Annotated in this window: 218 protein-coding genes, 7 tRNA genes and 1 riboswitch (2 of these 226 running past the window's edge); of the genes, 136 read left to right on the top strand and 89 right to left on the bottom strand. The window is 59.9% G+C overall.

Going from position 1 to position 223,322, the window contains the following annotated elements; translation table 11 throughout:
• The 3 genes from SULPSESMR1_RS10645 to SULPSESMR1_RS10635 form a co-directional block, all read right to left on the bottom strand.
• Positions 1 to 510: the 5' portion of an SDR family oxidoreductase gene (locus SULPSESMR1_RS10645; protein ID WP_089420795.1), read on the bottom strand. Its footprint begins 747 nt before the window's first position; 510 of the gene's 1,257 nt are visible here — the first part of the coding sequence; it begins with the start codon at positions 508 to 510; its stop codon lies off the left edge, out of view.
• Positions 511 to 533: 23 nt separating this feature from the next.
• Positions 534 to 1,409, bottom strand: a complete 876-nt coding sequence (locus SULPSESMR1_RS10640; protein ID WP_089420794.1) for an S-methyl-5'-thioadenosine phosphorylase — start codon at positions 1,407 to 1,409, stop codon at positions 534 to 536.
• A 204-nt stretch (positions 1,410 to 1,613) separates the two neighbouring features.
• Complete coding sequence (locus SULPSESMR1_RS10635) at positions 1,614 to 2,219, bottom strand: flavin reductase family protein (protein ID WP_089420793.1); 606 nt, start codon at positions 2,217 to 2,219, stop codon at positions 1,614 to 1,616.
• Between the two features lie 90 nt (positions 2,220 to 2,309).
• On the opposite strand from SULPSESMR1_RS10635, the gene SULPSESMR1_RS10630 reads away from it, so the two are divergent.
• Positions 2,310 to 2,804 (top strand): GNAT family N-acetyltransferase, encoded by a 495-nt coding sequence (locus tag SULPSESMR1_RS10630; RefSeq protein WP_089420792.1) that lies wholly within the window; start codon positions 2,310 to 2,312, stop codon positions 2,802 to 2,804.
• A 58-nt stretch (positions 2,805 to 2,862) separates the two neighbouring features.
• On the top strand, positions 2,863 to 3,645 hold the full coding sequence (locus tag SULPSESMR1_RS10625; RefSeq protein WP_089420791.1) for an EcsC family protein: 783 nt from the start codon (positions 2,863 to 2,865) through the stop codon (positions 3,643 to 3,645).
• A gap of 3 nt (positions 3,646 to 3,648) precedes the next feature.
• Here SULPSESMR1_RS10625 and modC read toward each other — a convergent pair whose 3' ends face one another.
• From modC to modA, 3 genes are read right to left on the bottom strand one after another with little or no spacing between them, the layout of a single operon-like run.
• On the bottom strand, positions 3,649 to 4,743 hold the full coding sequence (gene modC, locus SULPSESMR1_RS10620) for a molybdenum ABC transporter ATP-binding protein (protein ID WP_089422280.1): 1,095 nt from the start codon (positions 4,741 to 4,743) through the stop codon (positions 3,649 to 3,651).
• Entirely contained in the window at positions 4,740 to 5,426 is a 687-nt protein-coding gene (gene modB, locus SULPSESMR1_RS10615) for a molybdate ABC transporter permease subunit (RefSeq protein ID WP_089420790.1), read from the bottom strand. The genes modC and modB overlap by 4 nt, the downstream gene beginning before the upstream one ends.
• On the bottom strand, positions 5,426 to 6,280 hold the full coding sequence (gene modA / locus SULPSESMR1_RS10610; protein ID WP_250161457.1) for a molybdate ABC transporter substrate-binding protein: 855 nt from the start codon (positions 6,278 to 6,280) through the stop codon (positions 5,426 to 5,428). The genes modB and modA overlap by 1 nt, the downstream gene beginning before the upstream one ends.
• Before the next feature lie 61 nt (positions 6,281 to 6,341).
• Here modA and SULPSESMR1_RS10605 point away from each other — a divergent pair, with 61 nt between their 5' ends.
• The 12 genes from SULPSESMR1_RS10605 (at position 6,342) to SULPSESMR1_RS10550 (ending at position 18,091) form a co-directional block, all read left to right on the top strand.
• A complete protein-coding gene (locus SULPSESMR1_RS10605; protein WP_089420788.1) occupies positions 6,342 to 6,815 on the top strand; it encodes an NUDIX hydrolase in 474 nt (157 codons plus the stop codon).
• Positions 6,816 to 6,898: 83 nt separating this feature from the next.
• Positions 6,899 to 7,330: a DUF1178 family protein gene (locus SULPSESMR1_RS10600; protein ID WP_089420787.1), complete on the top strand. Its 432-nt coding sequence runs from the start codon at positions 6,899 to 6,901 to the stop codon at positions 7,328 to 7,330.
• Between the two features lie 3 nt (positions 7,331 to 7,333).
• A complete protein-coding gene (locus tag SULPSESMR1_RS10595) occupies positions 7,334 to 7,975 on the top strand; it encodes an SDR family NAD(P)-dependent oxidoreductase (RefSeq protein WP_089420786.1) in 642 nt (213 codons plus the stop codon).
• 130 nt (positions 7,976 to 8,105) lie between these two features.
• Positions 8,106 to 9,344: an aspartate kinase gene (locus SULPSESMR1_RS10590; protein ID WP_089420785.1), complete on the top strand. Its 1,239-nt coding sequence runs from the start codon at positions 8,106 to 8,108 to the stop codon at positions 9,342 to 9,344.
• 157 nt (positions 9,345 to 9,501) lie between these two features.
• Positions 9,502 to 11,739 carry a phosphoenolpyruvate--protein phosphotransferase gene (gene ptsP / locus SULPSESMR1_RS10585; protein WP_089420784.1) on the top strand — a complete coding sequence of 746 codons (2,238 nt, stop codon included), beginning with the start codon at positions 9,502 to 9,504 and terminating at the stop codon, positions 11,737 to 11,739.
• Between the two features lie 723 nt (positions 11,740 to 12,462).
• On the top strand, positions 12,463 to 13,233 hold the full coding sequence (locus SULPSESMR1_RS10580; protein ID WP_089420783.1) for an SDR family NAD(P)-dependent oxidoreductase: 771 nt from the start codon (positions 12,463 to 12,465) through the stop codon (positions 13,231 to 13,233).
• Positions 13,233 to 14,135: a 2-dehydro-3-deoxygalactonokinase gene (locus SULPSESMR1_RS10575; protein WP_089420782.1), complete on the top strand. Its 903-nt coding sequence runs from the start codon at positions 13,233 to 13,235 to the stop codon at positions 14,133 to 14,135. The genes SULPSESMR1_RS10580 and SULPSESMR1_RS10575 overlap by 1 nt, the downstream gene beginning before the upstream one ends.
• Complete coding sequence (locus SULPSESMR1_RS10570) at positions 14,132 to 14,743, top strand: 2-dehydro-3-deoxy-6-phosphogalactonate aldolase (protein WP_089420781.1); 612 nt, start codon at positions 14,132 to 14,134, stop codon at positions 14,741 to 14,743. The genes SULPSESMR1_RS10575 and SULPSESMR1_RS10570 overlap by 4 nt, the downstream gene beginning before the upstream one ends.
• The gene (locus SULPSESMR1_RS10565; RefSeq protein ID WP_089420780.1) at positions 14,743 to 15,588 is read left to right on the top strand and encodes an SMP-30/gluconolactonase/LRE family protein; all 846 of its coding nucleotides are present in this window, start codon (positions 14,743 to 14,745) and stop codon (positions 15,586 to 15,588) included. The genes SULPSESMR1_RS10570 and SULPSESMR1_RS10565 overlap by 1 nt, the downstream gene beginning before the upstream one ends.
• A 131-nt stretch (positions 15,589 to 15,719) precedes the next feature.
• Positions 15,720 to 16,673, top strand: coding sequence for a diacylglycerol/lipid kinase family protein (locus tag SULPSESMR1_RS10560; RefSeq protein WP_089420779.1), 954 nt, complete (start codon positions 15,720 to 15,722; stop codon positions 16,671 to 16,673).
• Complete coding sequence (locus SULPSESMR1_RS10555) at positions 16,670 to 17,491, top strand: metallophosphoesterase family protein (RefSeq protein ID WP_089420778.1); 822 nt, start codon at positions 16,670 to 16,672, stop codon at positions 17,489 to 17,491. Before SULPSESMR1_RS10560 ends, SULPSESMR1_RS10555 begins: the two co-directional genes overlap by 4 nt.
• A 3-nt stretch (positions 17,492 to 17,494) precedes the next feature.
• Positions 17,495 to 18,091: a DedA family protein gene (locus tag SULPSESMR1_RS10550; protein WP_089420777.1), complete on the top strand. Its 597-nt coding sequence runs from the start codon at positions 17,495 to 17,497 to the stop codon at positions 18,089 to 18,091.
• A 69-nt stretch (positions 18,092 to 18,160) separates the two neighbouring features.
• On the opposite strand, the gene SULPSESMR1_RS24960 is transcribed toward SULPSESMR1_RS10550, so the two are convergent.
• Positions 18,161 to 18,232: transfer RNA gene (locus SULPSESMR1_RS24960), tRNA-Cys, on the bottom strand.
• Between the two features lie 61 nt (positions 18,233 to 18,293).
• Between SULPSESMR1_RS24960 and SULPSESMR1_RS25410 the strand changes: the two genes are divergently transcribed.
• The 7 genes from SULPSESMR1_RS25410 (at position 18,294) to SULPSESMR1_RS10510 (ending at position 24,538) form a co-directional block, all read left to right on the top strand.
• Positions 18,294 to 19,193, top strand: a complete 900-nt coding sequence (locus tag SULPSESMR1_RS25410; protein ID WP_250161456.1) for a helix-turn-helix domain-containing protein — start codon at positions 18,294 to 18,296, stop codon at positions 19,191 to 19,193.
• A 188-nt stretch (positions 19,194 to 19,381) separates the two neighbouring features.
• Positions 19,382 to 19,663 (top strand): plasmid mobilization relaxosome protein MobC, encoded by a 282-nt coding sequence (gene mobC / locus SULPSESMR1_RS10535; RefSeq protein ID WP_089422278.1) that lies wholly within the window; start codon positions 19,382 to 19,384, stop codon positions 19,661 to 19,663.
• Complete coding sequence (locus tag SULPSESMR1_RS10530) at positions 19,657 to 21,216, top strand: relaxase/mobilization nuclease domain-containing protein (RefSeq protein ID WP_089420776.1); 1,560 nt, start codon at positions 19,657 to 19,659, stop codon at positions 21,214 to 21,216. Before mobC ends, SULPSESMR1_RS10530 begins: the two co-directional genes overlap by 7 nt.
• A gap of 53 nt (positions 21,217 to 21,269) precedes the next feature.
• Entirely contained in the window at positions 21,270 to 21,776 is a 507-nt protein-coding gene (locus SULPSESMR1_RS10525; protein ID WP_089420775.1) for a hypothetical protein, read from the top strand.
• Between the two features lie 2 nt (positions 21,777 to 21,778).
• Positions 21,779 to 22,816, top strand: a complete 1,038-nt coding sequence (locus tag SULPSESMR1_RS10520) for a type IV secretion system protein (RefSeq protein ID WP_157729004.1) — start codon at positions 21,779 to 21,781, stop codon at positions 22,814 to 22,816.
• Between the two features lie 148 nt (positions 22,817 to 22,964).
• Complete coding sequence (locus tag SULPSESMR1_RS10515; RefSeq protein WP_089420773.1) at positions 22,965 to 24,263, top strand: IS701 family transposase; 1,299 nt, start codon at positions 22,965 to 22,967, stop codon at positions 24,261 to 24,263.
• Positions 24,264 to 24,286: 23 nt separating this feature from the next.
• The gene (locus SULPSESMR1_RS10510) at positions 24,287 to 24,538 is read left to right on the top strand and encodes a hypothetical protein (protein WP_157729003.1); all 252 of its coding nucleotides are present in this window, start codon (positions 24,287 to 24,289) and stop codon (positions 24,536 to 24,538) included.
• Between the two features lie 903 nt (positions 24,539 to 25,441).
• Here the strand turns inward: SULPSESMR1_RS10510 and SULPSESMR1_RS10505 are convergent.
• The 7 genes from SULPSESMR1_RS10505 to SULPSESMR1_RS10475 all read right to left on the bottom strand — a co-directional run bounded on the left by SULPSESMR1_RS10505 (position 25,442) and on the right by SULPSESMR1_RS10475 (position 32,863).
• Positions 25,442 to 26,479: a hypothetical protein gene (locus tag SULPSESMR1_RS10505; RefSeq protein ID WP_089420771.1), complete on the bottom strand. Its 1,038-nt coding sequence runs from the start codon at positions 26,477 to 26,479 to the stop codon at positions 25,442 to 25,444.
• Between the two features lie 4 nt (positions 26,480 to 26,483).
• The gene (locus SULPSESMR1_RS10500) at positions 26,484 to 28,478 is read right to left on the bottom strand and encodes an ORC-CDC6 family AAA ATPase (RefSeq protein WP_089420770.1); all 1,995 of its coding nucleotides are present in this window, start codon (positions 28,476 to 28,478) and stop codon (positions 26,484 to 26,486) included.
• Positions 28,478 to 29,428: a phosphoribosyltransferase-like protein gene (locus SULPSESMR1_RS10495; RefSeq protein WP_157729002.1), complete on the bottom strand. Its 951-nt coding sequence runs from the start codon at positions 29,426 to 29,428 to the stop codon at positions 28,478 to 28,480. Before SULPSESMR1_RS10495 ends, SULPSESMR1_RS10500 begins: the two co-directional genes overlap by 1 nt.
• Positions 29,425 to 30,621: a DNA cytosine methyltransferase gene (locus SULPSESMR1_RS10490; RefSeq protein WP_089420768.1), complete on the bottom strand. Its 1,197-nt coding sequence runs from the start codon at positions 30,619 to 30,621 to the stop codon at positions 29,425 to 29,427. Before SULPSESMR1_RS10490 ends, SULPSESMR1_RS10495 begins: the two co-directional genes overlap by 4 nt.
• Positions 30,622 to 30,906: 285 nt before the next feature.
• Positions 30,907 to 31,314 carry a helix-turn-helix domain-containing protein gene (locus tag SULPSESMR1_RS10485; RefSeq protein ID WP_157729001.1) on the bottom strand — a complete coding sequence of 136 codons (408 nt, stop codon included), beginning with the start codon at positions 31,312 to 31,314 and terminating at the stop codon, positions 30,907 to 30,909.
• 841 nt (positions 31,315 to 32,155) lie between these two features.
• Positions 32,156 to 32,443, bottom strand: a complete 288-nt coding sequence (locus tag SULPSESMR1_RS10480; RefSeq protein ID WP_089420766.1) for a hypothetical protein — start codon at positions 32,441 to 32,443, stop codon at positions 32,156 to 32,158.
• A gap of 15 nt (positions 32,444 to 32,458) precedes the next feature.
• Positions 32,459 to 32,863 (bottom strand): helix-turn-helix domain-containing protein, encoded by a 405-nt coding sequence (locus tag SULPSESMR1_RS10475; protein ID WP_157729000.1) that lies wholly within the window; start codon positions 32,861 to 32,863, stop codon positions 32,459 to 32,461.
• A 110-nt stretch (positions 32,864 to 32,973) separates the two neighbouring features.
• Here SULPSESMR1_RS10475 and SULPSESMR1_RS10470 point away from each other — a divergent pair, with 110 nt between their 5' ends.
• The 3 genes from SULPSESMR1_RS10470 to SULPSESMR1_RS10460 are packed head-to-tail and all read left to right on the top strand — an operon-like array spanning position 32,974 to position 34,438.
• Positions 32,974 to 33,219, top strand: a complete 246-nt coding sequence (locus SULPSESMR1_RS10470) for a hypothetical protein (RefSeq protein ID WP_089420764.1) — start codon at positions 32,974 to 32,976, stop codon at positions 33,217 to 33,219.
• Between the two features lie 14 nt (positions 33,220 to 33,233).
• Positions 33,234 to 33,425: a hypothetical protein gene (locus SULPSESMR1_RS25345; RefSeq protein WP_217621142.1), complete on the top strand. Its 192-nt coding sequence runs from the start codon at positions 33,234 to 33,236 to the stop codon at positions 33,423 to 33,425.
• Positions 33,419 to 34,438 carry a tyrosine-type recombinase/integrase gene (locus tag SULPSESMR1_RS10460; protein WP_089420762.1) on the top strand — a complete coding sequence of 340 codons (1,020 nt, stop codon included), beginning with the start codon at positions 33,419 to 33,421 and terminating at the stop codon, positions 34,436 to 34,438. The genes SULPSESMR1_RS25345 and SULPSESMR1_RS10460 overlap by 7 nt, the downstream gene beginning before the upstream one ends.
• A gap of 86 nt (positions 34,439 to 34,524) precedes the next feature.
• On the opposite strand, the gene SULPSESMR1_RS10455 is transcribed toward SULPSESMR1_RS10460, so the two are convergent.
• Positions 34,525 to 34,598: transfer RNA gene (locus SULPSESMR1_RS10455), tRNA-Cys, on the bottom strand.
• 236 nt (positions 34,599 to 34,834) lie between these two features.
• Between SULPSESMR1_RS10455 and SULPSESMR1_RS25820 the strand changes: the two genes are divergently transcribed.
• The 5 genes from SULPSESMR1_RS25820 (at position 34,835) to SULPSESMR1_RS10435 (ending at position 38,794) form a co-directional block, all read left to right on the top strand.
• Entirely contained in the window at positions 34,835 to 35,038 is a 204-nt protein-coding gene (locus SULPSESMR1_RS25820) for a hypothetical protein (RefSeq protein WP_345889508.1), read from the top strand.
• Positions 35,039 to 35,220: 182 nt separating this feature from the next.
• Positions 35,221 to 35,361 (top strand): hypothetical protein, encoded by a 141-nt coding sequence (locus SULPSESMR1_RS25815; RefSeq protein WP_345889507.1) that lies wholly within the window; start codon positions 35,221 to 35,223, stop codon positions 35,359 to 35,361.
• A gap of 183 nt (positions 35,362 to 35,544) precedes the next feature.
• Positions 35,545 to 36,198 (top strand): protein-L-isoaspartate O-methyltransferase family protein, encoded by a 654-nt coding sequence (locus SULPSESMR1_RS10445; protein WP_089420761.1) that lies wholly within the window; start codon positions 35,545 to 35,547, stop codon positions 36,196 to 36,198.
• Positions 36,199 to 36,280: 82 nt separating this feature from the next.
• Positions 36,281 to 37,720 (top strand): TolC family outer membrane protein, encoded by a 1,440-nt coding sequence (locus SULPSESMR1_RS10440; protein WP_089420760.1) that lies wholly within the window; start codon positions 36,281 to 36,283, stop codon positions 37,718 to 37,720.
• An 87-nt stretch (positions 37,721 to 37,807) separates the two neighbouring features.
• Positions 37,808 to 38,794: a hypothetical protein gene (locus tag SULPSESMR1_RS10435; RefSeq protein ID WP_089420759.1), complete on the top strand. Its 987-nt coding sequence runs from the start codon at positions 37,808 to 37,810 to the stop codon at positions 38,792 to 38,794.
• A gap of 24 nt (positions 38,795 to 38,818) precedes the next feature.
• Here SULPSESMR1_RS10435 and SULPSESMR1_RS10430 read toward each other — a convergent pair whose 3' ends face one another.
• Positions 38,819 to 40,273: a cobyric acid synthase gene (locus tag SULPSESMR1_RS10430; RefSeq protein WP_089420758.1), complete on the bottom strand. Its 1,455-nt coding sequence runs from the start codon at positions 40,271 to 40,273 to the stop codon at positions 38,819 to 38,821.
• Between the two features lie 158 nt (positions 40,274 to 40,431).
• Positions 40,432 to 40,752 carry a DUF6280 family protein gene (locus SULPSESMR1_RS10425; protein ID WP_089420757.1) on the bottom strand — a complete coding sequence of 107 codons (321 nt, stop codon included), beginning with the start codon at positions 40,750 to 40,752 and terminating at the stop codon, positions 40,432 to 40,434.
• 217 nt (positions 40,753 to 40,969) lie between these two features.
• On the opposite strand from SULPSESMR1_RS10425, the gene efp reads away from it, so the two are divergent.
• Entirely contained in the window at positions 40,970 to 41,533 is a 564-nt protein-coding gene (gene efp / locus SULPSESMR1_RS10420; RefSeq protein ID WP_089420756.1) for an elongation factor P, read from the top strand.
• Positions 41,534 to 41,631: 98 nt separating this feature from the next.
• Here the strand turns inward: efp and SULPSESMR1_RS10415 are convergent, their stop codons facing one another.
• The 6 genes from SULPSESMR1_RS10415 to SULPSESMR1_RS10390 form a co-directional block, all read right to left on the bottom strand.
• Positions 41,632 to 42,600, bottom strand: a complete 969-nt coding sequence (locus SULPSESMR1_RS10415; protein WP_089420755.1) for an ABC transporter ATP-binding protein — start codon at positions 42,598 to 42,600, stop codon at positions 41,632 to 41,634.
• The gene (locus tag SULPSESMR1_RS10410) at positions 42,597 to 43,571 is read right to left on the bottom strand and encodes an ABC transporter ATP-binding protein (protein ID WP_089420754.1); all 975 of its coding nucleotides are present in this window, start codon (positions 43,569 to 43,571) and stop codon (positions 42,597 to 42,599) included. Before SULPSESMR1_RS10410 ends, SULPSESMR1_RS10415 begins: the two co-directional genes overlap by 4 nt.
• Positions 43,568 to 44,383 (bottom strand): ABC transporter permease, encoded by an 816-nt coding sequence (locus SULPSESMR1_RS10405; protein ID WP_089422277.1) that lies wholly within the window; start codon positions 44,381 to 44,383, stop codon positions 43,568 to 43,570. The genes SULPSESMR1_RS10410 and SULPSESMR1_RS10405 overlap by 4 nt, the downstream gene beginning before the upstream one ends.
• 175 nt (positions 44,384 to 44,558) lie before the next feature.
• A complete protein-coding gene (locus SULPSESMR1_RS10400; RefSeq protein WP_089420753.1) occupies positions 44,559 to 45,533 on the bottom strand; it encodes an ABC transporter permease in 975 nt (324 codons plus the stop codon).
• Positions 45,534 to 45,668: 135 nt separating this feature from the next.
• The gene (locus SULPSESMR1_RS10395) at positions 45,669 to 47,225 is read right to left on the bottom strand and encodes an ABC transporter substrate-binding protein (RefSeq protein ID WP_089420752.1); all 1,557 of its coding nucleotides are present in this window, start codon (positions 47,223 to 47,225) and stop codon (positions 45,669 to 45,671) included.
• A gap of 83 nt (positions 47,226 to 47,308) precedes the next feature.
• A complete protein-coding gene (locus tag SULPSESMR1_RS10390; protein WP_089420751.1) occupies positions 47,309 to 48,259 on the bottom strand; it encodes a LysR family transcriptional regulator in 951 nt (316 codons plus the stop codon).
• Between the two features lie 98 nt (positions 48,260 to 48,357).
• On the opposite strand from SULPSESMR1_RS10390, the gene SULPSESMR1_RS10385 reads away from it, so the two are divergent.
• Together SULPSESMR1_RS10385 and SULPSESMR1_RS10380 are read left to right on the top strand one after the other, a co-directional pair.
• Complete coding sequence (locus SULPSESMR1_RS10385) at positions 48,358 to 49,983, top strand: amidohydrolase (RefSeq protein ID WP_089422276.1); 1,626 nt, start codon at positions 48,358 to 48,360, stop codon at positions 49,981 to 49,983.
• Positions 49,980 to 50,834, top strand: coding sequence for a CobW family GTP-binding protein (locus tag SULPSESMR1_RS10380; protein WP_089420750.1), 855 nt, complete (start codon positions 49,980 to 49,982; stop codon positions 50,832 to 50,834). Before SULPSESMR1_RS10385 ends, SULPSESMR1_RS10380 begins: the two co-directional genes overlap by 4 nt.
• Here SULPSESMR1_RS10380 and SULPSESMR1_RS10375 read toward each other — a convergent pair.
• Positions 50,831 to 51,568, bottom strand: a complete 738-nt coding sequence (locus SULPSESMR1_RS10375; RefSeq protein ID WP_089420749.1) for a YgfZ/GcvT domain-containing protein — start codon at positions 51,566 to 51,568, stop codon at positions 50,831 to 50,833. The genes SULPSESMR1_RS10380 and SULPSESMR1_RS10375 overlap by 4 nt on opposite strands.
• A gap of 67 nt (positions 51,569 to 51,635) precedes the next feature.
• Here SULPSESMR1_RS10375 and SULPSESMR1_RS10370 point away from each other — a divergent pair, with 67 nt between their 5' ends.
• Positions 51,636 to 52,304, top strand: coding sequence for a TIGR04283 family arsenosugar biosynthesis glycosyltransferase (locus SULPSESMR1_RS10370; protein ID WP_089420748.1), 669 nt, complete (start codon positions 51,636 to 51,638; stop codon positions 52,302 to 52,304).
• A 261-nt stretch (positions 52,305 to 52,565) separates the two neighbouring features.
• Here SULPSESMR1_RS10370 and SULPSESMR1_RS10365 read toward each other — a convergent pair whose 3' ends face one another.
• Positions 52,566 to 54,389, bottom strand: coding sequence for an ABC transporter ATP-binding protein (locus SULPSESMR1_RS10365; RefSeq protein ID WP_089422275.1), 1,824 nt, complete (start codon positions 54,387 to 54,389; stop codon positions 52,566 to 52,568).
• A gap of 265 nt (positions 54,390 to 54,654) precedes the next feature.
• On the opposite strand from SULPSESMR1_RS10365, the gene SULPSESMR1_RS10360 reads away from it, so the two are divergent.
• On the top strand, positions 54,655 to 55,863 hold the full coding sequence (locus SULPSESMR1_RS10360) for a pyridoxal-phosphate-dependent aminotransferase family protein (RefSeq protein ID WP_089420747.1): 1,209 nt from the start codon (positions 54,655 to 54,657) through the stop codon (positions 55,861 to 55,863).
• Here SULPSESMR1_RS10360 and SULPSESMR1_RS10355 read toward each other — a convergent pair.
• The 3 genes from SULPSESMR1_RS10355 to SULPSESMR1_RS10345 form a co-directional block, all read right to left on the bottom strand.
• Positions 55,847 to 56,056 (bottom strand): hypothetical protein, encoded by a 210-nt coding sequence (locus SULPSESMR1_RS10355; RefSeq protein WP_089420746.1) that lies wholly within the window; start codon positions 56,054 to 56,056, stop codon positions 55,847 to 55,849. The two genes, SULPSESMR1_RS10360 and SULPSESMR1_RS10355, sit on opposite strands and share 17 nt — an antisense overlap.
• Before the next feature lie 130 nt (positions 56,057 to 56,186).
• Positions 56,187 to 57,293: a pyridoxal phosphate-dependent aminotransferase gene (locus SULPSESMR1_RS10350; protein ID WP_089420745.1), complete on the bottom strand. Its 1,107-nt coding sequence runs from the start codon at positions 57,291 to 57,293 to the stop codon at positions 56,187 to 56,189.
• 278 nt (positions 57,294 to 57,571) lie between these two features.
• Positions 57,572 to 60,697, bottom strand: a complete 3,126-nt coding sequence (locus SULPSESMR1_RS10345; protein WP_089420744.1) for a valine--tRNA ligase — start codon at positions 60,695 to 60,697, stop codon at positions 57,572 to 57,574.
• 207 nt (positions 60,698 to 60,904) lie between these two features.
• Here SULPSESMR1_RS10345 and SULPSESMR1_RS10340 point away from each other — a divergent pair, with 207 nt between their 5' ends.
• Positions 60,905 to 63,202 carry a xanthine dehydrogenase family protein molybdopterin-binding subunit gene (locus SULPSESMR1_RS10340; protein WP_089422274.1) on the top strand — a complete coding sequence of 766 codons (2,298 nt, stop codon included), beginning with the start codon at positions 60,905 to 60,907 and terminating at the stop codon, positions 63,200 to 63,202.
• Positions 63,180 to 64,265: a DUF2235 domain-containing protein gene (locus SULPSESMR1_RS10335; RefSeq protein ID WP_089420743.1), complete on the top strand. Its 1,086-nt coding sequence runs from the start codon at positions 63,180 to 63,182 to the stop codon at positions 64,263 to 64,265. The genes SULPSESMR1_RS10340 and SULPSESMR1_RS10335 overlap by 23 nt, the downstream gene beginning before the upstream one ends.
• Positions 64,266 to 64,275: 10 nt before the next feature.
• Here the strand turns inward: SULPSESMR1_RS10335 and SULPSESMR1_RS10330 are convergent, their stop codons facing one another.
• Positions 64,276 to 64,758, bottom strand: coding sequence for a PaaI family thioesterase (locus tag SULPSESMR1_RS10330; RefSeq protein ID WP_089420742.1), 483 nt, complete (start codon positions 64,756 to 64,758; stop codon positions 64,276 to 64,278).
• Between the two features lie 57 nt (positions 64,759 to 64,815).
• The gene (metF, locus tag SULPSESMR1_RS10325; RefSeq protein ID WP_089420741.1) at positions 64,816 to 65,673 is read right to left on the bottom strand and encodes a methylenetetrahydrofolate reductase [NAD(P)H]; all 858 of its coding nucleotides are present in this window, start codon (positions 65,671 to 65,673) and stop codon (positions 64,816 to 64,818) included.
• A gap of 96 nt (positions 65,674 to 65,769) precedes the next feature.
• Between metF and SULPSESMR1_RS10320 the strand changes: the two genes are divergently transcribed.
• A complete protein-coding gene (locus tag SULPSESMR1_RS10320) occupies positions 65,770 to 66,675 on the top strand; it encodes a LysR family transcriptional regulator (protein ID WP_089420740.1) in 906 nt (301 codons plus the stop codon).
• A 34-nt stretch (positions 66,676 to 66,709) separates the two neighbouring features.
• On the opposite strand, the gene SULPSESMR1_RS10315 is transcribed toward SULPSESMR1_RS10320, so the two are convergent.
• Positions 66,710 to 67,747: an NADP-dependent oxidoreductase gene (locus SULPSESMR1_RS10315; protein WP_089420739.1), complete on the bottom strand. Its 1,038-nt coding sequence runs from the start codon at positions 67,745 to 67,747 to the stop codon at positions 66,710 to 66,712.
• A 163-nt stretch (positions 67,748 to 67,910) separates the two neighbouring features.
• On the opposite strand from SULPSESMR1_RS10315, the gene SULPSESMR1_RS10310 reads away from it, so the two are divergent.
• A complete protein-coding gene (locus SULPSESMR1_RS10310) occupies positions 67,911 to 68,696 on the top strand; it encodes an inositol monophosphatase family protein (protein WP_089420738.1) in 786 nt (261 codons plus the stop codon).
• Positions 68,697 to 68,762: 66 nt separating this feature from the next.
• Here SULPSESMR1_RS10310 and SULPSESMR1_RS10305 read toward each other — a convergent pair whose 3' ends face one another.
• The 3 genes from SULPSESMR1_RS10305 to putA form a co-directional block, all read right to left on the bottom strand.
• Complete coding sequence (locus SULPSESMR1_RS10305) at positions 68,763 to 69,134, bottom strand: GFA family protein (protein WP_089420737.1); 372 nt, start codon at positions 69,132 to 69,134, stop codon at positions 68,763 to 68,765.
• Positions 69,131 to 69,865 (bottom strand): rhomboid family intramembrane serine protease, encoded by a 735-nt coding sequence (locus SULPSESMR1_RS10300; RefSeq protein WP_089420736.1) that lies wholly within the window; start codon positions 69,863 to 69,865, stop codon positions 69,131 to 69,133. The genes SULPSESMR1_RS10305 and SULPSESMR1_RS10300 overlap by 4 nt, the downstream gene beginning before the upstream one ends.
• 273 nt (positions 69,866 to 70,138) lie before the next feature.
• Positions 70,139 to 73,579: a bifunctional proline dehydrogenase/L-glutamate gamma-semialdehyde dehydrogenase PutA gene (gene putA, locus SULPSESMR1_RS10295; RefSeq protein ID WP_089422273.1), complete on the bottom strand. Its 3,441-nt coding sequence runs from the start codon at positions 73,577 to 73,579 to the stop codon at positions 70,139 to 70,141.
• 106 nt (positions 73,580 to 73,685) lie between these two features.
• Between putA and SULPSESMR1_RS10290 the strand changes: the two genes are divergently transcribed.
• The 10 genes from SULPSESMR1_RS10290 (at position 73,686) to SULPSESMR1_RS10245 (ending at position 81,704) form a co-directional block, all read left to right on the top strand.
• The gene (locus tag SULPSESMR1_RS10290) at positions 73,686 to 74,162 is read left to right on the top strand and encodes an Lrp/AsnC family transcriptional regulator (protein WP_089420735.1); all 477 of its coding nucleotides are present in this window, start codon (positions 73,686 to 73,688) and stop codon (positions 74,160 to 74,162) included.
• Positions 74,163 to 74,268: 106 nt separating this feature from the next.
• A complete protein-coding gene (locus SULPSESMR1_RS10285; RefSeq protein ID WP_240311326.1) occupies positions 74,269 to 74,772 on the top strand; it encodes a tetratricopeptide repeat protein in 504 nt (167 codons plus the stop codon).
• Between the two features lie 46 nt (positions 74,773 to 74,818).
• Positions 74,819 to 74,905, top strand: a tRNA-Leu gene (locus tag SULPSESMR1_RS10280).
• Positions 74,906 to 75,732: 827 nt separating this feature from the next.
• On the top strand, positions 75,733 to 77,223 hold the full coding sequence (locus SULPSESMR1_RS10275; RefSeq protein ID WP_349813516.1) for an FAD-binding oxidoreductase: 1,491 nt from the start codon (positions 75,733 to 75,735) through the stop codon (positions 77,221 to 77,223).
• The gene (locus SULPSESMR1_RS10270) at positions 77,220 to 77,627 is read left to right on the top strand and encodes a hypothetical protein (protein ID WP_089420732.1); all 408 of its coding nucleotides are present in this window, start codon (positions 77,220 to 77,222) and stop codon (positions 77,625 to 77,627) included. The genes SULPSESMR1_RS10275 and SULPSESMR1_RS10270 overlap by 4 nt, the downstream gene beginning before the upstream one ends.
• A complete protein-coding gene (locus tag SULPSESMR1_RS10265) occupies positions 77,624 to 78,667 on the top strand; it encodes a hypothetical protein (RefSeq protein ID WP_089420731.1) in 1,044 nt (347 codons plus the stop codon). Before SULPSESMR1_RS10270 ends, SULPSESMR1_RS10265 begins: the two co-directional genes overlap by 4 nt.
• The gene (locus SULPSESMR1_RS10260) at positions 78,657 to 78,941 is read left to right on the top strand and encodes a hypothetical protein (protein ID WP_240311325.1); all 285 of its coding nucleotides are present in this window, start codon (positions 78,657 to 78,659) and stop codon (positions 78,939 to 78,941) included. The genes SULPSESMR1_RS10265 and SULPSESMR1_RS10260 overlap by 11 nt, the downstream gene beginning before the upstream one ends.
• 215 nt (positions 78,942 to 79,156) lie before the next feature.
• Positions 79,157 to 79,837: a COG3650 family protein gene (locus tag SULPSESMR1_RS10255; RefSeq protein ID WP_089420730.1), complete on the top strand. Its 681-nt coding sequence runs from the start codon at positions 79,157 to 79,159 to the stop codon at positions 79,835 to 79,837.
• Positions 79,838 to 79,912: 75 nt separating this feature from the next.
• Positions 79,913 to 80,878 carry a DUF3137 domain-containing protein gene (locus tag SULPSESMR1_RS10250; RefSeq protein WP_157728999.1) on the top strand — a complete coding sequence of 322 codons (966 nt, stop codon included), beginning with the start codon at positions 79,913 to 79,915 and terminating at the stop codon, positions 80,876 to 80,878.
• Positions 80,879 to 81,281: 403 nt separating this feature from the next.
• Entirely contained in the window at positions 81,282 to 81,704 is a 423-nt protein-coding gene (locus tag SULPSESMR1_RS10245; protein ID WP_198362780.1) for a bleomycin resistance protein, read from the top strand.
• A 362-nt stretch (positions 81,705 to 82,066) separates the two neighbouring features.
• Here the strand turns inward: SULPSESMR1_RS10245 and SULPSESMR1_RS10240 are convergent, their stop codons facing one another.
• From SULPSESMR1_RS10240 to SULPSESMR1_RS10230, 3 genes are all read right to left on the bottom strand, one after another.
• Complete coding sequence (locus tag SULPSESMR1_RS10240; RefSeq protein WP_089420728.1) at positions 82,067 to 83,323, bottom strand: DUF5996 family protein; 1,257 nt, start codon at positions 83,321 to 83,323, stop codon at positions 82,067 to 82,069.
• 100 nt (positions 83,324 to 83,423) lie between these two features.
• Positions 83,424 to 84,359, bottom strand: a complete 936-nt coding sequence (locus SULPSESMR1_RS10235) for a pirin family protein (protein ID WP_089420727.1) — start codon at positions 84,357 to 84,359, stop codon at positions 83,424 to 83,426.
• Positions 84,360 to 84,621: 262 nt separating this feature from the next.
• Positions 84,622 to 85,515 (bottom strand): LysR family transcriptional regulator, encoded by an 894-nt coding sequence (locus tag SULPSESMR1_RS10230; RefSeq protein WP_089420726.1) that lies wholly within the window; start codon positions 85,513 to 85,515, stop codon positions 84,622 to 84,624.
• Positions 85,516 to 85,760: 245 nt separating this feature from the next.
• Here SULPSESMR1_RS10230 and SULPSESMR1_RS10225 point away from each other — a divergent pair, with 245 nt between their 5' ends.
• From SULPSESMR1_RS10225 to SULPSESMR1_RS10200, 6 genes are all read left to right on the top strand, one after another.
• Positions 85,761 to 86,408, top strand: coding sequence for a LysE family translocator (locus tag SULPSESMR1_RS10225; protein WP_089420725.1), 648 nt, complete (start codon positions 85,761 to 85,763; stop codon positions 86,406 to 86,408).
• Positions 86,409 to 86,446: 38 nt separating this feature from the next.
• Positions 86,447 to 87,283, top strand: coding sequence for an alpha/beta fold hydrolase (locus tag SULPSESMR1_RS10220; protein ID WP_089420724.1), 837 nt, complete (start codon positions 86,447 to 86,449; stop codon positions 87,281 to 87,283).
• A 171-nt stretch (positions 87,284 to 87,454) separates the two neighbouring features.
• Positions 87,455 to 88,045, top strand: coding sequence for an NADPH-dependent FMN reductase (locus SULPSESMR1_RS10215; protein WP_089422270.1), 591 nt, complete (start codon positions 87,455 to 87,457; stop codon positions 88,043 to 88,045).
• Positions 88,046 to 88,219: 174 nt separating this feature from the next.
• A complete protein-coding gene (locus SULPSESMR1_RS10210; protein WP_089420723.1) occupies positions 88,220 to 88,579 on the top strand; it encodes a DUF4260 domain-containing protein in 360 nt (119 codons plus the stop codon).
• Positions 88,580 to 89,000: 421 nt separating this feature from the next.
• Entirely contained in the window at positions 89,001 to 89,861 is an 861-nt protein-coding gene (locus SULPSESMR1_RS10205; protein WP_089420722.1) for a pirin family protein, read from the top strand.
• Between the two features lie 872 nt (positions 89,862 to 90,733).
• Positions 90,734 to 93,334, top strand: a complete 2,601-nt coding sequence (locus SULPSESMR1_RS10200; protein ID WP_089420721.1) for a methyl-accepting chemotaxis protein — start codon at positions 90,734 to 90,736, stop codon at positions 93,332 to 93,334.
• Positions 93,335 to 93,410: 76 nt separating this feature from the next.
• On the opposite strand, the gene metG is transcribed toward SULPSESMR1_RS10200, so the two are convergent.
• Complete coding sequence (gene metG / locus SULPSESMR1_RS10195; protein ID WP_089420720.1) at positions 93,411 to 95,126, bottom strand: methionine--tRNA ligase; 1,716 nt, start codon at positions 95,124 to 95,126, stop codon at positions 93,411 to 93,413.
• Positions 95,127 to 95,187: 61 nt separating this feature from the next.
• On the bottom strand, positions 95,188 to 96,411 hold the full coding sequence (locus tag SULPSESMR1_RS10190) for an MFS transporter (RefSeq protein WP_089420719.1): 1,224 nt from the start codon (positions 96,409 to 96,411) through the stop codon (positions 95,188 to 95,190).
• Between the two features lie 233 nt (positions 96,412 to 96,644).
• Here SULPSESMR1_RS10190 and SULPSESMR1_RS10185 point away from each other — a divergent pair, with 233 nt between their 5' ends.
• On the top strand, positions 96,645 to 97,688 hold the full coding sequence (locus tag SULPSESMR1_RS10185; RefSeq protein ID WP_089420718.1) for an aldo/keto reductase: 1,044 nt from the start codon (positions 96,645 to 96,647) through the stop codon (positions 97,686 to 97,688).
• Positions 97,689 to 97,771: 83 nt separating this feature from the next.
• On the opposite strand, the gene SULPSESMR1_RS10180 is transcribed toward SULPSESMR1_RS10185, so the two are convergent.
• A complete protein-coding gene (locus SULPSESMR1_RS10180; protein ID WP_089420717.1) occupies positions 97,772 to 98,716 on the bottom strand; it encodes a GlxA family transcriptional regulator in 945 nt (314 codons plus the stop codon).
• 87 nt (positions 98,717 to 98,803) lie between these two features.
• Here SULPSESMR1_RS10180 and SULPSESMR1_RS10175 point away from each other — a divergent pair, with 87 nt between their 5' ends.
• The 3 genes from SULPSESMR1_RS10175 (at position 98,804) to SULPSESMR1_RS10165 (ending at position 101,771) form a co-directional block, all read left to right on the top strand.
• A complete protein-coding gene (locus SULPSESMR1_RS10175) occupies positions 98,804 to 99,718 on the top strand; it encodes a 3-keto-5-aminohexanoate cleavage protein (protein ID WP_089420716.1) in 915 nt (304 codons plus the stop codon).
• Positions 99,719 to 99,728: 10 nt separating this feature from the next.
• Positions 99,729 to 100,229 carry a lipocalin family protein gene (locus SULPSESMR1_RS10170; protein WP_089420715.1) on the top strand — a complete coding sequence of 167 codons (501 nt, stop codon included), beginning with the start codon at positions 99,729 to 99,731 and terminating at the stop codon, positions 100,227 to 100,229.
• Between the two features lie 63 nt (positions 100,230 to 100,292).
• On the top strand, positions 100,293 to 101,771 hold the full coding sequence (locus SULPSESMR1_RS10165; RefSeq protein ID WP_089420714.1) for a carnitine 3-dehydrogenase: 1,479 nt from the start codon (positions 100,293 to 100,295) through the stop codon (positions 101,769 to 101,771).
• Positions 101,772 to 101,865: 94 nt separating this feature from the next.
• On the opposite strand, the gene SULPSESMR1_RS10160 is transcribed toward SULPSESMR1_RS10165, so the two are convergent.
• The gene (locus SULPSESMR1_RS10160) at positions 101,866 to 102,726 is read right to left on the bottom strand and encodes a helix-turn-helix domain-containing protein (protein WP_089420713.1); all 861 of its coding nucleotides are present in this window, start codon (positions 102,724 to 102,726) and stop codon (positions 101,866 to 101,868) included.
• Positions 102,727 to 102,838: 112 nt separating this feature from the next.
• Between SULPSESMR1_RS10160 and SULPSESMR1_RS10155 the strand changes: the two genes are divergently transcribed.
• Both SULPSESMR1_RS10155 and SULPSESMR1_RS10150 read left to right on the top strand, forming a co-directional pair.
• Positions 102,839 to 103,759, top strand: coding sequence for a fatty acid desaturase (locus tag SULPSESMR1_RS10155; protein WP_089420712.1), 921 nt, complete (start codon positions 102,839 to 102,841; stop codon positions 103,757 to 103,759).
• A 19-nt stretch (positions 103,760 to 103,778) separates the two neighbouring features.
• A complete protein-coding gene (locus tag SULPSESMR1_RS10150; RefSeq protein WP_089420711.1) occupies positions 103,779 to 104,681 on the top strand; it encodes a DMT family transporter in 903 nt (300 codons plus the stop codon).
• Positions 104,682 to 104,685: 4 nt separating this feature from the next.
• Here the strand turns inward: SULPSESMR1_RS10150 and SULPSESMR1_RS10145 are convergent, their stop codons facing one another.
• Complete coding sequence (locus SULPSESMR1_RS10145) at positions 104,686 to 105,393, bottom strand: NUDIX hydrolase (protein WP_089420710.1); 708 nt, start codon at positions 105,391 to 105,393, stop codon at positions 104,686 to 104,688.
• 37 nt (positions 105,394 to 105,430) lie between these two features.
• Positions 105,431 to 105,832 carry a DUF983 domain-containing protein gene (locus SULPSESMR1_RS10140; RefSeq protein ID WP_089422269.1) on the bottom strand — a complete coding sequence of 134 codons (402 nt, stop codon included), beginning with the start codon at positions 105,830 to 105,832 and terminating at the stop codon, positions 105,431 to 105,433.
• Positions 105,833 to 106,093: 261 nt separating this feature from the next.
• On the opposite strand from SULPSESMR1_RS10140, the gene SULPSESMR1_RS10135 reads away from it, so the two are divergent.
• The 4 genes from SULPSESMR1_RS10135 to SULPSESMR1_RS10120 all read left to right on the top strand — a co-directional run bounded on the left by SULPSESMR1_RS10135 (position 106,094) and on the right by SULPSESMR1_RS10120 (position 108,121).
• The gene (locus tag SULPSESMR1_RS10135) at positions 106,094 to 106,603 is read left to right on the top strand and encodes an EF-hand domain-containing protein (protein WP_089420709.1); all 510 of its coding nucleotides are present in this window, start codon (positions 106,094 to 106,096) and stop codon (positions 106,601 to 106,603) included.
• A 64-nt stretch (positions 106,604 to 106,667) separates the two neighbouring features.
• Positions 106,668 to 107,258: an RNA polymerase sigma factor gene (locus tag SULPSESMR1_RS10130; protein ID WP_089420708.1), complete on the top strand. Its 591-nt coding sequence runs from the start codon at positions 106,668 to 106,670 to the stop codon at positions 107,256 to 107,258.
• Positions 107,248 to 107,625: a hypothetical protein gene (locus SULPSESMR1_RS10125; RefSeq protein ID WP_157728998.1), complete on the top strand. Its 378-nt coding sequence runs from the start codon at positions 107,248 to 107,250 to the stop codon at positions 107,623 to 107,625. The genes SULPSESMR1_RS10130 and SULPSESMR1_RS10125 overlap by 11 nt, the downstream gene beginning before the upstream one ends.
• Complete coding sequence (locus tag SULPSESMR1_RS10120; protein ID WP_157728997.1) at positions 107,618 to 108,121, top strand: periplasmic heavy metal sensor; 504 nt, start codon at positions 107,618 to 107,620, stop codon at positions 108,119 to 108,121. Before SULPSESMR1_RS10125 ends, SULPSESMR1_RS10120 begins: the two co-directional genes overlap by 8 nt.
• Positions 108,122 to 108,220: 99 nt before the next feature.
• Here SULPSESMR1_RS10120 and SULPSESMR1_RS10115 read toward each other — a convergent pair whose 3' ends face one another.
• Complete coding sequence (locus SULPSESMR1_RS10115; RefSeq protein ID WP_089420705.1) at positions 108,221 to 109,645, bottom strand: diguanylate cyclase; 1,425 nt, start codon at positions 109,643 to 109,645, stop codon at positions 108,221 to 108,223.
• Between the two features lie 109 nt (positions 109,646 to 109,754).
• Between SULPSESMR1_RS10115 and SULPSESMR1_RS10110 the strand changes: the two genes are divergently transcribed.
• The 13 genes from SULPSESMR1_RS10110 (at position 109,755) to SULPSESMR1_RS10050 (ending at position 119,940) form a co-directional block, all read left to right on the top strand.
• Positions 109,755 to 110,036: a DUF3572 domain-containing protein gene (locus tag SULPSESMR1_RS10110; RefSeq protein ID WP_089420704.1), complete on the top strand. Its 282-nt coding sequence runs from the start codon at positions 109,755 to 109,757 to the stop codon at positions 110,034 to 110,036.
• Positions 110,033 to 110,731, top strand: a complete 699-nt coding sequence (locus tag SULPSESMR1_RS10105; protein ID WP_198362779.1) for an HAD family hydrolase — start codon at positions 110,033 to 110,035, stop codon at positions 110,729 to 110,731. Before SULPSESMR1_RS10110 ends, SULPSESMR1_RS10105 begins: the two co-directional genes overlap by 4 nt.
• Positions 110,732 to 110,826: 95 nt before the next feature.
• The gene (locus SULPSESMR1_RS10100) at positions 110,827 to 112,386 is read left to right on the top strand and encodes a trimethylamine methyltransferase family protein (RefSeq protein ID WP_089420702.1); all 1,560 of its coding nucleotides are present in this window, start codon (positions 110,827 to 110,829) and stop codon (positions 112,384 to 112,386) included.
• A gap of 99 nt (positions 112,387 to 112,485) precedes the next feature.
• A complete protein-coding gene (locus tag SULPSESMR1_RS10095) occupies positions 112,486 to 113,073 on the top strand; it encodes a heme NO-binding domain-containing protein (RefSeq protein WP_089420701.1) in 588 nt (195 codons plus the stop codon).
• Positions 113,070 to 113,477, top strand: coding sequence for a hypothetical protein (locus tag SULPSESMR1_RS10090; RefSeq protein ID WP_089420700.1), 408 nt, complete (start codon positions 113,070 to 113,072; stop codon positions 113,475 to 113,477). The genes SULPSESMR1_RS10095 and SULPSESMR1_RS10090 overlap by 4 nt, the downstream gene beginning before the upstream one ends.
• On the top strand, positions 113,474 to 114,022 hold the full coding sequence (locus SULPSESMR1_RS10085; protein WP_089420699.1) for a head-tail connector protein: 549 nt from the start codon (positions 113,474 to 113,476) through the stop codon (positions 114,020 to 114,022). Before SULPSESMR1_RS10090 ends, SULPSESMR1_RS10085 begins: the two co-directional genes overlap by 4 nt.
• On the top strand, positions 114,019 to 114,249 hold the full coding sequence (locus SULPSESMR1_RS10080) for a hypothetical protein (protein ID WP_089420698.1): 231 nt from the start codon (positions 114,019 to 114,021) through the stop codon (positions 114,247 to 114,249). Before SULPSESMR1_RS10085 ends, SULPSESMR1_RS10080 begins: the two co-directional genes overlap by 4 nt.
• A gap of 399 nt (positions 114,250 to 114,648) precedes the next feature.
• Positions 114,649 to 116,352, top strand: coding sequence for a terminase large subunit domain-containing protein (locus tag SULPSESMR1_RS10075; RefSeq protein WP_089420697.1), 1,704 nt, complete (start codon positions 114,649 to 114,651; stop codon positions 116,350 to 116,352).
• Positions 116,343 to 116,684, top strand: a complete 342-nt coding sequence (locus SULPSESMR1_RS10070) for a phage head closure protein (RefSeq protein WP_089420696.1) — start codon at positions 116,343 to 116,345, stop codon at positions 116,682 to 116,684. The genes SULPSESMR1_RS10075 and SULPSESMR1_RS10070 overlap by 10 nt, the downstream gene beginning before the upstream one ends.
• Entirely contained in the window at positions 116,681 to 117,031 is a 351-nt protein-coding gene (locus SULPSESMR1_RS10065) for an HNH endonuclease (RefSeq protein WP_089420695.1), read from the top strand. Before SULPSESMR1_RS10070 ends, SULPSESMR1_RS10065 begins: the two co-directional genes overlap by 4 nt.
• The gene (locus SULPSESMR1_RS10060) at positions 117,024 to 118,295 is read left to right on the top strand and encodes a phage major capsid protein (protein ID WP_089420694.1); all 1,272 of its coding nucleotides are present in this window, start codon (positions 117,024 to 117,026) and stop codon (positions 118,293 to 118,295) included. Before SULPSESMR1_RS10065 ends, SULPSESMR1_RS10060 begins: the two co-directional genes overlap by 8 nt.
• Positions 118,295 to 118,873, top strand: coding sequence for an HK97 family phage prohead protease (locus SULPSESMR1_RS10055; RefSeq protein ID WP_089420693.1), 579 nt, complete (start codon positions 118,295 to 118,297; stop codon positions 118,871 to 118,873). Before SULPSESMR1_RS10060 ends, SULPSESMR1_RS10055 begins: the two co-directional genes overlap by 1 nt.
• 2 nt (positions 118,874 to 118,875) lie before the next feature.
• Positions 118,876 to 119,940: a phage portal protein gene (locus SULPSESMR1_RS10050; protein WP_089420692.1), complete on the top strand. Its 1,065-nt coding sequence runs from the start codon at positions 118,876 to 118,878 to the stop codon at positions 119,938 to 119,940.
• A gap of 111 nt (positions 119,941 to 120,051) precedes the next feature.
• On the opposite strand, the gene SULPSESMR1_RS10045 is transcribed toward SULPSESMR1_RS10050, so the two are convergent.
• Both SULPSESMR1_RS10045 and SULPSESMR1_RS10040 read right to left on the bottom strand, forming a co-directional pair.
• The gene (locus SULPSESMR1_RS10045; RefSeq protein WP_089420691.1) at positions 120,052 to 120,549 is read right to left on the bottom strand and encodes a hypothetical protein; all 498 of its coding nucleotides are present in this window, start codon (positions 120,547 to 120,549) and stop codon (positions 120,052 to 120,054) included.
• The gene (locus tag SULPSESMR1_RS10040) at positions 120,542 to 120,823 is read right to left on the bottom strand and encodes a helix-turn-helix transcriptional regulator (RefSeq protein WP_240311324.1); all 282 of its coding nucleotides are present in this window, start codon (positions 120,821 to 120,823) and stop codon (positions 120,542 to 120,544) included. The genes SULPSESMR1_RS10045 and SULPSESMR1_RS10040 overlap by 8 nt, the downstream gene beginning before the upstream one ends.
• A 55-nt stretch (positions 120,824 to 120,878) precedes the next feature.
• Here SULPSESMR1_RS10040 and SULPSESMR1_RS10035 point away from each other — a divergent pair, with 55 nt between their 5' ends.
• The 4 genes from SULPSESMR1_RS10035 to SULPSESMR1_RS10020 all read left to right on the top strand — a co-directional run bounded on the left by SULPSESMR1_RS10035 (position 120,879) and on the right by SULPSESMR1_RS10020 (position 123,103).
• Positions 120,879 to 121,247, top strand: coding sequence for a hypothetical protein (locus SULPSESMR1_RS10035; RefSeq protein ID WP_089420689.1), 369 nt, complete (start codon positions 120,879 to 120,881; stop codon positions 121,245 to 121,247).
• A gap of 101 nt (positions 121,248 to 121,348) precedes the next feature.
• A complete protein-coding gene (locus tag SULPSESMR1_RS10030) occupies positions 121,349 to 121,843 on the top strand; it encodes a hypothetical protein (RefSeq protein ID WP_089420688.1) in 495 nt (164 codons plus the stop codon).
• A 10-nt stretch (positions 121,844 to 121,853) separates the two neighbouring features.
• The gene (locus SULPSESMR1_RS10025) at positions 121,854 to 122,036 is read left to right on the top strand and encodes a hypothetical protein (protein WP_089420687.1); all 183 of its coding nucleotides are present in this window, start codon (positions 121,854 to 121,856) and stop codon (positions 122,034 to 122,036) included.
• The gene (locus SULPSESMR1_RS10020; RefSeq protein ID WP_089420686.1) at positions 122,033 to 123,103 is read left to right on the top strand and encodes a tyrosine-type recombinase/integrase; all 1,071 of its coding nucleotides are present in this window, start codon (positions 122,033 to 122,035) and stop codon (positions 123,101 to 123,103) included. The genes SULPSESMR1_RS10025 and SULPSESMR1_RS10020 overlap by 4 nt, the downstream gene beginning before the upstream one ends.
• Before the next feature lie 20 nt (positions 123,104 to 123,123).
• Here the strand turns inward: SULPSESMR1_RS10020 and SULPSESMR1_RS10015 are convergent.
• The 5 genes from SULPSESMR1_RS10015 to SULPSESMR1_RS09995 all read right to left on the bottom strand — a co-directional run bounded on the left by SULPSESMR1_RS10015 (position 123,124) and on the right by SULPSESMR1_RS09995 (position 127,850).
• Positions 123,124 to 123,198: transfer RNA gene (locus SULPSESMR1_RS10015), tRNA-Glu, on the bottom strand.
• Positions 123,199 to 123,271: 73 nt separating this feature from the next.
• Complete coding sequence (gene recJ / locus SULPSESMR1_RS10010) at positions 123,272 to 125,014, bottom strand: single-stranded-DNA-specific exonuclease RecJ (protein ID WP_089420685.1); 1,743 nt, start codon at positions 125,012 to 125,014, stop codon at positions 123,272 to 123,274.
• A 71-nt stretch (positions 125,015 to 125,085) separates the two neighbouring features.
• The gene (glpX, locus tag SULPSESMR1_RS10005; RefSeq protein ID WP_089420684.1) at positions 125,086 to 126,054 is read right to left on the bottom strand and encodes a class II fructose-bisphosphatase; all 969 of its coding nucleotides are present in this window, start codon (positions 126,052 to 126,054) and stop codon (positions 125,086 to 125,088) included.
• Positions 126,055 to 126,117: 63 nt separating this feature from the next.
• Positions 126,118 to 127,407, bottom strand: a complete 1,290-nt coding sequence (locus SULPSESMR1_RS10000; RefSeq protein WP_089420683.1) for a homoserine dehydrogenase — start codon at positions 127,405 to 127,407, stop codon at positions 126,118 to 126,120.
• 137 nt (positions 127,408 to 127,544) lie between these two features.
• Positions 127,545 to 127,850 carry a hypothetical protein gene (locus SULPSESMR1_RS09995; protein ID WP_089420682.1) on the bottom strand — a complete coding sequence of 102 codons (306 nt, stop codon included), beginning with the start codon at positions 127,848 to 127,850 and terminating at the stop codon, positions 127,545 to 127,547.
• 97 nt (positions 127,851 to 127,947) lie between these two features.
• Between SULPSESMR1_RS09995 and SULPSESMR1_RS09990 the strand changes: the two genes are divergently transcribed.
• Positions 127,948 to 128,541, top strand: coding sequence for a TetR/AcrR family transcriptional regulator (locus tag SULPSESMR1_RS09990; protein ID WP_089420681.1), 594 nt, complete (start codon positions 127,948 to 127,950; stop codon positions 128,539 to 128,541).
• 45 nt (positions 128,542 to 128,586) lie between these two features.
• Here SULPSESMR1_RS09990 and SULPSESMR1_RS09985 read toward each other — a convergent pair whose 3' ends face one another.
• From SULPSESMR1_RS09985 to SULPSESMR1_RS09975, 3 genes are all read right to left on the bottom strand, one after another.
• Positions 128,587 to 129,498 (bottom strand): pirin family protein, encoded by a 912-nt coding sequence (locus tag SULPSESMR1_RS09985; protein WP_089420680.1) that lies wholly within the window; start codon positions 129,496 to 129,498, stop codon positions 128,587 to 128,589.
• A gap of 362 nt (positions 129,499 to 129,860) precedes the next feature.
• Positions 129,861 to 130,613: a hypothetical protein gene (locus tag SULPSESMR1_RS09980; protein ID WP_089420679.1), complete on the bottom strand. Its 753-nt coding sequence runs from the start codon at positions 130,611 to 130,613 to the stop codon at positions 129,861 to 129,863.
• Positions 130,610 to 131,920 (bottom strand): hypothetical protein, encoded by a 1,311-nt coding sequence (locus SULPSESMR1_RS09975; protein ID WP_089420678.1) that lies wholly within the window; start codon positions 131,918 to 131,920, stop codon positions 130,610 to 130,612. Before SULPSESMR1_RS09975 ends, SULPSESMR1_RS09980 begins: the two co-directional genes overlap by 4 nt.
• Positions 131,921 to 132,015: 95 nt before the next feature.
• Between SULPSESMR1_RS09975 and SULPSESMR1_RS09970 the strand changes: the two genes are divergently transcribed.
• Positions 132,016 to 132,495: an MmcB family DNA repair protein gene (locus SULPSESMR1_RS09970; RefSeq protein WP_089420677.1), complete on the top strand. Its 480-nt coding sequence runs from the start codon at positions 132,016 to 132,018 to the stop codon at positions 132,493 to 132,495.
• A gap of 102 nt (positions 132,496 to 132,597) precedes the next feature.
• Entirely contained in the window at positions 132,598 to 134,451 is a 1,854-nt protein-coding gene (locus SULPSESMR1_RS09965; RefSeq protein WP_089422268.1) for an FAD-dependent monooxygenase, read from the top strand.
• 48 nt (positions 134,452 to 134,499) lie between these two features.
• Here SULPSESMR1_RS09965 and SULPSESMR1_RS09960 read toward each other — a convergent pair whose 3' ends face one another.
• Entirely contained in the window at positions 134,500 to 134,688 is a 189-nt protein-coding gene (locus SULPSESMR1_RS09960) for a DUF6324 family protein (protein ID WP_089420676.1), read from the bottom strand.
• 80 nt (positions 134,689 to 134,768) lie between these two features.
• Between SULPSESMR1_RS09960 and SULPSESMR1_RS09955 the strand changes: the two genes are divergently transcribed.
• A complete protein-coding gene (locus tag SULPSESMR1_RS09955) occupies positions 134,769 to 135,254 on the top strand; it encodes a GNAT family N-acetyltransferase (protein ID WP_089420675.1) in 486 nt (161 codons plus the stop codon).
• A gap of 45 nt (positions 135,255 to 135,299) precedes the next feature.
• A tRNA-His gene (locus SULPSESMR1_RS09950) sits at positions 135,300 to 135,376 on the top strand.
• Positions 135,377 to 135,459: 83 nt separating this feature from the next.
• Here SULPSESMR1_RS09950 and SULPSESMR1_RS09945 read toward each other — a convergent pair.
• Positions 135,460 to 135,762 carry a DUF6476 family protein gene (locus tag SULPSESMR1_RS09945; protein ID WP_089420674.1) on the bottom strand — a complete coding sequence of 101 codons (303 nt, stop codon included), beginning with the start codon at positions 135,760 to 135,762 and terminating at the stop codon, positions 135,460 to 135,462.
• Between SULPSESMR1_RS09945 and SULPSESMR1_RS09940 the strand changes: the two genes are divergently transcribed.
• From SULPSESMR1_RS09940 to SULPSESMR1_RS09930, 3 genes are all read left to right on the top strand, one after another.
• Positions 135,761 to 136,783 (top strand): RluA family pseudouridine synthase, encoded by a 1,023-nt coding sequence (locus tag SULPSESMR1_RS09940; RefSeq protein ID WP_089420673.1) that lies wholly within the window; start codon positions 135,761 to 135,763, stop codon positions 136,781 to 136,783. The genes SULPSESMR1_RS09945 and SULPSESMR1_RS09940 overlap by 2 nt on opposite strands.
• 244 nt (positions 136,784 to 137,027) lie before the next feature.
• Positions 137,028 to 137,924 (top strand): RNA polymerase sigma factor RpoH, encoded by an 897-nt coding sequence (gene rpoH / locus SULPSESMR1_RS09935; protein ID WP_089420672.1) that lies wholly within the window; start codon positions 137,028 to 137,030, stop codon positions 137,922 to 137,924.
• A 183-nt stretch (positions 137,925 to 138,107) separates the two neighbouring features.
• A complete protein-coding gene (locus tag SULPSESMR1_RS09930) occupies positions 138,108 to 139,028 on the top strand; it encodes a capsular polysaccharide export protein, LipB/KpsS family (protein ID WP_089420671.1) in 921 nt (306 codons plus the stop codon).
• A 3-nt stretch (positions 139,029 to 139,031) separates the two neighbouring features.
• Here the strand turns inward: SULPSESMR1_RS09930 and SULPSESMR1_RS09925 are convergent, their stop codons facing one another.
• Positions 139,032 to 140,198, bottom strand: coding sequence for a dipeptidase (locus SULPSESMR1_RS09925; RefSeq protein WP_089420670.1), 1,167 nt, complete (start codon positions 140,196 to 140,198; stop codon positions 139,032 to 139,034).
• A 111-nt stretch (positions 140,199 to 140,309) separates the two neighbouring features.
• Between SULPSESMR1_RS09925 and SULPSESMR1_RS09920 the strand changes: the two genes are divergently transcribed.
• The gene (locus SULPSESMR1_RS09920; RefSeq protein ID WP_089420669.1) at positions 140,310 to 140,579 is read left to right on the top strand and encodes a DksA/TraR family C4-type zinc finger protein; all 270 of its coding nucleotides are present in this window, start codon (positions 140,310 to 140,312) and stop codon (positions 140,577 to 140,579) included.
• Here the strand turns inward: SULPSESMR1_RS09920 and SULPSESMR1_RS09915 are convergent.
• The 6 genes from SULPSESMR1_RS09915 to SULPSESMR1_RS09890 form a co-directional block, all read right to left on the bottom strand.
• Positions 140,572 to 141,048, bottom strand: a complete 477-nt coding sequence (locus tag SULPSESMR1_RS09915; RefSeq protein WP_089420668.1) for a GNAT family N-acetyltransferase — start codon at positions 141,046 to 141,048, stop codon at positions 140,572 to 140,574. The two genes, SULPSESMR1_RS09920 and SULPSESMR1_RS09915, sit on opposite strands and share 8 nt — an antisense overlap.
• A 119-nt stretch (positions 141,049 to 141,167) precedes the next feature.
• Positions 141,168 to 142,988 (bottom strand): M3 family oligoendopeptidase, encoded by a 1,821-nt coding sequence (locus SULPSESMR1_RS09910; protein WP_089420667.1) that lies wholly within the window; start codon positions 142,986 to 142,988, stop codon positions 141,168 to 141,170.
• A gap of 59 nt (positions 142,989 to 143,047) precedes the next feature.
• The gene (locus SULPSESMR1_RS09905) at positions 143,048 to 144,640 is read right to left on the bottom strand and encodes an ATP-dependent DNA ligase (protein WP_089420666.1); all 1,593 of its coding nucleotides are present in this window, start codon (positions 144,638 to 144,640) and stop codon (positions 143,048 to 143,050) included.
• A complete protein-coding gene (locus tag SULPSESMR1_RS09900) occupies positions 144,637 to 145,638 on the bottom strand; it encodes a ligase-associated DNA damage response exonuclease (protein WP_089420665.1) in 1,002 nt (333 codons plus the stop codon). The genes SULPSESMR1_RS09905 and SULPSESMR1_RS09900 overlap by 4 nt, the downstream gene beginning before the upstream one ends.
• Positions 145,639 to 145,670: 32 nt before the next feature.
• Positions 145,671 to 146,612 (bottom strand): alpha/beta fold hydrolase, encoded by a 942-nt coding sequence (locus SULPSESMR1_RS09895; protein ID WP_089420664.1) that lies wholly within the window; start codon positions 146,610 to 146,612, stop codon positions 145,671 to 145,673.
• The gene (locus SULPSESMR1_RS09890) at positions 146,612 to 146,902 is read right to left on the bottom strand and encodes an SCP2 sterol-binding domain-containing protein (RefSeq protein ID WP_089420663.1); all 291 of its coding nucleotides are present in this window, start codon (positions 146,900 to 146,902) and stop codon (positions 146,612 to 146,614) included. The genes SULPSESMR1_RS09895 and SULPSESMR1_RS09890 overlap by 1 nt, the downstream gene beginning before the upstream one ends.
• A 76-nt stretch (positions 146,903 to 146,978) precedes the next feature.
• Between SULPSESMR1_RS09890 and SULPSESMR1_RS09885 the strand changes: the two genes are divergently transcribed.
• The 5 genes from SULPSESMR1_RS09885 (at position 146,979) to SULPSESMR1_RS09865 (ending at position 152,090) form a co-directional block, all read left to right on the top strand.
• The gene (locus tag SULPSESMR1_RS09885) at positions 146,979 to 147,536 is read left to right on the top strand and encodes a hypothetical protein (RefSeq protein WP_089420662.1); all 558 of its coding nucleotides are present in this window, start codon (positions 146,979 to 146,981) and stop codon (positions 147,534 to 147,536) included.
• A gap of 21 nt (positions 147,537 to 147,557) precedes the next feature.
• Positions 147,558 to 150,476, top strand: a complete 2,919-nt coding sequence (locus SULPSESMR1_RS09880; RefSeq protein ID WP_198362778.1) for a helicase-related protein — start codon at positions 147,558 to 147,560, stop codon at positions 150,474 to 150,476.
• Positions 150,477 to 150,872: an RNA-binding S4 domain-containing protein gene (locus tag SULPSESMR1_RS09875; RefSeq protein ID WP_089420660.1), complete on the top strand. Its 396-nt coding sequence runs from the start codon at positions 150,477 to 150,479 to the stop codon at positions 150,870 to 150,872.
• Between the two features lie 52 nt (positions 150,873 to 150,924).
• Complete coding sequence (fdxA, locus tag SULPSESMR1_RS09870) at positions 150,925 to 151,263, top strand: ferredoxin FdxA (RefSeq protein ID WP_089420659.1); 339 nt, start codon at positions 150,925 to 150,927, stop codon at positions 151,261 to 151,263.
• Positions 151,264 to 151,568: 305 nt separating this feature from the next.
• Positions 151,569 to 152,090, top strand: a complete 522-nt coding sequence (locus SULPSESMR1_RS09865; protein ID WP_028955990.1) for a CarD family transcriptional regulator — start codon at positions 151,569 to 151,571, stop codon at positions 152,088 to 152,090.
• A 145-nt stretch (positions 152,091 to 152,235) separates the two neighbouring features.
• On the opposite strand, the gene cobS is transcribed toward SULPSESMR1_RS09865, so the two are convergent.
• The gene (gene cobS / locus SULPSESMR1_RS09860) at positions 152,236 to 152,985 is read right to left on the bottom strand and encodes an adenosylcobinamide-GDP ribazoletransferase (RefSeq protein ID WP_089420658.1); all 750 of its coding nucleotides are present in this window, start codon (positions 152,983 to 152,985) and stop codon (positions 152,236 to 152,238) included.
• Between the two features lie 85 nt (positions 152,986 to 153,070).
• On the opposite strand from cobS, the gene cobT reads away from it, so the two are divergent.
• Both cobT and SULPSESMR1_RS09850 read left to right on the top strand, forming a co-directional pair.
• Positions 153,071 to 154,081: a nicotinate-nucleotide--dimethylbenzimidazole phosphoribosyltransferase gene (gene cobT, locus SULPSESMR1_RS09855; protein ID WP_089420657.1), complete on the top strand. Its 1,011-nt coding sequence runs from the start codon at positions 153,071 to 153,073 to the stop codon at positions 154,079 to 154,081.
• A 1-nt stretch (position 154,082) separates the two neighbouring features.
• Positions 154,083 to 154,781: an SGNH/GDSL hydrolase family protein gene (locus SULPSESMR1_RS09850; RefSeq protein ID WP_089420656.1), complete on the top strand. Its 699-nt coding sequence runs from the start codon at positions 154,083 to 154,085 to the stop codon at positions 154,779 to 154,781.
• Positions 154,782 to 154,854: 73 nt separating this feature from the next.
• Here SULPSESMR1_RS09850 and SULPSESMR1_RS09845 read toward each other — a convergent pair whose 3' ends face one another.
• A complete protein-coding gene (locus tag SULPSESMR1_RS09845; RefSeq protein ID WP_089420655.1) occupies positions 154,855 to 156,714 on the bottom strand; it encodes a monovalent cation:proton antiporter-2 (CPA2) family protein in 1,860 nt (619 codons plus the stop codon).
• A gap of 119 nt (positions 156,715 to 156,833) precedes the next feature.
• Positions 156,834 to 157,289 carry an Lrp/AsnC family transcriptional regulator gene (locus SULPSESMR1_RS09840; protein ID WP_089420654.1) on the bottom strand — a complete coding sequence of 152 codons (456 nt, stop codon included), beginning with the start codon at positions 157,287 to 157,289 and terminating at the stop codon, positions 156,834 to 156,836.
• Positions 157,290 to 157,439: 150 nt separating this feature from the next.
• On the opposite strand from SULPSESMR1_RS09840, the gene hppD reads away from it, so the two are divergent.
• On the top strand, positions 157,440 to 158,543 hold the full coding sequence (gene hppD, locus SULPSESMR1_RS09835) for a 4-hydroxyphenylpyruvate dioxygenase (protein ID WP_089420653.1): 1,104 nt from the start codon (positions 157,440 to 157,442) through the stop codon (positions 158,541 to 158,543).
• Between the two features lie 130 nt (positions 158,544 to 158,673).
• Here the strand turns inward: hppD and SULPSESMR1_RS09830 are convergent, their stop codons facing one another.
• Entirely contained in the window at positions 158,674 to 161,154 is a 2,481-nt protein-coding gene (locus tag SULPSESMR1_RS09830; RefSeq protein WP_089420652.1) for a hypothetical protein, read from the bottom strand.
• A gap of 185 nt (positions 161,155 to 161,339) precedes the next feature.
• Between SULPSESMR1_RS09830 and SULPSESMR1_RS09825 the strand changes: the two genes are divergently transcribed.
• The gene (locus SULPSESMR1_RS09825) at positions 161,340 to 162,053 is read left to right on the top strand and encodes an SIMPL domain-containing protein (protein WP_157728996.1); all 714 of its coding nucleotides are present in this window, start codon (positions 161,340 to 161,342) and stop codon (positions 162,051 to 162,053) included.
• A 51-nt stretch (positions 162,054 to 162,104) separates the two neighbouring features.
• Here SULPSESMR1_RS09825 and SULPSESMR1_RS09820 read toward each other — a convergent pair whose 3' ends face one another.
• A complete protein-coding gene (locus tag SULPSESMR1_RS09820; protein WP_089420650.1) occupies positions 162,105 to 163,397 on the bottom strand; it encodes an O-acetylhomoserine aminocarboxypropyltransferase/cysteine synthase family protein in 1,293 nt (430 codons plus the stop codon).
• 96 nt (positions 163,398 to 163,493) lie between these two features.
• The gene (locus SULPSESMR1_RS09815) at positions 163,494 to 164,495 is read right to left on the bottom strand and encodes a hypothetical protein (RefSeq protein ID WP_089420649.1); all 1,002 of its coding nucleotides are present in this window, start codon (positions 164,493 to 164,495) and stop codon (positions 163,494 to 163,496) included.
• Between the two features lie 95 nt (positions 164,496 to 164,590).
• Between SULPSESMR1_RS09815 and SULPSESMR1_RS09810 the strand changes: the two genes are divergently transcribed.
• On the top strand, positions 164,591 to 165,124 hold the full coding sequence (locus SULPSESMR1_RS09810; protein ID WP_089420648.1) for a hypothetical protein: 534 nt from the start codon (positions 164,591 to 164,593) through the stop codon (positions 165,122 to 165,124).
• On the opposite strand, the gene SULPSESMR1_RS09805 is transcribed toward SULPSESMR1_RS09810, so the two are convergent.
• On the bottom strand, positions 165,121 to 168,060 hold the full coding sequence (locus tag SULPSESMR1_RS09805) for an ABC transporter transmembrane domain-containing protein (protein ID WP_089420647.1): 2,940 nt from the start codon (positions 168,058 to 168,060) through the stop codon (positions 165,121 to 165,123). The genes SULPSESMR1_RS09810 and SULPSESMR1_RS09805 overlap by 4 nt on opposite strands.
• Positions 168,061 to 168,322: 262 nt before the next feature.
• Here SULPSESMR1_RS09805 and SULPSESMR1_RS09800 point away from each other — a divergent pair, with 262 nt between their 5' ends.
• The 3 genes from SULPSESMR1_RS09800 (at position 168,323) to SULPSESMR1_RS09790 (ending at position 170,573) form a co-directional block, all read left to right on the top strand.
• The gene (locus tag SULPSESMR1_RS09800; protein ID WP_089420646.1) at positions 168,323 to 168,709 is read left to right on the top strand and encodes a DUF3307 domain-containing protein; all 387 of its coding nucleotides are present in this window, start codon (positions 168,323 to 168,325) and stop codon (positions 168,707 to 168,709) included.
• Between the two features lie 143 nt (positions 168,710 to 168,852).
• Positions 168,853 to 170,151, top strand: coding sequence for a multicopper oxidase family protein (locus SULPSESMR1_RS09795; RefSeq protein ID WP_089420645.1), 1,299 nt, complete (start codon positions 168,853 to 168,855; stop codon positions 170,149 to 170,151).
• The gene (locus SULPSESMR1_RS09790; RefSeq protein WP_089420644.1) at positions 170,148 to 170,573 is read left to right on the top strand and encodes a c-type cytochrome; all 426 of its coding nucleotides are present in this window, start codon (positions 170,148 to 170,150) and stop codon (positions 170,571 to 170,573) included. Before SULPSESMR1_RS09795 ends, SULPSESMR1_RS09790 begins: the two co-directional genes overlap by 4 nt.
• Positions 170,574 to 170,781: 208 nt before the next feature.
• Here the strand turns inward: SULPSESMR1_RS09790 and SULPSESMR1_RS24955 are convergent.
• Positions 170,782 to 170,865 (bottom strand) — tRNA-Tyr (locus tag SULPSESMR1_RS24955).
• Between the two features lie 150 nt (positions 170,866 to 171,015).
• On the opposite strand from SULPSESMR1_RS24955, the gene rlmB reads away from it, so the two are divergent.
• The 3 genes from rlmB (at position 171,016) to SULPSESMR1_RS09775 (ending at position 172,825) form a co-directional block, all read left to right on the top strand.
• The gene (gene rlmB / locus SULPSESMR1_RS09785) at positions 171,016 to 171,801 is read left to right on the top strand and encodes a 23S rRNA (guanosine(2251)-2'-O)-methyltransferase RlmB (RefSeq protein WP_089420643.1); all 786 of its coding nucleotides are present in this window, start codon (positions 171,016 to 171,018) and stop codon (positions 171,799 to 171,801) included.
• Between the two features lie 14 nt (positions 171,802 to 171,815).
• A complete protein-coding gene (locus tag SULPSESMR1_RS09780; RefSeq protein ID WP_089420642.1) occupies positions 171,816 to 172,112 on the top strand; it encodes a hypothetical protein in 297 nt (98 codons plus the stop codon).
• Between the two features lie 245 nt (positions 172,113 to 172,357).
• Entirely contained in the window at positions 172,358 to 172,825 is a 468-nt protein-coding gene (locus SULPSESMR1_RS09775) for a CoA-binding protein (RefSeq protein WP_089420641.1), read from the top strand.
• A gap of 83 nt (positions 172,826 to 172,908) precedes the next feature.
• Here the strand turns inward: SULPSESMR1_RS09775 and SULPSESMR1_RS09770 are convergent, their stop codons facing one another.
• From SULPSESMR1_RS09770 to hisA, 3 genes are read right to left on the bottom strand one after another with little or no spacing between them, the layout of a single operon-like run.
• Complete coding sequence (locus tag SULPSESMR1_RS09770) at positions 172,909 to 173,217, bottom strand: phosphoribosyl-ATP diphosphatase (protein WP_089420640.1); 309 nt, start codon at positions 173,215 to 173,217, stop codon at positions 172,909 to 172,911.
• Positions 173,214 to 173,975, bottom strand: coding sequence for an imidazole glycerol phosphate synthase subunit HisF (gene hisF / locus SULPSESMR1_RS09765; RefSeq protein ID WP_089420639.1), 762 nt, complete (start codon positions 173,973 to 173,975; stop codon positions 173,214 to 173,216). Before hisF ends, SULPSESMR1_RS09770 begins: the two co-directional genes overlap by 4 nt.
• Positions 173,976 to 174,027: 52 nt before the next feature.
• Positions 174,028 to 174,750 (bottom strand): 1-(5-phosphoribosyl)-5-[(5-phosphoribosylamino)methylideneamino]imidazole-4-carboxamide isomerase, encoded by a 723-nt coding sequence (gene hisA / locus SULPSESMR1_RS09760; RefSeq protein WP_089420638.1) that lies wholly within the window; start codon positions 174,748 to 174,750, stop codon positions 174,028 to 174,030.
• Positions 174,751 to 174,877: 127 nt separating this feature from the next.
• Between hisA and SULPSESMR1_RS09755 the strand changes: the two genes are divergently transcribed.
• The gene (locus tag SULPSESMR1_RS09755) at positions 174,878 to 175,261 is read left to right on the top strand and encodes a DUF2147 domain-containing protein (RefSeq protein ID WP_089422267.1); all 384 of its coding nucleotides are present in this window, start codon (positions 174,878 to 174,880) and stop codon (positions 175,259 to 175,261) included.
• 226 nt (positions 175,262 to 175,487) lie between these two features.
• Entirely contained in the window at positions 175,488 to 175,916 is a 429-nt protein-coding gene (locus tag SULPSESMR1_RS09750) for a DUF2147 domain-containing protein (protein ID WP_240311323.1), read from the top strand.
• A 29-nt stretch (positions 175,917 to 175,945) separates the two neighbouring features.
• Here SULPSESMR1_RS09750 and hisH read toward each other — a convergent pair whose 3' ends face one another.
• Positions 175,946 to 176,584: an imidazole glycerol phosphate synthase subunit HisH gene (gene hisH, locus SULPSESMR1_RS09745; RefSeq protein ID WP_089420636.1), complete on the bottom strand. Its 639-nt coding sequence runs from the start codon at positions 176,582 to 176,584 to the stop codon at positions 175,946 to 175,948.
• Position 176,585: 1 nt separating this feature from the next.
• Positions 176,586 to 177,173: an imidazoleglycerol-phosphate dehydratase HisB gene (gene hisB / locus SULPSESMR1_RS09740; RefSeq protein ID WP_089420635.1), complete on the bottom strand. Its 588-nt coding sequence runs from the start codon at positions 177,171 to 177,173 to the stop codon at positions 176,586 to 176,588.
• Positions 177,174 to 177,307: 134 nt separating this feature from the next.
• Between hisB and SULPSESMR1_RS09735 the strand changes: the two genes are divergently transcribed.
• A complete protein-coding gene (locus SULPSESMR1_RS09735) occupies positions 177,308 to 177,547 on the top strand; it encodes an Lrp/AsnC ligand binding domain-containing protein (protein WP_089420634.1) in 240 nt (79 codons plus the stop codon).
• A 55-nt stretch (positions 177,548 to 177,602) separates the two neighbouring features.
• Here SULPSESMR1_RS09735 and SULPSESMR1_RS09730 read toward each other — a convergent pair whose 3' ends face one another.
• The 11 genes from SULPSESMR1_RS09730 to SULPSESMR1_RS09680 form a co-directional block, all read right to left on the bottom strand.
• Complete coding sequence (locus SULPSESMR1_RS09730) at positions 177,603 to 178,550, bottom strand: ABC transporter substrate-binding protein (RefSeq protein WP_089422266.1); 948 nt, start codon at positions 178,548 to 178,550, stop codon at positions 177,603 to 177,605.
• 39 nt (positions 178,551 to 178,589) lie between these two features.
• Positions 178,590 to 179,588, bottom strand: coding sequence for an ABC transporter permease (locus SULPSESMR1_RS09725; RefSeq protein ID WP_162791887.1), 999 nt, complete (start codon positions 179,586 to 179,588; stop codon positions 178,590 to 178,592).
• Complete coding sequence (locus tag SULPSESMR1_RS09720; RefSeq protein ID WP_089420633.1) at positions 179,588 to 181,117, bottom strand: sugar ABC transporter ATP-binding protein; 1,530 nt, start codon at positions 181,115 to 181,117, stop codon at positions 179,588 to 179,590. Before SULPSESMR1_RS09720 ends, SULPSESMR1_RS09725 begins: the two co-directional genes overlap by 1 nt.
• Positions 181,102 to 182,244: a Gfo/Idh/MocA family protein gene (locus SULPSESMR1_RS09715; protein ID WP_089420632.1), complete on the bottom strand. Its 1,143-nt coding sequence runs from the start codon at positions 182,242 to 182,244 to the stop codon at positions 181,102 to 181,104. The genes SULPSESMR1_RS09720 and SULPSESMR1_RS09715 overlap by 16 nt, the downstream gene beginning before the upstream one ends.
• Position 182,245: 1 nt before the next feature.
• Complete coding sequence (locus SULPSESMR1_RS09710; protein WP_089420631.1) at positions 182,246 to 183,301, bottom strand: sugar phosphate isomerase/epimerase family protein; 1,056 nt, start codon at positions 183,299 to 183,301, stop codon at positions 182,246 to 182,248.
• Between the two features lie 20 nt (positions 183,302 to 183,321).
• A complete protein-coding gene (gene xylA, locus SULPSESMR1_RS09705; RefSeq protein WP_089420630.1) occupies positions 183,322 to 184,617 on the bottom strand; it encodes a xylose isomerase in 1,296 nt (431 codons plus the stop codon).
• Entirely contained in the window at positions 184,614 to 185,678 is a 1,065-nt protein-coding gene (locus SULPSESMR1_RS09700) for a LacI family DNA-binding transcriptional regulator (protein WP_162791886.1), read from the bottom strand. Before SULPSESMR1_RS09700 ends, xylA begins: the two co-directional genes overlap by 4 nt.
• A 226-nt stretch (positions 185,679 to 185,904) precedes the next feature.
• Positions 185,905 to 185,979 (bottom strand) — tRNA-Gly (locus SULPSESMR1_RS09695).
• Between the two features lie 124 nt (positions 185,980 to 186,103).
• Positions 186,104 to 186,499 (bottom strand): VOC family protein, encoded by a 396-nt coding sequence (locus SULPSESMR1_RS09690; RefSeq protein ID WP_089420628.1) that lies wholly within the window; start codon positions 186,497 to 186,499, stop codon positions 186,104 to 186,106.
• Positions 186,500 to 186,569: 70 nt separating this feature from the next.
• Positions 186,570 to 190,007 (bottom strand): pyruvate carboxylase, encoded by a 3,438-nt coding sequence (locus tag SULPSESMR1_RS09685; protein WP_089420627.1) that lies wholly within the window; start codon positions 190,005 to 190,007, stop codon positions 186,570 to 186,572.
• Positions 190,008 to 190,331: 324 nt separating this feature from the next.
• On the bottom strand, positions 190,332 to 191,093 hold the full coding sequence (locus SULPSESMR1_RS09680) for a hypothetical protein (RefSeq protein ID WP_089420626.1): 762 nt from the start codon (positions 191,091 to 191,093) through the stop codon (positions 190,332 to 190,334).
• A gap of 234 nt (positions 191,094 to 191,327) precedes the next feature.
• Between SULPSESMR1_RS09680 and SULPSESMR1_RS09675 the strand changes: the two genes are divergently transcribed.
• Together SULPSESMR1_RS09675 and SULPSESMR1_RS09670 are read left to right on the top strand one after the other, a co-directional pair.
• Entirely contained in the window at positions 191,328 to 193,739 is a 2,412-nt protein-coding gene (locus tag SULPSESMR1_RS09675; protein WP_089420625.1) for an ATP-dependent helicase, read from the top strand.
• A 71-nt stretch (positions 193,740 to 193,810) separates the two neighbouring features.
• A riboswitch (cobalamin riboswitch) is annotated at positions 193,811 to 194,007 on the top strand.
• Positions 194,008 to 194,114: 107 nt separating this feature from the next.
• Positions 194,115 to 194,399: a hypothetical protein gene (locus SULPSESMR1_RS09670; protein ID WP_089420624.1), complete on the top strand. Its 285-nt coding sequence runs from the start codon at positions 194,115 to 194,117 to the stop codon at positions 194,397 to 194,399.
• A gap of 531 nt (positions 194,400 to 194,930) precedes the next feature.
• On the opposite strand, the gene SULPSESMR1_RS09665 is transcribed toward SULPSESMR1_RS09670, so the two are convergent.
• Complete coding sequence (locus tag SULPSESMR1_RS09665; protein ID WP_240311322.1) at positions 194,931 to 195,281, bottom strand: DUF1127 domain-containing protein; 351 nt, start codon at positions 195,279 to 195,281, stop codon at positions 194,931 to 194,933.
• Between the two features lie 112 nt (positions 195,282 to 195,393).
• Here SULPSESMR1_RS09665 and SULPSESMR1_RS09660 point away from each other — a divergent pair, with 112 nt between their 5' ends.
• The 9 genes from SULPSESMR1_RS09660 (at position 195,394) to murD (ending at position 206,463) form a co-directional block, all read left to right on the top strand.
• Entirely contained in the window at positions 195,394 to 196,470 is a 1,077-nt protein-coding gene (locus SULPSESMR1_RS09660; protein WP_089420623.1) for an Mrp/NBP35 family ATP-binding protein, read from the top strand.
• An 801-nt stretch (positions 196,471 to 197,271) separates the two neighbouring features.
• Entirely contained in the window at positions 197,272 to 197,763 is a 492-nt protein-coding gene (gene mraZ, locus SULPSESMR1_RS09655; protein WP_089420622.1) for a division/cell wall cluster transcriptional repressor MraZ, read from the top strand.
• 3 nt (positions 197,764 to 197,766) lie between these two features.
• Positions 197,767 to 198,741, top strand: a complete 975-nt coding sequence (gene rsmH / locus SULPSESMR1_RS09650) for a 16S rRNA (cytosine(1402)-N(4))-methyltransferase RsmH (RefSeq protein WP_089420621.1) — start codon at positions 197,767 to 197,769, stop codon at positions 198,739 to 198,741.
• The gene (ftsL, locus tag SULPSESMR1_RS09645) at positions 198,742 to 199,086 is read left to right on the top strand and encodes a cell division protein FtsL (protein WP_089420620.1); all 345 of its coding nucleotides are present in this window, start codon (positions 198,742 to 198,744) and stop codon (positions 199,084 to 199,086) included. It abuts the gene before it with no gap.
• Entirely contained in the window at positions 199,083 to 200,873 is a 1,791-nt protein-coding gene (locus SULPSESMR1_RS09640) for a peptidoglycan D,D-transpeptidase FtsI family protein (protein ID WP_089420619.1), read from the top strand. The genes ftsL and SULPSESMR1_RS09640 overlap by 4 nt, the downstream gene beginning before the upstream one ends.
• A gap of 17 nt (positions 200,874 to 200,890) precedes the next feature.
• Positions 200,891 to 202,375: a UDP-N-acetylmuramoyl-L-alanyl-D-glutamate--2,6-diaminopimelate ligase gene (locus SULPSESMR1_RS09635; protein WP_089420618.1), complete on the top strand. Its 1,485-nt coding sequence runs from the start codon at positions 200,891 to 200,893 to the stop codon at positions 202,373 to 202,375.
• Positions 202,372 to 203,808, top strand: coding sequence for a UDP-N-acetylmuramoyl-tripeptide--D-alanyl-D-alanine ligase (locus SULPSESMR1_RS09630; RefSeq protein WP_089420617.1), 1,437 nt, complete (start codon positions 202,372 to 202,374; stop codon positions 203,806 to 203,808). The genes SULPSESMR1_RS09635 and SULPSESMR1_RS09630 overlap by 4 nt, the downstream gene beginning before the upstream one ends.
• Before the next feature lie 41 nt (positions 203,809 to 203,849).
• Entirely contained in the window at positions 203,850 to 204,932 is a 1,083-nt protein-coding gene (mraY, locus tag SULPSESMR1_RS09625) for a phospho-N-acetylmuramoyl-pentapeptide-transferase (protein WP_089420616.1), read from the top strand.
• Positions 204,933 to 205,044: 112 nt separating this feature from the next.
• Positions 205,045 to 206,463 (top strand): UDP-N-acetylmuramoyl-L-alanine--D-glutamate ligase, encoded by a 1,419-nt coding sequence (gene murD / locus SULPSESMR1_RS09620; protein WP_089420615.1) that lies wholly within the window; start codon positions 205,045 to 205,047, stop codon positions 206,461 to 206,463.
• Here murD and SULPSESMR1_RS09615 read toward each other — a convergent pair.
• The gene (locus SULPSESMR1_RS09615; protein ID WP_089422263.1) at positions 206,460 to 207,650 is read right to left on the bottom strand and encodes an NAD(P)/FAD-dependent oxidoreductase; all 1,191 of its coding nucleotides are present in this window, start codon (positions 207,648 to 207,650) and stop codon (positions 206,460 to 206,462) included. The genes murD and SULPSESMR1_RS09615 overlap by 4 nt on opposite strands.
• Before the next feature lie 111 nt (positions 207,651 to 207,761).
• Here SULPSESMR1_RS09615 and SULPSESMR1_RS09610 point away from each other — a divergent pair, with 111 nt between their 5' ends.
• The 16 genes from SULPSESMR1_RS09610 to SULPSESMR1_RS09535 form a co-directional block, all read left to right on the top strand.
• Positions 207,762 to 208,289: a peroxiredoxin-like family protein gene (locus tag SULPSESMR1_RS09610; RefSeq protein ID WP_089420614.1), complete on the top strand. Its 528-nt coding sequence runs from the start codon at positions 207,762 to 207,764 to the stop codon at positions 208,287 to 208,289.
• Between the two features lie 123 nt (positions 208,290 to 208,412).
• Positions 208,413 to 209,582: a putative lipid II flippase FtsW gene (ftsW, locus tag SULPSESMR1_RS09605; protein ID WP_089420613.1), complete on the top strand. Its 1,170-nt coding sequence runs from the start codon at positions 208,413 to 208,415 to the stop codon at positions 209,580 to 209,582.
• On the top strand, positions 209,579 to 210,679 hold the full coding sequence (gene murG / locus SULPSESMR1_RS09600; protein ID WP_089420612.1) for an undecaprenyldiphospho-muramoylpentapeptide beta-N-acetylglucosaminyltransferase: 1,101 nt from the start codon (positions 209,579 to 209,581) through the stop codon (positions 210,677 to 210,679). The genes ftsW and murG overlap by 4 nt, the downstream gene beginning before the upstream one ends.
• Positions 210,676 to 212,082 carry a UDP-N-acetylmuramate--L-alanine ligase gene (murC, locus tag SULPSESMR1_RS09595; protein WP_089420611.1) on the top strand — a complete coding sequence of 469 codons (1,407 nt, stop codon included), beginning with the start codon at positions 210,676 to 210,678 and terminating at the stop codon, positions 212,080 to 212,082. Before murG ends, murC begins: the two co-directional genes overlap by 4 nt.
• On the top strand, positions 212,079 to 212,333 hold the full coding sequence (locus SULPSESMR1_RS09590) for a DUF2484 family protein (protein WP_089420610.1): 255 nt from the start codon (positions 212,079 to 212,081) through the stop codon (positions 212,331 to 212,333). The genes murC and SULPSESMR1_RS09590 overlap by 4 nt, the downstream gene beginning before the upstream one ends.
• Complete coding sequence (locus SULPSESMR1_RS09585) at positions 212,330 to 212,581, top strand: DUF2484 family protein (protein WP_089420609.1); 252 nt, start codon at positions 212,330 to 212,332, stop codon at positions 212,579 to 212,581. The genes SULPSESMR1_RS09590 and SULPSESMR1_RS09585 overlap by 4 nt, the downstream gene beginning before the upstream one ends.
• Positions 212,578 to 212,844, top strand: coding sequence for a hypothetical protein (locus SULPSESMR1_RS09580; protein ID WP_089420608.1), 267 nt, complete (start codon positions 212,578 to 212,580; stop codon positions 212,842 to 212,844). The genes SULPSESMR1_RS09585 and SULPSESMR1_RS09580 overlap by 4 nt, the downstream gene beginning before the upstream one ends.
• Position 212,845: 1 nt before the next feature.
• Positions 212,846 to 213,805: a UDP-N-acetylmuramate dehydrogenase gene (gene murB, locus SULPSESMR1_RS09575; RefSeq protein ID WP_089420607.1), complete on the top strand. Its 960-nt coding sequence runs from the start codon at positions 212,846 to 212,848 to the stop codon at positions 213,803 to 213,805.
• An 80-nt stretch (positions 213,806 to 213,885) separates the two neighbouring features.
• Positions 213,886 to 214,806: a D-alanine--D-alanine ligase gene (locus SULPSESMR1_RS09570; RefSeq protein WP_089420606.1), complete on the top strand. Its 921-nt coding sequence runs from the start codon at positions 213,886 to 213,888 to the stop codon at positions 214,804 to 214,806.
• Positions 214,794 to 215,678 carry a cell division protein FtsQ/DivIB gene (locus SULPSESMR1_RS09565; protein ID WP_089420605.1) on the top strand — a complete coding sequence of 295 codons (885 nt, stop codon included), beginning with the start codon at positions 214,794 to 214,796 and terminating at the stop codon, positions 215,676 to 215,678. The genes SULPSESMR1_RS09570 and SULPSESMR1_RS09565 overlap by 13 nt, the downstream gene beginning before the upstream one ends.
• Before the next feature lie 4 nt (positions 215,679 to 215,682).
• Positions 215,683 to 217,017, top strand: a complete 1,335-nt coding sequence (gene ftsA, locus SULPSESMR1_RS09560) for a cell division protein FtsA (RefSeq protein WP_198362880.1) — start codon at positions 215,683 to 215,685, stop codon at positions 217,015 to 217,017.
• A 413-nt stretch (positions 217,018 to 217,430) separates the two neighbouring features.
• Positions 217,431 to 219,071, top strand: a complete 1,641-nt coding sequence (ftsZ, locus tag SULPSESMR1_RS09555; RefSeq protein WP_089420604.1) for a cell division protein FtsZ — start codon at positions 217,431 to 217,433, stop codon at positions 219,069 to 219,071.
• Between the two features lie 195 nt (positions 219,072 to 219,266).
• Positions 219,267 to 220,190: a UDP-3-O-acyl-N-acetylglucosamine deacetylase gene (lpxC, locus tag SULPSESMR1_RS09550; protein WP_089420603.1), complete on the top strand. Its 924-nt coding sequence runs from the start codon at positions 219,267 to 219,269 to the stop codon at positions 220,188 to 220,190.
• A 136-nt stretch (positions 220,191 to 220,326) separates the two neighbouring features.
• Complete coding sequence (locus SULPSESMR1_RS09545) at positions 220,327 to 221,196, top strand: outer membrane protein assembly factor BamD (protein ID WP_089420602.1); 870 nt, start codon at positions 220,327 to 220,329, stop codon at positions 221,194 to 221,196.
• Between the two features lie 36 nt (positions 221,197 to 221,232).
• The gene (recN, locus tag SULPSESMR1_RS09540; protein WP_089420601.1) at positions 221,233 to 222,882 is read left to right on the top strand and encodes a DNA repair protein RecN; all 1,650 of its coding nucleotides are present in this window, start codon (positions 221,233 to 221,235) and stop codon (positions 222,880 to 222,882) included.
• 91 nt (positions 222,883 to 222,973) lie between these two features.
• Positions 222,974 to 223,322, top strand: partial view of a chloride channel protein gene (locus SULPSESMR1_RS09535; protein ID WP_089420600.1) — the beginning only. It continues 1,340 nt past the right edge of the window; only the first 349 of its 1,689 coding nucleotides appear in the window; the start codon lies at positions 222,974 to 222,976; the stop codon falls past the right edge of the window.

Here is a 223,322-nt window from a genome sequence, read left to right as displayed (position 1 = left end):
GCCCACCACGGGTGTGACAAGGGGAAGTGCTGCCAGCGCACGGGCCAGCGACGAGCCACCGTAAGAGGTGTGGCCTAGAATCAGACCGGGGCGCAGGATGGTGACGGTGCCGGGGGCCGCTGTCTCGCCGTCGCGCCGATGACGGGCAAAGGGGGTGTCGGCCTCGATGCCGATGGCCGATACCAGAACACCGCGGGCGCCTTGCGCAAGTGCTGCATAGACCGCCGCCGGGGCCGCCACGTGCACGGCGTGCATGTCGGCGTCGGGCCCGCTCAGCAATCCGGCCGCGTTGATGACGTGGACGCCCTCCGCCAACGCGGGTTTCCAGAACGCGGGATCGTGGGTGGCCGGATCGCACAAGTCTGCCCGCAGCGTGGTAAAACCCATGCGGCCCAGCGCCTTTGGATTGCGGGCATGGGCTGTCACCTGCCAGCCTGCGCGGCGCGCAGCAAAGGCGATGTGGCGGCCAATAAATCCGTCGGCGCCAAGGATCAGGACGTGTCGGCGCATAGGGCAGACCTTTGTTGCGGGACTTACGCCAGAACGCGACCTGCGACCGCACCCAGTTTTGCCACCAATTCGGGATCTCGGGCCTCGGGTGCTGTCATGACGGCGTATTCCAACGCACGATCACAGCCGTGCGGGCACGGTGTACGTTCAGACCCCAGCAAGGCAGGGAGTCGTGCAACCAGATTGCGACCCTTGTCGGCGTTGCCGGTCAGGGTGGCGATGATCTGGGTCACATCCACTTCGCCGTGATCGGGGTGCCAGCTGTCATAATCGGTGATCATCGCCACCGAGGCATAGCACAACTCGGCCTCGCGGGCGAGTTTCGCTTCGGGCATGTTGGTCATGCCGATCACGTCTGCGCCCCAGCTTTCGCGGTACATCCGGCTTTCGGCCAAGGTCGAGAATTGCGGGCCCTCCATCGCCAGATAGGTGCCGCCGCGGTGCACGTTGATGCCGGCATCGCGTGCTGCGGTTTCGCAAGCGTCGGACAGGCGCGGACAGGTGGGGTGCGCGACGCTGACGTGGGCCACGCAGCCGGTGCCGAAGAACGTCTTTTCACGGTTCACGGTGCGGTCGATGAACTGGTCGACGATAACGAAATCGCCCGGTGCCATTTCCTCGCGGAACGATCCGCAGGCCGAGACGCTGATCACATCGGTGCAGCCGATGCGTTTCAGCGCGTCGATATTGGCGCGGTAGGGCACCGATGTCGGCGTGTGCACATGCCCGCGTCCGTGACGGGGCAGAAACGCCATTTCGACGCCGTCCAGCGTGCCGGTCAGAATCTGGTCCGACGGCTTGCCCCAAGGGGTGGCGACCTGCACCCATTTGGCGCCTTCCAGCCCGTCGATGTCATAGATGCCAGAGCCGCCGATCACGGCGATGCGGGTGGGTGTCATGAGAGGCGCCTTTTCGTGGGTGGTGTGTCGCGGCAAGCCTAACGTCTGGGGCGTGGCCCGCAAGGTGGATGTTGACGGTGCTGACGCAGGCGTGGTCCGGGGGCTGTCTGCCCCCCGGCGCTGACGCGCCGTCCCCCGAGGATATATTAGAGCCAAAAGAAGCGCGGCGAGAGGGATGGGGGGCGGAGCGTCCTGCCGCCCGGATCAGTCGTCGGGTCGCGTCAGTTCAAATAGATCCTTGACCACGGTATAGTCACGGTATCCAAGGCGCGACAGCGGTTGGTAGGTGGTAATGTCAAACCGTCCGTCCACTATCGTGTCGTCGCGCATGTGGACGCCTGTGACCTCGCCAAAGACGACGTAGTTGGACGCGCCTTCGATCTGCACGATCTGGGTGAGTCTGCATTCCAGTGCGGCAGGTGTGCCGTCGACGCGGGGGCAATCGATGGTTTCGCAGCGCGCGGCGGTGATGCCTGCCTTGGCGAATTCGTCGGTGCCTTTGGGAAATGTCGCCGAAGAGGCGTTCATCGCGTCACGCGCCGCAGCTTCGACGATGTTGACGCAAAACACGCCGGTGGCGCGTATGTTGGCGACGCTGTCTTTGGTGTTGTCCTGATCGTCCTTTACGCCGGTCGATGCGAACATGACCTGCGGCGGCACATAAGCCACGCCGTTGAAAAAGGAATAAGGTGCCAGATTGGGCACGCCGTCTACGTCTTGTGTCGAAATCCAACCAATGGGGCGAGGGGTGACGATGGCGTTAAACGGGTTGTGCGGCAACGGGTGTCCATCGGCGGGGCGGTAAAACATGGGTATGACCTTTCAGTGGGGTTTGGCAAAGGGTTAGCCGCATGATAGGGCAAAAGCCAGCCGGAACCACCTGAGTAAGACCTGCCGCCAATGTACGCCCTGACGCCCGAAACCCGCGATGACTGGTGGGAAGTCGAAGCCTTGTACGACCTGTGCTTTGCGCCGGGGCGCGAGGCGTTGTCATCCTACCGCTTGCGCGACGGTATTCCGCCGGTTAGCGGCCTGAGCCATGTGGCACGGGACCGCGACGGTATTCTGGGCGGCGCAATCCGCTATTGGCCGGTGCGGGTGGGCGGTGCGCAGGCGCTGCTGCTGGGGCCGGTGGCCGTACACCCGACACGGCAAGGCGAGGGCTTGGGCGGATTGTTGATGTATGTGTCATTGCAAGTGGCCGCTGAAATGGGTTGGGAGCGGGTGATGCTGGTGGGCGATGCGCCCTATTACCAGCGCTTTGGCTTTGCGCGGCTGGACCATGTTGTAATGCCGCCACCCACTAATCCCGACAGGGTGCTGGGCCGCGCATTGGTTGCGGGGGCATGGGACGGCGTTCAGGGCGATGTAGCGCGCTGGGACGCTGTCGCCTGACGTGCAGCATTGATTTTTGTACGGTCTGCCACGATTTATCAGTGCAGGAGGACTGGACATGAGCGAAGTGACCTTGCCTGAAAACACCGGACTGGCTGTGCTGGATCTGGACGCCGAACTGGACCGTCTTGCCGCGCGCTATCGCAAGGCAGGCGGCTTGGGTATTGATTTGCTGAACGCGTTCGGCGCACGGGCGGACGGATTGCTGACCCGATTGCCCGGCGATGTCCGCCAGCGTCTGGAAGGGGCCACTGTCATGGCGCTGACTCAGGCGATGAAGGCCGCCAGCGGCTCGCGCAAGGTGGTCAAGGATCAAACCACATGGGTGAACCGCACGGTCAGTGCGGCGATGGGTGCCGCGGGCGGTTTTGGTGGTCTGCCCACGGCACTGGCCGAACTGCCGGTGACCACAACGCTGTTGCTGCGCGTCATCGAAGGCGAAGCCCATGCGCTGGGCTTCGACACCAGCGCCGAGAATGTGCGTTTTGATTGTGTGCAGGTCTTTGCCGCTGCGGGACCGCTGTCAGAGGATGACGGCGCCGATCTGGGGTTTCTGTCTGCGCGGGTCGCCCTGAGCGGGGCCGCGATGCAGTCGCTGGTGGCGCGGGTCGCACCCAAGCTGGCGGCGGTGCTGGGACAAAAGCTGGCGGCGCAAACGGTGCCAGTGCTGGGCGCTGTCGCGGGCGCTGCGGTAAACTATGCCTATACCAGCTACTACGCCGAAATGGCCCATATCCATTTCTCGCTGCGCAGGCTGGCGATTGACGCGGACACCCCGCGCGAAGTGCTGGTGGCAAAGCTGAAAACCCGTCTGGAACGGGGCAAGGGCATCAAGATTTGAACGTCAGGTCAGGTGCTGCCCGATCGAGGTCTGCGCCACCGACGTCGCCTTGAGCACCGCGAAACAGGGCATCCCCACGCGCAGCCCCAGATCATGCGCCGACCGCGCGGTGATCCGTGCCAGCAGCGCATCACCGGCAGCGTCCAGCGCGATGGCGGCCCCCGGCCCGTCACCCATCTGCACTGCCATCACCGTCACTGGCAGGATGTTCACCGAACTCAGCCCTCTGGGCCTGTCGCGTGCAATAATCACGTCGCCCGCACGGATGCGCACCCGCACGCTGTCGCCCACTTGGGCCTGAACACCCGGCAAATAGATGTCGCCCGCCGCGATGCGCAATGTGGTCAGCCCGTCACTTGCATGCTCGGTCACTATGGCGTCGATCACCGCACCTGCCTCGCGCACGCCCAGCAGCGGTACAAGGGCCGGATCGGACAGCAGCGTGCGGATCGGCCCCGCGCTGTGCACGGTGCCGTCCGACAGCAACACCAGCGTATCAGCCAGTCGCGAAATCTCGTCCAATGCGTGCGAGACATAAAGGATCGGCAGGTTGAAGGCGGTCTTGAGCCGTTCCAGATAGGGCAGGATGTCAGCCTTGCGCGTGGCATCAAGTGCTGCCAGCGGCTCGTCCATCAGCAGCATCTCGGGGCGTGACAGCAGGGCACGACCGATGGCAACGCGCTGGGTCTCGCCGCCGGACAGGTGGCGTGGACGACGGTCCAGCAGCGGGGCTAGGCCCAGAAGGTCGATTATATCATCGCGCGACATCGCGCTGGCGTCCGACGGGGCATAGCGTGTGCCATAGTCCAGATTGGCGGCCACACTTAGATGCGGAAAAAGTCGGGCGTCCTGAAAGACATAGCCCAACCTGCGTTTATGTGGTGGCAAACAGGTGCCGGCCGCGCTGTCCAGTAGTACGCGTTCTTTCAACGTGATGCGTCCCGCGTCGGGCCTCAGCAATCCGGCCACCGCATTCACAAGTGTGGTTTTGCCAGCACCAGAGCGTCCGAACAGCGCGGTCACCCCTGCGGGTGCATCAAACGCAGCGTTCAAAGTGAACCCGTCAAAGTGGTGGGTGATGTTGACGCTTAGGCTCATGCCGCGCCGATCCTTGCCGCGATGCGCCGCGACAGCCATTCCGACACGATCACCGCAGCCACCGCGATGGCGCAGGCAATCAGGGTCAACTGTGCGGCGCGGGCCTCACCTCCGGGTACTTGAAGATAGCTGTAGATTGCCGATGGCAGGGTTTGGGTCTGGCCGGGGATGGCCGCGACAAAGGTAATGGTGGCCCCGAATTCGCCCAGTGCTTTGGCAAAGCCCATGACAGTGCCTGCCAGAACGCCCGGTGCGATCAGTGGCAGGGTGATGGTGGCAAAGACCGCATAGCGCGGCGCACCCAGTGTGGCGGCTGCGGCCTCGATGCGCGGATCGACCGCCTCGATGGCCAGCCGCATGGCGCGCACCATCAGCGGAAATCCCATGACCATTGCCGCCAGCACAGCCCCCGTCCAGCGAAAGGCCAGCACCAGTCCCAGCGTCTGTTCTAAAAAACGCCCCACAGGTGCTGTGCGGCCAAAGGCAAGTAGCAGCAAATAGCCGGTGACGACGGGGGGCAGCACCAAAGGAAGGTGGATCGCTGCGCTGAGCAGGTCTTTGCCCCGAAAATTACGCCGCGCCAGCAGCCACGCACAGCCCAACGCCAGCGGCAGACCCAGCAGCGTTGCGGTGCCCGAAACCAGCAGCGACAGGCGCAGCGCTTCGTATCCGGCAGCGTCCATCAGGGCAGGCCGAAGCCGTGTCTGGCAAAGATCGCGGTGGCCTCGGGGCTGCGTAATGTGGTCATGAAATGTGCGCCTTCGGGCGTCAGTGCTGCAGCGGGATAGGTGATTGGCGGGTGCTGGTCAGCAGGGATTTGCCAAAGGACGCTGACCTTGGGTTCGGCCCGCGCGTCGGATCCATAGACCACACCCAAGGGCGCATCGCCGCGTGCCACCAGAGCCAGTGCAGCGCGTACGTTTTCCACCTCGGCCAGATGCGGCTCAAGAGTTTCCCAAGCGTGTACATATTCCAGCCAAGCGCGTGCATATATGCCAGCAGGCACCGCGTGGCGTTGGCCGATGGCCAGCCGACCGTCGCCCAGGCGGGCCATCAGGCTGGCGGCATCGGGCTCTGGCAGGGTGGGGCCCCTATGGCCGATCAACACTAGCGTGTTGGTTAACAGGGGCGCTGCGGCTTCGGGGGCGACACTGCCCTGCTCTTGCAGCCAGTCCATCCATTGCGGATTGGCCAGAACCACCACATCCGCCGGCGCACCCTGTGCCACTTGTCGCGCCAAAGCGCCCGATCCGCCGTAAGAGATGGCGACGGTGTTGTTGGACAGCGCGGCCACCTCGTCCAATGCGCCGCGCAGGCTGGCGGCAGCCAGGACCGTGATGTCGCGTGCCAGTGCAGGCCCGCCCGCGATACACAGCACCGCAGCGGCCAAGACCATGATTTTATATGCAGCTTTGCCCATTGCACCGCAGTATTTACGCACCGGCGCGCCGCCACAAGTCTGTTCTTTCGAACAAAGACGGGCCAGAATGTGGTGAAAGGCGGACAACTCTACCAAAAATTCGTAAAAGTTTGGCAACTCTCTGGTATCGGTCCGAAATCAATGCATTGTAAATGTAACGCCATATTCGAGGTTTTTCATGACCGCCCCCCTGATCAAACAGCTTCCTATCTCGGTAAACGGTGCGCGCAAGTCGGATGTGCGCACGCAGTTTGCCGCGCTGTGCTGGCGTGTGGTTGATGGCAAAGTTCAGATTTTGCTGATAACATCGCGCGGGTCCGGACGCTGGATCGTGCCCAAGGGATGGCCGATGGACGGACAGACCCCCGGCGAAGCGGCGTTGACCGAAGCATGGGAAGAAGCTGGCGTTGTGGGCAAGGTGGATTGGCGGCCTGTGGGGTTGTTTTCCTATAGTAAGACCATCGACGATGCGGACAATCTGCCCTGCGTGGCAATGGTTTATCCGGTGCGGGTCAAATCCTTGTCCAAGGATTTTCCCGAAGCGCTTGAACGCAAGCGCCGATGGATGAGTCGCAAGAAAGCCGCGCAACTGGTTGAAGAACCCGAACTGGCCCAGATCATCAGGGATTTCGCCCCCCGCGTTCTGCGCTAGCGTGGGGTAAGATACGGGTTGGCCCGCTTGACGCAGCGGCTGCCGTGTATATCTCAGTCGTGACACTGCGAGTTGGAGTGACCATGATCCGCTATGCTTTGAAATGTGACAGGGGCCATGCTTTTGAAAGCTGGTTCAAATCAGCAGAAGCTTTTGACGCTCTGCGCACCGCAGGTCATCTGAACTGCGTCGAGTGCGGCAGCCCTGATGTACAAAAGGCTGTGATGGCCCCACGCGTTGCATCCACCCGCGACGCACCCGAGGCGAATGCCGCCCCGGAGAATGCCAAGGCGGCGGCCTTTGAGGCGGCGCTGAAACAAATGCGCAAAGAAGTAGAAAAAAACGCAACATATGTGGGCGGCAATTTTGTCCGCGAGGCGCGCGCCATGCATTTGGGCGATGCACCTGAACGCGCGATTTACGGCGAGGCGAAACCCGCCGAGGCGAAAGCACTGATCGAAGACGGGGTGCCGTTGATGCCTCTGCCATTCATGCCCAAATCAAAGGTGAACTAAGCGATGAATATTGTCATTACGGGTGCCACGCGGGGTATCGGCGCGGGCCTTGCTGCGCATTATCGGGCTGCGGGCCATCAGGTCACCGGCACAGGGCGCGGCGCGGGTGCCGACGTGGTGATGGATGTGACCCACCCTGCGGATTTTGCCAAACTGGCGGGCGCAATGGGCACACACCCGGTGGATTTGCTGGTGTGCAATGCGGGTGTCTATTTGGACAAGGGCCAAAGCATCGACTACGGCTATGGTGCTGATATGTGGTCGAAATCCTTTGCCGCGAACGTGACAGGTGTGTTCCAAACGGTGCAAACTCTGCTGCCCAATCTGCGTGCGGCCACAGGCAAGATCGCCATTATTGCAAGCCAGATGGGTTCGGACACACGCGCACCCGGCGGCAGTTATATCTATCGTGCGTCCAAAGCGGCGGCGCTGAACCTGGGCCGCAATCTGGCGACGGACCTGAAGGCTGAAGGGATTGCCGTGGGCATCTATCACCCCGGCTGGGTGCGCACCGATATGGGCGGTGGCGAAGCTGCGATTTCCGTGGACGAAAGCGTGGCGGGGCTAAGCGCGCGCTTTGCGGCGTTGGACATCGCCGCGACGGGATCGTTCCTGACGTGGGACGGGCAGGTGCATCCGTATTAATCATGCAGGGGGGCCGCCGCCCGGGGATTCTTTGAACCAATCAAGCGCGCGCGGCATTTGGCACCCTGTAACGCTTGTCTTTGGTGTTTGTGACGCGTAGGGAAACCTCGGATTTTGAGGTGAGGACATCATGCCCGTTCTGGTGATGAAATTTGGTGGCACTTCGGTGGCCACGCTTGACCGCATCCGCCGCGCGGCGAAACGCGTGGGCGTTGAAGTGGCCAAGGGATACGATGTGATCGTGATTGTCTCGGCGATGTCGGGCAAGACCAACGAGCTGGTTGGCTGGGTCAACGAGACCTCACCGATGTATGACGCGCGCGAATATGACGCGGTCGTGTCCTCGGGCGAGAATGTTACCGCCGGTCTGATGGCGCTGACCCTGCAGGAAATGGACGTGCCCGCACGGTCGTGGCAGGGTTGGCAGGTGCCGGTGAAAACCACCAGCGCCCATTCTTCGGCGCGGATCGAAGAGATTCCCAGCGACAACATCATGGCCAAGTTCGAACAAGGTATGCGCGTGGCCGTGGTCGCAGGGTTTCAGGGTGTCAGCCCCGAAGGCCGCATTACTACGCTGGGTCGTGGCGGAAGCGACACGACGGCAGTGGCATTTGCCGCCGCTTTCAATGCGGAACGTTGCGATATTTATACCGATGTGGACGGGGTTTACACCACCGACCCGCGGGTCAGCGCCAAGGCGCGAAAACTGGACAAGATCGCATTCGAAGAGATGCTGGAGCTGGCATCGCTGGGCGCAAAAGTGTTGCAGACCCGCTCGGTCGAGCTGGCGATGCGTTACAAGGTCAAACTGCGGGTGCTGAGCAGTTTCGAGGAACAGTCGGATACAGCCGGAACGCTGGTCTGCGACGAGGAGGAAATCATGGAAAGCAATGTTGTAGCCGGTGTCGCCTTTAGCCGCGACGAAGCGAAAATGACCCTTGTGTCGGTGGCCGACCGCCCCGGCATCGCCGCCACGATCTTTACCGCCCTTAGCGAAGCGGGCGTGAACGTGGACATGATCGTGCAGAACATCGCCGAAGAAGGTCGCACCGACATGACGTGGTCATGCCCCAATGATCAGGTCAAGCGCGCGGAAAAGGCGATTGAAGACGCCAAACAGGCGGGCGTGATCCGCTTTGACGAACTGATCGCGGATATGGACGTGGCCAAGGTCAGCGTTGTCGGCATTGGCATGCGCAGCCATACAGGTGTTGCGGCCAAGATGTTCAAGGTGTTGTCGAACGAGGGCATCAATATCAAGGTTATCACCACATCTGAAATCAAGATCAGCGTGCTGATCGACCGCAAGTATATGGAACTGGCGGTTCAGGCGTTGCACGACGCATTTGAGCTGGAAAAAGCTGCCTGAACACAGGGCATTAGTGCGCGTATCGCCTGTGCATAGGGCAGCCATTGCGACATTCCGCAAAGGCAGGTGGCAAAACCACGGCTCGGGCGCAAAACCCGTTTCTAATTGGCGTCCGGTATGATCTAAGCTGATACCGGACACCAAGGGGGGCGCCAAAATGACCGAGCGCACGGACACCGAGAGCCGCAAATTGCTTGGCCGGCTGCGCGACGAACTGGCGGGTGATGCACCCGGACAGACGCGGCTGGATAAGATCACATCGCTGATCGCGTCGTCGATGGGCTGCGAAGTGTGCTCGATCTATCTGTTTCGGGATCAGGAAACGCTGGAACTGTGCGCCACCGAAGGGCTGAAGGCCGAAGCGGTCCACCAGACGCGGATGCGTCTGGGCGAAGGTCTGGTTGGACGTGTCGCCAAGCGTCGTCAGGTGGTGAATACCGCAAACGCCCCTAAAGCCAGCGGTTTCCGCTTCATGCCAGAGACGGGCGAAGAGGTCTATTCCAGTTTTCTGGGCATTCCGGTTCAGCGTCTGGGCGAGGCGCTGGGCGTTCTGGTGGTGCAGTCCAAAGACGCGCGCGAGTTCTCCGCGGACGAGGTCTATGCTCTGGAAGTGGTCGCGATGGTGTTGGCCGAGATGACGGAACTGGGCGCCTTTGTCGGTGAGGGCGCCGCAATGTCGGCGCGCCACAGCCAGCCGGTGATGATCAAAGGCACAACCGGACAGGAGGGCGTCGCCGAGGGTCGCATCTGGCTGCACGAGCCGCGGGTGGTGGTCGTGAACCCCATCGCTGATGATCCGCACCGCGAAATGGAACGGCTGAACGCCGCCGTGGACGAGTTGCGCATCGGCGTGGACAAAATGCTAGGCCTTGCTGGCCCCGATCAGGAACAACGGCAGGTGTTGGAAGCCTATCGGATGTTCGCCAACTCCAAAAGCTGGATGCGGCGGATGGAAGAGGATATTGGCCGTGGACTGAGCGCCGAAGCTGCCGTTGAAAAAGAACAATCGCTGGCGCGTGCGCGCGTCGGGCAGGCCGCTGACGGATACTTGCGCGAACGGCTGAGCGATCTGGATGATCTGTCGAACCGTCTGCTGCGCATCCTGACGGGGCAGGGACAGGACACAGGCGCGGAAATGCCGCCCGATCCGATCCTTGTGGCGCGCAATATCGGGCCGGGCGAATTGCTGGACTACGGGCGACGCCTGAAGGGTATCGTGCTGGAAAGCGGCTCGGTTGGCAGCCATGCGGCAATCGTTGCGCGTGCGCTGGCAATTCCGCTGGTTGTCCACGCGCAAGGGATCACCACCGAGGCGCTGAACGGCGATCATGTGATGGTGGACGGCGATCAGGGCATCGTGCATCTGCGGCCCGATGATAACGTCGTGTCGGCCTTTCGCGACAAGATGGCGATGGAGGCCGAAGCGCTTGAACGCTACGCCTCGATTCGCGACAAACCGGCTGTCACCCGATGTGGTGCTACGATCAAGATGATGATGAACGCAGGGCTGATGGCTGATCTGCCCTCGTTGCCCTCGTCCGGTGCCGAAGGGGTGGGCCTGTTTCGCACCGAATTGCAGTTTCTGGTGCGCAACCAGATGCCGCGCCGGTCCGAGTTGAGCGCGATCTATGCGCGGGTGATTGATGCTGCACGGGGTATGCCCGTGGTGTTCCGCACGCTCGACATCGGTTCGGACAAGGTGCTGGCCTATATGAAGCCCAATGACGAGCCGAACCCCGCGATGGGCTGGCGCGCGATCCGCGTGGGGCTGGACAAACCCGGCGTGTTGCGGATGCAGTTGCAGGCGCTGATGCGTGCGGCAAACGGGCGACCGCTCTATGTGATGTTTCCGTTTGTGGCGCAATACGAGGAATACACGCGGGCCCGCGCCGAGGTGAACAAGGCGCTGGAACGCGAACGGCGTTTGGGGCATCCGCTGCCGTCCAAGATCGAAGTGGGCGCGATGCTGGAAACGCCGTCTTTGGGCTTTGCGCCGCGCAAGTTCTTTGAAGAGGTCGATTTCATTTCCATCGGTGGCAACGACCTCAAGCAGTTCTTCTTTGCTGCGGATCGCGAAAACGAACGGGTGCGTCGCCGTTATGACACGCTGAATGTCAGCTTTCTCAGCTTTCTTGAGCAGATCGTCGAGCGGTGTACCGATACCAACACGCCGGTGTCATTCTGCGGAGAGGACGCGGGGCGTCCGGTCGAGGCGCTGTGTCTGGCCGCCATCGGCCTGCGAAGCCTGTCGATGCGTCCTGCGTCGATCGGACCGGTAAAGTCGTTGCTACGCCGTTCCAACCTTGAAGATTTGCGCAAGGTGATTGCAGATACGCGCCACCGTGGGGCGATGTCTGTGCGGCCTGCGGTGATGGACTGGTTAAAAGAGCAGTAATCGGGATTTTCGGGGAGAATTTCTGCAGTTTTCAATTGTCTTTTTGTGTTATTTTTGGAGACTTTTGGCATAGTATTTATATTTTTATTATCTTATTGAGTCATTTATAGACTTATCCACAGGTCAGTTCTCCTCTGGAATGTGAAGCCTGAAATGCCGTGAATCGCGTTGAAAACAGGTGATCTTTCCACAGCCCAAGCCTCTCGGCGTTGATGCTTGAATCTTTTCAGAACATGGCGCCGAAAGTGCGAGGCTAGAGGTGGCCTGTGTATAAAAGTTTCAGGAATAAAGTGTACAATATCTGTTTCTTATCAGTCTTACTTAAGCCCGAAACCTGAACTTATCCACAGGTGATTGGAGATTGGACCCGCTGCATGAACAGCATCCTCCAGCCTGCTTTCGCGGGCCGCGATCATCAATCCGGATGCCATGCCGGCCGCAGTCTACAGCATTGCAATCTGGTAGGTGCGTCGTTCAAGCCACTGGAATAACTTCCAGAACAGTTCTTGACCACAATGGCAATCAACGGCGTATCCGCCTGATCACCGCAAGTCGCAGTTTTTTCTTTCATCCATCTTTTCAGATTGTTACGCTTGGTCCTGAAAGCTGCGTTACTCTTGGTTGTCTTTGGTGCAGCCGTAGAATTACGTTGACACCCAAGGCGCAGACCTGCTCGTTCTTGGGGGGATCAGTTGGTGCGCACATCCGACACGAGGATCAAATATGACGTCTTTCGCAACTTTCCATGATCTCGACAACGCGTCCGTGTTCATCACCGGTGGCGGGTCGGGCATCGGGGCCGCGCTTACCGAAGGGTTTCTGGCGCAGGGGGCCAAAGTGGCCTTTGTCCAACGCTCGGATGCCAGCGCCTTTGTCTCAGATGTGTCGGGGAAATACGCCCATGACCCACTGTTCCTGCCCTGCGACATCACCGACATTCCGGCCCTGAAAAAGACAATGCAGAGCGCAGCGCAAGCACACGGGCCGATCACACGGCTGGTCAACAATGCCGCCAATGACACACGCCATACAGTTGCCGACACGACAGTGGGTGACTGGGATGCCTGCCAGAATGTAAACCTGCGCCCGCATTTTTTTACCGCACAAGCCGCCGCGCCGATGATGAAGGCGCAGGGCTACGGCACAATCGTGAACTTTTCGTCGATTTCCTATATGATGGGGATGGCCGGAATGGCGGGCTATGTCACGGCCAAGGCGGCGATTACCGGATTAACGCGGGCCTTGGCGCGCGAATTGGGGCCGGACCATATTCGCGTCAATGCGCTGATGCCGGGGTGGGTGCTGACCCAGCGGCAAATGGAATTGTGGGCCACACCCGAGGATCTTGCTGCGCATCTTGACCGGCAATGCCTGCACGAACACCTAGCGCCGCGTGATATTGTCGATGCGGTTCTGTTTTTGTCATCTCAGGCCAGCCGGATGATGACGGGGCAGGCAATGGTTGTGGACGGCGGCGTGGCGGTGTCGGGCTGATGGCGGCTGTGGCATGGATCGCGGTGGATTGGGGCACCACGCATGTGCGGGTCTGGCTGATGTCTGCCGACGGTCAGGTGATCGAGGCGCGCAGCGGCGATCGCGGAATGGGCGCACTGGCGCAGGACGGCTATGAACTGGCCCTTTTGGCGTTGATTTCGGACGTTTTGGGGCACGGCCCGGTGCCGGTGATCATCTGCGGCATGGCTGGCGCGAAACAGGGCTGGGCCGAAGCGCCCTATGCCTCTGTTCCCTGCGCGCCGCCAGACGTAAGCAGCGCAAAGCGGGTGCCGACGCAAGACGCACGGGTGCAGGTTTATATCTTGTCTGGCGTCAGCCAGCGCAACCCTGCAGATGTGATGCGCGGCGAAGAAACCCAGATCAAAGGGTTGATCGCCACGCAACCCGACTTTGACGGCGTTGCCTGTTTGCCGGGCACCCACACAAAATGGGCGCATCTGAGCGCGGGCGAGATTGTCAGCTTTCAGACCTTTATGACGGGTGAATTGTTCGCGCTGCTGTCCCTGCAATCGGTGTTGCGTCATTCGGTGGCTACCGAAGGTTGGGACGACGCAGCCTTTGCCACTGCCGTTGACGACGCGATGGGCCGACCCCAAACCATTGCCGCCAAATTGTTCGGACTGCGCGCCAACGCGCTGTTGGGCGGGCTTGAAGGGGCCGAGGCACGCGCGCGCCTGTCGGGCCTGCTGATCGGGATAGAGCTGGCCGCATCGCGCCCCTACTGGCTGGGTCAGCAGGTTGCCTTGATCGGGGCTGCCGCGTCGGCCGATCCCTATGAAACTGCGTTGACCGCCCAGGGTGTGCCCGTTCTTCGCATGGACCCCACCGACATGACACTGGCGGGATTGCGGGCCGCCTATTCAAAGCTGGATCAGATATGACCCGCAACATCATCGCCATCCTGCGCGGCATCACCCCGCAAGAGGCTTTGCCTGCTTGCGAGGCGCTGATGGCTGCAGGGATCACAAAAATCGAAGTGCCGCTGAACTCGCCCGAACCTTTTGACAGTATTCGGCAAATGCAGGTCGAATTCGGCCACGCCGCCATGATCGGCGCAGGCACCGTGCTGACCGTTGCCGATGTGGAACGCCTGGCCGGGATCGGGGCGCAGATGGTGGTATCGCCCGATTGCAATATCGCTGTGATTGCAGCCACCAAGGGTGCGGGCATGGCGTCTTATCCGGGGTGTTTTACACCAACCGAATGCTTCACTGCTCTTGCGGCGGGCGCTGACGGTATCAAGATTTTCCCGTCGTTTCTGGTGGGGACCAAGGGCATTCAGGCGATGCGCGCGGTGCTTCCGGCGCAGGCGCAGGTCTTCGCTGTGGGTGGAATCGCTGCCGAAGACTTTGGCGACTGGCTGGCGGCGGGTGTCGACGGGTTTGGCATGGGTACGGCGATCTATACCCCCGGCATGGACGCGCATGACATCCGCGCGCGGGCCGCAGGCATCGTCGCGGCCTATGACATGGCAAAAGAGGCGATGTGATGGAGGTTTTCAGCGATACTATCTGCGCATTGGGCGAGGGGCCGCTTTGGCATCCCACGCGCAAACAACTGTTCTGGTTCGATATTATCGGCAAGAAAATGCTAAGCCGGACAACGGCGGGCGAACAGGTCTGGTTGTTTGACGATCACGTTTCAGCGGCGGGCTGGGTGAGCGATACCGTGTTGCTGATCGCCTCGGAACGCGAGTTGTTCACCTTCGATGTCGAGACATCGGCACGCGAACACGTCGCCCCGCTGGATGGGGACAATCCGGTGACACGCTCGAATGATGGCCGCGCCGATCCGCAGGGCGGGTTCTGGATCGGGACAATGGGCAAGGGGCACGAGCCACGGGCAGGGGCGATCTATCGCTATTATCGAGGTGCGGTGCGACAATTGGTGGATCAGGTGACGGTCAGCAACGCGATCTGTTTCAGCCCTGATGGCAGGTATGCCTATTATACCGACACCGTCCGAAAGCGGATCATGCGCAGCGAACTGGATGCGGAGGGCTGGCCCTTGGGCGAGCCGCAGGTTTTTATCGACCTGCGCGAAGAAGGGGTGTTTCCTGATGGCGCGGTTGTGGATGCCTCGGGTCATCTGTGGAACGCCCAATGGGGTGCCAGCCGCGTGGCCTGTTACGCCCCCGACGGGTCCTTTGTGCGCGCTGTTGCGGTGCCAGCAACGCAGGCATCATGTCCGTGTTTCGGCGCAGATGGCCTGCGCACGCTTTACGTCACCACTGCGGCGGTCGGTATGGACCGCATCAAGGATCCAAAGGCGGGTATGACTTTTGTTCAGCAGATGGATGTGACGGGTCAGGCCGAACACCGTGTGATCCTGTAATAAGCAGACAGGCCACGGGAACTTGGCGCTGCGTTGCAGCGTTAAGAGACAGGCCCGTATCGAACTGATCGCGATGATGGGGCGATCCCGTGCGAGAACTGCGCGGGCGGACCCGTGCGAAAGGCGAGAATATGCAACCGATGATAGCGACTGGCCCCCAGACTGCCAAGCAACCTTTGCGGGCGCACGTTCTGGTTAACCTTAAATCGGGGCGTGGTTCAGACCATCCAGAGATCGAGGATCTTGAGCGGGCCTTTAATGAATACGGTATTGCGGCAGAGATTATTCACCTTACACCCGGTGATGACATCCCCGCCCGTGCGGCCGAACTTGCCAGCAAGGGTGCCGAACTGGTTGTTGCCGCTGGGGGCGATGGAACGATTTGTGGCGTGGCTTCGGGGCTGGTTGACACCCAAACGGCTTTGGGAGTGATCCCGCTGGGAACATTCAACTATTTCGGTCGATCGTTGGACATACCCGAAACCGTGGTCGAGGCGGTTGCCGTTGTCGCCCGCAACAACCGCAGACCGCTTCCCGTGGGGATCATCAACGACCGTGTGTTTTTGAACAACGCCAGTCTGGGGATTTACCCGCAAATTCTGCAAACCCGCGAAACCGTATATGCCCGTTGGGGACGCAGCCGCGTTGCCGCCTATTGGTCGGTGTTGAAAACAATGATGCGTCTGCCCCGACAGCTGAAACTACAGGTCACCGTCGAAGGGAAAACCCGCGAGGTTAAGACCTCGTTGCTTTTTGCGGTCTCTAATGCATTCCAGATGCAGCAGATGGGGCTGGAGGGCGAAGAATGTATCAAAGCGGGCAAGCTGGCGGTGCTGATTGCGCCGAACGCCGGTCGCGCAGGGCTGTTGAAAAACGGACTGGCGCTGATGCTGGGCCGCGCACAGCGTAATCAGGACTTTGAACTGCTTTGCGCCGAACGTCTGCACATTACCTGCAAACGCAAGTCGCTGCTGGTAGCGCGCGACGGCGAGCGTTCGCGGATATCCGGGCCGTTTGATTTGGAACTGCGCCACGGGGCGCTGACTGTCCTTACGCCGGATAGCGCTGTCGGGGGCGTGCGATGAAACGTATCATCCACCTGTCCGATTTGCACTTTGGTCGCGACCGTCCCGAACTGATGGCGCCGTTGCTGGAACGGATCAACGGGTTGGACGCCGATCTGGTCGCGATTTCCGGTGACCTGACACAACGCGCCCGCGCCCGGCAGTTTCAGCAGGCGCGCACGTTCATCGATGCCATCGACGGGCCGACGCTGGTGGTGCCCGGCAATCACGACACGCCGCTGTATAACTTTTTTGAACGTGTGGTCTGGCCTTTTCGCCGTTATCGCAGCTGGATCAATCGCGATTTGCAACCTGTGGTGCATACACCGCAGGCGTCGGTCGTCGGGATTAATTCTGTTAACCCGCTGGGCATCCAGCGCGGATGGTTTAGCCCCAAGGACATTCGCCGCGTGCGCCGAGGGTTTCGGGATGCTGCCGAAGGCGCCATGCGCATCGTAGTCGTGCATCATCCGCTGGAACATCTGCCGGGGGAAGACAAGAAGCTGATGCGCGGTGCGCGTGCGGCGATCAAGGCATTGGGCGAGGCGGGCACCGACATTGTGCTGTCGGGGCATCTGCACAGTTGGCGTGCCGAAACCTTTGCGCACATCGAAGTGCACCGCGGTGTCATCCAGATTCACGCAGGCACCGGCCTGTCAAATCGCGTCCGTGGGGAACCGAATGATTTCAACCTGCTGCACCTTGATGGCGATCTGGTGCATGTGGAACGCTTTGCTGCCGTCGAAAGCACCCGCAGCTTTGATCACCACCAGAAGGTCAGCTTTACCCGCGATGTGGATGGCTGGACCCAATGCACTCCGATTACTCAACAGAAGTAGACCATGTTTGACTGGATCACAGGACTGATTTCGCAATCCGGCTTGCCGGGAATTTTCCTGCTGATGCTGGGCGAAAACATGTTTCCGCCGATCCCGTCTGAAGTGATCATGCCATTGGGCGGATTTCTGGTGGAAAAGGGCGAACTGACCATGCCGGGTGTGATCATTGCAGGCAGCCTTGGGTCATTGTTGGGCACCACGCTTTGGTATTGGGCCGCGGTCCGCTTGGGCGACCAACGCATGCGCGATCTGATCGTGAACTACGGGCGCTGGCTGACCATGTCCGAAGCCGACTACGACCGCGCGCGAGACTGGTTCGAGCGCCACGGCAATCTTGCGGTTCTGATTGGGCGGATGATCCCGGGCGTGCGCACATTGATTTCGGTGCCTGCTGGGCTGACGGGGATGCCGATAACACGGTTTTTGGCCCTGTCACTGGTGGGTAGCGTGATATGGGTCGCCCTGCTGACCGCTGCGGGCTATGCGCTGGGCAGCCAGTTTGCGCTGGTCTCGGACTGGATCAATCCGGTAAGCAACCTGCTGTTTGCCGGACTTGCGATCGTATATGTGTACCGGCTGTTCACGCACAAGGGGGCGTGACGGTCAGGCGGGGCACCGCATAGCTCATGCGCTGCATGAAGTGTTCGGTGTAAGTTGTTGAAAAAAGTGTGGAGGCGAGTAGGAGAATCGAACTCCTGTACGCGGATTTGCAATCCAGACTCTTATCCCGAAAAAACAAGCGCTTAGGCCTGAAATGGTATCAGGACATATGTCGAACCATTGGGAAACCTGATACCCCTGCTTGGGTTGGCTCAAAGCCATGAGCGGGATGGCGTTGATTTGGGCCGCGAACGTCAAAGGCCTCAAGCCTGCGGCAAAGATTGTGCTGATCCAACTGGCGGATTTCCACAACAAAGAGACGGGCCAATGCAACCCGAGCGCTCAGCGTTTGGCGGACGAGTGCGAGATGGGCCGCGCTACGCTGTTCCGACATATGGCGACGTTAGAGGATTGCGGCCTTGTCACGCGGCATGCTCGTGGTGACGGTGATGGTGGACGAGGGGCGAACCAGTATGAGTTGCACCTCGATATTACCCTTGGCCCCAGCGCCCGCTCAAAGGGCGGAGGCAGCGGTCAGAATGGGGTTGCGTCTCAAAATGAGACTGGGGGAAACGTCTCAAAAACACGACGGAAAAGTCTCAAGGCTGAGACAGGGGTAGTCCCAAATCGAGACACGAACCTTACCATTGAACCTACAATAGAACCACCTACGCGCGAGCGTGTGGTGGCGGAGGGTGAAGTAGCTGAAAAGGTGTTGGCGGCCTATCCACCAGACCGGGTGCGGCGGAAGGCGGAGAGCCTCAGGTGGATCAGGGAGGCCTTGGACGCCGGGACCGAGGTCGAGGACCTGTTGCAGGCCGTGAAGGCCTATGCGACCGAGAGTTCGGGCTTCACCCGGTCGAAGGTCTGTTTTTCCGACAACTGGTTCAAGTCCGGACGGTGGCATGCCTATATCGAGGACATCGCCAGGAGCCGTGAAGAGACGAAGGCAAGACAGGCTGAGGCGCTGGCGGGCTTGGCAGACTGGGTGACAGATCAACATCCGCTCTGCCGCCACATCACGCCGGGCCAAGTCGACGCGTTGCTGGCCGCAAAGCTGGTGACTCAGGCGCAAATCCAAGCGGCGGGCCTCAGATCATGAGCGCCAACGGACCGACCGAAGCGCAAACAGCAAGGCGACCCATGTCATACGCTGGCGCTTCTGACACGGGACCTTGCGAGGGGCGGCACGCCTCCCCTTCGAACCCCACCGGCGCGGGCAAAGCCCGCACCAAAGAGCCGCTGACCGAGACCTTCGTCTTTCGGTGCACAACCGCAGAGAAGGCTCAGTTGCGCGCCAAGGCCGAGGCTGCTGGCCTGCCCGCCGCGACCTTGCTGCGCGAGGCGCTCGGCCTAACCGAAGCGCGCCGTCGCAAACCCGTCCCCCGCGTCGATCCGGCGCTGGTGCTGGCCGTCGGGCGCATCGGTGGCAACCTCAACCAGATCGCCCGCTGGCTGAACCGGGCGATGCTTGTGCGGGGCGCGGACCTCGATGGGCTGGCGGTTGCCCGCCACTTGCTGACCATCGAGCGCCAGCTCGCACAGATCATCGAGGCCGCGCGCCGATGCTGATCAAGTTCTTCCGCAATGGCAAAGGCGCGGGCGCTGGTCCGGTCGGTTACCTCGTGGCGGACAAGGTGCTGGCCTATGACGACAATCGCGATCTGATCCGCGATGCAGATGGTCAGTCGATGACCGTAACCCGCGACCCGTTGCCCGAGGTTTTGCGCGGCGATCCGGCCCGCACTGAGGCGTTGATTGACGCCAGCGGCAATCAGTGGACCTATCGCGCGGGCGTCATCAGTTTTGCCGCCATGGACGCACCTGACGAAGCACAGCAGGCTGAGGTCATGGACGCCTTCGAACGCCTCGCCTTTGCCGGGATGGACGCCGAGCAATATGACATGCTCTGGGTGCGCCACACCCACGAGGACCGCGTTGAGCTGCACTTCTGTACGCCGCGCTTGGAACTGACCTCTGGCCGCAGCCAGAACATCGCACCACCCGGCTATCAGCACGCTTTCGACAGTCTGCGTGATCTGATGAACAGGACGCATGATTGGGCCGATCCGATGGAACTGGCGCGCGCGCAAGAGGTCCGCGACCCCATCGAAGCCACACACCGCGCCCAGGGCCGAGACGAACTGCATGCGTGGGTGTTGGATCAAGTCAGCGTTGGCTTGATCACCGACCGCGCGAGCATGGTCGAAGCCCTTACCGATGTGGGCTTCGAGCTCCCCCGCGCGGGTAAGGCCTACCTTACCGCACTTGATCCGGAAACTGGCGAGCGCTGGCGTTTGAAAGGAGAGATTTTTCATGAAGACTGGCAAGCCGACACGGCTGAGCGAGAAGCTGAACGCGGATATGGACGCAATCCGGCAAGAGCATGCCGACTTGATGGCTTCACAATTGGAGAGCTTCAGGACCAATATGACCAGCATTGCGCAAAGCGCGCAGACTACAATCAAGACCGATACCCAACGGTTCATGGAGCAGAACCGGAACTGGCTCAGAGAGCTGACCAGTCAGGCCAAAGATTGCGTGGTGATATCGCCTTGGATGATCCTGTGGATCGCCGTGTCCGGGATCGCGATGATGATGTTGGCGAGCCTGTTCTGGACAGCAGTCATGACGCGCTCCGAGATCGAGGACATGGGTTTGACCCGCATAACGCGGGACAACCACACATGGCTGATCATGGACCCGGATCGAACAGAATTGCAGACCTGTACGCTGGCGAGAGCGCCGGTCATGTGCCTCAAGATCAGAGAGAGATAGAAAATCATGGCCCTGACAGCATTGGAAAACGACTTGCTCGCGTACGTCGAGCGGTTGGTGACAGCTTGCGAAACGTTGACCGAAGAATTGAACGGATTAGAGGCGCGCTCGACCGACGGGATGCAGAACCAGATGGATGGTTTGGCCGCCTGCGTGTCGGCGCTCATTCAGTCGCAAACAGCATCAATGGCTGCGTTGCAAGACTTGTTGAGCGCGGGTTCGAACTACAGCGCGGTCAACGGTCAGTTGCAGACCAGCTTGAGGTTAGTGAAAGCCGCCGAGAAGCAGTTGAACGATCACTAGAAAACCTCCGCGAACAGTCCCGCTCCGATGGTTACAGCCGATAGCTGCCTTCGCCAACCGATCCAACTTTGATCCCCCTAGATAAGGACACCCGCCCATGAATTTCACACTCATTCCCACAATCTCAACCGCCTTTTTCATGGCCGCGTCGGTAGCGGCGGAGGATGCCGCCCCACAGGATTTCACTGACCTGACGATCCCAGAATTTTCCAAACCAACGGACGACCAAACTGAATATGTCGATATGCAAAAGCTCAACGGCCGCTTCTGTCCCGACCACCCTTTTCGCCCCGGCTGGGTCATGGTCCAGCCACGCGGATACCAATGGAAAACAGGGCTTATGCAGGACTATTATTACCTGCAAAGGTCCCGCGCCGTCGTTGCGGCGGGCCAGTGTTCCTGTGATCTGATGTTTCCATCTTGGGATGACATGCGCCCTGAACTTGAGCAGCTTCTAGCGCAATTGCCAGACGACAGCGCATCAGAATTCACACCGGATCAGGGCCGACAGCTGCGCGAGATCGAGCGCGCGATGCAGCAGGAAAAGCGGGCGATAGCGTCTGAGTTCGGACAGCTTTGCCAAACCATCATCATGGGAGAATGAGCATGGGATTTGTTGAAAAGATTTATACATCCGTCATCGGCGTGCTGGATGGAGTGGCAGAACAGCAGTTTGGCCAGGTAGCGGCGCAGCTTGGTTCGACGGGGCAAATCCTAGCGACGATTGCAGTGATCCTCATGCTGATCAACCTTGGTTCTCAGACGGTGCCCATGACACAGGAGACGGTCCTTGTCACATCGCTGAAAATGGTGCTGATTGCCGGTTTCTTACAAAACTGGAGTCAGTTCAACTCGTTGGCAAACGCTGTTTTTGACCTGTTCGACGGGGTGTCAGCTGCACTGGTAAATTCAGTGGTCAGCGGGACCGGTGATGCCTTGAGTGGCCCCAGATCATTTGCTGCGTCCTTTGATGATATTCTCGCCCGCGTGGCAGACTACGCCAACGTAACCGCGGGGCGGCTGAATATCTTGGGATCGGTCATCAACGGCATTGTGTGGCTTCTAATGGCAGTATTTTCCGCCGTGGTGGCGCTTCTTATGGTCGGTTCCCGGATCGTCATCACCCTGTTGATCGGCCTGGCACCGCTTGCGATCCTCTGCACGATGTTCAGTTGGTCAAAAGGCTACTTTGAACGATGGTTGAGCGCGGTCGTCGCGTTTTCATTTTATCCCGTCGTCATCGCCGCGGTTTTTGCGACCGTCATAGGGCTTCTCGGGGCCGTCATTGATCTGGTGGGCGACCCCGTGGCGATCACATCTATCGGGCAGGTCACGCCTGTTCTGGGCGTCCTGTGCCTGTCGACATTGCTGGCAGCCATGGTGCCCATGATTGTGACGGCGATTACAGGTAACATCGGCCTTCAAGATATGGTTACGGCAGGGCTTGGCCGCGCATCGTCCCGTCTTGCCGGAGCTGCAGGCGGCAAAGCCTATCAACAGACCAAGAAGGCGGCATCGACGGTGACAGGGAATGCCGCTGCCTACACGAGGAATCCGATAACGAACACGCGTGAACAAGTTACTTCGCGGGCGGCACAGATCAACCGTGCGGCGGAGCGAGTGCAGCGGCTGCGCAGGAAGTGATCGGGGGCGTCCGCAGATATATTTTCGATAAACGAGGGGAGAACTAACACTACTTTGGCAGATTTTCGCTGACCTGAAATTCACCGGATTCACTGGGGACGTTTTGGGTGATTCATAGGGAGCCAGCATTGAGGGAGGCTGGCGGTTTATGGGAACCTGGCGGGACGATCTGGAAGGTTGGCTGGCACCGTTTGTTGCGGCGCTCGGGCACAAGACGCGAGGGCGGATGTGTCCGGCCTATGTCGCGGGTCTGATCGGCCCGGGCGACCGCAAGAGCGTGCAGCCGATGGCGGCGCGGGACGGGGTGGTAAGCTATGACCAGCTGCATCATTTCATCGCCGACGGGGTCTGGGACAGTGCGCCGCTGGAGGCAGCACTTCTGGCCGAGGCCGACAGGCTGGTTGGCGGCGATGAGGCCTTTCTGATCATTGATGATACCTGCCTGCCGAAGAAGGGGGATCGCTCGGTCGGGGTTGCGCCGCAATATGCGTCCTCGCTGGGCAAGACTGCGAACTGCCAGTCCCTGGTCTCGTTGACGCTGGCCTCAGGGGAGGTTCCTGTGATGGTGGGGTTGCGGCTGTTTCTGCCCGAGGCTTGGACGGGCGATCCTGACCGCATGGCCCGCGCCCGTGTGCCGGAGGATCGGCAGATAGCCTTGAGCAAGCCGGAGATCGCCATCGCGGAGATCGACCGGGTGCGGGCCGCAGGCGTCCACTTCGGCTGCGTGCTGGCTGATGCGGGTTACGGATCGAGCGGGCCTTTCCGCCACGCGCTGAGCACACGAGGCCTCGCCTGGGCAGTCGGTCTGTCGCGGCGCCAGAACGTCTATCCGGTCGATGTCGGACTGATCTTTCCCGAGGCCGGGCGTGGGCGCCGCCGCAAATATCACCTGCCGGATCGCGCGGCCGTTTCCGCCGAACAGATGCTGGAAGGTGAAAAATGGAGGAAGCTCAGCTGGCGGCAGGGCACCAAAGGCAGGCTGACCTGCCGGTTCGCCGCAACCCGCGTCCGGATCGCCGATGGCCACAAACACCGTATGGCCGACGGTCGCGTGCAGGCCATGCCGGGAGATGAGGAGGTCTGGCTGATCGGTGAGCGTCGTGCGACCGGCGAGCGGAAATACTACGCCTCGAACCTGCCAGCCGACACCAGCCTCAAGGCGCTCGCCGCTGCCGTCAAGGCCCGATGGATTTGCGAACAGGCGCATCAGCAACTCAAGGAGGAGCTGGGCCTCGACCACTTCGAGGGCCGGTCCTGGACCGGCCTTCACCGACACGCTCTGATGACGATGATCGCCTACGCCTTCCTGCAATCCCGCCGCCTCAAGGCCGCGGGACGGGAAAAAAAGAGTCCCCGGACCACCCCCGCAACCGACCATGCCAGCCGTCAGGCAAGCCATCCTCGACGCATTCGCGAAACCCCCACCAATACGATGCCCTCACTGTGAAAAGCTCATCGAAGAACGCCCAGATGAAAATCTGCCAAAGTAGTGCTAAGATGAAGAATCATGTATTTGATAGGGCGCTGGCTTATGATGAAGCTGCACAACGGCAACTCATCGACGCTGCTTACGAAACAAAGGACAAAAAAGAGATTGATACGGCCCTCATCCATGTGGCCACGGTTCGGCGCATGAAATCCAGCGGCATTTTTGACCTGTTTTCAGCCTTTCCTGATGATGATTCCGAGGGTCCCCCTGAAACTATTAGCTGGGAACGGTGACCATGTGTCATGTCGCCGAGACAATTTTTTGGGGCGCTGATCAGTCTACAATGGTCTATCGTCAGAACGATCTTCTTCTGACAAGCGTTTCGTCAATGCCTGTAGGATGACCGCTTCGATTTCGCATATGCAAAGACCGGCAATATGTATGCTCACAAAAGGTTCACTCAGGCAAGCTACTATGCTCGCAAATGCTTGTTTACAAACAAAAGAGATCCTTAGTTCGTGCCTTACCGTTGGTATACACGGCCAGCATGGGCGCACATGACGCCGGAAGCAACGCAGCCGGACGCCTAAGGTATGTATAGGCATTTGTTGACACAGAGACAAGAAAATGAGCCTAGAGCGGTTAACTGTGCATTTGGCTTCAAATGGACCAATCGCAGGCGCGATGATCAGATCGGCAAGGCCAAGAGCAGTAAGCTGTCTTAGGCCATCTGCCCTGCCCAAGGCATGCAGTGGCAATCGGGCCGTTACCGACTGGTTAATATTACACTGCGAATCAATTGTCCGACGACCGGATCATCCGAACTGAACGTACGGACCGTCGAGGATGTACGAGTTTCCTGGGGTGCTTTAGGAAAAAAATCTGAAACTATAGGGTGAGTGGCGTGTTCAATGCACCATCAGTTGCGCTCAAGAAAACCTATTACCACTAGGTGTTGAACAGGGGGCAATATCGTGAGATATGCGTCGTCAGGAGCTAAAATTCCGTTTCTGCGGCGAGCGGTTGACCTGAGCAGGGTTTCACCATAAGTCTTCATCTCCAAACCGCGAAACCAGCTTAGAGGCTTGTCCGCGGGCGTTGTGGCTCGGTGCCACAGCAGACATCTCATACACGTTTACTTGTGTGAGAGAGTAGCGGTTTGAACTTTTTTTAGCGGCGGCCCCAAGGGGCCGCCGTCAAAGTTCATAGATGAATTTTCCATCCTTTTTCACTGCGTACGCCCAACTGTCTAGGGTGTCATGCCTTAGAGCTACATCGTTTGTGTAGTTCACGGCGTATTTCTGTGGTTGGGAATAATACACGGGGACCTCTGCCTTCCCTGATCGCTCCGAAGCGATCGCAAACAGGCACATGGCTAGCGAAAATGGCTTGGGACCATAAGGAGCCATAACCGAAGTTCTGTCGCCGCCCTCGGTTACAATCTTGATCGCGTCAAATGTCTGCGAAACGTCCATCGAATCTAAATGCAGGTAGCTTATCGGATCGGACCCTTCAAGCAGGCTATCATCTCTTTGCACTTTCATCTCAACTTCCTGAACGAACTTCCAGTTCCGGTGAATGCCGGGTGGACCCGGTGGGAACGGAAAAAGCAGTTGCAGAGACATTGCCTTATCGTCTCCGAACAGCTGCATCATGCTATGTGTGTGAAAACCCACTCCAACAAATGCAAAGTCATGATCATCGCGGTCGTCTTCTGACATGAAAGTCGGCAGCACGCGAAGAGTTTCCGGGTTTACAGAAAGTGCTTCTGCGTGAACGTCTCCTTTGGTGTATATGACCTGAAGGTTAAGCACATCTGGGTTCTGGACCAAAAATCTTACCATCGGAAAGAACCAGCGCTTTGGTAAAGATGTGATGTCCAAAACGACGTTGCCAGACGCAGCTCCAGCCCTTTCGCATATAGTTCTGATAGTGTCGATAGATGCCTTTAGTGGTTCCCGTACTTGGTGGATATTTGCAGAACAATTGGCTGTCATTATTTCGAGGTTGGTGCTGTAGGCTCGCTCGCGCTCTGCTTGTTCCTCTGTTTGACCCAACAAAGGGTCATCAATTCGGATAAAAAAAACCTCGTCGCTGCTTGTCGTAGAGGCGACAACGGATTTGGCGCTGCGCTTTTCAAAGCCGTGGCAGGCAATGAAGCTCCATTTTTCCTCATCGTACTTTGCACGCAGCCAAGAAGGGCGACCCCAAGGGCGAAATTTGAAGCTTTGCATTTTTTTAAAACAACTCTTCTTGCTGCGCTTTCGGGCTTTGCGCTAGCGGAACGTCATAGCCTGCATTATAAATCCAGTTGGCGACTTCGCGGATGCGAGCGTAATACGGCTCTTTGGTTCGAACGTACGGAAGTCCTAACGTTGGGCAGAAAATGGGGTGAAAGTAAAATTTGGTGCGCTGCCCGGCTCCTGTATTTTTAGTTGTGTGTCGAAGCATGAGCATGTTGCCGTAATCTGCTAATTGTTCGAGGAAACCTCTCACGGCAGGGAGATTGTCAAGCTCTTCATTCAGAACAGAAAACCCATTCGCTCCTGGATAACTTAACTTATCGTCCGACAAAATCTTGTTGCGGAGTACATCGCCCACATTTTTCACGAATCTTGCTCTTTCAGCACTGCGACCCGACTGCTGAAAGATCATATCGTACCATGCATTGCTAGCTCTATGAATCGCAGTGGATTGGACCCCTACATTAATCTCAGGAAGAGTTGACCGTGAAACTTCGGGTCTGTCATTGCGTTGTAGCCATGTGCTCCAAATGAATTGGTTTAGGCCCAGGAATACCAAGATGCTTCCACCTGAAAGCTCCAAAATTTCCTTCGCCCCTCCCCAGATCGATTTTTGTCTGCTTTGAGAAGCAATCAATACTGCGAGAACATTCGCTCGCTCTTTCCTCCACCAACGGTTGGAGTTCCGCATCCAGGGTAATTGCTCATCGCGAACATCTATGCTTTCTAGGTCGCCTTTCTGCTTTAGCCAATACTCACCAAGTTTTGCGCAGTATAAGTCTTTTTTGGCGAGACGGATCAAGGCTTCTTTAGTCTCCTTCGACCAGTTAATATCAACTTTAAGATATTTTTCAGGTTCTCGTAACCCCATCTCCTGGTTAACTTTTTGCACAGGCGTGAGGTTCGAGCCGTATACTTGTTCAAGCAGATCATGGTCTTGTTCTTCCGAGAAAGTGAACTGTGCATAACGGAGACGCCTTACAAAAACATCTTTTGCAAAGTTGTCGAAAACATTATTTGCTCGCGCGCTGTCATCTTCGTCTTTCTTAAGGATTTGATCGAGGTCAATATATTTATAATCCCTCATAAACTCCAGATTTCCGCTTGTTCCATGTATCCGGCCGTGACTTCTCCACGAATAACCTCTCGTACCTATACGGTAAGAAAGTTCTGGATTGCGCGATGCGAGAGCTTTGTTAATTACGGCACGGTAATCCACAGATTGCCCGGGTGTGTCGCGCGACGAGATGTTTCCAAGTTCTTCATACTGATCTATATCGACAAAAACATTTGTGTCGCCATCCAGCGCTCCACTCGAATGGAGTAGTTCGGATAGCGCAATTTGAGGAACGCCGATCGGTGTCGCCGTATCGAACATTTCACTGGATAGTTCCAAGTCTTTCCCATGAACAAATCGCCGATAGAGTTTGGCACGACGTTGCAACTGAAGTCTTAAATCTTTGATCGAGGCACATTCATCTATCCAGCCTTCCCACACGGCTAAGCTGGCTATTTGAGATGCGAGTTGATCCATCTGATCTTGATTGAAGTTTAGGCCAACTTCTTTCTTAATGTTCTTAGAAGCGCCAAGATAGACCTCAATGCTCTCTAAAAGGCTATCACAGATTAGGTAGTTTAGGAAATCGGCGAAAAGAAGTTCCGTCTTTTGGACATCTTCATCAATCGCATCACGATAGCCAAAATCGATAACGCTGCTATGCGCTAGATTGACGGAACCACACACAAACTTTCTCATCGTTTCCGGAACAGGAAATTCTCTATTGGCTTGTTCGTATTCGATTCTTGTTTGTGGTTTAAGCAGTTTGAGTAGCATGCTTTTCCCACATCCTTGTATTCCGGTAACAACAATGTTCCCAGGCATAAATAGGGGTTCCGTGTGCGTAACAAGCATCGGGCTGAAAATGGTGACGAATTCTGTTGAGCTGATCCGGTCACCTACGTAGAGTTCAAAAAATGGATTTGCTTTCATTATTGTCTATTCACCCTCGGGAAAAGTGGCGTCCAAGTTTCTGATTCAAAGTGGAAAATTGGCAGTGAATTGTTGGGGCAGTTGGAATACATCACCACTTTGGCTCCAGTTTGCTTGAAACCAAACATTAGTTCTTCCGATGTCACCCCCACCTTTTCTTTCAGTTCGCAAAGAAATGTCTCCGTTTTAGTTGCTTTGTTGGCCTTCGTATTGTCATACGAGTGAAACGCTGAGGGCGGCAGCAATAGCGCGGGGTCATATGTCACGTTGTCCAGTTCGCTAACGGTATCAATCAACACTTCATCGCCCTTGGGACAAACAATTAGCGGGCACAAAAGTATCCGGGTTTTCGGAAGGGCATTGGCGGCGAACTTAACTACATCTTTTGCCTGTGTTCCAGATCCAACAAAATCCTCTAACAGGACGAGGTCCCGGATATCTTTTCTTTTGACGTAGGTCTGAATTTTTTTAACATCACCAAACTGTCTTAGGGATCGCCAATCTGGGCGCTTATCCAAACTCTTGAGGCCGTTCACCTTTAGAAATGAGTTGATGCGCAAACTATCTGATATAGGGCATATCCAAGCCTTGTTAATTCTGTCTACCACATTTCTCTCTAGGTCGTCGGAGAAAATATCCACACTTTCAACTTCGAGCATCCAACGGAAAAGGTTGCCGTGAAAAACTGTACGATAGAGAGCTTCAAATTCACGACGACCGACAAAGAATACTTTTAGAAGAAGAGCGAGTAAATGCTGTCGGTCCTCTTCAGTGTCAACATTGTTCAGCCAATCGAGGAGACGCTGGCGAAACGGGTGAAACTGTGAGGGCTCATAGTCGTTAAAGACTTTCTTACTTAAAAAGTCGATCATGGATACGGACTCTGGAGGTAAGGGGCTGTCGTCAATTGGAAAATCCCAGGAAGGAGGAATTTGAGTCAATTTAGTCATGCCAATAACTCCCGACACGCTTTAGCGATTTGAATCGACATCGGTGGTGGAACCGCGTTCCCGATCAACCTGAAGGCCTCTTTCTCTCGCTCAGGGAAAATGAAGTCATCAGGAAACCCTTGCAGTCTTGCGGCTTCTCTAACAGTGAGGCCTCGATTTTCTGAAGGGTGCAAGAACAACTGAATGTCGCCAAACCGAGTGTCAACAGTAGGCGAAACATCGTCTGGGTCTAATCTGCGATATTTTCCGTTGAACGTGTCTCTAAGGTCATAGAGGCTATTATATTTTCGCATGTAGCCTCGGTCAATTAAAAGGGCCAGCTGATTTTGGGTAATTTCGGGGATTTCGGCGCTGATCTCCAAAAACGATACTGGGTCGGCATCGCCGAAGTTCCTCTTTCTGTTTCTTCTTCTTAAAGATCTAATTGTGGTTAAAATTTTCTTTTCATGTTTTGATGCGTGCCCAAACCATTCAGGGATGTCCCAAGTCGGGACACTTGCTTCCCCTCCTCGGACGTTGCACAATTTTTGCCCAATACCAATTCGCTTTGCAATAACTTCATGTTTGCTTCCGTTTGCCGGAAATTTTGGGTTGTGAGCCTGAATTGAGCTCGACATATTATGAAAAGCGCTTTCGACAGTGGGGGCATGCGACCGGCGTGGGGTTGGGCATCGAAAAGGTGCCTTCCCGAAGCGGGCAAATATTACCGTGCGCTTTCTCCTTTGGGCCACTCCGAAATCTGCGGCACAATAAACCTGAACCGAGCACGAGTATCCGCCCTCTGTAAGAGTCTGTATCGCTTGTTGCAGGTAATCTTGGTTCCGCTTATTGGTCAAAGCTGCCACATTTTCGATCACCGCAAGCTTTGCTTTACTTTCGACCACAAGTTCGCATGTTGCTAATAAAAGGGAGTTTCTAGGATCGTTTTCCTTATAGCCCCCGCCAGTAGAAAAACCCTGACATGGCGGTCCCGCCACTATGACGTCTGCCGGTGTCTCGAGCATCCAAGCGTTGTCGATAACTTGCTGCTTGGCTATGCTAGAATGGTTCAAATTGTAGCAAGAAACAGCATGAGCATCATTATCGAATGCTGCACGAATGTTGAATCCCGTGCGAGCGAATCCATAATCCAGCCCACCGCAACCTGAAAAAAGGCTGACTACCTGTAATGCGTTATGATCGGAGTCGAACATCTTGTTTCTACTTGCTGTTGCCTAGAAGCCTTTGATGAACTTTCTCTAGGCTAATCATTGGCCAAGCTGTTGAAATCACCATTGAGGCGCAACAAAGCGCTACAAGAGCCGCAAACGCTTCAACTGCCTGTGGTCCATCAACTAAAAAGCAGAATATGAAGATAAAATAGGACACTGATAGAACGCTGGCTTGGCAGATCAACGCGCGTATCGCTCGGGTCGTGATATTCTGCTTTAAAATGAAGAGAATTCCGTCTCGATGTGTATGATCTTGCATCTGTACCCCTATGCTGCTGTTTCTAGAAATGTGTTGATCTCGGCGTCGGACATGTCTCGCCCGGATGCGGCTTGTGTAGAGATGTAGTGGATCAGACGCGCTTCTTTCTCAGTCGAGAACTCTAGAAAACGTTCCTGCTGAAAGTCTCGCACTGCGACCAATGCACGCTCCAAAGCGGCCACTGAGGCTTGAGGCGCATCTGCACCTTCGCCAAGAAGCAGCCAGCTGAAGCCAACATCAAACTCTCTATGGACGCCAATAACCAGCGCAACCGGCACATCGCGTACAGCCAACTCATAGTTTCGATATGCTCTTGGAGATATGTCGATACGCTCCGCAAAATCGGCTTGCGAGAGCCCCGCTCTACGTCGAACGACGAGAAGCCGCTCCGCGATGGAGGCATATTTGCGTTTCATTTGACTCATATGTGCCTATTGTTGACGTCAAGTTCCCGATTCATACCTCATAGTTCACAATCGTGACTGATTGGGCAACAGGAGATTGCGCCTATGGCAGATACAGAGCTCTTCACACCCAGAGAGTTGGCTAATCCATGTGGCTACGGTTCGGCGCATGAAATCCAGCGGCATCTTTGACCTGTTTTCAGCCTTTCCTGATGATGATTCCGAGGGCCCCTCTGAAACTATTAGCTGGTAACGGTGACTATGTGTCTTGTCGCCGAGACAATCTTTGGGGCGCTGACCAGTCTACAATGGGCTGTCGTCAGAACGATCTTCTTCTGACAGGCGTTTCGTCAATGCCTGTAGGATGACATCTTCGATTTCGCGTACCCTCAGTCCATGGTCATATGCGAGCCGGTCAACCAAATCGGCTATTTTTGGGTTTTGGGGGCCGTGTATGGGCCAGTCATGCAGTGCATGGCTGTCTGGGTGAGTTCGCTGCGTCATATACCCATACTAGGTTGTAGCGTTGCCAAATGCAGGTGAAAATCTATGTGGATCTGGTAGCTCTGCAGGCTCAGGCGGTGCTGTTCGCGGATGTCTGAGGGTTTGGATGTGCAGTCAACACTGCTAGGGAGTGGCGAGTCCTCATGGTATACGCATTAAAACGGGCCCGTTTTATCTGTTTGGAGTATTTTTGGCAGTCCTCTTCGTACTGCCGTCTTCGCTTTGCTTCACCCAAGTTTGGTCCTAACAATAAATATCGAAATGGATTGTATTGAGAAGGGCTGTTCTGCTGATTGTCTGATGGTTCGGTCGAGCACACAAGATGTTACAAGCGGCACCCGCTTCGAGCTTACTGATTATTAAAGATCGAAAGTTCTTTGCGACGATGCTTCATGAGTATTCGCAGGAACCGTCGAGCGATCATTATGCCCAAGGGGCCGAGAACTACCAGGGTGAGATAAAGGGAGCGTGCTATATCCCAGGTTGTTTGGCCTGATGTGGCAATCAGCGCCATCACGCCGCCAAGAAACAAGCATGCACCTGCGACACCGATCTGCCGCGCAGCGGCAATAATCTCTTGGTCACAAGCGTCCAACCCGGCCTGTGCGGCTTTGGGTTTGTGATTTGTGTCTGTCATGCCTGTGTTCCCCTCTTAGAGTGTGTCGAAGTAATTTTTGGCGACCTCTGCCGGTGTTTCATCGGTCTGTGACGCCTGCGCTGCGACAAACCCGATAATTTTGCCGAGCTTGGCAATCGGCAAATTTGCCTTTCGAGCTTCGGCTTGGGTCAGCACGGCTACCGCGCAAAGCTCAGCCAGTTGGGGGTCGTCACTTTTGCGGACCTTTCCGCGACCCGTCAAAAGCCATTCAAGATTAATGGAGAACGCCTCACTGATGTTCACAGCAGCGAGGGTCGGCAGCTCGCGCTTTTCCTGTTCGTAGTATTTGTACGCGCGATCCGAAACATCGATGGCGGCAGCCATAACAGGTTGGGTGATATTGTTGATCTTGCGAATTTCTCGCAAGCGAAGACCAATCCCGTTCAAATCTGTTGACAAGGGGCACCTTTGGGTTATGTTTTGGCCCAAACGTGCACTTCTGCGGTGTTCTGGCCAATCCTGTTCACTTAAGCAGTGTTTTTGATGGAAATCCAACGGAAAGGTGAAGCGTGACCAAACCCCTCGAAACACCAAAGGAACTGGCGGACCGAGTTGGGCTGCCCGTGACGAATATCCGCTATTTGATCCGTGAGGATATGTTGGATCATATCTACACAGCGCCTGGACAGCGTAACCCCAAGATTCCGAACGGCGCGTGGGAGAAATATGTGTCGCAATTTACGGTAAAGGCCCAGAAAGCGGCATCCCGCATGTCGAGGAGTGGGCAGCGCAATGAAATGGCTTCTGACGAATGAGACGGCAGACTCCGATGTTGGCCAGTGAGACAACAGCCGCACGTCTGCTGGACTTGCGCACGCAAGAGTTCAGGGCGTTAGTCGATGGTGGTCACTTGCCCAAGGGTCATGAGATTGCCCCCGGTGTGGTTCGTTGGGATACAGATATGCTCAAACAGATTTCAAACGGCGAAGTGGGAGACATCCGGGGAGCTATTGAATGGTGATCCGGCGCAAGAAATACCTATGGCGGCATTCGTCAGGGCGCTGGTATGTGCGCAAGTGCGTCAATGGAAGGATGATTTATCTTGGGCGTATCACGGCGGAGGAAGGCACTGCAGAATTTGATCATCAGTATTGGGAAGTCGTGAGCGGTAAAAGGGTAGAGGTCAAGACCTCGTGGGCTGCTCTGATTGCGGCCATGCGCGAAACTGATAAATGGGCCAACTTCTCGCCTCGATATCGCAAGGATCTTGAACCTATTTTTGAGTATCTGACCGACAAAATTGGCAATGCCGATGTTTCGCGTCTGACCCAGGCCGATGTCTACGACGCAATGGATAAGAACCGCCATCGCGTAAACTTCGCCAACTACATCCCGATTGCCATTCGCATGTTGTGCAAGTTAGCTATTCGTAAACGCTGGAGGCATGACAATCCGGCGATCGAAATTGAAAAACTGAAGGTGCCCAAAGCGCGTAAGAAACCGCATCAACCTTGGACTGATTGGGCCGTTGAAAAAATGCGAACCGAAGGGAAGCCATTGCCGCGCCTGATTTTTGAAATTGGCGTTGGTAGTGTGCAGCGACCAGGTGATTGGTTGGATTTCCAATGGGGCGATTACGATGGCGACACTTTGAAATTGCGCCAGAACAAGACCGATAAGCCGCTGCTCTTGCCCTGCACGCAAGCGCTTCGGAAAGCTTTGGATCAAGCAAAGTCCGATTTGGGCGCTGCACCACATCCCACACGGCACATTCTTACACGGCCTGACGGGTCCGCGATGAGCTATCACGCTATGGCGCGTGTCATGATCAACGAGCGGAGACGGCTCGACTTGATGGCCTACGACCAACATGCGCTTCGGTATCGTGGTGTCATGGAATTGGCGTGGGCAGGCTGCACCGATGATGAAATCGCAAGCTATAGCGGGCATTCCTCAAAGAAGATGATCATCAAATATGCTGGGGAGGCGCGGCAAATCATGCGGGCGCGACAGGCAGCGGCAAAGCGCAAATGATCCCGAACAGAACAGGCACAGAACGTGAAACTGATACTAGAGGTGATACCCAATGAGCAGAAGAAATCGTAACCCATTGATTTTATTGGAGGCGAGTACCGGAATCGAACCGGTGTACACGGATTTGCAATCCGTTGCGTCACCACTCCGCCAACTCGCCAGCGCATTGAAAACATGGGTTTTCGTGGTTGGCGGGGTCATAGGCCGTTTTCTGTGCAAGCGCAAGTCCCTTCCTCAAACCGCGTCAACGCTTCTTCCATCGCCCCTGCATGGGCCGTTGTGATGGAACAGGATGCCGTGCGGTTCGTTGGCTGACAGAGATGCGGGTGGACGTATTGTGCGTGTCGCGACGTTTGCTTTTGCAAGAAACCAGTCAGCACGAAAAGGCAGAGCGAGATGAATATTCTGGTCGCCGGAGCCACAGGCAAAACAGGTCTGTGCGTTGCGCGCGAATTGCAACAGAACAGCCACACGCCGATTGCGCTGATGCGCGAGTCTTCGGATATATCGGAACTGGGTGACGATGTGGCCTTGGGCCACATGCGAAGCAGTGGTTTTCGCCGCCGGGTCAGGCGGCTCGACCGGGGCCATGCGCCTTGACGATATTGCCGCCAAGGCATGCGTGTCGCGGTTCGTAATGCTCAGCTCGGTTGGGGCGGACAATCCCGACCCCGAAGGCGCGCTGGCACATTAGCTTAAGGCCAAACATGACGCAGACGCGCATTTGATTGCCTCGGGTCTGGACTATGCCATTGTACGTCCGGTCCGCCTGACCCAAGCGGATGGCAGCCGCGATACACTGTTCGGTGGTGATGTGGATCTGCAGGGCCAAGGCAGCGCGTGGCGATGTGGCAGCGGTTCTGGCGCAAGCGGCGGATGATGCTGCGTGGCCGGGGCAGGCGAAATTGATGCAATCGGTATAGAACTGTCAGGGTATCCTTCGAGGTGCCCTAACCTGTCCGGCATTACCATCGCTGCGTCAAATCCGGGGCGGTAGTGCGGGGCGCAGATGCAACACACTCATTTTGAGCCAACCGCCCGTTGCTGCGCCGGTCGGAATGTGGCACATCTGATATCGACAGATTCCGAACAGATGAGTTCAGTTCATGACAAACTTTGAAATGCGCCGCACGATGATGGTTGATACGCAGGTGCGGCCTTCGGACGTGACCAAATTCCCCATCATCGAGGCCATGCTTTCCGTCGCACGCGAGGACTTTGTGCCATCGGCCCAGCGTGAAGCGGCCTATATGGGTGAAAACATTGATCTTGGGCAGGGGCGCGTTGTTCTTGAACCACGCACTCTGGCTAAGATGCTGGATGCGCTGGACATCGGAAATGACGAACTGGTGCTGGATGTGGGCGCATCCTATGGGTATTCCTCGGCGGTTATCGCGCGCATGGCCGAAGCGGTTGTGGCCGTAGAGGAAGACGAAGACATGGCCACCGAGGCACAAGAGGCGCTGATGGAGGCCGGGGCCGACAATGTTGCATTGCACACCGGCCCGTTGGCCGAAGGTGCAGAGCAGCATGGCCCATATGATGTTGTGATCATTCAGGGCGGCATTGCCCGCGTGCCCGACGCGCTGATCGACCAGATCAAGGAGGGCGGCCGCATCGCCTGTCTGTTCATGGATGGCGCACTGGGTGAAGTGCGCATCGGCTATAAGATCGATGGACGGATGTCGTGGCGCAATGCGTTTAATGCAGGCGCGCCGGTTTTGCCCGGTTTCGAGGCGCACAGTCAATTTCAACTGTGATGACATCGCGCATGCGGTCCGATACAGTTGCATACAGATATGAACGGTGTGCAATGCGCCGGATGTTGAGGACAGAATCGAGATGAAATCACTAATGGGAAGTATTTCCGGCAGAGCCTTGAGTCTGGCCCTGATCATCGGGGTCGCATTTTCTGCCCCTGCACGCGCCGATACGCTGGCGGATGCAATGGCGGGGGCTTACACCCAGTCTGGCTTGCTGGATCAGAACCGCGCCTTGCTGCGTGCAGCTGACGAAGATGTGGCCACAGCGCAGGCTTTGTTGCGGCCCATCGTCAACTGGTCGTCCAGCATCGATCACACGTACGGCAGGGCAGGCACGTCGGTGACCAGTGGTGGTGGCGTCACCTCGTTCAATCGCTCGTCGCTGAGCGGGACATCGGCGACGATGGGAATTGTAGCGCAGATGCTGCTCTATGATTTCGGTGCATCCCAGTCGCGCATCGCGTCAGCAAAAGAGGTTGTTCTGGCCACACGTTCGTCATTGCTGTCGATTGAACAGCAGGTGCTGCTGCGTGCCGTTTCGGCCTATATGACCGTGCGCCAGTCCTATGAATTTGTGGCTTTGCGCCAGAACAACCTGCGCTTGCTGACGCAGGAACTGCGCGCCGCGCGCGACCGGTTCGAAGTGGGTGAAGTAACCCGCACCGACGTGTCACTGGCCGAGGCGCAACTGGCCGCCGCCCGCAGCGGTTTGGCCGCTGCCCAGCGTGATCTGGCGCAAGCAATCGAGTTCTATCGCAACGTGGTGGGCCGCAAGCCGGGGCAGTTGGCGCCTCCCCCCAGCCTACCGCGTACAGAAAGCAATGTGGACACCGCCAAAGCCATCGCTATGCGCCGTCATCCCGATATGCACGCCGCACAGCATCAGGTGGCCGCGAACGATCTGCTGGTGTTTTCCACAGACCGTGCCATGTACCCGACTGTGACGCTGAACGGATCGCTGTCCGCAACCGAGAATTTTGACAACGACAACTTCCGCCGTGGCGGGTCCGTGGGCATCGAAGTGGGTGGGCCGATCTATCAGGGCGGGCGTTTGTCGTCTGCTAACCGTGCCGCGATCGCGCGGCGCGACGCGGCACGGGGCAACCTGCACGTGGTCCAGAAAGACGTGGCACAAGGCGTCGGCAATGCGATTGCCGACCTGCAAGCCCTGATTGCGCAATCGCAAGCCAGCGAACGTCAGGTGCGTGCGGCGAACGTGGCCTTCAACGGCGTGCGTGAAGAGGCGACATTGGGTGCGCGGACCACTTTGGACGTGCTCGATGCCGAGCAGACATTGCTTGATGCGCAAGCCTTGCGCATTCAGGCGCAGGCGCAAGTCTATGTTGCGGCCTATGCGGTTCTGGCCTCGATGGGGCTGCTGACGGCGGAACAGTTGGGCCTGAATGTTCAGATTTACGATCCCGAAGCCTATTATAATCTGGTCAAGAACGGCCCTGCCAAAGCGACCAAACAAGGCAGGCAACTGGACAGGGTTCTTAAAGCCTTGGGCAAAGAGTGACGGAAAAAGACTGACAATTTTTCGCACCTGTTGTGAGAATCTCTGGTTCGCGGTAAACTGTGGCCCGAGGTGAGAGTGGAAGAAAATATGCCTGATGCAGTGACCAACGCCGAGGTGGAGGACGTCCTGTCGTCTATTCGCCGTCTGGTGTCCGAAGACAGACGTGTTCCAGCCGCAGATACGCCCAAAGCCAGCACCGATCGACTGGTTCTGACGCCGGCATTGCGTGTGGCCGAAATGCCCAAGCAAGAGACTGTGCCCGCTGTGGAAGACGCGGCGGCCGAGGATAGGTTCGCAGCTGACCGTGCTGCCGAAACTGAATTGCGGGGTGAAGGTGCCGAGGATGCGGATGCCGATGCCGTGCTTGGCGCGTTGCTGGCCGAAGCGCAGGACGATTACGACGATCAAGATAATTACGATGAGCGTGATGATGGCGCCCGGTACGATGCCCGCGACGCGGACGACAGCAATGATGTCGATGGCGATCACGTGGCCCCGCACAGCGAAAGCGGCCATGACGCCAGCGCGGCGGATGCCGGAGTAGAAGCAGGGACCGAAGGGCGTTCGCTTCACGAGGTGTTCCGCGCCGTTGACGCACAAGAGGCCGACGAGGCGCGCAAGGCGGCGGTACTGCCGCATGTACCCGAGTATCGCGACCCCTCGATTAAAGAGCCTGTAGCACCACAAAGCCTCAGCGCAAAGATTGCCGTGCTGGAAGAGGTGATTGCCCGCACCGACGACCAGTGGGAGCCCGACGGCGCGGGCCGCGACGATTACGCGGGCACCGAACAGCCGGCGATGGCGTGGGAAGATGCATCGGACGACAGCGAGGACGACACCGGCGAAGCGCCCGAAGCTACGATTTTTGCTGGTCAGGCTCCGCGCACCGATACCTCTGATGATGTGCTGTCGTCGGACGAAGATGTGCTGGACGAAGCAGCCCTGCGCGATCTGGTTTCGGACATCGTGCGTCAGGAATTGCAGGGCGCATTGGGTGAACGCATCACCCGCAACGTGCGCAAACTGGTCCGCCGCGAGATTCACCGTGCCCTTGCAGCACAGGACCTGGAATAGGGCGCGAGGTCTTGGGGCGGCCAGCTAGATCCGTGTCGCCAGCCTTAACAGCAAATCAATGTCCATATGGGTCTCAAGGTGCTCTGCCAGCGCATCCAGCGTCTGGTCGACCATATGGTCATAAGACAGGTCACTGCGCTGGCCAAGTTGCGCCAGAAACGCCATGCGATAGGCGTCTGATCCAAAAATACCGTGCAAATAACAGCCTTTGACCCGCCCGTCGGGGGACATGGCCCCGGCGTCAGATCCTTCGACCTGCAACCATGCGTGGCCTGTGTCGGGCCCAATGGTCTGACCCATGTGAATTTCATAACCCGTCAATGCCGTGCCACTGGCTGTGTCGGTGCCAGTGCGCAGGGCAAGCGTTTTCAGCGGTGCCAACGTGGTGTGCACATTCAACAGGCCAAGCCCCGCGACAGTGGCGGCAGGCCCCTCGACGCCTGCAGGGTCGGCAATGGTCTGCCCTAGCATCTGGTAACCACCGCACAGGCCCATCACATGACCGCCACGCCGGACGTGGGCGGCAATGTCGATATCCCAGCCTTCGGCACGCAGACAAGCCAGATCGGCGATGGTGGATTTGCTGCCGGGCAGCAGGATCACATCCGCATCACCGGGCAAGGGATGGCCGCGCTGGATCAGGCGTAGGTCAACATTCGGCTCGGCAGCCAAGGGGTCCAGATCGTCAAAGTTCGAGATGCGCGGCAGCACCGGCACCGCAACCACAAGGCCTGCGCCACTTCCCGCGCGGGTCGGCAGGTCCAGAACATCTTCGGCGGGCAGACAGTGGGCCGCATCAAACCAAGGTAACACGCCCAGCGACGGCCAGCCTGTGCGCTTTGCGATGTCGGTCAGACCGTCATCGAACAGGCGGGGATCGCCGCGGAACTTGTTGACGGCAAAGCCTCGAATCATGGCGCGGTCGGTGGCATTCAGAACGGCGTGGCTGCCCACCAACTGTGCGATCACCCCACCACGGTCGATATCGCCCATCAGGATCACCGGCACACCTGCGGCCACGGCAAAGCCCATGTTGGCAATATCGCCCTTGCGCAGATTGGTTTCTGCGGGGCTGCCGGCCCCTTCGACGATGATCAGATCGGCCTGCGCTGCCAGCCGGTGAAAGCTCTCCAACACGGGCGCTATCAACGCGCCGCGCTCGGAGCCGAAGCTGCGGGCTTCTTGTGTCCCGACGACCTTGCCCTGCACGATCAACTGGGCGCCTGTCTCGCTTTGCGGTTTCAGCAGGACAGGGTTCATGTCCACATGCGGCGCAACGCCCGCCGCGCGGGCCTGAAGCGCCTGTGCGCGGCCAATCTCTCCACCCTCGGGTGTGACGGCAGCGTTGTTCGACATATTCTGCGGCTTGAAGGGGCGCACGGTCAGCCCGCGCCGCACGCAGGCCCGCACCAGGCCTGCGACGACCATCGACTTGCCGACGTTGCTGCCGGTGCCCTGGATCATGATTGCGCGTGTCATGGCGCACTGCGTCGCATTCACTCGGGCCTAAGGCAAGAGGGTGTGTGACCCGCAAGAGGCAAAACTGTAATCGGCTAAGCTGTGACCAATACACAACAAAAAACGCGCCCAGCAGAGGGCGCGCTTTTGTCTAATTCAGCAGCAGTTCGTGCGGTGGATCAGGCGGCTTCTGCCTGTTGTGCAGCATTGCGACGTTCGCTCTCTTCGCGCGACAGCGCGACCGAGGTGCGGACACCTTTGCCGACAAATTCCATAAGGCCCGACACCACACGTTCGTTGGGGTCGATCCCTGCACAGCTCAGCACTTCGCGCCCGTCGCGCGAACGTGCCCAGCGGGCAATCTGTTCCGGACCGTTGCCATACTTTTTATCGTCAGCGATGGCGTCATCCAGAGCAGCCAACACAACGGCTGCAAAGAGTTTACGTGCACGGTTACCTTGCTCGTTATTGAAGGCAGTGCCGTCAACGAAGTCTTTCATTCTTCGTCCTTCCTTTATTCTTGCTCTTGTCTTTTCGGCGTGAGGCTCCTTATGACCTATCCGCGTCGATTCGGATACCCCGAATTCACATAGCATCTATGCAGTAGGCGCATATCTGCTGCAGTGCAGCGCGGAAGATAGCCGTGTTGCACGGGGCCGCACATCAAGATATAGGGTGCTTCACTTCCTCATCAACCTTTTGCCTTGGTTTAGCCTCATGCCTAAAATTAACGGAAACGAAATCCGCCCCGGAAATGTGCTTGAACACAACGGTGGCCTGTGGGCGGCTGTAAAGGTCGATCACGTAAAGCCCGGAAAAGGCGGCGCTTTCGCTCAGGTCGAAATGCGAAACCTGCGCAACGGCTCGAAGCTGAACGAACGCTTCCGCTCTGCGGACAAGGTCGAGCGTGTGCGTCTCGAGCAGAAAGACCAACAGTTTCTTTACGAAGAAAACGGTATGCTGGTTGTGATGGACATCGAAACATACGAGCAGGTCCAATTGCCCGCCGATCTGCTGGGTGAACGCCGCCCGTTTCTGCAAGACGGCATGACCATCGTCGTGGAATTCCACGAAGAGGAAGCGTTGAACGCAACGCTGCCGCAGAAAGTGACCTGCAAGATCGTCGAGACCGAGCCTGTGGTCAAAGGCCAGACCGCTGCCAACAGCTTTAAACCTGCGATACTGGACAACGGCGTCAAGGTTATGGTGCCGCCCTTTGTTGGTAACGACGAAGACATCATTGTGAACACCGAAACGATGGAATATGCCGAACGCGCGTGATCTGTCAGCGTAGACTGTTGTGAAAACACCCGCCCGTTGGCGGGTGTTTTGCATTGGGGCGTTGCCCCAAACCCCGGGATATTTCGAGCCAAAAAAAACTAGCCGGGAAAATGACAGGCAACGGCGTGCGTGCCTCCGCTCAGGGCGGGGCGCGTGTCGCGGCACAGCGCTTGCACCTTGGGACAGCGTTCGGCAAAGGCGCAACCCTTGGGCGGGTTCAGCGGGCTGGGTGGATCACCTTTGATCTGCAGCGCGCGGGTGTAGCCTTGGGATTTTCTGCGGGCCAGAGACGGGGCAGCGGCCAGCAGCGCTTGGGTGTAGGGGTGTTGGGGCGATTCAAACAGAAGATCGCGCGGGGCTTGTTCGACAATCTTGCCCAGATACATCACCGCCACATCGTCGCAGACATGCCGTACCACACCCAGATCATGCGAGATGAACAGATAGCTCAGGCCGAGCTCGGTCTTGAGCTTGGCCAGCAGGTTCAGGATTTGTGCCTGAATGGCTACGTCCAGCGCGCTGACAGGCTCGTCACAGACCAGCAGTTTCGGGTTGGTGGTCAGAGCGCGCGCAATTGAGATGCGCTGACGCTGGCCACCCGAGAACTGGTGGGGAAACAGGCTGAGTTGGTCCTCGCGCAGGCCGACAAGTTTGAACAGTTCGCGGACGCGGTCCATGCGTGTGTCGGGGGTGCCGACGCCCAGCAGGTCCAACGGTTCACGCACAATGTCGGCGACGCGTGCGCGCGGGTTGAGCGAGCTGTAGGGATCCTGAAAGATCAGTTGCACGTCGCGGCGGCGCAGGCGCATCGACTCGTCGTCCAGTTGCAGCAGGTCCTCACCCTCGAACAGAACCTGACCGCCGGCAGATTGGGTCAGGCGGATCGCGGCCATCGCTGCGGTTGTCTTCCCCGAGCCGGATTCCCCCACGATGCCCAAGGCGCGCCCCTTTTGCAGGGTAAACGACACCGCGCGCACCGCTTCAAGATGCGGTCGGGACGCGAATATCGAAGGTTTCGGCAGGGCAAAGCGCACGGTCAGGTCACGGACTTCGAGAAGCGGCGTCATATGCGTCCCTCCGCTACGGCGTGGCAGGCAGCAGGGTGCGTGCCGTGATTCATCAGCACTGGCTTTTCGCGCAGGCAGCGGGCTTGGGCATGGTCACATCGTGCGGCAAAGGCACAACCTGCACCAAGTTCGTGCAGGGGCGGTACCACGCCGGGAATTTCCCTGAGCCCGTCACCGGATTTGCCAAGGGCGGGAATGCAGTCGATCAGGCCGCGCGCATAGGGGTGTTGCGGCATGTCCAGCACGTCATCGGCGCTGGCCTCTTCGATAACGCGGCCCGCATACATCACAGCCACGCGGTCGGCCATTTCGGCGATGGCACCCATATCGTGGGTGATCAGCACGATGGCTGCACCAAACTCGCGCTGGATCTCGTTCAGCAGGTCAAATATCTGCGCCTGCACCGTTACATCCAAGGCTGTTGTCGGCTCGTCCGCGATCAGCACCTTGGGGCGGCACGACACTGCCATCGCGATCATCACACGCTGGCGCATACCGCCCGACATCTGGTGGGGATAATCGCGGGCGCGTGCGGCAGGTTCCGGGATGCCGACGCGGTCGAGCAGGGCCACCGCGTCTTTCAGAGCGCGGTCGCGACTGACCGACTGGTGCAACATGATCGCCTCGGCGATCTGGTCGCCGACGGTAAACACCGGGTTCAGCGAGGTCATCGGTTCCTGAAAGATCATCGCCGCCTCTGCCCCGCGCATGGCGCGCAGCCGCGCGGGCGAGGCGGTGGTCAGCTCTTGGCCCGCCAACCGGATAGATCCGCCTGCGATCTTGCCCGGTGGCATCGGGATCAACCCCATGACCGATAGCGCGGTAATCGACTTGCCACAGCCGGATTCGCCTACGATGCCAAGGGTTTCGCCAGCGTTGACATGCAGTGACACGGAATCCAGCGCCGTCACAGTGCCGTGCCGCGTGCCAAAGGTGACTTTGAGGTCTTCGATCTCCAGAAGGGCTGTCATCGTTCTCTCAATTTTGGGTTAAAGGCGTCGTTCAGGCCGTCACCGATCAGCGACACGGCGAAAACGGTCAGAAAGATTGCAAGGCCGGGAAAGGTGACGGGCCACCAGGCATCAAGGATGTATTCACGGTTGGCCCCGATCATCAGGCCCCATGACATCACATTGGGATCGCCAAGGCCGAGAAAGCTCAGGCCCGCTTCGAACAGGATCGCCACACCAATGGTCAGCGTTGCCGAAACGATCAGTGGAGGTGCCGCGTTGGGCAGGATCACTTTCCAGATGATGCGCCGGTTTTTGGCGCCGATAGCGCGGGCGGCGGTGACATACTCCAGTTCCTTGATCTTGAGAAACTCGGCCCGCGTCAGCCGCGCAGTCTGGGGCCAGCTGACCACACCGATCGCTGCTGCGATCACCCACAGCGACGGGGTAAACAGCGTGACCAGCACCATTGCAAACAGCAAGGCCGGAAGCACCTGAAAGAATTCGGTCACGCGCATCAGCGTGTTGTCGACCCAGCCACCATAGAAACCGGCCAGCGCCCCCAGCGAAATGCCGATGACCATAGTGATCGCTGCCGCCGCCGCACCCACGGCCAGCGTTGGCCCGCCACCGGTCAATAGCCCCGCCATCAGGTCGCGGCCCAGATAGTCGGTGCCCAGCGGAAACTCGGGCGTCCCACCGGGGGGCTCGTGCGGAGCCCAGATGATGTCGAACGGATCGCCGCCATAAAAGAATGTGCCATAAAACGTGGCGATGACGATTGCACTTAGCAGCGCCAGACCGAACACCGCCGGTATATTGCGACTGAACATGCGCCATGCCTCACGGCCGGGGCTTTCGGCCTTGTAGCGCGCTGCGGCGACCTCGACCGGTTCGGCGGTTTCAATTGCAGCGCGAAGGATCGGATCTTTCACGACTGTCCCTCTTTCTCTGGCTTGGTAAAATTCCGGGGCCGCGTGGGCTGCCCGCTGTGCAACATCACAAACATCACCGCCCCCTCAGCCGTGGGTCGGCCCAACGATAACTCAGGTCGGTGATCAGGTTGGCAATGACCACCATCGCCGAGGCAAAGAACAGCACGCCCAAAATCGTTGGATAATCGCGTCGCAAGATGGAATCGAACGCCAGCCGTCCCATGCCGGGCCAGTTGAACACGGTCTCGACCAGTAGGGCGCCGGAAATCAGGTTGCCGAATTGCAAACCGGCCACTGTCAGGATCGGCAGGGCAGCGTTGCGCAAGGCATGTTTGAACAGCACCGAACCTTCGCTGGCGCCTTTGGCGCGTGCCGTGCGGATGTAATCCGACCCAAGCACCTCAAGCATCGAGGCGCGGCTGAGGCGGGCATATTGCGCCAGATAGATGATCGCCAGTGTGAACGCCGGCAGCACAAGGTGGTGGGCGATATCAACAGCTTGGGTAATATAGCTCGCGTTGCGCAACTTGACCGATTGCATCCCTTCAACCGGAAATATCGGGATCACCGAGGCAAAGACGATGATCAGCATGATGCCGGTCCAGAACACCGGCACTGCATAGCCGATGGTGGCAAAGACCGAAACGAAGCCCGACAAAATGCCATTGGGTTTGCGCGACGCGATCACCCCCATGAACACCCCCAGCAGGATCGACAGGAATTGCGCAGTCAGCACCAGCAGGATGGTCGGCCCGACACGCGCCGCAATCAGCGATGTGACGGATTGGTTGAAAAAGAAACTCTGGCCCATATCGCCGGTCGCAACCCCCGAGACATAGATCCATAGCTGCGTCATCAGGGGTTTGTTCAGGCCATAATCCTCGCGGATGCTTTCCAGCATCTCTTGGGTGGCACCGCCCATTTCTCCGGCAATCACCGTGGCCGGATCACCCGGAGCAAGGCGGATCAGAAGGAAGTTCAACACAACCACACCCAGCATCAGAAGAATTCCATAGAAGAGGCGGCGAAGGAGAAAGCTGGCTGTCATGGGGCGTTGAATGTCCAGTGAATGTGCGAATGAGAAAGACAGGGGCCTTCTGAGGATACCATGTCGGGCAGGCGACGATGCGGGAGCGCGCGCAACGCAGGGCGCGCGCTCTGCAATGGGTCGTGGGGCCGCGCGTTATTCAGCCCACTCCACCGTATCCATCGGGTGCATAGTGCCCCAGATGCCCAAGGGCGGGTTCAGCAGCTTTGCATTGTAGGCCGTGTGGTAGGGCGTTGCGTTGATCCAGTAGACTGGCAGATCAGCCGCGACAATCTGCTGGAACTGCGCGTAAAGATCCTTGCGCTTGGCCGCGTCTGTTTCCACCGCAGCGGCGTTCAGCAATTCGTCGACCTTGGCGTTGGAATAGGACTGCGTGTTCGACCAGATTACACCCTTGATGATGTTGTCGCTTAGATAGGTGCGGTGTACGCCGATGACCGGATCGCCCCAGTTGAACACCAGATCCATCGTCAGTTCAAAGTCATGCGACGCAATCCGGCCCGCCCAAGTAGGAAAGTCGGGCGCGGCGCGCACGGTGACGTCAATGCCGATCTTTTTCAGCTGCGATTTCAGGTATTCCGCGATAGATTGCTGCTGTTCTTTTGGTCCGGGGATAAAGTCGATGGTCAACTCCATCCCGTCAGCGAAACCGGCCTCGGCCATCAAAGCCTGCGCCTTTTCCAGATCGACATCATAGGCTGGAATGGTTTCGTCGAAGAAAGGCGAGCTTTCGATGATCGGACCGCGCTGGGCACTCGACGTTCCGCGATGCAGCGCTTTGGTGATGAACGTGCGATCGGTGGCATAGGCGATCGCCTGACGCACGCGTACATCCGAGAGTTTGGGCGATTCAAGGTTAAAGGCCAGCCAGTTGATCGGGCCAACCGCGGCATAGCCTTCGGCGGTCACGATCAGGTTTTCGTCTTTTTCCAAGCGCTTGATCGACGTGGATTGTGCCATGAACGGATACATATCCGCCTCGCCGTTCTCCATCGCGATCAGCAGTGCGCTTTCATCCTTGATCAGCCGGATGATGATCTCGTCCAGTTTGGGACGGCCTTCGATAAAGAAATCCGGGTTTTTCTTCATCACGATGGCCTGACCCGGCGTGAATTCTTCCAGAATGAACGGGCCCGACCCCACTGGATCAGAGTTGGCGGGATGCGTCTTGGGGTCTTGTCCGTCGCCGTAGATGTGTTTCGGCAGCACCGGCGCCAGCGCGGGCGATAGGGCCAACAGCAAGGCGGGGTGTGGTTTGGATAGGTTGATGATGACAGTGTGGGCATCGGGCGTTTCAATTGTGTCGACGGGGTCGAACATTGATTTGAACGGATGGTTTTCCTTGGTGTTCATGATCGAAAAAGCCACATCCTCGGATGTGATCGGCATACCGTCATGAAAGGTCGCCCCCTGAACAAGGTTCAGCGTTACGCTTAGCCCGTCCTCGGCCACAGACCAGCTTTCGGCCAGATAGGGCTGAGGTTCCCAGTTCTCGTCATAGCGTAGCGGCGAGGCGAACAGCTGTGTCGAAGGCACGGCCGTAGCAATGCCCGACTGGACCGATCCGTTCAGGTGACGTGGCGTCTGGGTCGAACCGATGACCAAGGTGCCACCTTCGGCAAGGACGGGCGCAGAGGCAAACGTACACAGAGCGACAGAGGCTGCCCCCATAAGTTTTGCAAAGGTAGTCATAGTTGAACTCCCGGTTGGTTTTTTATGATTGCCATCACGCTAACCCGCGTTCTTTGTTCTATGAAACAGTGTTTTCTAGCTTCTTAAAGTACATTCAATGAGGGATTGGGCGACACACTAAGGGTCAGACCTTCGAATTGTTTTCGCGTCGCGGGATTCTGACAGATCCGCAAAACCGCTTTGACCACCGGCGTTGTTTCGGCGCCGCGTGCATAGGCGAGACCGTATTCGGGCGCCTCAAGATCGCCGGTGAGCGGGCGCACAACATAGCCTGAATCGGGGTCGCGATCAGCGCGACCCACTATGTTTAACAGGGAGTAGCCCAGATTTGCAGCCACCAGCCCGCGCAGTACCGACGAGGATTTTGTCGAGTGAACCACCTGCGGTTTCAACCCTTGCGACGAGAAAAGCTGGCGGAAATAGTTTTGGGTTGCGGGCAGGTCCAGCATGATCATCGGCTGGTCCGCCAGATCTTCAAGCGACAATGAAGCACGCGCCGCAAGAGGTGAACTTTCCGGCAAAAGCGCAAAGGGCCGCGCCCGAAAAAAGGGCACAAAGGGCTGGCTGGGGCGCAGATAGCGCCGGTAGGTCAGGGCCATTTCAACCACACCGCGTTGCAGCAGGTCGGCAATGACCGACATATCGCCCTCTTTCAGATCAATGCGAATGGCCGGATAGAGCGATGAAACCTGTTTTAGCAAGAGCGGCAACACAAAGGGCGCAGTCGGCGCATAGCACGCCAGCCGCAACGTTCCTGTGGGGTCGGCACCGGGCACTGCAAGGCTTGAGTCAAAGCTTTGACATTGTTCCAGAAAGGCTGCGATCCGTTCGCCCACTGTGCGGCCGGTCTCTGTGGGCATGATGCCCTTGGCGGGCGTGCGACGGAACAACCGTGTGCCCAGCGTTGCCTCGATCATATCAATCGCTGCGGTGATCGACGATTGCGAAATATTCATTTCGTCTGCGGCACGGGCAATAGAGCCATGTCGTAAGGCCGCATCGAAGTAGCGCAACTGCTTGAAGGTAAAGCGCATGGGTCATTCCTTTGTTTTTTCGGGCAATGCCGACCAGTAAATCTATTTTTCCAATGATCGGCGCTGCGCTACCACTGGGTCAACACAAAGGGGGCATCATGGCCGATATCACTGTTTTCCAAGCCAAAAAGATTATCACGATGGATGCGGCACTGGCCGATGCGACCCACGTCGCGGTGCGCGACGGGCGTATTCTGGCCGTGGGGGACGCGGATTGCGCCGATCAATGGGGGCCGGTGACGCATGACGATTCTCTGTCAGGTGCGGTGTTGATGCCCGGACTGGTCGAGGGGCACGCCCACATGATGGCCGGTGCGATGTGGCGTTTTGCCTATGCGGGCTATCACGACCGGATCGACCCGAATGGCAAGCTGTGGCGCGGAATGACTGATATTGATGCGGTGATCGACGGGTTGACCGACTACGCCCAAGGTTTGCAAGACGATGTACCACTGGTGGGCTGGGGTTTTGACCCGATCTTTTTGCGCACCGAGCGGCTCAGCCGCAAGCATCTGGACCAGATCAGTACCGAACGGCCCATCGCGATCATGTTCTCGAATTTTCACCTGATGTGTGTAAACTCCAAGGCGCTGGAGATGGCGGGCTTTGATGCAGGTACAAATGCAGTGGGCGTGGTAAAAGGCCCCGACGGCGAGCCCACTGGCGAGTTGCAGGAAATGGCTGCGATGTTCCCCGTAATGCGCCGCTTGAATATTGATTTTCGCGGCCTCAGCCAGACCGAGGACAGCATTCGCACCTATGGGCAGGTGGCCTGTCGTGCAGGCGTAACCACGGTGACCGATCTGTTTTCGACCCTCGAAGACGACGACTTGGCCCTGATGCAAAAAATCTGCGCGATGGATGACTTCCCGCTGCGGATCGTGCCGGTTCTGGGCGCCACAGAAGACCCAAAGGGCATGGCGAAAAAGGCGTCTCGCTTTGCCAAACTCTCGACTGAAAAGCTGCGCCTTGGCGCGGTCAAGCTGATGACTGACGGATCAATTCAGGGTTGGACCGCGCGGGTGCGCTGGCCGGGGTATGTGGGCGGGCAGCCCAATGGCATCTGGAACACCTCGCCCGAAGCGATACATGCGCTGGTTAACGAAATGCAGGCCTGCGGTGTGCAGATGCATATTCACGTCAACGGCGACGAGGCTGCCGCTGTCACGCTGGATGCGATCGAAGCTGCCTTGCGCGCCCATCCCGGACAGGGCCATCGCCACGTCCTGCAACACTGTCAAATGATGGATCGCGGCCTGTTCGAGCGGGCAAGCGAATTGGGCGTTTGCTGCAACATCTTTTCCAACCACATCTGGTATTTCGGAGATCAGCACGCCGAACTGACCCTTGGCCACGACCGCGCAGCGCGTATGAACGCGGTACGCACCGCACTGGATGTGGGCGTGAAGGTGGCCTTGCATTCCGACGCGCCCGTTACGCCGATGGCCCCGCTGTTCACTGCGTGGTGCGCGGTGAACCGCCGCACCATGACCGGCGTGACATTGGGCGAGGGCGAACGGATCAGCGTCGCCGAGGCTTTGTTCGCGATCACGATGGGCGCTGCCTATACCCTGAGGATGGATGCCGAGATCGGCAGTATAAGCCCCGGCAAACGCGCTGATTTCTGTGTGTTGGGCGATGATCCACTGGCCGTTGATCCGATGGCGCTCAAGGATGTTCCGGTGCACGGAACTGTCATGGGCGGCTTGGTGCATCTTCTATGAACCGACTGCCCCTGACCGTCATTGGCGGCTATCTGGGTGCCGGCAAGACCACGTTGATCAACCGCCTGCTGGCCGAAGACCACGGGCAGCGCGTGCTGGTGATGGTCAATGATTTCGGGGCCATCAACATTGATGCCGCTCTGATTGCGCGTCAATCTGAGGGCATGGTCGAACTGTCCAATGGCTGTGTGTGCTGCACGATGGGCGGCGATTTGTTCATGGCCATCGGTGACGTGCTGGACCGCAACCCGCGCCCTGACCATCTGGTGATCGAAGCCAGCGGCGTGGCAGATCCTGCCGCCATTGCCCAAGTGGCACTGGCCGAACCGGACCTGAGCTATGGGGGCGTTGCCGTGGTGGTGGATGCGCTGGCCTATGACAATCTAATGCACGACCCGCAGATCGGCGCGCAGTTGCGTGCGCAGGTCGATGTGGCCGACGCGCTGCTGGTTACCAAGGGCAATGTGCCCGACAGCCTTGGCCCGCGCGATGTACCGGTGATTGAACTGTCTGCAATCGAAGCCGTTGCGCCGCTGCTGTTGGGCGCGCCACTGGGCGAGGGACCGAGGACTGTGGGGCAGGTGCATCCCGACTATGTCGCATGGCAGTATCGCGGCGGAGTACAGTTGGACCGCACCGCGCTGATCAAAAAGCTGGACGCACGGCCCAAGGGGCTGATGCGGGTCAAGGGCTTTGTCATGGCTCCGGACGGACGCAGCTTTGAAGTGCATTGCGTGGGTGGCCAGCACAGCCTGAAGCCGGCGCAGGGCGTGACCGAAACCCTGCTGGTTGCCATAGGTCTGAAAGGTCGGGTGGTCCGCGCTGAAATTGCGGCGTGGTGGAATGCCTAGTCCAATCTGCGCACCGTGGCATTGCCCGCTTGCATATCGCCGCCCGCGCGGTCAAAGCGCAGATAGGCGATGGCACGATCCCCCGCGCGGCTGTGCAAAGTGCCCACGGGTTTGCCACCGGCAGTAATCTGAGCACCTGATTCTGCGGGGCCGTCCACGTGGACTTGTGCCAGCCCCTTGCGCAATTCGGTCTTGTGCTTCATCCGCGCGGTGACCTCTTGGCCGACATAACAGCCTTTGCGGAAATCAACGCCGTTCAGCCGATCGAACCCGGCCTCGAGTATAAACGTATCGGGGTGCAGCTCGCGCCCTGCGCTGGGCACCATGTGTTCGACCTGCAAGGCGGTCCAGTCCACGGTATCGTTATCCTGTGGTGCTTTGCGGTAGGCACGCCAACCAAGGGCCGCGTGGCGCGGATCAGCCAGAGCGCCGTCTTCGCGCTCGCCCAGGCCGCGGTGCAGGTGCAATCCGCTGTCTGCTATCGTCACATCCGCGCGCAGCTTGTACATCGACAGCCGCTGCATCAGCGCAGGCGCTTGCGTGGCGTCTGCGTCCAGCAGCACATCATCGCCATCGGCCATCAAAAAGAAATCGGCGATATACTTGCCCTGCGGCGTCAGCAGTGCGGCATAGACCAGCCCCTGATCCAGCTTGGCAATGTCATTGGTCACCAGACCTTGCAAAAAGTCGCGGGTGTCAGCGCCGGACAGGCGCAGGATCGTGCGGTCGGACATGGGTGGCTCCCTTTGGGTGTCTTGTGACATATAACAGTCGTAACCGCAGGAAAAAGAGGGCAGTCCCGTGCGCGCACCGATATCTGTCGTGATCCCGACATTGAACGCGGCCCCGCAACTGGCCGCATGCCTTGGTGCGCTGGTCGAAGGGCTGGAGGCGGGATTGATCCGCGAGTTGATCGTGTCGGATGGCGGATCGCAGGATGATACAACCACGCTGGCCGATGCTTGGGGTGCGCAGGTGATCAGCGGACCCGCATCGCGTGGCGGCCAGTTGGTGCGCGGGGTTGCCGAGGCGCAGGGCAGTTGGTTGCTGGTGTTGCACGCTGACACGGTGTTGCAGGACGGCTGGACCAGCGTCGTGGTCGATCATCTGCAAAGCAATGATCGGGCGGGATGGTTCTGCCTGCGCTTTGATCGCGGCGGGCGGTTTGTGGCGGGGTGGGCCAATTTCCGCAGCCATCTGGGGTTGCCCTATGGCGATCAGGGGTTGTTGATGCCGCGCGCATTGTACGATGCCGTGGGCGGCTATGCCGACCAACCGCTGATGGAAGACGTGGTGATGGCGCGCGCATTGCGGGGCAAGCTGGTGCGCCTGGACGCGGTGGCGGTGACCAGCGCCGCCAAGTACCGTCAACAAGGTTGGATACGGCGCGGCGCGCGCAATCTGTGGACGCTGGCACGCTATGCTTGCGGAGCGTCGCCTGCGCGGTTGGCGGAAAGCTACCGCCGTTAGCAGATCAGTGGAATTTCCACGAAGTTGCCGCGCATCAGGCGGTTGGCCTTGAAGAATTTGTAGTGCGTGCGGTCGAAGTTCGTGCCGTGATCGCTAGCCTGACGCAATCGCCTGTCCACGCTTTCTGCATATAGACAGAGCGCGTGTGGTTTTGGACCAATCCAGCACCAGCGTAGCGGTCGTTGTGAAAGCAAGCGAAGCGGCCACATCAATGGGGCAAGACGGGGTAAAGCAATCATCGGCCCTGCTTCAAGACAGTTTTTAGCCGAACAACCGTTCGCGGACGCGGGTCAACAGGCCGGGGCGCGGGTTTGATGGACTGTCAATGCGCGGCGCCGGGCGGCGCGATCCGGTCACGTCTATTACGGTTTTACCGTCTTGGAATTGCAAGCGGTAGAGGTCGGCGTAGATGCCACCGCGTTGCAGCAATTCTTCATGGGTGCCTTCGTCAATAACCTTGCCGCGATCCATCACGATAATCTTGTCGGCCCCGCGAATGGTGGACAGACGGTGGGCGATCACGATGGTGGTACGGCCCGCTGCCAGACGGTCCAGCGCCTCTTGCACCACATGTTCTGACTGCGCATCAAGCGCCGAGGTGGCCTCGTCCAGCAGCAGGATCGGCGTGTCGCGCAACAAGGCGCGCGCAATCACGACACGTTGGCGCTGACCACCCGACAGGGCAGAGCCGCGCGGCCCCACATGCGTATCCAGACCACGGGGCATTTTGTCCAAAAAGTCGGAAACATGGGCCGCGTCCAGCACTTCTTTCAGGCGGGCATCAGACACGTCCGTGCGGCCCAGCAGGATGTTCTCGCGCAGGGACTCGTCAAACAAGAGAGCCTCTTGGGTGACAACCGAAAACAGGCTGCGCAATTCGTGCAGCTTCATCTCGGACGCTGGCACGCCGCCGATTTTGACCACACCGTTTTGCGGATCAACCAGACGGGTCAGCAGGTTGAAGATGGTGGATTTTCCAGCACCCGATGCGCCAACCAACGCCGTCGTTTTGCCCGGCGCAGCCTTTAGACTAAGATCGCGCAGTACCGTTGTGTCTCCATAGGAAAGTGTGACGTTCTCCAGCGCAATCTCGGGCGTGCCGGTCGGCACAGGCTTGGGCGATTTGGCCGATTTCAGGTTCACCGGTGCGTCCAGTAGTTCCTTGATCCGTTCGATAGAGGCGGCGGCGACCTGCCACAGACCGCTCATCGCGCCCAGACGGCGCAGCGGGTCAAAGGCAAAGCCCATCGCGGTGAAGAAGGTCATGAACTGACCGATGGTCTTTTCACCGGCAATGATCTCGGCCCCGCCATAGAGGATCACGGCCATGAAGCCGACGCCCGACATGATGTCGATCATCGCAGGGATCGCCGCACCGCCAAAGGCTGTGCGCACTTCGGTGCGCACAAAGCGGTCGGTCAGGCCGCGGTATTGGCCCGATTGATAGTCTTCCAGCGCGTTCAGCTTGATTTGTACGATGCCGTGAAACACTTCGTCCAGACGGGTAGAAAGGTTGGCCCCCAGATCACGCGCATTGCGTGCATGACGGCGCACATAGCGTTGCGCCATCGCTGCGGGCAACACTAGCAACGGTGTGCCGACGCAAGCCAGCAGTGCCCAGATCGGATCGACGCTGATGGCGACACCGATCAGCACGATCAGCCCGATGAAATCACGCCCCGCGCCGGTGATAATCGCCCGCCAGACGTCTCCTACGGCGTTCACGTCCTGTTGCACGCGCTGGATCAGGAAGCCGGGGGGGTGTGACTGGTGGAACGCACCGTCCAGCTTCATCATGTGGTCCAAAAGGTCGATACGCAGCGCTGCGGCCGTTTTTTGCGCAATGCGGGTCAGCAACACCTTTTGCACCACCGACGACATCGCCCGTATCACAAAGATACCTACCAGCAGCACGCCGACCCAGACCAGCATTTCGCCGTTGCCCTGCACGAACACGGTGTCGAACATCGGTTGCATCATCCACGACAGTGCGCCCAGCATCGACCCTTCCAGAATCATGAACAGCACCGCCACTGACAGCAGAGGGATGTGCTTTTTCAGATAGGTTCGCCAAAGCCACGCCATCAGATGGCTTGAGGCATAGTTGACAGGTGCGGTCGCGGGGGCAGCCGTTGCAACCACTGCGCTGGCCTGCGGCGGGGTCTTTTCGGGGGGTGTTGTCACGATGTTTGTATCACACGCGGCACTGAGCTGCGGTCCTCGTGGTTTTAATTGACCTTCGGTGTACTTGGCGATCAAGCCCCGTGCAAGCGTCCAAGCTGCGCATGGGCGATTGACGCCGCGCGCCGCTGGCGTAGTGTGCGCGCGAACAATCCTCAGGAGCCCCCTTATGCCTCAGCATCCGCTTGCAGCTTTTGGCCGCGATTACCTTGCCATTCCCGGCCCTTCCGTGATGCCCGACGCGGTGCTGCGTGCCATGCACAGATCTGCACCCAACATCTATCACGGTGCGTTGATCGAGATGGTTGAAGGTATCGTGCCGGACCTGCGACGTGTTGCGCGAACCAAGGGTCATGTGGCGATGTATATCGGCAACGGTCACGCCACATGGGAGGCCTGCCTGAGCAATACGGTGATGGCGGGTGAAAAGGTGCTGGTGCCTGCAACGGGCCGCTTCGGGTTGGGTTGGGCCGATGTGGCGACAGGGCTTGGCATTGATGCGGAAGTGATTGATTTCGGAAAATCATCGGCGATTGATCCGATGCGTGTAGCTGAGCGGCTGTCGGCAGATAAATCACATGAAATCAAGGCTGTGCTGGCTGTGCATGTGGATACCTCCACGTCGTTCAAGAACGACATTGCCGCATTGCGTGCGGTTCTGGACGATCTGGACCACCCCGCGCTGCTGATGGCCGACTGCATGGCATCGCTGGGCTGTGATCCGTTCGAGATGGACGCATGGGGCGTGGATGTGGTGATCGCCGGTTCACAAAAGGGGATGATGGTGCCGCCGGGCATGTGTTTTGTGTTCTTCAGCGACAAAGCCGCCGAAGCACGCACGCGCATGGATCGTGTCAGCCGCTATTGGGACTGGACACCACGGGCGAATCCGACTGCCTTTTTCGAGTATTGGAACGGCACCGCGCCGACGCACCATTTGTACGGTCTGCGTGCCGCGCTGGACATGATCCACGATGAGGGCATTGAGAACGTGTGGCGGCGCCATCACCTGCTGGCCCGTGCGGTCTGGGCTGCAGTCGAGGCGTGGGGCAGCAATGGCCCGATGAAGATGAACGTGTCCGATCCGGTGCAGCGCGGTCATTCGGTTACGGCCATTGGCATCGGCGCACCACACGCGACGGCCTTGCGCGACTGGACGGAACAGAACCTTGGCCTGACGCTGGGCATCGGTCTGGGCATGGCCGAGACAAGCGACCCCGCGTGGCACGGGTATTTCCGTCTGGGGCATATGGGCCACGTCAGCGGGCATATGGTCATGGGGATGCTGGGCGGCATCGACGCGGGGCTCAAGGCGCTGGATCTGCCACACGGATCCGGTGCGCTGGAAGCGGCCTCGGGTGTTATCGCTGGGGGGTAAACGGCTGACAGGCCCGCGTCCTGCGGGCCTCAAGCCACGTCATCCAGCGGTTCAGAGACCAACCCAAGGCTGCAACCGCCAGCAGGCCCCACAGCGCCCAGAGCAGCAGAAACACCCATGACAGATTGACGCCGAACATCACGATACAGGCGTTGGTGTAATTGGGGGCGGATGGTTTTTGTTCGTCTTTCATGGCAGGCGTATCCGGTGGATGTGCCTGTTACTATAGCGCTGAATTGCGGATCGAGTAGCTTTTCTGTCAGGTTACCCCGCCGCGTGCAGACATTACAGCGGCTTGGCAAAGTGCGCAGCGGGGAACAATGTCATCCCTGCTGTGCTGCCTCTGCCAGTGCGTCCGGCAATGCTGCCGCAAAAGCATCAAGGTTTTCAGGTGTCCCGCAACTGATGCGGATGCAGCGGTTTTGCGGCACTGCGAATGGCATCCGCACAAAAACGCCCCGCGCAATCAGCCCGTCCAGCACCGCCTTGGCAAAGGCACCGTCGCGGCCGCAATCAACTGTCACAAAATTCGCAGCCGACGGCAGCGGGGCCAATCCGTTGTCCAGAGCGATTTCCGAGATGCGACGGCGGGCGGTGTCGATCTGGTCCAGCACGTGGGCCAGATGTGCATCGTCGTGCAACGCTGCCAGCGCGCCGGCCTGTGCCGCGCGGTTCATGCCAAAATGGTTGCGGACCTTGTGAAAGGCGGTAATCAGATCAGGATGACCCAGTGCATAGCCCACACGCGCCCCCGCCAGCCCGTAAGCCTTGGAAAAGGTGCGCATCCGTACCAGTCGGGGATCGTCAAAGGGCAGGTCGGGCGCAGTGCCCGGAGGGGCGCAATCGATATAGGCCTCGTCCAACACCAACAAACAGCCATCGGGCAGTGCGCCCAAGGCGCGGATCAGCGTATCGCCGTCGTGCCAACTGCCCATCGGGTTGTCGGGGTTGGCAAGGTAAACCAGCTTAGCGTCCACCTCGGCGGCCTTGGTGAACAGGGCCATCGGGTCTTCGTGATCGTCTTTATAGGGCACTTTATGCAGCACACCGCCAAAACCGGCGACGTGATAGTTAAAAGTCGGATAGGCTCCGTCTGATGTAACCACAGCGTCGCCCCGACCAACGCACAGCCGCACCAGATAACCCAGCAATCCGTCGATGCCTTCGCCCACCATGATATGCGCGGGATCGGTGCGCAGATGTACGGACAGTGCCGCAATCAGATCATGCGATTCTGGGTCGCCGTACATCCATGCGTCTGCCTCGCACATCGCAGCGCGTGCCATCGGCGATGCGCCAAAGACGTTTTCATTGGCCCCCAACCGTGCAACAAATGCTGCCCCACGGGCGCGTTCTTGGGTTTCGGGGCCCACAAATGGGACCGAGGCAGGCAGGGATTGGGCGAGCGGGGTAAGGCGTGCATGTGTCATAGGCGCAGGAATACTGTGCGCCTGCTGCGTTGAAAAGAGGTCTTAAACCGAATGCAGGACGATTGCGTGTCCCCACGTCTTTGGGGATGTCGCGGCAGCTTTGGCGCGAGGTGTCGGCCAAAAGGAGTTCTGCCAATGTCCCGCGCGTCCGTCACCTTTGAAAGCCACATCGCCCGCGCGCGCCGGTGTTCAGGTCACTGTTTCGAAATGGCCACGGGTTTGCCCCATGCGGAATTGCATCGCAAACCGCATGGGGCAGGGGCCGGGTGTGCCGTCGGTCAGTCCAGTTCGGACAGACGTGCCAGCGCGTCTTTCAGCTTGGCCTCTTCAGCCTCGCGCAGGGCAAGGTTGGCGCGGGTTTCGGCAATGATCTCGTCGGGAGCACTGTCGGCGAACTTGGGATTGTTCAGACGGCCACGCAGGCCGCCCAACTCTTTGGCGAGTTTGCCCAATGTCTTGTCCAGACGCGCCTTTTCTGCAGCCACGTCAATCACATCGGCCAGTGGCAGTCCAAAGCTGCCGCCAGATATGGCCAGCGCCACGGTGCCCTTGGGCATCTCGGCCACTTCGTTTAGCGCCTCGACGCGGGCAAAGCGGGTGATCAGCGCCTCGTTTTCGGACCAGACGCGGCGGGTGGTGTCGTCCATGTGCTTGACCACCAACGGCACAAAGGCACCGGCAGGCACGTTCATCTGTGCACGCGCCGAGCGGATCGCCTCAATGATCGCCACGGTCCACGTCAGATCAGCGTCGGCCTTGGCGTCGACCAGATCGGCAGCAGTGTAGGTGGGCCAGTCGGTGTGGACCAGCATCTTGGGCCGCGCCTTGGCGCTCCACAGCTCTTCGGTGACAAAGGGCATGATCGGGTGCAACAGGATCAAAATCTGGTCAAGCGCCCAAGCATAGGTCGCCTTGGTCTCGGCTGCTGCTGCCGCGTCTTCGCCATCGAGCACCGGTTTGGTGAACTCAAGGTATTGCGAGCAGAAGGTGTTCCAGACGAAACTGTAAAGCGTGTTGGCCGCGTCATTGAACCGGTAGGTTTCAAGTGCCGCATTCACCGCCTCCAGCGTCTTGGCGATTTCGCCCTTGATCCATGTGTTCAGCGGCAGTTTGGTCTGCGGCACCGCGTCGGAATGGGGCAGCGCGAACGTGCCCTTGAATTCGCCATAGGTGGCGGCGTTCCAAAGTTTGGTGACGAAGTTGCGGTAGCCTTCGATCCGTTTGGTGTCCAGTTTCAGCGCACCGCCGAGGCTGGCCATCGACGCATTGGTAAAGCGCAGGGCGTCTGCGCCGCATTCGTCGATCAGGTCCAGCGGGTCGATCACGTTGCCGGTCGATTTCGACATTTTCTTGCCCTTGGCGTCGCGCACGAGGCCATGCAGATAGACGGTCGAGAACGGCTTTTGCCCGACGACGGCCAGTTGCATCATCATCATGCGGGCGACCCAGAAGAACAGGATATCCTGACCGGTGATCAGGTCTGATGTCGGGAAATAGCGTTTGAGCGCGCCGGTGTCTTCGGGCCAGCCCAGCGTGCCAATCGGCCACAGACCGGACGAGAACCAAGTGTCCAGCACGTCGGGGTCGCGCCAGACCGGATAGATTAGCGTTGTGGGGTCTTGCGTGGTGGCATATTCGGCCAAGGCCGCGGTGAACTGGTGCAGCGCGGTGTCGCGGTCGGCAACTTCGATCACGCGGGCATGGCCCAGCGGCGTCGGCAGTTCGGCCAGTGATGCCGTGAATTCCACATGGACCGCGTCAATATCCGCGCCGCAAATGTGCCGGTCGGCACGGTCGCGCAGGGATTGCGCCGACAGCAGGCGGCCCACTTCGACCATATCCAGCACGCCGTCGCCTTCATCATCGGAAAAGCCGAAGGCGTGCAGGTCAAAGCCGTACCAGACCGGGATCTGATGCCCCCACCACAGCTGGCGCGAAATGCACCACGGCTCGATGTTTTCAAGCCAGTTGAAATAGACCTTCTCACCGCTCTCGGGGATAATCTTCACATCGCCACTGCGCACGGCGTCCAGTGCGGGGCCGACGATCTTGTCGGTGTCCACAAACCATTGGTCGGTCAGCAGCGGCTCGATCACCACTTTGGACCGGTCGCCATAGGGCTGCATGATCGGCTTCTGCTCGACGTAGGGCACTGCTTCGACGCTTTCGTTGCCTTCGGCATCGGTCACGGGGACCATATGCATCACGGCCAGCCCTTCGCGGGTGATGTCGTCGACCACGCGCGCACGGGCGTCGAACCGGTCAAGGCCGCGGTATTCTTCCGGCACAAGGTTCATCGCGGCGATCATCACCTCGTCAAAGTCGCGCTCGCCGTTGGCAATGGCCTGCGCAATCGCGGCCTCTTCGGCATAGGGGCGGCCATCGGCGCGCATGGCACCGCGCGTGTCCATCAGGTTGTACATCGGGATGCCGCCGCGCTTGGCGACTTGATAGTCGTTGAAATCATGCGCACCGGTGATCTTAACCGCACCCGAGCCGAAATCCTTGTCGGGGTATTCATCGGTGATGATCGGGATCAGGCGGCGATGCTCTTTCGGGCCAACGGGAATTTCACAAAGCTGGCCAACGATGGGCGCGTAACGCTCATCCGATGGATGAACCGCGACAGCTCCGTCACCCAGCATGGTTTCGGGGCGCGTGGTGGCAATCGCGATATAGTCGCGCTCTTCTTCCAGCACGACAGCCCCGTCTTCGTCTTTTTCGATGTAGGTATAGGTGGCACCGCCCGCCAGCGGGTATTTAAAGTGCCACATCTGCCCCGGTGTTTCGATATTCTCGACTTCCAGATCGGAAATCGCCGTTTCGAAATGCGGGTCCCAGTTGACCAGCCGTTTGCCGCGATAAATCAACCCCTTGTTGAACATATCGACAAAGACCTTGATCACCGCATCGTGGAAATTGCCCTCTTCGCCCGCCGGTGCGTTTGGTGCGCCCGACATGGTGAACGCCTCGCGCGACCAGTCGCAGGACGCGCCCAGACGGCGCAACTGGCCCGCGATGGTGCCGCCGGATTCAGCCTTCCATTCCCAGACCTTCTCCAGAAACGCCTCGCGGCCCAATTCAATACGACCGGGCTGTTTCGTCTCGGCCAGACGGCGCTCTACCACCATTTGCGTGGCGATGCCCGCGTGGTCGGTGCCGGGCTGCCACAGCGTGTCAAAGCCGCGCATCCGGTGCCAGCGCACCAGAATATCTTGTAGCGTGTTGTTGAATGCATGGCCCATGTGCAGCACGCCGGTGACGTTGGGCGGCGGGATCATGATCGCATAGGATGAAGCGCCCGGCTTGGCGTTGGCGCCTGCGACGAAGCATCCGGCCTCTTCCCAAGCGGAATACAGCCGCGCTTCGGCCTCGGGGGCGTTGAATGATTTTTCCAAGGGCATGGGCTGTCTCCGGCAGGGGGTGGGTGGCCTGCAGGGCTTAGCAAAGCCATAAAGAAAGGAAAAGCATTCATAACCACGTAGGGTCACAGCGCCCTCAAAACCCGCATGTCTTAACACCAACGCTGCGTTTGCCAGACCATCTCTGGACAATGCAGCCTGCGCGACTAATCTCCGCAGCAACGCAAGTCATGCGAATAGGGGATGCTCATGGATAAATTCGGGAAAAGTCAGTCGACTGTGCGGGTCGAGGATGTGCGCTTTCTCACTGGCGCGGGGCGCTATGTGGACGATATCGCACCCGAGGGTGCATTGCACGCCTTCGTACTGCGTTCACCCGTCGCGCACGGCACCATCACCGAACTGGATGTGAGCGAGGCCAAACAGGCCGTAGGCGTGCATTTGGTCCTGACCTATGACGATCTTGAAGCGGCAGGTATGAACACCGGCATGGTCGCGACCACCGTCGAAAACCGTGACAAGACAAAAGGCGCCGCACCCAAACGTCCTATCCTTGCCACCGGCAAGCTGCGTTATGTGGGTGAACCGATCGCGGTGATCTTTGCCGACAAATATGAACAGGCCCGTGATGCCGCCGAATTGATCGTTCTGGATTATGACGAGCTGCCCGCCAAGATGGACCTGACACCGGGCGGAGAGACCCTGCACGCCGAGGCACCGGACAACCGCGCGTTCGATTGGGGCATGGGCGACGAGGCCGCCACACAGGCGGCTTTTGACGCCGCTGCCAAGACCGTCAGCCTTGAAATCGGGGACAACCGTATCATCGTAAATTCGATGGAGCCGCGTGGCTGCTATGCTGAAATGGAAGGCGACCGCATTCACGTCGCTATCAACGCGCAGGGCGTCTGGGCACATAAGGACCAGCTGGCTGACGCGCTTCAGGTGGATGCAGAACAGATCCGCGTGACCAACCCCGATGTGGGCGGCGGCTTTGGCATGAAGGCGATGGGCTATCCCGAGCCGTTCGTTCTGGCCCATGCCACACGCACCCTGAACCGCCCCGTGCGCTGGATGTCCGATCGCGGCGAGGCAATGATGAGCGACAACGGTGGGCGTGATCTGGTGTCGGTGGCCGAGCTGGCCTTTGATGCGGATCACAAGATCACTGCATATCGTGTGCGCACCCGGTGCAACCTTGGTGCCTATAACAGCCAGTTTGGCCAACCCATTCAGACACAACTGTTTTCGCGGGTTCTGATGGGCGTTTACGACGTTCAGACCACGTGGTTGCAGGTCGAAGGCTATTTCACCAACACCACCCAAGTGGACGCCTATCGCGGCGCGGGCCGCCCCGAGGCAATCTATGTGCTGGAGCGCGTCATGGACCGTGCCGCGCGCGAGTTGGGCGTTGATCCGTGGGATTTACGCCGGCGAAACTTTATCAAACCCGGCCAGTTTCCTTACAAGACCGCTACAGGGGAAACCTACGACGTGGGTGATTTCAACAAAGTGCTGGACCGCGCAGTACTTGAAGCCGACGACGCAGGCTTTGCCGTGCGCAAGGCGGCAGATGCCGAACGTGGTCTGCTGCGCGGGCGCGGCACCTGTTACTATATCGAAAGTATTCTGGGCGATCCTTCGGAAGGGGCCAAGGTCACCTTTAACGAGGATGGAACAGTGTCGATCTATGTCGGTACACAAAGCAACGGGCAGGGGCATGAAACCGTCTATGCCAAATTCCTCAGCGATCAGACGGGTATTCCGCACGATTTGATTACTGTCATTCAGGGTGACAGTGACCTGATCAAAAAGGGCGGCGGCACTGGCGGGTCGCGGTCTGTGACCACGCAAAACAACGCGACGCTGGCAACTGTCGATGTGATCATGTCCAGCTTTAAGGATTTCCTCGCGGGCGAAATGGGCGTTGATGCGGCCGACATCAGCTTTGACGATGAACGCTTTCGCGCCGAGGGCAGTAACCTGACCCCGACAATGCTTGAGGTTGCTGCACTGGCCCGCGGGGTCGAACGGGACGATTTGCTGACCCACGAGGCCCGTGCGTCATTGCCCGCGCGCAGCTTTCCCAACGGCGCGCATGTGGCCGAGGTTGTGATCGACCCTGACACCGGCGTGACCACTGTTGACAGCTACACGGTAGTGGATGACTTCGGTAATCTGATCAATCCGATGCTGGCGGAAGGGCAGGTACACGGCGGCGTGGCCCAAGGGATCGGTCAGGCGATCACCGAACACGTGGTCTATGACGAAGACGGCCAGCTGTTGTCTGCGTCCTTCATGGATTATGCGATGCCCCGAGCGTATGATGTGCCGTGGATCAGCTTTACCTCGGAACCGGTGCCCTCAACGGCGAATATCATGGGCATGAAAGGCTGTGGCGAGGCCGGGACCGTCGGCGCGCTGGCGGCAGTGTCGAACGCGGTGCAGGATGCGCTGTGGGAACGCGGTGTGCGACAGGCAGATATGCCATTCACGCCGATGAAAGTATGGGAAATGCTACAGGATGCGCCTATCGCGGCTGAATAAGACGGTCGTCGGATGGCTGCGCGACCGTTTTGGGTCGGGCACGCCGTCCACGCCGCCGCGTACACGCGGGCCCACGATTCATGTCATCATTCTTGATGGCACGATGTCCACCCTTATGCCCGACTTCGAAACCAACGCGGGCCTGACTTACAAGCTGCTGCGCGAAATGGGCGCCGAGGTGTCGGTCTATTACGAATCCGGTCTGCAATGGTCGAATTGGCGCAACGCGGGCGATGTGATTCTGGGGCGCGGGATTAACCGGCAAATTCGCCGCGCCTATGGCTATCTGGCATCGCGCTACCGGCCCGGTGACAAGATTTATCTGATGGGGTATTCGCGCGGCGCCTATGCGGTGCGCTCGCTGGCGGGGATCGTGGGCTTTATCGGCCTGCTCAAGGCCGAGCACGCGACCGAGCGCAACATTCGCGAGGTCTACCGTCATTATGAAGCAGGCGGGACCAGCGACGCGTCTCACGCCTTTGCCCGCTTGCATTGCCACGCAGAGGTTCCGATCGAGATGATCGGCGTCTGGGACACGGTGAAATCGCTGGGCTTTAACGTGCCGGTGTTGTGGCGGCTAAGTGCGCCGCAACATTCGTTTCACAACCACCAGCTTGGCCCGCATGTGAAGCACGGCTTTCACGCCTTGGCCCGCAATGAGACGCGCATGGCCTATGCGCCGGTCATGTGGGAAACCGAAGGCGACTGGCCCGGACACCTGGAACAGATGTGGTTTCGTGGCACCCACGGTGATGTCGGCGGCCATCTGGGGGGCTTTAACGCGGCGCGACCCTTGTCGAATATCTCGTTGGTCTGGTTGCTGCAAATGGCCGAAAGCTGTGGGCTGCCGCTGCCGCAGGGGTGGGCTGGGCGGTTCCCGCAGGATGCGCTCGCGCCTTCGGTCGGGACTTGGCGGGGCTTTGGCGGGATGTTCGTCATGCGGCGCGTACGCACGGTCGGCATGGACCCGTCCGAGCGCGTGCACCCCAGCGTGGCCGAGGCCGCTCGCGCGCCCGCGCGCTCGTGGTGGTCAGATTGGTTTTACCGCGCACCAGCGAATTGAAGCGTGCGCGTCAGCCCGCGCTCATGATGATGCAAGTGGTTGATCCAGTCGCATAAAGTTTTCCATCTTCGACGCCGTGAATTTCGCCCTTGGACACACCTGTGGATCGGCCCACATGATCGACAGTGCCGATACAGTCGATCATCATGCCTAAGGGGATCGCGCGGGTGATGTTAATCTTGAATTCCAGCGTCGTGTAAATAGAGCCGCGCGGGATGCAGGTTTGCACAGCACACGCCATCGCGCTGTCCAGCAAGGTACCGTACCAGCCGCCGTGAACGGTGCCCAACGGGTTCGCCGCGCTGAATTCAGGCGCACCCCGAAACACCACGCGGCCCTTTTCGGCAGCGTGCATAGTATAGTTCAGGGTGTTTCCGATGGGCGGACCCGGCAGGCTGCCGTCAAGAATACTTTGGATAAATTCAAGCCCCGAAAGCTGTTTCAGGTCATCAAGGCTCAAAAGATCTTCTGGCCGCTGGGCTATGTGGGGCATGTCCTGTCTCCGGTTGGTTGACCGGACGCTAGAAACACGGCCCCTGATTGCCAAGCCTTACGCGACGTTGCGCATCGCTGTCGCAGGGATCAGGCCCAAAGCACGGCAGGCTTCGCGGGTCAGGTCGGGGCGGTTCAGCGTATAGAAATGCAGCGCATCCACACCCTCGGTGCGCAGCGCGTCGCACATTTCGGTGCAATGCGCGAGGGCGAACAGATCGGCGTTGCCATCACGCGCTGCGTTTTCAAACCCTTGGCCAAGCGTCACCGGAACATCGGCACCGCATTGTGCTGCAAATCTCTGAATGGTCTTCCAGTTGCCCACCGGCAGGATGCCCGGCACGATCGGCGCGGTGATGCCCGCTTTGACGCAGGCATCGCGAAACCGCAGGAAAGTTTCAGCTTCGAAAAAGAACTGGGTGATCGCCTCGGAAGCGCCTGCGTCGATCTTGGCCTTCAGCCAAGCGATGTTCTGAGCAGTATCGGCAGCATCTGCGTGGCTTTCGGGGTAGGCGCCGACGCGGATGGTAAACCGACCTGTATCAGCCAGTGCCTCGACCAGTTCGATGCTGTTGGCAAAGCCACCTTCGACTTGCTGGAAACCAGTGCCATCCACCGGATCACCGCGCAGGGCAACGATGTCGGTAATGCCCGCATCGGCGAATTTGTCCGCCGTTTGCAAAACCTTGCCACGGGTCGCGCCCACGCAGGTCAGGTGCGCCGCTACCGGCAGACCAGAGGACCGGCGCAGTGTCTGTGCCGCCTCGTGTGTCAGATCTTGCGTGCTGCCACCCGCACCATAAGTGACCGAGAAAAACCGCGGCTCAAGCGGCGTCAGCGCCTGTACTGTGTCCCACAGACGAAAACCTGCGTCGATGGACTTGGGCGGGAAGACTTCGAACGAAAGCGCGGTCATTGTGTTATTCCTTACAGGGCATCTGTGTTTTCATCTTGTCGCATGTTTTTGGATATGAGACAAATTCATAACTCTCATCATTAACATGAGCTTCATATGCATATCGAATTCCGCCACCTGCGTACGATCAAAGCCATTCACGAAGCCGGAGGGCTGGCCAAGGCCGCCGAGCAATTGCACATTACCCAATCCGCATTATCTCATCAAATCAAAGGCTTAGAGGATCAGGCGGGTGTCGAGCTGTTCGTGCGCCGGTCCAAACCGATGAAACTGTCGGCGGCAGGATTGCGGTTGTTGCGGTTGGCCGAGCAGATTTTGCCGCAAGTGCAAGCGATGCAGGATGAATTCAGCGGCCTGCGTGACGGACGTTCAGGCCGTATGCACATCGCCATCGAATGTCATGCTTGTTTCGAGTGGCTGTTTCCGGTGCTGGAACGCTTTCGCAAGGATTGGCCCGATGTCGATGTCGATATCCGCCCCGGTCTGGCGTTCGAGGCGCTGCCTGCATTGCTTAAAGAAGAAGTTGATCTTGTTGTGTCCTCCGACCCCGAGGAACTGGCAGGGGTCGAGTTTCTTGAACTGTTTGATTACGCACCTGTTTTTGTGGCCTCCAAGGATAATCCGCTGGCGGAAAAGCCCTTTATCGACGCCGAGGATTTCCGTGATCAGACCCTGATCACCTATCCGGTCGAGCGCAGCCGACTGGACGTGTTCAGCCAGCTTTTGAGTCCTGCGCGTGTCGAACCCGCAGCCGTGCGGCAGGCAGAGTTGACGGCAGTGATCCTGCTGCTGGTGGCGTCAAATCGTGGCGTTGCAGTATTGCCCGACTGGGTGGTGCGCGAGGTCAAATATTCATCCGACTATGTGACGCGCCCGCTGACGTCCAAGGGGCTGACCCGCCGTCTTTATGCCGCCGTGCGCAGTGATGAACGCGGTAAACCCTATATGGAACGGTTGATCACGCTGGCCCGCACCGAAGCACGCAAACTGCAAAAGGCGTGAAAGCAGGGGCGGCCCGAACCGCCCCCCATTTGGCTCAGGCCACCTTGACGATCTGCTTGCCCATGTTCTTGCCTTGCAACAGACCGATGAAGGCTTCGGGTGCTTTATCCAGTCCTTCGGCGATATCCTCGACTACCTTGATCTCGCCGCTTGCGACTTTCGGTCCGATCTCGGACAGGAACGCAGGGAACTTGTCCCAATGGTTCGAGATGATAAAACCTTGCACCGACAGGAAATTGACCAGAATTGTCCGCCACAGCTTGGGCGCTGTCAGCGGCGCATTGGCCCCGTCACCCAAACCGCCCGCATTGTACCATGCGATCATGCCGCAGATCGGGATACGCCCGTGCGGATTCATCATCGGCATCACCGCTTCCAGCACCTTGCCACCGACGTTTTCAAAATAAATGTCGATACCCTTGGGGCATTCCTGTTTTAGCGTCTCGCGCAAGGATTTCGCGTCGTCATAGGCGCGGTGATCCAGACAGGCGTCAAAGCCGAAGGTTTCGACAGCCATTTTGCACTTTTCAGCGCCGCCCGCGATGCCCACAGTGCGCAGCCCGAGGCTCTTGGCGACCTGGCCTACCATCGACCCGACAGGGCCGGTGGCCGCCGCGACAACCAGCGTTTCACCCGATTTCGGGCGGCCGATTTCCGTCAGACCATGATAGCCGGTAAAACCGGGCATCCCCAGAACGCCCAGGCTTGCAGTGATCGGTCCGTGTGCCGGATCGACCTTGCGCAGCATCTTGGCCGGTTGCACCCCGTGGGTGGCCCAACCGAACATCCCGAACGCGAAGTCGCCCGGTTCGAACGCATCCGAATTCGACGCGATCACTTCGCCCACTGCACCGCCTTCCATCGTGCCACCAATGGGCACAGGCGCTGCATAGGATTTGGCATCATCCATGCGGCCACGCATGTAGGGGTCAAGTGACATATAGTGGACCCGCACCAATACCTCGCCCTCGCCGGGCGTAGGCACGGGGCCGCTTTCCATCTTGAAGTTGTCAGCCGTCGGCGCGCCGTCGGGGCGGCTGGCAAGTGTAATGCGTTGCATCTGCTCGGTCATTGGTCTCTCTCCCATTGAATGCGCGCAGCGTGGACTGCAGATCGTATGGGTGCAAGCCGTGACGCCACGACGTTCGGCAACAAGACAGACCTGCGCAACGGCCCTTGGCATCCTGTCACGGGACGCGTATACGCGCGGCCTGATCCCTCTAGGAGAGTCCAAAATGGTTGGCAGTGCAAACCTCAACATCATGATCAAAGCCGCGCGCAAGGCGGGCCGTTCGCTGGTCAAGGACTTCCGCGAGGTCGAGCAGCTGCAGGTGTCGATGAAAGGGGCGGGCGATTTCGTCAGTCGCGCCGACATCGCCGCCGAGAAAATTCTCAAAGACGAACTGATGGGCGCGCGCCCGACATACGGCTGGTGCGCCGAGGAAAGCGCCGAGGAAGAGGGCACAGACCCCACCCGCCGCTGGATCGTCGACCCGCTGGACGGCACCACCAATTTCTTGCATGGCCTGCCGCACTGGGCCGTGTCGATCGCGTTGGAACACAAGGGTCAGGTCGTGGCCGGTGTGGTCTTTGACCCCGCCAAGGATGAAATGTTCTTTGCCGAAAAAGGCGCCGGTTCTTGGATGAACGACAGCCGCATGCGTGTGTCGGGGCGCAGCCATATGATTGAAGCGATCTTTGCCACCGGCCTGCCCTTTGCAGGGCGTGCCGATCTGCCCGACACCCTGAAAGATCTGGGCCGGTTGCTGCCCGCTTGTGCCGGTGTCCGGCGCTGGGGCGCTGCCGCACTTGATCTGGCCTATGTGGCTGCGGGCCGTTACGACGGTTTCTGGGAACGTCGCCTGAAGCCGTGGGACATGGCCGCAGGCGTCATTATTGCCCGCGAGGCCGGTGCCCTGCTTGAGCCGCTGGACCCCAGCACCGATCTGCTGGACAGCGGCAACGTGGTCTGCGCCAACGAACCCCTGTTCTCGAATTTCGCCAAAATCATCCGCGGCTGAGGGGCACGTAGATTCATCTTGCCGGGTAAACTCCGGGGGAGGCGCGCAGCGCCGGGGGCAGAGCCTCTATTTGTCCGAGACGTGGTTCACCCCGTCTGTCCAGCGGACAGGGTCATGGTCGCGCGGGTTTACCCCGTCGATACATCCCAGATTGACGCCACATTGGGTCGGGTCCGACCGCCGCTGGTGGTGGGTATAGATGCCGCAGGTCTTGCAGAAATAATGCTGCGCTGTATGCGTGCCAAAACTGTAAAGCGTCAGGTTGTCCGCGCCCTTTATCACTTCGGTCTCTGCCGCTATCGCCGTGACCGCCGCCGCACCGCGTCTTCGGCAGAACGAACAATCGCAACGCGCCACATCGTTCAACCCCTGTGGCAGGGTGGCGCGGATGTGCACGGCGCCACAGTGACAATGGGCATCGACCCGCTGCGCGGTCATCTACGCACCTTCGGAATACGCGAGCGTTCATATTGCGCTTCGGGGTGGGGCGGATGGCCGTCGGTGCGCGCCCAAAACCCGGTCCCGCCGCGTTGTAGCCACAGCGGAATGCCAAAGACCAAACCTGCCGCAAACCCGCCTGTATGCGCCCAATAGGCAACGCCGCCCGCATCCGGATTCGCGCCAAGGCCACCGATGAACTGCATCCCGAACCACACCATCAGCATCACCCATGCAGGGATCGGGAAGATGCGGAAAAACACGACGAGGATGATCAGAATATCGACCTTGGCCTTGGGAAAGAGCAACAGATACCCCCCCATTACGCCCGCAATCGCACCAGACGCTCCGACAGTGGGCACGCCTGAGAATGGTGCGAAAGCATATTGCACAAGCGTCGCTACAACGCCGCACAACAGGTAGAATCCCAGATAGCGCAGATGGCCCATCTCATCTTCGATGTTGTCACCGAAGATGTATAAAAACAACATGTTACCTGCCAGATGCATCCATCCGCCATGCAGGAACATGGACGACACCAGCGTGTAATAGCCTTCGCCTGCGCTGATCCGTGCAGGAATAAAGGCCCATTCGATATAGAACGCATTGATCGCGCGGGCGTCTGAAAACAGTCCCACATAGCCAAGGAAAATCAGGATGTTCGCGGCCATTAACCCGTAGGTAACAAATGGCGTGCGCCCTGACGGGTTATGATCGCGAATGGGTAACATGGACGCAAGCTGGTCTGAAACGCAGGCGGGGTCAATAAGTGGTCGAAGGATTCGGGGGCTCTGCCCCCGGCCTTTGGCCTCCCCCGGAGTTTAACTGGCAAGATGAAGGGGCAGGATCTGCGTTTTTTCCGATGGAGTGGACGTGCGCCGATGCGTGCAAACCGGCCGCGTGGGCTGATGTACATTGGCCCGATCGGATTAATCTGGATCTGTTCCCCGCGCCGTCTGTTTGCAAGACGGCGCGGTTCGGGGTTTCGGGGGCAGTCAAGCCGCCTAGGGCGCAGGGTTCTTGGACACTTCGCCCAAAAGCGCCGCGTTGCCGCCCGCTGCCGTGGTGTCCACGCACAGGTGGCGTTCCCAGAGCACATGGCCCACGTCCGGTTGCTGGGTGATCAGGGGGATGATCGCCCCGCCACGCGCCGCCAGCGTGCGATTCAACTCTGCTGCGGTCTCGGCGTTACCCCACCACAGAACGCCGCAATAGGCGGGCCCGACGGTCAGCGCGTTCGGATCAATGGCGCCGGTTGCCTCCAGCGCACGGCCACCAAGTGCCTCGACGGCTTTTACTTGAGCCTGCACTGTCTTGGGGCCGGGACCGGCACACAGAACCGGTGCGCCTGCCCATGTACTTAGCCGGTTGGTTTCACCGGTGGGTCCGGGCATCGTATGTTCCGACACTTTTTCGGATGGCTGCACACGCAGTGCGGGCAGTGGCTGGGGCGCGTCGCTGTCCCAGTCGTCCAACGCATGTGCTTCACCCGAAGCCGAGAAGCGCAGCAGATAGTCGGGGCCGCCCGCCTTTGGGCCCGTGCCGCTGAGGCCCGTGCCGCCAAAGGGCTGGCTGCCGACGATCGCACCGATCTGGTTGCGGTTCACGTAGACGTTGCCCGCCAGTATCCGATCCGACACGAACTGTACGCGGTCATCAATGCGGGTGTGCAGGCCAAAGGTCAGCCCATAGCCCGTAGCGTTGATGTCCTGCAAAATCCGGTGCATGTGGCCGGATTTGAAGGTGGCGATATGCAGCACCGGGCCAAAGATCTCGCGTGTCATGTCTTCGATGCCGTTCACGCTGATCAGGGTGGGAGCAATATATGTGCCCGTCTGAGGCGTGGGCAGGGCGTGTAGCAAGCGGCCTTCGGCGCGCGCTGTGGCGATGTGGTCGGCGATGCCTTGGCGTGCGGTCTCGTCGATGACGGGTCCGACATCAGTGCTGAGATCCCACGGTGCTCCCAATACCAGTGCGTCCATGGCGCCGGTCAGCATGGTGATAAAGGCCGGAGCGATGTCTTCTTGGACGTAGAGACAGCGCAGGGCCGAGCAGCGCTGGCCGACCGACTGGAACGCGCTTTCGATGATGGCGGTGACGGCCTGTTCAGGCAGCGCCGTGCTGTCCACGATCATCGCGTTCAATCCGCCGGTTTCCGCGATCAGCGGTGTTCCGGGGGCGGCATGTTGGGCAAGGTTGCTGCGGATTTTCAGTGCCGTAGCCGTCGAGCCGGTGAAGGCCACGCCACCGACACGCGCGTCCGAGGTGAGTGCCGCACCGATATCGCCGCCGCCGGGCAGCAGTTGCAGGGCGTGGGCAGGCACGCCTGCCTCGTGCATCAGCGTGACCGCCAGATGCGCAATCAGCGGTGTCTGCTCGGCCGGTTTGGCCAGCACAGCGTTTCCTGCCGCCAGCGCGGCAGCAACCTGTCCGGTGAAGATAGCCAGCGGAAAATTCCACGGGCTGATGCAAACATAGGTGCCTGCGGGTTTGGCCTCGAACGGCGCTTGTGCTGCGTAGTACCGTAGGAAATCTACTGCTTCGCGCAGTTCCGCCACGCAGTCGGGCAGGGTCTTGCCCGCCTCGCGCGCCAGCAGCACAAAGAGCGGCGCAAACTGTGCCTCAAGCGCATCTGCGGCCTTGTTCAGGATAACCGCCCGCTCGGACGTCGTGGCGTCCCAAATTTGCGCAGCATCGAAGGCTGCGGTCACATCGTCGGGAGTTGCGGGCTGGACGGTGCCAACCACATCCGACGGGTCGGCCGGGTTGGTCACATTGTGTACCGCGCCTGCGGATACATCCGTGGCCAGCAGCGGCTTGGCGTTCCATATGGTGCGGCGTAGCGGGTCGCGGGCGGCGTCGATGGCGGCAAGGGTGGGCGCATGTGCCAGATCGAAACCCTTGGAATTCGGGCGCTCGGGCTGAAACAATTCGGTGCCGCGCAGTATCTTCGGGCCGGGGAAGGGCAATGCCTCGAAAGGATCGCTTGCGACCTCTTCTGGCGATACATCTTCGTCGACAATCTGGTTGACGAAGGACGAGTTGGCCCCGTTTTCCAACAAACGCCGCACCAGATAGGCCAGCAGGTCGCGGTGTGCGCCCACGGGGGCGTAAATCCGGCAGTTGCTGCCGGCATCGGCCATAACGATGTTGTGCAGGGCCTCGCCCATGCCGTGCAGGCGCTGGAACTCGAAAGTATCAGGATTAGCCCCCATGCGCAGCACAGCGGCCACGGTGTGGGCGTTGTGCGTGGCGAACTGCGGATAGATCCGGTCGGTCATGCCCAGCAAACGGCGGGCATTGGCGATATAGGACACATCCGTCGCGGCCTTTTGACTGTAAACGGGAAAGCCGTCGATGCCCTCAACCTGAGCTTTTTTGATCTCGGTGTCCCAATAGGCACCTTTGACAAGGCGCACCATGATGCGGCGGTCGTGGGTTTGCGCCATGTCATACAGCGTGTCGATGACGCGGCCTGCGCGGGGTCCATAGGCCTGAACCACCACGCCCAGTCCGTCCCAGCCCTTGAGCGCGGGTTCAGCCAGAACACGGTCGATCAACTCAAGCGACAGCGACAGTCGGTCAGCCTCTTCCGCGTCAATGTTCAAGCCCATGCCCGCAGATTTCGCCAGTAGCGCAAGGCTGCGCAGGCGCGGCAGCAGGTCGTTCATCACCGCCTCTTCATGGGCCACCTCATAGCGCGGATGCAGTGCGCTTAGCTTCACCGAGATGCCGGGGTTTTTGCGGATGTCACCCTGATTACAGGCGGTGGCAATGGCGGAGATCGCGCGCGAATAGCTTAGGTGATAGCGTTTTGCATCAGCTTCGGTACGCGCAGCTTCACCCAGCATGTCGTAGGAATAGGTATAGCCCTTTTTTTCCATGCCAGCGGCGCGCTTCATCGCTGAAGTGATGTTTTCGCCCAGTACGAACTGACGGCCCATTTCCTTCATGGCGCGGCCTACGGCGGTGCGGATCACAGGCTCGCCTAGACGCTTGATCGCGCCGCGCAGTTGGCGCACCGGGCTGGGGCGGCGGGTGTCCAGCACGCGGCCAGTCAGCATCAGCGCCCATGTTGACGCATTGACAAGGCTTGATGTCGATTTGCCAAGGTGTGTGCCCCAGTCCGAGGGGGCAATCTTGTCTTCGATCAGGGCGTCGATGGTATCGGCATCGGGCACGCGCAACAGCGCTTCGGCCAGACACATCAGGGCAATGCCCTCATCGGTGCTAAGGCCGTATTCCGCCAGAAAGCTTTCCATCAGACCGGGATCGGCGGCGGCGCGGATCTGGCGCACCCAACCTGCCGCCCGTGCGGTAATGGCCTTGCGGTCGTCCTCGCCAAGATTGGCAAAAGTAACAAGTTCGTCCAGCACAGCGTTCTGGTTTGTATAGGTTGCAGAGTCGATGTGCATGCGCAGTGAGTTTGCGGTATCTCGGGCCATATCATATCCTTTTGGCAGATGTTCCATTGTACCGTTGGATTGAAAGGCGATTTGCCTATATTGAATTCATATGTCGGTAATTTAGACCGAAGAATAAGGATTTCTCATGGAAAATGATCGGATTGGGTTGGACCGGTTCGACAGAGCGATTCTGTCGGAGCTGGCGCGTGATGGACGCATGAGTGTGACGGACCTTGCCTCGCGCATCGGTTTGTCCAAATCGCCAACGCAGGCACGGCTGCGCAAGTTGGAAAAAGACGGGGTCATTCTGGGCTATCGGGCAATGCTGGACCCTATCCGTCTGGGCATGGATCACGTGGCTTTTGTCGAGGTGCGTTTGACTGACACCCGTGAGGGCGCGCTGAGCGCATTCAATCAGGCGGTGGTCAAAGTGCCCGAGATCGAACAGGCGCATATGATTGCAGGTAACTTCGATTACCTGCTGAAGGTGCGCACGCGGGACATGACCGACTATCGCCAGTTTCTGGGCGAGACGATTTCGCAATTGCCCTATGTGGCGTCGACATCGACTTATGTCGCGATGGAGGCGGTGAAAGAGGCCGTTCTCGCAGATGTGACTTGACCCAAGGGCCATCTGCGTCAAATTTTTGACGATGAAACCTTTGATTGCAACCGCCTTTGCCATCTGTCTTGGCCTTCCGGTCTGGGCATGGGGATGTCCAGCGCCCATGGACCATTCGGACGAGTTGGCCCGTCTGTTCGATGACGCCCGCGCCGCCCCGACCGAGGCCGCAGCGCGCGGTGTGGCAGAAGGGCTGTGGAACGTCTATCTGCGTGCCCCTGACGCCGATGCGCAGGCGATTCTGGACCGCGGGATGGCGCGGCGCGAAGGCTATGATTTTCTGGGTGCCAAAACAGAGTTTGATCGTCTCATCGCCTATTGCCCCGCCTATGCCGAGGGCTGGAACCAGCGGGCGTTTGTCTACTTTTTGCAAGGCGATTTTGTCCGTGCGCTGGCCGATCTGGACGAGGCATTGGCCCGCACGCCTAATCATGTTGCTGCGCAATCGGGCCGCGCACTGACATTGATGCAACTTGGTCAACGTGAAGACGCCCGCGCTCAGTTGTTGGAAGCATTAGAGAACAATCCATGGTTGTCCGAACGCGCGCTGATCGCCCCCGGCGCGCCACTAGGGCCACAGGTATCTGACGCCCCGGGCGAAGATATCTGAAAACCTCTTGAGCACAGGGCCCACAGCCCCTAGGGATAAGAACGCTGCGGGCGTGATGGAATGGTAGACATACCAGACTTAAAATCTGTTGGGGCTTGTCCCCGTGTGGGTTCGAGTCCCACCGCCCGCACCAATTTTTTTATAATAAATATAAAAACCAGTATGTTGGCTTATGTATTGTATTTTGGACCACCTTTTGGTCAGGTTGGCTCGATGTTCCTCCTCTCTTCTGGGCATCTCGATTTTTAACCATTTTCGTGGCCGCGCAGCAGTGTGTTTGGCGTGAAAGGCGTCGCGTCGCGACCGTCCCGGGGCGCCAGGCCAGGCGCGCAGCATGGCCACGCCATGAGCCTTGCCTTCGGCCTGAATGTCCGTGGGCTTCATCGAGCTGTAAGTGACGATCCTTTCCTTGGCGCGGGAGAACAGCACGTTGAGACGGCGGTGACCATGGACTGAATTCACCGGTCCGAACGGCAGGTTTGAGTCCAGACTAACGCTTACTCTCGCTTAACTCGAATGCCTCATTTATCAAAGTTACGCCTCAATTCTCGGCCGGGATCATGTTGCCTAACGGTCAAAGAACGGCTTGATTGAAATTCGCGCCCTAAGTCGGAAATCAGGCTAAGTGAAAACCGAAGCTGGTGACTATGCACCGATCCTGAAGGCCAACGGTAGCGGTGCGGGACTTTACTGCCGTTGGCTGCGGACGCGAAATTCCGGATGACGCTGGCGCAGCAGAGTCATCTTGGGTGGGAGCGGACGTTCGCAGCCAGTAGCCTTGAGGTCTGCAAGGCGGATAAAGCCAACTTTCATTGCGGCTGCGCCCAAGTCTGCTTCCTGTCCAAAATTGCTTCTCTATTTGACCGATTGCAAAACTAGGGTCTGGAAATCCATACTTTCAATTCAATCGAGAGACTCTAAGTTGTGAACGTAGCTCAGAATTCCAGGAAAAAAATGACAATGATAGCTAGAATTGGCCGCCGGGCTGCGCTTTTAGGTGGAAGCGCGGTGATAGGCGGGTTGCTAACAAAGTCATTCTCATCGTCCAATCCTACGCTTGATGGGACACGGTCAATTGAACCAAGTGGCACCGCTGGCACATTGAATGATGCCAGCGAACTTAGCGAAACACCAATATTCCGGCACATCATCTTAAAAGACGACCCCGGAGAACAGTTGATCGGGTCAATCCGTGCGGAGTTAGGCGAAGCCCGCGCCAACAACCGTCCGGTGAATGTCGGTGCCGCACGTCATTCCATGGGTGGGCAGGCCATTCCGAGGGACGGCCATGCAATTACGTTTGAGAATGGGTTTGTCGAACCGGATACGGCCAATCAAATGATGCGCGTACATGCAGGTGCGCGCTGGAGCGACGTGATCGCTATGGCAGATCCGATTGGCTTGGGCCCGTGCGTCATGCAATCAAACAACGACTTTGGCATTGCGGCAACGTTTTGTGTGAATGCTCACGGTTGGCCTGTCAAAGAGGGGCCAATGGGCAGCACTGTGCGGTCGTTTGATATGATCCTGCCCGATGGTACCCTTGTGTCATGTTCACGCACTGAGAACGCTGATTTGTTTGGGATGACCATGGGGGGGTATGGCTTAACTGGGATCATCACGCAAATGGATGTTGATCTCAGGCAGAACCAACGCCTCGAGCCCACGTTTGAGGAAATGCCTGCTGAGGCGTTTGGGAACAAATTCATCGAGGCGCTTGCCGATGAAAATGTGACCATGGCTTACGGACGACTCAACGTGCAGCGCGCGAACTTCATGTCTGACGCCCTGCTTATTACCTACCGGCCAAGCCCCGATCAAAGTGACCTGCCTGCTGCGAGTGGATCCGGCGCTGCTGCAAAGATAGCAAGCCGCATTTACCGCGCCCAGCTTGGTAATGAGCGGATGAAGCGGCTGCGCTGGTGGTTTGAGGCTGACTTTGCAACCAAAGTGGCCGACGGACCCACCACGCGCAACAGCCTGATCAATGAACCTGTTGTGACGCTTGATGACCGCAATCCTAACCGCACGGATATCTTGCACGAGTACTTTATCTCGCCCGAGCGCTTTGCCGAGTTTGTGACGTTGTGCCGATCAGTGATTCCCAGTTCCTATCAAGAGTTTCTGAACGTGACACTGCGTTTTGTGGACACTGATCCGAACAGTTGGCTCGGCTATGCCACAACCCCGCGCATTGCAGCGGTGATGTCGTTCAGTCAAGAACTGACGACCCGTGCTGAGGCGGATATGCGGCGAATGACGCAAGAACTGATTGATGGTGTGATTTCGATTGGCGGGACATATTATCTGCCTTACCGGCCGCACGCACGACCAGATCAATTCGCGCGAGCGTATCCGCGTGCGACAGAATTTGCAGAAGCAAAACGGGCATTGGACCCCAATCTTATACTGCGTAACAATCTTTGGGATAGTTACTTGGAGGCCTTATGATTTTGATCCAGAAATTTGCGCTCGGATATTTCTTTGTCCTACTGGCAGCCGCAGGCTTGAACTATGTACCGGGTATCACCGACGAGGCGGGGCTGGCATTTGGCATCTTCGCGCTCGACCTGTTTGACGACCTGTTGCATTTGGTTTCCGCAATTTGGGCGCTGGCAGCGGCGCTATTGGGCGCACGGGCCAGCAAAGTCTTCTTGGTCATCTTTGGCGCGCTTTACCTTGGTGACGGGGCTTTGGGATTTTTGACAGGCTGGGGCTATCTGGATTTTGGCATCTTTACCAACGCCTCGGACGGGTTGTCATTTTCGCTGTTCAGAGTGCTCGCGAATTTGCCGCATATCGCGCTCGGTGGTGTGGCATTGGGGGCGGGGTTGCGGTTGGGCCGCAACGTATGAAACGTTTGTTGAAACGCGTCGGTATATCACTGCTGCTGCTCGTGATCGGACTGCTTGCGCCGATTGGCTATATCGAACTGGCCTGTAAGCCTGGGCATGGCGCGTCGGACTATGCGGCCATCTTGCCACCAGACCAGCGTCGGCCCGAGGGGCGCACGCTTCTGACATACCCCGAGTGGCACATCGTCCATGCTTACGATGATTATGCGAAGGTCATCAGCACGGGCGATCCCCATGACTACAAGTATTGGCCTGCAATTGGCGGGTTTTGGACATCGCTTTGCAGTTTGTCCAAGGCGTCTGGACCGCATGGGGGATTTCCCGCGGAATTCAAATCGACGGTTTATACGATCGGTGTCAGCTTCACCGCAGAGCTTTTGGCAAAGGCTCTTTACGAAGAAACTATTGGCCGGGTCGCGACATTGATCCGTGGTGAAACCCGTGCGCCATTAGATGATTTGACTGCACAACAAGCCGCGCAGTATGCGCAGTTCTTGCGTCAGGTGCCTTGGTATCAATGGGACTTCAGGCAGAACGCTTCGGCCATCACAGACCGCGCAACAGACGCGTTTCGGGATCGTGAAAGACGGCTCGCTATTGGCTTGGAATACAAAGCCAAAGCGGTTTATGCCAAAGCCATCGCGGCGGCTGTCGCCAACATGGAACCCGACGCCCTACGACTGCGGATGATCGTCACCGGACTAAGCGCAGCCGATCTTACTGCCTTTGACGATGTAGATGTTATCGCGACGCTGCCAGAGGGCATCGAAATCGAGGCGCCCCGCTATCGCGCACTAACGGAGCTTTTGTTGCAATGGGCCAAGGCAGGCGGTGATTTCGTTGAGATTGCCGGTAATGACGACATTCTTTTCACAGTGACGTCCGAAGTTTTACACCTTGATGAGGCGCTCTATAGTTTTGGGCGTCAAGGCTATTCTGACACACGTCACCTGATCCTTTTGCCAGTGCCCGAATTGGCTGAAGCACTGCGTGGACTTGATGAACGGGATCTGACCTTGGAACACATTCATGACTATTAGATCCTGGATAGTGTCGGTCGTCATCGTCTTGTTTGGGTGGATTTCACTCCAACTTGGCGTGATGTATTTCACCGACGTCGCTCCTGGCGCTATGGCCTTGTTTCCGAGCGAACATTTCATATCGCGCCTGCCCGCGAATGTCGGCATTGTAAATATTGGCGATTTCTGGATCACTGTAGCGTCAGATGAACCCGAACTGGGAAAACAGCTCTATGCGGCGGGCGCATTGATTGCACTGCCCGCCGGATTACCCGGCTGTTTTCCACTTCCATAGTTACCGATTGCGCGAAATTTCTTTCTTATGTGAGTTTCAAAACCGTTGGAGCATCGCCCCGCCCGTAGGCAGGATGGGCGCTGACCGTCGCGTTCGCAAACGGAAAGACCGACATTCTCTCAGCAGCCGAGATGTTTCAATATGCAAGGCGTTGGGCGCGCAATATAGTGAACCAACCCTAAGCCTGACCTTGGAATTGAAATTGGAATTTGACCATGCAGATCAGAAAAGACTGGCACAGTTCTACTGTTACTCGACATGGCAGAGTTGCCAAGCTCGCCGTCACGATCGCGTTTCTGATTAGTCTGTACGCCACCCCAGCGTCCTCACAACCGCATTCCGTTTCGGGCGTCGCTGCGCAGGACGCGCTGAACATTCGAGCGAATATCGATCAAACGTTGGATGTCGGCAGCTCCGAAATTATCGGTACAATTCCACATGATGCCACAGATGTCGTTGTCACAGGGATTTCGTTAGACGTAGACGGCACGGAATGGCGCGAGGTCGCATACGAGGGCATCGTGGGATGGGTGAATGCGGATTACCTGGTTCCCACCAATATTCTATTTCAGATCCCCGACACCTTGCACTGTGTCGGAACAGAGCCCTTCTGGGGCGTGACCATCGAGGAAAAGAACGCCAACTACAGCTCGCCAGAGCTGGAAAGCCCGATCAAACTCAATCCCCCGCGATTTGTGCCCGGCATCGGCAGGTCGGATCTTTGGGCGTATTATCTGGAGAGCACCGACACCGCATATTCACTGTCACTCATCGTGCGCTACACCGAAGCCTGCTCTGATGGGATGTCGGATGTGAGCTATGATTACGAAGCGGTTTTGCTGGGGATGGGCTCAACCGGCGCACCGGCCCAAGGGTGCTGTCGAATAAGCTATTGAATTGAAATGGAAGATGCCAAAGGCTTACCTTGTGAAAACCGTGGCCTGCCGTACGGAACTATTGAAAGTCGACCCATGGATGATTTCACCTTCGTCGAACGCGAAGATTACGAAAAAGGCTTTGCAAAGGTCTATCACAGAGACATCGTTCCCTATCTGATGGTACTGGAAGAGCGGCGACAAAAGGCGATCGCGCGCAGCCAGAAGATCATCGGTGCCATTGCAGTCGTCGCCCTGATTCTGGCGTGGCAAGCGCATCGGCTCGACCCCGTGTTGCCGATCATGCCGATTGCCCTGGGCGGCTTTGCCTGCCTGTTCGTATACATCAGCCGAGGCGACAAACTGCAGGGCGCGTTGACTGACTTCATCCGCCCGATCCTTAGCCGGTTTCTCGAGGATGTGTCCTTTGCAGAGGAAAGCTCCGCGCAAGAGGTCAAGCTCGACACGCTGAAACGGCTTTGCCTCGTGCCACAGGCCGAGCGGCATTATTTTGGCCCGCGGATTTCCGGCAGTTGGCGCGACGTGTCCTATCAACTGGTCAAGGCAAGCTTTCTCGAGACCTATCGTGACAGTGACGACAAACTCAAAACACGCACCCTGTTCAGCGGCGTGTTGATCGAGATCGAGTGCTGGAAACCGATGCCCACAATCGTTTTCCTTCCGGACTTCGGAAAGCTGGGCAACCGCTTCTTTTCATGGGCGACCCGCAACTTGCGACCGCCCCACAAACTTGAGTTGTCCGATGACAGCCTGGAGCGCGCGTTCGAAGTCTATACCGATGATCTCGACGAGGCCCGCCAAGCGTTGGATACATCCTTTGGCCATAAAATCCTGAACATCGCAGATGAATACCAGGGCGCAGAGTCCCATTTGTCGACTGCCTTTGAGGGCACGGCGTTCTATCTGGCCTTGCGGCTGGACCACAGCTTTCTCAGTTTCGATGTGATGAACAAGCCTTTGAGCAACATGGACGAAAATATCCATCAGGCGCTCAGCGATCTGACACTTCCGCGCCAAATTATCGACCGGCTTCTGGATTGACAGGTTCGGACATCTGTTCAGCCACAGTGGAGGGTAATCTCCCCTCACTGCAACGCCTGCTCTAATCTACGAGCCGGGGACAGGAAGCCCGTCGAAGGTCCTGTCTGGGCCGTTCGCGTCAATCGACACCAAGGGCGGGGAGCGGACGTTCGCTGAGCTCCGCACTGAGGTCAGCTATGCGGCTGTGGTTTCAACGGGTCGCTGCCATCGATCCCACGTCTCTGACTTCTGTTGAGCCGTATAAAATGTCCGCTGACGATACTTCATGCCTAACACTCCATCTTTCCAAAAAGACTAAAGTGTTGCGACCACCCGTTGAAACCACAGGGACATTGCTGCCGTTGATAAAAAGCAGATCATCAGTAAAAATACTTACTGATCCTAATAATATTGGAACCGCACGGTGACACAAATACAAGTTGCAGCGTTGGTACCAGAGCTGGCTTGCTCCAACTTTGCATCCACTTTGGATTTTTACGTCAAAGTACTTGGTTTTGATGTTTGGTTCGAACGTCCCGAAAGTAAGTTTGCCTATCTAAAACTAGGTGAGGCGCACATCATGATAAAGCAGGACAATAAGTTCTGGAACACCGGCGTCCTGGAAAATCCCTACGGACGTGGGATCAATTTCCAAATCACTGTGGATGACGCACCGAGACTAGCTGAGAAAATACAGGCATTTGGATTTCCACTATTTGAGGAGCCCGAAACATCTTGGTATCGCATTAACGAAATCGAGCGTGGGCAGATTGAATTCTTGGTGCAAGACCCTGATGGTTACCTCCTCAGATTTAGTCAATTTCTTGGCGATAGAGCGTCCACTTAGGGCTCACATCTGCCTTGCGGCGCTGCAGCACCCGGCTTTCGACCCGGACCGGCCTTCAGCGCCGCTTCGGTTGATCGTTGTCAGCCCTTTACGGACGGTCGTGCGCTGACCACCCGGACGATGGTTGGCCCCAGCCCTTCTAAGGGCATCAGCTCGCCCCTTAATAATTGCAACTTCGGTACGCGGCAGCGCCGGGCGTCGTTTCCATTATGGTGGCAGCCTCCGGATCACTCCGGCTGACGGCGATAGTTCGTTCGGTCCAGCGGATTTCGCCGATCGCGATGCTGTGCGGTTCAAGGACCGGCGGCACCAGCCCATAGACCGCGAATGGCCGTCCAACGCGAGATACGGTCCATCGGCAATCAGGTCTTCGACGTGGGTAACACGTCTTGCCATTCCGGATGACGGCCAATCACCGCCTTTGCGAACGGGCAGAGCGGGATGATGACCACCTTGTCCCGCCGCGCATCCTCGACCGCCTGTCGCACCAACCTTTCTCCGACCTTGCGGCCCCGCAAAGCGTCGGGGACTTCAGTGTGGTCAATGATGATCTGGCTTTTTCCAACGCGGCTGTAGGCCATCTCGGCCTCGGCATCATCGACGACAAGCCGGTAGCGCCCCTTCGATGGACCATCTTCCCGCTCGACCGTGCCATCCGTCCTCGAGGCCGCAGTCGTCGGTGCGGCGTTGGGTGCGCGCACCTGGCGCGGGTGCCCGTGGTCACATTCCAGAAGATCGCGATCCCATCCGCCGAGGTCGGCTGCGGCCTCGTAGGTGGAGACCAGGAACGCCATCAGGGCTTCGTCGGGTTCCGGCGCGGTCTGCACGGCATCGTAGGGCAGCATGAATTCCGACAGGCCCTCATGCCAGAAGGCTGCCTCCGGCCTAACCTGCGCGGTCCGGTAGCCGGCAGGCGTGGGATAGGCGTAGGCATAGAAGGCGGGGTAGTCGATGCCGTTGCCGCCCGGCCAGAACCCGGCGGAGGACACTTCACGGTCATAGGCTTCCTGCGCCACGTCGTCCGGCAGGGACGGGATCCCGGCAGGATGCAGCGGCGCGCGCCGCCCCGAGAAGCGGGTCACGGCGAGATCCAGCGCCCCCCAAAACAGGTGAACCGGGCTGGACTTGCCGAGGAAGGACGTGCGGAACCGATAGAACACCCGGTCGATGGCCACCAGCGCCTGGTGGTAGCGCCGCACGGCGTCGCGGTCATAGGGCCGGTCGCGATGATCCTCGCTGAACGGCACCGGATTGGGCACCTCGTTCGGCGTGTCGTGGAAGGTTGGCGTGCCCCCGAGATCGGTGATCAGCTTCACGAAACTTTCGCGAAACGCTGCAATCGTGGACGGCGCCAGCGCAAACTTCGCCTCGCGGTCGTTGCCACTGGTTCCGATGACCATATGCTCACGGAAATCGAACCTTATCTCGATGCCCGGACCGTCCGGGATCGGTGAGGATGTCAGGCCGGTCGGCGTGACATAGAATGTGGCGTTCCAAGAATGGTTAAGCCACGGCGTGTGCGCCAGCCGGTATTTACCGACGATCTGCAGATAGAGGTGCAGGGCGGAACAGGTCTCGCGCCATTCAAGGTAGTCGAGTCGGGGCCATTTGGTGTTCATTGCGCGTCTTCTCCATCCAGCATCGCTCCCATGCGGGAGTCAGTTATTTGGCTACGGGGTCGCCCGCAGGGCGTCCCGGCAGTCCTGTCGGTCGCACCGGTCAATCCGGCAAAGGGATATGCTCGCTGCGGTCGTCGACCGGAAGATCGAAGCGCCCCTTGCCCCAGTTTGCGGCGCGCCATTCGGCCTTGGCCGCTTCGATGCGTTCCTGCGAGGAGGCGACGAAGTTCCACCAGATGTAGCGCGGGCCGGGAAACGTCGCGCCGCCGAGGATCATGAGCCGCGCACCCCGGTCGCCGGCGGCGACAGTGATCTTGTCGCCCGGGCGGAAAACCATCATCTGACCCGCATCGAACTCCTGCCCCGCAACCGAAATGGACCCCTCGACGATATAGATGCCCCGGTCTTCGTGATTGTCGGGCATCGGCAGGCGGCCTCCCCGCTCGAGCTTCACATCGGCGTAGAAGGTCTCCGAGAGCATCGTAGCGGGCGCAACCTCGCCATAGGCGTTACCGAGGATCAGCCGAACAGACACGCCGCGATCCTCGATCATCGGCAGCAGGTCCTTGCCATGGTGTTCGAAGCTGGGTGCCATGTCTTCATGGCTGTCGGGCAGGGCCAGCCAGGTCTGTATCCCGAACAGGCCGTTCGGACCGCTGCGGGCAGCCGCAGACGTGCGCTCGGAATGGGTAACGCCGCGCCCGGCGACCATCCAGTTCAGTGCGCCGGGGCGGATGACCTGATCGGCGCCAGTGCTGTCACGGTGATGGAAATCGCCCTTGAATAGATAGGTTACCGTGCCAAGGCCGATATGCGGATGCGGTCGAACATCGACGCCTTGCCCGGTCAACAACTCGGCCGGGCCAGCCTGATCGAAGAAGATGAATGGCCCGACCATTTGCCTCTTCGGTGCGGGCAGGGCGCGCCGGACCTGAAAATCGCCAAGGTCGCGGGACCTTGGAACAATGAGGGTTTCGATCGCATCTATTCCAACATCATCGGGGCAGCCCGGTTCGATCGATGGGTTCCAACTCATGAGCGTCGTCCTCTCTCTGGCTCGCAGTCGGCGTCATGCTTGCCGATGCGACTACCTGATCTTGATGCATCCGGACTGCCCGATCGGTTGGGCGATACTCGGTGCGACTGTCGTGTAGATTGGCGACTTGGCACTCCGGCGGCTAGTCTTGGCGCGCATCAAGCTGTGTTGCGGATAGCGGAACGCGTGAGCCGTCTCGGAGGCTGAGCATGGGCCTCCGCCCAACACCGCCCGCCGGTCGGGGTCTTCCGCCCTTCGTGGCTCAGCGGTCGCGGCGCAGAGTGTCCGGATGTCGTTCGAAATACTCGATCAGGGTTTCGGTGAGGACCCGGATTTTCCGCGCGGGATGCAGGCCCGGCGGCCTGACGACATAAGTACCTGCTGGAGGTGGGGGATAGTCCGTCATGATCGGGACGAGGGCGCCGGACGCCACGTAGTCATGCACGATGCAATCGGGGAGCCAGGCGATGCCAAGTTCCGCCGCCGCGGCGGCAGCGAGCGCCGCACCGCTGTCGGCCTTGAACTTGCCCTGCGGTTGAACGGTGACGACCCTGTCGCCGTCCAGAAATTGCCAGGTTTCGGTTCCCTGCATGAGCGCCTCATGGGTGACAACCTCATCGGGTGTCCGGGGTGAACCGTGCGCCTTGATGTATCCCGGGCTCGCGACGAGCGATCCATAGACCGCGCCGATGCGCTTCGCGACGAGATTGGAATCCGGAAGGGTGCCGACCCGGATCGCGCAATCAAACCCCTCCGCAATGAGATCGACGAAACGATCGCTGTACGAGGTACTGATCTGGAGCAGCGGGTGGCGATGCGCCATTTCCGCAAGCGCGGGGACAAAGCGGGTCGGACCGGAGGAGAGCGGCACCGCGACCCTCAGGCGGCCACGCAGACCGCCCGTCGGGAGGATCGCTTCCCGCGCCGTGTCGATCTCGGCGCTGGCCCGGGCAGCATGATCTCTGAACGTTGAGCCTGCTTCCGTAAGCGCGGCTCCGCGAGTCGTCCGTGCGAGGAGCTGGGTGCCGAGTTCCGCTTCGATCCGGACGAGCCTCCGGCTGACGATCGACTTGGAGAGACCGAGCCGACGCGCAGCGGCCGAAACACCCCCGGCATCGGCCACGGCGACGAATGTCTGCAGATCCTCGATGTTCATTTCGGCGTTCCCCTTTTCGCGACACAGATTGCCCGAGTATGGCACTACCGTGAAGCCAAATGGAACGGCAAGTTGCGTGCAGGCAGAAATGCCTCTGGAGCATGCCTCGCGGATCCGCTGCCTTTTCAACAGGCAAGAAAGGAACGCTCAATAACGCCTCGCAACGGCCTTGCCCCGGGATCATGGAGCAAAATGGACAGGCTGCGTCAGACTTGATCACGCCAGCGCCACCGAAGGATGCGAGAATGGAACTCCCCGCCTATCTGACCTTTCTCTTCGTCAGCGTGACACAGGCCGCGACGCCAGGTCCGTCCACGGTGTTCATCGTGAACAACGCCGTTGCCTACGGGTGGCGCCGCGCGCTGGCCGCCCTGAGCGGCGATCTGGTCGCGATCGCGTTGCTGGCCACGCTTTCCATCATCGGATTGGGCGCTCTGCTTATGGCCTATCCGGTTGCCTTCCTTGCCCTGCGCCTTGCGGGTGCATCATACATCCTATGGCTCGGATGGAACTTTCTGCGTCCTGCGGCTCCGCAAGCGGACTCTTCGGCCACGGAGGCAGTTTATGGAGAAAGCAGCTTGGGCCTTTGGCTTCACTCCTTCGGTGTGGGGATCAGCAATCCGAAGGCCATACTGTTTTTCGCCGCGCTGTTCCCCCAGTTCCTCCCGGTAGGGAGCGGACCATCCGTCCTCGCCCTTCTGGTTGCGACCTTCGTCGTAGTGAAGCTCATAGTTCTGGGCGGCTATGCCTTTGGAGCTCGACATTTTGTCCGCCTGCTCCGGAATCCGGAACATGCACGGCGCGGACGGACGCTGACCGGAATTATTTTCATAGCCTTCGGTGCCCTGATGATCTGGTCCGCTCTGACCGCCACACAGGGTGCCACGATGTAAATAACCTCCACTTACGGCTTTCAGAAGGAGAACCCACCATGGGCTTTATCACTACCGACGATGACGTGCAGATTTTTTTCAAGGACTGGGGCCCCAAGGACGCCCAGCCCATCGTTTTTCACCATGGCTGGCCGCTCAGCTCCGACGACTGGGACGCGCAGATGCTGTTCTTTCTGTCGAGGGGCTACCGTGTCGTCGCCCATGACCGGCGCGGCCACGGACGCTCGAGCCAGATCGCCGAGGGTCACGACATTGACCACTACGCGGCCGATGCTTTCGCCGTGGCCAAGGCGCTGGATCTGCGGAACGCCATTCACGTCGGCCATTCCACCGGTGGCGGCGAAGTGGCGCGGTACGTGGCGCGGCACGGCGAACCTGCGGGTCGGGTAGCCAAGGCGGTGCTCGTCGCCGCCATTCCTCCCCTGATGCTGCAGACCGGCGCCAATCCGGAGGGCACGCCGATGGAGGTTTTCGACGGCTTTCGAGCAGCGCTCGCCGGCAACCGCGCACAGTTCTTCCGCGACGTGCCCGCGGGCCCGTTCTACGGCTTCAACCGCGACGGTGCTGCAGTCCACGAGGGTATCATCCAGAACTGGTGGCGGCAGGGCATGATGGGCAGCGCCAAGGCGCAGTACGACGGCATCAAGGCCTTCTCTGAAACCGACCAGACCGAGGACCTCAAGGCGATCACCGTGCCGACGCTTGTCCTGCACGGCGAGGACGACCAGGTCGTTCCGATCGCCGCCTCTGCGCTGAAGGCGATCGAACTGCTGCAGGACGGCATGCTGAAGACCTATCCCGGATACTCACATGGCATGCTGACGGTGAACGCCGACGTCTTGAACGCCGACCTACTGGAGTTCGTGACCAGCTGAGACGCTTGTGGGCCGCGGCGCGTTCGCTGATAGATAGTGACGTGACTGAAAGTTCACATCGAACCAAAAGAAGACCGAGGGCGTCAACGCAATGTTCGGGCAATAGGAGAAATGGGCACCGCGCAGCCCCGCCTGATCTCCGATTCTGCCAATTCACCGAAAGGAGATATCATGACCCACAGTATCCTCGTCCTTTATGGCTCCTACCGCGCCGATCGGCAGGGTATCCGCCTCGCTCGGTATGTTGTCCGGGAGTTGAACGACCTTGGCGCCGATGCTGCGCTGATCGACGCCAAGGCAATCGACCTGCCCATGCTCGACCGAATGTACAAGGAGTATCCCGTCGGCGAGGCCCCGCCCGCGCTGGAGGACCTTGCGGGCAGGATTCGTACGGCTGATGCGTTCGTCTTCGTCACCGGTGAATACAACTGGGGCGTCCAGCCTGGATTGAAGAACCTGACTGACCATTTCCTTGAGGAATGGTTTTGGCGGCCTGCGGCAATTGCGAGCTATTCCGCAGGTCGCTTCTCTGGGGTCCGGGCCGCCCTCGCCTGGCACGGTACGATTTCTGAAATGGGGATGGTCCCGATTTCCAGCTCGCTCGCAGTGGGCGGCATTGGCAAGACCCTGGATGCCGACGCGCAGCCGATCGGCGAGAGCGGAGCCGCCCTCGCCAGGGCCTTTCCACGCTTTGCCGCCGATCTTGCCTGGTGGGCGGAAGCGGCCCGGGTGCAACGACAGAATGCAGGCACGCCCTATTGATCCAAGCCAATGCCCTGACCGGGTATTTCAGGACAACGACGAAGAATCGCCAGGAGAGACGGGACCGACCTTGCCGCACGTCTTCGTCCGCCGCTCTCGACTGGACAGCGCAATCTGACAACCGCAGGGTCGCACCGGCAGGCGTCTTCCTGCATCACGAGAAAGGGTAACACCTTGGATACTATCGTCTGGCAACGTATTGAGGCGGCGGTCGTGTTTGTCGCCGCGATCATTCTATTTGCCCATCTGGATCACAGCATCGCCTGGTGGTTGGCCGTGATCCTCTTTCTCTTGCCCGATGTCAGTTTCGCGGGCTATGCACTTGGCCCGAAGGCCGGCGCCGTCGTGTACAACGCTGTTCATGTGTACGCCCTAGGGATGGTCCTGATCGCAGTCGGCCTTGCTATTGGCTCGGGTACTGTCGCGGCCCTAGGCGCACTCTGGATGGGCCATGCCGGTTTCGACCGGATGCTGGGCTTCGGACTGAAGTCTGCCGAAGGCTTCAAGATCACGCATCTGGGGCACATCGGCTGACCGCTCTCCCGGTTTCAAGCGCCGCTCCGCCCGAGCGGGCCCCCGTACGCGTTCGTGAAGATCCGGCAACGGCTTCATGCCAGAGACCACTCATCTTCGCCTTCGGACCGCCCGCTGATGCTCAAACCTTTCTGGATAAATACGCTAACCAGAGACGAACCCGATAGAATCGGATCGAAGCGTTCCACATTGAGCAACACAGCTACCTTGGGGTCGCAGCTACTGACGCGCGGGGCTCCTAGCTATATTGCAATAAATGGCCGACGGAGAAGCCATGACTCATTCTCTTGCGGTAAAAAGCAACGTCTCCGGCAAAACGTACATCGCGTGCACTTGTCCACGATACCGAGGAGCATTTGTCGAGGGCGTTGCCAGGCGCGGTGGTGAACGTCGGACTCAAACTCGATGGAGAACCTGAATCATGTTTCAAAGATCAATAGACCGTGTCACCAGTATCCCAGGACTCGGGCCAGGCTTTGCCGGTGAGTATCACAAGGCTGCGCTGGTGGTGGAGCCCGATAACCTGCCCGCGACGGACCCCTTTTTCCTAATGGCTGATGACAACATCACCCTGGAAGGGCCCCTTGGAGATGCACACCCTCATGCCGGGCTGGAGACCGTGACCTTCATGCTCAACGGCACACTGGAGGATATCAATGGCCGGCTGAACGAGGGCGATGTCGAGTGGATGACCGCCGGCAGCGGCATCATCCATGGGGAAGACACGAAGGCCTCCACCGGCATGCGCCTGTTCCAGCTCTGGCTGGTCCTTCCGGAGGCGCAGCGCAACATGCCTCCGCGTGTACAGGTCCTCCGTCGCGCCGAGATGCCGGTACACGCTGAGCCTGGCGTTACCGCAAAGGTCTACAGCGGGCAGTTGGAGAGTGCAGCGGCCCCGACGCTGAACGAAGTTCCGGTCACGCTGGCCGACATCCAATTGACGCCGGGAGCCATCTTCAAGCCGCAGCTACCTGCCGCCTACAATGCTTTCCTTGTGGTCATTGACGGAGATATTGAGGCTGGCCACTCTGCCGAGATGCTGGCAGCGAACATGGTCGGCTGGTCAGAGCCCTCCACTGATGGCGCAAGCCTGCTTGCGCTGCGGGCAGGTCAGCACGGAGCCCGGCTGCTGCTCTATGCCGGTCAGCCGCAGCACATGCAGGTGGTTGCGAAAGGGCCTTTCATCGCCGGGTCGTGGGAGGAAATTGCAGGCTATTATGCTGCCTATCGACAGGGGAAGTTCCCACATGTGGGCACATTGCGCCCTGTCATTCATGCATAGGTCGCCCGTCGGGCAGTTGCGAAACATGTTCCAGGCCCTGGATGATAATTGTCGACCGGATATCAGCCGGTCGACAATTCGCAAAAGGCGCAGGGTCGCTACGCGAGAGGCGGACTTGAGTTCAGGCGAAGAACGGCGGCGGGTTCGCGTGCTGCAAAGAGCCCGCGAATCACTGCATGAAGACCGGGCACGCCATCGCTGACCTTCAGCGCCGCGTCCTTGAATGCGGGCGACACGGCACGCGGCAAGCCCAACATCCTGCCAGCCGGCCAGCCCTATCTCTCTGCGTTTGCCGTGGACGGTGAGGCGTAGAAACCATTTGCCGCTCTTCGAACCAGACTTTGCAAGCCAAAGCCCAGCGCCATCGCAATACTTTCCGGGTTCGAGGGCTACGATACCCCGGACGCTCAATTTATTTCTCGCCATGCAAACCCCTAATGCAGTCCACCTATTGGTCTACCTCAGGATATAGTCCCACATGGGGTCCGCCGAGCTAAAATAAGATGAGAAGATGCGATTAAAGTTATTTTAATCTAGGTGTTAAGCAGATTTTGATACGTGCTGATATCTTTTGAAGCTGGACTTCAATGCCCACCGCCCGCACCAATTCCAGCCCTAGTCGCTCGGTTTATTGTGCATTCTTGGACTTAAGTGGTGCAATGTAAAAATGTGGGTATTTGCACCGAGTGCGTTTATGCTCCGGTGGTTGTTCCATAACTCGATAAACTTCAGATCAAATTCAACACCTGTGGCACGCCCTTTTCCGGGGGTGGCGTTAAGCTCGTCGTAAGATTGCGGCTCTAAACGAGTTGTAATTGTCAAACGGTTTTTGTGCGCCCCGCTGGCGTGCTGGCCGATGAAAGAGGTGTCGGATGTCGATACAACCTACTTTGAAAAAACTCAGGGCCGCGATGGCAAGTGTGTTGGCCAAGAACCTGTTGGGTGTGGCGCTGGTCGTCATTCTTGTCTTTGCCTTCTCGGTTTGGCGTGACCAGACCGCAAGCAAGATCTCGCTGTCTGAAAATCTGCGAGAGCGCTCTGCCGAGGTCACGAAGCTGTTGGCGCTGCAACTGGGTGGGTCAATCAAATTCGGCAATCAAAAGGCCATTTCCGAAATCGTCGAAGACGTCATGACGGAGGCATTTCCCGAAGGCGTGGGCGGCCTTGTGCTCAACCTGACCGGAGAAACGCTGTACCAGTCAAACTCCGATGGCTTCGATGCGGGCGCAGCTACAGCGCTGGCACAGGTGTCGATGGCGCAGGGTGTCACCATCGCCGCGCAGGATGGGGAACTTACGGCTGTGCCATCGTATTTTGGTGCGGACAACATGGTTGTGGGCGTCGTAGTTACCGGATGGTCGCACGCGCCCGGTCTGGTGGCAATGGCTGCGGCCCAACGTCAAAGTCTGATCGAGACAGGCGTGGTTATGTTGTTGGCGTTGCTAGCCACAGGTGTCTTTTTGTGGCTCTACATTTCGCGTCCCTTGATCGGCATCGAGAGCGCGATGGTCAGGGTGGCGTCGGAAGACTATAAGACCGTCATTCCCTCGACCGGACGACGCGACGAGATTGGCAGCATTGCGGTGCGGCTGGACCAGTTTCGCAATGATCTGGGACGGGCAAAGGGTGCCCAACGTGAGGCCGCCTTTAAAAGTGCCGCCTTCGAGGGATCTTCGGCGGGCATGATGATGGTGGACGAGAAATTCGTCGTAACCTTCGTCAATCCGACCTGCGAGGCGCTGCTGTCAGGCATGGCAAAGGATTTGTGCCCCCACTGGCCCGGCGTGCCCGACGGTGCATGGGTGGGTGCAGACTTGTCCAAGATGTCCCATCTGACGACCTTTGCCTCAGCTGTGAAGGCCGAAGGTACGCAGGCCCTGCCGAAGGCCGTCTCGAGCCAGATCGGTGATCGGCATATTGTCATCAAGGCCAATGCGGCATTGGATCATACGGGTGTCATGATTGGCGCGGTGATTGAATGGTCTGACAGCACGGAATCGCACCGCGACGCGGTGTTGCTGGGGGCAATTGATGCCAACCAGATCCGGCTGGAGTTTGACACGCAGGGGCTTTGTATCACTGCCAACGACAATGGGGCCAAAGCCTTTGGAATAAAGGCGCACGAATTGATCGGTGCGCGTTTCGAGACGCTTTTCAAGGCCCACCAAACCGACGAAACCCTTCCCGCCGATCTGGCCGAGGCCGTGCTTAAAGGAGAGGCCGCGCGGGGTTGTTTCGACGTGACACAGCCTGTTTCAGAAGGTGCTGCGCTGCACTTTGATGGCGCCTTTGCTGCTGTAAAAGGCGCAGATGGGCGGGTTGAGCGCTGCGTCTTTCTGGGTACGGACGTCACGCAAAGCCGTCGGGCAGTGCGCGAGGCGGAAAACGAACGCGCGCGTATTTCAGAGGAGCAGCAACGGGTGGTCGAGGCGCTGGCGCTGGCACTGAAAAAACTGTCGGAAGGGGATCTGGCCTCTGATATTGCCGAAATTTTTCCGGAAGAATACGAGGCTTTGCGCCACAACTTCAACGGTGCCACGGCGGCACTTCAGACCGCCATTGGTGCAGTGATGCACAATGCGGAATCGATCCGGCACGAGACCAGCGAGATTACCAGCGCTGCGGATGATCTGTCGCGCCGGACGGAAAAGCAGGCGGCAACGTTGGAGGAAACAGCGGCGGCATTGGACAAGTTGACCAGTTCCGTGCATTCCGCTGCGGAAAGCGCAGATGCGGCCAGCAAAATGTCCGCCGATGCGCAGCACAATGCCGAACAAGGCGGCAATGTCGCCCGCGAAGCTGTGAACGCGATGGACGAGATCAAGACCTCCAGTCAGGAAATCTCGAAAATCACCAGCGTCATTGACGACATTGCCTTCCAGACAAACCTTCTGGCGCTTAACGCAGGTGTCGAGGCCGCGCGGGCAGGCGAGGCGGGACGCGGTTTTGCCGTGGTGGCCACGGAAGTGCGTGCATTGGCGCAACGATCCTCGGAAGCGGCACGCGAGATCAACGCACTAATCTCGGCCTCGGGCGAGCAGGTGCGCCAAGGTGTCGATCTGGTGGACCGGACAGGCACTGCGCTGGCAGCGATCGTCACTTCGGTGTCCGATATTTCGGAACGGGTGTCCGCGATTGCGACATCGGCGCGCGAACAATCCAATGGGTTGAGCGAGGTCAACGCCGCCGTAAACGATCTGGACCATGTCACCCAGCAGAACGCAGCCATGTTCGAAGAAACCACCGCTGCCAGCCACGCCTTGACGGCCGAGGCCGACAGTCTGGCCGCCGCTGTATCGGCCTTTCGTTTGGGCAACAGCGCGCGGCAGCCTACTGCAGCTGTGGCCAAACCGTCAGCACCAGCACCACATTCCGTAGCGCCAACGACAGATAGTGCAGCCTCGATGTCCGGCAACACCGTCCTCAAGTTCGACAGGAGCGAACCCGAGCAAGACGGATGGGAAGAGTTTTAAACCATTTTCCAAAGGTTCAAACGTAAAACGCCGCCAGTTGGGCGGCGCTTTTGCACATATCTGCGCAGGCACTGCATCAGCCGGCGCGACCACCGGAAAAACGGGTTTCCCAACCTTCGCGGGCCTCATCCGTGATCTTGGCAAACAGAACCTCGGGCACCGAAAATACATGGCCGGGTTTTAAGTCGGACAGTGCCTCGGCCACATCCGAGGGCCATGCCGCAGGCCCGTCCAGATGCATCGCCGCCCGCATGGAGGCCGCCGCATCGGGGATGAAGGGCGCGGACAGTGTCGCGTAAAAGGCGATCAGGTTCAGCGCCAGCCGGATCTGTGCCGCTGCAGCATCTGGATCGGTCTTGAACACGGTCCACGGCGCCACCGATTGCAGGTATTCGTTACCTGCCACCCAGATCGCACGCAGCTCGGCGGCAGATTTACGCACTTCGCGGGCGTCCATCAGGTCTTCGTAGCGTTTCAGACGTGCTTGCAGATCGGCGATCAGCGCTTGCTCGGCAGGGCCATAGCTGCCTGCCGCCGGAACCTCTTCCGAGAATTTCGAACGGCAGAACTTGGTGACGCGGCTGACAAAGTTGCCCAGTACATCGGCCAGATCCTTGTTCACGCCTTGCTGGAATTGTTCCCATGTAAATTCGCTGTCAGAGGTTTCCGGGCAGTTGGCCAGCAGCCACCAGCGCCAATAGTCGGCGGGCAGAATCTCCAGCGCCTGATCCATAAATATCCCGCGACCCTGACTGGTGGAGAACTGACCCCCGTCGTAGTTCAGGTAGTTAAACGATTTCAGGTGATCCACCATCTTCCACGGTTCGTCCGAGCCGAGCACCGTGGCGGGGAAGGACAGCGTATGGAAAGGCACGTTATCCTTGCCCATAAACTGGGTGTAGGTCACATCATCGGCACCCTTGTCGGTGCGCCACCAGCGTTCCCAATCGGTGTTGTGTGCTTCGGCCCATTCGCCCGCGCAGGCGATGTATTCGATGGGGGCGTCGAACCATACATAGAACACCTTGCCCTCCATGCCGGGCCAGTCCGCCTCACCGCGTTTTACCGCAATACCCCAGTCGAGGTCTCGGGTGATCCCGCGGTCTTGCAATCCGTCGCCATCGTGAAGCCATTTCTTGGCGATGGATGTGGTCAGCACCGGCCAGCCCGTCTTGCTGTCGATCCACTGGTCAAGCGTGTCGCGCAGCTTGCTCTGGCGCAGGAACAGGTGCTTGGTTTCGCGCACTTCCAGATCGGTCGAGCCCGAGATGGCCGAGCGCGGATCAATCAGGTCGGTGGGGTCCAACTGCTTGGTGCAGTTTTCGCATTGGTCGCCGCGCGCCTTGTCATAGCCGCAGTTGGGGCAGGTGCCTTCGATATAGCGATCAGGCAGATAGCGTTTGTCGGCGATGGAATAGACCTGCTTTTCTTCGACTTCCTCGATCAGCCCTGCATCTGCCAGACGGCCTGCGAAATGCTGGGTTAGTGTGTGGTTTTGCGGGCTGGAGGACCGTCCGAAGTGGTCAAAGGACAACCGGAACCCTTCGGCGATGCGCGCCTGCACCTCGTGCAGTTCGGCGCAGTATTCGGCCACGGGCTTGCCTGCCTTGGCGGCGGCCAGTTCGGCAGGGGTGCCGTGCTCGTCCGTGGCACATAGAAACAGAACCTCGTTGCCGCGGCCGCGTTGGTAGCGGGCGAACAGGTCGGCCGGCAATTGCGAGCCGATGAGGTTACCAAGGTGTTTGATGCCGTTGATATATGGCAGGGCGGAGGTGATCAGGTGACGGGTCATTTTTGCGCCTATGGTCTGCATTTCATGTTGCTTTAGCAGTGCAGGGGGGGCGGGGAAAGGGTCAGTCGCGTTCGCGGCTGCGTCCGATCAGGCGGCCGATCACAAAGCTGGTGCGCGGTGCGTAGATATAACGGGTGCGCTTTTGCTTGGTCGGGCGGGCACGCAGGCGTGTCAGGCCGAAAAGGATCAACGCGCCGTGGCCCACGGCGATCATGCCAAACAGCGCCCCCGGGCCAAAGTTGCTGATCAGTGCCGAGGCGGCATAGGGTGCCGCAATCGCACCCAGCGCGTAAAAGAACATCAGCGCTGCCGACAGTTCTACCCGTTCGTCCGCGCTGGCAAAATCATGGGCGTGGGCGGCGGCGACGGAATAGATCGGAAAGGTGGTCAGCCCGAACAGTCCTGCGGTCAGCATGATGCCGGTAGTGCCCAGCCCGCTGGCCGAAACGGTGATGGCACAGCTGATCATCGCCGCCGCCGACAGCCAGATCAGCACCCAGCGGCGATCGTATTTATCGGCAAGCCACCCGACGGGATATTGCGCCAGAGCCCCACCCAGAACAAATGCCGACAGAAACCACGCGATTTGTCCGGTGCTCAGGCCGACGTCTTGGCCGTACACCGGTCCGACCATTCGAAAACTGGCGGAAGACAGCGCCGCCACCACCACGCCTGCCGCCGCCAATGGCGAACGGTTTACCGCCAGTCGGGGGCGCAGACGCGGGGCGTCGGGTGTTTCGGGCTGTTGGGCCGTGGTCAGGGTCAGTGGTAACAGCGCCGCGCAGCACATGATCGCCAGTATGTTGTAACTGACATAACTGGCGGGTGTCAGGATGCCGATGATCATTTGCGCAGCCAACGACCCCGTCATGTCGACCACGCGGTACACCCCCATCGTGCGCCCGCGCGTTTCGTTGGTGACCTTGGCCTGCAACCACGCCTCGATCACCGTATAGCAGCCCGCGACGCACAGTCCCGAGGCCACGCGCATTACCGCCCAGGCATAGGCATCGACCACCATCATATGTGACAGCAAGCCGATGGCACCCGTTGCAGTAAAGGCGGCAAAGGCGCGCGAATGTCCGACAGATCCCATCAGGCGCGGCGCCCACCAGCAGCCGATGAAAAAACCGAAAAAATGGGCCGAGCCCAGCATTCCGATTTCCTGCCGTGAAAAGTTCAGCGCCAAGCCCGACAATGCATCCAACGGCCCGACACCGCCCGAACTGAGTTGAAGCAGCAAGACAGACAACAAGAGGGCGGCAAGGGAAATCAGCAGACGCATATTGTTACCACCATGGGCCGGGTCTGCGGCAGGGCCAAGTGGAGAACCGACAGAATTGAGTCGTTTTCAAGCAATGGACGCGCAGGCGCATCCGGTTGCGGGGAGTGGTGGCCAAGGCAAGTTACGGTCGATTAAGGATTATTCGCTAAAGCGGTGGCTTTACGCAGGGGCATTACACCTTGTGATCTCGGGCGCTGCCGTTACGCTCTATGGCGCAAAAAAGGGGATAGTAGATGAAGATGAAACCGCTTGGCCGCACCGGAATTATGGTGTCAGAACTTTGCCTGGGGTCAATGACCTGGGGCACGCAGAACACTGCTGAAGAAGGGTTCGAACAGATCGAAAGGGCGCTGGATGCAGGCATCAATTTCATCGACACTGCCGAGATGTATCCCGTAAACCCCGTCAGCGCTGAAACCATTGGCCGGACCGAGCGGATCATCGGATTGTGGCACGAAGACCAGGGGCGCCGGGAAGATTACATTCTGGCCACCAAACATTCGGGCGAGGGGATGATGCACCGGCGTGAGGGTGTGCCGATCTCGTCCAAGACGATCCCCGAGGCCATCGACGATTCGCTGCGGCGTTTGCAAACGGATTACATCGACCTTTATCAATTTCACTGGCCGAATCGCGGCAGCTATATGTTTCGCAAGAACTGGACATTCGACCCGTCAGATCAAGACCGCGCGTCGACCATACAGGACATGGAAGACTGTCTGGGCGCGCTGCAACGTGAGGTGGATCGTGGCCGCATCCGGGCCTTTGGTCTGAGCAATGAAAGCGCTTGGGGCACGACCCAATGGCTTGAGGCGGCGGCACGAACGGGCGGGCCACGGGTGGCTACTGTGCAAAACGAATATTCGCTGCTGTGCCGTCTCTATGACACCGACATGGCCGAGATGAGTGTGAACGAAGACGTGGGGCTGTTGGCGTTTTCGCCGCTGGCAGCGGGGTTGTTGACCGGCAAATATCAGGGCGGCAACATACCAGCGGGGTCGCGCATGGATTTGAACGGCGATCTGGGCGGGCGCAAGACCGACCGGGTGTTCGGGGCGGTCGGTGCCTATCTGGACATTGCGCAGCGACACGGGCTGGATCCGGTTCACATGGCTCTGGGGTGGTGTTGCACGCGACCTTTCATGGGGTCGGTGATTTTGGGGGCGACGTCTGCGGACCAGTTGGAGTTGGCTTTGGGTGCGGTGGATGTGACCCTGTCCGACGAAGTGCTGGCCGAAATCGACAAAGCGCATCGCGCCCATCCGATGCCGTATTGAACGGGTTTTGATACAGCGGGCTACGGTCTTTTGCACTGATCGTCGCGCGATGGTTATTTAAGGCCAAAAGAAGCGGGTGAGGGTTACGCGGATTTGCGGTGCTGGCGTGCGCTGGTGCCGTGGGCCGCGGTATAGGCACGTGCGAAACCGGACTGGCTGGAAAAGCCGGTGCTCAGTGCGATGTCGTGCAGCGGCCGGTGGGTTTGGGTGACCAGACGCTCTGCTTCGGCCATGCGCAGGGCCATGTAATGCGCTTGCGGTGTTAGTCCCACGGATGCTTTGAATTGCATTTGCAACGCGCGCGGGCTGAGGCCCAGACGTTGTGCGATGGTGGCGATGGGCAAGGGCGCGTCCAATGTGGTTTCCATCAATGCATGGGCACGCGCCGTGATATGGCTGTGCCGCGATCGCTGGGGTTGGCGGATTTGCGGCTGTGACGGGGCGGCGGTGGTGTCGGTGATAAAGCTGCCCGCGACCTTGCGTGCCAATGTGGGGCTACAGGTTTCGGCGATCAGTGCCAGCATCATGTCCAACGTGGGCGCGGCGCCGCCTGCAGTGTAGAATTTACCGCTGACCTGATAGCGGGCGTTGACGGTGTGCGTGTCGGGAAATCGGGCGGCGAAGGCCTCGAAGTCCTCCCAGTGTGCGGTCGCGGTGTGCCCGTCCAGCAGCCCCGTGCGGGCCAGCACCCAAGGGCCGCCGTCGACCCCTGCCACATGATCCGCACGCGCGGCCAGCCTGCGCAGGCTGGACAGCAGGGCAGGTGTGCTTTGGCGGTCGGGATCAAAGCCCGAGACCGTGACGATCCAATCGCACTGGCTGATCCGCGCCAGTGGATTGGCAGGAATAACAAGGCCCGAAGTCAGCGTCACCGGTGCGTCAGCAGGAGTTGCAAGATGCCAGCGGAACAGTTGCCGCCCCGCATGGCGGTTTGACGCGCGTAATGGATCGACAGCGGCGGCGAAGCTGAGCGTGTTGGAGGCATCAAGAACCAGCACGACCACATCTGTGATATTTTCGGATTTCATCAACTTCTTTTCGTATTTCGTCAAGTTTGATGCAAGAATGCCGCCATGATGCTGCGCAATGCAAGATGAAATTCGGAGAGACATGCAATGCCATTGGCCATGAACAAAGACGTATTTATCACCTGTGCCGTCACCGGATCCGGCGCCTCGCAAGACCGCAGCCATCATGTCCCGCGCAGCCCCAAGCAGATCGCGGACAGCGCGATCGCGGCGGCCAAGGCCGGCGCCGCCGTGGTGCATTGCCATGTGCGTGATCCCGAAACCGGCGTGCCCAGTCGCGATCTGGGCATGTTCCGCGAAGTTACTGACCGCATTCGCGACAGCGACACCGATGTGGTTTTGAACCTGACCGCGGGTATGGGGGGCGACATCGTCTTTGGTGATGTGGAAAACCCGATGCAGCTGAACAAGGCCGCCACCGACATGGCGGGTGCAACCGAGCGGGTGGCCCATGTGACCGAATGCCTGCCCGAGATTTGCACGCTGGATTGCGGAACGATGAACTTTGCCGAAGCCGATTACGTCATGACCAACACGCCGGGCATGTTGGTGGCGATGGGACGGATGATGACCGAACTGGGCGTCAAACCCGAGATCGAAGCCTTTGACACTGGACATCTGTGGTACGCCAAGCAACTGGTGAAAGACGGCGTTCTGGACAGCCCCGCACTGGTGCAGTTGTGTATGGGCGTGCCGTGGGGTGCGCCCGATGATCTGAACACCTTTATGGCGATGGTTAACAATGTGCCTGACGACTGGACGTTCTCGGCCTTTGGTCTGGGGCGTAACCAGATGGCCTATGTTGCGGCGTCGGTGCTGGCGGGGGGCCATGTGCGCGTGGGGCTGGAGGACAACCTGTGGCTGGAAAAAGGTGTGCTGGCCGAAAACTGGCAGCTGGTCGAACGTGCGGGCACCATTGTCGAGAATATGGGCGCACGGGTGATGGAACCGGCGCAGGTGCGTGAAAAGCTGGGGCTGGTCAAACGTGCGCCAAAGGGGTGAACGGTGCCTGATGGCGGTGGCGCTGGCCCTGTTGGCGGGATGCGCGCAGGTGCCGCCCTCACCCGGCTATCGCGATCAATCGGTGATCATCGCGTCGACCACGCGGTTCGAGGTCAAACGCTTTGCGGGCGAATGGGCAGTGCGCGCCGCCTTTCCTCAGGACGCTGCCCTGCGCGCTGTGACCGCACGGCAGGATGGTGCGGCGTTCACGCTGGCATGGCACCGTTGCGATGCGGCAGGGCAGTGCGGCACGGTGCCAGAGGTTTGGTCCGCAAAGGTCACCGGACAGGGCCGCTATATGCTGAGCGACCCGAGCGGTGACACCAACCGCATGCTTTGGGTGCTGTGGGTCGATGACGGGTTTCGCACCGCTGTGGTCGGCACGCCGGATGGCACTTTGGGCTGGATTTTGGATCGCAACGCAACGGGTGGTGCAGACCGCATCGCAGCAGCTCGCGAAGTGCTGGATTTTAACGGATATGACCTGACGCGGCTGGCGACACGACCCTAAGCAGCGCAGGAACAACACATGATTTCAGCGGGTCACGGGGCCCGTGGGTAACAGAGGTGAAGAATGGGCAAACAAGTGGCAGCCGTCATTGGCGGCGGTGTGATCGGAGGCGGCTGGGCCGCGCGGTTCTTGCTGAACGGATGGGACGTGCAGGTTTTCGACCCCGACCCGCAGGCCGAGCGCAAGGTGGGCGAAGTGATGGCAAACGCGCGCCGATCCCTACCAGGTATGGTGGATGTGGCGCTGCCCGCCGAAGGCAAGCTGACGTTTCATGACACCATCGCTGATGCTGTGTCCGGTGCTGTCTGGATTCAGGAAAGCGTGCCCGAGCAACTGGCGACAAAACACACCACGCTGGCGGAAATCCAGAAAGCGTGCCTGCCCGATGCGGTGATCGGTTCGTCGACGTCGGGCTTTAAGCCGTCGGAACTGCAACTGGGTGCTACGCGCCCCGAACAGATCATCGTCGCGCATCCGTTCAACCCTGTGTATTTGCTGCCTCTGATTGAAGTGGTGCCAACGGACGCCAACACACCCGCCTTTCTGGACGCCGCAGAAGAATTGCTGACGGGAATGGGGTTCTATCCCCTGCGGGTGCGCAAAGAAATCGACGCCCATATCGCCGACCGTTTTCTGGAGGCAGTCTGGCGCGAGGCGCTTTGGCTGGTCAAGGACGGCGTGGCGACGACCGAAGAGATTGACAATGCGATCCGCTATGGCTTTGGCATCCGCTGGGCGCAGATGGGTCTGTTCGAAACCTATCGCGTCGCGGGCGGCGAGGCGGGCATGAAGCATTTTATGGCGCAGTTCGGCCCCGCCTTGAAATGGCCGTGGACCAAGCTGATGGATGTGCCCGAGTTCACCGACGAACTAGTGGACCTGATCGCGGGCCAGTCGGACGCGCAATCGGGTGCCTATTCGATCCGCGAACTGGAGCGTATCCGTGATACCAACCTTGTGGCGATGATGCGCGCGCTCAAGGCACAGGATTGGGGCGCCGGGGCGTTGATGAACGCACAAGAGGCCAAGTTGCGGACGGCTTCGCCTATGGGCATTCGGGTGGATGACATGGCGGATGTGTCGGCACCGCTGCTGACCGTACATCGCGCCGTGCCGCTGGATTGGACCGACTATAATGGTCACATGACCGAAGCCAAATATCTGCAAGCCTTTGGTGACGCTACCGACAGGTTTATGAATATGATCGGATGCGATGCCGAATACATCGCTGCGGGGGGCAGTTATTTCACCGCCGAGACGCATATTCGTCATGTGGACGAGGTGCTGGCTGGTGCTGTGATCGAGGTGCGCACGCAGGTTTTGGCGGGCGCAGGCAAGAAGATGCACCTGTTTCACAAGATGTACGAAGGCGACCGCCTGCTGGCCACGGGCGAGCATTTCTTGCTGCACGTCAGCCTTGAAACGCGTCGCCCTTCCGAGCCTGCTCCGCATGTCGCGGCAGCGCTTGAACGGGTTGCTGCGGCCCATGCCGTATTGGGATCGCCAGAAGGGATGGGCCGCGCCGTGGGGCAACGCCCCTGATACGGGTTCCGATTACCGCCGGAAGCTGGTGCAGCGAGGGGCTCTGCCCCTCGGCCTGCGGCCTCACCCCGGAGTTTTTCGGGCAAGATGAAGGTTAGCAGATCAGCGGGCGGAGTTCTGTCAGATGCACGGGCATATCGCGCGCGGTGATCGAGGCCTGACGGATCAGCATGTCAAAGTCGGTCGTCAGTGTTTCAATGCGCGGGCGGTCGCGAAACGCCATGTAGTGGCCGCCGGTGTATAACACGGCTAGCAGAGGACCGAAGATGGTGATGGGCGTGGCATAAAGCCTGCGCGCGTCGAACAGGGTGACCCGCAGGCGCGGATAAAGCTGTTCGGTCAGTTCGATCAACTGATGCAACTGGGCCCGACGCACAGGCGCGGGCAAGCCGTGGTAATAGCCGGTGCCGGTTGCGAAACTGTGTAGTTCGTAAAGCGGCATGGCGATTTCATAATCGGATTGCGACGAACGCATCCAGTCAAGCCGGTCGCGCGAGGCGTTTATCGCTTGGGTGATGGTGCGGCCCAGATGGGGGCTGTATTCCCATTCCAGCATCTCTTGGGTTTTCAGCATGTCGGGCAGGGCGGCTGGCACATGGCGGATTTTGTAACCTGCGGCCTCGCGGTGCCAACTGAAGATGGTCTCGTCGATCAGGGCGCGCGGCGCATGGGTCAGCACGAATGCTGCAGAAAGCAGGTCGGCTGCGGATTCAGGCCGGTCGGACAGGCCCAGCAACCAGTCGCAGGATACCCCCAAGGCTGACGCACATGCGCCCACCACATGCGCACCAGGCAGGCGGGCACCTTCGTCCTTTAGCGCTTGGGACAGGGTGGAGCGATCAGTGCCGATTTCGCGGGCAAGTCCGCTTTGCGTGGTGCCGGTGCTCTGCATCGCCTGCGCCAGACGGCGGCGGAACAGGTCGGCGCGGGCGCGTTTGTCGTTAATTTCATTCATATGATGATATTTATCACATCTATTGGATTTTGTTAACTAGGTTCAGAATGGTCGACACTGCGCCGCCGCGATAGCAATGAGGCAATATGAAGATAAACCCCGACACAGACCAATGAACACCGGACTCAGCACCGCCCGCCCGCTTGCCACCGCAGGATGGGAATGGCCCACTATCACACTTTTTGCCGGATGCTATGTTGTGTTGGTGCTGGCGCTGGTCTGGTTGGTGGCAGTTTCGCTGGTGCTGGCGGGAATGGCCGTTGCCGTGGCGTTGGTGCTGCATTCATCGCTGAGCCACGAGATTTTGCACGGTCATCCGTTCCCGTCGCAGAAGGTGAACACGGCGCTGGGCCTTGTGCAGCCTGGGCTGTTTATTCCGTTCATACGCTTTCGCGACACCCATCTGGCGCATCACCGTGATGCGCGGCTGACCGATCCTTATGACGATCCCGAAAGCAACTATCTGGATCCCTTGGTCTGGGCGCGGCTGCCGCATTGGCAGCAAAATATTATGCGGTTCAACAACACGCTTTTGGGGCGGATGACTGTGGGGCCGCTGGTGGGCCAGTGGGCGTTCATGCGCAGCGACTGGGCGGCGATCCGCAGTGGTGACCGCGCGGTGCTGGCCGGATGGCTGTGGCACCTGCCCGGGGCGATCATCGTGCTGGTGGCAGTGGTCTGGTCGCAGATGCCGTTGTGGGTCTATATGATGGCGGCCTATGCGGCGTTGGGGATCCTGAAAATCCGCACCTTTCTGGAACATCAGGCCCACGCGCGCAGCCGTGGGCGCACAGTGATCGTCGAAGATCGCGGGCCGCTGGCATTTCTGTTTCTTAACAACAACCTGCATGTGGTGCATCACATGCACCCGCGTCTGCCCTGGTATCGGTTGCCCGCATTATATGCAGCCCACAAGGCCCGCTTTCTGGCCTGCAATGACGGTTATATGTACCGATCTTATGCGCAGATTTTCACGCGGTACTTTGTAAAGTCGAAAGACCCTGTCGCGCATCCGCTCTGGCACAGGGACTGAATTGCGGGCATGAGGTGTTATGAGCCTCTGGATTCCCATTACACTTGCCGCCGCCTTTTTCCAAACGCTGCGCTTTGTTCTGCAAAAAAAGCTGGCCACGACGCAACTGTCTGCGGCAGGGGCCACTTTTGCGCGGTTCTTGTATTCCGCGCCTTTGGTTGCAGTGCTGGCCTATGTCTATTTCCAAAGCACCGGACAGGCGCAGCCCCCACTGACCGCAGCATTCTGGCTTTACGGAGCCTTTGGAGGGTTGGCGCAGGTGTTGGCGACGGTCTGCGTTGTGATGTTGTTCAAGGCGCGCAATTTCGCGGTTGGTATTACGTTCAAAAAGACCGAAGTCATACAGACCGTTCTGGTGGGCTGGGTGTTGCTGGGCGAGGGCGTAAGCCTGCCGGGGTTCGGTGCGATTGCATTGGGGTTGTTCGGCGTTCTGCTGCTGTCCGCGCCGCCCGATCTGGTACGTTGGGGTCTGCGTGATCTGGCGAACCGTGCGGCGGGCTTGGGGTTGTTGTCTGGCGTCCTTTTTGCAGTATCGGGCGTGTGCTATCGTGGTGCATCGCTGCAATTGCCGTTGGAAGATCCGCTGGCGCGGGCAGGGCTGACGCTGGCCTGTGTGACTGCGATGCAGCTTGCGGGTATGGCCCTGTGGCTGCGGCTGCGTGAAAAGGGCGAGATCACCGCCGTCTGGCGCGCGCGCCGGGTGGCGGTGTGGATCGGGCTGACGTCGTTGCTGGGGTCGTTTTGCTGGTTCACGGCCTTCACCTTGCAGAACGTGGCCTATGTGAATGCACTGGGGCAGGTCGAGCTGATTTTCAGCCTGATGGCCACGGTGCTGTTCTTTCACGAACGGGTTACGCTGCGCGAATGGGCGGGGATGGCCGTGCTGGGGGCCTCGATCCTGATGCTGGTGCTGGTAATCTGACGTCCTAGTCGGTGGGCAAGTGACCACGCAGACGTAAAAACAGGTTCTCTTCTTCGTTGTTCTTGAAGAACGGCACGCTTTCGGGTGGTTCCAGCGATTGCGCGCGCTTTTGCACTTCGCTCAGCACCACTTCGGTGATGAACGGCATGTCAAAGCTACGCACATCGTCCAGGCCGACCCATTGCAAATGCGACAGTTCGTCCGAGGCGGCAGAGAAATCGTCGGGGTCGGTCACCAATGTGTCGGCGTCAACCAGAAAAAAACGCGCATCAAAGCGGCGCGGGCGGCCCGGCGGGGTGATGGCGCGAAATACGAATTGCAGCGCCGAGGCGTGGGGGACGTGGCCGGTGGCGGCAAAGTCGGTCCAATCCCTTGGCACAGGAACATCCCAGTTGCCGGGCTGGCCCAGCACCTGACCCGTTTCCTCGAACAGTTCGCGCACGGCGGCCACCGACAGGGCATGGGCCATTTCGGGAGCGCTGTCTTCGGCGATGCGCGCGGCACAGCCTTGGGGCAGGGCACCTGCCAGCGGTACATGATAGTCGCCCGCATCCACCGCACCGCCGGGGAAGACGAATTTGTTGGGCATGAATACGGCCTTGGCACCGCGCTGCCCCATCAGGATGCGCGGGCTGGTCCAACGGTCGCGCAGCAAAATAACAGTGGCGGCGTGGCGGATCTGGCTTTTGTCAATTTGTGGTTCGGCGGTCATGTGTGGCCCTCTTGAGACAGACCACGCAAGGACGTGATTACGCCGGTGTGGCGTCGTCGGTCATCTTGCGGGCCCATTTGAAGCCGACAATGGCCCCTTTCAGTCTGGGCAGAAGGTAAAGCGACAATGCGACACAGCCAACCGCAAAGATGGTAAAAAGCACCAAAGGCTCGGGACGCCACGTCACAAAGGCGAAATGCAGCGCCGGTGCCATCAAGTGGCCGACAATCAGAATGGTCAGATAGGCGGGACCATCTTCTGCCTTGAACTGGGTCAGATCCTGGCGACAGACCGTGCAGGACGGTGCGACCTTGAGATATCCCTTGAGCAATCGACCACGCCCGCAGTTGGGGCAGCGGTTCCGCCAACCGCGTAGCATGGCGGGAAACGCCTTTTGCTCGGTCGGGGCCTGCGGCTCTGTCAGGGGGGGCTCTGTCATTTCTTGGTCGGTCATTTGAAAATCGTCGCGCATAAAGCATCCTGTCTGTTGATCGATAGATGGGGCATGCGCGCAGGAATTGAAATGTCACCTTTTGTCCTTGCGTCGGGATGTCGCGCACTGCGGGCATTTATTGTGTTTTGATGCTCACATCGGGGGCGGTGATTTTTCTGCGACGGAATGTGCAGGCTGCTGCGTTTTACTGTGCATAAGGGGCGGCGAAGAGCGCGGCACCCACAGAAGAAACCGGAGTAAGAGCTTATGAAACATACAACATTCATCGCCGCCATTCTTGGTGCCGCCGTGACGGTCACAGGGACCACAGTTCTGGCCGAGCGCGCAGGTGCCGGCGAACACATGCGCCCCAGCTTTTCCGACATGGACACCAACGCGGATGGCCAGATTTCTCTGGAAGAGATCACGGCGCGCGGCGAAGCCCGCTTTGCCAAAATCGATACCGATGGTGACGGCATGTTCAGCGAAGCCGAGGCCGTTGCAGCAGCGACCGAGCGTGCAAAAGAACGTCACGCCCGAATGGTCGAGCGGATGGACGCAGACAAGGACGGCAAGCTGGCCCTTGACGAGATGAAACCCAAGGGCGACCGCGGGGCCAGAATGTTCGAACGTGCGGACGCCGACAACAGCGGCGGCATTTCGGAAGAGGAATTCGCCGCGGTCACCAAAAAGATGGACCAGCACATGCGCAAGGGTCACAAAGACGGCCACAAAAACTGGCGCGGCAAAATGGGCGACAAGCCCGTCAAAGACTGATCCGCGACCTCGCTGGCCCGCCGCTTCTTGTGCGGCGGGCCGCAATTCACTACCGCTGACCGGAATGGACATGCCACTGGATCAGGACACTCAGACCGACGACGCCGAATTGCTGGCGCGCTATGCGCGTGGCGACACGGCGGCGACACGGACGCTGACCTTGCGGTTGACGCCACGGGTTTTCGGCCATGCCTTTCGCGTTCTTGGCGACCGCGCCGAGGCCGAGGATGTGGCACAGGATGCGATGCTACGCCTGTGGAAGATCGCGCCCGAATGGCAGGTCGACCGCGCGCAGGTGTCCACCTGGCTTTACCGCGTGACGGCCAACTTGTGTACCGACCGTCTGCGCAAAAGGCGCACCGGTCCTGCGCTGGACGACATCGCCGAGCCCGCAGACCCCGCCCCCGGCGTGGAGGGGCAGATGCAGACCCGCGCGCGTATGGACGCATTGACGGCAGCGTTGCAAACCCTGCCGGAACGACAACGTCAGGCCGTGGTTTTGCGCCACATCGAAGGCTTGGCGAACCCCGAGATTGCGGACATTCTGGATGTGGGTGTCGAAGCGGTGGAAAGCCTGACCGCACGGGGAAAACGGGCACTCAAGGCGGCATTGGCTCCGCAGAAACAAGCGTTGGGGTATTCCGATGACAGCTGACAGGCACGAGATGACCGACGCCGTACTGGATGCATGGCTGCAAGATGTGCCGCCACCACCGGTGCCCGATGCCCTGATGGCACGGGTGCTGGATGCAGGGCTTGCTGCACAACCCGCGCCGGGTGGCTTTGCGGCACCTGTTCCGCTGTGGCAGCGGCTGACAAGGATGTTGGGTGGTTGGCAGGGCATGGGCGGGTTGGCTGTGGCCACTTGCGCGGGGTTCTGGATTGGAATCAGCCCGCCGCAATATCTACCCGATGCAGCCCTGTCGCTGCTGGGTGTGGATGCGGTGTTTGAAACCGCCGACACCACCGAGATAACGGCCTATGGTTGGGTCGTGGACGAAGGAACCGAAACCGATGGATAAGACTGCAAAAACACCCCGTGCCCGCGCCCCGCGCTGGATGCGCATCGCTTTTGGTGTCTCGCTGGCGCTGAATCTGGCGGTGGCGGGGATGCTGGTGGGCACTTTTGCACGCTTTGGCGGGCCGCCTTCACGAGCCTCAAGTTCAATCAACTATGCAATGCCCTATATGCGTGCCCTGCCGCGTGAGACGCAGCGCGACATTTTTCGCGCGATGCGCGACCAACTGCCCGCAGAATCCGGTGGCCGTCAGGCCCGCCGCGCGCTTTATGCCGAGATGATCGAGGCGCTCAAGGCCGATCCGTTTGAACCTGCGCGTGTGCAATCCATTCTCGAACTGCAAAACACAACCGCTGTCGCAGTGCAAAGTGCCGCACATACCGCATGGCTGGACCGCGTCAGCGCCATGTCGTTCGAGGACCGCATCGCCTATGCCGGTGCGGTCAGCGAAGTTATGCGCCACGGCAAACGCAAAAAGGACAAACCCGGCAAGGACTGACGCGCGCCACTCGCTTCATCTTGCAAGGTAAACTTCGGAGGGAGGCGCGCCAGCGTCTCGGAGGCTGGCCCCGGCACGGACGACGACAAAAGCAGGTGCCTAAGCCGCAGGCCTACTTAAGGTCACGCAATTCCGGCCCTTCACCTTGGCAGCATAGAGCGCCTTATCGGCGCGATCCAACAACACCTGCGCCGCTTTTTCGGGATGTCCCACCGCCAGCGCCGCATCACCGGAAAGGCCACCAATGGCCAGCCCGATGCTGACGGTTACCTTGATCGGCGCGATATCCCCTGCGGTGTCGAACGGTGTGCAGCCAATCTGGCGGCACAGCCGCCGCGCCGCACGGCGCGCATCGCCCAAGTCGACACCCGGCAGGACGATCAGAAACTCTTCGCCGCCCACACGCGCCAACAGATCGACCGCGCGCAGGTTCTCGCGCAGGCGGTGTGCCGTCTCTACCAGCACGGCGTCACCCGTGGCATGGCCATAAATATCGTTGACCTGTTTGAAGTGATCCAGATCGGCCAGCATCAGCGCGAAGGGACGCCCCGCAATGCCCGCCCGTTCGGCCAGTCGCGCCAGATGTGGCAGCGCATAGCGCCGGTTGTGCAGTCCGGTCAGCGGATCGCAGACCGCAGCCTCCAATCCGGTGCGCACGGTGGCGCGCAACTGGTCTGCGACCTGTTTGCGCTGCATCAGGTCGCGCACCCGTATCGCCACCTCTTTGGGGTCAGGGTCGCTTTGCGTGAGGGCGTTCACACCCAGATCCAAGGCCCGCGCTGCCAGAATCGGCTCGTCTTCGGGATAGACCAGCAGGATCGGACAATGCCGCGTCGCCGCATGGCTGCGGATCGACGACACCAGCGCCAGCATCTGATCGGCGGTGGCACTGTCCGTGATCAGGATAAAAACGTCGGCATTTTTCACAGGCGCACCGACAGCGTTGTGGTTGTGACTGTCCAGTGCAGTATGCGGCACGGCGGCGTTTAGCCGGGCGACCACATGCGGGCGCAGGGTGGCCAGTGTCTTTGCGCCGTGCCATAGCGTTGGGCACACCACCGTGACATCCGGCGTGCGAATGAACGCAGCACGGTTTTCAGCCAAACCCAGTGCGCGGGTAGTGTCGTCGCGGATTTGCCATTCGGTTTCGGCATTGTGAGCCCGCAACATGCTGCGCACCCGCGCCAACAAAAGGGTGTCGTGATAGATGTCCATGACCACATCATCGACCCCAACCTCTAACAGGCCCAGACGCGCCGCAGCGCTGATACCCGGTGCCACGGCCAGCACCGGCATACGCTTTGACTGGGCCTGTGTGTTCAGCAGTCCGACCAGATCAACCGCAGTGCCATCCGGCAGATCGGCGGCACAAATCACCAGGTCGGGGGGCGTGACCGCAGCCAGCCGCGCGGCTTCGGCAAGGTTGCTGGCCTGCAATACCTCGTAATGCGCAGCTGCAAGTTTGACCTTGAGCACGATCCGGTTGGTCGCAATCGCGTCAACGATCAGGATCTTGGCATGCATCTTTAAGCCTCGGCGGTGAAAATATTCTAAAGTTTTTTGTGGTCATTCCTTTCTGTCGCCAAATGGTTAAAGAAGTATTTCAAATTGGCCTTAAGGTGGGAGAGCAACGATGACTGAGCGAAATTCCGCAGAGACAGTGGCCTTGCAGGCGCTGGCATGGCTGGCGGGCAACGAAGATTTGTTGCCGGTGTTTCAGGGGGCCAGCGGCGCCGGTGCCGACGATCTGCGCACAGGCGCATCTGATCCGGCCTTTTTGGGATCGGTTCTGGATTTTGTGATGATGGACGACGTTTGGGTCGTCGCGTTTTGTGATGCCTCGGGGCTGTCCTACGATGCACCGATGCGCGCTCGCGCGGCGCTTCCGGGTGGTGAACAGGTCAATTGGACATGAGCGCGATCAAAGGCATCGTATTCGACAAGGACGGCACCCTGTTCGATTTCTCCGCCACATGGGAGGCTTGGGCCGAGGCGTTTTTGCTGCGCGTCTGCAAGGGTGACCGAACTCAGGCGACCCAAGTGGGCAACAGCATCGGGTTCGATCTGCCCACCCGCAGCTTTGCCCGCGACAGTATCGTGATCGCGGGCACGCCAGCCGAGGTGGTCGCGGTTCTGGCCCCTCAGTTTCCCGACATAGCCAAGCCCGCCTTGCTGGATATGCTGAATGAAGAGGCCGAGCTTGCCCCGCAAGCCGAGGCCGTGCCGTTGTCCCCGTTGCTGACGGCCCTGCGCGCGCGCGATCTGCGGCTTGGTGTGGCTACCAACGATGCCCAAGCGCCGGCGCTTGCGCATTTGAACGGGGCAGGCGTGGCTGATTGCTTTGATTTTATTGCTGGCTTTGACAGCGGCTTTGGGGGCAAGCCCGCGCCGGGGCAGCTGCTGGCCTTTTGCGAGGCCACAGGTCTGCCCCCCAAAACAGTGGTGATGGTGGGCGACAGCACCCATGATCTGCATGCTGGCCGCGCCGCTGACATGCGCACGGTTGCGGTGCTGACGGGTCTGGCCGACGCGGCAGCGCTGGCGCCCCTTGCCGATGTGGTTTTGCCCGACATTGGCCATCTGCCCGCGTGGCTGGACGCCCAAGGCTGAGGCATATGCCCTAAAGCGACGCCTTCTGTCGCAAACAGGATGGTAGCCTGCGTCGCTTCGGGTCTTGCTGGGGTCAAGAGCCGAAAGGACACCCCATGACCCAAGTCCCTCCCCGCAGAACCCGCAGCGGCGGCCGTGCAGGCGCCGCCAGACGCCGCGGTGGCGAAGTGATCGAACAGATGCCGTGGAACCCGCCCCTGTTGGTGGACCGCCCCGTAGAGCCGCTGACCGACGAGGGGGTCTATGCCATCCACGACGGTGCGATGCGCATTCTCGAAGAGATCGGCATAGAGTTTCTGAATCACGAGGCACTTGAGATTTTGCGCACGGCAGGCTGCACCATTGACGGCGAAAATGTCCGTATGGGCCGTGACATGGTGATGGAATACCTCGCCCTCGCGCCGGACACCTTCACGTTGACGCCGCGCAACCCCGACAGGGCCATCACGATCGGCGGCAACCATATGAACTTTGGCAATGTGTCCAGCCCGCCCAACTATTGGGATTTGGAACTGGGCCGCAAGGTTCCCGGCACCCGCGAGATGTGCCAGAATCTGTTGAAACTCAGCCAGTATTTCAACTGCATCCACTTTGTTGGCGGCTATCCCGTCGAGCCTGTGGATATACATGCTTCGGTGCGGCATCTGGACGTGCTGTATGACAAGCTGACGATCACCGACAAAGTTGCCCATGCCTACAGCCTTGGACCGGAGCGGGTCGAAGACGTAATGGAAATGGTGCGCATTTCCGGTGGCTGGACCCACGAAGAATTCGAAGCCAGCCCCAAGATGTACACCAACATCAACTCTACCTCGCCGTTGAAACACGACATTCCGATGTTGGATGGCTGGATGCGTCTGGCGCGGCGCAATCAGGGGCTGGTGGTCACGCCCTTCACGCTGGCTGGGGCCATGGCACCCGTGACGATGGCGGGCGCTGTGGCGCAATCGCTGGCCGAGGCGCTGTGCGCGGTGGTGCTGGCGCAGATCATCCGCCCCGGTGCGGCCTGCGCCATTGGCACCTTTACGTCGAATGTGGACATGAAATCGGGCGCGCCCGCGTTCGGCACGCCAGAGTATATGCGCGCGACCCAAATGACGGGCCAGCTGGCGCGGTTCTACAAACTGCCAATGCGGTCCAGCGGTGTGTGTGCTGCAAATGTACCGGATGGGCAGGCAATGTGGGAAACCTCGAACAGCCTGTGGGCGGCAGTGCAATCGGGGTCGCATATGGTGTATCACGCGGCAGGCTGGCTGGAAGGAGGGCTGATTGCGTCGCCCGAAAAGTTCATCATGGACTGCGAGGTGCTGCAACAGATCCAGCGGTATCTGGACCCTGCACTTTGGGCGACGGGACCGGACGAGATTGCGCTGGACGCGATCAAATCGGTGGGCAATGCGGGCCACTTCTTTGGCATCCAGCACACGCAAGACCGCTATACCACGGCGTTCTACCAGCCGTTTCTGAGCGATTGGAAGAACTACGAAGGTTGGGAGGCCGCAGGCGGCATCTGGACACCCGAGCGGGCACACCACATTTTCAAAGATATCATCGCCAATTTCGAAGAACCGCCAATGGACGACGCAATCCGCGCCGAGCTGGCGGACTTTGTTGCACGACGAAAGTCCGAAGGTGGTGCGCCGACGGATTACTAGTGAACGAACGCCGCGGGCAATTTCCCTCTCACTTTAGCATTTGCGGCATCTTAACGTTTGGCACGGCATAACACCCGCGGGACTGGGAAAGAGACCGTTATGCATGGGCTAATTTACCGCGCGCTACAGTGCTTTGTAACCGACAGCTATGGACCCGCCAAATGGGTCGAAGCCACGGCAATTGCCGACCTCGGCTTTGTCGAGTTCGAGGCGATGCTGATGTATGACGATACACTGGCCGTAAGGATCATCGCGGCGGTGGGCGCTGTGCTGAACCGGCCCGAACCCGACCTGATGGAGGATGTGGGCACGTATCTTGTCAGCCATCCCAATACCGAAGGGTTGCGGCGTCTGATGCGCTTTGGCGGCGTGACCTTTGTGGAATTGCTGCATTCGCTCGACGATCTGCCTGACCGGGCGCGGCTGGCGGTCAGCGATCTGAACCTGCCACGTATCGAACTGCACGAATATTCATCCCGCCATTTCAGCGTGATCTGCGGAACATCTATACCCCGCTTCGGCCATGTCATGATGGGATTGCTGCGCACGCTTGCCGACGACTACGGCGTGCTGGCCCTGCTTGAATTTGCAGGCGGCGGGCAGGGCGCGGAAACAGTGTCGATCACTCTGGTCGAAACCGAATTTTCCGAAGGGCGTAGTTTTGCGCTGGGGGCGCGGGCAATATGACCGGCGCACACGACATGCCTGCGGTGCTTGATGTTTTGTGTCCGATGTATGTGATGACCAATCGCACGGGTCATATCACCCACGTGGGGGCCACCTTGCGCAAGTTGCGCCCCGATCTGGACTGGGTCGGCGCGCGCTTTCTCGAGGTGTTTGCGCTTAAACGTCCCCGCGCGGTGACCAGTATCACCAACCTGCGCGACAGCGCTGGCATCAAGTTGCACCTGCAGTTGCGTGATGCGCCGATGCCCTCCTTCCTGAACCCGATGAAAGACGCGCGCTCGTGGGCGTCCTGCGCCTCTCTGGACGAGTGCAAAGCCTATGCGCTGGCCGCTTACGAGGCGCTGCCGTTCCAGGAGCAGATGGCGTTCCGCAATCACATTTCAGAAATGGAGATTGCCGCATGAAAATGCTCGTAGACCGCACAGCGATTGGCACCGCGCTGCCTTTCGTCCTCGAAGACCTCAAAAACCATATCCGCGTAGATGGTGCCGGTGACGATGCGGCAATCACAAACATCGGCCACACGGCTGCGGCGGAAATCGAGCAGTTTGCCCAGATCGCGCTGCTGACGCAGACGATCCGCGTGACGATCTTCAAACCTGGGCAAGAGTTCGGGTTGATCCTGCCCATCGGGCCGGTGGCTGATGAAGACGTGCCGACCGTCACCATCGACGGCCAGGCCTTCACAGACTTCAATTTTCTGGGTGGCAACCGGCCCTTCATTCAATGGCTGGACAGCTTCTACAGGCTGACGCCGACTAAGCTGATGATCGAGTATCAGGCAGGGTTTGGGCAGGCCGCATCGGATATCCCCCGCGACCTTGCTCAAGCCCTCATGGATCAGGCTGCGCTGCACTATGACGGGCGGTCGCCCATGGACGCAAAATCCCTCACCACGTCGCCGCACATGGCCCGTGTGGCCGCCCGTTATCGCGGGGTGCAGGTATGACCGCGCAGGAGCTGGATGAACTGCTGACCTATCACTGGCCGATGGTCATGCGCCGCGTGATGGCTGACGGCACAGACGAATGGCTCAAGGGCTTTGTCCGTTCCATCGCCAAGCACGGCAAGCGGGCGTCGTGGCGTCCCAGCGTCAAGCAGGAACAGATCATGCGGCGACTGGTGACCGAACTGGGCACCGAACCTTCGTGCATTGGGGGCTTGATCGAGGAGTGAGACGATGAAGAAAGCCCGCCGGTTGGACGGCGGGCCTATGCGGCGGATGGCGTTCACTGGTTAGCCGGGTCTGCCGCATCACAAGTGCTACCGGGTAACGGGCCACAGCACAAGGGCAGCTATTCCGCGTCGTGCGGTCTCTCCAAGCCCTAAGGCCCCACTGCCACCCTCTACGGCGGTGAACATGGGAGAGCGGACCGAGCCGAGGGAAAGGCAGGTCTGGCCTAAGCGGCGGCCCGGCTCGGTTGGCAGGCAAGATCGCGGTGGTCAGGGCGGGAGGCGGGTTTTGAACCCCGCCGCTGTAACCCGCTTTCTGACCATCACAACGAACCCTCTCCATTGGCAGAGGGACAGACAGAGCAGCGATTGAACGAAGAGATACACGCGAGAGTGAACACGATGACCGAAGCGACGAAGAAAGAAAGAACATGGCGCAAGGCAGATGGCTCGATCCTTCCGCCTGCACCGCGTCGCTCGCATCAACAAACGCCCGACCTCTTCGATTTAGGTACCAATGCCCCGACTTTGGCAGACGCACGGGACCGTAGATGGGAGTTGTCAATTTTCGCGCCCGATGCGGAAGCCCAAAACGCGGCCCCGGCAGAGCGAGCTATGCAATTCATGCATGGGCTCAAAATTCCAGAGGGTCCGAACGCCGGAAAGCCCGTCCGCCTCGCGCCTTTTCAGCGCCAGTTCATTGAAGGCTCATTGGCCGATGGAATCGCCAACGCCGTTCTAAGCATCGGGCGGGGCAATGGGAAATCCGCTATAACGGCAGGGCTTGCGCTTGGCGGTCTGATCGGCGTTTGGGATCAACAGCCCCGCCGCGAAATCATCGCAGCCGCGCGGACCCGCGACCAGGGCCGGATCATCTGGGACTTTGTGGCAGGCTTCATTGCCAGCCTGCCCATGGAGATCCGCCGGCACTTCATTTTCCGCCGCGCCCCGCGCCTTGAGATCGAGTACGAGGGCGACGGCGGCGGGCATATTCTGCGCGTGATCGCGGCGGACGGAAAGTCGGCCCTGGGCGGCGCGCCGACGATGGCGATCCTGGACGAGCGCGGGCACTGGGCGCTGGATCGCGGTGACGAGCTGGAACATGCACTGCTGTCCGGCTTGGGCAAGCGCGAGGGCCGCGCCTTCCTGATCAGCACCAGTGCCAGCGACGACACGCATCCCTTTTCCCGGTGGATCGACGATCCGTCGCCCGGCACTTACGTCCAGGAGCATCGACCCGCGCCGGGTCTGCCTGCCGACGATGCCGAAAGCCTGCTGATCGCTAACCCCGGCGCGCCGCACGGCATCGGCGGTTCTCTGGAATGGCTGGAAGCACAAGCCAAGCGCGCCATCGCGCGGGGCGGATCGAGCCTGACCAGCTTCCGGCTCTACAACCGCAATGAACGCGTGTCCGGCGATAGCCGTGAGATGTTGATCACCCTGGATGAATGGCTCGGCTGCGAAACCTCAACGCTGCCACCACGCCAGGGCGGCGTTGTGATCGGCATCGACCTGGGCGGTTCGGCCTCGATGACGGCGGCGGCATTCTATTGGCCCGAAACGGGGCGCCTGGAATGCAAGGGGACTTTCCCGTCTGTGCCCAGCCTTCTAGATCGCGGGCAATCGGACGGCGTGACTGGGCGTTATGTCGAGATGCACGACCGGGGCGAGCTGTCCGTCCTCGGTGACAAGACGGTGCCGGTTGCACCTTGGCTGGTCGAGGTCATGCGCCATGTCGAGGATCAGTCCGTCATCGCTATCACAATGGACCGCTATAAGCAGGCCGAGCTGGGCGAAGCGATCAGTCGTGCCGGTATCCGCGCGCCCTTGGTCTGGCGCGGGCAAGGCTTCCGCGACGGTGGCGAGGATGCAGAGCGCTTCCGCCGCGCGGCCTTTGACGGTCTGGTTAAAGCCAAGCCGTCGCTGCTGCTGCGCTCTGCTTTCGCCGATACGATCTGCCGCCGCGACCCTTCCAACAACATCAAAATCGACAAGGCCCGCTCGAATGGCCGGATCGACGCTGCGGCGGCATCGGTTCTGGCCGTCGCCCAGGGCGCGCGGATCGCAGCTCAACCCAAAACGAAAGCGAGGATGCAATGGTTTTGAACGCCGGAAACCTGGACAGGCGCGTGCAATTCCATCGGTCGGTGTTGGTCGACGATGGCTTTAGCGAAAGCGAGGAATGGCAGGACCATGGAACACCCGTCTACGCCTCGAAACGTGACATCAGCGATGCGGAACGCCTTAGCGCCGGACAGGTGCAGGCCACGATCACAACGCGATTTGTTGTGCGTTGGAGCAGCTTCACCGCCGACCTCAATCCGACTGATCGGCTGACCTGCGAAGGCCGGGAATACAACATCACCGGAATCAAGGAAGTTCCGGACCAGCGCCGCCGGATGCTGGAGCTGACGTGCGCCGCGAGGGCAGACCTATGAGCGTGCGCCGCGATCATCACCGCTATTCCAAGCGCGTCACCCGCACCAAACGCTGGCAGGCGTTGCGCGCCGAGATCCTCGAACGTGACCGCTATCGTTGCTGTTCTTGCGGCTGTGGCGGGCGTCTCGAGGTGGATCACATCAAGCCCGTCAGGACGCACCCCGAGCTGTCCTATGAGCCGCGCAACCTTCAGGCGCTTTGCCCGAGTTGCCACACCCGAAAGACACGGATCGAGTGCGGGCATCCCCCGCCCCGAGAGGCCCGCCAAGATTGGCGGAAAGCAGTCGAGGCGCTTTCGCGCCCCGATGAAATCAGCATCAGCAAAAAGGAAATCAAAGATGCTTAAATCAGTTGAAATCGCCCGGCGTCAGTCGGAAATCCGCCAGAACCTGGCCGAACTGGCGAACAAGGAAACCCCGTCCGAGGACGAGATCCGCAAGATGGGCGAGCTGGACACGGAATACCGGTCCAACGAAACCCGCTACCGCGCGGCGCTGATCGCCGAGGACACCGAACGCCGGGACGCGGGGAACGAGCTGGAAACCCGTTGCGGGCAGGAATGGGCCGATCTGGTTGCCAATTTCCAGTTGCGCCAAGTCGCACTCGCCTTGGATGAGGGGCGTGAGTTGGACGGGCAGACTGCCGAGATTGTCACAGAGCTGCGCAGTGCTGGCGGCTTCCGTGGCATTCCTGTCCCATGGCAGGCGCTCGAGGTCCGAGCCGGTGAAACCGTTGCAGGTGGCACGCCGACGCCGATCCAGACACGGCCCATCATCGACCGTCTGTTTCCCGACAGCGTGGCGTCACGCATGGGCGCGCAGATGATCAGCATCGACGCGGGCGCGATTGAATGGCCGGTGACAACCTCGGCCGTCACAGCGGGTTGGGCCGCGACAGAAACTGGTAACGTCGCCGGTCCGACCGTGTACGCCACAGCTGACCGGGCAATGTCGCCTGATCACAACCTGGGCGTCCAGATGCGCATCACGCGCAAGGCCCTGAAACAGTCGGGCGCGGCGCTTGAACAGGCTGTGCGGCGTGACATGAACGGCGCGATGGGGGCTGCGATGGATCAAGCCGCGTTCCTCGGCACCGGCGCTGATGGCCAGCCGCTCGGCGTTATCACCGGTGCTGCAACCTATGGGATCACGTCGACGCCGATTGATGCGCTGGCAAGCTGGGGTGCGTTCCGGTCTGCGGTGACGCGGTTTATGACCTCGAACGCCGCCGGTTCGCCGGATGCGGTGCGCAGCCTGATCCGGCCTGAACTGTGGGACTACCTGGACGGCGTTCTGATCGACGGCACAGCGGTTTCCGAATGGGACCGTCTGCTGAAGAACCTGCCATCGGCCAACATCGCGATGACCAACAACGCACTTGCCGCACCATCTGGCACCCCGGTGGCAACCTCGGCGCTGCTGACCACGGCGGCGGGCGGCGTTGCACCGATCTTTATCGGGGCATGGGGTGCGGTCGATATGATCCGCGACCCTTATAGCGATGCGCAGTCTGGCGGGCTGCGGATCACGGCGCTGGCGACCATGGACGTGACCGTCGCGCGTCCGGTTCAGCTGCAACTGCTGACCGGCCTCCAACTGGCTGCATCATAATGCTCTGGGGCGCTTACACCGGCGGCCTTGAGCTGCGCACCGAGGGCGGAGAAATCCGCCTTCGGGCAACTTTCCCGTATGGTCGGGAAACCGTGCTGGCTGAACGCATTGGGGCAGGGCGTGAGCGTCGAGAGATGATCGCGGCCCGTGCCTTTGCGGATCGGCTGGAACGCGGCGAGGACGTGCATTTTTTGTCCGGCCATGACTTCAACAAGCCGCTGGCGTCACGTTCCGCCGGTACGCTGACCCTGACCGAAAGCGACGACGCGCTGACCGTTGATGCGACGATCAGCGCGGACATGGGACAGGTCAGCTATGTGCGGGACTTCCTGACCGCTCATGCGGCCGGGCTGGTGCGCGGTCTGTCACCCGGCTTTCGTGTGCGTCCAGGCGGCGAAACGGTTGAGGAACGCGGCAACGCAATCCTGCGCACAATCCGAGCGGCGGATCTGATCGAGATCAGCGCCGTCACCAAACCCGCCTATCCGCAAGCCCAGATCGAGGCCCGGAACTGGCAACCCATTGGCGAGGTGGTCAAGCGCATGACGCACCGCCCCGCCGCAATCCGGTGGAGATAGCAATGCTCGGATGGTTCAAGAACAAGCTGCGCCCGATTGAGACGCGTTCGAGCGGAGGCGGGTACACGGCCCAGGTGATGGCGGCGCGTGACAGCTACATCAGCGGGCGGAGCGGCGTGGCCGAGCTGACGGCAACGGTGCAAAGCTGCGTCAGCCTGTGGGAAGGCGGGTTTGCCATGGCAGACGTGACCGGCACGGATTTGTTGACCAGGCAAACCATGGCGATGATCGCCCGCGGCGTCGCGTTGAAAGGCGATGCCGTCTATCTGATCACCGACCTGGGCCTTGTTCCGGCGACGGATTGGGAGGTCGTGACACGCGACGGCAAACCACGCGCCTATCGCCTGTCCATCCCCGAGGCAGGCGGCGGGCGCACGGTCAATGCGCTGGCCGGTGAGGTGCTGCACTTGCGGATCGGCTCGGACAATCTGACGCCATGGATTGGCACCGCCCCACTGCGCAGGTCCAGCCTGACCGGGGCAATGCTGCACGCGGTGGAATCGGCACTGTCCGAGACGTTTGAAAATGCCCCGCTGGGTAGCCTGATTGTCCCACTGCCCGACACAGGCGCCGACGACATGGCGACAATGCGTGGTGCGTTCAAAGGGCGGCGCGGGTCAACGCTGGTGATCGAGGGCGTTGCCCAGGCGACGGCGGCGGGCATGAACCCAACCATCGGCCAGAAGCCGGACCAGCTGTCGCCGGACCTGTCCAGGAGCATGACCGACGAAACCCTGTCAGCTGCGCGCGAGGGCATCAGCATGGCTTACGGCGTCCTGCCGTCATACTTCAACCGGTCCGCAACCGGCCCCGTGATCCGAGAGGCGCAACGCCAGCTCGCAATCTGGACCCTGCAGCCCATCGCCGCAATGCTGGCAGACGAGGCGAAGGAGAAGCTCGGGTTCGAGGTGGCGATCGACACGATCCGGCCCCTGCAAGCTTTCGACGCTGGCGGACGTGCGCGCGCACTATCAGCGATCATCAAGACGCTGGCCGAAGCGAAAGTCGCAGGCATCGCCCCGGCTGACGTGTCCGGGGCAATGCGCATGGTGGATTGGGAGAGATAAGGCGATCACCCTTGGCAGTCGTCGGCCATGTGATCCGGTTTAGTCAGTGAGTGCCGGTATTAACCCTGACAGCGCGCGGCCCGCTATGTCTTTCTCGGGCGCGGCGCGCATTCACTCATCTGAGTTCGCTCTAGTGGCGATGTTACGCGCGAAATCGGAAAGGTGCATTATTCTTTCCATTGCCGCTGTTTGTAGCGTGGAAATCAGTAACTGATTTCTGTGCGCTTCTTCAAATTCTTGAGTAAGAACTTCCATTTTGGATGAGGTTTTGGCCTCGGCAAGCGGATCATCAGCAAACGAGAGTTCGTCAAGGTCTTTTAGCATGTTACTAAAATCCGTAAGATTCTTCAGAGTGTCAGACAACTCCTTTTCAAGTTTCAAACTCAGTCGCCAGCCCGCAGCCTTGCTTTGCTCTTGAAGGATTATTCTACGGATTTCTTGGACCCTTGCCAAAGACGCGGCGTTCACTCGAATAATATCGGCTTTTAATTGAGACTTGACCGCGTGGCTCGCAATACTGTTGCCCCTTCTTGCCACAATAAGTGCTGCGACAGCTGCGATTACGGCGGCCCAGTTTGGTAGGGTCTCTGGCGCTATCCAATCACACATCTGTTTTCTTTCTCAAACGTACGCCATCACCACCCCCATTTTCGAAAATGAAGTCGACGCCAGCATTCTCGAGTGCAGATTTGATCATAAACATCGTGCTATCGAAAACTTCTTCGCCACGCTCAAATCGGGAAATCGTATTTGGTGAAACATATGCGAGTTTTGCCAAATCTCTCACCCCTAAACTAAGAGCAGCACGAGCCATTTTGCAGTGTATTGGACTAATCGAACGAAGATCTTCCGTAGTAACGCTGTTACTATCTGTTGACTGCATTGCCTTACCTCATTAATAGTAACACTGTTACTATCGGAATTTGGAGATCCTGACAATGACCAAAGAACGCGTTTGCGCGAACAGCCCCGCCATGTCTCGTCGCACCCTTATGGCTGCTTTGCCGGTGGCGGGGGTCTCTATGGCCCTGCCATCTATTGCGCGCCCTGCTAGCGGTGCACTTGTCGATGTGATCCGAGAGCTTGAGGGATGGCAGGGCTGGGAACCTTCAAACGTTGTCGCAACGAAAGCCTATGCTGCATACCGGATGCGTGAGGCTATGGGGTTGGACCTTCCCAACCCTAAATACGCCCAGTTGCACATTGATTATCAGGTCTGGATTTTCGAGGATTACAAGCAGTCAGCTTGGTTCGAGCGTGATGTCACAGCAGGCAAAAGCATGATGCCCCCGCGTCCATCGCTCTAAGTAAATTTCCTGCGTGCCTCTGGGCCTGCGAATTTTGCTATTGACTTACACGGCAGGCGATCGCTAGTCGTTATTGCACAACGCGTCAATGGAGTGAGAGAATGACTTTGAAGAAATTGCCTACATCTGCGGCATGCGACGTTGTCGGCTTGGACCGTCAGCGTTTGAATGAGGACATCGCAAGCGGCATCTACCAATGCGCGCCCGAAGCACGGGCATCTATCGGTCGGTTTTGGGACAAAGCGGATCTTTGCGGCCTTTTTGTCTACGCCTTCCTGTTGCGCGTCTATGGTGCTGGCGGTCAGGACGCGTTGAAGCCCGGTGATCGGAAGCCCGCGTTGAGCAAGAAGGTTGCCGCAATGTACGCGTGCCAGATTGCAGCAGCGATGCGCTCTGGGCTGGACGATGGCGAGACCCGTATCGACTTTCCGTTGAGCGGTTTCAACGATGACTGGAGTGCAAACCACGCCGACCAGCCCCCTTCGTTTTTCGCAGGGCAAGTAGGTTCCGAGATCGCCACGATCTGTTTCAGCCTGAACGGTATTCAAGCAGGATTGGATGCGCGTATGAAAGTTTGGTCTGGCGAAAGCGCCTGAGGAGAGAAGCATGACAGCCCGCCGCACAATTGTGTCCCAGTCCGAAATCAAGCGTACATTGCAAGCCGCATTGTCCGCCGGGCTGCGCATTGGCAGGGTAGAGGTTGATCACGCTACTGGTCGCGTTGTTGTGTTTCCCGAAGGTGCAGCGCCACAGGCTGCTGGCCCAGATCCGGACGAGCTGTTGAAATGACGCGCCGCAAGAACAAATACCCCGGCGTCCGCAAGAACGTTGTTAAAGGCCGCATCTATTGGAAGTTTGAGCGCGGCGATTTTCGCATTAACATCCCCGGCCCCTACGGCTCGCCTGAATTTCTGGCGGCATACGAGGCCGCGCTTGCCGGTTCCAAATCCTCGAACGCATCGACCGCTCTTGCGGGCACCCTCGCATGGCTGATCGAGCAATACCTGCGCAGCCTGCGCTTTCAGAACCTGTCAGACAGCCGCAAGCGGACGATCCGGCTTGAATTGGATTGGCTGCGCAAAGAGGCCGGCAAGTATCAATTCGAGCGGCTGGAAGTTCGGCACATCGAAGCCCTCATGTCGAAGAAGACCGGCCCGACCGCCGCGAACACGGTCAAGAAGAACATGTCGATGTTGTTCAATTTCGCCGCTAAGAAGCTTGGCTATACTGGCCCCAACCCGGCGCGCCACGCCGAACGGATGAAGGTCAACCCGGACGGCTATCACACTTGGACAGACGACGAGGTTAACCGCTTTCTCGATCGACACGGTCCGACCACCAAGGCGCGGTTGGTGATGCTGCTGGCTCTCAATACCGGCATGGCACGGCAAGACCTTGCCCGTGTCGGTCGCCAGCACGTCAAGGCAGGCCGGATCGCCTATCGCAGGCACAAGACCGCCGTTGCGGCTGACATGCCGATCCTGCCTGAGTTGGCAGAGGAGCTGCGCCACGTCCCTAAGGACCGGCTGTTGTTCGTCACTCAGGACAAAAGCGACAAGCCTTATGCAGTCGCATCGCTGGGAAACTGGTTCCGCGACAGATGCGCCGAAGCCAAGGTTCCCGGCTCACTGCACGGCCTTCGGAAAGCAGGGGCTACCCGACTCGCGGATGCTGGGGCGTCTGAATGGGAGATCGCTTCCTACCTGGCGCACTCCGACACAACGCAAGCCGCAGTTTACACGAAAAAGGCCAACCGGGCGCGTCTTGCCGACAGCGGATTTGCGAAGCTGAACGTAGGGAAAGTGTCCAACCTATCCGGAGAGTTGGACAAGAAGGAAGGAAAATCTAATGAATAACAACACATTAGAAAAACAAGTGGCAGCCCGTAGGGGAGTCGAACCCCTCTTTTCAGGTTGAAAACCTGACGTCCTAACCGATAGACGAACGGGCCACTGTCTTGTGAGGGGCTGATTAGGCAATCGCGCGGGATGGTGCAAGACCAAAAATGCAGTTCGTGGACAAAATTACGATCCAGCGGGTGCAGCATCCTCCAGACGCAACTGAACGCTTTGCCGCCCACGGTACGTGTTGATGTCCAAACGCCCAGCCAGATGAAAGCGCGCACCGCCGTGCTGTTCCAGACGCGGGCCCAGCGAGCCATCGTAGGCGCCAAAGCAGATGGCGTCCATGCGCGCACCACCGATGTCGCCAAAGCTGAGTTTCAGGTGGTTTTCGCCCACCCGCTTGGCGTGAAAAATCTGCATATCGGCAAAAGCATAGCGCGGACCGGGGGCCGCCGCTCCATAGGGGCCGACCTGTTCGATCATCTCTGCCAGTTCCACTTGGGCGGCGCCGGGCATCATGGTTCCGTCCAGCCGCAAATCGGCCACGCCGATGCGGTCTGCACCTTGTTTGGCCAGCAATACCCCCAGACGCTCCATCGCTTCGGGGATCAGTTCCGCGCGCACAGTCAGACCGGCGGCCATCTTGTGACCGCCCCCCTTGACCAGTAGCCCTTCGGTGGCCAGCCTCTGAATCGCGGCCCCCAAATCAATGCCCGTGACCGACCGGCCCGAACCTTTGCCTATTCCGTCTTCGACGCCAATCACCACTGCAGGGCGGTTTGATGCTTCTTTTAACCGTGCCGCAACAATGCCAACCACGCCCGGATGCCAGCCGTCGCCTGCCGCCCAAGCCAGTGGCGCATCAAAGCCGCGCTCTTCGGCCTGCATCATCGCGGCGGCACGCACCGATGCTTCGATGTCGCGGCGTTCGGTGTTCAGCAGGTCCAGCCGTTCGGCTATTGCTGCGGCCTCGTGCGGGTCGGTGGTGGCCAGCAGGCGTGCGCCCAGATCAGCCTGCCCGATTCGCCCGCCCGCGTTGATGCGCGGCCCCAGAAGATAGCCCAGATGATAAGCCGCAGGTGCCGTATCCAGCCGCGCCACATCCGCCAAGGCAGCCAGCCCCGGACGGTCGCGCGCTGCCATCACCCGCAGACCCTGCCGGACAAAGGCGCGGTTTACCCCGATCAACGGCGCGACATCCGCCACAGTCGCCAGCGCCACCAGATCCAGCATCTGCATCAGATCCGGTCCGGTCTTGCCCGCCGCGCGCAGCTGGCGGCCACATTCGACCAGCATCAGAAATACCACCGCCGCCGCGCACAGGTGTCCCAGATCGCCGTCTTCGTCCTGCCTGTTGGGGTTCACCACTGCCACCGCCTCGGGCAGGGTTTCGCCGCCCAAGTGATGATCCAGCACAACCACATCCGCCCCGACAGCCGCCGCAATCGGCCCGTGCGACAGGGTTCCGCAATCGACGCAAATTATCAGATCATGCGCTGCGGCCAGTTCCGCCATCGCCGCATCATTCGGGCCGTAGCCTTCGTCGATCCGGTCCGGCACATACAGTGTTGCGCGCAGCCCCAATTGGCGCATCCAGTCCAGTAGCAAGGCCGCCGAACTGCCGCCATCCACATCGTAATCGGCAAAAATCGCGATCCGCTCGCACTCCGCCACGGCGACCAGCACGCGGGCTGCGGCCTTTTCCATATCTTTTAACAGACGCGGATCGGGCAGCAGGTCGCGCAGGGCTGGGGCCAGAAACGCATCGGCCGCCTCGGGCGACACCCCGCGCCGGGCCAACACTTGTGCCACCGGTGCGGGCAGCCCCTTTTGCTGGACAATCTGGTCGGCCGCCCGCTGCACTTCCACATCGGGTCCGACCCAACGGCGTCCGGTCAGGGATGTCTCAACGCCGAGATACATGGCCACATCCCCTTCTCATCTTGCAAAATAAACTCCCCCCGGAGGGCCGCTTGGCCCCACGCGGCGGGTTATCAGGTTTCAGACACCGGCGTGCGGTATTGCATCCGCCGCACCGATCCGGTTTTCGACCGCATCAGCAGGGTTTCGCAGGTCAGCCAGCCGGGTTCGCGCTGGACTGCTTGCAACAACGACCCCGAAGTCACACCGGTCGCGGCAAAAATGACATCGTCGGTGACCATCTCGTCGCGGGTATAGATGCGGTCCAGGTCGGTGATGCCCGCCTTGGCCGCGCGGCCCTTTTCGTTGTCGTTGCGGAACAGCAGGCGGCCATAGATCTGCCCGCCCATGCATTTCAGCGCCGCTGCGGCCAGCACGCCTTCGGGCGCACCGCCGTCGCCCATATACATGTCGATGCCGGTGTCTGGGTCGGCGCAATGCATCACGCCCGCGACGTCACCATCGGTGATCAGGCGAATGGCAGCCCCTGTGGCACGCACGTCCGCAATCATGTCGGCGTGGCGGGGGCGTTCAAGAATGCACACGGTTATGTCAGAGGTCTCGCAGCCCTTGGCCTTGGCCAATGCCTTGACCCGTTCGCCGGGGCTCATGGCCAAAGTCACCGTATCGGGGGCAAAGCCCGGACCGATGGCCAGTTTTTCCATATACACATCCGGCGCATGCAGCATCGATCCGCGCGGGCCCATCGCGATCACGGTCAGCGCGTTTGGCATGTCCTTGGCGGTCAGCGTGGTGCCTTCCAGTGGGTCCAGCGCGATGTCGACGCCGGGGCCGTTGCCGGTGCCCACTTCCTCGCCAATGAACAGCATCGGCGCTTCGTCGCGTTCGCCTTCGCCGATCACCACCACGCCTGCGATGTCCAGCAGGTTCAACTGTTCGCGCATGGCGTTCACGGCGACCTGATCGGCGGCTTTCTCGTCGCCGTGTCCGATCAGCTTGGCTGAGGCCAGCGCGGCAGCTTCAGAAACCCGCGCAAGGCCCAGTGACAACATACGGTCATGAAATTTTTCGTTGTTGGGCATGGGCGTGGTCCTTGTTATTCTCTGTTTGAAAATATGTAACGGGCGCTGCGCGCTGGCGCAACTTTACAGGTGTTCGATCCGCAGCGCGACAGGGGCCTGTGCCAGCACTCCGGTGCCTTCCATCGCCTCGACAGCCACATTCAGACTGGCGCGGGTGGTTTTGTGGGTGACGATCAGCACCTGCGCTGCTTCGGCGTCGGCATGACCATATTGGCGCATCCGCTCGATGCTGACGCCAGCCTCACCAAGGGCTTTGGCAACTTTGGCCAGAGCGCCGGGTTTGTCGACCAGACCCATGCGCAGATAGTAGGGCGCAGGCAGCACCGACAGGGCAGGGGTTGCGGCCTCAAGCGTGGTTGCGGGCTGGCCAAAGACCGGCAGGGAAAAGCCGCGCGCGATGTCGCAGACATCGGCCATTACAGCACTTGCCGTAGGGCCAGCGCCTGCACCGGGGCCGCGCAGCACGATCTGTTCGACGGCGTCGCCTTCCAGCACGATCATATTGGTGCCGCCTTGAAGCTGGCCCAGCGGCGAAGTGTCGGGCACAAGGCACGGCTGCATCCGCTGTTCCAGACCGCGACCGGTTTTCTGCGCCACGCCCAGCAGTTTGATCTTGAAACCCATGTCGGCGGCCGCACGAATGTCTTCGATGCTAATGCGTTCGATGCCTTCCAGTTCGATTCCGGCAAAATCGACGCGGGTGCCGAAAGCGATTGATGACAGGATCGCCAGCTTGTGCGCCGCATCAATTCCGCCCACGTCCAGCTGTGGGTCCGCTTCGAGATAGCCCAGTCCATCGGCCTCGGCAAAGACGTCCTGATAGCTTAGGCCAGCGGTTTCCATGCGGGTCAGGATGTAGTTGCACGACCCGTTCATCACACCCATCACGCGGGTGATGCCGTTGCCCGCCAACCCTTCGGTCAGCACTTTGATCACGGGGATACCGCCTGCAACGGCCGCCTCGAAGCGCAGGGCGCGCCCTGCGGCTTCGGCCTGTTCGGCGAGTGTCTGGCCGTGCATGGCCAGCATCGCCTTGTTGGCGGTGACCACATGTTTGCCTGCGGCAATGGCAGCTTCGGTGGCGTCCTTGGCGGGGCCGTCTTCGCCGCCCATCAGTTCGACAAACAGGTCCACATCATCGCGTTTGGCCAGCGCCACGGGATCGGTTTCCCACGCATAATCCGACAGGCTGATGCCGCGATCCTTGTCCCTGGACCGCGCCGAGACGGCGGAAATGGTGATATCACGTCCGGTGCGCGCCGACAGCAACGCGGCCTGCTGGCGCACGATCCTGACGACACCCATACCAACTGTGCCCAGACCGGCAATACCAAGGCGAAGGGGCTGGGACATGGTGTGTTTCCTTATGCGTGCGTGGTGTTTTTTGCGCATCTAACCCGTTCACGCATGGCACGCAACATGGCGTAGCCGCGCGCGCCACAAGAAAGCCCTGTTCGCAAACCTGCTGCCCGCTTGCGCGGCAGTGGGTTCTAGCGGTTTGTTTGGGGGTCTTGGTCCAGCCGCGTGCGGGCGGGCGCATCAATCACGCGGCCCGCCTTAAGCCGCGCTGCGCGGTTGCGCAGGGCAGCGGCGCGGCTTTCCAGATTGCTTTGGATCACCTCGGGGGCAGATCCGTTGTTCTCGGTGCGCGCAAGGATGGGTTCGACATTGATTAACGCGGGATAGTCTGCGGCTTTGGCGCGCTTGGATACCGCAGCGTCCAGTTCGGGGAACTGGGTGCAGGCCACCAGCATCAGTTGGGCGGCGATCAGAGCTGAAAGTGGGCTGGGGCGCATATACCTGCCTTGAACTGCTGTTGCATGCTTGATGCACCAGCGGGGCGCGTGGCGCAAGGTACTTGGTTTTGAACGGGTGTTCAGATAATCCCAAGACATGGCGCGCACAGCAGGATCACATTCGGACATCACAGGCCCCCGTGTGCGGGACGCAGCATTGCGGCTGTTTGCTCGCGACGGCTATGCCGCCGTGTCGATGCGCCGGATCGCGGGCGAGGTCGGCGTGCAGGCGGGGGCGCTATACAACTACACGCCCGACAAGCAGACGTTGCTGTTCGATCTGATGCGCGACCACATGACCGAGTTGCTGGCTGCATTGCCCGACGACACGGGTGACGCTGCCGCCGCGTTAGAGCGGTTTGTGCGCTTTCACATCGGATTTCACCACGACCGCCCCGATGCGGTGTTCATTGCCTATATGGAGTTGCGCAATCTGGAGCCCGACAACTTTGCCGAGGTCGAGGCGCTGCGCAGGCGCTACGAGGACCGGCTGGAAGCAATCCTGCGACGCGGCGCCGAGGCGGGCCTGTTTGCCGTACCAGACCCCAAGATCGCAACGCTTGCGGTGATAGCGATGCTGACGGGCGTGAACACATGGTTTCGCGCGGGCGGGCGGCTGCGGCTGGACGAGGTGCAAGACATCTATTGGGACATGGTGCGCCGGTCGGTGGGCGGCACGGTTATTCCCTGATGGAACAGTGCCTGCGCGCCACATTGGGCGCGCAGGCTGTCGGGCTTAGTGAGCAGGCTGGATGAATGTCCCGTTGCGCAGATCGCGCATTGCCTGCATCAGCTCTTGTTGCGTGTTCATCACGATGGGGCCGTGCCATGCCACTGGTTCGTTGATCGGTGCGCCAGAGATCAGCAGAAAACGCACGCCCTGTTCGCCCGCCTGCACCGTAATCTCGTCACCCGAACCAAAGCGGATCAGCGTGCGGTCACCAGACAGATCGCGGATGTTGACCTCTTGGCCAGCCACTTCTTTTTCCAGCAGAACCCCCGTGGGGGCCGCCGCATCGACAAAGGCCGCACTGCCGTCAAAAATATAGGCAAATGCACGGCGGTAGGTGTCGATGTGGAACGTCTTATTGACGCCTGCCGGAATGGTTACGTCCAGATACTGCGGATCGGCAGCGATGCCGTCGACGGGGCCTTTTTTGCCCCAGAACTCGCCGGTGATTACACGCACGATGGTGCCGTCATCGTCCGTTACTTCGGGGATGTCGGCGGCGGTCACGTCCTGATAGCGTGGTGCCGTCATTTTCTGGCTGGAAGGCAAATTGCCCCACAGCTGGAAACCATGCATTTGGCCGTTGCGGTTCCCGTGCGGCATTTCCTGATGCAAGATGCCGCGCCCGGCGGTCATCCACTGCACGTCACCCGCACCGAGCGAGCCGGTGTTGCCCAGACTGTCGGCGTGATCGACGGTGCCCGACAGCACATAGGTAATCGTCTCGATGCCGCGATGCGGATGCCACGGGAAACCCTTTTCGAAATCCTCGGGGCGTTCGTTGCGAAAGTCGTCGAACAACAGGAACGGGTCCAACTCGGACGGATCCTGAAAGCCGAAAGCACGGTGCAGTTTGACACCCGCTCCCTCTAGCGTGGGCTGGGCGCGGCGGGTTTCGAGTGTGGGGCGCAGGGACATGGGGAAACTCCTTTGAATGCTGCTGTTGAGCAACAATCTAATCGTGCGGAGGTGTGTTGCAATCGGCGCTGATGCGCCGTTGCTGTGCAAATTTGCGGTAAGTGGCGGGAACCACCGCAACCGTTGGTTTTTTGTTCCCGAGGACCTGTATGTACAGGTGGGCACCAGGTAAGTGGACCAGGGTCCAAACAGAGCCAGCTCCCTCGGAAATGCTTAAGGCCACTGGAACGTAACCGTGTCGCGAAGGGCAGAACCCGCCACTGCTCTAGGTAGGGTGCGTTGAGGCACTTGGCAAGGGGGATTGGGGGGGGGGCTGCCCCCGGCCTTTGGCCTCCCCCAGAGTTTATCGGGCAAGACGAAGCCTAGCCATTGTCGTCAGTCGTGAAATTGTAGCGGGCCAGTTCCCCGGGCAGCAGGATATAGATTTCATCCGGAGGGGTGGTCAGCGCGTGCTGCATAACCAGCGGGTCGATGCCCATCCCGTCAAGATATATCATCACTTCGCCCTGACCGCGCTGGATGTCTTCGACGGCGAAAGAGGCGGGCAGGATCGTGCTTTGACCAAAATAGTGCTGGTGGACACCGACGCTTGCGGTTTCGGAAATGGTGCGTGTGGTGCCTGCAGCCAGCAGATAGGGGCAGGACGAATAGCACACTTCGTCCGCACGTATTTCGGTGGCGATGTCTTTTTCGCGGATGAACCGGCCCAGTTCCAGTGCGTCAGCGACCGAGCCGCCAGGCGATTGCAGGACCAGCCGTTCGGGGGCGGGGGCCGCAGTGGTGATCAGGGCAATGATGCGCGCTGCGTCCTTGGCGGCAATGGTGCCTTCGAGCCGGTAGGTGGCCCCGTCGAGTTCTGTCAGGGTCAGGCGGCCTGGCAGCGGGTTAGCGGGGTCGGACGGGCGCGGGCGGTCGGGGTCGAATGTGCGGCGCTGGTCGCCGGGGCCAACGGGTTCTGTCAACTGTGGCTGGTCCGGTCCGAACGAAGGCATCGAAAGACCCGCGCCCGCCATGTCGCCGATAACCAGCAGCAGGCCCAGACCCAGTTGAAACACCAGAACCCCTGCAAGGATGCGGCTGACCGACGGCCAGTTGGAGGCGGCCGGCTCGCTCATAGGGATGTGTCCGGCTTGGGGGCGTCGGGTTTGATCGCCGTGGACTTGTCCAGCATATCCTTGGCCAATGTGTCGGGCATGTTGTTCATGGCCAGTTCCACGTCACGGATGGCACCAAGAGCGGCGCGCAGTTCGGCCAGTGTCATTGTGTCATCGACGGCGGTGCCTTCGCGGCCCTGACGGATGGCGGATTGGGTGATAGCAAGGATAAACACCAGCACGGCAGGCAGCAGGTCGATGGCGATCGCCCCTGCCCATGACGGCACAAAGTTACGCGCATACAGGATCACCGCATCCGCCGATGAGATCGGCGTATAGGTCACATCAGGCGGGGGGGTCCGGGCGATCACGGCGGAGGCGGCGCGCTCCAGTGTCGCGGCGCGCTGGGCCAGCACGTCCAGCACGCTGGTGATCGTCGAAGCCTGATCGGTGCGGATCTGGGATGTGCTTCCGTCAAGGTCGGGCAGCACCACCGAGGCAGCAAGGTCTTGGGCGGCGCGTTCCACCAGTGGGGCCACCGAAAGCTGGCGCAATTGCGCAATCAGTCCAGCCAGCCGCACCGTGGCCTCGGAAAACTCGACCGAGCGGGCCTCGACCGGCCCTGCTTCGACTGTCAGGGCACGCATCCGGCTGAGGATGGCGTTGCCTTCGCTAAAGGCGGCGTTGACCAGTGGAGTTTGCGTGGCAATTTGCGCCTCAAGTCCGGACAGTTCGGCGGATTTCTGGCGCAGGACGCGGAAAACCGCACCACGTCCGGCAAGGCCAGACAGCGCGCCTGCGGCTTCTTGTTCGGAGAGGTCCTCGAACGACTGGCGCACGCGGGCGACGTCGCGTTCAAGGCTTTGCGCGCTGAGTGCGATGTCGTGGGTTTCTTCCAGCGCTGATTGGTAATCCTGAACTGTGGTGGCCAAATGCTGTTCCACGGCGGCTGATCCGGCCAGTGCGGCAGCGTTCAGCCATGACGACATGGCCACAATCGCAAGCGAACCCAAGGCCATAGCCCCCATCAGCCCGATGCGCGCCTGCGTGGAGCGTACCGCAGGAAATAAACGCATCATATAGGACCAGAACACGAAGATACCCACCGATACTGCCACAGAATAGGCGATTGCGGCAAAGACCGACATCGCGCCGGTGTCATCCAGCAGCGATGACACTCCAAGGTAGGTGTAGATGCCCGAAGCCACCGACAGCACGCCCAAGGCCGTGCTGGAAAAAGTGTCGAGCCATGTCAGTTGGGTTTCCAATTCGCGGGCGTGGCGAACGCCGCGCGCTTGGGTGTCGGTCAGGGTGCGATCAGGTGTCATGCGGGCCTTTCCGGCATACGATGTAGAAAAGTAACATAGATGTGCCCGTGCCGCGTTCCAAGGTTTCCTTCACAGGGCTTGCAAATGTTCATGAAATGTTCATATTTTTCCGCATGAGTCTGGTTTCCGATATCACCGCCCTTGCGCCCGGGCAGGTGCTGGCGCGCGGCGTGGCGCGGCATCTGGCAGCGCTGGGTATGGCCACGGTTGAAGAACTGGTGCCAACGCGCGGTTTGCGGGTCGATGTGATGGCGCTGGGCCCGAAGGGCGAGATTTGGATCGTCGAATGCAAATCCAGCCGCGCCGATTTTATATCGGACTGCAAATGGCAAGGCTATCTTGAGTGGTGCGACCGGTTCTTCTGGGCGGTGGATGCGGATTTTCCCACCGACCTTCTGCCTGATTGCACGGGGTTGATCATCGCCGACGGCTATGACGCCGAGGTGATCCGAATGGCGCCCGAGGACAAGCTGGCCGCCGCCCGCCGCAAGGTGATGGTGCAGAAATTCGCCACCCACGCCGCGCGGCGATTGCAAACCCTACGCGACCCGGCGGCATTTGCTGGCTTGGGCTAAGACTTCGGGGCCGTGCATCCAAGTGCATATTGATGCGATTGCGCTGGCGGGCACGGCACATCAGGCGGTAGCGTTACTGAGGATTTGATGTGGGGACAGGCGATGCAATATCATCTTGATGGGTATAACAGCGGCGATCCGGCGGTGGCCAAGGCGATTGCCCTGCATGATCCGGCGCAGATGCCTGCGCAGGTGGATGTGCTGATCGTCGGATGTGGTCCTGCGGGGCTGACCTTGGCCGCGCAGATGGCGCAGTTTTCTGACATCTCGGTTGTGATTGCCGATCAAAAGGACGGGCCGTTGCAAGTCGGGCAGGCCGACGGCATCTCTTGTCGCAGCATCGAGATGTTCAACACCTTCGGTTTCGCCGAAGACGTTCTGCGCGAGGGGTATTGGGTCAACGAAACATCCTTTTGGAAGCCTGACGCCGCCCGGCCCGAAAACATCACCCGCACACAAAAGATCGAGGATGTCGAACCCGGTCTGTCGGAGTTTCCTCATGTGATTCTGAACCAGGCGCGGGTGCACGATTTCTATCTGCGCTGCATGGCCAATAGCGCACGGCGCTTGCAGCCACATTATGAACGCGCGCTTGAGGCGTTGGAGGTGGGTCAAGGTGCTCATCCGGTCACGGCGCGGTTCAACGGCCCGTACGGCCCCGAGACTGTGCAGGCCCGCTATGTTGTGGGCTGCGACGGTGCGCGCAGCGCAGTGCGCCGCCAGATCGGGCGTACGCTGAAGGGCGAGGCCGCCAACAAGGCATGGGGCGTGATGGATGTGCTGGCGGTGACGGATTTCCCCGATGTGCGGCTGAAATCGGTGATCCAGTCGGCGCAGCAGGGTAGCGTGCTGATTATCCCGCGCGAGGGCGGTTATATGGTGCGGATGTATATCGAACTGGAAAAGCTGGGCGCGGGTGAACGCGCGGCGGGGCGCAATATCACCATCGAACAGCTGATCGCAGCGGCGGGACGGATTTTGCACCCCTATGTGCTGGACGTCAAAGATGTGGCGTGGTGGTCGGTCTATGACATCGGGCAACGGCTGTGCGACCGGTTCGAGGACGACAGTGGCCACATCTTTATCGCCGGAGACGCCTGCCACACCCACAGCCCCAAGGCGGGACAGGGTATGAACGTGTCGATGGGCGATACGTTCAATCTGGGCTGGAAGCTGGCGTCGGTGCTGCGTGGGCAAAGCGATGCCAGCCTGTTGCGTACCTATTCCGACGAGCGTCAGCAAGTGGCGCAGGATCTGATTGATTTCGACCGCGAATTCGCCCGCATCTTTTCGGCGCCGCCACAGGCAGGCAATGCGGCGCAAGCCTCGGCGCTGCAAGAGGCGTTTGTCAAAGCGGGGCGGTTTACCGCTGGCATGGGCGTGCAGTATCGCCCATCGGCCATTTGCGGCGACGGGGCGCATCAGGGGTTGGCTGCGGGCTTGCCTGTGGGGCAACGGTTCCACTCTGCGCCGGTGGTGCGGCTGGGCGATGCGCGCCCGATGGAACTGGGCCATGTGATCAAGGCAGACGGGCGCTGGCGGATATTTGCCTTTGCGGGGGCCGCAGACACAGGAGCCGCAGACGGGGCACTGTACCGGTTTTGCACATGGATGCAGGACAAGGCTGCGTCGGCTTGGCTTGGCGGGGCGGACGTTGGCGGTGTGGACGCCGTGGTGGATCTGCGTGCGGTAATGCAGCAGGGGCACCGCGATCTGGATCTGATGCAGATGCCCGCAGTGCTGCGGCCAGCCAAAGGGGTCTTTGGCTTGATCGACTACGAAAAGGTATTTTGCGTCAATCCAGCCCGCGATATTTTCGAGATGCGCGGGATCAACCGCACAGAGGGCTGCGTGGTGATTGTCAGACCCGATCAATATGTGGCTGACGTGCTACCGCTGGGCGACACGAGCGCCGTCGCTGCATTTTTCAACGGCGTGCTGTTATCACAGACATGAGAGGCCTGTGACGCATGACCTTACTGCAAAGCTGCGGGTCCGATGGCGTCAGCGTCTGATGGCTTCGGCGGCTTTGGCGGCGGCCAAAAGCTCGTCGGCGATTTCGCGGGCTTCGTCGGGTTCAAAGTCCATCGGGATCTCGGCCCCGCCACCTTCGACGAACAGACGGACCATGCCCTTGTCTGTCGGGCCGATCTGCAGATTGGCTTCGATGTCGCGTTCGCTGTTGATGCCCATGATGGCCTCCGGCTGTGTCAGGCGAGTGTGCTAGCGAAGACAGGCTTGATTGGCAAGCGTGGCAAGGGCACGATGGCAGCATGACAGAGTTTCAAATCCGTTCCTATACGCCACGTGATGCGGCCTGGGTGCAAGCAGCCCATGCGCGCCATTACTGGAGTGTCGACGGCTTTGACGACACCTTTGGTGCGTTGGTAGAATCGATTCTGCGCGATTTCGACGCAGACCATGATCCCGCACGCGAAGCCGGCTGGATTGCGGTCGATGATGCGGCAAACCCGGTGGCCTGCATCTTTTGCGTGGCGGTGGATACTCAGACGGCCAAGCTGCGGATGTTTCTGGTGACCGAAGCGGTGCGTGGCTGCGGACTGGGCTTTCGGTTGCTGCAAACCTGCATCGGGTTTGCGCAGGCAAAGGGCTATAAGGGGATGCGTTTGTGGACCCACGAAAGTCACGTTGCAGCCTGCGCGCTGTATCGTCGCAACGGCTGGCGGCTGGTCCACAGCAAGCCTGTGCATTCCTTCGGGCAAGATCTGGTCGAGCAGGAATGGGAAATTCACTTTTGATCGGCCTTGCCAAACCCGAACGTCTTGGTTACATCACCGCGCAGTGCCGCCTTAGCTCAGTTGGTTAGAGCGCTTGATTGTGGATCAAGAGGTCCCTGGTTCGAGACCAGGAGGTGGTACCACCCCCCTTTTTTAAGTATTCGACCGAAGAACGGGGCTTTTCCCCGAACCCCAAGATACTTTGGGCCAAAAGAATCCCTGCGCCCTATTCCAGAGTAATGGTTTGTTTCAGCGCTTTGCCGTCAGGAGTGTAGATCAGCACCTGTGTGGGAGTCGTAATCGCGATATAGTGCGGAGTTTGCGCGAAAGCGGTGGGGTTTGTGCCGTCGGGCAGGCTGATGCGCTCTGGAAGCGGGGGCGTTGACGGGCTATTGAGACGTAGTGCCATCAGCACAAAGATTGCGGCCATGCCTGCGATCATCGTGGCAGTGAGAAGCGTCACCAAGCGGCGCAGGTTTTTAAGATGAGGCGGTTCGGGGACATCGGGCGCGTCGTGAGGATTGGACATGTCGGATCAACTCGTTCGGTTTCGGGTGGGCGAAGCGCCGCCTGCACGTCTTGATAAGGCGTTGGCGCGCGATGTGCCAGAGGATGCCGCATTGTCGCGCACGCGGTTGGGGCGGTTGATCGAGGACGGATCGGTTCAGGTCAACGGTGTGGTTGTGCGCGACCCCAAGGCCAAGGTGGCGGAAGGGGCCGATGTGATGATCTCGGTGGCCGTGGCCGCTGAGAGCCACATACAGGCCGAAGATATTCCGCTGGTGATTGTCTATGAGGACGCCGATCTGGTTGTGGTCAACAAGCCCGCAGGCATGGTGGTGCATCCTGCGCCGGGCACGCCTTCTGGGACGTTGGTGAATGCGCTGCTGCACCATTGCGGCGATGATCTGTCGGGTGTGGGCGGCATGAAGCGGCCCGGTATCGTGCACCGGATTGATAAAGAAACCAGTGGTTTGCTGGTGGTTGCCAAGTCGGATGCAGCACACCACGGGCTTGCGGACCAGTTTGCTGCCCACACCGTCGAACGCTACTATCGTGCCTTGGTCTATGGGGTGCCGGATGCCAATGATCCGCGTCTGCGTGGAATCAGGGGCGCATCTTTCGAGCCGGGTAATATCCTGAAACTGACAACCCAGTTGGCACGGCACAAGACCGACCGGCAGCGTCAGGCGGTGCTGTTTCAGGGTGGTAGGCATGCGGTGACGCGGGCGCGCACAGTAACACGTTATGGCACGCCCGAGGTGCTGGCGTTGATGGAGTGCTGGCTTGAGACCGGACGCACGCACCAGATTCGCGTGCATATGGCACATGCCGGTCACGGGCTGGTGGGCGATCCGGTCTATGGCGGAAAACGCAAACTGCCCAAGGGCGCGTTGAGTGATGCGGCTTTGGTCGCGCTCAACGGGTTTTCGCGTCAGGCGCTACATGCAGCGGTGTTGGGCTTTGTTCACCCGGTCAGCGGCGAAAATATGCGGTTCGAGGCCGAACTTGCGCCGGACATGGCTGCATTGCTGGACGCGCTGGCCTGAATTTGCTGTGATTGGGTCCGACGGAACCACAATGCCTCTGCGTTCATTGGTTGTTAGGGCGTGCGTGCCACGGCTGTGTATTACAGCCCTCGCACTTGTGCGTGAGTGCACTGTTTTGACGCTAACATCCGGCAAGCGTTTATGTATGCTGGTTCGCGAAAACGCCCTTACTGCCTCTTGCAAGGCCGGAGCGGGCGCACCATATCGATGTTAAGCCCGTAAACATCGGGGAGAGAGGACAGAAATGGCGAATTATGCAAATCTGCCGGCACCGACGCCGGAAGGCGGTCTGAACCGCTATATGCAGGAAATCCGGAAGTTCCCTTTGCTGGAGCCGGAAGAAGAATACATGCTAGCCAAACGCTGGGTCGAAGAACAGGACACAGAAGCGGCGCACAAGATGGTGACCAGTCACCTGCGACTGGCGGCCAAGATTGCGATGGGGTACCGCGGCTATGGTTTGCCGCAAGCCGAGGTGATTTCAGAGGCCAACGTCGGCCTGATGCAGGCGGTCAAACGCTTTGACCCCGAGCGCGGCTTTCGTCTGGCGACCTATGCGATGTGGTGGATTCGCGCCTCGATTCAGGAATATATTCTGCGGTCGTGGAGTCTTGTGAAACTGGGCACGACGTCGGCGCAGAAAAAGCTGTTTTTCAACCTGCGCAAGGCCAAGGCCCGTATTGGCGCGCTGGAAGATGGTGATTTGCGCCCCGAGAACGTCAAACGGATCGCCACCGATCTGGGCGTGACCGAGGACGAGGTGATCAGCATGAACCGGCGGATGTCGGGCGGGGACGCGTCATTGAACGCTACCGTCGGCTCTGAAGGCGAAGGCACGATGCAATGGCAGGACTGGCTGGAAGACGAAGACGCCGACCAAGCTGCCGATTACGAGGAACGCGACGAGTTGATCGTGCGCCGCGAAATGCTGGCCGAGGCGCTGGATGTGTTGAATGACCGTGAAAAGGACATCCTGACGCAGCGGCGCTTGTCCGACCAGACGGTGACACTGGAAGACCTGTCAGGCCAGTACGACGTCAGCCGCGAACGTATCCGCCAGATCGAAGTGCGTGCCTTTGAAAAGCTGCAAAAGCGGATGCGGGATCTGGCCAAGGAAAAAGGTCTGATGGCCACAGCCTGATCGCAGCGATTGCAACGGAACCGGAATGCTCTGCCCCGCAAGGGGTGGGGCATTTTTTCTATATCCTGCACCGCGTTAAATGTGACAAATCAAGCAATGCACATAGCGTTGGCGGCGCGACAGGCATAGGGTGCAACCAATGTGGCATGAGACGGATGCCAATCAACCAAAGGCGGGGCGTGAATGAGCCGGATTGTCTTTCATGTGCCACGTTCGTGGCTGGGGCCGCTGGGCGGTGGGTTGATGCCGTTCTATACGCGGCTGACCGAAGGGCTGGCGGCACTGGATGTACCGTTCGAGGTGGTCGATCTGGACCGCGACAGCGTAATGGCCGAGGTCGAAGCGGATGCCGCATTTCACATCATAAACCACGGGCGGTTCACCCATGCGCGTATTCTAAACGCGGGCGTGGCCTATATCTATCCGTTTTGGAACATGGACTCGACCGGCATCCGCGCCTTTTCGTCCATCGGTGGGCAACCGTTCAAGCCTGCACAGATAGAAGCTGAGGCAGCACGGGCATTTTTCCGCAAGCTCAGGGCGCGGTTGGTTGGTGCGCGTACCTCGCGATACACGCAGCCCGAGGAAGAGGCCGACGTGCCCGATGGCGGTACGGCGGTGTTCTTTCAGTCCGAAGTGCATCGCACTGTGGATGAGACCATGTGGCTGGACCGCTGGGAGATGCTGCAAGGCGTGCTTGACGCTGATCGCGGGCCGGTGATGGTCAAGCCGCATCCGCGCGATAACGATCCCAAGACACGTGCACGCCTGAAGAAAATGGCGGGAGTGACCGTGACCGAGGGCAACATCCACGACATCATCGCCGCCAGTGATCGCGTGGTTACAATCAACTCTGCCGTGGGAATCGAGGCCTATTTGCACCGCAAACCGGTGATCTTGTGCGGGCAGGCCGATTTTGCCCACATCGCTGACGAGGCGCGCGACCGTGCAACCTTGGTTGATCTGTTGCGTGTGGAACCGTCGCGGCGCGCCTATGACAAATACATCTGGTGGTATTTTGCCCACCAATGTCTCAGCACTACCGAGCCGGATCTGGCCACGCGGTTTCTGGACCGCGTGCGCGCAACAGGTTTTGCAATCTGACGCTTACTTCAGCCGCGCCTTGAGCACCCGAACCATGTTTTCGCCGGCGACTTTGCGAATGTCGGCTTCGGAAATCCCGGCCTCGATCATGGCATGGGTCAGCGCAGGCAGTTCCGATGTGTCAAAGGCGGTTTCGACCGACCCGTCAAAGTCCGACCCCAGCGAGACGTGATCCGCGCCCACGGTGGCGATCCCTGCCTTGATCATCTTGGCGATGCCCGAGGGTGTGATGTCGTTACAGGCCACTTCGGCCCAATAGCCCATGCCGATAACGCCACCCGATGCTGCAATCTCGCGCATCAGATCATCGGGAAAGTTCCGCTTTACCGGGCAATTGCCGTGGATGCCGGTGTGGCTGACAATCACTGGCATATCGGTCATTGCCAGCACGTCGCGGGCCACTTGTGGTGATGAATGTGCCAGATCCAGCACCATGCCGCGTTCGGCTACGTCAGCGACAACAGCGCGGCCGAACTCGGTCAGGCCCAGATTGCCCTCGCCGTGTAGGGACCCGCCCAAAGCGTTGTCAAAAAAGTGTTGCAGGCCGATGACGCGGTGCCCTGCCGTTTCGATCTTGTCGAGGTTGGCCAGATCACCCTCAAGCGGGTGTGCGCCTTCGATGCCAAGAATGGCACCAACGGCGGTGCTGCCTGCGGCACGGGCGGCCAGATGTGCGTCAAGATCGGCGCGGGTTTTGATAATGGTCAGATTCGCAGGGTCTTTTGCGGCGGCTTTGTGCAGCTTTTCGGCCTGATACAGCGCGCGCTCCAGAATGCTGTTCCACGTACGCACCGGCCACAGTTGGCCGATAGCCAGCGGGGTGATGTTGTCAAAGGCCTCTGCCGAGTTTTCCTCGTAGTTCTGGCCGGCGGGGGATTTTGTGACCGCGGTAAAGACCTGAATGGTGACGCCGCCTTCGATCAGGCGGGGCACGTCCACTTGCCCACGGTCGCCACGTTTTGTGATGTCGCGGTTCCACAGCAGGCTGTCGGCATGCCAGTCGCCCACGATCATTTCGTCGTGCAGGGCGCGGGCCACGTCGGAAACCGGGTAGGGGTCATGCGGCACCACCGCGTTGCGGGTGCTCTCGACATAGGCAGGGGCAAAGGTAAAAAACGCTGCTACGGCGAGAACAATAAGGGCTGCGATGATTTTAAGAGCGGTGCGCATGATCTGGTCCTTTCAGGCATGTTGGCGCAGAGTAAACATACAACCGTTAGCTTCCAAAGGGTGACGTCAGGGCGTGTCACCCTAGATATATCGTAAAGACAGAGGTGCAAAATGGCCGGAGGATGGGCAAAAGACGGCGCAGTGTCCGAACAGATCGAAGCGTCGATTAATGACGAACTGGCGCGGATGAAAGCGCGCAAAGCGCCAGTGGGCGAAAGCCTGAAGTATTGCGCGGAATGCGAAGAGGAAATTCCCGAACGGCGGCGCGTCGCGCTGCCGGGGGTCAAGTTGTGCGTGGATTGCGCGTCAGAGCGTGACGGGCGCCAGCAAGACCGCGGCGGTTTCAACCGGCGCGGCTCCAAGGATTCGCAGCTTAAATAGTGTGCAGCGGCAGGCGCAGAATGTGCTGGGGTCCCGCGCCGCCATGCGGCCACTGGTTGCCGGTGTCGATAAAGCCGCCTTTGACATAGGCTCGCACGGCACCCGCGTTCAGCACATTTACTGTTAACCACAAGCTGTCGGCCTTGGGGTAGAGGCGGGCCAGATAGTTGGGCAACGCATGGCACAGCGCTTGGCCGATCCCCTGACCCTGATGGACCGCATCCACCATGACCGCACGCAACCCAAGTGCGGTTGGCGGGGCGAAGTCGTGGATAACGCTGTACGCGCGGTCGATTTTGAAAAATCCGACAACTTTGGGGCCTTGCTGGATTGCATGATAATCCATCGAAGGCTCGGGGGCGGCAAAGGCCTGTTCTATAGTGCCTGAGAATTTCACCTGCTCAGGATGCACGGTAATATGTGCCACGCGGGAAAAATCGTCAGGTGGCAGGGGGGATAGTGTGATCATTCAGCTATCAGTTTTGGCAATGTGCGGGATCATTACGGACCATGCGAGGGGCGAACGGCTCTCCATGAGCGGGCGGAAGGGCACCGACGCAAGTCATATCCCGCGCCGGTGCGGATGGGTCAGTCTTCCATAGCTTCCAATTCGTCGATGAAGCCCGAGATCATCGCCAGACCCTTGTCCCAGAACGCAGGATCCGAAGCGTCAAGACCAAAGGGGGCCAAAAGCTCTTTGTGGTGTTTCGATCCGCCTGCGCGCAGCATGTCGAAGTATTTATCTTCGAACCCTTCGGCGCCTTCCGCGTAGACGGAATACAGCGCGTTCACCAAGCCGTCGCCAAACGCATAGGCATAGACATAAAATGGCGAATGGACAAAGTGCGGGATATAGGCCCAGAAATGCTCGTAGCCGTTCATGAAGTCGAAGGCCGGTCCTAGGCTTTCACCCTGAACGCTCATCCACAATTCACCGATGTCTTCGGGCGTCAACTCGCCGCTGCGACGGGCAGCGTGCAATTTACATTCGAAATCATAGAACGCGATCTGGCGGACGACCGTGTTGATCATGTCCTCGACCTTGCCCGCCAGCAGAACCTTGCGCTGGGCATTCGTTTTGGCCCCGTCCAGCATCTTGCGGAAAGTCAGCATTTCACCAAAGACCGACGCGGTTTCGGCCAGTGTCAGCGGGGTCGACGACAGCATTTCGCCCTGATCGGCGGCCAGAACCTGATGCACGCCGTGGCCCAGTTCATGCGCCAGCGTCATCACGTCGCGCGGTTTGCCCAGATAGTTCAGCATCACATAAGGATGCACGTTCGTAACAGTGGGGTGGGCAAAGGCACCGGGTGCCTTGCCGGGTTTCACCGGCGCGTCGATCCAGCCCTTGGTAAAGAAGGGGGCGGCGATTTCGCCCATGCGCGGGTCGAAGGCGTTATAGGCGTCCATCACCGTCTTTTCTGCGGCCTCCCACGGCACTGGTTTGGGGTCTTCCAGCGGCAGCGGCGCGTTGCGGTCCCAGACCTGCATCCGGTCCAGACCCAACCACTTGCGCTTCAACTCATAGTACCGGTGGCTGAGCTTGGGATAGGCATTTACCACGGCAGTGCGCAGCGCCTCGACCACTTCGGGTTCCACATGGTTGCTGAGGTGCCGTCCGGTCTGGGCCGTGGGCATCTCGCGCCAGCGGTCCATGATTTCTTTTTCCTTGGTCTGCGTATTGTGGACGCGGGCGAAGGTTTTGATGTTCTTGCCAAACACATCCGCCAGTTCCTCGGCGGCGGCTTGGCGTGTGTCGCGGTCGGGGTCGGTCAGCAGGTTCAGCGTGCCCTCGATGGTCAGCTCGTCCCCTTGCACGTTGAATTCCAGCCCTGCAATGGTTTCGTCAAACAGTCGTTCCCATGCATCGCCGACCACGCCCAGATCGTGCAGGAATTTTTCCATCTCGTCGGACAACTGATAGGGCTTCATCGCGCGGATGCGATCAAAGACCGGCTCGTAGCGGGCCAGATCGGCGTTCTGGTGCATCAGTTTTGACAGGTGGTCATCGTCCAGCCGGTTCAGTTCCAGCGTGAAGAACACCAGCGGCGTGGTAAAGTTGGTGATCTTTTCCTGCACGTCGGACATGAATTTCGCGCGCCCGCCATCGGTGGTTTGCTGGTAGTACCGCAGACCGGCATAGGACATGATGCGCCCCGCGATCTGGTTGATTTTTTCCTGACGCAGGATGCAGTCCAGTAGCCCTTCGGCATCAAGGCTGGCCAGATTGTTTTCGAAATCATGCGCAAAGCTGGCGCAGGCCTCTTCCAGCCAGTCCAGATCGCGCTTCAGTTCGGGGGCGTCTTCGCCTGTATAAAGGTCGTCGAGGTTCCATTCGGGCAAGTTGCCCAGCGGTTTGTCACCACCGGCTGCGTTGGCGTCACGGACAGGAAAGGGTAGCTGGAACATCGGGAAACCTCTGATTTGTGTTCGCTCATAGGTATGTGCGTGAATGAGTGAGGGCAAGGCTAGCCGTAGAGGCCAAGCATTTCGTTCAAATCGTCCAGAGTATTAGCCTCTTGTACGGGCTTGTCCTGCCGCCAGCGGGACATGCGCGGAAACCGCAGTGCGACGCCGGATTTGTGGCGCGGGCTGGCCTGAATGCCCTCAAAGGCGATCTCGAAGACATGGTGCGGGGTGACCTGACGGACAGGGCCAAATCGTTGCAGGGTGTTTTTCCTGACCCATGCGGTGATCTGGCGAAATTCGTCGTCGGTCAGGCCCGAGTACGCCTTGGTGAAGGGCACCAGATCGTTGCCGTTCCAGACGGCAAAGGTGAAGTCCGTGAACAAATTGGCGCGGCGGCCTGCGCCTGATTGGGCATAGATCATCACCGCGTCGATGGTCAGCGGGTCCAGCTTCCATTTCCACCAGTCACCTTTTTTGCGACCTGCCAGATAGGGGCTGGCGGCGCGCTTCAGCATCAACCCTTCGGCCTGAACATCGCGGGCGGTGGCGCGCAATGCGTGCAGCTGTGCCCAGTCGTCGAACGGGATCTTGGGCGATTGGATCACCGGGGCATCAGCGGGCAGACCGGCAGTCAGCCGCTCCAGACGCGCGCGACGCTCGGACAGGGGCAGGCTGCGGATATCCTGCCCGCCGTCTTCCAGCAGGTCATAGGCATAGAGGATCACCGGCGCTTCGGTCAGCAGCTTTTTCGGCACCGTCTTGCGCCCGATCCGTTTTTGCAGCGCGTTGAACGATTGCGGCGCACCGTCGCCCCATACCAGCAATTCGCCGTCCAGAACGGTGCCGTCGGGCAGGAAATCCAACGCTCGGGCAAGCTCGGGAAAGCGGTCGGTCATCAGCTCTTCGCCGCGCGACCAGACAAAGTGCTGACCACCGCGCAAGATCAGCTGGCCACGGACGCCGTCCCACTTCCACTCTGCCTGCCAATCACTTGGTAGGCCAAGGTTTTCCGGTATTTCGTCTAACCCGTAAGCCAGATAAAACGGATAGGGCCGCGCGGCGTCGGCGGCGGGATCTTCGGCTTCGATTAACTGGTGCCACGTAATACTGTCGGGCTGCCAGTTCCCCATCAAACGGTGTGCCAGTTCCGCCTCGTCCCGCTGGGTGGCACGGGCCAAGGCGCGGGTCATCAGTTTTTGACTGATCCCCACGCGAAACCCGCCGGTGATCAGCTTGTTGAACAAGAACCACTGTGTGTCGGGCAGTTGGTCCCATGCGTTCAAAACAAAGGCTTTTCGATCTTCATCGTTGGTATCAGGAAGGCCGCGCAAGGCATTGATCCAATATGACAAACTGTGATCGGTTTGCGATGTCGGCGGGGGCAGAACCAGTGCAATGGTTTCCGCCAGATCGCCGACGATGGGATAGCTTTCCTCGAACAGCCACAGCGGGATGCCCGCGCGTTCTGCTGCCCATTCGCGCAGGCGCGTTGTAGTCACCGCACGTTTGGGGCGGCGGCCCGAGAACATGGCGATGGTCCAGACGCGGTCAGGCTCGGGTGCCTGGCTGAAATAGTCAGCCAAAGCAGTGACTTTCGTGGTGGTCTTGGTGCTTTGGTCCAGTGCGTTGAAGAGAGCGGCAAAGCGGTTCATGCCGCGTCTTCCCCTTCAGTGCCGAATTGGGTGGGTATCACTTTGGCGTTCCATCCGGCAGAATTCAGGTAACGTGTGAATATTTCGGTGTAACCATGTGTTACATATATGTTTTCAGCGCGCGTTTGTTCGATCGCCCATAACAGGCCTGACCAATCCGCGTGATCGGAAATGACAAAGCCGCGGTCCTGCGCACGGCGCCGCCGGATACCGCGCAGCGCCATCCACCCCGAGGCAAATCCGGTCTGGCGCCCGCCGAATTTGGCCGCCCATTTGCTGTCGGTCGCTGATGGCGGCGCCAGCAGCAACGCGCGCGGGTGCTGTTGCGGGGCGACCTCGGCAATGGCGTGGATGGTATCGGGCAGGGTCAGCCCTTGGTCGCGCAGGATCGCGTTGGTGTTCTCGATGGCAGTGTGACACAGGATCGGGCCGATGGCGGGGTCCAGCATCGACAGCAGGCGCTGTGCCTTGCCCAAGGCATAGGCCCCCAGCACGGCCGTCTGCCCCGCATCCGCGCAGGCGGCCCACCATGCATTCAGATCGGCCGCCACCTCGGCTTGCGGCTTCCAGCGGAACACCGGCAGGCCAAAGGTGCTTTCGGTGATAAAATGATGGCAGGGCACCGGTTCGAACGGGGTCGACAGCCCGTCATCGACCACCTTGTAATCGCCCGAGGCGACCCAAACCTCGCCGCCATACGCAACACGGATCTGTGCCGAGCCGGGCACATGGCCAGCAGGGTGAAAGGACACCGAAACACCACCGATGTCGCGTACCTCGTTGTAGCGGACAGTTTCCAGCGGGATGCCGCCCAGTCTGTGCCGCATCACGGGGGCGGCCAGGTCAGTGGCCAGATAGTGGCCCATACCTCCGCGCGCGTGGTCGGCGTGGCCGTGGGTGATCAGGGCACGGTCAACGGGGCGCCACGGGTCAATGTAAAAATCGCCCCGCGCGCAATAGATTCCATACTCGGTGAATGTCAAAAGTGGATCGGCCATGCCGTCCAACCTAGCACGTCGCCAAAAGGTTCCTAGGCCGCAGCAAGGAAGGTTTGCACCATTTGATCGAAGATCGGGCCGCGCTTGGCCGGTCCTTCCATGATAATCTCATGCTCGCCATCCTCGACCATGATCAGATCACCCTTGGGCCAGTTTTCCATGCGCTGGATCACGCGTTCGGTGTGTACGATCCGCTCATTGGTACCCATGAAGGCGATGCAGGGCAAATCCGGCGCTGCCATCTTGGACAGGGTCTGCGTTTCGAACAACGCTTCGCGCAGCCATGCGATGCTGGGTCCACCAAGCGCCAGTTCGGGGTGGGCGTTCAACTGGTCCACCATCATGTCCCACATTGCGCGGTCGCGGGTCAGCAGGTTGTCTTCGAATGGGTCGGACATGACGTAGGACGACAGTTTCGTGCCGGGGGGCAGGCGGTGCCCCTGCCCCAGCTTGGGCATAATGTGCGAAAGTGCCCAAGCAACAGGCCGCAAGTGTCCGGCGATACGGATACCCCACATTGGCCCGGTAAAGGCTGCCGCCTTTACCGGAAGACCTTCGTAGAGCGCGCGTAGGCCGATACACCCGCCCATCGAGTGGCCCAGCAGAAACCAAGGTTGCGGCAGCTTCATTTCGTGGGCCAGTGCAACCATACTGGCCACGTCTTTCTGATAATCCATAAAATCGACGACATGGCCGGTGCGAACCTCGTCCAGCATCCGGTCGGCTAACCCCTGACCACGCCAGTCGATCGTAACGGTGGCAAAGCCGCGCGCCGCCAGTTCGCTGGCGGCGGGGGCGTATTTTTCGACGTACTCGGTGCGTCCGGGGAACAACAACACGGTGCCCTTGGGCGCCTTGGCATTCCAGTGGGCGACCCGCACCCGCAACCCGTCTGACGTGGTGGCCCAATGGGCCTGTCCCCCCGGCGGACCCGGGTGATGGTCGACGAACAGGGGTGCGGCCTCAAATGTCATCAGGCCAGAGCCGATGCCAGCTTCATCGCCATGCCCATGTCACCGTCAACTTTCAGCTTTCCGGTCATGAAGGCTGATGTGGGGTTGGTGTCGCCGTCGATGATGCCCTGAAACGTCTCGGCGTCGGCTGTCAGCGTCACATCGGCGTCTTCGTCACCGACGTGGGCACCGTCGCTGTCGATAATAACCGATCCTTCGCCCTCGATCTCGAACTTCGCGGTGCCAGAAAAATCCTGCCCCTGCATCTTTTCGTTAAGAACTTTTACCGCTTCTTGAACCACATCACTCATCTGTCATGCCCTTTTTGTCGATTGCTGCTGCCGATGTCTGGATTTGCACGGCCAAGCTGTTACATTCGAGAATACTATGGGCATCAAAACACTCCTTCGCCACCTTATCGTTGCGGCAATCGCACTGACAGTCGGGAATTCCATACCCGCGCTGGCCCAAGGTGATGTTCCTGCCTTGCTTGAACAGTTGCAAACCGCCGACGCAGCCCAAGCCGCACAGATCGAACGCGAGCTTGAGCGCACATGGGCGCAATCGGGATCGGTTGCGATGAACATGCTGTTGGAACGGGGCCGCAAGGCGATGGAGCAGCAGGATTTTGCCGCCGCCATCGACCATCTGACCGCCCTGACCGACCACGCGCCGGAATTTGCCGAAGGCTATCACGTCCGCGCGATGGCCTATCACCAGTCGGGCCTCTATGGCCCCGCACTAGAGGATCTTTGGCGCACGCTGGCGCTGAACCCTTATAACTATAACGCGATTTTCGGGCTGGGCGTGATGCTGCAAGAGTTTGGCGACAGCATCGGGGCTGCCCGCGCCTTTGGTCATGTTCTTGAGTTGAATCCCGGACACGAAAGCGCGAAGGATGCGCTGATGCGTCTTGAAGCGGACGGAATCGGCCGCGCACTTTAAGTTAGATCGGGGATCGCAACCGTGGCACAAGACAGCCGCGTCGTGGCCGTATTAGGTCCGACGAACACGGGTAAAACCACCTATGCCATCGAACGGATGCTGGCCTATCGCACAGGTGTGATAGGTCTGCCGCTGCGTCTGCTTGCACGCGAGGTCTATGACCGCGTTGTTGCCCTGCGCGGACCGTCGGTGGTGGCACTGGTCACCGGCGAGGAACGCATCGTACCGCCGCGCACGCAATACTGGATCTGCACGGTCGAGGCGATGCCCGAGGGCATGGGCTGCGATTTTTTGGCCGTCGATGAAATCCAGCTGTGTGCCGACCCCGAACGCGGCCATGTCTTCACCGACCGGTTGCTGCGGGCGCGGGGGCAACACGAGACGTTGTTTCTGGGTGCCGCCACCATGCGCGGGCCCATCGCAGCACTGGTGCCGCATGTGCAGTGGATGACCCGCGAACGCCTGTCGGACCTGACCTATGCAGGCGAGAAAAAGATCAGCCGTATGCGGCCACGGTCAGCCATCGTCGGGTTCTCGGTCGAGAATGTCTATGCCATCGCGGAGCTGATCCGCCGTCAAAAGGGCGGCGCGGCTGTGGTCATGGGGGCGCTGTCGCCGCGCACCCGTAATGCGCAGGTCGAAATGTACCAGTCGGGCGAGGTGGATTACCTTGTGGCGACCGACGCCATTGGCATGGGGCTGAACCTTGATGTGGACCACGTTGCATTTTCCAGCCTGTCGAAATTTGACGGGCGGCGGATGCGTCCCTTAGCGCCGAACGAACTGGCCCAGATCGCGGGCCGTGCGGGGCGGGGGCAGAAAAACGGCAGTTTTGGCGGGACCGGCGATGCGCCGCCACTGGAACCGGGCGTGGCGCAGGCGATTATGGACCACCGCTTTACACCGCTGTCCAAACTGAACTGGCGCAACCACGCGCTGAAATTCGCCACCATCGACACGCTGATCCGCAGCCTGGAGGCGCAGCCCGACCACGAGGTGTTGGTGCGCGCCCGCGAGGCGGATGATCTTAAAACCCTGCGCTCTCTGGCGCAGGCCGACGAGGTTTTTGCCCGTGCCAGTGATACGGCTTCAGTGAAATTGTTGTGGGATGTCTGTAGGATACCCGATTTTCGCGGCATCAGCCATCAAGAACATGCCAGCCAGTGCGAGGTTATTTTCAACTATCTGCATCAGGGCGGCGTGCTGCCCGATGACTGGTTGGCGCGACAAATTCGCAGAATCGATCGAACCGACGGGGACATTGATGCGTTGTCTAAACGTCTTGCGTTCATACGAACGTGGACCTACGTGGCGCAGCGGCAAGGGTGGACAAGTGATCTTAGCCATTGGCGCGATGCGACGCGCCATGTAGAAGACAGGCTGTCGGATGCGCTTCATAGCGCGCTGACGAAACGATTTGTAGATCGGCGCACCAGTGTTCTGCTGCGCCGACTGGGCCAGAAGGAGGCCATTGTGGCCGATGTAAATGACGCCGGTGAGGTGACTGTCGAGGGTGAATTCGTGGGCAAGCTGGAAGGCTTCCGCTTCACTCAGGATAAGGGCGCGGGTGCCGCCGAAACAAAGACCATCAAGACGGCTGCTTTGCAGGCGCTTGCACCGCACTTCCACCTGCGGGCGGACCGGTTCTATAACGCACCGGACACCGAGATCGATTATACCGAACAGGGCGGCCTTATGTGGGGCTCGACCGCTGTGGGCAAACTTGTGGCAGGGTCCGACCCGCTCAAACCGCAGGTCGAAGCCTTTGTCGACGATGTGGCCGGACCGGATGTTACCGAAAAGGTAAAGCGCCGCTTGCAGCACTTTATCGACCGCAAGATCGCCGCATTGTTCGAACCATTGTTGAACCTGTCGAAAGACGAGGCGCTGACCGGGCTGGCCCGTGGCTTTGCCTTTCAGATGGTCGAGAATTTTGGCGTCGTGCCGCGCGGCAAGGTTGCCGACGATGTCAAATCGCTGGATCAGGACGCGCGTGGCATGTTGCGTAAACATGGCATCCGCTTTGGCCAGTTCACCATTTTTATGCCGTTGCTGCTGAAACCGGCACCGACACGTTTGCGTCTGGTTTTGTGGTCGCTGGCCAACAATCTTGATGACTTCCCCGAGGCGCCGCCGCCGGGACTGGTCACCATTCCTGCGCCGGTGGGTGCGCCCGATGGGGCCGATACAATGGCCGGCTACCGTCTGGCAGGCACACGGGCCATCCGCATCGACATGTTGGAACGTCTGGCAGACATGTTACGCGCCGAAGACAGCCGTGGCGGGTTCGAGGCCAAGGCCGATATGTTGTCGATCACCGGTATGACGCTGGAACAATTTGCCGACCTGATGAAGGGGCTGGGCTATAACGCCGAGATGGGCGAACGCGAAAAGGTCAAGGCGACTGATGCCGTTGTGACCACGGACGCGGGCCAATCTGTCGCCGATGTGCCGGTCATGGATGCCGCCGAAGGCGTGCTTCCAACGGCGGCTACGGGCACCGAGGAAACTCCGCCAGCAGCCGATGACGTACCTACCGAAGTGGCAGCTATCGACGACGAGGGTATCGCCCCCATCGCCGAAGAAACCGCCGAGACACCCGAAGTCAGCAACCACATCCCCGACGCCAGCGAAACCGAAGTGCCCGTGGGCAAAGCCGCTGACGCCGAAGTGGCTGGTCCCGAAACCGAAGTCTTCTATACCTTTACATGGGCACGCCCCGCACGCAGTGGCGGCAACGCGCGCCAAGGCGGCGGTCGCCCCGCTGGTAAGGGTCAAGGACAGGGCAAACCCCGTGGCAAACAGGGTGGTGGTCCGCGCAAGGGTGGCAAGCCGCAAGGCGGCCAGAACTTTAGCGCCCGCCCCCCGAAAAAGGAAAAGGCCATCGATCCGGACAATCCTTTTGCCGCAGCCCTGATGGGGCTGAAGGACACCAAGTAAGTGAGCACAGCCGACGCGCCCGCCGCAAAACTGCGGCTGGACAAATGGTTGTGGTTCGCCCGATTCTTTAAAACCAGATCTTTGGCAGCCACGCGCGTGGCTGCCGGAGATGTCCGCGTAAACGGCGATCGTGTCACCAAGCGCGCTACCAACATCTCCGCAGGCGACACATTGACCTTTGCTCAAGGCGACACAGTGCGCGTGATCCGCGTGTTGGGCATTGGCACACGGCGTGGCCCCGCCCCCGAGGCGCAGGCGCTGTACGACGATCTGACGCCAGCCGCACCACCACTCAAGGACAAACCGCCTGAAAATCCGGCCTATGAGGGAAAAGGACGCCCCACCAAGCGCGATCGGCGCAAAGCCGATCTTTCCCGGGCGCGACATCTTGAATGATCCGCTGGGCTGATTTAGCTAGGCGTCAAATTCGCAAACAAGGTTCTTCTGCATGACCTATATCGTCAACGATGCCTGCATCGCCTGCAAATACACCGACTGCGTCGAAGTCTGTCCTGTGGACTGTTTCTACGAAGGCGAGAATATGCTGGTGATTCACCCCGATGAATGCATCGATTGTGGCGTGTGCGAACCTGAATGCCCCGCCGATGCGATCCGTCCCGACACCGAGCCGGATATGGAAAAATGGGTTGAGTTCAACCGCAAATATTCCGAGTTGTGGCCGGTCATCATCACCAAAAAAGAACCACTTCCCGAGGCAGAAGAGCGCGATGGCGAAGAGGGCAAGCTGGAGAAATATTTCTCCGAGGCCCCCGGCGAAGGCGGCTGAGCGAATCAGTTGGCTCTGTTGGTGCGTTTTATCCGTCGAAAATGCGTGAAAAATGCAGCTTAAAGCGCTGAAACGCTTTGGGAAACGTCGAATTGACCCAAGGTGAACTTTCGCAGGGCCTGTTTTTGTGTTATGTTGATGTTTGTATGAAACGACAGATGCAGCATTCATCTCGGGTCAGCCACTGGCCCGATTTTTAATTCACTGACCCAATTCCGATTGCGGTGCGGCCCTTGGTGGTCATGCCACAGTTGGTTTTTCGTGTCTGAACCCCAAAATGCAGCAGCCTGTTTGCGAGGATAAAAATGACAAAATCCAAATCTCTTGATTTCCGCCCGAACGAATTTGTCGTCTACCCCGCCCACGGCGTTGGGCAGATCGTCTCGATCGAAGAGCAGGAAGTTGCCGGAATCTCGTTGGAGTTGTTCGTCATCTCTTTCGAGAAAGACAAGATGACCCTGCGGGTGCCGACCCACAAGGCAACCGAAATCGGCATGCGTGCGCTGTCCAGCCCCGACGTCATCAACCTTGCGATGAAGACGCTGAAGGGCAAGGCAAAGGTAAAGCGCGCCATGTGGTCGCGTCGCGCGCAGGAATACGAGCAAAAGATCAACTCGGGCGATCTGATCGCGATTGCTGAAGTGGTGCGCGACCTGCACCGCACCGACGACCAGCGCGAGCAAAGCTATTCCGAGCGTCAGCTGTACGAAGCTGCGCTTGAGCGTTTGACACGCGAAGTGGCTGCCGTCAGCGGTGGCGACGAAATGGCCGCCTCCAAAGAGATCAACGACGTGCTGGTCAGCCGGGCTCCACCTGCTGCTGCATAAACGACGCCACGTCTAACAGGGTGGCAAAGCCGCGTCCCGTCGTGGGGCGCGGCTTTTTTTGTTGAACGGTTAAACTTAAACGTCATCCACGCACGGCGCAAACCCGATGCGTGCAGCGGAACGTGCCCATTGGGGCGAAGTTGCATCAGGGGATCAACACCAATAGGATTACCAATTCGGCAACTTGCTGTGCGGCCCCCAGAATATCTCCAGTCTGCCCCCCGATCTTGCGATGCGCCAGTGCGGCCAGCGCTGCCACGGCCAAGGCAGCCAGAACCAGCGCCCAGATCACTCCCCAGCCCGCGAATACCAGCGCCAGCACCACGGCCATCCCCAACGCGGCCAACGCCACGTTGCGATCCGGTCGCCCCACTTGATGTGATAACCCTGTGCGTCGTGCGTGCGGCATCAGCGTCATTAGCGCTGGTAACAGCCCGCGCGACAGCACTGCCGCCGCAATCATCGGCCCCACACCCACCGCCAGTGTAGCGCTTAGTGCCACCCAGCGCAGGCCGGTGCCCAACCCCAGCGCCAGCACGCCGTAGGTGCCGATGCGGCTGTCCTTCATGATCTCCAACCGGCGCACGGCATCAAATCCACCCCACAGCCCGTCCGCCGTGTCGGCCAGCCCGTCCTCGTGCATTGCACCGGTCGTGAGGACCAACGTGGTCAACATCAGCCCCGCAGTGATCGGCGTTGGTAGGTCCAGTGCCATGCCAATCCACCCGACCAAAGCCGCAGCCAGTGCAACCGCCAGCCCCGCCAGCGGAAAGGCCCACGCCGCCTGCGCCTGACGGGCAAAGGCCGTCTTGGGCGCATGGGGCAGGGGCAGGCGGGTCAGCAGGGCCAACGCCACGATCACGTCCCACTTTGCGCTGTTGTCGTCTTTGATCATCACGGTGCCTTTTGCTGCTCTTGTCCTATGCGCGCCAACGGGTAAACAGGCCGCAACCCCGAGGCAAGCGAAAGGATTTTACGCAATGGCACCTACATTCGAAACACTGGAGGCATTCGCCGAACTGATGCGGACCGCGACGGGCCCCGACAAGGTGGCGTATGACGGCGCGACCGAGCGCAACGGCCAGTTGACCAAACCCCCCGGTGCCTTGGGGCGTCTCGAGGATCTGGCGATCTGGTATGGTGCATGGCGTGGTATGGCGCGTCCGGTTCTTGTGGCCCCGCAGATCGTGGTCTTTGCAGGCAATCACGGTGTGGCGGCACGCGGCGTGTCAGCTTTTCCGTCAGAGGTAACGGCGCAGATGGTCGGGAATTTTCAGGCAGGTGGGGCCGCGATCAACCAGTTGGCCCGCACGTTCGGTGCGCGCATGCGGGTTGAGGCGTTGGAACTGGACCGACCGACAGCGGATTTTACCGAAAGCGAAGCATTGGGCGAGGCCGATTGCGTGGCCGCCCTGCGCGCGGGCTGGGATGCGGTGGACCCTGCCGCCGATCTGTTGGTGGTTGGCGAGATGGGCATCGGCAACACCACGGCGGCGGCAGCGATTGCAGCGTCCCTTTATGGTGGTGGTGCCGAGGCTTGGGTCGGGCGCGGGACCGGTGTGGACGACGCGGGCCTTGCGATCAAACGCGACGTGGTTGCGGCGGGGCTGAAACGGCATGGCAGCGTGCGCGGCCTTTCGGCGCTATCGGCCTTTGGCGGGCGCGAGATGGCGGCGATGGCTGGCGCGATGATGCGCGCGCGCATCGAGGGAATTCCGCTGATCCTCGACGGATTCATTTGCTGTGCAGCAGCGGCCTGTCTGGAAACCGAAGTGGCGGGCGCGCTGGATCATGCTGTGGCCGGCCATCAAAGCGCCGAGGGCGCGCACGGCACGTTGCTGGCAGAACTTGGCAAAGAGCCATTGTTGCAGTTGGGGCTGCGTCTGGGCGAAGGGTCTGGTGCTGCGCTGGCGATTGGCGTGATGCAAGGGGCCGTGGCCTGCCTGAGCGGCATGGCAACCTTTGCCGAAGCGGGCGTTGCGACAGGCTGAGATGAAGCGCTGGGCGGTTCTTGCGCTGTTGCCAGTCCTTGTGGTCCAAGGGCTGTGGGTGCGCATAAAAGTTCCCAAACTGCCCGAGGCGGGCGGCCCGCGCGCGGGCACCACAGGCACGGGCGCGCCGCTGCGTGTGCTAATCGTGGGAGACAGTTCGGCCGCAGGTGTCGGCGTGGCATTGCAGAACGACGCGCTGTCCGGGCAGTTGGCGGCGCGGCTGGGACGTGCGCGTGCGGTGACATGGCAACTAAGGGCGCGCAGCGGCGCGACCACGGCGCAGGTGCTGGCAGAATTGCAGGGTGCCGAGCCTGATCATTTTGACGTGGTTGTGGTGGGGCTGGGCGTAAACGACTGTAAGAACGGCGTGCCGCTGGCGCGCTGGGTGGAACAAAGCCGCAGCCTGTATGATCTGCTACGCGAGCACTACGGGGTGCGGTTGATCTGTGCCTCGGCCCTGCCGCCGATGGGCGATCTGCCCGCCCTGCCACGTCCGCTGTCGACGGTTCTGGCCGCGCGGGCAGCGCTGTTTGATGCGGCCCTGATGGGTATGGTGACCGAAATGCCGGACCTGCGCCGTGTGCACCCCGACATGGCAACCCACGTGCAGGTGATGGCAGCCGACGGCTTTCACCCCGGTCCGTTGGTCTACACCGCTTGGGCCGAGGCTGTGGCTGCAGAGGTCGAAACGCTGCTGTAAGGGCAAAGGCGGGAAGGGTCTGCATTCCCTTTGCAATCTCAGGCGGGGGACTTTGAACCGCAGAACCAGAAGGTCAGGCCCGCTTCTGCCCGGTCTCGCGCGACAGCAGGGCGGTTTCCAGATCGCGTTGCAGTTCCTTGGCGCGTTCGATGTATTCCTTGTTCTGTTCGATTTTGACGCCGGGTTTCCACAGGCCCGCAAGTTCGCGAACGGTATCACGGTCGTGGTGGTAGAACACGCGTTCGGCTTCGGCGGCCTCGTATTCCGTCAGCCCCACATTCTCCAGCACATAGCGCCCCGCACGCAGCGAGCTGTCAAAGGTTTCGCGCACGATGTCGTTGGCGCCCGCCTGATACTGACGGTAAGTGTGTACGCGGTCGTGGGCCCGCGCGACGATGTGCAGGTCGGGACGCAGTTTGCGGGCATAGGTCGTCAGTTTGATCGCGGCCTCGGGATCGTCAAGCGCGACGACCAGAACGCGCGCGTCCATGATCCCTGCGGCGGTCAGGATGTCCGGGCGGGTGGGATCACCCAAAAAGCCTTTGACGCCAAAACGGCGCATCAGCTGGATGGTTTCCATATCGTGATCCAGCACCACCGTCTCAAAACCCGAGCCTTGCACCAGCCGGTTCACGATCTGACCAAAGCGGCCAATGCCCGCAATGATCACCGGACCCTTTTCGTCGATCTCGTCGGGTTCGTAAGGGGCGCTACCTTCGGCCAAATGGCGGCTGATGACCTCGTAAAGAATGAACAGCAGCGGGGTGATCAGCATCGACAGGGCAATCACCAGCAACAGGGTTTCTGCGATCCCCTTGGGCAAGATGCCCTGACCCACCGAAAAGCTGACAAGAACAAAGCCGAATTCGCCCGCTTGCGCCAAAGACAAGGCAAAAAGCCACCTGTCGCGGCCTTTGATGCGAAAGATGATGGCCAGAACCCACAGGATCGCGCCCTTGAGCAGGATCACCAGCAGGGCCATCGACAGGATCGCAGGCGCATTTCCAAAAAGCAGCGGAAAGTTGATGCCAGCGCCGACGGTGATGAAAAACAACCCCAGCAACAGCCCCTTGAACGGTTCAAGGTCGGTTTCCAGCTCGTGGCGGAATTCCGAGCTGGCCAGAACCACACCGGCCAGAAACGCGCCCAATGCAGGTGACAGGCCCACCAGCATCATCAGGAACGAAATGCCCACCACGATCAGCAAAGCCAGCGCGGTATACATCTCGCGCAGACGGGCCGAGTGAATAAAGCGGAACACGGGCCGCGTCAGAAAAACACCCGCCAATATCACCGCCGCCACAGCGCCGATGGTGACCAGCGTAACGCCCCATGCGGGCAACCCTTCGACCAGACTCATGCTGTGGTGGTCGTCCGTGCTCAGAACGATCGCCCCGTTTTCGGTCAATGACACCGGAATGGTAACGGCGATCAGGGGCAGAAAGGCCAGTATCGGGATTACCGCAATGTCCTGCGTCAGCAGAACGGAAAACACCGAGCGCCCGCCGTTGGTCTGCGTCAGCCCCTTTTCCGACAGTGTTTGCAGCACAATCGCGGTGGACGACAGCGACAGCGTCAGACCAATAGCCAGAGCCACGCCCCAAGGTTGATCATAGGCCATCGCCAGACCCATCAGCACAACGGTGGACAGGGTTACTTGCAAACCACCCAGACCCACCAGCTTGTGACGCATGTCCCAAAGGGCGCGGGGTTCCAGTTCCAGACCGATCAGGAACAGCATCATCACCACGCCAAATTCGGCAAAGTGTTGCAGGCTTTCGGTTTCCGACCCAACCAGACTTAGAACCGGTCCGATCAGAATGCCCGCAGTCAGATAGCCCAGCACCGATCCCAGCCCGAGACGGGCAGCGATTGGCACGGCGATCACAGCCGCAAGAAGATAGATTGAGGCCTGGTAAAGAAAGCTTTCCACTGGCACGGTCTCCTGAAATGGGTTGCGGCCATATTGGCTGGGATCGACGACAAGAACAACGCCAATGGCTGCGACGCAGGGCTGCTGAGAGTGCTTTTTGTGCGATGTCGTGCGGTGGGTCAGGTGGGCAGGGGGCCGTCGCGCTTGAGCTGGTCCATCACGATCTGGCTGTGGACGCGCGCCACCGCCGGATGGGGCAGCAGCACCTCGTGGATCAGCGCGTTCAGCGCGGGCAGATCGGCGCAGAAGACCCGCAGAAGATAATCGGCATCGCCGGTCATGGTCCATGCGCTGGTAATTTCGGGGCGGCTGTGGACCAGACGGGCAAAAGCTTCGGAATGGTCGGGGCCGTGGGTGCCAAGATGCACCTGCACAAACCCCTGAACGTTCAGCCCCAGTTTCGCTGGGTTCAGCCGCGCGGTGTAGCTTTCGATATAGCCTGCCGCCTCAAGTCGCTGGCGGCGGCGTCCTATCTGGCTCGAGGACAAATGCAGGATTTCGGCCAGTTCCTGCGCTGTGGCCTGACTGTTCTTTTGCAGGGCTTCCAGAAGTCGCGTGTCGAGATCGTCAATCATGATGCGTATTTTCCGCAAGGTTCGGGCAGATTATGCGTGAACTGCGCGAATATTTCCAGATGGATACGCGATAATGCGCAGAAAACGCACTGGATGGGGCTTATTATCACCCCAAGAGTTGATCATCATTACATTCAGGAGGGTTGCCCAATGGGTCCGTTCCCGCACGATGCACCAAAATCCACGATCACCGAAGATAACCCCGCTGGCACCGACGGCTTCGAGTTTGTCGAATTTGCCAGCCCCGAGCCGCAAGAATTGCGCGATCTGTTCACCCGCATGGGCTATACCAAGGTGGCCAAGCACAAGACGCAGGATGTCGAGCTGTGGCAGCAGGGCGATATTACCTATGTGCTGAACGCCGATACCGACAGCTATGCCGCGAAATTCGTGGCCGAGCACGGGCCGTGCGCCCCGTCGATGGGCTGGCGTGTGGTCGATGCACAAAAGGCCTTTGATCATGCTGTGTCCAAAGGGGCAAAACCCTATGAGGGCGGTGGCAAGGTGATGGACGTGCCTGCGATCTACGGCATTGGCGACTCGCTGATCTATTTCGTCGACCAGTATTACGAAACATCGCCCTACAACGCGGAATTTGAATGGCTGGAGCAGTCCAAGCCGCGCGGCGTCGGGTTCTTCTATCTCGATCACCTGACCCACAACGTCCACAAGGGCAATATGGACACTTGGTTCAACTTCTACGGTGACCTGTTCAACTTCCGTGAAATCCGGTTTTTTGACATCGAGGGCAAGTTTACCGGATTGCTCAGCCGTGCCCTGACGTCGCCCTGTGGTCGTATCCGTATTCCGATCAACGAAGACCGTGGCGAGACGGGTCAGATTGTGGCTTATCTGAAGAAGTACAAGGGCGAAGGCATCCAGCATATTGCTGTCGGGTCTGATAATATTTACGACAGCACTGACGCAATTGCAGAAAAAGGTGTGAAATTCATGCCGGGTCCGCCGGACACGTATTACGAGCTGTCGAAAACCCGCGTCGTTGACCATGACGAACCGATTGATCGCATGAAAACCCACGGCATCCTGATTGATGGCGAAGGCGTTGTAGACGGAGGCGAGACTCGTATCCTGCTGCAAATCTTCTCGAAAACCGTGATCGGGCCAATCTTTTTCGAGTTCATCCAGCGCAAGGGTGACGACGGCTTTGGCGAGGGCAACTTCAAAGCGTTGTTCGAGAGCATCGAGGCCGAACAGATCGCCAATGGCGAATTGGAAGGCGCAGAGCCAAACTGAGTTTTTGGCTGGTTATGATAGAAAAGGCGGTCCTGCAGGGCCGCCTTTTTGCGTTTCATGGGGCCGGTTGCGTTTGGCGATCAGGTCTCAAGGTTGAGATGCTTTCAGCGTAGACCCGCAATAACGACAATCACCCTTGTGGCATTTTCAGGATCACGTTGCGCCCGCCTTTTTGATAGCGCAATTCGCTGTCCCCGATGGCAGATACGCGGCCACCGTCGATAGTGTCGCCGACTTTTACCTTTTGATAACGGCCATTTGACAGGCGCACCAAGGCACGGCGTGACGATGGTTTGCCATAGACGCCGATCAAGTTGACCTTGCGCAGGTTGATGGCGTTCTTGACTGTCGCCTCGCGCTGGACGCTGGTTTTGGACGGGATCTTGGGGGCCACCGTCACCGGCGCTATGGTACGCGCGGGGGCGACGGCGGCGGCTTGGGTTTCGGGGGGCTGTGCGGCACGGGTACGTGCGACAATGCGTTCAAAATTGCGCGGACGGGTGCTGGGCCGGAACGACACAGCGGTGGCCTGCGCGGTCGGCACCTCGTTTTTTTCTTCTTCGACCTTGGTGACGGCGGGGCGCAGTTTCGGGCGCACCTCGCCCAATTCATTGCGGGTCAGACCGCCCAGATTGGCGCGTTCGGTGTTTTCGATCAGATTGCCCGGCCTTGGGCGCGGGCGGACACGGGCCAAACGGTCCAGCTCGGGATTAAGCTCGGGTGTCTCGGCGAACCGTGTGGGTGTGGGCGGTGGCACAACAGCGGGGCGGCCCTTGTACAAGGTCACGCCATTGGGGGTTACCGCGCCTTCTTCCGTAGGGATCACACGGCCTTCGCCGTCCAGCGCAAAGTTGGTGCCTGCAGCAGCGGGCGAGGGCATGGCAACCAAGGCCAGATCGGTGTCGAGTGCAGCAGGTGCGGGCAGCGCCACCGCATCGCGCGCGGGGCTGACTGGGTCGATCGAGGCAACATAGAGATCTTCCAGCGGCACGATCTGGACGGGTTCCGGTACCTCGGGGGCCAGCGGCCAGATACCGGTCACCGCATAGCGCGCTTCGGCGGCCTGCCGGTCACGTTCGGGGTCTTCGATGACCTGTTCAGGCTCGGGTTCGGGCTCGGGCAACGGATCGCGTATGGCGTCCAGAACGGCGGTGTCTTCATCTGTCAGCGCAGGGTCGATGCTGGCCACATCCACGTCGTCCTCGACCTGTTCGGGGTCCGCTTCGGGCAGGATTTCGGGTGGTGCTTCGACGACCACGGGATCTTCTGCGCGGTTGAAGAACCGCGCCAGGCCCTCGTCCATAAAGACCGAGGCCCATGCCGCCACACCGGCCAGAAACACAAGCAAAGCCGCAGTCAGAACCAGCCCCAGAAAACGCGGCTTGCCGCCGACTTTTACAGGTTCTTTGCTGCGCGCGCCAAAGACCGTCATCCGCTGGGCTTCGCTGGTGGGTGGATCGGCGATGGTATGGGCCACTTGGGCCGCTAGTACTGGCGACGCTGCGGGGTTGCTGCGCTTGGGCTTGCTGCGGCGGCTCATGAAACCTGTGACACTGGCCTTGGCCAGTGCCATCGGATTGGCCTCGCTGTCCGGATCATCGCTGGTTGGGGCGAGGGGCGTTTGGGGGCGGCTTGCAGTTGCGGATTGCAGCGGAGGTGGCGGTGTGATCCGCGGGTCGCCGGATGCAGGCATGGCCGAAACCACGGGCGGCGCGGTGCGTGCGGGCGGCGTGTCTTTGCGGTTGGCTCCGCCGAGTGCAGGGGGATTGGCCGCATGTGTGCGGCGGCTGGAAAAGCCCATCGGAGCGGGCTCAGGTGCCGCGTCTTCTTTGATCTCAGGGGGGGGATCAGCCTTGGGCGTTTCGGGCGCGGGTTCTTTTGTGGGCGCAGGCGGCGCAGTCTCCGTCACAGGGGTGGGGTCGGCTGCTGGTGTTTCTTCGACGTCGTTTTTGGCCGGATCGGGCGTAACCGCATCCTCGGCACCAGTGGTTTCCGCAGGTTCGTCCGTTTCCACCGCGGTGGGCAAATCCGCGTCGGTTACGACGGGGCCCACAGGCGTCTTGATGTCGCCGATCACCACAACCGCAATGCCGTCGGGCGCTACGCTGTCGTCCGGTTCCAGCAGTTTGGCCGCGTGGCTGGTGACGCCCAAAAATGGTTCGCCCAGAAATCCGGCCTTGTCCGGAACCGATACAAAGCTGACCGGATGAAACCGGTGCAGCATGGCAAAATCCTCTGCCTCGTCCAGCGTTTCGCGGGCGACGGCGGCGACGTGGGTCAGTGCGCCGTCGGCACAGATATCAACGCTTAGCTCGTCCACCGCATAGGGCGTCGCCCCTTCGAGTGCGGCAAAAGCGGCAGACCAGCGCGCGTCGTCGTCCACATCGCCGCTTTCAACGGTCAGATAGCGGATTTGCTCGTCGGGAATGATCAGTTTGCTGCGCACACCGCGCGGCTCAAGATCGGATGCGGTCTTGCGCAATGCGGCCAGTTCTGCGGCCATGTCTTCGGCGGCAAGCGACACTTCGCCGACCACGCGCCAGCCGCCCGCTGCACGGTGCAGCAGACGAATGCCGTCAAAAGACAAGCTAAGCGCGAAATTTGGCTTCATATCATGCTCTTACCCTTCGAACCGGAACGAAGTCGCGTTGCCGGTCGTTTGATACAGAATAGAACAGCCAGCGGCGCATTAAAAGGAAAAGACCATAAGGTCTGGTCAATGCGCGGATGACCACACATCTAGGGGCAGTGTATGTATATTACACCAATGAGACTAACTGCAAAGGAACGCGAGACATGCGCAATATGATGATGGCCAGTGCACTGGCGCTGGCAGCAATGACGGGCGGCGCAATGGGCCAGCAGGCGGGCAATACGACCCCGCCACAAATTGAAGTGCAAGGGCAGGGCGAAGTGGCCGTGGCCCCCGATATGGCCGTGATCAGCTTGGGCGTGACTCACCGCAGCCCACAGGCACAGGACGCGGTGACGGCAGTCAATGAAAACATGGCGGCGATTCTGCAGCGTCTGACTGAACAGGGTGTCGACGCCTCTGACGTGCAGACCAGCCAATTGACCGTGGATGTGGATCGCAGCCAGCAGATGCGCAGCGCAAGCGACGAAAACGCCTTGGACAAGCCCCAGCAATTTGTCGCAACTTCGCAAGTCAGCGTGCGCGTGCGTGATCTGGACAATTTGGGCGGTCTGCTGGATTTGGTGCTGCAAGACGGTGCCAACCAGATGTCGGGCCTGCGTTTCGACGTGCAATCCCCCGCACCCTTGGAGGCACAGGCGCGTGAACGCGCGGTTCAGAACGCGATGGAGCAAGCCGCGCAACTGGCCGCCGCCGCAGGTGTCGAACTGGGATCGGTCCGCCGGATTACGGCCTATAACAACGGCGGCCGCCCCAAGATGATGGAAATGTCGCGCAGCAGCGACGGCGTTCCGGTCGCCTCGGGCGAGGTGACGATTGATGCGCAGGTGTCGGTAATTTTCGATATTGCGCAGTAACATCAGCGCATTGCGATGATACGGGCGGGGGCAATCCCCGCCCGTTTTCGTTCAGGCGGTCGCCTTGCTCAGCGCCTGATCCAGATCGGCAATCAGGTCGTCGGCGTTTTCAGTGCCGATTGACACGCGCACCACTTCGGGCGCGGCCCCTGCCGCAATCTGTTGTTCTTCGGTCAACTGACGGTGCGTAGTCGACGCCGAGTGAATGATCAACGACCGCGTATCGCCAAGGTTGGCAACGTGGCTGAAAATCTCCAGACTGTTCACCAGCTTGATGCAAGCGTCGTAGCCGCCCTTGACCGCAAAGGTGAACAGACCACCTGCGCCGCGCGGGCAGATCTTCGCGACCCGTTCGTTATAGGGCGAAGATTTCAGGCCAGCATAGGTGACATAATCAATGCGTGGATCGTTCTCCAGCCACGCGGCGACTTTCATCGCGTTCTCGACGTGCCGGTCCATGCGCAGCGACAGGGTTTCGGTGCCCATCAGCGTGTAGTGCGCCGCCTGCGGGTTCATCGTCATGCCCAGATCGCGCAGGCCGATGGCGATGCCGTGAAAGGTGAAGGCCAGCGCGCCGAATGTCTCGTGAAACTTCAGCCCGTGATAGGCGGGCTCGGGCGCACTCAGCGATGGGAACTTGTCCGATGCCGACCAGTCGAATTTGCCGCTGTCCACAATGCAGCCGCCGGTGACGGTGCCGTTGCCGGTCAGGTATTTGGTGGTTGAATGTACGACCAGCGTCGCACCATGTTCGATGGGGCGGCACAGATACGGCGTGGCCGAGGTGTTGTCGACGATCAGCGGAACGCCCGCTTCGTCCGCAATGGCGCTGATCGCGTCCAGATCGGTGATATATCCGCCGGGGTTGGCGATTGCCTCGCAGAAGACCGCACGGGTCTGGTCGTCGCAGGCCGCCTTGACCGCGTCGAGATCGTCGAAGTCGACGAATTTCGCGCTCCAGCCAAAGCGTTTGATGGTGTGGGTGAACTGGGTAACCGTGCCGCCATACAGGCGTGTGGAAACCACAACATTGTTACCCGGCATCATTAGCGGGAATAGCGCCATAATTTGCGCGGCGTGACCCGACGAACAGCACACAGCACCCACGCCCCCCTCAAGCGTCGCAATGCGTTCTTGCAGAACGGCGACCGTTGGGTTGGTCAGGCGCGAATAGATGAACCCGACCTCTTGCAGGTTGAACAGTGCTGCTGCGTGGTCGGCGTCGCGGAACACATAGGCCGTGGTCTGGTAGATCGGCGTCTGCCGTGCGCCCGTGGCCGGATCGGGGCGTGCGCCCGCGTGAATTTGCAGCGTGTCAAAGCCGTATGATGTTTCATCTGTCATGGCTGTCTCCTCCAGGGTTTCTGCGCACATGGGTAAGGGATCGGTGTGGACCCCGCAAGCTGGTGTGAGCGCCTGTGAAAGGAAAGGCGGGCGCGTCTAGCGCATCCAGAAGCCTTCGGATTTTATCCGGTTGCGGATCGCCTGTTCGCGGCGGGGCAGGTTGTTCTGGTCAAACAGCGCGCGCACTTTTTCGCCGCGCCCTTGATACACCATGCGTTTGATCGGTTCGGAGCCTTTCAGCACTTTTTTCAGCTTGTTGGGGGCTGCGATCTCTTCCAGTGTGGCGATCACGTGTTCGGCTTCGCGCGCATAAAGCAACGGCAGAAGGCGGTAATGGCAGCTGATTGTGCCATCCAACAGACCGGGTGGCAGCGTATCGCGCCCGCCGCCAAGGCTGTGAATGACCAAGGGCAGGGCGATCTGGTCCAGCCACGGATCCAACTCTTGGCAGCACAGCTCAACCGGCGTGTCGTCGCGGATTGCCAGCGCATATTCGCGAAAGCGGTCGCCAAAGACGCGGGGGCATTTGTAAAAGAAATAGCCCGCGTTGAAATAGAGGTAGCGCGCCCAGTATTCGTCAGGTTCGGACGGGTCGGTGCTGGACGCGAAATCGAGCCCGAATTTATCATAAAGCGATTGCCACAGCCCCGTATAGCCGGGGCCGTAAAGTTCGGGTTTGGGCCACGTGCCGGTGCGGCGCAGCGACGCCGAGGGGCGGTTGAAATCAAAGGGCACCGATGTCAGTTCGCCGGTGATCAGCGTGTCGGTGTCAAAGAACACGAACGGCGCGCCCTCTGGCAGGGCCGACAGCAGCTCGATCTTGTTGCCATAGGGGTAGGCCGCGCCAAAGTGGGCGCTGTGAAACGGCACGATCTCGGCACCCAAACTTTCAAGTGCTGCGCGCACGTCGGGTTTGATGCGCGGATCATTCGGCCACAGCGGGCCCGGTTGCGGTTCGGCCACCAGCAAGCGGCCTGCGAAATCGGGGCTGTGATGGCGCAACGAGGCCGCGAACAGGATCGCCTCGTACCCCAGCCGCCCGGACTGGCCGACAACAACGACGTTGTAATCCTGTTTTTTGACCGGTTTGCGTGCCATAATTGTATCTGCCCCGATACCCGCTGTTGTCTTTTACGACGACTATAGTGTGGTTGTGTCAACGGCAAAAGGCGAGATTTGAGAGAGGTTTTTCTATGTTGGATATTCTTGTGGCGATTATCGCGATGGCCGGTGGCGGGGATGATGCGCCACCGCCTAAAGTCTCTGCAACACCTCCGCCGGCGATTGACCGGATGGCTGGCGCAGATGAAACACGCGGCAACCCAACCCCGACACTGCGCCCCGATCTGGTGGCCGAAGAACAGGTCGCTACGGGCAAGTTCCTGACCGCGCTCGAGGTCAAACCGATCCTGACCGCGACCAAATCGAGTTGGGTGGCGGTGCGCGATTACAACGGGCAGGATCTGGTTTATGTCACGCACCTGTGGTCGTGGCGTTGCGGATTGTTGCAGATCGAAATGGCCTTAAACGGTGGCGCGATGGAGGTCTGGCCGATGCCCGCGTGCCATCTGGACAGCAATGCACCGGCGGCCATCACCGACGCAGACGGGCTGCCGTACCGCGTCTTTGCAGCGGGTTCGGTGCAGCAGTTGGATGTGCGCATCACCTATGATGATCTCAGCGTCGATACGATATCGGTCGAGCGCAAGGCAGTACTGATGCCCTAGGTGCTGACGTAGCCCGCGACCACCTGCAACAGTTTGAACGCGGTGGTGGCGTCGTTTTCGACTACGGCCAGAAACTCTTCGACGCCGATGCGCAGGCAGGTCAGGTCGGTCTTGGCCTGCATGTCCAGCGCCCGCGGCTCGTTGCGGATCAGGCCCAACTCGCCCACCAGCGCACCGGCACCGACGGTGGTGATCAACTGGTCGTCCTTGTCCGCATGGGGCAGCCACAGGTCCGCCTCGCCCTCGAGGATCATATAGGCCCCGTCGGCGGGCGGATCATTCTTGTGAAACACGTAATCGCCAGCACGGCAGGTGTACCAGCGCGCGCCAAATGCCAGCAGCCGCAGCTGTTTGCGCGACACGCCTGAAAACAGATCGGTTGATCCCAGCGCCTGCACCTTGCGCGCCAGATCTGCGCTGGTGGCGCTGTCCTCGCTGGCGGTCTGCGCAGTGGCCCCGCCCACGATGCGTCCGTCGACTAGTTCCAGTTGCATGTCAAAAACATCCTCGTTTTCAAAGCTTGGAGCGATGAACACCAGCGTGGTGTCGGGCAGCAAGTCTCGCAGGTTCTCGAACATGGCCTCTTGAATCGAGGCATCGAAACTGGCCAGGGCCGCTTCGAGGATCAGAATATCTGGCCGTTTGATCGCTGCACGGCTGACGGCGGCGGGTTCGGCATAGAACGCAGGCAGGTTCGCGCCACCCAGCGCAATCGGCACATCAAGGATCAGACGCGTCACCTCGCGGCCAAGGCCGCTGTTCTGCATCACTTCGGCCACTTTGGAACGCACTTCATCGCCCTTTGATCCGGCCCCGTCCGAGATTTTGCCGAACAGGGCGTTTTCCAGCACGGTCAGCCCTGCTACGATCTCGCCCGCGTTGATCGGCGCAAAGGCCGTTCCCATGCTGGCCCGAAGCGCTGCTGCGTGTAGACCGCGCATTTCCAGCACGCGGGCTTTGATCTCGTCGGGGAAGCCCGCGCCGATCTGGTCCGACGTGATCTGGAACGGCACCGTCAGTAGCAGCGCCGTGTCGTCGGCTGTCAACTCGGTGCCCTCGCGCTGGCGCGACAGGATTGCCACGGCGGCCTCGTAGGTTTCGGGCGCAAGTGTCAGCTTGCGAAACAGCGGGTGATCGGTGCCGTCGATGCCGAAAATCTGCCGCAACAGGTCGATCACATCGCGGGTCAGCGCCAGCAGGTCGCGGTCCAGATCAAGTTTGGCCAGCAATTCCAGAAACTCGGTCTGCCCCGCGATAAAGGCAGGCGTCACCGGCTGGCGTGCGGTGGCGAACAACAGGTTTTCGGCCACGGGAAGAGCAGGGTTATAGGTGTCGTCGCTGAAGATATAGGCATGGCGGGTCAGATCGGCCTGCTCAAGTGCTGCGGTCACCTCGGGGCGCAGATCAACAAGACGTCGCGCCAGTTCGGGTTGGCGGGCCGGATCAATGCGCAGTTCGGTGGCACGGCGAAACAGCGCGGCAGAGCTGCCCATGCCGTTGACCAGCGCCAGCCACCAGTCCAGCAGCCCGTCGTTGTCCTTGGTGCCCGCACGGTCCAGATCCATCCAGAGCGCGTCCAGCATGTCATCAGTGTTGCCTGCGCGCAGCGCTTCGGTGGCAAAAGCGGCATCGCTGCCCTGTCCGTGCGGCTGGTGTTTCAGCGCCATCATGATGTTGTCGCCAAACGTGCCCTGAAACAGGACGGGGCGCGATGTGGCATGGCCGATGCGCGCGGCGATCACGCCCTGATGCAGGTCGTTCAGCGCATGATCACCGATGCGCACATGGCCGCTGGTGGGGATGGTTTCGCGGGTCAGCACCTGCGCCAGCGCGCGGCGGTCTTCGTCGCTGGGTGCGGTGATGGCGATGCTGCGACCTGCGGGCAGGGTGGCGGTGATGTCTTCGAGCACCGCATTGCCATCGGCGTCGCGCACGGTCACCCCGTCCAGCACCACATCGCCGTCCAGATGCGGCAGGCAGTCGGGCTGGCCATAAAACTTGTCTTCGTCGATCATGCCCGAGGGCGCAAACCGCTCGGCGATGGTTTCCCAGCGCAATTGCATGTCCTGCGCCTGATTGTAGTAAACCAGTAGTTCTTTCCAAGGGCTCGACAGGTCTTTGTAGGCCGCAAGGGCGGCGACCAGCGCACCAAGGCTAACCTGACCCTGAATGACCAGATATCCCCCGATCGAGAAAAAGAAAAACGGGGTCAGCTGGGTGATGAAGTTGTTGATAAACTTCATGAAGAATTTCTTCTGATAGATGTCAAAGCGGATCTCGTAGAGCCGCCCCAGACGGTCGGTGATCATCGCCATCCGGTAACGCCAGCCGCCGTTGACACGCAAGGTGGCCGCGCCCGACGCGCTTTCACCGATCTCGGCGGCCAGCGCGCGCACTTGCACCACGCGCTTTTTGTTCAAAAGATTGATGCGCCTTTGCAGTTTGGGGATCAGCCACGCCTGCAACGGGATCAACGCACAGGCCGCGATCCCGAAGGTGAAGGACTGCGCGAACAGAAACCCCAGAATCGTCAGCATTTGCCCGGCCTGCAAAACAGGTTGCGCCAGCGCATCCCCCATCAGCCCGCCCATCGGTTCGCTTTCCGAAGTGACCATGCTGACCAGTTCGCCCTGTGACGTGCGTTCGAAGTAGGGTTGTGGAAACCGCAAGATTCGCGCGATCAACCCATAGCGATACCGCCGCAGCAAACGCTCGGACAGTACTCCCTTCATGGTATTGATGCGCATCTTCATCAGCCCGTGACCGATCACCGCCAACAAGAACAGCCCGCACAGGATCAACAGGAAATGGATCTGGCTGAACGACATGCCATAATATTCAACCACATCCGAACGCGCTGCGATGGCGTCGTTGATGATCCGTTTGGGCAGCTCCAATGTCAGATAGAGCAGCGGAAACAGTGTCAGCGTGACCATCAGCAGGATCAGTTGGTCGCGTTTGGAATGCTTGAAGATAAAGCTGAAAATGCTGCGTTCTATGGGTCTGTCCAGACATTGTCATCGGGCAAGGGCCCGATTGGGCGCCAGCGTTTAATGGCGTTAACTTAGCAAGCAGCGCGCGCGTCGGGCAATGGGAATTGTGCAGGCTTGGTCGCCTCATAATCATTGGGATGCCACAATGATGGACGAAAGGGAATCCAGCCTCTAGTCTTGGCACAACACAGGAGAAGACGGCCCTTTGACCGCCACGATGACATCCTTGCTGATCCTGCTTTTTCTGTTTCAGATCAAGCATATGTTTGCTGATTTCTTTTTGCAGACACCGCGTATGCTGTCCGATCGCGGGCGCTATGCGCATATGGGGCGGGCGCAACACGCGGGCGTTCATGCGCTGTTGTCGGCGCTGGTGCTGTTGATCGTCGGCGTATCGCTTCCGCTGATACTGGCGCTTGTGGCGATTGAATGGGTCGCACATTACCACATTGATTGGGCCAAGGGGTGCTGGTCGGACCGAACCTGCCACACCCCGCAAGACGGTGGATACTGGCGGGCGATGGGCACCGATCAGGCGCTGCACCAGCTGACCTATCTGGCGATGGCTTGGGGCTGGACGCTCTGGGCTTGAGAGGGGGCGTCTCGGAAAGCACCTTCCTCGCAAAGCTGTGATCTTAAATCGTTTGACCTTCCCCTTGCTGGAGGGTGTAGCCGGTGCTGAACGCAATCCGCCATTCTGATAATCTGTCTGGCTATGCCAACATAAGGTTGCATATGAACCGACGAACTTTCCTGGCCTCTGTCTCTGCCGTTTCCCTGCTGCCTGTGCGCGGGTTCGCGGCGCAAAACGCCCTGCACCTGAAGGCTCAACAGGTGACCCGCCAAATTTTGCCACAGGGCGAGGGCGCGACCGCCATGCTGGGCTTTAACGGGTCGATGCCGGGGCCGGAACTGAGACTGCGCCGCGATGCGCGGATCGCGATTGATGTGCACAATGCGCTGGACGAAGGCACGGCGGTGCATTGGCACGGTATCCGGCTGGAGAACATGATGGACGGCGTGCCGATGCTAACCCAAGAGCTTATCGAGCCGGGCGATACCATGACCTACAGCTTTGTGCCGCCTGATGCGGGAACCTATTGGTATCATTCGCACTATATCTCATACGAGCAGGTCGCGCGGGGCATGATGGGGCCGCTGATCGTCGAGGACGACGTGCCTCCGGACGTCGATCATGACATCACTGTGCTACTGTCGGACTGGCAACTGGACGAGACCGGTCAGTTGCTGGATGCCTTTGCCGACATGCACAGCGTGGCGCATGGCGGTTATATGGGCAACTTTGCCCGCGCTTTTCTATCCCAAGAACGTGTCAGCACGGGTGATCGCATCCGGCTGCGCCTGATCAACGCCGCAACGAACCGCATCTTTCCGGTTGCGGTCAGTGGCGTCAGCGGAGCGGTCGTGGCGTTGGACGGTATGGCCCTGTCCGCACCACGGGCGCTTGGCGATCTGGAACTGGCTCCGGCGCAGCGGGCCGATCTGATCGTGGATGTTAAGGGGCCTGTGGGCTTTGATATGGTAACCCGACAAGGCGCCTACCGTCTGGCTGAGCTGATCGTGGATGGCAGCAATACAACGCGACACGCAACATCGATCAAGTCGCTTGCACCGCCCGATCTGCCGACACCCGACAAGCCCGCACAGCACCTGACCCTGACGATGATGGGGGGCGCGATGGGTGGCAGGCATCAGGGCGACAACATCTGGTCGTTCAACAACACTTCCGACCTGCAGGCCGATCCGTTCGGGTCATTCCGCCGCGGCGAGACTGCCCGCATCACGCTGGTGAACGACACAGCCTTTCCGCACGGCATCCACCTGCATGGCCACCATTTCTACGAGACCGATAAGGACGGTACCTTGGGTGATCTGCGCGATACGACGCTGGTTCACGCTGGCGAAAGCCGCGATATCATCTGCGTCTTTGACAATCCCGGACGCTGGTTGCTGCACTGCCACATGCTCAGTCACGCGGTGGGGGGCATGCGTACTTGGGTGAACGTGGCATGAGGTGGTGTATTGCTGTCCTGATGTTTTCGGCCACTGTGACTGTGGCAGGCCACAAACTGGAAGGCCGCGATACGGCGACGGGTCGCTTGCTTTATACAGAGCATTGCGCATCATGCCACGGGGCCAACCTCGAGGGGCAAGCTGAATGGCGGACCCCCGACGAAAATGGCGTGCTGCCCGCACCGCCACATGATGCAACGGGTCATACCTGGCACCACGACAATGCGCTGTTGTTCGAATACACCAAACTGGGCGGCAAGGGCACATTGGCGGCGCGTGGCATCACGGATTTCAACAGCGGGATGCCCGGATTTGACGGGGTAATGTCCGACGACGAAATCTGGGAGGTGCTGGCCTTTATCCGGTCCACGTGGCCCGATGACGTGCAAGCGGCACAATCGAGCCGGAACCCGCCCCACTGATGGTGCGCTCTAGCAGGTTGCCGGTTCGACCGCAGACGGTGCGCTGCGTGTTCGGACATTGACGGCGCGGAACCTCGCAACTGGCGAATTTTCAGAACGCTGCGAAAACCCGTTTCGGGGCGCTGGCGCATTTCACCAGAACGCGCAGCGTGCTGCCATATCGGCACGCTGGAAAAGCGGAATGCCGTCGGGTGATAAAGAGATAAAGTGGTGGGCGACCCTGGAATCGAACCAGGCGTGCGTCTCCGCGAGGGAGTTACAGTCCCCTGCCACACCTTGCGGCCTGTCGCCCACTTTAGCCCATGCGCATTGCGCTGGGCGTGGGGGCGTGATTACAAGCGGTCCAGAAGGGCGTCAAGGCAGAATTTGGCCTTTTGCCCGGGTTAAGGCACAGGCGCGAACATTGTCTTCGTGCGGCGCGCATCAAAGACGAGGTTCAGCGATGAATAAAGTGAAAAAACCCAAGTGGGTCGTGGCCAAGGAACAGGCCAAAAAGGTCGAGGCGGCCACCACCGTCTGGCTGTTTGGTCTGCATGCGGTGCGTGATGCGCTGGTGAACCCCAAACGCGAAAAGCTGCGCCTGATCGTGACGTTGAACGCGCACAACAAACTGGCCGAGGCGATCGCAGAGGCCGGTATCGAACCCGAGATTGTCGATCCGCGCAGCTTTAGCGCGCCGCTGGACCCCGGATCGGTGCATCAAGGGGCCGCGATGGAGGTCAAGCCGCTGGAGTGGGGCAGGCTGGCCGATGTGGCGATTGGCGCAGAAGTGCCGCGGGTAATTCTGCTGGACCGTGTGACCGACCCGCACAATGTGGGCGCGATCCTGCGGTCTGCCGAAGTGCTGGGCGCGTCGGCAGTGATCGGCACACGCCACCATTCGGCCCCCGAAACAGGTGCGCTGGCCAAAACCGCCAGCGGTGCGCTGGAACGCCAGCCCTATTTGCGGGTGCGCAATCTGGCTGACGCGATCACCGAATTGCAAGATATGGGCTATCTTGTGTTGGGACTGGATGGCGAGGCCGAGCAGACCATCGAAGCGGCTGTGGCAGGGCGCACAAGCGAGCCTGTGGCGTTGGTGCTGGGCGCCGAGGGGCCGGGACTGCGGGAAAAGACCAAAGAGACCTGTGACGCGCTGGTACGCATTGACGCAAGTGGCGGGTTTGGCTCGCTCAACGTCTCGAATGCTGCGGCTTTGGCCCTATATGCCACGAAGGCACGTAGCTGACCAAGGGCTTCTTCATGAGTTATCCGACCAAGATTGCGACCTGCTGTTATTGCGGGACGCGGGCCGCGCTGGTTCTGGACCGGACGCGACATGAGCTGACTTGCGTGCAATGCGGCGCGCCCTTGCACAATCTCAAGATGCTGCGCACGGATCATCACGCGCGCGAGAGCGTCGCGCATAAGCCGCATCCAGTGATGGGGCAACAACCGGTGAAGTTGAAAAAACCGCGTAAAATCAAACGCAAAAAAGCATTCGGGTTCAAAAATCTGATCGAAGAAGTTTTTGATGTGGTTGAAGACATCTTTGACTGAACCGGTTTCTAGCGCGGTTTTGAGCGAATTTCAGCCCAAGGTTTTACGTTTCGTTCACACAATTGCGACAAGGTCTTCATAACCCGAAAGATGATATTATCTTGGGGTCATAGGCAGCAGGTCCGGAACTCCTGATGCCCCAAGCACTGTCCCTCGTTCCATACCTTGCGCCCCATGCCAAACGGCTTTGGGGCGCTTTTTTTATGTCCTGAACCGGTGTAGGAAAATGCAAACAAGGAGTGGCTATGCATTATTCGGATGATCTGCTGAAAAACGTGTTGCAGCGCACGCGGGTGATCGCGGTTGTGGGTGTGTCGACCAATCCGGTGCGGCCCAGCCACTATGTGGCCCGCTATCTGTCACTGCGGGGCTATCGCGTGATCGGGGTGAATCCGGGGGCGGAAGGGCAGATGCTGTTCGGCCAGCGAATCGTGGCCAAGCTGTCGCAGGTTGATGCGCCGGTGGATATGGTCGATATTTTTCGCAAATCCGAAGCCGTGCCTGCCATCGTGGACGAAGCGCTAGAGGTGTATCCGGACCTGCGCACTGTCTGGATGCAGATCGGAGTGGAACACGCCGAAGCTGCCGCCAAGGCTGAAGCGCGGGGGATCACGGTGATCCAGAACCGGTGCCCCAAGATCGAATACCAGCGCTTGTTCGGTGAATTGCGCAAGGGCGGGTTTGCGACGGGAATCATCAGCTCCAAGCTGTGATTGCGGAATTTCGGGGCTCTGCCCCGTCGTTTGCGCGACTCCCCCGGGATATTTCGGGCCAAAAGAGGACCTGGCGTGTCACGTCAATCGCGGGCGGCTTTTTCTTCGATGCCGGAACGGGACTGGCGACGGTCCAGTTCGGCCAACACATCGTCAAGCGGGACGTCGCGGGCGGTGAGCATGACCAGCAAATGATATAGTACGTCTGCCGCTTCGCAGGTCAGCGCGGCTTTGTCGTCGCGGACGGCTTCGATGATGGCCTCTACAGCCTCTTCCCCGAATTTTTCGGCGCATTTTTCCGGGCCTTTGGCCAGAAGCTGGGCAGTCCAGCTGCTGGCAGGATCAGCAGATTTTCGGGCGACGATCGTGGCGTAGAGGTCGTTCAGGGTCATGTCAGCCTCATGTTCAGACCGGCAGCGGCCATGTGCGCTTTGGCCTCGGCGATTGTATATGTGCCGAAATGGAAAATCGACGCAGCAAGCACGGCAGAGGCGTGGCCTTCGCGCACGCCGTCGACCAGATGGTCAAGCGTGCCGACACCGCCCGACGCGATCACCGGAACCGTGACGGCATCGGCGATGGCGCGGGTCAGGGGCAGGTTGAAACCCTGTTTGGTGCCATCACGATCCATCGAGGTCAGAAGGATTTCACCGGCGCCTTTGGCAGCGGCCATAATGGCGAATTCAACCGCGTCAATGCCTGTGGGTTTGCGCCCGCCGTGGGTGAAGATTTCCCAGCGGCCGGGTTCAACCGTTTTGGCGTCGATGGCGCAGACGATGCACTGGCTGCCGAAACGGTCGGCGGCGCGGGCCAGCACGTCGGGATCGGCCACGGCGGCGGAATTGAAGCTGACCTTGTCGGCACCTGCCAGCAGCAAGTCGCGCACGTCTTCGGATGTGCGCACGCCGCCGCCAACAGTCAGCGGGATATAGCAGGCTTCGGCGGTGCGGCGCACCACGTCGAACATGGTGCCGCGATTCTCGTGGGTGGCATGGATGTCGAGAAAGCACAGCTCGTCGGCGCCGGCGGCGTCATAGGCGCGTGCGGCATCGACCGGATCGCCTGCGTCCACCAGATCAACGAAATTGACGCCCTTGACCACACGGCCATCAGCGACATCAAGGCAGGGGATGATGCGGGTTTTAAGCATGGGGTTGCTATAGGCGCGCGCGAGCAACGGGGCAAGCCCGCAGACGCGCTGCCTAGTCTTGGGCCAGTGCCCTGAGCGCCTGTGCCAGATCAATCGCACCGTCATACAGCGCGCGGCCCGAGATGGCGCCCGAGATGACGCCCGTGGCCTTGAGTGCTTGCAGGTCGTCCAGTGACGACACACCGCCGCTGGCGATCACGGGGATCGACACGGCCCGGGCCAGATCGGCAGTGGCGTCCACGTTGGGGCCACCCATCGCGCCGTCGCGCATGATGTCGGTGTAGATGATCGCGGCAACGCCTGCATCCTCAAAGGATTTGGCAAGATCGGTCACCATCACGTCGGTTTCTTCGGCCCAGCCTTTGGTCGCAACACGGCCATTGCGCGCGTCGATGCCCACAGCGACCTGTCCCGGAAACGCGCGGGCGGCTTCGCGAACCAGATCGGGATTTTCAACCGCCACCGTGCCCAGAATGACGCGCGCCAGCCCCTTGTCCAGCCAGCTTTCGATGGTGGCCATGTCGCGGATACCGCCGCCCAGTTGGGCAGGGACGGGGCATGCCCTAAGGATCGCCTCGACGGGGGCTGCGTTGACGGGTTGCCCGGCAAAGGCACCGTTCAGATCGACCAGATGCAACCATGTGCAACCTGCATTGACAAAGGCGCGCGCCTGCGCTGCCGGATCGTCGTTGAACACGGTGGATTGCGCCATGTCGCCGTGTACCAGACGCACGGCCTGACCGTCTTTCAGGTCGATTGCGGGGTAGAGGATCATGGGCGCACCTTTCATTTTGGACTGCTTTGGCACGGGTCCGCCGGATTTGCAACGCGACCTTACGGCAACCTTGCCAGACGATGGTCACCTGCATCAGGATGAAGTGGGAAACAGGGAGAAGATTCAGATGAAACGCTTTATCATCGCGGTTGCGGCGGGTGTTGTTATGGCAGGGACGGCACTGGCCGATCCGGTCTTGGGCACGTGGAAAACTCAAGTGGACGATGGCGCCTATGCCTATGTCAAATTTGCACCCTGCGGTGCGTCGTTGTGCGGCACGATTTCGAATACATTCAATGATACCGGCGAATACAAGTCCGAGAACCTTGGCAAGAAGCTGGTGTGGGATATGAAGTCCGATGGCAGTGGTAAATACAGTGGCGGCACTATCTGGCAGCCGTCCTCGGGCAAGGAATACCGGTCGAAAATGGCGCTGTCGGGCAACACGCTGAAAGTGTCGGGTTGCGTCGGGCCAATCTGCAAAAAGCAGACATGGAGCCGCGTGAACTAAGCGCCAAACATTGCGAAAACCTGTATCCGGTTGCCTGCGGTGGCCGGATTTTTCATGCCGCCCGACACTTCTGGCGGCATTCCGCACAAGGGGCCACAGCGTCGCGACTTGTGCCAGGAACATTTCGATCGTGGGCGCGTTGGTTCTACATGGCCTTATTTGGTCTGGGCATTTGGCGCGATTCGAACCCGCGGTTCAGGTCGCTATCTCCAGAAGGATTTTATTGATGCTTGCGATGTCAGACACCTGTTCCGACGCCCTTCAGCGAATGGGCGCGCCTTTGTTGGGTGGTGCTTTGATACTGGCCCTGTGGACGTCGCTGGCAGACGCTGCTTCGCCCGAAGGGACATGGCACACCGAGCCTGACCAAAAGGGCCAGACTGCTTATGTGGTGGCCAAACCTTGCGGTGATGCGCTGTGCGGCACCATGACCCGTGCATTTGATGCGAACGGGAACGAGATCAACCACCCCAATGTAGGCAAACGCCTGTTTTGGGGGATGGTCCCGGAAGAGGGCGTTTACGTGGGCCGTGCCTATGTTCCTGCGAAAGACCGCGAATATCCGGGTACGCTTAGGGTTCAGGGCAACACGATGAAGGTTCAGGGTTGTCTTGGCCCGATATGTCAAAGCCAGACATGGAGCCGTGTGGACTGATGGCCAAACAGGCCCGCCTGAACGGCGTCTCAGGGCTTCCAGCTCAGGAAGTTCGCGATCATCTGCAAACCGGCACGCTGGCTTTTCTCGGGGTGGAATTGCATCCCCAGCATGGTGCCCGTGCCGATGACAGCCGTGACATCGCCACCATAGTCCACATGCGCCAGTCGCTGGGCGGGGTCGGCGACTTCGAAATGATAGGAATGCACGAAATAGGCGTGATCGCCGGTGCTGATGCCGTCAAAGACCGGATGCGGCGCGTCCAGAACCAGATCGTTCCAGCCCATGTGCGGCACCTTCAATGCAGGATCATCGGGCGTGATCGGCACAACCGCGCCCGCGATCCAGTCCAGCCCCGGGGTGTCGCGGTATTCACGGCCCAATGTCGCCATCAGCTGCATGCCCACACAGATGCCCAAGAAAGGGCGGGCTTTGACCTCGACCGCTTCGCGCAGGGCGGCCAGCAGGCCCGAATGCCCGCTCAGTGCCTCCCAGCAGGCCGGAAAGGCGCCATCGCCGGGCAGCACGATACGGTCGGCCTTTGCAACCACATCAGCGTCCGAGGTGACGCAGACCGTGCCGTTGCCAGTTTCCGACGCCATCCGCTCGAACGCCTTGTGGGCCGAATGCAGGTTGCCGCTGTCGTAATCAATAATCGTTGTCAGCACGTTACAGCGCACCCTTGGTCGACGGGATGGCATCGGCCTTGCGCGGGTCGGTTTCGACCGCTTGGCGCAGCGCGCGGGCGACAGATTTGAACGTGGCTTCTGCGATGTGGTGGCTGTTCAGCCCGTGCAACATATCAACATGCAACGTGATACCGCCATGTGTGGCCAGGGCGGTGAAGAATTCACGCACCAGTTCGGTGTCGAAACTGCCGATTTTCGCGGTCGGCAGGGCGACGTTCCAGATCAGATAGGGCCGCGCCGACAGGTCCAGTGCTGTGCGCACCTGTGCGTCGTCCATCGGCAACAGGCAACTGCCATAGCGCACGATGCCGCGTTTGTCGCCCAAGGCCTGCGCCAGCGCCTGACCCAGCGCGATGCCGGTGTCTTCGACGGTGTGGTGATCGTCGATGTGCAGATCGCCCTTTGCGCGGATTGTCATGTCGATCAGCGAGTGGCGGGCAAGCTGGTCAAGCATGTGGTCGAAAAAGCCGATGCCGGTCTGGTTGTCATAGGAACCGGTGCCATCAAGGTTGATGGTGACTGAAATCTCGGTTTCCGCCGTCTGGCGGGTGATGGTAGCGCTGCGCATTGGGTGCCTCACATGACTGCGCCGCCCTTATAGGCGCACGATCCGCGCAGGCCAAGAGCGTGCAGCAGGGATTGCGCAGCCCTGTGTATTTGTGCCAGCAATACCACCACACCAACCGCCCGACCGGAGGCCCCATGTCCACATGCGTTTTCATCCAGATCCAGTGCAAACCGGGGACGACCTATCAGGTGGCCAAGGAAATAGCCCTGCGCGAAATCCACTCTGAACTGTATTCGACCAGCGGACATTATGAATTGATGATGAAGGCCTATATTCCCGAAGGGGAAGACGTGGGCAAATATATCAACGATCATTTGCTGGACATCGACGGCATCGAACGGTCGCTGACCACAATGACGTTCAAAGCATTCTAGCCTGCTGCTTTTGCAGTGGTGTTTCCGGACAGGCGGACCTGTCCGGAAGCTGGTCTTAGAACGGGCTGTCGGGATAGTAGAACTGCGCCGCGTTCTCGGCTGTGATCAGAACCGACCCGATGGTGAACGTACCCGAAACCGGGGCGTTCGACGTCATGCCCACGGCTGTCATTTCAATCGCGGTGGCGATCATCGACGGTGGATAGGTCACGTCGGCGGGGATCATCTTGTCGCCATCCATGACGCGTTTGACCATTTCCTTCATGCCGGCACCGCCCAGCACGAACTGGATGTCGTCGCGGCCTGCCGCGTCAATCGCGCCCAGAACGCCCACGGCCATGTCATCGTCCGACGCCCAGACCGCATCAATCTGCGGGTGTTTGGACAAAAAGTCCTGCATCACGTTGAAGCTGTCATCGCGGTTCCAGTTGCCGTGCTCCATGTCGATGATCTCGATGCCCGACCCTTCGATGGCTGCCTGAAATCCTTCCACACGCTCGTTGTCGATGGTTGTGGGGATGCCGCGCAACACGACGATCTTGCCGCCGTCTGGCATCTGGTCAACCATATAGTCACCCGATACGCGGCCAAAGCCGGGGTTGTCGCCCGCGACGTACAGATCCTCGATGCCTTCGATGGACAGGCCGCGATCTACAACGGTGACCCATGCGCCGCTTTCAGCGACGGCCTGAACCGGCGGGGTCAGCGGGGCGGATTCGAACGGCAAAACCACCAGCGCGCTGATGTTGCGCGTGGCCACCATGTCTTCGATGTCGTTCACCTGCTTGCCCGCGTCAGAGGCCGTGGCAAGCACGAAGTCGAGGTTGGGATAGACTTCTTCCAGCCGGTTGACAGTTTGCTGGGCGTGAAAGTTCATGCCACCGGCCCAACCGTGGGTCGCAGCAGGAATCGACACGCCGATCACTTTGACCTCTGCATCCTGCGCAAAGGTGGCCCCTGCGGTCAGGGCGATGGCCGTGCATCCGGCAAGTACTGATTTCATGTAGGACATATATCTTCCTCCCTAAAAATGGCGCGGCTTTCAGCCTTTCGCCTTGGCTTCGCGCTGCAAGATTACAGCGAGAATGATGATAACCCCTTGAATCGCGCCGTTCAGATAGGGCGAAACCAGGTCGGTCAAATTCAGAATATTGTCGATCAGGCTCAGGATCAGCACGCCGATCACCGTGCCCCAGACGCGGCCAAAGCCGCCCTTGAGGATGGTGCCGCCAATGATCACGGCTGCAATCGCTTCCAGTTCCCACAGCACACCGGTCGACGCCGACGCCGAGCCAAGGCGCGGAACGTACATGATTGTGGCGACCCCGACCAACATACCCAGCATCGCATAGGTCAGCAGGCGGGTGCGGTTCACGTTGACATTGGAATAATGGGCGACGTGTTCGCTTGATCCAGTGGCAGCGCAGTGGCGGCCAAAGCGCGACCGGCTCATCAGGATTTCACCGATGATCACCATTAGCGCAAAGACGATAATCGGCCAGCTGATGCCTAGAATTCCCTCGTAATAGACAGGGCGGTAAAAAGTGCGCAGCCCGAAATCAAGGCTCAGGGTGCCGCCGTCGGCCAGCCAAGTCACAAGGCTGCGATAGATGCCCATCGTGCCAAGGGTGACAATAAACGCCTCGATCCCCAGCGTGGTTATCAAAAACCCGTTCAGCAGCCCCGCCAGTATGCCCGCGACCAGTGCCACAGCCATGCCCAGCAGGATGATCGGCACCCCCACGCCCAACGTCGGCAGGGCGGCGTTCATCACCAAAATCATCAATCCCGCGATAAAGGCCGCCATCGACCCCACCGACAGATCAAGCCCGCCTGCAGTGATCACAAAGGTCATGCCGACCGCAATGATCCCGATAAAGGCAGAGCGCGCCAGCACGTTGCTGATGTTCGCAGCACCCAGAAAGTTCGAGTTCATCGCGGCACCGATCACAACCAGCACGACCAGTGCGATCACGGGTCCAAGCACGCTCATCGACGGCAACGTCCGGCGGGCACCTGTTTTCAGGGTTTCGGTTGTCATTATGCCACCTTTTCAGAACTGTTTGCGCCCACGCCCATAGCGTGCCGCACGATTGCGTCTTCTGTGATCCCGTCGCCCGACAGCACGCCCGCCACCTTGCCCGAGCGCATGACCATCACACGGTCCGACAGGCCGATGACCTCTTGCATCTCGGACGAGATGACGACGATCGCATGGCCCGCATCGGCAAGTCTGCGCAGGAACATATAGATTTGTTGCTTGGTCCCGATGTCGATGCCCCGCGTCGGTTCGTCGACGATCAAAATCACTGGTTCTGACTGCATTACCTTGGCCAGTAACAGCTTTTGCTGGTTGCCGCCCGACAGATTGCCAACACGGATGCCGCGGCGTCCGGCGCGAATGTCGAAATCTTTTATCGCCTGATCCAGCGCACGGTTCTCGGCGGCCTGATCGACAAGAAACCCGCCGAACCTGTGCAGCGCCTGCAGGGTCAGGTTTTCGCGCATGCCCTTTTGCAACAGCAGCCCGCGCAATTTGCGGTCTTCGGTCAGATAGCACAGCCCGTGTTCCAACGCGTCCGAGGGGCGCGCGATGCGCACCGGTTTACCTTCGATTTCAAGCGTACCGATTGAGGCAGGGCGCAGACCGCACAAACCTTCCATTGCCTCGGTCCGGCCCGACCCGATCAGCCCAGCAATGCCCAGAATCTCGCCCCGTTTCAGCTCAAAGCCGATGCCACTGGCATAGTCCGGCACATTCAGATCCGCGACGCGCATAATCGTCTCGCGGTCGGGGGCAGCGGCCGGTTTGTCGGGAAACAGGTCCGACACATCCCGTCCGACCATTGCTGTGGCCATCGCGTCTTCGGATGTGTCCCGGGCAAGCCCGTGATGCACCACCGCGCCATCACGCAGAACGGTGACGCGGTCGGCAATCTCTGCCACTTCTCCCAGCTTGTGCGATGTGAACAAAATGGCCGTGCCCGCCGCCTTGATGACGCGCACCTGATCGAACAGGATACGCGCCTCGGAACCGGTCAGCACGGCAGTCGGCTCGTCCATGATCAACACCCGCGCGTCGCGGCTGAGTGCCTTGGCAATCTCGACCATCTGCTTGTCCGAATTCGACAGTTTCGACACCAGTGTGTCTGGATGCACATGGCAGTTGACCCGCGCAAGATATTCGCGCGTCAATTGGCGCATCCGCGCCTTGTCCAGCAACCAGCCACGCTGCAATTCACGGCCCAGAAAGATGTTCTGTTCAACGGTCAGCTGTTCGGCAAGGTTGAATTCCTGATGGATCATCACGATCCCTGCATCCTCACCCGCGTGCAGCGTGTCGAACTGCACCTCTTCACCATCCAGCAGGATGCGCCCCGATGTGGCGGGCTGGTATCCGGCAAGAATTTTCATCGTCGTGGATTTTCCGGCGCCGTTTTCCCCGATCAGCGCCAGAACCTCGCCGGCTCGCAGATCCAGATCAAGGCCATGCAAAACCTCGACCGGACCAAAGCTTTTGGTCACGTCCCGCAGCGAAAGGACAGGTGGCGGCGTCACAACGTGACCCATGCCGCATTGTCGCGAGACGACGCAACGCAGGCGCGGATGAACGACATGCCTTCCAGTCCTGCGGCGATCCCCGGCAGCTTGCCCATTACGGCGTCGCGCGATTGGCCGTCTTGGACGGCACGGATTGCGCTTGCGGCTTCGGTGTAGATATTGGCGAACCCTTCAAGGTAGCCTTCGGGATGGCCGGGGGGAATGCGGCTGACCGACGTGGCCGCGTCAATCGCGCCCGCACCATTGCGTGTAATCCGCCGCGTGGCGTCGCCATGCGGTGTGAACCACAGATAGTTCGGATCTTCCTGCGCCCACTCCAGCGCGCCTTTTTCGCCGTAAACCCGCAGGCGCAGCCCGTTTTCACAGCCCGGAGCGACCTGACTGCACCACAGCATCCCGCGCGCACCGCCTTTGTAGCGCAGCATGATATGTGCGTTGTCGTCCAACTGCCGCCCCGTGCCAAAGCTGTGCAGGTCTGCCGACAATTCCTGCCCCGACAGGCCAGTGACAAAGGACGCGAGGTTATAGGCATGTGTGCCGATGTCGCCAATGGCCCCACCTGCGCCGGATCGCGCGGGGTCGGTGCGCCATTCGGCCTGCTTTACGCCTTCGGTTTCGACCGCGTCGGTCATCCAGTCTTGGGGATATTCCATCTGCACGACACGGATCGTGCCGATCTGGCCGTCTGTCACCATCTGCTGCGCCTGACGGACCATCGGATAGCCGGTGTAATTGTGCGTCAGTACGAACAGCGCGTCGGACGCGGCCACAGCCGGGCCCAAGGCCTCGGCATCTTCGAACGTCGCTGTCAGCGGCTTGTCGCAAATCACATGGATGCCCCGCGACAAAAACGCCTTGGCAGCAGGGTAGTGGACGTGGTTCGGCGTCACGATACTGACCGCTTCGATGCCGTCCTCGCGGGCGGCTTCAGCCTCGGCCATCTCGTCGAAACTGCCGTATGAGCGCGCTGGGTCCAGCCCCAGCGCCTCGGCGCTTGCGCGGGCCTTTTCTGGGGTCGAGGACAGCGCGCCCGCGACCAGATCGAAATGCCCGTCGATGCGGCTGGCAATGCGGTGGACCCCGCCGATAAAGGCGTCGTTGCCGCCGCCGACCATGCCCAGTCTGATGCGTTTCATATCAATCAATCCCCAGCAGCTTTTTGTTGGTCGCCTCGTCGATGTCGCCACCGGCAAAGTCGTCAAAGGCGTGCGGTGTGACGCGGATGATGTGATCCTTGACGAATTGCGCCCCCTCGCGGGCCCCGTCTTCGGGGTGTTTCAGCGCACATTCCCATTCCACAACCGCCCAGCCGTCGAAATCAATCGCCGCCATCTTCGAGAAAATCGCGCCGAAATCGACCTGACCGTCGCCCAGACTGCGGAAGCGTCCCGCGCGGTCGACCCACGGCTGGTAGCCGCCGTAAACGCCCTGACGGCCGGTCGGGTTAAACTCGGCATCCTTGACGTGGAACATCTTGATCCGCTCGGCGTAGATGTCGATGTTCTCGAGATAATCCAGACATTGCAGAACGTAATGCGACGGATCGTACAGCATGTTGCAGCGTGCGTGCCCGTCAAGCTGTTCAAGGAACATCTCGAAGGTGACCCCGTCGTGCAGGTCTTCCATCGGGTGGATCTCATAGCAGACATCAACGCCGCAGTCCTCGGCGTGATCCAGAATGGGACGCCAGCGGTTGGCCAACTCGGCAAAGGCGGTTTTCACCATACCCTGTGGCCGCTGCGGAAAAGGGTACATGAAAGGCCAGCACAGCCCGCCCGAAAACGTTACATGCTGCCCGATCCCCAGATGTTTCGAGGCGGTCAGCGCCTTTTTCACCTGTTCGACAGCCCAGGCGGTGCGTTCCTTGGGCTTGCCCTGCACCTGCGGGGCGGCAAAGCTGTCGACCCATGAGTCGTATGCGGGGTGTACCGCGACAAGCTGGCCCAGAATATGCGTCGACAGATCGGTAACCTCGACGCCGTTGTCGCGGGCTTGGCCCACCCATTCGTCGCGATAGGCCTCCGACGTGGCCAGCTTGTCCAGATCAACCAGCCGTGCATCCCAAACGGGCACCTGCACGCCCTTATAGCCACAGTCGGCGGCCCATTTGGTGATCCCGCCCCAGCTGTCAAACGGGGCCTCGTCGCCTGCGAATTGTGCCAGAAACAGCCCCGGCCCTTTGATGGTCTTCATGATTTCCTCCCTTGCGTCGTTCAGACGTAGCGATTCACGATATTTTCCAGCTTTTCCTGCTGGCCCGAGCGTGGTTCGGGATTGATCCCGCCGCCTTCGACCCGCGCTGCGACCGTCGCCAGATCGCTGGTCAACATGGCCTGTGCCTCGGGGGTTTCCCAACCGGCATAGCGCGCACGACGCGGCGCTTCGAGCGCGTCATCCTCCAGCATCCGCGCCGCAGCTTTCAGACCGCGCGCGCAGACATCCATCGCCCCGGCGTGTGCTGCGATCAGATCGGACGGGTCCAGCGACTGGCGGCGCAATTTGGCGTCAAAGTTGGTGCCACCCTGTTTCAGCCCGCCCGCCTTGAGAATTTCGTAATAGGCCAGCGCAATTTCCGGCACGTTGTTCGGGAACTGGTCGGTGTCCCAGCCGGACTGGTAATCGTTGCGGTTCATGTCGATCGACCCCAGAATGCCCAGCTCGCGCGCCATCGCCAGTTCATGTTCGAACGAATGACCCGCCAGTATCGCGTGCCCCTGTTCGATGTTCACCTTCACCTCTTTCTCCAGCCCGAACCGCTGAAGAAAGCCGTAAACAGTGGCAACATCGTAATCATACTGGTGTTTGGTCGGCTCTTGCGGCTTGGGCTCGATCAGGATTTGCCCTTTGAAACCGATCTTGTGCTTGTAATCGACGACCATCGACAGAAAGCGGCCCATATGGTCCAGTTCCTGCCCCATGTCGGTGTTCAACAGCGTCTCGTACCCCTCGCGACCGCCCCACAGAACATAGTTCTGCCCCTTCAGGCGGTGCGTCGCATCCAGACAGTTTTTCACCGTCGCCGCAGACCACGCAAATACATCAGGGTCGGGGTTGGTGGCCGCGCCCGACATGAAACGGCGGTTTGAAAACAGATTGGCCGTGCCCCACAGCAATTTGGTTTTCGAGCTTTCCATTTTCTCTTCGAACAGATCAATGATCTCGTCAAAGTTCCGCTTGCTCTCCTCGAATGTCGCACCCTCGGGGCGGATGTCGGCGTCGTGCCAGCAGAAATAGGGCGCGCCCAATATCTCGAACATTTCGAACGCGATTTCGGCCTTCAGCCGCGCTCCATCCATCGTCTCGCCCCACCAGGGCCGGTCAAAGGTCTGGCCGCCAAACGGGTCACCACCGGGCCACGCAAAACTGTGCCAATAGGCAACGGCAAAACGCAGGTGGTCTTCCATCCGCTTACCCTGAAGCATTTCGTCGGGATTGTAGTGCCGGAATGCCAGACCATCGGCATCGGGGTCATAGGTCAGGGGGGCGATATCGTTGAAAAAGCTGCTCATTTCGGCGGCTCTCCTGCTTGTGTGCTTTGTGTATCTTGGGGAAGGTTTTCACGAACGTAGATCGTCGGAACAATCGGATCGGTCATGAGCGGGTCGCGCCGGTCGGCCAGCAGGCGCAAGCTTTCGATGACGCGGGCCACCTCTTCTTCGGGGCGCTGGTCAATGATGATGTCGATAAGGTCTTGTTCCAGTGCGCTGCGGGTATTGGCCACAAGTTCGTGCAGCACCACGATGGGGCGCGGGCGGTCTTGGGGCAGGGACTTTAGCACACGCACCAGACCTGAATTGCCGCCACCCGCGCTGTAGATGGCGGTGATCGACGGGTCAGCCTTTAGAGCATCCGCAACAAAGGTTTCGACCAGATCAGAACGATCGCGCCCTTCGATCACCGGTGCCAGCGTGATTTGCGACGGCACAGTGTTGCGTAATCCCTGCATCCGGTCGGCGTGGTCGCGTGCCGAAAGCCCGCCGACAATCGGCAAAATCCGCCCGCTGCGTCCGCCATGCGCCAGTGTGATCAACCGCGCAACGGTGCTGCCCGCGACGGTGTTGTCGATCCCCACATAGGCCGCGCGGTTTGATCCGGGCACTTCTGATACCAGCGTCAACACCGGAATACCGCCGTCGCGCAGGGCGGCGATGGCGTCTACGGTTGAAACATCATCACTGCCCACGAGGGCAATGCCATCCACACCTTCGGCAGCCAGCGATTCCAGCCGGTCGCGCAAGGCGCCGGGGTCGAATGCGGCAACTGTTTCGATGGTCAGATTTACACGGTCCACCAACAGCCGTTCAGCCGCAGCCCCAAGCAAGGCGCGCATCCGCGCAAAGAACGCATTGGTTCCTTCGGGCAGCACGGCGGCAAAGCGGTAATACCTCTGCTGGGACAGATTGGCCGCAGCAACATTGCGCACATAGTTCAGATCACTGACTGCTGTGCGCACGTTGCGCACGGTCTTTTCCGACACGCCACCACGCCCGTTCACGACGCGGTCTGCCGTCGCATAGCTGACGCCCGCGCGCTGCGCGACGTCTGCCAAAGTTGGCCGCCGACTGTTCATTGATCTCTCCCTGTGACGTGTAGAGCAGTCACGATGATAGACGTCAATCATTTTTTGAGAGACGTCTATCATTCTGGGGGAGTCGGCGCGGGTGGAAAGCGGGAGCCGATGCGTTGGATATGCGACAGTAATATTGATCGGGGTGGAGGGCACGGCACCCCAAACAGCAGAAAGGCCGCCCGAAGGCGGCCTTGTCTGTTTCCTGCGTGGGTGGGCAGGACCAAATTGGAGCGGGCGAGGCGATTCGAACGCCCGACCCTAACCTTGGCAAGGTTATGCTCTACCCCTGAGCTACGCCCGCTTCCTTTTGGTAGGGCGGATGTACAAACGCGGGCATCCGGCTGCAAGTGGAAAATTGAGGTTCTTTAAAAAAAGTTCACATTTGCCCCGTGGCTGACATGGCGGGGCAGAAGTGACGGGGCAGGTCAGGGGGCGGGTTGCGCGAACTGGATCAGATCCCAGCGGTTGCCAAAAATGTCCTGCATGACAGCAACTGTTCCATAGGGCTCGGCGCGCGGCGATTCTTCAAAGCTAACGCCGGCGGCACGCAGCCGCGCATGGTCAGCGGCGAAATCGTCGGTCTGTAAAAACAGCCAGACCCGCCCGCCGCCCTGATTGCCGATGGCGGCGGTTTGCTGCGGGCCCACCGCTCGGGCGAGCAAAAACGCGGTCTCTGCCCCCGCAGGCGCCACCCGCACCCAACGCTTGCCTTTGCCCATGTCGGTGTCTTCAAGCAATTCGAACCCCATCTTGTCGACGTAAAAGGCGATACCCGCATCATAGTCGGGCACCAGCAGGGAAATCAGGGCAAGGCGTTGCATGGGGGCTCCGGTGTGTGGCTCTGCCCGAAAGTCCCGGACAGAGGTTGTGGCGTGTCGATCAGCGCTTTTGTCACTCCAACTCGATCAACAGATCTTTGGCGTCGATCTGGCTGCCGGGTTGCACGTTCACCGCCTTGACCACTGCATCGCGTTCGGCGTGGATGCCGGTTTCCATCTTCATCGCTTCGATGGTCAGCAGCAGATCGCCCTCTTTCACCTGTGTGCCTGCGGATGTGGCCACTGTCGCCACCACACCGGGCATCGGCGCGCCGATGTGGTTGGGGTTACCCATCTCGGCCTTGGGGCGCTGTTGGGTGGTGGATTTTACCAGACGGTTCGGCACACGGATCACGCGCGGCTGGCCGTTGAGTTCAAAGAACACCTTAACCTCGCCGTCTTCACCGGTGTCGCCCACAGCCTGCAGGCGGATTTCCATCGTCTTGCCGGGGTCGATTTCAACGCTGATCTCTTCCGCAGGGCTCATCCCGTAAAAGAACGTATGCGTGGGCAGGGTCCGCACGGGACCATAGGCGCGGTGACGGCCCATATAGTCCATAAACACTTTGGGATACATCAGATAGCCTGCCAGATCCTCGTCGTCTACGGTCTTGCCTTCCAGCTCCTTGCTGACCTGCGCGCGGGTCTCTTCGATGTCTACAGGTTTCAGATGCTTGCCGGGGCGGTCGGTCGAAGGTTTTTCGCCCTTCAGCACCTTTTTCTGGATGCCTGCAGGAAACCCGCCCGGAGGCTGGCCCAGATTGCCGCGCATCATGTCCACGACACTGTCGGGAAAGGCCACGTCGGTCTTGGGGTCTTCAACCTGATCGCGGGTCAGACCCTGACTGACCATCATCAGCGCCATGTCGCCCACCACCTTGGACGAGGGCGTGACCTTCACGATATCGCCGAACATCTGGTTCACATCCGCATAGGTCTGCGCCACCTCGTGCCAGCGGTCTTCCAGCCCCAGCGAGCGCGCCTGCGCCTTGAGGTTGGTAAACTGCCCGCCGGGCATCTCGTGCAGATAGACCTCGGACGCAGGGGCCATCAGCCCGGCCTCAAAGGCGGCATATTGTGCGCGCACACCTTCCCAGTAATCCGACATCTCGCGCACGGCAGCCGTGTCCAGACCGGTGTCGCGCGGGGTGTTGCGCAGGGCCTCGACGATGGACCCAAGACAAGGCTGTGAGGTGCCGCCCGAGAAGGCATCCATCGCCGCATCCACCGCATCAACGCCCGCATCGGCAGCCGCCATGACCGTGGCCGCAGCCGCCCCCGACGTGTCGTGGGTGTGGAAGTGGATCGGCAGGCCGACCTCTTGTTTCAACGCGCCGATCAGCGCCTTGGCGGCAGCGGGTTTCAACAGTCCCGCCATGTCTTTCAGACCCAGAATATGCGCGCCTGCGTCTTTCAGATCCTGCCCCATCTTCACATAATATTGCAGGTCGTATTTCGCGCGGTCAGGGTTCAGCAGATCGCCGGTGTAGCAAATCGTACCTTCGCAGATCTTGCCGCTGTCCACCACCGCGTCCATTGCCACACGCATGTTTTCCACCCAGTTCAGGCTGTCGAACACACGGAACACGTCGACACCGCTGTCGGCGGCCTGTTTCACAAAGAACTGCACCACATTATCGGGATAGTTGGTATAGCCCACGCCGTTCGACGCACGCAGCAACATCTGCGTCATCACGTTGGGCATCGCCGCACGCAGATCGCGCAGGCGCTGCCACGGGCATTCCTGCAAGAACCGGTAAGCCACATCAAACGTTGCACCACCCCAGCATTCGACGCTGAACAGTTGCGGCAGGTTGGCGGCATAGGCAGGGGCCGCGTGGATCATGTCGATTGACCGCATCCGCGTGGCCAGCAACGACTGGTGCCCGTCGCGCATGGTCGTGTCGGTCAGCAGCAACTGCTTTTGTGCCTTCATCCAGTCGGCAACGGCCTGCGCGCCGTGTTGTTCCAGCATGTTGCGCGTGCCCATGTTCGGCTCGTGCGCGGGGGCGGGCGCCTTGGGCGCGCGGGCATTGGCGGGCAGGGGGCGGTCCTTGGTCTCGGGGTGACCGTTCACGGTAATATCCGCAATATAGGTCAGAACCTTGGTGCCCCGATCGCGGCGGCGCGAGAACTGGAACAGCTCGGGCGTCGTGTCGATAAACTTGGTGGTATAGCTGTAATCCAGAAACGTCGGATGCTTCAGCAGGTTCTCGACAAAGGCAATATTGGTGCTGACGCCGCGAATACGGAATTCGCGCAGGGCGCGGTCCATACGGGCGATGGCCATTTCGGGCGTGGGGGCCTTGGCCGTGACTTTGGTCAGCAGGCTGTCGTAATAGCGGGTGATAACCCCGCCACTGTAGGCGGTGCCGCCGTCCAGACGAATGCCCAGCCCCGTCGCCGACCGATAGGCGGTGATGCGGCCATAATCGGGGATAAAGTTGTTCTGCGGATCCTCGGTGGTGATCCGTGTCTGCAAGGCGTGACCGTTCAGGGTTACGTCGCTTTGGCTGTCCTTGCCGGTCGCCTCGGCAATGGTTTTGCCCTCGGCGATCAGGATCTGTGCGCGCACGATGTCGATGCCGGTGACTTCCTCGGTGACGGTGTGTTCCACCTGCACGCGCGGGTTCACCTCGATGAAATAGAACTTGCCGTCGTCCATATCCATCAGGAATTCGACGGTGCCTGCACATTCGTAATTCACATGCTTGCATATCTTGTAGCCAAGCGCGCAAATCTCCTCGCGCTGTGCGTCGGTCAGATAGGGGGCAGGTGCGCGTTCCACGACCTTTTGGTTGCGCCGTTGCACGGAACAATCGCGCTCATACAGGTGGTACATGCCGCCATGTTTGTCGCCAAGAATTTGTACCTCGACGTGGCGCGCGCGCAGGATCATCTTTTCCAGATAGCCTTCGCCGTTGCCAAAGGCCGCCTCGGCCTCGCGACGGCCTTCCAGCACCTTTTCTTCCAGCTCTTCGGGGGCGTTGATCGGGCGCATGCCCCGCCCGCCGCCGCCCCATGACGCTTTAAGCATCAGAGGATAGCCGACCTCGGCTGCCTCGGTCCGGATCGCGTCCATGTCGGTGCCCAGCACCTCGGTCGCAGGGATCACCGGCACACCCGCCTCGACCGCCACGCGCCGTGCGCTGGCCTTGTCCCCCAGCGCGCGCATGGTTTCGGCTTTGGGGCCAATAAACGTGATGCCCGCCGCATCACATGCGTCAACGAAATCGGGGTTTTCCGATAGCAGCCCATAACCGGGGTGAATCGCATCCGCGCCCGACATGCGGGCCACGCGGATGATCTCCTCGATGCTCAGATAGGCGGCCACCGGCCCCATCCCTTCACCGATCCGGTACGCTTCGTCCGCCTTGAACCGGTGCAGGCCCAGTTTGTCCTCTTCGGCAAAGACGGCAACCGTCTTTTTGCCCATCTCGTTGGCCGCACGCATGATGCGGATGGCGATTTCGCCACGGTTGGCGATGAGGATTTTCGTGAATTCGGTCAAAGCAGGACATCCTTTGTAAAAGCGGACTGTGGGCGGTCACGCAATGTCTAAGGTGAAACATGCAGTTCGTACACCCGCTGACTGAGGCATCGGATCTGATGGCCGTGACTTTCACCTTATGCCGGATATAACAGGTGTCACTGGCAAGCTGTGCGGCTCTGGCTTTGAAAAGTTGCGACAAGGCGCGGATGCGGCGGTGGCAAAGCCCCCAAAACGCGCAGCCATTGGTCCAATGCCAAACTATTGGGCAGACCTTGCAGAATGGCAGACCCCAACACGATCCGGTACTGCCGGATTGTCAGTTGATTGTCAGGCAGTTCGCGGTCAGTCGATCAATTGCTTTTGCTGCGGGCCCTGCATTTGCAAGGCATCCCCGACCAGATCAAGCAGAATACGCACGGCTTGTTCCGATGTGGCCAACCGTTGAGTGCGGCAGTGCCGCGTGGTTTTGAACTGCACAGTGGCACCCTGCGTCTTGGACACCGACAACCGGTCTTCAGCGACTTTGCGGATGTCATAGAGGTTTTCGGTGATCATCCGCAGCAGACCATCCATCGCCTGCGCCGAGTTGATCAATTGAGTGGGGGTAACGTCGTGTTTCAGTATCGCCTCGGTCAGGGCGCTGAGCTTGCTGATTTTATACGTGGCATCAACGGCATGCCACTGCACATCTTCGAACGCCGCCGTCTCGCGCATGTCGTGCCCCAGCTTTTGCAGGCATGTGGCGCTGCCGATGATGCGTTTACAGGTGGGGCCTGCGTCCAGAAAACGCAGCGTGGTGTCCCAGACAATCGGGCCTTCGGGCAGGTTCAGAATTTCGCTGTATTGGGTCAAACCCCTACGGTCGACGCACTCTCCATAGTGGCGGTTCACCTCGCGGGCCTGATCGGCGGGCAAAAGCTCCGAGGGGCGTCGCATGGTTAAGTCTTCCAGCCGCAGGCCCGTGATCTGTTCATGCAGGGTATTGTTGGCCAGCAGCACAAATTCGTCATGGTCGGCGTCATCGCGCCGTTCCGCCACGAACATCGGCAGATCGAATTCATCCAGAATGTTGCGCAGTTCTTTTGCATCGGTCGTGAACAGCATGGCGGCTCTCTCGGGGTTGAACAGAGGCAATCAGGCGCGACTGGCTGAAAGCGTAGGGTCGCAATGGTTAAGATTTGGTTACCGATGGTTAACAACCCGCAAAAGACACTCGAATTCAGACCAAACCGCCAGATTCCCGCGCCATCGGCCCCGCGTTCATAAATTCGCAAACCGAATCGGAACATTTTGGGAACATGGCTTTTCTTAATGTGCGTTCCGATTTATGTAGGGGGGATGAGCAATTTCGATGAAATGGACGCCTTCGAGGGCGCTTCGCTGTCCGCACGCGCGATGGCCGCGCGCCCGCAACCCTATCTGGACGGTCTGAATCCGGCCCAACGTGCCGCAGTTGAACAGATGGACGGCCCCGTGCTGATGCTGGCGGGGGCAGGCACCGGCAAGACCCGCGCGCTGACCGCGCGAATCGTGCATCTGCTGATGATGGGTCGTGCGCGCCCTAACGAAGTGCTGGCGGTGACCTTTACCAACAAGGCCGCGCGCGAGATGAAGAACCGCGTGGGCCAGATGCTGGGCCAGCAGATCGAGGGGATGCCCTGGCTGGGCACCTTCCACGCGATCTGCGTCAAGCTGTTGCGGCGGCATGCGGAACTGGTGGGGTTGAAGTCGAACTTTACGATTCTGGACAGAGATGACCAGCTGCGCTTGCTGAAACAACTGGTCAGCGCGTCGGGCATCGACGACAAACGCTGGCCCGCGCGGCAACTGGCCGGTGTCATCGATGCGTGGAAAAACCGCGCTCTGACACCCGACAAGATTCCGGCAGCGGATGCGGGGGCCTATAACCACAAAGGCGTAGAGCTTTATGCCCAATACCAGCGTCGCCTGATCGACCTGAACGCCACCGATTTCGGTGATCTGCTGTTGCACATGGTCACGATCTTTCAAAAGCACCCCGACGTGTTGGAGCAATACCAGCGTTGGTTCCGCTACATCCTTGTGGACGAATACCAAGATACCAACGTCGCCCAATACCTGTGGCTGCGGCTGCTGGCAGGTGGGCACAAAAACATCTGTTGCGTGGGTGACGACGACCAGTCGATCTATGGCTGGCGCGGCGCCGAGGTGGGCAATATCCTGCGGTTCGAAAAGGATTTTCCGGGCGCGCATGTTGTCCGGCTGGAACAGAACTACCGCTCGACCCCGCATATTCTGGCCGCCGCTTCCGGCGTGATCGCAGGTAATGCGAACCGTCTGGGCAAGGAATTGTGGACGGAAGAGACCGAAGGCGAACTGGTCCGTCTGATCGGCCATTGGGACGGCGAGGAAGAGGCCCGCTGGATCGGTGAAGAGATCGAGGCCGCACAGCGCGGCACACGCGGTTTGCGGGCGATGAACCTCGACGAAATGGCCATCCTCGTGCGCGCCTCGCACCAGATGCGTGCCTTCGAGGATCGGTTCCTGACCATCGGTCTGCCCTACCGCGTCATCGGCGGCCCGCGTTTCTACGAGCGTTTGGAGATCCGCGACGCGATGGCCTATTTCCGCATCGTGGTGTCCAACGACAACGACCTCGCGTTCGAGCGGATCGTGAACACCCCCAAGCGCGGACTGGGCGACAAGGCACAGCAGACCATCCAGATCACCGCGCGCGCCAACGGCGTCAACCTGGTCGAAGGGGCGCGGCTGGCGGTCGAGCAGGGGTTGATCAAGGGCAAGGGCGGGACCGAGCTCCGCAAGCTGGTCGAGGGGATCGACCGTTGGTCTGCCATGATGCGCGCCAGTGGCACCCGGATCATGGACGACGACGACAGCGTGGTGGACACGGAAACCGACACGCCGCCCGACTACAACCATATCGAACTGGCCGAAATCATCCTCGACGACAGCGGCTATACCGCCCACTGGCAGAACGACAAGACGCCCGAAGCGGCGGGGCGTCTGGAAAACCTCAAGGAACTGATCAACCAGCTGCACAACTTCGAGAACCTTCAGGGGTTTCTGGAACACGTCAGCCTGATCATGGACAACGAACAAGAGGGCGAGGGCGCCAAGGTCAGCATAATGACCCTGCACGCGGCCAAAGGTCTTGAATTCCCGATGGTCTTTCTGCCGGGTTGGGAGGACGGTCTGTTCCCCTCGCAACGCTCGATGGACGAAAGCGGGGTCAAGGGACTGGAGGAAGAGCGCCGCCTTGCCTATGTCGGCATCACCCGTGCCGAAGAAGTCTGCACAATTTCCTTCGTGTCCAACCGGTTCGTCTTTGGGCAATGGCAATCGGCGCTGCCGTCACGGTTCATCGACGAATTGCCATCGGATCACGTGGACGTTCTGACCCCGCCGGGCCTGCACGGTGGCAACTACGGCGCTGCCGGTATGGCGGGTGTCAAATCCCGTCTGCACGAGGCCGCAGCCGAGGCGAACGTCTATAATTCGCCCGGATGGCGGCGGTTGCAGGCGCGCAGCCAGGACCGGTCGGTCAGCCAGCCACGCGAAACCCGCAACACCACAATCGACGCCAGTGCGGTCAGCAGCTTTACCGTGGGCGAACGGGTATTCCATCAAAAGTTCGGCTATGGCGCGGTGGTGGGGATCGAGGGCGACAAGCTGGAGATCGACTTTGAAAAGGCGGGAACCAAGAAGGTCGTGTCGAAATTCATCACCGGCACGGACGACATTCCGTTTTGATCCCTGCCTGCGGGCGCGTCTGAAATGATCGCCCGCAACCGCCTTTGCGCTTGCTGTGCGCAGGCCGCCCGCCTAGTCTGAACATCCAAGGTGCCGCCCACGGGCGGAGAATTGGGAAGCCGGTGAAATGCCGGCGCTGCCCCCGCAACGGTGAGGGTGGGATGTGATTGGCAATACCACTGGGGAATACCCTTCGGGAAGGTGTCAGTCGCGGGCCGCAAGGCCACCCGCCCCAAGCCCGGAAACCAGCCTTGGATGTACGTGAATCGCGGGTGGCGATGGAAGCGGCTGTGTACGGGCGCGTCCCCGTGCTGCCCTTCCTAAGCTGTCCGCACAACTCAATACGTCACGGGGCGTGGCGGGAAAGGGCGACAGATGTTTTCAAGGATCGTGGCAGGGCTTGCCGATCTGGATAATGCCGGTTGTGGTGCCACCTCTGACGGGGCTGCCGCGGCACGGGCGGGGTTTCTGGAATGGGTGTTTACCCTGCCGCAAGATGTGCGGCCCGGACAAGCGGCGCGTGACGTGCTGGCCGGTTGGGATGATGACAATCCCGGCCCTGCAGTCAGCGCATTTCTGGACCACATCCATGCGGCAACACGCTATGTGCCTACGCCTCATCGGCGTGGCGGTGCTGCGGGTCGGCGGCAGATGCACTGACGCTGCCCGCGCGCGTTTCGACGATAAAACCGGCAATACATAAAAAAACGGCGGCCCCGGGAGGATGGGACCGCCGCCTTTGCAATTGTCGGGACCAGGGAGGAGGAGAGGCCCGACAATTATAGGGTGCGACGACACCTGGGAGGAGGGACCGCCGCGCTGTTTCACCACCGGGCCAGGGAGGAGGAGAGGCCAGGTGGCGATCTATATCCCCGTTTGATCGGGGTAGAAGGTGCGACGACACCTGGGAGGAGGGGCCGCCGCCTTGTTCACCACCAGGTCAGGGAGGAGGAAAGACCCGAATGGCGATCTGTGCCCCCGTTTGACCGGGGTATCTTGTGCGGCGACACCTGAGGGAGGAGCGGTGTCGCCGCGTTAGTCACTGCGCAGGTCAGGGAGGAGGAGAGACCCTGCAGCGATGTCGTATCCCCGTTTGATCGGGGAAAAAGTGCGGCGGCATCAGGGAGGAGGAGAGATACCGCCGCGTTGTGACGGACATTTCCGGGAGGAGGTGGAAATGTCCGAACTCTATTATTTGTCGCCGTAGGCTGCTTCTGTCGCAATCCGGCGGATGTGTGAGCGGTGCAGGCCGAGATCAGCGAGATCGCGATCACCCAAGCTTGCCAGCTCGTTAAATGTTTTGCGGTAGACAGCGCGTTTTGCCTGGCGTTCAGCTGCGGCGTCCAGAATGCGGGCAGTTGTTGCCAGCAGGCGCTCGGTCAAGCTGCTGTATGTTGTTGCGGTCTGATTCAGGTAGGCCATGTTCTTCGGTGCCTCGGATGTGTGTTTGATGTTCGTTTGCGTTCGTCTTGCAATGAATTTAGCGTAATGCTGCGCTTGCACAATAGACGTATCAACAATGCTGCCATGCAGCAAATGCATAGGGAACGCTGACCTATTTTTGCAAACTGCCCAAGGCTTGTGCAGGTCTGCCGATAGGGGTTGCACATGCGGCCCCAAGTGCCACAACAATGGCTCCGAACAGAGGTTACACATGACACTTACTCCCGATCTGATTTCCGCCGCGCTGAAACGAGTCGCCCTGCCTGATGGTGGCGACCTCGTCAGCAACGATTTGATTCGTGCCATCCAGATCGACGGAAGCGCCGTGCGCTTTGTCATCGAGGCACCGACACCCGAGGCCGCACAAGCGATGGGCCCTGTGCGCGATGCAGCCCAGGCCGCTGTGGCCGCCGTGCCGGGAGTAGAAAGCGTGCAAGTGGCGCTCACCGCCCACGGACCTGCTGCAAAACCGTCCACACCGCCACCCAGCCTGAAAATCGGGGGTCACCCCAAACCGCAGGCCGGTCCGACAAAACCCTCCGGCGTCCAGCGTATTCTGGCCATCGGCTCGGGCAAAGGCGGCGTCGGAAAATCCACCATCTCATCGAACCTGGCCGTGGCGCTGGCCAAACAGGGCCGCAAGGTTGGCCTGCTGGACGCGGATATCTACGGCCCTTCGCAGCCGCGCATGATGGGGGTAAACAAACGCCCCGCATCGCCCGACGGCAAAACCATCATTCCGTTGCACGCACATGGCGTCACTCTGATGTCCATCGGTTTCATGATGGAAGAGGGCAAGGCCGTCGTCTGGCGCGGTCCGATGCTGATGGGGGCCTTGCAGCAAATGCTGGGGCAGGTGCAATGGGGCGAGTTGGACGTGCTGATTGTCGATCTGCCACCCGGCACCGGCGATGTGCAACTGACCCTGTGTACCAAATCCGAACTGACCGGTGCCATCGTGGTCAGCACGCCGCAGGATGTGGCATTGATCGACGCGCGCAAGGCGCTGGATATGTTCAAGACGCTGAAAACGCCGGTATTGGGTCTGATCGAGAATATGTCGATGTTTATCTGCCCGGATTGTGGCGCCCAGCACGAGATTTTCGGGACAGGGGGCGTGGCCACCGAAGCCGACAAGATGGGCGTGCCCTTGCTTGGGGCCTTGCCGATTGATCTGGAAACGCGACTGGCGGGCGACAACGGCACGCCCGTGGCCGCAGGCGACGGTCCGATGGCACAGGCCTATGCCCGTATCGCCAAGGGGCTGATCGACGGCGGCATGGCCTGATCCCGAACCTCGCCACCGTACAGTTTTCTACACTATATGTACAAACCGCGCCCGGCGCTTGGTGCCGATTTCCCTTTTACCCGACCAAGGCGCGCAAGTTCCGGGATTTCATGGGAACAGCATGCGCGTACACGGGCATTGTGGGAAATCATGGGACGTTTTCATGAATTTGACCTGAAAAACCGAATCACAGGGCTGTGACCCGGGTATTTGGAATTGATTCCGCCGCCGTTTGGCAAAACCGTTTGAGAACGTAACGGAAACATGGAATACCACCTGCTTCTGTGGGTAAGTTTTTTGGGAATTCATGGGTCCGTAGTTTGTGGAGCATGGCTGCACTAGATATTGTGGTATAGCCTTTGAATTAAACAAATTAAGCCAAAATCCGCCGATATTTACCCACAATATGTTGTGCGCAACATCTCGTTCGAACCACAGTTAGTGGCTCTGTCCCATAAAAAACTATTGCCGCCCATGATTTCCCATGCCATCAATTGTTCATCGGATGAGATCGAGACAAGGGGCACCAAACGACCCCACGCAGACAAACAAGACTCTAGCAGGTTTCATACAGGCACCTCGCTTTCATCAGACCAAAGATCCGGCGCGCGAGCGAGCAGACATCCCCCCAGGTGGCGCGCGCAGCTGGACATCCCGCCAAGCGGGACAGGCGGCGGGTTGATCAGTGGCAGCAGATCAACCCGCCGTTTTTAATTCCAGCACCGGGGACAGCATTCGCGGGGGCGCGAGACACACAAAGCCCGATCCAAACGGGCGCAACATTGGGACGGACCAGGCCAGATGGCACGCAGGTTCAGAGGCGAAAGCGACCACAAGGTGGACGCAAAGGGCAGGGTCTCTATCCCCGCCTCGTTTCGCCGTGTGATCGAAGGGTCCGACCCCGAATGGAAAGACGGCCTGCCGCCCCGCATCATCATCGTCTATGGCGGCAAAACCCGCGATTACCTCGAAGGGTTCACCATCGAAGCTATGGACGAGGTTGACGATAAAATCTCGAAACATCCGCGCGGCTCGGCCAAGCGCAAGGCGATGGAGCGTCTGTATTCGACGCAGGCCATCGAGACCGTGGTGGATGACACAGGCCGCATCGTTCTTTCTGCGAAATTGCGTGAAAAGATCGGCCTGACCGACATGGCACGCTTTGCGGCCTCGGGTGATACGTTCGAGATATGGAACCCCGACAGGTTCGATGAAGTGCATGACGCGCTGGAAGAAGAAGGCTTTGATCCAGACCTTGATCCGTCCGTATATCTGGACGGGGAACTGGACTAGATCATGGCTGGGGGGCCACATATTCCGGTTCTGATCAACGCCATTCTGCGCGGCTGCGCACCCATCACAGGGACATGGCTGGACGGAACCTTTGGCGCAGGGGGCTATACCCGTGCGCTGCTTGACGCTGGTGCCGACCGCGTGATTGCCGTCGACCGCGACCCGCTGGCCTTTGACATGGCTGCAAGCTGGGCGGGCGATTATGGCGACCGGATCGTGATGCAGCAGGGCGTGTTTTCCAAGCTGGATGAATATGCACAGGATCTGGACGGTGTTGTACTGGATCTGGGTGTCAGTTCCATGCAACTGGACCTTGCCGAACGCGGCTTTTCGTTCATGCGCGATGGACCACTGGACATGCGGATGAGTCAGGATGGCCCGTCAGCTGCCGATCTGGTTAACACCGCAGACGAAGCTGTGCTGGCCAACATCCTGTTCCACTATGGCGAGGAACGCGCCAGCCGCCGCATCGCCAAGGCGATTGTTCGCGAACGCAATGTGGCACCCATCACCACAACCCTGCGTCTGGCCAAGATCGTCGAATCCTGCCTGCCACGGTCCAAGCCAAACCAATCGCACCCCGCCACCCGCAGCTTTCAAGCGTTGCGTATAGCGGTAAATGACGAATACGGTGAGCTTTATCAGGGACTTATGGCGGCTGAGCGGGCGTTGAAATCCGGCGGGCAACTGGCCGTTGTCACCTTTCATTCGGTCGAGGACCGGATGGTCAAACGCTTTTTGACGGCCCGCACCGGCAGTCAGGCCAACGCCAACCGCTATGCCCCTGAAACCGAAACCGAAGCCGCACAATTCAACCAGAAAACCCGCAAAGCCATCGCCGCCGACGCGGACGAGGTTGACGCCAACCCCCGCGCGCGCTCGGCCAAGCTGCGGATTGCCACGCGCACCGACGCGCCTTCGGGCCGGATTGACGCAAAATCCATTGGTATGCCGCACACGGCAGGAGTGTTCGAGTAAATGAGATCGGTCTTTTACATCCTGACAGTTCTCTCCGTCATAGGTTTGGCTTTTTGGGCTTACCGCGAGAATTACGCGACGCAACGGGCAATTGCCGAAACCGAACAATTGCACCATGACATCCAGCGCGCCCACGCGCGGCTGGCTGTGTTGCGGGCCGAGTGGGCCTATCTTAACCGGCCCTCGCGCCTGCGCGATCTGGTCGACATCAACTTTGACAATTTGGGCCTGTTGCCGCTGGCCCCTGAACAATTCGGTCTGATTGATCAGGTCGCCTATCCACCCCCCGTGGAATTGCCGATCACCAATCCGGTGGATGTGTCCACTATGGAGGCAAGCGAATGATCCGCGTTCCCCTGCGCCCGCTGGCGCGCATCCTGCCCGCCCGCGCCAACGGTGAAAACCCGGATGCGATCGAGCGCGAGAACAAGCGTATCCGCCACGAGGAAATGCGTGACCGGATGCGTGCGCGCGCCGAAAGCCGCTTGTTGATCCTCGGGCTGTTCTTTGTCTGCGCTTTTGTCGTGGTGGGGGCCCGCATGGGCCTGCTGTCGATTTCCGAGCCGATGGAGCCGCGCGCCTACGCGCCGGGGTCTGCGATTTCTGCCGCCCGCGCCGATATTGTCGACCGCAACGGGCGGCTGCTGGCCACCAACTTTGAAACCCACGCGCTTTATGCGCAGCCGCCCCATATGATCGACCCGACGGGTGCCGCTGAGAAGCTGGTGCAAATTTTCCCTGATCTGGATCACGACCGACTGGTTCGTGACTTTACAGGCAAGCGCAAGTTCCTGTGGATCAAAAAGAAAATGAGCCCCGAGCAGATGCAGGCCGTACACGAGATCGGTGATCCGGGGCTGTTGTTTGGTCCGCGTGACTTGCGTCTGTATCCCAACGGCACGTTGGCGGCCCATGTGCTGGGCGGCGCCTCTTTTGGCAAAGAAGGCGTCAGCGCCGCCGAGGTGATCGGTGTGGCAGGTGTCGAGAAATACTTTGACGACTATCTGCGCGCCCCTGCAAATGCGGGCAAACCACTGACCCTGTCATTGGACCTGACCGTTCAGGCCGCTGCCGAACAGGTGCTGTGGGGCGGCATGAAGCTGATGAACGCCAAGGGGGCCACATCAATTCTGATGGATGTTCATACCGGTGAAGTTGTCTCGGTGGTGTCGCTGCCCACCTTCGACCCCAACGACCGCCCGCGCCCTGCGCTCACAGGCGACCCGTCGGACAGCCCGCTGTTCAACCGGTCGGTGCAAGGGGTTTACGAACTTGGTTCGGTGTTCAAGATTTTTGCAGCCGCCCAAGCGGTCGAACTGGGGTTGGTAACGCCCACAACCATGATCGACACCGCGCCGCCGTTGCGGGTGGGCGGCTATCCCATTGGTGAGTTTCGTCAAAAGAATTACGGTATGCTCAGCGTGTCCGACGTGATTGTGCATTCGTCCAACCGTGGCTCGGGCCGGTTGGCGCTGCAAATCGGGGTGGAGCGTCAGCAGAGCTTTCTGAAATCGCTGGGCTTTCTGGACGCCACACCCTTCGAGATTGTCGAGGCCGCCCAAGGCAAACCCTTGTTGCCGAAAAATTGGACTGATCTGAGTGCGGTCACCATTTCCTATGGACACGGGCTTTCTACTTCGGCGATGCAACTGGCTGCGGGGTATTCCGCGATTGCAAATGGCGGCTTTGCCGTGCGCCCCACCATCCTCAAGCAAGACGGGCTCACCCCGAAAGGCGAGCGGGTGATGAGCGCGCGTGCGGCCGAAGCTGCCCGCGCCATGCTGCGCAAAGTGGTCACTTCGGGTACTGCCAGCTTTGGTGAGGTTCCGGGCTATTCGGTGGGTGGCAAGACAGGGTCAGCAGATAAACCCAGACCGCAGGGCGGCTATTACAAGGACCGGAACATCGCGACCTTTGCCAGCATGTTCCCGTCGCATGATCCGAAATATGTGCTGATCGTTACGCTGGACGAGCCGGTGGAGACATCCGGCGACAAACCGCGCCGCACCGCAGGTTGGACTGCCGTGCCCGTGGCTGCCGAGATGATCCGCCGACTGGCACCGCTGTTGGGCCTGCGACCAACCGTTGAACCGACCACACTGGCTGATATAACGCTGACCAGCAGCAACTAAGCCGAAAAGGCATCTCTATGGTCACGCCCCGCAGTATCACGTTGAATTCTCTGGGGCTGATGTCCACGTCGGGGGCGAATCCGCCGCTGGTCAACCTGTGCGTTGACAGCCGCGACGTCCGCGAGGGCACGTTGTTCGCCGCCATGCCCGGCAGCCGCGTTCACGGTGCCAGCTTTATCGAGGGGGCATTGCAGCGCGGTGCCTCGGCCATTCTGACCGACCCCGTGGGGGCAGAGCTGGCGCGCGACGCGCTGGCCGGTTCCGACGCTGCGCTGGTGGTCTCTGATACACCACGCGAGACACTGGCCCGCACTGCCGCGCTGTTTTTTGGTGCGCAACCGCAGGTGATGGTGGCTGTCACCGGAACCAATGGCAAAACCTCGGTCTCGACCTTTGTGCGCCAGATCTGGATCGAAATGGGGTTGGCTGCGATCAACCTTGGCACAACCGGAGTCGAGGGCGCATGGACCGCGCCATTGGCCCACACCACCCCCGAACCGATCACCCTGCACCGTACCCTGACTGCTGCTGCCCAGCATGGTATTAGCCACGCCGCGATGGAGGCCTCGTCGCACGGGCTGGACCAGCGGCGTCTGGACGGCGTTGTGCTGCGCGCCGCAGGTTTTACCAATTTTACGCAGGACCACCTGGACTATCACCACAGCTTTGACGCCTATTTCGACGCCAAGGCAGGATTGTTCGCGCGTGTGCTGCCCGAGGACGGCATCGCCGTGATCAACATCGACGATGAACGCGGTGTCGATATGGCCGCCATCGCCAAGGCACGCGGCCAGCAGGTGATGACGGTGGGGCGCGCGGGCGGTGATCTGCATCTGGCAGGCCAGCGTATGGACGCCACGGGGCAGGACATACGGCTGGTCTATCGCGGCAAGGTCTATCAGGCGCGGTTGAACCTGATCGGTGATTTTCAGGCCGACAACGTGGCTCTGGCCGCAGGTCTGGTCATCGCCTGTGGGGCCGAACCGGATCATGTGTTCGACACGCTGCCGCATCTGGTCACGGTCAAGGGCCGGATGCAGCTGGCCGCCACCCGTGAAAACGGGGCTGCGGTCTTTGTTGATTATGCCCACACCCCCGGCGCGGTTGAAACCGCGCTGTCGGCAATGCGCCCGCATGTGATGGGCCGCCTGATTGCCGTTGTGGGCGCTGGCGGTGACCGTGACGCGGGCAAACGCCCGCTGATGGGCGCTGCGGCCGCGGCCAATGCCGATTTGGTGATCGTCACCGACGACAACCCGCGCTCAGAAGATCCGGCCATGATCCGCGCGGCGGTTATGGCAGGTTGTCCAGATGCGCTGGAAGTCGGGGACCGCGCCGAAGCGATCCTGCGCGGTGTTGATATGCTGGAACCGGGCGACGCGTTGCTGATCGCAGGCAAGGGCCACGAGACCGGGCAGATTGTCGGCGACGATGTGCTGCCATTTGACGATGCGGAACAGGCCAGTCTGGCTGTCGCTGCTTTGGAAGGACGTCTGACATGACCAACCCGCCCCTATGGACTGCTGCAGAAGCCGCAGAAGCCACCAGCGGCACCGCTACGACCGACTGGATCGCAAACGGTGTATCGATTGACACCCGCACCATCGAAAAGGGCGATCTGTTTGTGGCGCTGAAAGACGTGCGCGACGGCCATGACTTCGTCGCCGCAGCGCTGGAAAAAGGCGCCGCTGCCGCGTTGGTCAGCCATGTGCCAAAGGGCGTGGCTGATGATGCACCGCTGCTGGTGGTGCCGGATGTGCTCAAGGCGCTGGAAGCTTTGGGCCGCAAGGGCCGTGCCCGCACCCGTGCCCGCGTTGTGGCGGTCACGGGCAGCGTCGGCAAAACCTCGACCAAAGAAATGCTGGCTGCGATGTTGGGCGACCAAGGGCGCACCCATGCCTCTGTCGCCAGCTATAACAACCATTGGGGCGTGCCGCTGACGCTGGCGCGGATGCCGCAAGATACCGAATATGCGGTAATCGAGATCGGCATGAACCACCCCGGAGAGATCGCGCCGCTGGCCCGTATGGCGCGTCCGCATGTGGCGATGATCACCACCGTTGCCGCGGCCCACCTCGAGGCGTTTGACGACATCACCGGCATCGCCGTCGAAAAAGCCAGCATCATCGACGGGCTGGAATACGGCGGCTCGGCAATCCTGAACAACGACGTGGAAACCGCTGCCATCCTTCAGGCCAAGGCGCTGGACGCCAAACGCAAGGATGTGGGCTTTGGCTGGCACGGCTTTGATTACGTTCTGAAAGACGTGCAATTGCACAGCGACACCACCGTGGTGCAGGCCGAAGTGGACGGCAGCCCGCTGGTGTTCAAAATCGCCACGGCAGGCCAGCATTTCGCGATGAACGGGCTGGGCGCGCTGGCCGCATGTGCCGAACTGGGTGCCGATCTGGCACTGGCTGCCCAAAGCCTTGGCCGCTGGACCCCGTTCAAAGGGCGCGGCGCGCGCGAGACGATATTCCTTGATCCGGTAGAGCGCGATCTGACGCTTGAGTTGATCGACGACAGTTACAACGCCAATCCAACCTCGATGGCTGCCGCCCTTGACGTGTTAGCCGCCGCCGAAGTCACCCATGACACCGGTCGCGTGCGCCGTGGCCGCCGCATCGCGGTGCTGGGTGATATGATGGAACTGGGCAGCGATGCCAAGAAACTGCACGCAGGTCTGGCCGATCTGGACGCGATGGAAAAGGTCGACCGCGTGCATTGCATCGGCCCGCTGATGCGTACGCTTTATGATACGTTGCCCGAACACCAGCGGGGCCGCTGGTGCGAAACCTCGGAAGAAATGGCGAAAGTGCTGCGTTCGCGGCTGGATGCTGGCGATGTTGTGCTGGCCAAAGGCTCGCTCAGCATGAAACTGGCGCTTGTCGTTGACGCTATCCGCAAAATGGGCCATCCGGTCGAAAACGCCTGAACACAGTTCGGGCCACAAAAGAATGAGTTGGAACACCTGAAATGCTCTATTGGTTGACCGCGCTGTCGGACGGTGGCGATTTTTTTAACCTGTTTCGCTATATCACGTTCCGCGCTGGCGGAGCCTTTCTGACGGCGCTGCTTTTCGGCTTTATCTTTGGTCTGCCGCTGATCAACGTGCTGCGCCGCACTCAGGGCAAAGGCCAGCCAATCCGCGATGACGGCCCCGAAGGACACTTTGTCAAAGCGGGCACACCAACGATGGGCGGGCTGCTGATCGTGGGCGCGTTGCTGACCTCGACCCTGCTGTGGGCGCGGCTGGACAACCCATTCATCTGGATCGTGCTGTTTGTCACGATGTCTTTTGCCCTCATCGGTTTTGCCGATGATTACGCAAAGGTGTCCAAGCAGACGACCGCAGGTGTTTCGGGCAGGGTTCGCTTGTTGCTGGGCTTTATCATTGCGGGCATCGCGGGCTATGTCGCGGCGCTCTACCATCCTGTCGAGCTTCAAAACCAACTGGCCCTGCCGGTGTTCAAGGACACGTTGATCAATCTTGGGTATTTGTTTGTACCCTTCGCGATCATTGTAATTGTCGGATCGGCCAATGCGGTCAATCTGACCGACGGTCTGGACGGGTTGGCCATCATGCCGGTGATGATCGCCGCAGGCGCGCTGGGCGTTATTGCCTATACGGTGGGCCGCGTCGACTTTACCGAATACCTTGACGTCCACTATGTTCCCGGCACCGGCGAAATTCTCATCTTTACCGCTGGCCTGTTCGGCGGGGGCTTGGGCTTTTTGTGGTACAACGCACCACCCGCAGCGGTGTTTATGGGCGACACCGGCAGTCTTGCATTGGGCGGCGCGCTGGGGGCGATTGCGGTTGCCACCAAACACGAACTGGTGCTGGCTATCGTTGGCGGTCTTTTTGTGGTCGAAGCGCTGAGCGTCATCATTCAGGTGCTTTATTTCAAACGCACCGGAAAACGCGTGTTCCTGATGGCCCCGATTCATCACCACTACGAGAAAAAGGGCTGGGCCGAACCGCAGATTGTCATCCGCTTCTGGATCATCTCGCTGATTTTGGCGATGATCGGTCTTGCCACGCTCAAGCTTCGGTAATCATGCTGGTACATGCCCCTTTCCGGATTGAAACAATGTCTGGTGGTCACTGTTCACAAGGGCAGGACAGGGGCCGCTGCCCCGCACCATATATCACAAAGGATTGCGTTCGATGATCCCCGTTCAAGGTTTGCAAGGTGCGCGTGTCGCTGTTCTGGGGCTGGGCCGTTCGGGTCTGTCTGCTGCCCGTGCGCTGGCCGCAGGTGGTGCCGTGCCCCTGTGCTGGGATGACAACCCCGCAGCCCGATCCAAGGCCGAGGCCGAAGGTCTTTGCGTTCAGGATTTGCACCATCCCAGCGCATTTGAGGACATCGCGCGGCTGATTGTCAGCCCCGGAATCCCGCATCTTTACCCCACACCGAACGCCATCATCGCCACCGCCCAAATGGCGGGCGTGCCAGTCGACAATGACATCGGCCTGTTTTTCCAAAGTTTTGCCACGGGCGCATGGGCATCCTTTGACACGGCCCCGCGGGTGGTTGCGATCACCGGTTCAAACGGCAAATCGACCACATCGGCGCTGATCCATCACATCTTGACCGAAGCGGGCCGTGACAGCCAGTTGGCGGGCAACATCGGGCGCGGCGTGCTGGACATCGACCCGCCCGAAGACGGCGGCGTGGTGGTACTGGAGTTATCATCATACCAGACGGATCTGGCCCGCAGCCTGACGCCTGACGTGGCCGTGTTCACCAATCTCAGCCCCGACCATCTGGACCGGCACGCGGGCATGGGTGGTTATTTTGCGGCCAAACGCCGCCTGTTCGCCGAAGGCGGCCCCGACCGCGCGGTGATCGGCGTGGACGAACCCGAGGGACGCTTTCTGGCGGGGCAACTGGCCGAAGGGCCAACCGATGACCGCGTGATCCGCATTTCCGTCGCCGCCAAACTGGCTGGCCCCGGCTGGAACATCTTTGCGCGCAAAGGCTTTCTGTCGGAATATCGCAAGGGCAAACAGGTGGCATCCATCGACCTGCGCAGCGTCAAGGGATTGCCGGGCGCGCACAACCACCAGAACGCTTGCGCAGCTTTTGCCGCCTGCCGCTCTCTGGGGCTGGCTCCGCGCGTGATCGAGGCCGCGTTCCACAGCTTTGGCGGCTTGCCGCACCGCAGCCAGCTGATCGCTGAGGCGGGGGGCGTGGCCTATGTGAACGACAGCAAGGCCACCAATGTGGACAGCGCGGTCAAGGCGCTGGAAGCGTTCCAGAACATCCGCTGGATCTGCGGCGGCTTGCAAAAAGAGGGCGGGCTTGGTCCGTTGAACGCCGTGTCGGGGGCAGTGCGCAAAGCCTATGTGATCGGGCGCGAGGCTGCGGCCTTTGCCGTGCAACTGGACGCCGAAGCGCAGGTTTGCGGCACGATGGCACAGGCGGTCGAGGCCGCGATTGTCGATGCCGAACAAGGCGATACCGTGCTATTGGCCCCTGCGGCGGCCAGTTTCGACCAATACGACAGCTTTGAAAAACGCGGCGATGATTTCGTGGCCGAGGTCAGGGCGCGGCTGGGATTGGATCCGGTCGAAACAGTCTAAAGCGCTGCAATCGCCCGCGCTGCCGCCATGCCCGACGCCCAGGCCCACTGAAAGTTGTAGCCGCCCAGCCAGCCGGTCACATCCACCGCTTCGCCGATGACATAAAGGCCCGGAACATCCTTGGCCTGCATGGTTTTCGACGACAGCGCATCGGTGTCGATGCCGCCCAATGTGACTTCGGCGGTGCGGTAGCCTTCGGTGCCGGAGGGCATCAGCTGCCAGTTCTGGATCCGATCCACCAGCGCGTCGATGCGGGTATCGGACTGGTCTGCCAGATTGCCGGTCAGCGCCCAGTCGTCCTTCATGAACTCCACCAGCCGCGATGGCAGATGTGTTGCCAGTTCCGTCGTCAGGTTGCGCCGCCCGTAGTGCTGGCGCTGCGCGCGCAGGGCAGGGGCGATGGTGTCGTCGGGATCAAGGTTGAGCGTCACGGGATCGCCCTCGCGCCAATAGCTCGACACCTGCAACACCGCAGGGCCGGACAGGCCGCGATGGGTGAACAGCACCGCCTCGTCAAAGGCAGGTCCATCCGCCACCATCCGCGACGGGGCCGCGACCCCGGCCAGCGGCACAAACCGCCCTTCGGCAAAGGTGAATGGCACCAGTCCGGGTCGTGTGTCAGTGACAGGCAGGCCGAATCGTCGCGCGATGTCATAGGCCAGACCGGTCGCACCCATCTTCGGGATCGACTTGCCGCCCGAGGCCAGTACCAGTTGTCGCGCCTGGATTTGCAAAGCGCCGTCGGGAGTTTGCAAAGATACTGCAAACCCCCTGTCAGACTTTGCAACATGGGTGACTGAAGTTTGCAAATGCAACGTCACCCCTGCATCGGCCATCATTCCGGTCAGCATCGCCACGATCTGTTTGGCCGATCCGTCGCAAAACAACTGACCCAGCGTTTTCTCATGCCAGGCAATGCCGTGCCGGTCGATCAGGTCGATAAAATCCCATTGCGTATACCGTGCCAGAGCCGATTTCGCAAAATGCGGGTTGTGCGAAATGAACGCTTGTGGATCGCAATACATATTGGTGAAATTGCAACGCCCCCCGCCCGAAATGCGGATTTTCTCGCCCGGTGCCTTGGCATGATCGACCACGACAACGCGCTTACCCGATTGCCCGCCAGCATGGGCGGCGCACATCATTCCGGCTGCTCCGGCGCCTATTATCAACGTGTCGATTTGCATCGCTCTGCCCTGCCTGATTGTGCGGGTGCGGTCAAGAAACCGCTGAAAGGCTTTGATGATGGCCACCCAAGGCATAGGTAGGGTGCAACGCAATTCTGAAAGGACCGCCCCATGATCGCACTTGATGCCGGTACACCATTCCCCCAGATCCAGTTGCAAACCGTCGGGGGTGGCGCCCGCACGCTGGGCAAGCCGCACAACGGCCACGAATGGCAGGTGGTGGTGGTCTATCGCGGCCTGCACTGTCCGATCTGCAAACGCTATCTGTCGCAGTTGCAAGAGATGGCTTCGGCCTTCTACGATCAGGGTGTGGAAATCATCGCCGTCTCGGCGGACCCGCTGGATAAGGCGCAGACTATGGTGCAGGATCAGGCACTTGAGCTGCCCTTGGCCTATGATCTTAGCCCCGACCAGATGGCGCAACTGGGCTTGTATATCTCGAACCCGCGCAGCGCGCAGGAGACCGACCGCCCCTTTGCCGAACCGGGCACATTCGTGGTGAATGCGGACGGAAATCTGCAAATCGTTGATGTGTCGAATGCCCCTTTTGCGCGCCCCGATCTTGACGCGTTGCTGCGCGGTATCACCTTTGTGCGCGAAAAGAATTATCCCGTTCGCGGCACCCGCGCGCGCGGGTGATCGGCGGTGCTGTGCCAAGCGACAGGCTAAGGTGAAACACACTAGCCCGTAGCGACTTTTCCCGCTATGATGAAGCTTAGACCCCGCAAAGGGGCGACCCGAGGCAGTTCTAGGCGGTTTGACATGACAGAAATGGTGTATGGTGCAGCACCGGTACGCGATGGCGAACCGATTTTACCGAAATGGTGGCGGACCATCGACATGTGGTCGATGTCGTGCATTCTGATCCTGTTCACGATCGGCCTGCTGCTGGGGCTGGCCGCATCGCCGCCGCTGGCCGCCAAAAACGGGTTCCAAGCGTTTCACTATGTACAGCGACAGGCCTTTTTCGGCTGCTTTGCGCTGATTGCGATGATGCTGACGTCGATGATGACGCCGGTGATGGTGCGCCGACTGGCGGTTCTGGGCTTTCTGGTGACCTTTGTGGCGCTGCTGTTCCTGCCGTTCTTCGGCACCGATTTTGGCAAGGGGGCGACGCGGTGGTATTCGCTGGGCTTTGCAAGCCTGCAACCTTCTGAATTCCTCAAGCCGGGGTTTGTGGTTGTGGCCGCATGGATGCTGGCCGCAGGGCAAGAATTGAACGGGCCTCCGGGGCGGATGTGGTCGTTTATCCTGTGTATCATGATCGTTTTTATGCTGGCGTTGCAGCCCGACTTTGGTCAGGCCTGTCTGGTGCTGTTCGGCTGGGGTGTGATGTATTTTGTCGCCGGTGCGCCGATGTTGTTGCTGGTGGGCATGGCGGGGCTGGTCGTGTTGGCGGGCACGCTCGCCTACTCCAGCTCGGAACATTTCGCGCGGCGGATCGACGGCTTTCTAAGCCCTGATGTCGACCCGACCACGCAGTTGGGATATGCTACCAACGCGATCCGCGAGGGCGGTTTGTTTGGCGTTGGCGTGGGCGAGGGCGAAGTGAAATGGTCGCTGCCCGATGCGCACACCGATTTTATCATTGCCGTGGCCGCAGAAGAATACGGGCTGATCCTCGTGCTGGTGATCATCGCGCTTTACACGGTTGTCGTGGTGCGCTCGCTTTTCCGTCTGGTGCGTGAACGTGACCCGTTTATCCGTCTGGCAGGCACGGGGCTGGCCTGTACCTTTGGTGTGCAGGCGATGATCAACATGGGTGTGGCCGTGCGGTTGCTGCCGGCCAAGGGCATGACATTGCCGTTTGTCAGCTATGGTGGTTCGTCCGTGATTGCATCAGGTATTGCACTGGGGATGTTGCTGGCGTTTACCCGCACCCGCCCCCAAGGCGAGATCAGTGATTTGCTGGGCCGGAGCCGCAGCCGATGAAACAGCCGCTGTTGATGATCGCGGCGGGCGGCACGGGCGGGCACATGTTCCCCGCGCAGGCGTTGGCCGAAGAAATGTTGCGCCGGGGCTGGCGGGTCAAACTGTCGACTGACGCGCGCGGTGCGCGTTACACGGGCGGGTTTCCCCATTCCACCCAGATCGAACAGATCAGCAGCGCCACCTTTGCGCGCGGTGGTCTGCTGGCCAAAGCGGTGGTGCCGTTCCGCATTGCGGGCGGGATTGTGGCTGCCGTGGTCAGGATGCTGCGCGACAAGCCGGACGTTGTTGTCGGCTTTGGCGGTTATCCGTCGATCCCTGCGATGGCAGCGGCGACGGCCCTGCGCATTCCGCGCATGATCCATGAACAAAACGGCGTACTGGGCCGTGTGAACCAGATCTTTGCCAAACGTGTTCTTGCAGTGGCCTGTGGCACATGGCCCACCGAACTGCCCGATGGCATCGAAGGATATTACGTGGGCAACCCCGTGCGCCGCGCCGTGTTGGAGCGGGCCGAGGCGGGCTATATTGTGCCCGGCGACTATCCGATGGAACTGCTGGTGATCGGTGGCAGTCAGGGTGCGCGCATCCTGAGTGATGTGGTGCCGCCCGCAATTGCGCAATTGCCTATGGAGATGGTGCGCAACATCCGCGTCAGCCATCAGGCCCGCGAAGAAGACCAAGAGCGCGTTTCCGAATATTACGCTGAAGCGGGGATCAACGCCGATGTGCAGCCCTTTTTTGACGATGTGCCGCGCCGCATGACCGAGGCGCAATTGGTCATCTCGCGCTCTGGCGCGTCGTCTGTGGCTGACATCGGTGTGATTGGCCGCCCGTCGATCCTGATCCCCTATGCGGCCGCCACCGGCGATCACCAAACCGCCAATGCGCGCGGGCTGGTGGATGCGGGGGCTGCGATCCTGATCCCCGAAGATGCGCTGACCCCTGCCGCTTTGGCTGAACAAATCTATGCGGTTCTGGACAATCCGAACGGGGCATTGCAAATGGCCTCCGCCGCGCATGGCCATGCCAAACCGGCAGCGGCACTGGAACTGGCCGTGATGGTCGAAACGCTTGCTGGGAAAGAGACAGAACAATGAACGCAGCCACTAAACTGCCCGGCGACGTCGGCCCAATCCATTTTGTCGGCATCGGCGGCATTGGCATGTCGGGCATCGCCGAAGTGCTGTTGAACCACGGCTATGTGGTGCAGGGCTCGGATTTGAAGACATCCAAGATCACCGACCGTCTGGAAGAGCTGGGCGCGCATATCTTTGTGGGCCAGCGCGCCGAAAACATCGAGGGCGCGCAGGTGGTCGTCATCTCGTCCGCGATCAAACCGGGCAATGCCGAGCTGGACGCTGCGCGCGCGCGCGGTCTGCCTGTGGTGCGTCGCGCCGAGATGCTGGCCGAACTGATGCGGTTGAAATCGAACATTGCCATCGCGGGCACGCATGGCAAGACGACGACAACAACGATGGTGGCCGCCCTGCTGGACGAGGGCAAGTTTGATCCGACAGTTGTGAACGGCGGCGTCATCCACGCCTATGGCAGCAACGCCCGCAAAGGAGAGGGCGAATGGATGGTCGTCGAGGCGGACGAGAGCGACGGTACGTTCAACCGGCTGCCCGCAACCATCGCCATCGTCACCAACATCGACCCCGAGCATATGGAACATTGGGGCACCGAAGAGAACCTGCACAAAGGGTTTCTTGATTTTGTGTCCAACATTCCGTTTTACGGGCTGGCCGTGTGCTGCACCGATGATCCAGACGTGCAAAGCCTTGTGGGCAAGCTGACCGACCGGCGTGTGACCACATACGGGTTCAACGCGCAGGCCGACGTGCGTGCGGTCAACCTGACCTATAAGAACGGCGTGGCCCATTTCGACGTGGTCCTGCGTGCCGAAGATACCATTATCGAAGGCTGCACCCTGCCGATGCCCGGCGATCACAACGTGTCGAACGCGCTGTCGGCCATTGCCGTGGCGCGCCATCTGGGCATGAAGAACGCCGAAATCCGCAAGGCGCTGGCCAATTTTGGCGGCGTTAACCGCCGCTTTACCCGCGTGGGCGAAGTGAACGGTGTGACCATCATTGACGACTATGGTCACCATCCGGTCGAGATTGCCGCCGTGCTGCGTGCCGCCCGTCAGGCCACTGAAGGCCGCGTAATCGCCATCCACCAGCCGCACCGCTATTCCCGGCTGTCGCATCACTTTGACGAATTCTGCACCTGTTTCAACGACGCCGATGTGGTCGGCATCGCCGAGGTTTACGCCGCCGGTGAACAGCCCATTGCGGGGGCGTCGCGTGATGATCTGGTTGCGGGGCTGGTTCGCAGCGGGCATCGCCATGCCTTTGCCGTGCTAGACGAGGATGATCTGGAACGTCTGGTGCGCGCGCACGCAGGGCCGGGTGATATGGTTGTCTGCCTTGGGGCAGGGACGATCAGCACATGGGCCAATGCCTTGCCGAAACGGCTGCAAAAGGATGCGGCGTGACACTGCTGTGGCTCAGTGTGGCGTGGGTTTTTGTCGCCGCTGCTGTTGCCATGTTGCCGATGCACCGCCAATACGTTCCCGGCATTGCACTGCTAATCGCGGCACCGGTTCTGATTGTAACGATCGGACTTCAGGTGGCGTGGTGGGCGGGCCTGCTGGCATTTGCTGCCTTTGTTTCGATGTTTCGCAATCCGCTGCGTTATTTCTATGCACGCCTGAGGGGGCAACGAACGGAGCTTCCTGAAGAATGACACTTTCCCTGATATTTGCCTGCCTTTGGGCATTGGCCGCAAACCTGATCGCCATGACCCCCAGCCGCGACTACCACTGGCGCGTGGCCTATGTGCTGATCGCCTTTGGCATCCCGATCCTTGGCTATGTCACCGCACAACACGGACCCTGGATCGGCCTGCTGGTGATGGTTGCGGGCATGTCGATCCTGCGCTGGCCGGTGATCTATCTGGGCCGCTGGGTGCGCAGCCGGACGCTGGAGAAATGATCCCGGTTTCGGCCTTTGTTCCGCCGTTGATACTGGGCGCTGTGGCGATGTATCTGGGGTTGCGCGGTTATATCCGGCTGTATCTTTACTATGTGCCGCTGTCGCTGGTCATTACCGCGGGCTTGTTGTGGCTGGCTTTGGGCGTGCCACCCTATGCCAATACGGTTGTGATGGCATTGCTGGCATTGGGCCTGTTTCTATGCGCCTGTTTTGGTATGGGATGGATCATTCACCGTTTCCTGACCCGTAATACCCGAGCCTGATATGACCGATCTTCCGCCCGTTCGTGGCAAACTGACACCCAACCGCGACCTGAGCGATCTGACGTGGCTGCGCGTGGGCGGGCCTGCCGACTGGCTGTTCCAGCCTGCGGACGTGGATGATCTGGCGCAGTTTCTGGCAGCCTTGCCTGCGGATGTGGCGGTGTTCCCGATGGGTGTGGGCAGCAATCTGATTGTGCGCGATGGCGGGTTGCGGGCGGTGGTGATCCGGCTGGGGCGCGGATTTAACGGCATTGCGGTCGAGGGCGATACCGTCACGGCGGGGGCCGCGGCGCTGGATGCGCATGTGGCGCGCAAGGCGGCGGATGCGGGTGTTGACCTGACGTTTTTGCGCACCATTCCGGGCAGTATCGGCGGGGCGGTGCGGATGAACGCGGGCTGCTACGGCAGCTATACGGCAGATGCGTTCCAATCGGCGCGCGCGGTTCTGCGCTCGGGCGAGGTGGTGACGCTGACGCCAGACCAGATGAATTTCGGCTATCGTCAAAGCGATTTGCCCGAGGGCTCGGTGCTGGTCAGTGCGACGTTGCGCGCGCCATTGGACGATCCGGCAGCCTTGCACTCCCGCATGGCCGCGCAGTTGCAAAAGCGGGACGAGACCCAGCCCACCAAAGACCGCAGCGCCGGATCGACCTTTCGCAACCCCGCGGGGTTTTCATCGACGGGGCAGGCGGATGACGTCCATGACCTGAAGGCGTGGAAGGTCATTGACGACGCAGGTCTGCGTGGCGCCACATTGGGCGGCGCGCAAATGAGCCCCAAGCACTCCAATTTCATGATCAACACCGGCAATGCCACTGCCGCCGACCTTGAAAACCTTGGTGAAAAGGTGCGAAAAGAGGTTTACGCAACCAGCGGTATCACGCTAGAGTGGGAAATTATGCGCATCGGCGAACAGCGACCGGATTTGCCAGTTAAGTTGATGACGAAAAGACCAAAATAACGATCAAATAAACGATCAAGGCCGCAAAAGGTCATAACGATAAGAGTCCGCAAAAGGGCTCGGGATACAGAGGCACCAAGGTGGGTCAGTCGAGCAGGACACCCCCGAAAGTGGCGGTACTATTGGGCGGACCCTCGGCTGAACGCGAGGTCTCGCTCTCAAGTGGACACGCTTGCGCCGCCGCATTGCGGGATGAAGGATTTGACGTGGTCGAGGTCGATGCAGGCCCCGATCTTGTTGCACGTTTACAAGACATCAAACCCGATGCCGTTCTCAACTGCCTGCACGGGCGCTGGGGCGAAGACGGTTGTGTGCAAGGGCTGCTGGAATGGATCGGCGTGCCCTATTCACATTCCGGCGTGCTGGCTTCGGCCCTTGCGATGGACAAGCAGCGCAGCAAGGAAGTGTTCCGCGCCGCCGGTTTGCCCGTCGTCGAAAGCGTGATCTGTGCCAAGGCCGATGTGATGGCAGGCCACGTCATGTCGCCGCCCTATGTGGTCAAACCCAACAACGAAGGGTCGTCCGTCGGCGTCTATCTGGTGGGGCTGGACAACAACGGCCCGCCGCAACTGGAAGACACAATGCCCGCCGAGGTGATGGTTGAAACCTTTGCGCCCGGACGCGAGCTGACAACCAGTGTAATGGGCGACCGCGCTCTGACTGTCACCGACATCATCACAACCGGCTGGTACGACTATGACGCCAAATACAAGCCGGGCGGATCGACGCATGTGGTGCCTGCCGATGTACCGCAAGAGATTTTCGATCTGTGTATGGAATACGCCGTGCGCGCCCATCAGGCGTTGGGGTGCCGTGGCATCAGCCGCACCGATTTCCGTTGGGACGAAGCACGCGGTGCCGCCGGATTGATCCTGTTGGAAACCAACACCCAGCCGGGTATGACGCCCACGTCGCTGTCGCCCGAACAGGCAGAAAAAACCGGCATGTCCTTTGGCAAACTTTGCCGCTGGATGGTGGAGGACGCGTCATGCAATCGCTGATCCGTCGCAACAAAACACCCAAGGCCGATCCCGCGCCTTCGCGTTGGGCATGGCGTTTGCAACGTCTGATGCTGACGCCGGGCTTTCGCTTTGGCCTGCGCTTTGGCGTGCCGTTTACCCTCGCAGTCGCTGCGGGCGCGATCTATCTGTCGGACGACGCGCGGCGCCAGTCGATTCTGGATACTGTGGCCGAAGCCCGCCGCGCGATTGAAGAGCGCCCCGAGTTCATGGTGCAGGTTATGGCCATCGACGGCGCCAGCACCGAAACCGCCGAAGACATCCGCGAAATTTTGCCGCTGGATTTCCCCGCGTCCTCATTCGATCTGGATCTGGAACACATCCGCCACACCGTTACGGAGTTGGATCCGGTCAAGGAAGCCAGCGTACGCATCCGTCCGGGTGGTATCCTGCACATCGAAGTGACGCCGCGCATTCCGGTTGCTGTCTGGCGCCAGTCCGACGGGCTGACCCTGATTGACGAAACCGGCGCCCATGTTGCGGGCATTGCCCGCCGCGACCTGCGCCCCGATCTGCCGCTGGTGGCCGGTGAGGGTGCCGACAAGGCCGTGACCGAAGCGCTGAGCCTGATTGAGGCCGCAAGCCCGTTGGGCAACCGTCTGCGCGGTGTCGTGCGCGTGGGTCTGCGCCGTTGGGATCTGGTTCTGGACCGCGACCAACGGGTGCTTTTGCCGGAATACGGTGCCGTACGGGCGCTGGAGCGGGTGATCGCATTGGAAAACGCCCAAGACGTGTTGTCGCGCGATGTCGCACGGGTGGACATGCGTCTTGCGCAGCGTCCCACATTAAAAATGAACGAAGCCGCAACACAAGAATTGTGGCGTATCCGGCAAATCGAGATGGACAGGCAGTGATATGATGAATGACCTCTATGACAGCCAGCGCAGCATGCGCAACATGCGCAAAATGGCGATGCAACGCGGCGTGGTGGCCATTCTGGACGTGGGATCGTCCAAGATCGCCTGCCTTGTTCTGCGCTTTGACGGTTCGGCCAAGCTGGACGAAGGCGGCGAGATTGGATCGCTTGCGGGTCAATCGGGGTTCCGTGTCATCGGTGCCGCGACGACACGGTCGCGCGGGGTCCGCTTTGGCGAGATCTGCGCGATGGGCGAGACCGAGCGCGCCATTCGCACCGCCCTGCAAGCCGCGCAAAAGATGGCCGGTATCCGCGTTGACCACGTGATTGCCTGCTTTGCCGGAGCCGAGCCGCGCAGCTATGGGCTGGACGCGCAACTGGAAATGGACGGCGATCTGGTCAGTGAACAGGATGTGGCCCGCGTGCTGGCGCGTTGCGATGTGCCGGATTATGGCGACGACCGCGAAGTGCTGCACGCGCAGCCGGTGAACTTTGCGCTGGACCACCGCTCGGGCCTGTCGGACCCGCGCGGCCAGTTGGGCAATACGCTGTCGGTGGACATGCACATGCTGACGGTCGATGCCGCAGCGGTGCAGCATTTGGCACATTGCATCAAACGTTGCGATCTGGAGCTGGCGGGCGTTGCCTCGTCGGCCTATGTCTCTGGCATTTCGGCGCTGGTCGAGGATGAACAGGAACTGGGTGCTGCCTGTATCGATCTGGGCGGCGGCACCACGGGCGTGTCGATCTTTATCAAGAAACACATGATCTATGCCGATGCCGTGCGTATGGGCGGCGATCACGTTACATCGGATATTTCGATGGGGCTGCAAGTGCCGATGGCCAATGCAGAGCGGATCAAGACGTTTTATGGCGGGGTACATGCCACCGGCATGGACGACCGCGAGATGATCGAGATCGGCGGTGACACCGGTGATTACGAACACGACCGCCGCACCGCCAGCCGTGCCGAACTGATCGGCATCATGCGGCCACGGGTCGAGGAAATTCTGGAAGAGGTGCGCGCGCGTCTGGACGCGGCGGGTTTTGACCACCTGCCAAGCCAGCAGATCGTGCTGACCGGTGGCGGCAGCCAGATCCCCGGCCTTGACGGGCTGGCCTCGAAAATTCTGGGCCAGCAGGTGCGTCTGGGCCGTCCGTTGCGCGTACACGGGCTGCCGCAGGCCGCGACTGGCCCGGGCTTTGCTTCGGCTGTGGGGCTGGCGCTGTTTGCCGCCCACCCGCAGGACGAATGGTGGGATTTTGATATTCCCGCAGACCGCTATCCCGCCCGTTCGCTGCGCCGAGCAGTGCGTTGGTTCCGCGACAACTGGTAGGGCAGGGCGTACCGCCCGTACCGGTCATTTTTTGCCTATGGACGCAGGAATGGACTGGCGCGGGCAGGCGGCCTGATGTAGTATTTCGTCAAGGCCCGAAGAGGCCCACGGCAGATTGAGCAGTCAGCCAAACAGACATATCGAACTGCGCCCCTTGGCTTTTGGGCGCCCTCAAAACGGGCTTGCGTTTTGTATGCCTGCGGCCTCTAGGTGCAGGGTGCGCCATTGCTTTGCCCACATCATACGGTGTGATCGGCGAAATCCCGCGTTATTTCAGAAAAAACATCAACATTTTGGGGTTGTAGCCCAGTTTTGACGTGACGTGCGTGGCTTCAGTCTTTAGGATAAAGCAAGATTTGGGACGAAAAACACCGCGAATGCGGGCCGGAACACACAAAACAGGCGGATTAGTGATGACATTGAACCTCTCATTGCCGGGGCAGGACGAACTGAAACCACGGATCACCGTGTTCGGGGTCGGTGGTGCCGGTGGTAATGCTGTCAATAACATGATCGAGAAAGAGTTGGACGGCGTCGATTTCGTTGTGGCCAACACCGACGCACAAGCGTTGCAGCAGTCTGCCGCAGCAAACCGCGTCCAGCTGGGCATCAAGGTGACCGAAGGATTGGGCGCCGGTGCGCGTGCATCTGTCGGCGCTGCGGCTGCCGAGGAAAGCATTGAACAGATCGTTGATCACCTTGCGGGGGCACACATGTGCTTTATCACCGCAGGTATGGGTGGCGGCACCGGCACCGGTGCAGCCCCGATTATTGCACAGGCCGCCCGCGAACTGGGTGTTCTGACCGTTGGCGTTGTGACCAAGCCCTTTCAGTTTGAAGGGGCCAAGCGGATGCGTCAGGCCGAAGACGGCGTCGAGGCGCTGCAAAAGGTTGTCGATACGCTGATCATCATTCCCAACCAGAACCTGTTCCGGTTGGCGAACGAGAAAACCACATTCACCGAAGCGTTCTCGATGGCAGATGATGTTCTGTATCAAGGCGTTAAGGGCGTGACCGACCTTATGGTCCGTCCGGGCCTGATCAACCTCGACTTTGCCGATGTGCGTGCCGTGATGGACGAAATGGGCAAGGCGATGATGGGCACAGGCGAGGCCGAAGGCGAAGATCGCGCCATCCAGGCGGCGGAAAAGGCAATTGCCAACCCGCTGCTGGACGAAATCAGCCTGCGCGGCGCCAAGGGTGTTCTGATCAACATCACCGGCGGCCACGACCTGACCCTGTTCGAACTGGACGAAGCGGCCAACCGCATCCGCGAGGAAGTGGACCCCGAGGCGAATATTATCGTCGGCTCGACGCTGGACACCGATATGGGTGGCATGATGCGTGTCAGCGTTGTTGCCACAGGCATCGATGCCGTCGAAGTGAACACCGAAATGCCGGTGCCACGTCGCAAGATGTCGGCCCCGCTGAAGCCGCAGGTCACGCAGGAAGAAGCGCCCGCAGTGGCTGCAGCACCCGCGCCGGTCGAAGACGTTTATGAAGAAGAGCATGTTGCGGCTCATACGTCCTATCAAGAGCCGACATTGTTCGAAGACATGAACGCCGAGCAGGCTGCTGCCGAAGACATGGCCGAGGATATCTTTGCCGAAGACGACAGTGACGAACTGCCGCCGCCCGCCTATCAGCCGCAAGTGGCCGCATTCGAGCCGCATCAACACGACACGCTGAACGCCGAGCCCGAAACATTCGTCGCACCGCGCGCGCCGGCCCCCGGCACGCCGTCGCCCGAAGCACTGGCGCGTTTGCGCGCTGCGGCACAACGGGCTGCCCCTGCGGCGACCCCGCGTCAGGCCCCTGCGGCAACAGCCCAGCCTGAGCGTCCGCGCTTTGGCATCAATACGCTGATCAACCGCATGACCGGTCACGGCGAAGGCCAGCAAGCCGAACGTCCTGCGCAACAGCAGCCTGCGCGCCAGCAACCGCCCGTGCAATCGGGCCGCTCGGCCAGCCCCGCACCGCAACCGGTCGAGGCACATGATCCTGATCAGGAACGCATCGAGATCCCTGCTTTCCTGCGTCGCCAAGCCAATTGACGCTAGGTCATTTGTAACGATAAGGGTCGCCTTCTGGCGGCCCTTTTTCATTAGATAACAGGAGGTTAAATTGAGGCAAGCGCCTTATTGCCGACCCTGTTTTGGGATGTTTCATTACGTTACAAAGATTGAGTTGAGCGACAGGCCCCCGCCCTCTAACTAAGATACACCGCTAACGGCCAAGGACACCCTGACGTGCAAACAACAATCAAATCTCCGATCAGCTTCGTTGGCACCGGCTTGCATTCCGGGCGCCCTGCAAAGCTGACCATTCGGCCCGCGATGGCCGAACACGGGATCTGGTTTGCGCGCCGTGACGTTCATCAGGGCGATGCGCTGGTTCCCGCCCGTTGGGATGCGGTCAACCGCTCGCCCCTGTGCACCAAGCTGGAAAACGCATCGGGCACCACCGTGTCCACCGTGGAACACGTGATGGCGGCACTGGCGGGCTGTGGCGTACACAACGCTTTGGTGGAAATTGACGGACCCGAAGTTCCGATCCTTGATGGTTCGGCTGCCCCTTTTGTGCGCGGCATCATGCAACGCGGCCTGCGGGCGCTGGATGCGCCGGTGCGCGCGTTCGAAGTGCTGCGCGAAGTCACCGTGACCGATGGTCAGGCCAGCGCGACGCTGCGTCCTTCGGACACGCTGCGCATTGATTTCGAGATTGATTTCACCGACGCGGCCATTGGTCATCAGAAAAAATCGCTGGTCATGAACAATGGCAGCTTCGCCCGCGAACTTTGCGACAGCCGCACCTTTTGCCGTCAGGCGGATGTGGACGCGATGCAGGCCAATGGTCTGGCGCTGGGGGGCAACCCGGGCACAAACGCTGTGGTTTTCGACGGTGACCGCGTTCTAAGCCCCGGTGGTCTGCGTCACCGCGACGAACCCGTGCGCCACAAAATGCTGGACGCGCTGGGGGATCTGGCCTTGGCCGGTGCACCGCTGATCGGCCACTATATCGGCGTGCGCGCCGGTCACTCGTTGACCAACACGCTGTTGCGCAAGCTTTTTGCGACGCCGGATGCCGTGCGCATGGTGGTGTGCGATACCAAACAAGCGCGCCGCCTGCCGGGCTACGGCCTTGTTTGGGACGAAATCCCCCAAGTTGCCTAAGCGCGTACAACGTGTCATCAATCATTCAGTTTCAGGAACAGTGCATTGTGGCGTTTTGCACCGGAATTTTCTGTGCTAGAGACAATGTAATTCAGTCTGCACAGCAGACGATCGACAGTGATGAGGATGGCAAGGCATGACCAGCGGCGGGACCCGAACCGGGGTAGTGTGTGCTCTTGTGTTGGCAACAGCGTTGAGCGCCTGCGGCAACGGCAGTGATCGCCCAACTACGGGTGGCATCTTTAGTCAGGAAGAAATTCCGCTTGAAACCTATTCGGCCCAGCAGATTTTCGAGCGGGGCGAATACGAGCTTGAGCGCAAGAAGCCCGATCAGGCTGCCTTCTACTTCGCTGAAATTGAACGTCTTTATCCCTATTCCGAATGGGCCAAGCGTGCCTTGATCATGCAGGCCTTTTCCTATCATCGGGACAAGGACTATGAAAACTCGCGCTCGGCCTCGCAGCGGTTCATCGATTTTTACCCCGATGACGACGATGCGGCCTATGCGCAGTATCTGCTGGCGCTCAGCTATTACGACCAGATCGACGAGGTCGGTCGCGATCAGGGGCTGACCTTTCAGGCACTGCAATCGCTGCGTCAGGTGATCGAACGCTATCCCGACAGCGAATATGCCAAATCCGCGATTCTCAAATTCGATCTGGCGTTTGACCACCTTGCCGGCAAGGAAATGGAGATCGGGCGCTATTACCTGAAGCGCGGCAACTACGCGGCATCGATCAACCGTTTCCGCGTGGTGGTCGAGGATTTCCAGACCACATCGCACACCGCCGAAGCGTTGCACCGGCTGGTCGAGGGTTATCTGTCATTGGGTCTGACCCAAGAGGCGCAAACTGCTGGCGCCATTCTGGGCTATAACTTCCGATCGACCGAATGGTACGAGGACAGCTACAAGCTGCTGACCGGTCGCGGGCTTGAGCTGGAATCGGCGGGCGACAATTGGCTGAGCCAGATCTATCGTCAGATGATCCAGGGGCGGTGGTTGTAATCCTCAACGATTGCATTCACTCGACAGGCAACTGACATGCTGCGCGGTCTTGATATCTCGGACATGCTGATCATCGACCGGCTGGAACTTGCGTTTCAGCCGGGTTTGAACGTGCTGACGGGTGAAACCGGCGCGGGCAAGTCCATCTTGCTGGATTCGCTTGGTTTTGTTCTAGGATGGCGGGGGCGTGCCGATCTGGTCCGCCAAGGGGCGGCACAGGGTGAGGTCACAGCGTGGTTCGATCTGCCCGACGGCCATCCGGCCCACGCTGTGCTGCAAGAGGCCGGATTGCCCAACAGTGACGAGCTGATCCTGCGTCGCATCAACACCGCTGACGGACGCAAAACTGCATGGGTCAACGACCGCCGTTGTTCGGGCGAAGTGCTGCGCGCCTTGTCGGATACGCTGGTGGAATTGCACGGCCAGCATGATGATCGCGGCCTGCTGAACCCGCGCGGGCATCGCGATATTCTGGATGAATTCGGCAACCTGGGACCGCGTAAGGCAGCTGTGCGCACAGCATGGGCTGCGGTCGGCAAAGCCCGCAAGGCGCTGGACAAGGCCGAAACCGCGATGGAGGCGATCCGTGCCGAGGAAGAATTCCTGCGTCACGCCGTGGGCGAGTTGGACCAGCTTGCCCCTGAGCCGGGAGAAGAGGCGCAACTGGATACGCGCCGCCGTCTGATGCAAGCCGCAGAGCGTATCCGCTCGGATGTGGTCAAAGCCTATGAAATTCTGGGCTACGACGGGGCAGAGGGCGCAATGAACAACGCGCTGCGCTGGCTTGAAGGGGCGGTCGACAAGGCCGAGGGAACGCTTGACAGTGCAATCACCGCGCTGGGGCGGGCGATGGTCGAACTGGACGAGGCGCAAAGTGGCATTGTCGCGGCGATTGACGGTCTGTCGTTCAACCCGATCGAACTGGAAGAGGCCGAAGAGCGCCTGTTTGCCATTCGCGCACTGGCCCGCAAGCATGACGTGGCGGCCGACGATCTGGCCGTATTCGCAGACAGCCTGCGCGAAAAACTGTCCGCACTGGACGCAGGTGATGCCGATCTAGCCGATCTGCGCGAGGCATTGACCGAGGCCGAGGCCACCTATGACACCGCCGCCGCCGATCTGTCACAGGCCCGCACAAAAGCGGCGGGCAAGCTGGACAAGGCTGTCAGCGCCGAACTGGCTCCGTTGAAAATGGACCGCGCCGTGTTTGAAACCCGCATCACCGACGAGACCGCAGGCCCCGAAGGCCGCGACGCGGTGGCGTTCACCGTCGCCACCAACCCCGGCGCCCCTGCGGGACCGCTGAACAAGATTGCGTCAGGGGGGGAGCTTAGCCGGTTCCTGCTGGCGCTCAAGGTTTGTCTGGCAGGTGGGCAGGCGGGTCTGACGATGATTTTTGACGAGATCGACCGTGGTGTTGGCGGGGCGACCGCTGATGCCGTTGGCCGCCGTCTAAAGGCACTGGCCGAGGGCGGGCAGGTTCTGGTCGTGACCCATTCGCCGCAGGTCGCGGCCTTGGGTGCGCATCACTGGCAGGTCTCGAAATCGGTCAACAAGGGCATGACCACGTCGCGGGTGACCCCGCTTGATGCGCCTGCGCGGGTGGACGAAGTGGCGCGGATGCTGGCGGGCGATCAGGTGACCGATGCAGCGCGCGCTGCGGCCGAGGCACTGCTGGACGGCTGAGCCCGGGATTTTTGAACCAGAGAACCGGAAAGCAGGGCTTTTGGTTTTGCAGTGCTTGACCTAGAGATAGGGGAGCGGAAAATGGCAGGCCATGAGCACCCCGAAACAGTCGATCCTTGCACAGTCTTACGGACAGGCGATCACCGCCTGCCGTGACGGCTTTCGGGTGGTTCGGCAACGCGGGCCATCTCAGATTCAATTCTGGTTCATCGCCTTGGTGATCGGCATCGGCGCTGGCTTTGCCGCACTGTTTTTCCGCAAGGGCATCACCAGCTTGCAGTCCTTTCTATATGGAACAGACGATGTGCAGCACTTGCACAGTTTCGCGCAAAGCTTGCCGTGGTACTGGGTGTTGATGATCCCGATTTTTGGCGGGCTGGTTGTGGGCGTGATCCTGCATCTGTTCACCCGCGACGGGCGCGCGCGCAGCGTGGCCGAGG

The organism is Pseudosulfitobacter pseudonitzschiae (genome assembly GCF_002222635.1).
GTDB lineage: Bacteria > Pseudomonadota > Alphaproteobacteria > Rhodobacterales > Rhodobacteraceae > Pseudosulfitobacter > Pseudosulfitobacter pseudonitzschiae_A.
The sequence above is the reverse complement of the archived record's forward strand: the minus strand, read 5'-3'. Positions and strand labels throughout refer to the sequence as shown.

Bases quoted from the DNA above. Each gene is read 5' to 3' on its own strand.
- SULPSESMR1_RS10110 (WP_089420704.1), top strand. From the start codon at position 109,755: ATGACTGAGCGAAATTCCGCAGAGACAGTGGCCTTGCAGGCGCTGGCA.
- SULPSESMR1_RS10130 (WP_089420708.1), top strand. From the start codon at position 106,668: ATGGACATGCCACTGGATCAGGACACTCAGACCGACGACGCCGAATTG.
- SULPSESMR1_RS10230 (WP_089420726.1), bottom strand. From the start codon at position 85,515: ATGAACATCGAGGATCTGCAGACATTCGTCGCCGTGGCCGATGCCGGG.
- SULPSESMR1_RS09830 (WP_089420652.1), bottom strand. From the start codon at position 161,154: ATGAAGCCAAATTTCGCGCTTAGCTTGTCTTTTGACGGCATTCGTCTG.
- SULPSESMR1_RS10335 (WP_089420743.1), top strand. From the start codon at position 63,180: ATGCGCCTATCGCGGCTGAATAAGACGGTCGTCGGATGGCTGCGCGAC.
- SULPSESMR1_RS10270 (WP_089420732.1), top strand. From the start codon at position 77,220: ATGATTTTGATCCAGAAATTTGCGCTCGGATATTTCTTTGTCCTACTG.
- SULPSESMR1_RS10290 (WP_089420735.1), top strand. From the start codon at position 73,686: ATGGAAAATGATCGGATTGGGTTGGACCGGTTCGACAGAGCGATTCTG.
- SULPSESMR1_RS10305 (WP_089420737.1), bottom strand. From the start codon at position 69,134: ATGACCGCGCAGCGGGTCGATGCCCATTGTCACTGTGGCGCCGTGCAC.
- SULPSESMR1_RS10460 (WP_089420762.1), top strand. From the start codon at position 33,419: ATGGTGATCCGGCGCAAGAAATACCTATGGCGGCATTCGTCAGGGCGC.
- SULPSESMR1_RS09770 (WP_089420640.1), bottom strand. From the start codon at position 173,217: ATGACCCTGAACGACCTCTACGCCACGATCGTCGCCCGAAAATCTGCT.
- SULPSESMR1_RS10400 (WP_089420753.1), bottom strand. From the start codon at position 45,533: ATGACAGCCAGCTTTCTCCTTCGCCGCCTCTTCTATGGAATTCTTCTG.
- SULPSESMR1_RS10385 (WP_089422276.1), top strand. From the start codon at position 48,358: ATGGCCGATATCACTGTTTTCCAAGCCAAAAAGATTATCACGATGGAT.
- SULPSESMR1_RS09690 (WP_089420628.1), bottom strand. From the start codon at position 186,499: ATGCAACGCCTTGCCCTGATTTCCCTGCTGGTGCCCGACTATGATGCG.
- SULPSESMR1_RS10635 (WP_089420793.1), bottom strand. From the start codon at position 2,219: ATGTTTTACCGCCCCGCCGATGGACACCCGTTGCCGCACAACCCGTTT.
- SULPSESMR1_RS10225 (WP_089420725.1), top strand. From the start codon at position 85,761: ATGGAACTCCCCGCCTATCTGACCTTTCTCTTCGTCAGCGTGACACAG.
- SULPSESMR1_RS10515 (WP_089420773.1), top strand. From the start codon at position 22,965: ATGGGAACCTGGCGGGACGATCTGGAAGGTTGGCTGGCACCGTTTGTT.
- recJ (WP_089420685.1), bottom strand. From the start codon at position 125,014: ATGTATCTCGGCGTTGAGACATCCCTGACCGGACGCCGTTGGGTCGGA.
- SULPSESMR1_RS09990 (WP_089420681.1), top strand. From the start codon at position 127,948: ATGGCGCGCACAGCAGGATCACATTCGGACATCACAGGCCCCCGTGTG.
- SULPSESMR1_RS10080 (WP_089420698.1), top strand. From the start codon at position 114,019: ATGACCGCGCAGGAGCTGGATGAACTGCTGACCTATCACTGGCCGATG.
- SULPSESMR1_RS10205 (WP_089420722.1), top strand. From the start codon at position 89,001: ATGTTTCAAAGATCAATAGACCGTGTCACCAGTATCCCAGGACTCGGG.
- SULPSESMR1_RS10060 (WP_089420694.1), top strand. From the start codon at position 117,024: ATGCTTAAATCAGTTGAAATCGCCCGGCGTCAGTCGGAAATCCGCCAG.
- SULPSESMR1_RS10260 (WP_240311325.1), top strand. From the start codon at position 78,657: ATGACTATTAGATCCTGGATAGTGTCGGTCGTCATCGTCTTGTTTGGG.
- SULPSESMR1_RS09850 (WP_089420656.1), top strand. From the start codon at position 154,083: ATGAAGCGCTGGGCGGTTCTTGCGCTGTTGCCAGTCCTTGTGGTCCAA.
- SULPSESMR1_RS09940 (WP_089420673.1), top strand. From the start codon at position 135,761: ATGTCGGATCAACTCGTTCGGTTTCGGGTGGGCGAAGCGCCGCCTGCA.
- SULPSESMR1_RS09610 (WP_089420614.1), top strand. From the start codon at position 207,762: ATGATCGCACTTGATGCCGGTACACCATTCCCCCAGATCCAGTTGCAA.
- SULPSESMR1_RS10560 (WP_089420779.1), top strand. From the start codon at position 15,720: ATGCAACCGATGATAGCGACTGGCCCCCAGACTGCCAAGCAACCTTTG.
- SULPSESMR1_RS10155 (WP_089420712.1), top strand. From the start codon at position 102,839: ATGAACACCGGACTCAGCACCGCCCGCCCGCTTGCCACCGCAGGATGG.
- metG (WP_089420720.1), bottom strand. From the start codon at position 95,126: ATGACCCGTCACCTGATCACCTCCGCCCTGCCATATATCAACGGCATC.
- SULPSESMR1_RS09545 (WP_089420602.1), top strand. From the start codon at position 220,327: ATGACCAGCGGCGGGACCCGAACCGGGGTAGTGTGTGCTCTTGTGTTG.
- SULPSESMR1_RS10355 (WP_089420746.1), bottom strand. From the start codon at position 56,056: ATGAAAGACGAACAAAAACCATCCGCCCCCAATTACACCAACGCCTGT.
- SULPSESMR1_RS09910 (WP_089420667.1), bottom strand. From the start codon at position 142,988: ATGTTCCAGCTACCCTTTCCTGTCCGTGACGCCAACGCAGCCGGTGGT.
- SULPSESMR1_RS10235 (WP_089420727.1), bottom strand. From the start codon at position 84,359: ATGAGTTGGAACCCATCGATCGAACCGGGCTGCCCCGATGATGTTGGA.
- SULPSESMR1_RS10135 (WP_089420709.1), top strand. From the start codon at position 106,094: ATGAAACATACAACATTCATCGCCGCCATTCTTGGTGCCGCCGTGACG.
- SULPSESMR1_RS09930 (WP_089420671.1), top strand. From the start codon at position 138,108: ATGAGCCGGATTGTCTTTCATGTGCCACGTTCGTGGCTGGGGCCGCTG.
- SULPSESMR1_RS10505 (WP_089420771.1), bottom strand. From the start codon at position 26,479: ATGCAAAGCTTCAAATTTCGCCCTTGGGGTCGCCCTTCTTGGCTGCGT.
- SULPSESMR1_RS09925 (WP_089420670.1), bottom strand. From the start codon at position 140,198: ATGCGCACCGCTCTTAAAATCATCGCAGCCCTTATTGTTCTCGCCGTA.
- SULPSESMR1_RS09730 (WP_089422266.1), bottom strand. From the start codon at position 178,550: ATGAAATCAGTACTTGCCGGATGCACGGCCATCGCCCTGACCGCAGGG.
- SULPSESMR1_RS10495 (WP_157729002.1), bottom strand. From the start codon at position 29,428: ATGACTAAATTGACTCAAATTCCTCCTTCCTGGGATTTTCCAATTGAC.
- SULPSESMR1_RS09670 (WP_089420624.1), top strand. From the start codon at position 194,115: ATGTTTTCAAGGATCGTGGCAGGGCTTGCCGATCTGGATAATGCCGGT.
- SULPSESMR1_RS10125 (WP_157728998.1), top strand. From the start codon at position 107,248: ATGACAGCTGACAGGCACGAGATGACCGACGCCGTACTGGATGCATGG.
- SULPSESMR1_RS10220 (WP_089420724.1), top strand. From the start codon at position 86,447: ATGGGCTTTATCACTACCGACGATGACGTGCAGATTTTTTTCAAGGAC.
- SULPSESMR1_RS10310 (WP_089420738.1), top strand. From the start codon at position 67,911: ATGGTTGGCAGTGCAAACCTCAACATCATGATCAAAGCCGCGCGCAAG.
- SULPSESMR1_RS10350 (WP_089420745.1), bottom strand. From the start codon at position 57,293: ATGACACATGCACGCCTTACCCCGCTCGCCCAATCCCTGCCTGCCTCG.
- SULPSESMR1_RS10570 (WP_089420781.1), top strand. From the start codon at position 14,132: ATGACCCGCAACATCATCGCCATCCTGCGCGGCATCACCCCGCAAGAG.
- SULPSESMR1_RS10440 (WP_089420760.1), top strand. From the start codon at position 36,281: ATGAAATCACTAATGGGAAGTATTTCCGGCAGAGCCTTGAGTCTGGCC.
- SULPSESMR1_RS10075 (WP_089420697.1), top strand. From the start codon at position 114,649: ATGACCGAAGCGACGAAGAAAGAAAGAACATGGCGCAAGGCAGATGGC.
- SULPSESMR1_RS10595 (WP_089420786.1), top strand. From the start codon at position 7,334: ATGAATATTGTCATTACGGGTGCCACGCGGGGTATCGGCGCGGGCCTT.
- SULPSESMR1_RS09825 (WP_157728996.1), top strand. From the start codon at position 161,340: ATGCGCAATATGATGATGGCCAGTGCACTGGCGCTGGCAGCAATGACG.
- SULPSESMR1_RS09820 (WP_089420650.1), bottom strand. From the start codon at position 163,397: ATGACAGATGAAACATCATACGGCTTTGACACGCTGCAAATTCACGCG.
- SULPSESMR1_RS09725 (WP_162791887.1), bottom strand. From the start codon at position 179,588: ATGACAACCGAAACCCTGAAAACAGGTGCCCGCCGGACGTTGCCGTCG.
- SULPSESMR1_RS10275 (WP_349813516.1), top strand. From the start codon at position 75,733: ATGATAGCTAGAATTGGCCGCCGGGCTGCGCTTTTAGGTGGAAGCGCG.
- SULPSESMR1_RS10485 (WP_157729001.1), bottom strand. From the start codon at position 31,314: ATGAAACGCAAATATGCCTCCATCGCGGAGCGGCTTCTCGTCGTTCGA.
- SULPSESMR1_RS09980 (WP_089420679.1), bottom strand. From the start codon at position 130,613: ATGAGCGAGCCGGCCGCCTCCAACTGGCCGTCGGTCAGCCGCATCCTT.
- SULPSESMR1_RS09970 (WP_089420677.1), top strand. From the start codon at position 132,016: ATGTTCATATTTTTCCGCATGAGTCTGGTTTCCGATATCACCGCCCTT.
- SULPSESMR1_RS10345 (WP_089420744.1), bottom strand. From the start codon at position 60,697: ATGCCCTTGGAAAAATCATTCAACGCCCCCGAGGCCGAAGCGCGGCTG.
- SULPSESMR1_RS10415 (WP_089420755.1), bottom strand. From the start codon at position 42,600: ATGACGCCGCTTCTCGAAGTCCGTGACCTGACCGTGCGCTTTGCCCTG.
- SULPSESMR1_RS10140 (WP_089422269.1), bottom strand. From the start codon at position 105,832: ATGACAGAGCCCCCCCTGACAGAGCCGCAGGCCCCGACCGAGCAAAAG.
- SULPSESMR1_RS10565 (WP_089420780.1), top strand. From the start codon at position 14,743: ATGGAGGTTTTCAGCGATACTATCTGCGCATTGGGCGAGGGGCCGCTT.
- SULPSESMR1_RS10580 (WP_089420783.1), top strand. From the start codon at position 12,463: ATGACGTCTTTCGCAACTTTCCATGATCTCGACAACGCGTCCGTGTTC.
- SULPSESMR1_RS10300 (WP_089420736.1), bottom strand. From the start codon at position 69,865: ATGTTACCCATTCGCGATCATAACCCGTCAGGGCGCACGCCATTTGTT.
- fdxA (WP_089420659.1), top strand. From the start codon at position 150,925: ATGACCTATATCGTCAACGATGCCTGCATCGCCTGCAAATACACCGAC.
- SULPSESMR1_RS10030 (WP_089420688.1), top strand. From the start codon at position 121,349: ATGACTTTGAAGAAATTGCCTACATCTGCGGCATGCGACGTTGTCGGC.
- SULPSESMR1_RS09675 (WP_089420625.1), top strand. From the start codon at position 191,328: ATGAGCAATTTCGATGAAATGGACGCCTTCGAGGGCGCTTCGCTGTCC.
- SULPSESMR1_RS10150 (WP_089420711.1), top strand. From the start codon at position 103,779: ATGAGCCTCTGGATTCCCATTACACTTGCCGCCGCCTTTTTCCAAACG.
- hppD (WP_089420653.1), top strand. From the start codon at position 157,440: ATGGGTCCGTTCCCGCACGATGCACCAAAATCCACGATCACCGAAGAT.
- SULPSESMR1_RS10215 (WP_089422270.1), top strand. From the start codon at position 87,455: ATGACCCACAGTATCCTCGTCCTTTATGGCTCCTACCGCGCCGATCGG.
- hisB (WP_089420635.1), bottom strand. From the start codon at position 177,173: ATGCGCAGCGCTACCATCACCCGCCAGACGGCGGAAACCGAGATTTCA.
- SULPSESMR1_RS10590 (WP_089420785.1), top strand. From the start codon at position 8,106: ATGCCCGTTCTGGTGATGAAATTTGGTGGCACTTCGGTGGCCACGCTT.
- SULPSESMR1_RS10120 (WP_157728997.1), top strand. From the start codon at position 107,618: ATGGATAAGACTGCAAAAACACCCCGTGCCCGCGCCCCGCGCTGGATG.
- SULPSESMR1_RS10520 (WP_157729004.1), top strand. From the start codon at position 21,779: ATGGGATTTGTTGAAAAGATTTATACATCCGTCATCGGCGTGCTGGAT.
- SULPSESMR1_RS09630 (WP_089420617.1), top strand. From the start codon at position 202,372: ATGACCAACCCGCCCCTATGGACTGCTGCAGAAGCCGCAGAAGCCACC.
- SULPSESMR1_RS10380 (WP_089420750.1), top strand. From the start codon at position 49,980: ATGAACCGACTGCCCCTGACCGTCATTGGCGGCTATCTGGGTGCCGGC.
- SULPSESMR1_RS09700 (WP_162791886.1), bottom strand. From the start codon at position 185,678: ATGAACAGTCGGCGGCCAACTTTGGCAGACGTCGCGCAGCGCGCGGGC.
- SULPSESMR1_RS10040 (WP_240311324.1), bottom strand. From the start codon at position 120,823: ATGCAGTCAACAGATAGTAACAGCGTTACTACGGAAGATCTTCGTTCG.
- SULPSESMR1_RS10020 (WP_089420686.1), top strand. From the start codon at position 122,033: ATGACGCGCCGCAAGAACAAATACCCCGGCGTCCGCAAGAACGTTGTT.
- SULPSESMR1_RS09965 (WP_089422268.1), top strand. From the start codon at position 132,598: ATGCAATATCATCTTGATGGGTATAACAGCGGCGATCCGGCGGTGGCC.
- SULPSESMR1_RS09585 (WP_089420609.1), top strand. From the start codon at position 212,330: ATGACACTTTCCCTGATATTTGCCTGCCTTTGGGCATTGGCCGCAAAC.
- hisF (WP_089420639.1), bottom strand. From the start codon at position 173,975: ATGCTTAAAACCCGCATCATCCCCTGCCTTGATGTCGCTGATGGCCGT.
- SULPSESMR1_RS09720 (WP_089420633.1), bottom strand. From the start codon at position 181,117: ATGGGTCACGTTGTGACGCCGCCACCTGTCCTTTCGCTGCGGGACGTG.
- SULPSESMR1_RS10625 (WP_089420791.1), top strand. From the start codon at position 2,863: ATGAGCGAAGTGACCTTGCCTGAAAACACCGGACTGGCTGTGCTGGAT.
- SULPSESMR1_RS10050 (WP_089420692.1), top strand. From the start codon at position 118,876: ATGCTCGGATGGTTCAAGAACAAGCTGCGCCCGATTGAGACGCGTTCG.
- SULPSESMR1_RS10445 (WP_089420761.1), top strand. From the start codon at position 35,545: ATGACAAACTTTGAAATGCGCCGCACGATGATGGTTGATACGCAGGTG.
- SULPSESMR1_RS10640 (WP_089420794.1), bottom strand. From the start codon at position 1,409: ATGACACCCACCCGCATCGCCGTGATCGGCGGCTCTGGCATCTATGAC.
- SULPSESMR1_RS10000 (WP_089420683.1), bottom strand. From the start codon at position 127,407: ATGTCCCAGCCCCTTCGCCTTGGTATTGCCGGTCTGGGCACAGTTGGT.
- ptsP (WP_089420784.1), top strand. From the start codon at position 9,502: ATGACCGAGCGCACGGACACCGAGAGCCGCAAATTGCTTGGCCGGCTG.
- SULPSESMR1_RS09915 (WP_089420668.1), bottom strand. From the start codon at position 141,048: ATGATCACACTATCCCCCCTGCCACCTGACGATTTTTCCCGCGTGGCA.
- SULPSESMR1_RS10200 (WP_089420721.1), top strand. From the start codon at position 90,734: ATGTCGATACAACCTACTTTGAAAAAACTCAGGGCCGCGATGGCAAGT.
- SULPSESMR1_RS10435 (WP_089420759.1), top strand. From the start codon at position 37,808: ATGCCTGATGCAGTGACCAACGCCGAGGTGGAGGACGTCCTGTCGTCT.
- SULPSESMR1_RS10480 (WP_089420766.1), bottom strand. From the start codon at position 32,443: ATGACAGACACAAATCACAAACCCAAAGCCGCACAGGCCGGGTTGGAC.
- SULPSESMR1_RS10525 (WP_089420775.1), top strand. From the start codon at position 21,270: ATGAATTTCACACTCATTCCCACAATCTCAACCGCCTTTTTCATGGCC.
- SULPSESMR1_RS10265 (WP_089420731.1), top strand. From the start codon at position 77,624: ATGAAACGTTTGTTGAAACGCGTCGGTATATCACTGCTGCTGCTCGTG.
- modC (WP_089422280.1), bottom strand. From the start codon at position 4,743: ATGAGCCTAAGCGTCAACATCACCCACCACTTTGACGGGTTCACTTTG.
- SULPSESMR1_RS09945 (WP_089420674.1), bottom strand. From the start codon at position 135,762: ATGTCCAATCCTCACGACGCGCCCGATGTCCCCGAACCGCCTCATCTT.
- putA (WP_089422273.1), bottom strand. From the start codon at position 73,579: ATGGCCCGAGATACCGCAAACTCACTGCGCATGCACATCGACTCTGCA.
- SULPSESMR1_RS10360 (WP_089420747.1), top strand. From the start codon at position 54,655: ATGCCTCAGCATCCGCTTGCAGCTTTTGGCCGCGATTACCTTGCCATT.
- SULPSESMR1_RS10145 (WP_089420710.1), bottom strand. From the start codon at position 105,393: ATGACCGCCGAACCACAAATTGACAAAAGCCAGATCCGCCACGCCGCC.
- rlmB (WP_089420643.1), top strand. From the start codon at position 171,016: ATGAATAAAGTGAAAAAACCCAAGTGGGTCGTGGCCAAGGAACAGGCC.
- SULPSESMR1_RS25815 (WP_345889507.1), top strand. From the start codon at position 35,221: ATGGCAGCCGCGATACACTGTTCGGTGGTGATGTGGATCTGCAGGGCC.
- SULPSESMR1_RS09885 (WP_089420662.1), top strand. From the start codon at position 146,979: ATGGGCATCAAAACACTCCTTCGCCACCTTATCGTTGCGGCAATCGCA.
- SULPSESMR1_RS10085 (WP_089420699.1), top strand. From the start codon at position 113,474: ATGAAAATGCTCGTAGACCGCACAGCGATTGGCACCGCGCTGCCTTTC.
- SULPSESMR1_RS10285 (WP_240311326.1), top strand. From the start codon at position 74,269: ATGGACCATTCGGACGAGTTGGCCCGTCTGTTCGATGACGCCCGCGCC.
- SULPSESMR1_RS09640 (WP_089420619.1), top strand. From the start codon at position 199,083: ATGATCCGCGTTCCCCTGCGCCCGCTGGCGCGCATCCTGCCCGCCCGC.
- SULPSESMR1_RS09565 (WP_089420605.1), top strand. From the start codon at position 214,794: ATGCAATCGCTGATCCGTCGCAACAAAACACCCAAGGCCGATCCCGCG.
- SULPSESMR1_RS09580 (WP_089420608.1), top strand. From the start codon at position 212,578: ATGATCCCGGTTTCGGCCTTTGTTCCGCCGTTGATACTGGGCGCTGTG.
- SULPSESMR1_RS10255 (WP_089420730.1), top strand. From the start codon at position 79,157: ATGCAGATCAGAAAAGACTGGCACAGTTCTACTGTTACTCGACATGGC.
- murB (WP_089420607.1), top strand. From the start codon at position 212,846: ATGACCGATCTTCCGCCCGTTCGTGGCAAACTGACACCCAACCGCGAC.
- SULPSESMR1_RS09955 (WP_089420675.1), top strand. From the start codon at position 134,769: ATGACAGAGTTTCAAATCCGTTCCTATACGCCACGTGATGCGGCCTGG.
- SULPSESMR1_RS09755 (WP_089422267.1), top strand. From the start codon at position 174,878: ATGAAACGCTTTATCATCGCGGTTGCGGCGGGTGTTGTTATGGCAGGG.
- SULPSESMR1_RS09920 (WP_089420669.1), top strand. From the start codon at position 140,310: ATGGCCGGAGGATGGGCAAAAGACGGCGCAGTGTCCGAACAGATCGAA.
- SULPSESMR1_RS10340 (WP_089422274.1), top strand. From the start codon at position 60,905: ATGGATAAATTCGGGAAAAGTCAGTCGACTGTGCGGGTCGAGGATGTG.
- SULPSESMR1_RS10575 (WP_089420782.1), top strand. From the start codon at position 13,233: ATGGCGGCTGTGGCATGGATCGCGGTGGATTGGGGCACCACGCATGTG.
- SULPSESMR1_RS10365 (WP_089422275.1), bottom strand. From the start codon at position 54,389: ATGGCGTGGCTTTGGCGAACCTATCTGAAAAAGCACATCCCTCTGCTG.
- murG (WP_089420612.1), top strand. From the start codon at position 209,579: ATGAAACAGCCGCTGTTGATGATCGCGGCGGGCGGCACGGGCGGGCAC.
- SULPSESMR1_RS09810 (WP_089420648.1), top strand. From the start codon at position 164,591: ATGTTGGATATTCTTGTGGCGATTATCGCGATGGCCGGTGGCGGGGAT.
- SULPSESMR1_RS10115 (WP_089420705.1), bottom strand. From the start codon at position 109,645: ATGCATGCCAAGATCCTGATCGTTGACGCGATTGCGACCAACCGGATC.
- SULPSESMR1_RS09805 (WP_089420647.1), bottom strand. From the start codon at position 168,060: ATGGTCACGCTGACACTGTTTCCGCTGCTCTATCTGACATTGGAGCTG.
- SULPSESMR1_RS09895 (WP_089420664.1), bottom strand. From the start codon at position 146,612: ATGACATTTGAGGCCGCACCCCTGTTCGTCGACCATCACCCGGGTCCG.
- SULPSESMR1_RS09775 (WP_089420641.1), top strand. From the start codon at position 172,358: ATGCATTATTCGGATGATCTGCTGAAAAACGTGTTGCAGCGCACGCGG.
- SULPSESMR1_RS10605 (WP_089420788.1), top strand. From the start codon at position 6,342: ATGACCGCCCCCCTGATCAAACAGCTTCCTATCTCGGTAAACGGTGCG.
- SULPSESMR1_RS09660 (WP_089420623.1), top strand. From the start codon at position 195,394: ATGACACTTACTCCCGATCTGATTTCCGCCGCGCTGAAACGAGTCGCC.
- SULPSESMR1_RS09780 (WP_089420642.1), top strand. From the start codon at position 171,816: ATGAGTTATCCGACCAAGATTGCGACCTGCTGTTATTGCGGGACGCGG.
- recN (WP_089420601.1), top strand. From the start codon at position 221,233: ATGCTGCGCGGTCTTGATATCTCGGACATGCTGATCATCGACCGGCTG.
- SULPSESMR1_RS10065 (WP_089420695.1), top strand. From the start codon at position 116,681: ATGAGCGTGCGCCGCGATCATCACCGCTATTCCAAGCGCGTCACCCGC.
- SULPSESMR1_RS09795 (WP_089420645.1), top strand. From the start codon at position 168,853: ATGAACCGACGAACTTTCCTGGCCTCTGTCTCTGCCGTTTCCCTGCTG.
- SULPSESMR1_RS09750 (WP_240311323.1), top strand. From the start codon at position 175,488: ATGCTTGCGATGTCAGACACCTGTTCCGACGCCCTTCAGCGAATGGGC.
- SULPSESMR1_RS10170 (WP_089420715.1), top strand. From the start codon at position 99,729: ATGGCGGTGGCGCTGGCCCTGTTGGCGGGATGCGCGCAGGTGCCGCCC.
- SULPSESMR1_RS10180 (WP_089420717.1), bottom strand. From the start codon at position 98,716: ATGAAATCCGAAAATATCACAGATGTGGTCGTGCTGGTTCTTGATGCC.
- cobS (WP_089420658.1), bottom strand. From the start codon at position 152,985: ATGATCAAAGACGACAACAGCGCAAAGTGGGACGTGATCGTGGCGTTG.
- SULPSESMR1_RS10250 (WP_157728999.1), top strand. From the start codon at position 79,913: ATGGATGATTTCACCTTCGTCGAACGCGAAGATTACGAAAAAGGCTTT.
- SULPSESMR1_RS10550 (WP_089420777.1), top strand. From the start codon at position 17,495: ATGTTTGACTGGATCACAGGACTGATTTCGCAATCCGGCTTGCCGGGA.
- SULPSESMR1_RS10390 (WP_089420751.1), bottom strand. From the start codon at position 48,259: ATGCGCTTTACCTTCAAGCAGTTGCGCTACTTCGATGCGGCCTTACGA.
- SULPSESMR1_RS10175 (WP_089420716.1), top strand. From the start codon at position 98,804: ATGCCATTGGCCATGAACAAAGACGTATTTATCACCTGTGCCGTCACC.
- modB (WP_089420790.1), bottom strand. From the start codon at position 5,426: ATGGACGCTGCCGGATACGAAGCGCTGCGCCTGTCGCTGCTGGTTTCG.
- SULPSESMR1_RS10395 (WP_089420752.1), bottom strand. From the start codon at position 47,225: ATGACTACCTTTGCAAAACTTATGGGGGCAGCCTCTGTCGCTCTGTGT.
- SULPSESMR1_RS10105 (WP_198362779.1), top strand. From the start codon at position 110,033: ATGAGCGCGATCAAAGGCATCGTATTCGACAAGGACGGCACCCTGTTC.
- murD (WP_089420615.1), top strand. From the start codon at position 205,045: ATGATCCCCGTTCAAGGTTTGCAAGGTGCGCGTGTCGCTGTTCTGGGG.
- SULPSESMR1_RS10090 (WP_089420700.1), top strand. From the start codon at position 113,070: ATGACCGGCGCACACGACATGCCTGCGGTGCTTGATGTTTTGTGTCCG.
- SULPSESMR1_RS09710 (WP_089420631.1), bottom strand. From the start codon at position 183,301: ATGAAGACCATCAAAGGGCCGGGGCTGTTTCTGGCACAATTCGCAGGC.
- rpoH (WP_089420672.1), top strand. From the start codon at position 137,028: ATGGCGAATTATGCAAATCTGCCGGCACCGACGCCGGAAGGCGGTCTG.
- SULPSESMR1_RS10510 (WP_157729003.1), top strand. From the start codon at position 24,287: ATGAAAATCTGCCAAAGTAGTGCTAAGATGAAGAATCATGTATTTGAT.
- SULPSESMR1_RS09715 (WP_089420632.1), bottom strand. From the start codon at position 182,244: ATGAAACGCATCAGACTGGGCATGGTCGGCGGCGGCAACGACGCCTTT.
- SULPSESMR1_RS10165 (WP_089420714.1), top strand. From the start codon at position 100,293: ATGGGCAAACAAGTGGCAGCCGTCATTGGCGGCGGTGTGATCGGAGGC.
- SULPSESMR1_RS25820 (WP_345889508.1), top strand. From the start codon at position 34,835: ATGAATATTCTGGTCGCCGGAGCCACAGGCAAAACAGGTCTGTGCGTT.
- ftsW (WP_089420613.1), top strand. From the start codon at position 208,413: ATGACAGAAATGGTGTATGGTGCAGCACCGGTACGCGATGGCGAACCG.
- SULPSESMR1_RS09680 (WP_089420626.1), bottom strand. From the start codon at position 191,093: ATGCTGTTCACGACCGATGCAAAAGAACTGCGCAACATTCTGGATGAA.
- SULPSESMR1_RS09890 (WP_089420663.1), bottom strand. From the start codon at position 146,902: ATGAGTGATGTGGTTCAAGAAGCGGTAAAAGTTCTTAACGAAAAGATG.
- SULPSESMR1_RS09975 (WP_089420678.1), bottom strand. From the start codon at position 131,920: ATGACACCTGATCGCACCCTGACCGACACCCAAGCGCGCGGCGTTCGC.
- SULPSESMR1_RS09815 (WP_089420649.1), bottom strand. From the start codon at position 164,495: ATGGCACGCAAACCGGTCAAAAAACAGGATTACAACGTCGTTGTTGTC.
- SULPSESMR1_RS10070 (WP_089420696.1), top strand. From the start codon at position 116,343: ATGGTTTTGAACGCCGGAAACCTGGACAGGCGCGTGCAATTCCATCGG.
- SULPSESMR1_RS09865 (WP_028955990.1), top strand. From the start codon at position 151,569: ATGACAAAATCCAAATCTCTTGATTTCCGCCCGAACGAATTTGTCGTC.
- SULPSESMR1_RS10315 (WP_089420739.1), bottom strand. From the start codon at position 67,747: ATGACCGAGCAGATGCAACGCATTACACTTGCCAGCCGCCCCGACGGC.
- SULPSESMR1_RS10185 (WP_089420718.1), top strand. From the start codon at position 96,645: ATGAAGATGAAACCGCTTGGCCGCACCGGAATTATGGTGTCAGAACTT.
- mraY (WP_089420616.1), top strand. From the start codon at position 203,850: ATGCTCTATTGGTTGACCGCGCTGTCGGACGGTGGCGATTTTTTTAAC.
- hisA (WP_089420638.1), bottom strand. From the start codon at position 174,750: ATGATCCTCTACCCCGCAATCGACCTGAAAGACGGTCAGGCCGTGCGT.
- SULPSESMR1_RS10410 (WP_089420754.1), bottom strand. From the start codon at position 43,571: ATGACAGCCCTTCTGGAGATCGAAGACCTCAAAGTCACCTTTGGCACG.
- SULPSESMR1_RS09615 (WP_089422263.1), bottom strand. From the start codon at position 207,650: ATGCAAATCGACACGTTGATAATAGGCGCCGGAGCAGCCGGAATGATG.
- SULPSESMR1_RS10375 (WP_089420749.1), bottom strand. From the start codon at position 51,568: ATGTCCGACCGCACGATCCTGCGCCTGTCCGGCGCTGACACCCGCGAC.
- glpX (WP_089420684.1), bottom strand. From the start codon at position 126,054: ATGCCCAACAACGAAAAATTTCATGACCGTATGTTGTCACTGGGCCTT.
- SULPSESMR1_RS10045 (WP_089420691.1), bottom strand. From the start codon at position 120,549: ATGTGTGATTGGATAGCGCCAGAGACCCTACCAAACTGGGCCGCCGTA.
- SULPSESMR1_RS25345 (WP_217621142.1), top strand. From the start codon at position 33,234: ATGTTGGCCAGTGAGACAACAGCCGCACGTCTGCTGGACTTGCGCACG.
- SULPSESMR1_RS09840 (WP_089420654.1), bottom strand. From the start codon at position 157,289: ATGATTGACGATCTCGACACGCGACTTCTGGAAGCCCTGCAAAAGAAC.
- SULPSESMR1_RS10330 (WP_089420742.1), bottom strand. From the start codon at position 64,758: ATGCCCCACATAGCCCAGCGGCCAGAAGATCTTTTGAGCCTTGATGAC.
- ftsA (WP_198362880.1), top strand. From the start codon at position 215,683: ATGAATGACCTCTATGACAGCCAGCGCAGCATGCGCAACATGCGCAAA.
- SULPSESMR1_RS10555 (WP_089420778.1), top strand. From the start codon at position 16,670: ATGAAACGTATCATCCACCTGTCCGATTTGCACTTTGGTCGCGACCGT.
- SULPSESMR1_RS09635 (WP_089420618.1), top strand. From the start codon at position 200,891: ATGGTCACGCCCCGCAGTATCACGTTGAATTCTCTGGGGCTGATGTCC.
- SULPSESMR1_RS10630 (WP_089420792.1), top strand. From the start codon at position 2,310: ATGTACGCCCTGACGCCCGAAACCCGCGATGACTGGTGGGAAGTCGAA.
- SULPSESMR1_RS09735 (WP_089420634.1), top strand. From the start codon at position 177,308: ATGTCCACATGCGTTTTCATCCAGATCCAGTGCAAACCGGGGACGACC.
- SULPSESMR1_RS10405 (WP_089422277.1), bottom strand. From the start codon at position 44,383: ATGTTCAGTCGCAATATACCGGCGGTGTTCGGTCTGGCGCTGCTAAGT.
- SULPSESMR1_RS09985 (WP_089420680.1), bottom strand. From the start codon at position 129,498: ATGTCCCTGCGCCCCACACTCGAAACCCGCCGCGCCCAGCCCACGCTA.
- SULPSESMR1_RS10240 (WP_089420728.1), bottom strand. From the start codon at position 83,323: ATGAACACCAAATGGCCCCGACTCGACTACCTTGAATGGCGCGAGACC.
- SULPSESMR1_RS10160 (WP_089420713.1), bottom strand. From the start codon at position 102,726: ATGAATGAAATTAACGACAAACGCGCCCGCGCCGACCTGTTCCGCCGC.
- SULPSESMR1_RS10530 (WP_089420776.1), top strand. From the start codon at position 19,657: ATGCTGATCAAGTTCTTCCGCAATGGCAAAGGCGCGGGCGCTGGTCCG.
- SULPSESMR1_RS10490 (WP_089420768.1), bottom strand. From the start codon at position 30,621: ATGTTCGACTCCGATCATAACGCATTACAGGTAGTCAGCCTTTTTTCA.
- SULPSESMR1_RS10430 (WP_089420758.1), bottom strand. From the start codon at position 40,273: ATGACACGCGCAATCATGATCCAGGGCACCGGCAGCAACGTCGGCAAG.
- SULPSESMR1_RS09960 (WP_089420676.1), bottom strand. From the start codon at position 134,688: ATGGGCATCAACAGCGAACGCGACATCGAAGCCAATCTGCAGATCGGC.
- efp (WP_089420756.1), top strand. From the start codon at position 40,970: ATGCCTAAAATTAACGGAAACGAAATCCGCCCCGGAAATGTGCTTGAA.
- SULPSESMR1_RS10500 (WP_089420770.1), bottom strand. From the start codon at position 28,478: ATGAAAGCAAATCCATTTTTTGAACTCTACGTAGGTGACCGGATCAGC.
- SULPSESMR1_RS10095 (WP_089420701.1), top strand. From the start codon at position 112,486: ATGCATGGGCTAATTTACCGCGCGCTACAGTGCTTTGTAACCGACAGC.
- SULPSESMR1_RS10055 (WP_089420693.1), top strand. From the start codon at position 118,295: ATGCTCTGGGGCGCTTACACCGGCGGCCTTGAGCTGCGCACCGAGGGC.
- SULPSESMR1_RS10600 (WP_089420787.1), top strand. From the start codon at position 6,899: ATGATCCGCTATGCTTTGAAATGTGACAGGGGCCATGCTTTTGAAAGC.
- ftsL (WP_089420620.1), top strand. From the start codon at position 198,742: ATGAGATCGGTCTTTTACATCCTGACAGTTCTCTCCGTCATAGGTTTG.
- ftsZ (WP_089420604.1), top strand. From the start codon at position 217,431: ATGACATTGAACCTCTCATTGCCGGGGCAGGACGAACTGAAACCACGG.
- SULPSESMR1_RS10190 (WP_089420719.1), bottom strand. From the start codon at position 96,411: ATGCGTCTGCTGATTTCCCTTGCCGCCCTCTTGTTGTCTGTCTTGCTG.
- SULPSESMR1_RS10100 (WP_089420702.1), top strand. From the start codon at position 110,827: ATGACCCAAGTCCCTCCCCGCAGAACCCGCAGCGGCGGCCGTGCAGGC.
- murC (WP_089420611.1), top strand. From the start codon at position 210,676: ATGAACGCAGCCACTAAACTGCCCGGCGACGTCGGCCCAATCCATTTT.
- SULPSESMR1_RS09905 (WP_089420666.1), bottom strand. From the start codon at position 144,640: ATGAACCGCTTTGCCGCTCTCTTCAACGCACTGGACCAAAGCACCAAG.
- SULPSESMR1_RS10025 (WP_089420687.1), top strand. From the start codon at position 121,854: ATGACAGCCCGCCGCACAATTGTGTCCCAGTCCGAAATCAAGCGTACA.
- xylA (WP_089420630.1), bottom strand. From the start codon at position 184,617: ATGAGCAGCTTTTTCAACGATATCGCCCCCCTGACCTATGACCCCGAT.
- SULPSESMR1_RS10425 (WP_089420757.1), bottom strand. From the start codon at position 40,752: ATGAAAGACTTCGTTGACGGCACTGCCTTCAATAACGAGCAAGGTAAC.
- SULPSESMR1_RS09665 (WP_240311322.1), bottom strand. From the start codon at position 195,281: ATGCATTTGCTGCATGGCAGCATTGTTGATACGTCTATTGTGCAAGCG.
- SULPSESMR1_RS09900 (WP_089420665.1), bottom strand. From the start codon at position 145,638: ATGGCCGATCCACTTTTGACATTCACCGAGTATGGAATCTATTGCGCG.
- mraZ (WP_089420622.1), top strand. From the start codon at position 197,272: ATGGCACGCAGGTTCAGAGGCGAAAGCGACCACAAGGTGGACGCAAAG.
- metF (WP_089420741.1), bottom strand. From the start codon at position 65,673: ATGACCGCGCTTTCGTTCGAAGTCTTCCCGCCCAAGTCCATCGACGCA.
- SULPSESMR1_RS10035 (WP_089420689.1), top strand. From the start codon at position 120,879: ATGACCAAAGAACGCGTTTGCGCGAACAGCCCCGCCATGTCTCGTCGC.
- rsmH (WP_089420621.1), top strand. From the start codon at position 197,767: ATGGCTGGGGGGCCACATATTCCGGTTCTGATCAACGCCATTCTGCGC.
- SULPSESMR1_RS10320 (WP_089420740.1), top strand. From the start codon at position 65,770: ATGCATATCGAATTCCGCCACCTGCGTACGATCAAAGCCATTCACGAA.
- cobT (WP_089420657.1), top strand. From the start codon at position 153,071: ATGGCACCTACATTCGAAACACTGGAGGCATTCGCCGAACTGATGCGG.
- SULPSESMR1_RS09790 (WP_089420644.1), top strand. From the start codon at position 170,148: ATGAGGTGGTGTATTGCTGTCCTGATGTTTTCGGCCACTGTGACTGTG.
- SULPSESMR1_RS09995 (WP_089420682.1), bottom strand. From the start codon at position 127,850: ATGCGCCCCAGCCCACTTTCAGCTCTGATCGCCGCCCAACTGATGCTG.